The following is a 230,686-nucleotide window of genomic DNA, read 5'->3' on the forward strand; positions in this document are numbered from 1 at the left end:
CCGGCAAATCCTGAGGCTCCTGTCGGACCCGTTGGACCGATATCTCCTGTGGCTCCGGCAAATCCTGAGGCTCCTGTCGGACCCGTTGGACCGATGTCTCCCGTGGCTCCGGCAAATCCTGAGGCTCCTGTCGGACCCGTTGGACCGATGTCTCCCGTGGCTCCGGCAAATCCTGAGGGGCCCGTTGGACCGATATCCCCGGTAGCTCCGGCAAATCCTGAGGCTCCCGTTGGACCTGTTGGACCGATAGCTCCAGTGACTCCTGTAATCCCAGTAAGACCCAGGTTTTCAATGATTGATATAATGATGTCTACAAAGGGTCCACTCGCTCCGGTAGGCACTTCAAAACTCACGTTTGCTGAACCTGGTACTACATCAACATTTAATGTAGTCGATATAAAGTTTAGATCATCTCCAACAGCCATCTGAGCGATTCCATCAGCACCTGAGTTGCCTAGGACTCGGAATAAAGCAGTTCCAGTTGGAATTGTACCTGTTGGAACTGTGCCAGTGGCTCCAACAGGACCTTGAGGTCCCTGTGGTCCTATGCTAGTAGTCGCTTCTAAAACAGTCTCTAACTTCTCTTGCAAAATCCACTCTTTCTTCGCCACTTCACGGATTGTATCTCGAACACTGCTGTTTATTAAGAGCAAATCACTGATTGAAGCAACCTGAGGAGCACTGATTCCTGGCAAGGTTCCTAAAATATACTGCAGCTTTTCTCCTTCAGCATTAATAATATGACTGAGTCCTAACTCCTCGAGAGCAATGGAGGATAGTAAAAGATTGACTGCATCGTCTCGTGTAATGGAAATAGTAGGGGTAATATTAGGTATATTAGATTGAGACATATTCACACCTCCCCAAACTTCTATTTTCTAAGCCTAGGATATTCAAACCGCCCACCAGTGTGACGAATCATTTCACAACCTTTTAAAAATTAAAAAGTAATGGAAATATCACTCGGTGTCCTATAAGATCGTATTACCAACGTTCGTCTGTAAATACAAACTCTCCATTATAATCTCTGTCTCGTAAATCATTCTCATCTAACAAATTTCCTTCATTATCATAGATATACTTATACATACTGAGTACTTTCAGCACATCTTTACTTGTTTGTTCAAAGCGATTTTTAGCTTCCTCTTCATTAAGACCTAGTCGGCTGATGTTTTCTTTGAGAAATGGACCGTGAATCGATACATAGAAAGTTGGTTTTTCCGCTTCTAAAAATTCCTTCAGACATGGAATTAAGGCATATTCACCACCTTCGATATCCATTTTCACAAAGTTCACATCTCTAATATGATACTGGTGAATTAAGTCAGCTATCGTAATACATTGTACTTCACATGAGTCATCGGAAATGGTGGGCATGAGACTCGAAACAGCGTAACCAAATGCACCTCTTGAATACAACCGTGAAGTTTCTGTCTTTCCAGATATAGCTGAATTTATTAAAGTTACTTTAGGAGAGATAGGTGAATTTAATTTTACGTTTATATTCAATTCTCCAAAAGCAACTGGATCTGGCTCTACTGCATACACGTGCTTAGCCTTGTGAGCAGCGTACAGCACAGTAGGTCCGAGAAACGCGCCAAAATCTAAATAGGTATGGTCCAAATCTAAAAAGCGATCAAAAATATTGAATGTATATTCTTCCCAATTATTATAATGCATGCTATGCCATAACCAAGCATTCCGCTGATTGACTAGTACGTCAAAGTGAGCATCTCGCTTCGAGATGGATAATACACTCTGCTCCATAAAACTCACCCCTTAGATCATTTATACAATACACATTTTTATTCGCAAATATATCACTCATGCATGCCCATAGAAAAAAATGGTGCGATCATAATGATCACACCATTTCATAATGAATCTTCTATGCAATTCGATTTCGATATGCAAATCGAATATTATAATCATCTACTTGTCTTCCAAGGGTAAATAGATCGTAAAGCCAACCGATCCCGAGCAATCCACCTGTCAGTAGGTAAAGAATCCCGGTTGCTACTTTTCCCAAATAAAAGCGATGCAATCCGATAAAACCACCTAGGAAGATCAATAAAATATAGGCAATCGATTTATCTTTTTTCATTACGTAACCTCCACTCTACGATATTGTGTTATTTTCCAGTGGTGATCATAACTTGATTTAATTTTTTTAGATAAATAGCACGAACAATAATGAAGTAGATAATCTGGACTGCGAAGAAGCCCGAAATCCCTATTATGGATGGGGTTATCATATCCATTACAGATAAACCACCCATATGTTTATTTAAAATCTGTAAGCCAATCCCAGCTTCCACTCCAGCAACGACAATCGGTATGAAGAACAACATCGCAATTTGAATCGTACAGGTTCGTTTCATATCCCGTGTGCTTAATCCCACTTTGGAAAGCATATGATACATTCGCTGATCCTGATCTAGATCTGTATACAACTTAAAGTATAGGAAACTAGCTGAAGCAACGGAGAACACTGCTGCCATAAAGAGACCGATAAAGGAGAATATGCTACGCGCTTGTTGGAAGCCAATATACATCCCTGCTCGAGTGTCAATAAAGCTATCTTCCTGCTCTTGGCCCATTTTTTGCAACTTGTTACTCAGTTTCGCTTGAACTGAATCAGAAGTCGGAAAATCTTTGTTAGACCAAGCAGGAACATGATAATACACAGATGTACTTTCCTGTGGACGATCGTCTTCTTTTGCTTGCTCTGCTTTTTTTGCTTGATCTGCTAGAATTTGTTTATAGTTTTCATCACTTACCACCAATTTTGAAGCATAATCTATCGACTTTTCAATGTTACCTACGACTTGGAGATTATATTTCGATACTTTTTGTCCTACTTTTACTTTTGCAGGTTCCTTTGATAGTGCACTAGCTAGGAAGATAGCCTCATTAGACTTCAACTTTTGTGGAGCCGTTCGCCCAAGTACTTTAGCCATTTGAGTATACTCAGACTCTTTCATGACATGTACATACTGTTTACTACCAAGCTCAAGACCCACCGTTTTACTCATCACCTTATCAAACTTGAGTCCTGCACCTTGTAGCTCTTGATCAATCTTCTTCATTTCACCTTCCCAGTTTTTATACTCTTTAAAAAGATTAAATTCAATAGCAAATGGTGTCTCTTTAAATCGGGTTTTCGCATCTTGATCAAAGGAGTAAACAAGCCCTACTCCAGCAGAAGCCATCGCGGTCACAATCGTAACCATAAAAAACATCCGGGCATTATCTTTGATCTTATAAGACATCTCAGAGACCCATAACATTCTTGTACCCTTCCAAAAGAAGGAGCGACTTCTCTTCAATAGTCTCATCAAGTACACACTCAATTGAGTAAAAAAGAAATAAGTTCCCATGATCCCAAGACCAAGGGCCCAGAAAATATTTTCAAAGTCCTTGTACAATAGATAGTATGCAAATCCAATGGAGCCAATCGACAAAAGAACGAGTAGAATATGCGCTTTCGGTTCTGTTTTGGGTTTGCTTGTCCCCATCAACAACTCAAGCGCTCTTTTTTGACGGATAAAGAAAAGAGTCATGAAGGAAATCACGATATATAACGCTGCAAACGATGCGGCTGTAATTCCCATTGCTTTAAGTGGTAGATAAAAGGGAAGGTTTTTCTCTACAACACTGGATCCATAGATAAGAAATATCTTTGAAAAAAGAAGTCCGCCTAGAATCCCTGTCACGATAGCCCCAAAACCAATTAAGATATTTTCTAGAAAGATAAGCTTATTAATCTGGTTTCGCTGTGCTCCTAGAATGGTTAAAACACCAAACTCTTTATTCCTGATTTTCAAGAAAGCACTAATCGAATAAAGGACAAATAAAAATGAGAAGACAAATGTAACATACGATGCAGCTTTCATCCCCATCTGTGTGGCCTTACCGAGATCCGATTCTGCTAACTGCGGATGAAAGATAAATAAAGCATAGGTAAAAAAGATCATAACGGCAAACGCACTACTTAAAAAGTAAGCAGAGTATGCACGTAAGTTACGTTTAACATTGTTAAATGCAAACTGACGAAAATTCATGTCCCGTTCCTCCTGTAGTAACCAATTCATACATGCTACTGTTTTCTGTGATTTAGTTGATGAAATTAGTGTAACAGGAGAGGAAAATAGAGAGAATGACATTACCTTACATGAACCTTAAACATTTGTAAGGATTGGGTACGGTAGTTCCAGGAGCATAAAAAAAAGACGTCTCCATCTAATAAAGAGACATCTTCTCTGGATCTACAAAGGAATATTTCCATGCTTTTTATATGGTCGTGTGTCTTTCTTATCACGCAGTAACTCTAGTGCACTCATTAACTTTGTACGTGTCTCCCGTGGATCGATCACATCATCAACCATGCCGTACGCAGCGGCAACATAAGGATTCGCAAACTTCTCTTTGTATTCGGCGATCTTAGCTTGACGAACCGCTTCCGGGTTCTCGCTCTCATTAATCTCTCGACTAAAGATAATATTAGCCGCACCTTCTGGACCCATCACCGCTACTTCGGCAGACGGCCAAGCATAAACGATGTCTGCGCCAATCCCTTTGCTATTTAGGGCTACATAAGCACCGCCAAATGCCTTTCGTAAGATGACAGAGATACGTGGTACGGTAGCTTCGGAGTATGCGTATAAGATCTTGGCTCCGTGGCGGATAATCCCACGATGCTCTTGATTCACGCCTGGGAAAAATCCAGTCACATCAATCAGAGTGATTACTGGGATGTTAAAGCAGTCACAGAATCGAACAAAGCGACTCAGTTTATCCGAAGAATCGATATCAAGTCCACCTGCCATCACTTTTGGTTGGTTCGCTATAATTCCCACACTCTCCCCGCCGATTCTGGCGAAGCCAACGACGATGTTTCGAGCGAATTTCTCTTGTACTTCCATGAAGGAGTGATCATCTACCAACTGATCGATTACCTTACGGACATCATAAACCTTCGTACCTTCGACTGGCACAACCTCTGCCAATTCCTCTACCCATTCATCCTTCACTTGCTCGTACTCTTGCCTAGCTGGTTTCTCTTGATTATGAGATGGAAGATAGGATAATAATTTCCGAACTTGCTCTAATACTTCTGGCTCACTTGCGGCTGTGAAGTGCGCATTTCCACTAATACTACTATGAACCGAAGCCCCACCTAATTCTTCGGAGCTAATCTTCTCGCGAGTAACCGTTTCAATTACTTTGGGACCTGTGATAAACATTTGCGACGTCTTTTCGACCATAAACACGAAATCGGTAATAGCTGGCGAATATACCGCCCCACCTGCACAGGGACCCATAATGACCGAAATCTGCGGCACGACGCCCGAATAAATCGAATTGCGATAGAAAACATGTCCATAGCCATCCAAAGACATAACGCCCTCTTGGATGCGGGCACCTCCAGAATCATTCAGCCCAATAATCGGACATCCATTTTGGGCGGCTAAATCCATCATCCGGGAGATTTTTAAAGCATGCATCTCTCCTAATGCGCCACCAAACACAGTAAAATCTTGTGCAAATACGTAAACGGTTCTGCCGTGCACTTTTCCGTATCCTGTTATGACACCTTCTCCAGGTGCCTCCATCTGATCCATATCGAAGTGGCTGGAACGGTGCTCAATAAATGGATTTAGCTCTACAAACGTGTTTCCATCGAGCAAAAGATCGATTCTCTCTCGAGCTGTCAGCTTCCCACGTTTATGCTGGGCCCTAATCCGTCCTTCTCCTCCACCCATTTCAATCTTACGACGTCGCTCGTACATTTCGTTGATTTTCGTATGCATGTCCACAAGGATCACTCCGTTTCAGCAAGGGTCTGTTGGCAAAGTTCCATGAGTGTTCCATGGGTTGATTTAGGATGTAAAAAGGCAATTTGCATCTGATGGGCTCCGGCCTTTGGCTCCTCGTGTATTAGTCTGGTTCCCTGCTCTCGCAGGTTTTGCAGGCATGTGCGAATGTCGGCTACTTCCAACGCGAGATGATGAAGTCCTTCTCCACGTTTCTCGATGAATTTAGCAATCGCACTTGTAGGAGCAGTCGGCTCCAGCAATTCAATGCGACTCTCACCGATATCGAAAAAGGCTACTTTTACTTGCTCACTCTCGACCACCTCGATCGAAGTAAGAGGAAGACCCAGTTGCTGTTCATAAAAGGGGATGCTCTCTTCTAAGCTCCGAACCGCGATCCCAATATGACTAATCTTTTTGGGTTTCACAGCTGGGCACCTCCGGAGTTAGTTAATGAACCCTCCCAGCCTTTTTCTTCCTTCATCAATTGACGAATAAATTGTGCCGTTTGTTGAATCGTTGTCCCTGGAGTGAAGATTTCCCGAATTCCTTGTTGCTTTAAGATCGGAATATCTTCTTGTGGGATCACGCCTCCCCCAAAAACCAAAATATCATCTGCTTTTTGTTCTTTTAGTAATGTTACAACCACTGGAAATAGCTCCATGTGAGCTCCTGATAAACAGGATAATCCAATCAGATCCACATCTTCTTGAATCGCCATCGCCACGATTTGGGCAGGGGATTGTCGTAAACCCGTATAGATTACTTCCATTCCCTCATCACGTAGCCCCTGTGCAATAATAAGTGCTCCACGATCATGACCATCTAGGCCCGGTTTCCCGATTAATATCCGTATTGGACGCAACATAGTAGGCAATCCTCCTTCAAACGAATCAATATGGTTGATACTCTCCAAACACTTTTCGCATCGTATGGCAAATTTCGCCCACAGTCGCATAATTTCGCACCGCATCAATAATAAACGGCATTAGATTCTCTGTTCCAGAAGCGGCTTCTTGCAAGGCCGCAAGGCATTTCTCTACTGCCTGATTATCGCGTCGTAAGCGTAAGTCTTGTAAATCAGCGACTTGCTTCTTTCCAAGCTCTGGATCAACTCGTAGTAACTCAGGCTGGACTTCATTTTCAATCTGATATTGATTCATGCCCACTACGATTTCCGTTCCATTTTCGATATTCCGCTGGGTTTCCAGTGCCACCCGATGAATTTCACGTTGCATAAATCCTTGTTCCACAGCAGACACCGCACCGCCTAGCTGTTCGATTTTCTCTAGATAGCGATTCGTCTCTTCTTCCATCGCATCGGTAAGTGCCTCTACATAGTAGGACCCGCCCAATGGATCTACTGTATCTGCAACACCACTTTCCAACGCAAGAATTTGTTGCGTTCGAAGGGCAATGCGCGCCGACTCCTCCGTAGGCAATGCAAGTGCTTCATCACGCGAATTTGTATGTAAGCTTTGAGTTCCACCTAGCACAGCAGACAATGCCTGTACCGTGACACGAACGATATTGTTATCGGGCTGTTGTGCCGTTAACGTCGAACCACCTGTTTGCGTATGAAAACGTAATTGCCAAGAACGCTCATTTTTAGCACCAAATTTATCTTTCATAATCCCCGCCCAAATTCGGCGTGCTGCGCGGAATTTAGCGATTTCTTCAAAGAAATTATTATGGGCATTGAAGAAAAATGACAACCGCGGAGCAAATTTATCTATCTCTAGCCCAGCATCGATCGCTGCTTGTACATACGCCATCCCGTTGGCTAACGTAAACGCCACTTCTTGCACAGCGGTAGATCCTGCTTCACGAATGTGATATCCACTGATACTAATCGTATTCCATTTCGGCACATGCTCCGTACAGTATGCAAATACATCCGTAATGAGACGCATAGATTGCTTCGGAGGATAGATATAGGTACCACGTGCAATATATTCCTTTAAAATGTCATTTTGGATGGTTCCTGTTATCTGACTAGCAGGAACGCCTTGCTTCTCTCCCACGACAATATACATTGCAAGGAGTACAGAGGCAGAAGAATTAATCGTCATCGATGTACTGACTCGATCGAGGGGAATTCCGGCTAATAATCGCTCCATATCCTCTAAGCTATCAATCGCTACTCCGACCTTTCCCACTTCTCCAATCGACATTGGATCGTCGGAATCGTAACCAATTTGAGTTGGCAGGTCAAAGGCAACACTTAACCCAGTCTGTCCCTGCTCTAATAAATAACGAAAACGCTTATTCGTCTCCGTTGCAGAACCAAATCCAGCATACTGGCGCATCGTCCATAGACGGCTTCGGTACATATTGGGATGAATGCCTCTGGTATATGGATATTCCCCGGGAAAACTTACTTTTTCGTCTACATCATCTACATGTTGGTAGTAGAGTGGCTCCACCTCAATCTCAGAATGTGTTGCAAAAAAAGGCTTACGCTCAGGTGCCTTTGCACGTACCTTCTCTACTTTTTGTTGCCATGAATTATGACGATCTTGATGTGTCATCGTAACTCCCTCCTATACGCTTCCACTTTACAAGTTTTTCAAGATTTATTAAGAAGTTACTCCATTTATAATCCTACATGTATTGTTACCCTTCTTATAATATCATGCATTCTGATATTTCATAAGAGAAGTATCCTGATTTTAAATGCGACTAGATTTGATTCGTTTAGGCTATCCTTTTTACTATATCAGAAAGAGAAACATAACAGGAGTACCCATCAAAGTTTGTGAAGCCATAGACAATCATGAGTCCATTGGGTACAATAATACGTGTATTTTCAACTGGACCTACTATAGGTTTTCCTTCACATGGATAATGGTTTTGTGATAAACAGAAGGCAGGTGTTATGTATGTCCGTATTCTGGCAATATTTCATGGTACCTATTATGGTAATCATCAGTGTACTCGCAGTACGTGGATTCCTCTTTAACAAGAGAACCGGCAATAAAGGTGGAATTATCCTAGGTGGTGGATTTGCAGCCGCAACTTTATTTGTAACTGCATTGTCCGTATATGACTTGTTTGTTGGTTTATAAACTTATTACATAACCTCCACTCGAACATGAAGTGGAGGTTTTGCATTACATGATACATTACTGATACTCTCTTCGAATCCAACTGAGTACGTCCTCTTCATCCTCTACAACATAGGATGATAAACGCCTCTCATCTTTCGCTTTCCAATCAAATACTTCTTCCACCGCTTCAATGACATAATCCATTACGAGAGAGAGATCGATTTCTTTCCCCAGCAGTTTTTCAAGAGAAGTAACTCCATATTCTTGAATGCCGCATGGGATAATGGTCTGGAAAAACTGAAGATCACTGTTTACATTTAGTGCAAATCCATGACTGGTAATATATCCTTTACGTGTACGAGCACGATTAAATTTTACCCCAATAGCCGCCACTTTCTCTTCCCCAATCCAAACCCCGGTGTATGGCTCTTTTCGTGTTGGTTGTAAGCCAAAGCGACGTAGTGCAATGATCAGGACTTCTTCTAATTGGCGTAGATAGGCGTGTGCATCATTTCCCTGTGTGGCTAGGTCAAAAATAGGATAGCCCACTAACTGACCCGGTCCGTGATACGTAACATCCCCACCGCGATCAATCTCAACGAGGTCCATGCCCATCTCAGCATATTGCTCTTTAGAGAATAGTAGGTTCTCTATGTGACTCCCTCTCCCCAGTGTAAGGGTATGAGGATGTTCTAATAGCAAGAGTTGGCTCGGAAGCCCTTCGTGGTCGATTTCGTGTACGAGTTTTTTTTGTAGATCCCATGCTTCTTGGTATGGAATGAGACCTAATCGTTGTACTTCAAACATGTTGCTCACATCCTAGTAAGGTGGTTCGTTTTGTGTGATATGTACCGTATTGTACCATAAGTTCATAAGAGTAGACCTGTTGTGTCTGTGAAGGCTCAGATATGGGCTTGTTGATGAATCAGAGTCCCGGGGCAATGTATCCGACCACAGCTCAAATAGTGAGCCTGCGAGGATGTAAAAAGCAAGTCCGCTCCGTCTATCGATGCTTCGGGCAAGTGGCAAAACTCGCAAAGAGCGCTCAAACATTGCCACAAAACGCCCTTGCTTCGAAGGACTACGCTAAGCAGGCCCACTAACATCGCAGTGATCAGATACATTGTCCCTGTTCCTCTAACATTTTATCAAGAATCGTTTTACCTATAATCCTTTCTTGTAACCACAGTAATTAATAATACAGGGGAAATCCACTGTAGAAATCAAGATAGTTAATGCTATTCAGCCAAACAGACCTTCAAAAACTACAAAGCTTGTGTAAGAAGTAGGGAGTGTCTGTTCGATACCATGCGATGTTAGCGATCCTACCTAGCGTAGCTATCCGTAGCATGGGGCGCTTTTGGTGCAACTTGTTTGAGCGCTCTTTGCGAGTTTTGCACCTGCCCCAGCGGAGGATGGCGGAGCGGACTTGCTTTTCACATCTCTGCGGGATCGGTATCTGAGCAGGTATCGAATAGACACTCCCTGCTCTCATCCACCAACCAGCCCCATCACTTCTTACTTGAAAGTATTTTGCATGACATACATGAACAGGCACCCCTACTCAGAGCACCTGTTCATCGTCAGTAACTAACCCTTATATTAAAAAGTTGAGTCAACCGTATATTCCTCTAATAACTCTTTCACACGTGCCAAGAAACGACCTGCCACTAGACCATCTAATACCCGATGATCCAACGACATACAGATGTTCATCATATCGCGTACAGCAAACATATTATTCATAACCACAGGACGCTTCACAATCGCTTCAAAAGACAGAATCGCTGCTTGTGGTTGGTTAATAATCGGTTGGGACATAACAGAACCAAAAGAACCTGTATTATTAACCGTAAACGTTCCACCTTGCAGATCGCTTAAATCTAGTTTGCCAGCACGAGTCTTCTGGGCTAAGGTGTTCACTTTCTTAGCAAGTCCCAAGATGGAAAGCTCATCCACATCTGGGATCACAGGCACATAAAGCGCATCATCCGTTGCCACTGCGATAGAGATATTGATCCGTTTTTTCTGAATGATCTTATCTCCACCCCACATGGAGTTGATAACCGGGAATTCCTTCAAAGCATCACTAACTGCTTTGATGAAGAATGGCATAAAGGTTAACGATACGCCTTCACGAACTTTGAAATCATGTTTCATCTTGTTACGAAGTTCAACAAGACCGGTTACATCGACTTCCATCATCGTCCATGCATGTGGCGCCTCGTGTTTACTTTGTACCATACGGCTGGCAATGGTTTTACGCACGCTGGTAAGAGGGATCTCGATATCGCCTTCTTCTGTGACGACTCCCATAGCTGGTTTGCTAGCTGGGGGGGTCGTAGAAAGTGCTGTATCCACATCAACAGTAGGTACCTGTGCTACAACTGGCTCATCCACTGAAATCACCTGAGGAGTAGGAGCACTTCCTACCTTGCCAATCCCTTGCTCAATAGCCGTCAAAATATCTTTCCGAGTAATTCGACCACCTGCACCTGTACCGGTAAGAAGAGTAAGATCGATATCATTTTCCTGGGATAGACGTAAAACCGCTGGAGAAAAACGTCCACTGCCAGAGCCACGTTTAGCAGATACATCTACCTTTGCCGGAGCTGGAGCTGAAGCATTCGTTGCCTCAGGTTTTGCTTCTTCTGCAACAGGAGTAGTTGGAGCCGCTGTTACTTCCGCGCCTTCTTCTGCCATTTTACAGATAATCTCTCCAACTGCTACGGTTTCTCCTTCCCCTGCCACGATTTCGACCATCGTTCCCTCAAACGTAGCAGGAACCTCTGCATTTACTTTATCTGTCGATACTTCACAGATTGCTTCGTACTTAGCTACAGGGTCACCCGGTTTCTTTAGCCACTTGGCAATGGTGCCTTCTGTGACGCTCTCGCCAAGCTGAGGCATTTTAATTTCAGTTGCCATGCTGATCCTCCTTCAATTCGTCTGCTTGCAAGATGAAATTTAGAATTCTGCTAGTTCACGGATTGCTTTGGCAATTTTATCTGGATTTAAGATAAATTCCTTTTCCAATGTCGGGCTATATGGCATAGCAGGAACATCGGGACCCGCAAGACGACGTACAGGAGCATCCAATTCAAAGAATGCCTCTTCTGCGATGATCGCTGATACTTCGCCACCAAAGCCACCTGTAAGGTTATCCTCATGAACCACGAGTACTTTACCCGTCTTGGCAACTGCTTCTAAAACTGCTTCTTTATCTAATGGAACGAGAGTACGTAAATCGAGAACGTGTACACTAATTCCGTCTTTTTCTAGCTGTTCTGCGGCTTGTAGAGCAAAGTGAACCATCATTCCGTATGTAATAACAGTTACATCGGTACCTTCGCGCTTCACGTCAGCCTTGCCGATTGGAATCGTATAATCATCAGCAGGCACTTCCCCTTTAATCAGGCGATAGCAACGTTTATGCTCAAAGAATAGAACCGGATCGTCATCACGAATCGCTGATTTCAACAGACCTTTAACATCATAAGGAGTAGATGGGGTTACAATTTTCAAGCCCGGTACCCCTGTAAAGATCTTCTCAACACTTTGGGAGTGATAAAGCGCGCCGTGGATTCCTCCGCCATACGGAGCACGTACCACCATTGGGCAAGACCATTTATTATTAGAACGATAACGAATTTTCGCTGCTTCACTTATGATCTGGTTAATAGCTGGCATAATAAAGTCAGCAAATTGCATCTCGGCAATCGGACGCTTTCCATAAGCTGCCGCTCCGATCGCAACACCTGCAATCGCAGACTCTGTAAGTGGAGTATCAAGTACACGATCCTCTCCAAACTCACTATATAAACCGTCCGTAGCGCGGAATACTCCACCACGCACACCTACGTCTTCTCCTAGAACGAATACCTGAGAGTCTCGTTGCATCTCTTCACGCATCGCAAGCGTTACTGCTTCAATATAAGACATGATTGCCATGTTGATGGTTCCTCCTATTCCGCAAATACGTATTTATAGGTTTCTGATGGATCTGGGTAGGCTGCCTTTTCTGCATAATCTGTAGCAGCATCTACTTCTTTTTTGATCTCTGCTTCTATTTGTGCATCCGACTCTTCTGTTAAGAGGCCATGATCCAGTAAGTACTGGCGATATTGGAACAACGAATCTTTTTTCTTCGCCTCTTCCACTTCTTCACGAGAACGATAGGTACGATCATCGTCATCACTTGAGTGCGGAACCAGACGATAAGAAATGGTTTCAACCAAAGTTGGACCTTCTCCACGACGGCCACGCTCAACCGCCTCTTTTACAGCACGATATACTTCTAGTGGATCGTTTCCATCTACTGAAACGCCCGGCATACCGTAACCAGCACCACGTGCAGCGATACTTCCACCCGCTACTTGCTTTTCTAGAGGAACGGAAATGGCATACTGGTTGTTTTGTACCATAAAGATAACGGGCAGTTTATGAACCCCTGCAAAGTTCATCGCCTCATGCAAGTCCCCTTGGTTCGCAGAGCCTTCTCCGCATGTGGTTAAAACGACGAAATCTTTTTTATCCAATTTTCCTGCATAGGCGATTCCCGTAGCATGTACCATTTGTGTGGTTACTGGGGAAGAACCTGTGAGGATGCGATAACGATGATCACCAAAATGACCCGGCATTTGACGTCCACCACTATTTGGATCTTCTGCTTTGGCAAAGGAAGAAAGCAAATAGTCTTGAGCTGTTTGTCCCATTACCATCACAAGACCCATATCGCGATAGTACGGACATAGCCAATCCTTCTCGGTATCGAGTGCAAATCCAGCACCTATTTGTGCTGCTTCATGTCCTTGACAAGAAATAACAAATGGAATCTTACCTGCACGATTTAAGAGCCAAGTACGCTCATCCGTTCTACGTGCTAATGTCATATATCGGTACATACTAATTGCTTGCTCATCTGTTAACCCTAACTCTCTATGTTTCAAGGAAATCCCCCCTCAAATTAACCATGAATCGCCTTTCCATCTACAGCAAGTGCTACTTCTCCAAATACCTCTGACAACGTAGGATGTGGATGAATCGCTCGTGAAATCTCCCATGCCGTCGCATCAAGAACCTTCGCAAGTCCAGCCTCACCAATCAGATCAGTCGCATGTGCACCAATAATATGTACACCAAGCAAATCATCTGTTTTTGCATCCGATATCATCTTAATAAAGCCGTCCGTCTCACCAAATACAAGCGACTTCCCTACACCACGGAATGGGAATTTTCCAACCTTCACTTCATGCCCGCGATCTTTTGCTTCTTGCTCTGTAAGACCGATGCTCCCTACTTCTGGTCGGCTGTAGGTACAGCGCGGAACCATTGTGCTATCCATGACATGTACATCATTTCTGGCCATATGCTCTACCGCTAGAATTCCTTCATGAGAAGCCACATGAGCTAATTGATAGCCACCGTTTACATCCCCAATCGCGTAAATATGGGACTCTGCTGTTTGCATAAAGTCGTTTACTTGAATAACGCCTTTTTCCACTTTGATGGAAGTGTTTTGTAAACCAATATCTTCAATATTAGCCTGACGACCTACTGAAACAAATACCTTCTCAGCTTGGAACGTCTCCGTTTTTCCATCTTTTTCAGCCACAACGGTTACAGAACCATCTGCTACCTTTACTTCTTCGGAAAGAACCTTTGCATTTGTAATTACTTTTACTTTTCGTTTTTTAAAAATACGAGTCATTTCTTTACTAACATCCGCATCTTCAAACGGTAAAATACGATCCGCATATTCGATTACGGTTACTTCCACACCAAAGTCACTTAGCATCGAAGCCCACTCGATCCCAATCACGCCGCCTCCGATAATAATCATCGATTTAGGAAGCGTTTCCATTTGTAGGGCATGATCGGAATTTAGGATATGAGTACCATCGATCTCTAGTCCCGGAAGAGTACGCGGACGAGAACCTGTTGCGATCATAACATGTTGGGGGATCAGCATATCTGATTCTTTGCCATCTGCTCTTTCTACCGAGATCGTACCTGGCATAGGAGAAAAGATAGAAGGACCTAAAATGCGACCAAATCCCTGATAAACGTCTACTTTATTCTTTTTAAGAAGTCCTTCGACTCCTTTATGAAGCTGGGAAACGATTTCATTTTTTCGTTTTTGTACTAAATTCATGGAAAGTTGGACATCACCCGCTGTGATTCCATAACTCTCACTATTCTTCATTTCGTGATATACTTCGGCACTTCGCAGGAGAGACTTACTTGGGACACAACCTTTATGTAAGCATACTCCACCCACATTTTCTTTTTCGACTACAGCCACTTTCATTCCTAGTTGCGCAGCCCGGACAGCAGCGACATAACCGCCCGGACCCGCACCGAGGACTACGAGATCATAATTTTCTGCCATGCTCTTCTCGTCTCCTTTTTACTGTGGTGGATATTGTTTCGCTTCTTCTTCTTGACGTAACACACGAAGAGCACCTTCTGCAAGAGCTTGTAGCTCATCTTCACCCGGCACAACGCTAACCGGAGCAATCCACTCTACCTGCTCTTGAATCATCGAGGTAAAGAGTTGTCCATAGGCCAAGCCACCTGTCAAAATGATCTGATCTACTTCCCCTTTTAATACAGCGGCATACGCCCCAATCTCTTTCGCTACTTGATAGGCCATAGCTTCATATACGAGTTTGGCTCTTGTATCTCCTTCTTGAATCCGCTCTTCTACTTCCCGTGCATCCGTCGTTCCTAGATACCCCATTAATCCACCTTTGCCCACGATCATCTTCATAATCTCACTCGCAAAGTATTTCCCCGAATAACTAAGAGCTACTAAGTCACCCACAGGTAGCGTACCCGCACGCTCTGGTGAAAAAGGGCCTTCTCCTGCGAGTCCGTTATTTACATCGATGACGCGCCCTTTTTGATGGGCTCCTACTGTAATTCCGCCACCCATGTGCACAATCAAATAATTTACTTCTTCATAACGCTTATTTTGCTCTTTCGCTACACGACGTGCAACTGCTTTTTGATTTAACGCATGGAAAATACTACGACGTTCGATTTCGGGGACACCTGAGATTCGCGCCACTGGTTGGAGTTCATCTACAACCACAGGATCGACGATAAACGCAGGGATCTGTAATTGATCGGCAATGTCACTGGCAATCAATCCTGCTAGATTGGAAGCATGCATTCCATAGCGACCTGATCGCAAATCCGCTAGCATCGTGTCATTAATAGCATAAGTACCACCAGGGATAGGGCGTAATAAGCCCCCCCTAGCAACAATGGCATGAAATCGGGTTATATTCATACCCTCTCGATCCAATGTATCTAAAATCACTTGTTTACGAAAGGGGTATTGACTAACTAACTCCGGAAATTGAGCCAACTCTTTTGCATTATGGCGTAAGGTAATATCTAAGATCGGTTTCTCATTATCAAATACCCCTATTTTGGTCGAGGTAGATCCAGGGTTTATCGTAAGAACCCGTAAGACTTCATGCACTTCTAACACTCCTAACAATCCCGAACATATTATCGTTGATTGAGCGAATGACGCTCTGTTTGTAAAAAGGTACTACGAGATTGGCGCAACGAAGCGATCCGCTCTTCTGCCATACGATCAGCCGCTTGATAGCTTGGAATTCCATCACGTTTCGCAATCTCAAATACACGTAGAATGTTGTCATAGATGCCTTCTACTTTTTTCATCGCGCGCTCTGGATTATATCCTAATAGCTCATCCGCAACGTTAATTAATCCACCTGCGTTAATCACATAGTCTGGAGCATATACCATTCCACGTGCATCTAGCATGTCACCGTGGCGATCTTCACGTAATTGGTTATTGGCAGAGCCAGCAACTACTTTACACTTCAGACGTTCAATCGTGTTGTCATTAATGATTCCACCTAAAGCACATGGAGCAAAGATGTCACATTCCACATCGTAAATTTCCTCTGGAGAGACACGAATCGCACCAAAATCATTTACGGCCCGTTGCACGTTTTCTTCATTAATATCCGTAACGATTAATTTTACATTTTCTTTATGGAGATATTCACACATGCTGTAAGCTACATTTCCAACCCCTTGAACAGCTACGACAAGACCATCTAGAGAATCAGATCCGAAAGCTTCTTTCGCTGCTGCTTTCATCCCTTTATAAACACCAAAAGCCGTTACAGGAGATGGATTCCCTGAAGAACCGAATGCTGGAGAAATCCCCGTCACATACTTCGTTTCCAAGTGAATGAGATCCATATCTTCCACGTTCGTACCAACATCCTCAGCCGTAATATAACGTCCGTTTAATCCTTCGATATAACGACCTAGTGAACGGAATAATTCTTCACTCTTATCTTTTTTAGGGTCTCCAATTAAAACTGTTTTCCCACCGCCAAGGTTAAGGCCCGCTGCTGCTGCTTTATACGTCATACCTCTCGCTAAGCGAAGTGCATCTTCAAAAGCCTCTTCTTCCGAAGCATATGTCCACATGCGCAAACCACCAAGTGCAGGTCCGAGTGTTGTATCATGAATCGCAATAATCGCTTTTAATCCAGAATTTTTATCTTGGCAAACTACGACTTGCTCATAATCATATTTCTCCATGTAGTCAAACAGTTTCATTAGACTATCCCCTTTCAACTATTACCGTTTTTTGAAATGGTCGGCTTGTAATACAGCCATTGCAATCGAATAGAGCTTTGCTTCAGCGGAATCAGCTCGTGATGTTAACACAATCGGAGCCTTAGCACCGAGTACGAGCGCGCCAATCTTCGCCTTTGCAAAATAAACCATCGATTTGTAAAGAATATTTCCTGCTTCAATGTCAGGAACTAATAAAACATCTGCTTTACCTGCTACAGGGCTGTGAATGCCTTTATGCTCAGCAGACTCAACCGATACTGCGTTATCGAGTGCAAAAGGTCCATCTACAATCGCGCCTTTAATTTGCCTGCGGCGATTCATCTGAGACAAGGCCGCTGCATCTAAAGTCGGTTGCATAGAAGGATTTACGACTTCGACTGCGCCGAGCACCGCTACTTTCGGTTCCGGCAAACCTAATGAATGACAAAAATCAATTACATTTTCTAGAATTTGTACTTTATCCTTTAATTCAGGAGCCACATTTAACGCTGGGTCTGTCACATGGATCAGATGATCAAAGCCAGGAACTTCAAACGAAGCAACATGACTTAGTACCTTTCCAGCACGCAAGCCCTTTTCTTTATTTAATACGGCACGAAGAAAGTCAGCGGTTTGCACCATACCCTTCATCAGTACATCTGCACGCTTTTCACTAACAGCCGTCACTGCCAATAAACACGCTTGAGCAATCGAGGTAGCATGTACTACTTCCCCTGGCGCCAGATCCAGACCAATTCTTAAGCCGATCGAGCGAATCCTCTCTTCATCCCCAAACAATAAAAAGTCGGCAATTCGATGCTTCTTAGCATCTAGCACAGCTTCTAATACTTCTTGATCGGCTGCTGCCGCGACTGCTACGGTTACAGAAGGAAGAGATTCTGCATACTTCACTACTTGCTCAAACGTTTTTAACATTTCCATGATGTCCTACACCTCTTTGACCAACTAAGTGGCTAAATGTAATTTAATAAAACGAATCGGAAGCCGCTAGTCATCCTTTTAATATGCAAGAACAATGCCAACTCTATAAAACAAAGGAATGGCATAAATGACTGCTACACATCCTGCATTATTTTGCAAAAACGCACGTTTTTACATGCAAAAAATTGCAAGAAATATTTTACGTAATACCTGCGCGCTCCAATTTATAATATAAACTTCGTATGGAGATTCCTAACTGTTTCGCTGTTTGGGTCTTATTTTGTCCACAAGCCTGATAAATTTGTGTAACATAGCGATTTTCTGCATCCGTTAAATAATTTTTTAGGGGCCTGTTCAAATCATCAACAAGCTCTTCTTTAACAACATAATCGACTTGATTTCGTTGAAATTCAAATTTTGGCAGATGTTCCGGGGCTAACTTCTGCTCTTGTACCGTCATATGAATCATAGCTCGTCCTAAGAAATTTTCTAATTCCCTTACATTACCAGGAAACAAATATTGAGATAGGAGCTGAATGCCCTCAGGAGAAATCGCACGCACATTTCGTCCATACTCTTGATTAAACTTTCGAATGAGGTGGATCGCCAGAAGCTCTAAATCCCCATCACGTTGGCGGAGAGGAGGAATCATAATCGGGAATACGTTTAAGCGGAAAAAAAGATCTTCTCGAAATTTCTTCTCTTCCATCGCCCGCTCCAGAAAAACATTCGTGGCCGCTATTACCCTGACATCCACTGGGATTGACTTGGTTCCACCTACCCGAATCACTTCACGTTCTTGCAAGACACGTAGCAATTTCGCTTGGATACTTGGTTGAAGCTCTCCAATTTCATCTAGGAATATAGTGCCCCCACTCGCCTCTTCAAATAAACCTTTTTTCCCACCCCGTTTTGCTCCTGTAAAAGCTCCCTCCTCATAACCAAATAGCTCACTTTCTAATAATGACTCGGACAAAGCAGCACAGTTTACTCGAATAAACTGGTTATATTTCCGATTGCTCGCATTATGAATCGCATGCGCAAACAACTCTTTTCCCGTTCCCGATTCACCGCGTAGAAGCACAGTAGCACGAGTGTCCGCCGCTTGCTTAGCAAGTTGCATCGCGATTTGCATCTGCTCGCTCTCACCAATGATATCATCAAATGTATACTTTGCTTCTAACTTTCGAATGATGCTTCGTGCTCGCTCTAAGTCTTGCGTTAATTGTTTTAGTTCTGAGGTATCATGAACAATGGCCACGCTTCCCTTTAATTCACCCTGTAAGATAATCGGAGCTACGTTCACAATCACATCCCTACGATGAGGTCCTACTTCCATCTGTACACCTCGAACCACCTGTCTGGTTCGAAGCACCTTCATATGCATGCTCTCCGCACCTTCTGAGATGTCTACCTCCGCAGGCTTCCCGATGACTTCCTCTGGCTGAAGCCCTGTTAACCTTGTATAAGCTGGATTAATTAACAAACCAATCCCATTCACATCTACAACGGAAATCGCATCATCAGATGAGTCAATGATCGCTTGCAAATAGCTTTTCATATCCTCTAGATCCATAATTTTTTGGATAAAATGTTGTAATTCACTAACCTCACGAAAAACAGCCACTGCTCCCATAACTTTGCCTTCATGATTTTTCACTGGAACCCGGTTCGTGACAATCTCCGTCCCACTCGGTAATTGAAACGTTTGGTTTAGCTCTGATTCTCCCGTCCGTAGTACTTCTTCTAAGCGAGTATGTCCAACCACCTCACGAAGTGGCATCCCAATTAATTCTGTTCTATGTACCTTCAACATTTTTTCTGCTGAAGCATTTAAAATGGTAATTTCTCCTCGAGCATTTACCGCAATCATCCCATCATGGGTAGAATCGATAATCGCCTCTAGCTCTTTTTGTCGCTGAATCCAAGCTTGGAACCAACTTTCCTTCTCTTCAACCAATTGCACCATCAAGTTAGCCGTATCTCCTGATACAAGAAGGGTTTTCTTTGATTTTGATGAGTTAATCTGATCATACACCGTAGAATCGCCCGTTACCTCGATCACCACATCTGGCATGAGCTCTAAAAATGAATTCATATCGGTTCCAGTAGCGATTCCTCTACGCTTCGCTTCTCCAATAGCTGGTGCAGAAGGTAATAAATCAACAATCCCAATCACTTCGATAAACTCTACGTCCGATAAAGTGCGAAGAAGAGCTGCTCCGCCCTTTCCTCCACCCACAATCAGCACTTTCTGCATAGATTCGCCCCTTTCCCGTCCGAGACCCTCTTTCAGCCTATCTTATCACAGAGAGCTGCACATACAGACTAGTAATCACTTGGCATTTAAGGTAACATAACACTTGGAAAAACGAAAGGCGGTTTTTTTTATGAAACCCATCTACCAACGTATCGTCGCCATTGTCATCCTATGTCTGCCTGGTGTCGCAGGAATTTACGGCTGGACCGAAATTCGCGAGGTAATCTTTTATTCTGCTGCTGGTGAGGGCTTTGGATGGCTTCGCTTTCTCTGGGGTTTGCTTTTATTAGTAGGTAGTTTATACATTATCGGCGGCTTTATTTTTTACCGTGATAAAAAAAATAATCGGATTTCCCCCAAGTTTTTAACTCCTGAAGAACGCGCTGAACGAGAGCGCCAAAAACAAGACCCTAACTATAAAAAACCAGAATTCCTCGATAAAGTATAAGAATGTAAGTATGCTATCTAGAAATGATTCACATTTCCAGATAGCATACTTTTTTCTCTACCTTGTTGATAGATATGCGCTTCACATTTTTCACTCATATTGTTTCCTTCATATTCATAGTTTTAAAAAGAAGGAGGAGAAGAAATGAAAAAAAATAGTGCTGAAAATCTATACTTAGAGCTACTAAAAAAAGCAATCTTATTTGAAATATGGATTGAGCATGAAAAAAATTATCAACATCCAGACAACATCATATTTCACCCAACCATGGAAATGAGACAATCTGGCATCGATTGGCCTCCGATTGCTCACAGTATGATTGGCAGAAAAAGAATGGATCACTTACAACAATGCATGGAGTCAGTCAAGGCAGAGAACATAGAGGGAGATTTTATTGAAACAGGTGTTTGGCGAGGTGGCTCATGCATTTTTATGCGCGGTTTTTTAGAAGCACACGGCATCACAGATCGAAAAGTTTGGGTTGCTGATTCTTTTGAAGGTCTACCACCCCCTGATCCAAATTATCCAGCCGATACACATTCAACCTTCCATACTATGGACTACTTAAGAGTGTCTTTAGAAGAAGTTCAAGATAATTTTAGAAAATACAGCCTACTGGATGATAACGTAGTCTTTTTAAAGGGGTGGTTTAAAGATACCCTTCCTGCCGCACCTATCGAAAAAATTGCTATAGCTAGGCTGGATGGGGATATGTATTCTTCCACATGGGAAAGTTTATCCAGCTTGTATCATAAGGTTTCTGTAGGTGGCTATATCATTATTGATGATTTCAATATTGATCTATGTAGAGCCGCAGTACAAGATTTTCGAAATCGGTTAGGTATCCATGACGAAGTGAAACCGGTTGATCAATATGCTGTTTACTGGAGAAAAACAAAATAACCAGCTAAAACAAACAGAAACGCAGAAGGTTTTTTGTTCTTCTTGTTTTTGTTTGTTTTTCTTTTATTAGTACTCCACTTGCCATACATGCTCCCTTTCTTCCAAACATACACATAAGAACAGAGATGGAAAAGGAGCAACCTTATGAACAACCCTTATTATGTATACGTGTTTGATTGGATCAAAACGTGGATTATCAATGCTTGTCGAATCCATCAACATTGGCTAAAACATCAGAGAGATCTTACTGAGCACGATGATGTCTCAATCAAGCACTTAACAGCGATCGAAACCGCTTATCGCCAAATTGAACAAATGGCTAGTAGCCCTCATTCGTCCATTGGCGAACTGGATGCTTATTTCCATAAGGTCCTAAATGCCCAAAACAAATATGAGAGGTACCTTCAAACCCGTCAAACAAACGGCAACCATACTCAACCCCCTATGTATGCGAACAATAACTTTCTTACATCCAGAGTAAGCAACACTGTCCCCACAATCCAACGAGTTCCAATGGGTCAACATCAACTCCCCTCTCTCCCTTATCCCTACCATGCATTAGAACCTTACATTGATGAAGTAACTATGCGCATTCATCATAGTGAGCACCACAAAAAATACGTAGATGACTTAAATACAGCTGAAATCGAAATCGAAAAAGCCCGTCAGGCTCATAACTTTGATCAAATAAAGTACTGGGAGCGAGAAGCCGCCTATAACGGCGTAGAACACTATCTACATACGATTTTTTGGGATTGTATCAAACCAAACAGTGGTGGAGTACCTACAGGATCACTCATAAAGCAAATTCAGACTGATTTCGAGAAATTTTCTACTTTTAAAAGCCATTTCTCTACCGTAGCCGAAAAAATAACAGGGGGCTGGGTCATCCTTGTTTGGAACCCTCGTACTGTAAGGCTCGAAATCCTACAAATCGAAAAACAACAAAGCCTCTCCCAATGGGATGGTGTTCCCCTTCTTTGTCTGGATGTCTGGGAGCACGCTTACTACCTCAAATATCCAAATCGCAAAAAAGAATACATTAAGCATTGGTGGAACGTTGTCAATTGGGATGCGGTAAAGAGCCGCTTTTATCAAGCGCGTAACTCTACTTAAAAATCGTGATAAAAATAACAATATTTATCATTTTTATAACATAAATATAGGATAGACCATTAGCTAGATCTATTAGTTTGACATTGCAGGAGGCGTATACGCATGGCAAAAAAGGGTTCAAAGGCCAAAAATACCCCAGCAAGTGAACAGCAAGTCGCACGACCCAAAAAATCTCATTTTACAAATCGAGCCAATTACTACTTTCAGGAAGTAGTAGCACCCATCGAGAGATCCTATCGACAAGCGATGGGCATTGGAAACTATGCAGAAGGAGTTAGGATTTTTGAAACACTCCAAGCTGCTAGAAAAGAGTACCGTCTTCTGTTGTATCGGAATGAATGGGTAAAGGTCAAAGCCAAATAACCTAACCCCAAAACTTCCGATCCAGTGCCCGATACTGAATCGCCTCAGCCACATGGGCTATCTGGATTTTCTCTTCACCTGCAAGATCTGCAATCGTACGTGCTACCTTTAAAATTCGATCGTGCGCTCGTGCACTTAATCCAAGTCGATCAAATGATTGATGTAATAGTCCTTTTCCATCTTGATCTAGCTCACAATGTTTTCGAATTTGAGCAGGTACCATGCTACTGTTACAAAGCGTTTCCGATTCTGTAAATCGTTCTTGCTGAATTTGTCTCGCTTGATTCACTCTTGAGCGGATCTCCATTGATGACTCAGGTACAGCCTTAGAAGATATCGTCTCAAAGTTTACTCGAGGTACCTCCACATGCAGATCAATCCGATCAAGCAAAGGTCCCGAGATACGAGAGCGATATCTTTGTACTTGATGAGCGGTGCATGTACAACTTCGATCTTCCTCGTACCCGTAAAATCCGCATGGACAAGGATTCATAGATGAAATCAACATGAAATCAGATGGAAAAGACAACGTTATTTTTGATCTACTAAGAGTAACTTCTTTATCTTCTAGAGGTTGACGAAGAACCTCTAATGCCGATTTGGAGAATTCGGGCAGTTCGTCTAAAAATAAAACACCTCGATGGGACAAGCTGACCTCCCCCGGCTTTGGGATCAGTCCGCCTCCTACGATTCCAACAGAGGAAACAGTATGGTGAGGAGAGCGGAAAGGGCGTTCTTGGACAAGTTTCCCCCTTTCTGATAGCAAACCAGCGATACTATAGATCTTCGTTACTTCTAGAGACTCTTGACGATTCATACAGGGCAGAATGCTAGGAATTCGTCTTGCAAGCATCGTCTTCCCAGAACCAGGAGGTCCAATTAACATCAAGTTATGCCCGCCCGCAGCAGCGACTTCCATCGCTCGTTTTACATGCTGCTGTCCTTGGACATCTTTTAAATCCGGTTGAGTCGATTTCGTTTGTTCGATTGTTGTAGCGATTTCCACAGCACCTGGATGCCATTCTCCCTTTAAGTATTCAACTGACTCTCGTAGTGTCTGTAGAGGGATAATTTCAATTCCATTTACTAAACAGGCTTCCGGGTAATTAGCAGTAGGCACTAATACCTTGTTAAAACCTTGTTCCTTTGCACACATCACCATCGGCAAAATTCCTTGGAGGGGGCGTAAACATCCATCTAGAGACAGTTCACCTAAAAAAATCGTTTTCTCTACACTTGTCCCAACCATTTGATCACTTGCTAGCAGAATCCCCATCGCAATCGCTAGATCAAAGCTGGCTCCCTCCTTTTTAATATCCGCTGGAGCTAGATTCGTCGTAATACGCTGTAAGGGAAAGTTTACTCCACTATTTTTAACGGCCGCCCGAACCCGCTCTCTGGACTCCCTAACAGCTGAATCAGGAAGACCCACTATATCAAAAGCAGGTAATCCATTACTAATGTCTACCTCAACCTCCACGATAAAACCATGGATTCCTAATACCGACGCACTATAGATCTTTGCATACAAATAATTAGCCCCCAAACATTTGTTCCATAATATGGTAATCATTCGGCATCTTTTGACATTAATCCTGCTCATCTACTCTCATGAAACACAAAAAAGATGACTCTTATCTCAATAGTCATCTACATAATAGGAAAAGGGGAGTTATAAGCTACATCATCATATTTTAGAAAGATCTTCTACTGCTTTCATGAATTTGTTACGCATATCTTTTGAGATAAATGGAATCTCTTCGTTTGCGATTATCTTAGGAATATCATTACTCCAGATCTTGTTCCATTGTCTAAGATCATTTTGGTATTCCTTTATTGTTTCAGTAAATCCACTTTCAAAGGAAGTAACCACAAAGCTCGCCCATTCGGCTACACCCGTTAATGCTAATCCTGTTAGGGTTACCTGATTTTGACCTGGATGAATCCGAAAGTAACTTAATGGTTCAGCTATATATACTGCGTCCCCTCGGGAAAGTAAAATCATCCAGGTAGCTACATCATTAAATAAAAGATACTGAATCCCACCATACTTTGCCCAGCCTTCTGTAAGATCACTTTTTCTAACTAGCGCAGTCGTCGGTTCACCTATATAGTTAGTAGCATTTTGAAGAATCAGTCTTCCGAGCTCCTTGCCGCTAATAAGTGTATCTTGGCTAAATAAACCTGCTACTGTAGGAAATGCATTTCCAGCTTCATCCACTGTTTGTCTATAAGAAGTAACTAATTTAACATTGGGATAGCGGAAAAAGGAGTCCACCATTTTCTCGATTTTTTCCGGATGAAAAAAATCATCATCATTTAGAAAGTTAATAAACTCTCCAGTAGCCATCTCAAACAAATGTAGCATATTGGCAAGGCCGAATGAGCTTCTACTTGCCTCTTCGTTTCGAACATACTTAATATGATCATAGACCTCTAAATAAGGCCTGACCAGATCTTCTACTCCATTATCGGTACTATCATCACCGATAATGATTTCTATATTTGGGTACGTCTGAGCTATTACACTATTCAATGCTATTCTTAGATAATGAGGACGATTAAAAGCAGGTATTAAAACACTTACTTTAGGAAAACGATCACGCATCTTTATGTACAATATACAGATTATCTTCTTTAGAAAGTCCTAATTTATGTGTTTCTTCGATCGAATATTTCTCTGCAATATTGTACAATTCGACTCTAAAACCGACTGACTCGAGTCTCTGTATATAATCTTCTTTCGCATATACTCGCACATGATCTTGATGACCGTAAGCTCTAGTCCGATCTTCTGGAGTTACGACTCGCTCATCCTCAAAACTCATCTTGATATTAGTCGCCAGCGGTACTTGCATAATCCCCCAGCCGCCTACTTTCATCACCCTGTACAACTCTCTCATCGCCTTACCATCATCCAAAATATTCTCGAGTATATGACTGCATAAAACAACATCAAATGATTGATCCTCATAATAAAGATTCGTGACATCTATTCCCTTGGTCCACGGGTCTAGAGGTTTCAAATCACCACACACATACTGGAGATTCGAGCATGTATCAAGCCTATTTTTTACATTTTTTTCAGGGTCAATATGCAAAACACTTACATTCGCCCTTACTAAATCGGTTTCTCGTTCCATAAACCATACGTAAAGCCGTTCACGATCCATCGCCATACATATCGAACAAATTCCTGTTTTGGGGTTCCAATTTTCCAATTTAAACGACTGTGGTTCAAAAAAACCAGCAGGCCAAGGAACAAATTGTGAAATGTGATTCTTACAACATGGACAATAGTACGAAGATTTATGTGCCAAACTACTCACCCCTATGCGAAGGTTTTGCTAGTTCTTTGATTACTCGGTTTACATGCGCTATATCAATCTCTTCCCAAAACGGTAGACTGATAATGCGGTTTGATATACTTTCCGTCATGGTCATAGTAGATTGATGGCTAGTAGAAAATTGTTTTTGCCTGTGGCAAGGCGGAGAAAAATAGCATCGGGTCTCAATCCATTGTTTATCTAACCGATCTATGATTACATCTGCTTTTTCATCCTGTGGGCTGAGAATAGAGAAGAGTTGAGTAACCAACTGACCGGTGCAATTTTGAACTCTCCACCCTTTATCGAATAAATTCCATTTATTCATCTGCTCCAGATACCATTGTTTAATCTGATTTCGGGTTTCGATCTTCTGTTCAAATATATCCAATGTTGCCAGACCGATGGCAGCCATGTATTCGGACAGCTTACTATTGAGCCCTTTTAAAGTTGACTCCTTACTCCCCTTATAGCCGAAATTCCCCGCTTGCCGCACATTTGAGATGATCTCCTGATCACCGCTGTATACCAATCCTCCCTCTCCAATTCCAAAGCCTTTTGTAGCATGAAAGCTATATACGATACTCCCTAAAAAACCCTTACCAAAATGACCATACTTATCTCTTGCTCCAAAACTAGCTGCTGCATCCACAACGACTGGAATTCCCCTCTTCTGCAACTCGTTGTAGTATGTCAGGTCTATACATGTTCCAAAGGTTGCATATGGAACTACAACAGCCACTTGGTCCCCTAGCTTTTTCAAGGTGTCCTCTAATATATCTACATTCATAGACCATTCATCTTCCTGAATATCGATAAAATAAGGCTCTAATCCACACCAAATAGCAGATAAAGGAGTAGCTGAGAAGGTAAAGCTAGGCATTAGCGCATATCGACCATTCGGTCTCATACTTTGAGCGATGGCAAGCATTAAACCAATTGTTGCATTATTAACCGTGCTTACCGCACCCTCACCTTCGAAAAACTCTTGAAGGATCCGCTCTTCGAAAGTGTCGTTCAAGGGTCCATAGTTAGAATAAATTCGATTTTCATCAATTTGTGAAAGATATTTTAAATATGATTCACATTTCACTACATTTGGACGGAGAAATGGTATCGGTTTAATGAGCTAATCCTCCCCACTGTATAGATACAAATCATTGTGGTTATAAGCTATATATCTGTGGAATGTCTTCTACTAGTTTCATGCATTTATTACGCATTCCTTGCATGATAAATGCATGATTTTCACTTGCCATTAATTCATCAATACGAGATTTCCAGCGGTCACTCCACTTCCTGATATAACCTTGATACTCTTCCATTTCAATCAATTGGCTTTCAAAAGAACTCAACAAAATACTTGCCCATTCTGCCATATGTCCTAATTCTAAATCTGCTTGATTTACCTGATTTTGATCTCGATGAAGCCGAGAGTAACTTAACGGCTCTGCGATATATACCGCATCTCCTTGAGAGAGTAAAGCCATCCAAGTAGCTACATCACTCAAGACAACATGATGAACATCTCCATACCTTGCCCAGCCTTCCTTAAGATCACTTTTTCTAAATAGAACAGTCGTAGATTCCCCTATCGAATTAGTGAATTGACTAAGCATGTATTTCCCAAGCTCTTTTCCACTAATAAGCGAATCTTTATGAAATAATTTAGCTGTTCTGACTACTGGAGGTAATTCATTTCCAGCTTCGTCAACTATCTGTCTGTAGGAAGTAACTAATTTGACATTAGGAAAACGAAGAAAGCAATTTACCATTTTCTCGATTTTTTCTCGATGAAAAAAATCATAATCATGTAGAAAGTTCACAAACTCTCCAGTAGCCATACTAAACAAGGTTAATGTATTCGTAAGACCAAATAAGTTTCTACCTGTTTCTGCACTCCGAAAATACTTGATATGATCATAATCCTTTAAATAAGACTCCACCAAAAATTCCACTTCATTATCAGTACTTTGGTCACCGATTATAATTTCAATATTGGGATATGTTTGAGCCAATACACTCTCCAATGTGGTCTTCAACATATGAGGACGATTACAAGCAGATATTAAAACACTTACCTTTGGGAGATACAAATTTTTCTCTTGAGTCATAAACATTCTTTTTAATCCCTGACTCATAAACAACCCCCCTAATCCCATGTTTTTATAGTATTTATTCATTTGCCTCCAAGAATATTCTAAGAGTTAGAGCAAGTCACGTTTCTTGCCATCTAAAAAATTGAAATATCATTTTTATTTCCTCTTTACAGATTGTTGTGAAGGGTATCGAAAATGGGGAAAGGTAGTCGGCTTAATCAGCTTTTTGATCATAGCTATAGCTGCAGGATGGTTAATATGGAATGGGCTGACTGACATTCGATATTCATCAGACCACCTAGATACAAAACCAATATGGAATATATGGATTCCAGCACTTGTTGGGATCATACTTATTCGAATTATGTCATTTCATTCACCAGCACCAAACTACCATCTAGTCAGCTATCTTTCAAAGCAGAAGCTTACCATTCAATCTATCATTTTTCTGTCGGGAGCAACCTTGTTTCCTACTACTCTTCTAATAATCGATGGGAATAGCCCTCATTTTTCCCTTTGGTATATTGGACTAAAACTTACCTTTCTGCTAGTGATTCCTTGGATTATTCTATATATCTATCGATTTCAATCCCAAAATGATGCCATAACAAAGCAGTCTCATTCTCTGTCTCGATGGACTCGGGTGGCTCCCTTGTTTATTGGAGGAGTTTGGATTTATCTGTCTTACTTCTCTATCTTTTCAACCCCGCATACACCTAGTGCCATTACAGACCCATTGACATTATCCCTTCTAGTACTGTCCAGTTTTTTCGTTAATAGTTTGCTGGAGGAATTGTTCTATCGCGTTTGGTTACAGACACGTTTAGAAAGACTACTTGGGACTTGGTCAGCTATATTGGTAACATCTATTCTTTGGTCCATTTGGCATGTTGCAATCCAAGGAACAGGGGAATGGAGTACGGATTTTGCAACTGTCATTTCCAATCAAGGTATAACAGGCGTTTTCTTAGGTTATCTCTGGTCTCGTTACCGTAATATATGGATTTTAATTTTGATTCATGGAATCATAAATGCACCCCCTTATTTATTACTGGATATATGGAGAAATTGGTTTTAATCAAACTTGAAATATTGGAGGATTTGCCCATGAATAAATCAATAACAGAGGGAAAGATTAAACAATTATCTTATCGAGTAGATCCACAGAGTAAGTTACTTTACTCGCAGGAATTAGAAGGTGGAGTCTCAGCACAGGTAACCATGATAGAGGTAGAATATCCCAATGGCCAAAAGAGAAAAATGATTGTACGCCAACATGGGGAAATCGACATAAAACGGAATCCACAAATAGCAGTAGACGAGTTTAAACTTCTAAAAATTCTACATTCCTTTGGATTGCCTACACCAGAACCTTATTATCTAGAATCATCAGGCGAAATTTTCTCCACACCATGTATTGTGATGGGATATATAGAGGTGAAACACAGTTTACACCTGTTTGTTTAAGCGATTATATCCTTCAACTAACAGTAAGCTTAGCAAAAATTCACAGCTTAGATTACTCAAAAATAGATTTATCATTTCTGCCTAATCAAGAAAAAATATCTACAGTTAAAATTAGAAATCGCCCTCCTGTTCTTGATGACTTATTGAGTGAAGGACGTATCCGAGATGTAATCGAACCGATCTGGCCAGTAGCCCAAAAAAACTCATCCACCTTACTCCATGGAGATTTTTGGCCAGGCAATCTATTGTGGAAAGATGGACAACTTATCGGAATTATTGATTGGGAGGATGTAGCGTTTGGAGATCCGTTAGCTGATGTTGCAAATAGCCGACTCGAAATACTATGGCACTTTGGTATGAGTGCAATGAATGATTTTACGGCTCAGTATCAATCGATTATGCCTACTATTGACTTTGAAAATCTTCCTTTTTGGGATCTATGTGCTGCGTTACGACCTACTTCTAAGATGAATACATGGGGACTAGATGAAATCACTTTAAAAAGAATGAGGAAAAGTCATAGTCTATTTGTGAAACAAGCAGTAAGAAAGATTTTATCCAGTAACATATCACCATAAATATAGACAATAAAGTGAAACAACTATTATCATACAAAATGGTAAACCTAACAATTGTATGCTTGCTTTAATCGATCATGGACATAAGTCCTTCCTAAGTATCTTTAAATCTCATTTAATAAATAAAGAATAGATATGAAAAGCATCATATACAGGAGAGATCTTATTATGAAAGGAATTTTTTTTGCTATTATAGGCGGAGGTTGTCTTACATTACAAGGAGTGGCTAATTCCCATATTACTCAAGGGATTGGTACATGGAAAACCGCCACCATTACACAACTAACAGGATTCATAGTATCCTGTATAATCCTTATGCTCACTCGAGATTATCATTTGGGGTCATTAAAGCAAGTTAAGCCATTATTTTTGACTGGAGGTGCTCTGGGAGCCATCATTATTTTTAGTAATGTAACTGCTATTCATCACATCGGGGTTACTCTCACAGTTGCGTTACTACTTATTTCACAGTTAGGTTTTACGTTTATCACAGATCGCTTTGGATGGTTTGAAGGAAAAAAGCAAGAGGTGAGGCTTTCACAGTTAATTGGTATTGGAATGATGGTCTTAGGTGTAGCCATTCTTCAGATTGCATGATAGGAGTAAAACTATGAAGATACTCGATCGAGACTCACTAAATCAATATTTATCTTCTTTTCAATTGGAAACCATCTTTCACAAACAAATCATTCCTCGATTATTGCTATATGAATTTAATGAGGGAGAATATATTTGTTCCCAAGGAGATACTCCAGAGTACCTGTATGTTCTTGTAAAAGGAAGAGTGAAAGTTTTCATCACTTCTACTGAAGGAAAAACGCTCACTTTATCATTTAAAACACCAATTGAATTGATAGGGGATATTGAATTTGTGAGTGGAATGAATACTATGAATACCATTGAAGCGGTATCAACCGTTCGGGTAATCGATGTTCATTATCAGTGGCTAGAAATGTATGGAAAAGACGACCCTCTATTCCTCCAATTTATGTTAGATATTATAGCTAAAAAATTTCATGTGAAATCTCATTCTATGAGTTTTAATTTGATGTATCCCGTGGACGTAAGGTTAGCAAGTTATTTATTATCTATTTCGGACGATGACTTCAAAATGGGAGCAGTTACAAAACAACACCTGCTAGTTAACTCAAAAGATATAGCCGATTTGATTGGTACAAGTCATCGACATCTAAATCGTACTATACAGCAATTTTGTAAAAAGGGATTAGTGGAACGAAAAAATGAATTTGTCATTGTAAGAGACCCGGAAGGTTTACGAAATCTGGCAAGTCATAACATATATGAAAGAGATTGAGTTATAAGAGGTAGTGAAAAATGATTATAGGGCTATTATTAGGATGTCTCGCAGGAATACTAGTGAGTTTGCAAAACACCTTAAATAGTAAATTGAATGCACATGCCGGTACATGGATGACTACTACATGGGTATTAGGACTGGGGTTCCTAGCTTCATTTGTAATTGGCTTTATAGTAGAAGGAACTAATTTTCTCAACTTACGAAATATGGAAATATGGTATTGGTTTAGCGGAGTGCTTGGAGTATTTGTGGTATCGTGTCTTATGCAAGGAATCCATTTACTCGGCGCTACCTATGCCATTTCGATCGTCCTTACTTCACAGATTGGTTTTGCGCTCTTATTTGATTCACTTGGACTCTTTGGATTAGAAAAAATCCCATTTCATAATACCAAATTGCTTGGGGTATTAGTCATAATTAGCGGCATATTCGTTTTCAAGCTAGACGGTAGGCAGAGAATAGAAGATTGATTAACAAAACAAAGAATGACGTATGAGCCGTGCCTCACATGTCATTCTTTGTTATTCCTTTTTCAAAATGCCCCTTCAAAATGCTCTGTCTCGATAGCTTGTCCGGTTTGGCGATTTAAGAGAACAGAAACGACATCGAACCGCAAAGAATACGGTCGTTTCACGTGGTCGAGAACGTATTGAAGCGCAATTTTTCGAACTTGTTGTTGTTTCTTTCCATCCACAGACTGAAAACCATAGCCAAATCGAGTACTTGTTGTCGTTCGCACTTCAACAAATACTAAATCTCGCTGATTCGTTACAATTAAATCGAGTTCACCTAATTGGGAGCGCCAATTACGTGTTAAAATCTGATAACCCTTTTCTTCTAACAACTGTGCTGCAACTTCTTCCCCTAGGGTTCCTATTTGTTTACGCACATCTTTCATACATAAGCGCCTCCGAAGAAAACCGTTATAGGGCTAGATTACCAGAAGTTGTATAATTCTGTCAATTATTTGATGAAATTGGGTCTCCTCATCTCGAACGTAGTACTGCTTGAACAGGTGCAAAGGATGATCGATGTTCGGGAGTAACTCCGAGTGCTTCCATAGCTTGTATGTGTTCAGGAGTTCCATATCCCATATGTTTTTCAAAGCCATAGCCTGGATATTTATCTGCCAGTTGGATCATATATTCATCCCGAGTCGTCTTCGCAATAATCGAGGCGGCTGCGATAGAATGGCTTTGGGCGTCACCTTTAATAATGCCATGTTGGGGAATGGTGACTCGGGGAATCTTAACGGCATCACCTAAGATAAAGTCAGGGATGGGTTCTAGTTGGCTGAGAGCAACTCGCATGGCCTGGTAAGTAGCTTGCAATATATTATATTGATCTATGTAAGGTACATCGATAATCCCGACACCAGTGGCAATTGCTTCTTTTTCAATCTTTTGGCGCAGTCGATTCCGTTCTTCCTTCTTTACTTGCTTAGAATCATTTAACCCTGTTGCATCAAAGTCGGGCGGTAAGATGACAGCTGCTGCTACAACAGGCCCAGCTAAAGGACCACGACCTGCTTCATCTACCCCAGCAATCCAACTCTTTCCCTGAGTCCATAATTGACGCTCAAACCGCCACATTCCTTCAACCCGCACCTGTTCGGCCTGTGCTCTTTCCTGCCGTTTCAAGTAGGATTGAAGGAGTTTTTGGACGCCCATTCTAGAATCTGTATGTAGTTCAGCTAATTCGCTTTCCGTTAGGATCTCTGAAGATGAGAGCTTGTCCTTCCAAGCTGCGATGGTTCTACTCATCTCGCTGTACATCCTGTTCTTCTATAAAAAATTCATCGCCCGGATACTCAAAGGAGATTCTCCCAATCATGCCACCTTGTAAATCATTGAGGAAAATCTCGGCGGCTTTTTCGGTGTTTACAATTCCACCACGTTGAATACAGCCTCGTTTTTTTCCAATCTCTTGGAGTAATTCATAAGACTCTTGTTCGAGAGCAGAATCTTGGAGCTTATAACGCGTCATAAGGTCTGTAGCATAACGCTCTTTGAGATAAGAAATCCCATGTACTGCCACTTCTTCAATCGGTAAGATCTCTTCTTTAATAGCACCACTTAGAGCAAGACGAAGTCCAACCCCATGATCTTCAAACTTCGGCCATAAAATCCCAGGCGTATCTAACAGCTCTAGATTTTGCCCAATTTTAATCCATTGCTGAGCTTTGGTAACACCAGGGCGATCACCTGTTACAGTCGCCGCTCGCTTAGCCAATCGATTAATCAAGGATGATTTCCCAACATTGGGAATCCCTAAAACCATCGCACGGACACGGCGTGTTAGAATCCCTTTGCGCTGGCGTGTTTCAAATAAAGGCTGAAGGAGCTTATCCGTAACGGATTGAATTAAGTTTACTCCTTTGCCCGTCTTTGCATCGACTTCTAGTACGCCAACACCTTGTTCACGAAAATACTCTACCCACATCTTATTCGCTTTTGGATCAGCCAAATCACATTTGGTTAAGAGAATCACTCGTGGCTTTTGTGACACAATCTCACCCATCATCGGGTTACGGCTAGAGATGGGTAAACGTGCATCTAGTAATTCAAATACAACATCTACCAACTTTAGCTTTTCTGTCACTTGCCGACGAGCTTTGGCCATGTGACCTGGAAACCATTGAATACTCATATTTCCACATCCTATTTCAAACTATAAACCCGAAAAGTGGGATATCGGCCAATATACAAAGGACGCTTTCCCTACAATTTCACTCGTAGCAACGGGACCGAAAACTCGACTATCCGTGCTATTGGAACGATTATCTCCTAAGACAAATACTTGCCCATCTGGTACCTTAACAGGAGCAAAGTCAGCGGTTTTAGTAGACGATGACAAGTACGATTCTTTCACTTCTTTTCCGTTTACCAACAGCTGATTGTTTTTTACTTCCACGGTCTCCCCTGGAAGAGCCACAATCCGTTTAATTAAGTCAATCTTGTCCTTACTGCGAAAAACAACGACTTCGCCATGCTTCGGCTTGCTCATTTTATATGAAAGCTTATTTACCATGACTTTATCATTAGAAGCTAAAGTATCTTGCATAGAGGGACCTGAAACATGGAAAGGCTCCAGTACAAATCCTCGAATTAGGAAAGCAAGAGCGAGTGCAGCGACAAGTGCGATCGCCCAATCTCGGTATGAATTCTTTCCCTTCCCTTCACCACGATCACGCCTCGAACGCGAAGGAAGAGAAGACTGTTTCTGAGATTGCTGTTTCAAACGCTCCGAACGTGGAATAAACTTTTGACGGTCCATAGATCCCTCCTATATAGCATTGGTAAGTAAATATACAGTAAAAGGGCTGGATTAGAAACCCAAGCCCTTTTCTATGTGTAATCTTATTATTTCTCAGTACGGATTTCTTTAATACGTGCTTTTTTACCACGTAGGCTACGTAGGTAGAACAATTTCGCACGACGTACTTTACCACGACGCAATACTTCGATCTTATCGATACGTGGTGAATGAATTGGGAAAGTACGCTCTACTCCCACTCCGTAAGAAATTTTACGAACGGTGAAAGTTTCAGAGATACCGCCACCACGACGTTGGATTACAACGCCTTCGAAAAGCTGGATACGCTCGCGTTGTCCCTCTTTTACTTTCACGTGCACTTTCAAAGTATCACCGGCACGGAATAAAGGAATATCTTGACGAATTTGAGATTCGGATACGCTTTTTAAAATTGGATGCATAATCGTTTGTGCCTCCCTTCCTTAAGGTATTTTTTATCCGTTTCTGAGCAAATCATGAACGGAGATATTTTAACATAAGCCACTACCGAAACACAATTATTCGGATCGCTTCTTTTGCTCTAACATTCGCAAGAACTTCCGATCTTCTTCTGTCAACGGAGCTGACTTCAGAAGGTCGGGTCTTCGTGTCCATGTTCGTTCAAGCGACTGTTCTCTGCGCCATTTCTCCATATTCGCATGATGACCAGATAACAAAATCTCAGGTACTTCCATACCACGAAATTCAGATGGTCTCGTGTAATGTGGATACTCTAAAAGCCCATTTGAAAACGAATCCATCGCTGCAGAATCATGATTGCCGAGTACACCAGGGATTAATCGACTCACACTATCAATGATGACCATTGCTGGGAGTTCTCCACCAGTGAGTACAAAATCCCCTACGGAGATCTCGTCCGTCACCAAGTTTTGACGAATCCGCTCATCAAATCCTTCATAATGCCCACAAAGGAACATCAGATGCGAATGTCCTGCTAACTCCTCTGCCTTCTTTTGTGTAAAAGGAGCACCTTGTGGAGACATCAACAGAATCGGTGGACGTTCAGAAGCATCCTGAAGTAGATGATCCACTGCATCAAATAGAGGTTGTGGTTTTAACACCATGCCCCCACCGCCGCCATATGGAGTATCGTCGACAGTCTGATGCTTATCGGTGGCAAACTGACGAAAATTGGTTACATTCGTCTCAATGAGCCCTTTTTCATGAGCTTTACGGATGATACTAGTAGATAAGAATCCATGAAACATCTCAGGAAAAAGAGTTAGTACATCAAAGCGAATCTGTGCCAATTATTCCAGTCCTTCCATCCACTCAATCGTAATCTGTTTTGAAGCTACATCGATCTCATTGACAATATCATCAATATAAGGCAAAAGGATCTCTTTCCCATCCGCTGTTGCCACGACCCAAACATCGTTGGCTGGAAGGGTTAAAATTTCTTTTACCTTACCCACCTTGCGTCCCTCTGTTGTGACTACTTCGCAGTGAATAATATCCTTAAAGTAGTATTCGCCAGCTTCCATATCAAGTGAGACAGTATCTGTCACAGGAACTACGAAAGTTCCACCCTTGAAAGGTTCTGCTTGATTGATGTTATCCCATTCCCGGAACTTCACCAAGTAAGCATTTTTATGCAGGCGACTCTTCTCCACAGTCAGGGGGAATGGCGCTGAAAGTGTTGCGTGTTGTAGCAATAACACCTGTCCAGGTGCAAAGCGATCTTCAGGGAAGTCAGTTTCTGCGAACAGTCGAACTTCACCGCGAATACCATGTGTGCCAAGAAAACGGCCTACTTTTAAAAACTCTACTTCTTTCAAATCGGTTCACCTATTCCGCTATCGGATCGGATCATTATTTTGATTCAAGGATACCTTCTTTACGGAACAAGTTACGTACGGTATCAGATGGTTGAGCACCAGTAGCCAACCATTTTTTCGCTTTTTCAGCATCAATTTTCACTTGAGCTGGTTGAGCAATCGGGTTGTAGTAACCGATTTCCTCGATAAAGCGACCATCACGTGGAGCGCGAGAGTCAGCAACGACTACACGGTAGAAAGGAGCTTTTTTCGCACCTATACGTTTTAGACGAATTTTCACTGCCATTGATTCTTCACCTCCTAATTAGGGTTTCACAAATTCACCATTATATCACACTATCCAAGGAAAGGAAACTTAAATCCTTTTCGCTTTTTCTTCGATTTTGTCATCTGGGCCATTTGCTTCATCATCTTTTTCATATCTTCAAACTGCTTGAGAAGACGATTCACGTCTTGTACCGAAGTTCCACTACCAAGTGCAATCCGCTTTCGTCTGTTAGCATTGATAATCTCAGGTTGCTCACGCTCAGACGGAGTCATTGAACGAATAACCGCTTCGATTCGTCCAATTTTTTTCTCATCGACGTTGAGGTCTTTGACCCCTTTCAACTTGTTTGCCCCTGGGAGCATCGCAAGCATATCTTCAAGCGGGCCCATATTTTTCATCTGCTGAATTTGATCTAAGAAATCATCGAGTGTAAAGCTTTGTGTCCGCATTTTCTTTTGAAGTTCGCGTGCTTTCTCTTCATCGACAGCTGATTGCGCCTTTTCGATCAAGCTGAGAACATCACCCATCCCGAGAATTCGAGATGCCATGCGATCTGGATGGAAAGGCTCGATTGCGTCCATCTTCTCACCCAAACCAACAAACTTGATCGGGCAATCTGTAACCGATTTAACGGAAAGCGCCGCTCCCCCACGGGTGTCACCATCAAGCTTAGTGAGTACAACCCCTGTCAATCCTAGTTCTTTGTTAAAGTGATCCGCGACATTTACCGCATCTTGACCTGTCATCGAATCGACTACTAACAAAATCTCGTGAGGCTGTGTTTGTTCCTTGATCTGACGAAGTTCGTCCATCATATCTTCATCAATATGCAAGCGACCTGCTGTATCGATAAATACGTAATCAAAGCCTTCTGCTTTCGCCTTCGCTACACCTTCTGTTGCAATCTTCACCGGGCTTTCCTTATCTCCGAGTGTGAAGACAGGAGCACCGATTTGTTCTCCAAGGACTTGTAGCTGTTTAATCGCTGCTGGACGGTATACGTCTGCTGCGACTAAGAGCGAGCGCCGGTTTTGCTTTTGTAGGAATTTCGCAAGCTTTCCAGTATGAGTGGTTTTACCTGCCCCCTGCAAACCAGACATCATAATAATCGTAGGTGATTTAGGTGCGGTATTTAACTTAACTTGCTCTCCGCCCATCAAAGTGGTCAATTCTTCATGAACGACTTTGATGACTTGTTGACCTGGTGTTAAGCTTTTTAGTACTTCTTGTCCAATCGCACGTTCTTTTACGCGATCGATAAACGTTTTTACTACTTTAAAATTTACATCTGCTTCTAGTAAAGCGAGACGTACTTCACGCATTGCTTCTTTTACATCGACCTCGGTAACTTTTCCTTTACCTCTTAGCTTCGACATAACTGATTGCAGTCGCTCAGACAATCCTTCAAATGCCATCCGTACACCTCCCTAGCTTTTATTTTCAATCAATCTCTAATAGTTTTGTTATGATCGGTTCGGCCACAGCTCGAACATTTGCATCAGCATCTAACTGAGAGCGTAGTTCTGCAATGAGCTCTTGGCGTGTTCTATGTTTCGTTACTAAGGATAGTTTGTTTTCTAGATCAGTAAGGGTCGCCTGTGCCCGTTTAATTGCTTCAAACACGGCTTGACGCGAGGTCCCTTGGTGTTCGGCAATCTCTGAGAGCGACCAATCTTCTAAGTAATATAGCTCGAGTAGAGATTGTTGTTTCTCTGTGAGAAGTGAGCCGTAGAAGTCGTATAGCAGATTCATCTTAGTGGTTTGCTCCAGCATAGGGAGTCACCTCATTTATGCCTGTCAAGGCAATCACATTTACAGGTATTACTATACGGGATTCAAATATGGGTGTCAAGTGTTTTGGGTTAACAGTTGTTGGGTGGGAAATTGAGAGCTGTAAGGGGTGGGGAAAGGGCTTGGCTTAAACCATAAAGACTGTCCCGGGGCAATGTATCCCAGTTTCGTTTATTGGTTAATCAACAGTCTTTTTTTGATTGGGGACAAGACAAAAACAAAACCATTTACTGTTGTCACACACTAATGAGTAACTAGATTTCAAATGGTTTGATCTGAAAGTAAATAGTCCAAAGAACTCCGCTTAAACAGGGATCCTTTGGACTTGACTTATTACTCTAACTCGCCAGCTTCCTCAATCGTATCTTTAAACAATGCGTGCAAAAACTGATCTCGGTCGAACTCTTGTAAGTCGTCGGCTTTTTCTCCGAGTCCGACGAACTTGACGGGAATCTTTAATTCGTTGCTAATGGCGATGACGATTCCGCCTTTTGCGGTGCCATCGAGTTTGGAAAGTACAAGGCCTGTGACGTTTACAGCTTCACCGAATGTCTTAGCTTGTACCATGGCGTTTTGTCCGGTTGTGGCGTCTAGAACGAGAATGACTTCATGCGGGCCATTCGGAATTTCGCGTTGGACTACACGATATACCTTTTTTAGCTCTTCCATGAGGTTTACTTTGTTTTGCAAACGACCGGCCGTGTCACAGAGAAGGATGTCTGCTTTTCGGGATTTGGCGGCCTGAATCGCATCGAAAATCACGGCAGCTGGATCTGAGCCTTCTTGATGTTTAATCACATCAACGCCAGCTCGCTCACCCCAGATTTCTAACTGTTCGATTGCTCCAGCACGGAAGGTGTCACCAGCGGCTAGAACAACTTTTTTGCCTTCTTGTTTGAAGCGATGAGCCAGTTTTCCGATGGTCGTCGTCTTCCCCACCCCGTTTACTCCCACAAATAGGAGAACGGTCATGCCGTCTTCTTGAATTTGTAATTTACTACCTGCATCTGCCTCTTCTAAGATATCGGCAATCATCTCGGACATCAGTGGTTGTAATTCCGTAGGCTCGGTAATTTTGCGGGCTTTCACCTCACTACGTAATCGCTCTACGAGATCCATCGTCGTAGTGACCCCTACATCTGCACTGATTAAAATCTCTTCTAGTTCTTCATATAGATCTTCATCAATCTTTTTTCGATTGCGAAATAGATCCCCCATCGCACCGACTAAATTAGTACTTGTCTTGCTCAAACCTGATAAAAACTTTTGCGTAACGGATTCCGTACTTTTAGATACACTCTCTTTTAAACGTTTAAAAAAACTCACACTTGCGCCCCCTAACTCATCGTTGCAGCTACTTCTTTACTACTATCATCATAATCTTCCATCCGCACAGATACTAGACTGGATACTCCTGATTCTTGCATGGTAATTCCATACAATACATCTGCGCCTTCCATCGTATGTTTGCGGTGGGTGATGAGGATAAATTGGGTGTTAACAGCGGCTTCCTTCATATATTGGACGAATCGTGTTAAGTTTGCCTCGTCCAGTGCCGCATCCACCTCATCTAAAAAGCAAAATGGGACAGGTTTTACTCTTAATACGGCAAATAGTAAAGCCAATGCCACTAACGAGCGCTCTCCTCCAGATAGCAAGGAAAGTTGTTGCAATTTTTTCCCCGGTGGTTGCGCCACAATCTCAATCCCTGTTTCGAGCAGGTTGTCCTCATCTGTCAATTGCAAATCGGCGCGACCTCCACCAAACATCTTCACAAATACATCTAAAAATTCTTCTCGAATAAGCTGGAACACGTCTAAGAAGCGTTTTCCCATCTCTGATTCGATTTGGGCGATGAGATCGTAAAGGGAACGTTTGGCATCTAATAGATCTGCTTCTTGTGTTTTCAAGAACTCTAAGCGTTCACTAAGCCGCTTATATTCTTCAATGGCACCTAGACTTACTTCCCCTAATCCGGCAATTTGCTGCTTGAGGGAACGTACTTTTCGCTCTGCCTGATTTGGTTCCTCTGGGACGCCATACATCTCTTTTGCGCGTTCGAAGCTGATTTCGTACTCCTCTGCCAGCTTCTGCAACAAATGATTCAACTCTACATCTAACCGGTTTACTCGAATTTCTAGATCACGGAGTTGCTCTTCTTGTTTGCGGATGGTGGATTGAGCTTGATGAACCTCATGTTCTAACTCATTCCGTTCCCGCATTTGCTCATCACGAGTCCCCCGCACCTGACTCAACTTCTCTTGGATCGCTGTTTTCTGCTCGCGTAGTTGATCAATTCGTGCGGATAGCTGATCCAGTTCCTGTTGATTTAACTCGCCACGTTCCCCAAGAGCCGTTCGTTCTTCCATAATCTGTTGTTGTTGCTTCTGGTTGCGTGATAAGTCACTTTGGATACGAGTCATATTTTCTTTGCTATTACGGATTTCTTGCTTGAGCTGAGCAACCGTTACACGCCATTCTGTCACTTGTTCATTTGCTTCCGCTTTGGCACTTACTTCTTGTTTGCGAAGCTCTTCTAACTCTTTTCGCTTCTCAATAAGTATTTTTTTCTGCTCTTCTAGCGTGTCTAGTGCTTGTTCAATCTCTTCTGTACGCTTCTCAAGCTCCATCGTTTTTTCATCCACAATGTGCTGTTGTTGCTCACTTTGCTCAATCGTTTTTTCTACATTTCGTAACTGGATTTGACTTTCGCGAAGATTACTCTCCATCTGCTGTTCTTGCAAACGGAGTTGCTCACCTTCTGCACGAAGCTCTTCCCACATCTTCTCTAACTGAGTTCGTTGTTCGGTCGTCGTCTTTAAATCTGCTTGCACCGAATCCCATTCCTGCTTATGCTCGTGAAGCTCTCCCTCCAGCTCCTCCAGTTGACGAGTCCGTCCGAGGAGATTGCTTTTATTATTTTGACGACTGCCGCCTGTCATACCTCCACCCTGATTAACGATATCTCCATCCAATGTAACCACTCGATAGCGATACTGAAGAGTCCGTGCTAGCTGGTTAGCTACCTCAAGATTTTGTGCAACCACTACCAGCCCAAGCAGATTCTCCACCAGTCCTTGATATTCAGGCTCACAGGAAACCAAGTCTTTAGCAATTCCAATAAAACCATCCAACTTTTTGATTCGTTCCACATCACGGCTTGGTAAAACCCGAGGTTGGATCACATCAAGCGGAAGAAAGGTAGCTCGTCCCAAACGGCGATCTTTTAAAAATTGGATCGCATGTCTTCCTGTTCGCTCGTCTGCTACCACCACATTTTGCACAGCTCCACCTAATGCCGTTTCCATCGCAATCTCATATTTCTCGGAAACGTGAACCAATTGAGCAACTGCACCTCTTACACCCGATAAGGTTTCATGTCCTCGATCGGAGGCGAGCAAAATCTCTTTTACGCCTTGAAAAAAGCCTGCATGCTCCGCTTCCATATCTTTCAACACATCATACTGTGAACGAGTCCGGTGATACTTCTGCTCCAATACTCGGTTTTGATGGTTAAGACTCTTCTCGTCCTCTTGAAGAGTATTCCGTTTCTCCACCATTTTACCTACTTCTTCACGCTTTTGTTCTAAAGTAGACTTTACTTCTTGTAACTGCTTATGTGAGCCCTCTTCCGCCTCTTCCATATCCTCGCGTTGCTCATAGACCTCAGACAGATGATCCATCAAAGAAGACAAACGCTCCGCCAATTCAGTCCGTTGTTGTTCCACAAACTGCCGTTCGCTTTTTAATGTAATCATTTCATTGTTACATTCCTGAATCTGGAGCACTACTTCTTGAAGAGGGGTGGAAGCCTCCTGTACAGTTAACTTCATCTGCTCCAGAATCGCTTGCAATTCTGTCTCAGCGGCTTGGGCTTCGATTTCCTTCGCAGAGAGTCTTTCTTGAAGCTCCGAAACCTCTAACTGAAGACGTGCTTCTTCTTCCTGCAATGCAGTTTGACGCTCTTGTAACTGCTGCTGTGTTACCTCTCTGTTACGGCCCCGCTCTAACCACACTTCCCGCTGACCTTCTGCCTTCTCAAGGTCCTCACTTGCTGTAAGGAGTTCTCCTTGTACTTGCTCTAAGCGGGCTTCACATTCATCCACCTGCATTTTTACCTCTTGCAGATAGACTTCTCGTTTATTTAGTTCAGCAGATAAAATGGCTTGCTCTTCTTTTCGCCGTTTTACCTCTTGAGCAGATGACTGCCACTTATCATGAATATCCTCAATCTTATGTACGTACAAGCCAATTTCAACTTGTTCTAATTCCGCTTTTAACTCTTTATAGGTGATTGCTTTTTCCGACTGCTCAGCGAGCGGCCCTACTTGACCATCTAATTCATGAATCAAATCATGGATACGCGCTAAATTTTGCTCTGTCGTCTCTAGTTTCTTCTCTGATTCCTTTTTCCGAGACTTGTACTTTACAATTCCTGCCGCCTCTTCAAAGATGGCCCTTCGATCCTCAGACTTGCTACTCATAATCTCTTCGATTTTTCCTTGGCCGATCATAGAGTATGCTTCTTTTCCGATTCCCGTATCCATAAATAATTCATTAATATCTTTCAGGCGACACGTTTGTTTATTTAACAAATATTCACTTTCGCCAGAGCGATATACCCGTCTAGCGACTGTTACCTCTGTATAATCAAGGGGCAATTTTCGCTCTGTATTATCAAATGTAATCGCTACTTCACAAAAGCCCACTGGCTTGCGAGTATCACTTCCAGCAAAGATAACGTCCTCCATCTTGCTACCACGCAATGATTTTGCACTCTGCTCACCGAGCACCCAACGAATCCCATCAGTAACATTACTCTTTCCGCTACCATTGGGACCTACCACAGCCGTAATACCAGGGACAAACTCAAGCTCCGTTCGGTTAGCAAATGATTTAAATCCAGACATCTCTAATCTCTTTAAATACACGGTCATCCTCCCCTCTCTCGCGGGCGTAATCCATTTATTTTATCATAGCCAAACTATGTATGAAAATTCCGCCTATCACTTTGTTTTCTTCTTTCTACACGACCGTTCCGTTTCCTTTTTGGCACTTTTGAAAACTGAAACAAAATGTTCACAAACTCAGGGATGTCCATATATTTACTACCCTCGCACAATCCTTTATGATGAATTACATTATGGAAATTGAACATAAAATATAGAAACACATGTGGAAACGAAATAGGAGGTGAAGCAGATGCTTTGGGACATATTAAACATTATTGGTATTCCAGCATTCGCCATCAGTGGAGCGATCGTAGCGCTCGAGGAGAAATATGACTTATTTGGCTTATATGTACTCGGATTCGTCACTGCCTTTGGTGGAGGAGTCATTCGAAATGTGCTGATTGGGATCCCCGTAACAAATCTATGGAGTCAAGGGAATTTAATGCTGGCGGCGCTGATCGCGATGTCCATCGTTGCTCTATTCCCATACATGTGGGGAAATCGTTGGCGCAAATGGATTCTGTTCTTTGACGCAGTTGGTTTATCTTCTTTTGCCATTCAAGGAGCACTCTTTGCTCACAAGATGGGTCACCCTCTATACGTAGTAATCGTTGCTACTGTGTTAACTGGCATCGGGGGCGGAGTGATCCGTGACCTCCTCGCAGGCAGAAAACCAGCTATTTTACGAGAAGAAATCTACGCTATTTGGTGTATCATGATTGGAGTGTGCGTGGGATCAGGATGGATTGTATCAGAACTCGGCCTTTATACATTACTTGTTATTATCGTGATTCTTCGAATGATGTCTGTCCATTATCATTGGAATCTATCCATTTATCGCAAACACCCATCCGTATAATCAAACATACAAATCAACCCCCCAACTCTGGATAGTTGGGGGGTTTTCATACCTATTTGTAGGATACTTTTTGAACCAAGCGAGCGGTGTCTTTCTCGTCGACTTCTCTTAATTTCGCATCTAAGATCTCTAAAAACTCTGCCGCATCCTCTTCACGCGTAATATCTAGGCGATCGGCATCAATAATGAGTACATCACTTTCCTTATAGTGATTAAACACCCAGTCATCATAACGTGAATGAAGGCGACGGAAGTAGTTAACATGACTTGGATCTTGTTCGTAGTCACGTCCTCGTTTCTCAATGCGCTCCATAATGGTTTCAAAAGAAGCACGTAGATAGATAAATAAATCAGGGCGCTTCTTAGGTCCTGTTGGACAGGTGCAGTGATCCAACTCTTGAATTTCCTCTAACATATTATGTAAAAGGTCCAGATAACAATCAAACTCTGCTTCTTTCATCATGCCATCTTCAAAATTAATTTTTGCAAACAACGCATCTTCATAAATCGAGCGATCCAACACATTATTTTTATGGCGCATTGCTTTTTTGATTGAACGGAACCGAGTATTTAAAAAATAAATTTGTAACGGGAAGGCAAAACGCTCCCGGTCGTTGTAAAATAAATCAAGTAGTCGATTATCATCAACAGACTCATAAAATGCTTCACTATTTAAATGCTGTGCAATCAATGTTGTATAGGAAGTCTTTCCGACTCCAATCATACCGCCAAGACAAATCACATAACCCATCTCCCTCAAAAGCCTCCTGGACTAGCTTCTTGAAACATTCCCATTATAGTATGGACAAGCAAAGGACGGAACCAGAGTTGGCATATTCAGTCCGAACCATATATGTAAGATAATAGTGTAACATTAAACAGAATGGAGTGGTATTCTTGATTTTTACTAAAAAACAAATTTTAGGATCTGCACAAGACTTTGCTTATCAAGTTCATCACAAAGATACAAGCGGTCATGATTTCCTACATATTGAACGAGTAGTAAATAATGCGAAAACGATTGCTGAACACACTGGCGCGGACCCATTTATCTGCCAAATGGCTGCTTATTTGCACGATATAGCGGATGAAAAAATTAGCTCGGACCCTGAGAAAAGTACACAACAAATTATTCAGTTTCTCATCGAGCACGGTGTCCCCACAGAAGATCGAGAACATATTATGGAAATTATTACAACCATGTCATTCCGAGGAGGGGCAAATAAACAGCCGCCTCGTACGTTAGAAGGAAAGGTTGTCCAAGATGCTGATCGCCTTGATGCATTGGGCGCGATTGGCATCGCCAGAGTCATGGCGTATTCAGGTCACACGGCTCGCCCCATTCATGATCCTTCTATTCTGGTACGCGATCAGATGACGGTAGCAGAGTATCGTAGTAATCGCGGGACAGCTGTTACTCATTTCTATGAGAAGCTTTTAAAGCTAAAGGATTTGATGAATACGGACTATGGAAGACATTTAGCTGAAGGCAGACATAAGGTGATGGAAGAATACTTGGAACAATTTTATGCTGAATGGGATGGGAAGCGCTAAGGCTTTGATTAAGGAAATACTGGATTTTATCTAGCACCATGTCCCGGGGCATATATCTAACCACAGCTCATCAAATAGTGAGCCTGCAAGGATGCGGGGTATGTCCGCTTCGGGCAAGTCGCAAAACTCGCAAAGAACGCGGAAGACTTGCCACAAAACGCCCTTGCTTCGAAGGACTACGCTAGGTAGGCTCACTAACATCGCTATGGTCAGATACATTGCCCCTATTCCATTTAATCTACTAGCAATCAGCACGCCTGTTCAATACCTGCAATCAGATACATGCCCCGGTACATCTAATTCACCAACAACTCTGGTGTCCCAAGTAGTCGTTCACTATTATTTCCCTTTTCTCTGTCTAGCACCCACAATCAAGGTCATCGTAACTAATAGCAACGCCGTTCCCACGATTAGCCATTCAGAAGTCCCTATTTCTTTTGATGATTGATCTGCTTCTGTCTCTTTTGAATCGGGAATGCTGTTCGTAGGTGTGTCAGTCGATGGCTTGTTTTCCGTGCCATCCATCATCCACATACGTTTATTGAGTGCATCTAAATCTGCCTGAGCCTCCGATAATAGCTTGGTACGACTACAAATAGTCGTAGTAAGATGACCATTTTCCTTGGTGGCGTAGACTAGATACTCTTTCCCCATTTCAAATTCAAACCCACAAGCTGCCCCGGAGAGAGCTGTATACACGGTTAATTCAGGATCAAGCTCACCTTTCCATCGTTTGGATACATGTAAGGTGGCGATGTGCTGGTTCGCATCGTCTTCCAGTTTGACAACCTGCCCCACAAAGACCGCACTACTTTTATCCGCTTCTTTAATCGGATCTCCTAGTGGAACACAAGAACATGCCTGTACATCTAACCCCCACCACCCACTCATGGTCAATAAAAAGCCCATGATAACTCCTAGCATGATACAAGCTCGTTTCATACTTAGAAAGCCCCCTTATGAGAATGGTTGGTTAATTCAGACAATTATAACCCTATCATAGCATGTTATGAACCTTTCCTCTATCTAAAACTCTTTCTCCATATGAATTAATTCCTGCATTCCTTTACAAGTCTTTACATATTCTGAGGAAATGGTTTGGAATCCTTGTTGTTTCCAAAACTTCATCGCAGGTGTATTAATGGCCAGCACATGGATGCCGACTCGTTTCCATTCCATATAGTTAATAAATAGATACAAAACTTTTTGACCATAGCCATGCCCATGATACCGTGCATGAATGGTTAAAAGAGAGATATGGGGGACACCGTATTTAGGATGTGTCGGAATCGTATCAATCATTCCGATTCGAAACCCATCTGACTTTCTTGTTATCCCTATCATCACCGATCCATACTCTCGCCACGTTCGTAGGAAACGATGTGTATTAAATTGCGCGTCATCATTAAAAAATGACCAGTAATAATGATTGCTCCGTTGCACTTCAATAAAATGGACCCACGTTTGTTCATTTAGTCGGTCAAATATGAAATTAGGCGATTCAAACAGTCTCTCCATCCTGTCTCCCCCAAAAGTTCGGTTTCAAGTGCATTACCCCGAACATATAGGAAAACAAATAATAATACAATAATTTATTTGTTGTTCGCATAGAAAACCACCTAGATTGTATGCTAGGTGGCTCCTTCTGTTCGTCTCGCTTGCCAAAGTTTTAAAGCCTTAGTAGCAGCTTGTTGCTCGGCCTCTTTTTTAGAGCGACCAGAGCCTCTGCCTAGACATTGGTTCTCCAAATATACTTCAGAGACAAAGTATCGATCATGAGCAGGACCTTGTGTATCAATAATTCGATAGTCCAAGGGACCCACTCGTTCTTGTTGTACTAATTCTTGAAGCTGACTTTTCGCGTCTGTCATCCGTGCTAACCACTCATCATTGATTTTCGGAAACACCACACGCTGTAAAAAAATCCGCGCTGGTTCCAATCCTTGATCGAGGTACACGGCTCCTATGAATGCTTCAAACACATCAGCCAACAGAGAAGGTCTAGTCCTTCCTCCTGTCAATTCCTCTCCTTTACCAAGTCGTACAAAGCTACCAAAATTTAATTCCTTGGCAAACGAAGCCAGCGAAGGTTCACAAACAATTCGAGCACGACGACGAGTTAGCTCTCCTTCACTCATCTTCTGATCATAATGAAAAAGAAACTCGGATACGGCTAGCTCCAAGACCGCATCTCCTAGATATTCGAGTCGTTCGTTATCTGGAATGTGCCCTGAATTTTTCCGCTCGTGTGCATACGAGGTATGGGTGAATGCTTGTTGGAACAATTCTCTGTTACGAAAGCGAATCCCAGTCGCTTGTTCCAAGCTTGTAAAGTTCATGTTAATATCACCACCCTAAGAATTACACATCCTCATATACTTTAAACGCGATGGTTGCATTGTGTCCACCAAAGCCAAAAGAATTAGAGATCGCAGTACGAACCGATGCTTTTCGCATTTCATTTGGTACATAATCCAAATCGCATTCTGGATCAGGATGTTCTAAATTGGTTGTTGGTGGGAGGATTTGGTGATATAAAGCCAAAACAGAAGTAATCGCTTCGATTCCACCTGCCGCACCCAGCAAATGACCAATCATCGATTTAATCGAGCTTACGGATAATTGATAAGCATGGTCACCAAAAGCACGTTTAATTGCAATGGTTTCATATAAATCGTTTAGCGGTGTAGAAGTACCATGAGCATTGATATAATCAACTTCCGTCAGCTCTAAACCAGCATTGCTGACAGCTGCTAGCATACTTCTCGCCGCTCCATTTCCGTCTGGAGCAGGGCTAGTAAGATGGAATGCATCTGCACTCATCCCATAGCCGATCATCTCTGCATAAATCCTAGCACCTCTTGCCTTCGCACGCTCTAGGGATTCAAGAATGATTACTCCAGATCCTTCTCCCATGACAAATCCATCTCGTTCCTTATCAAAGGGCCTGCTTGCACGTTGTGGATCATCATTGTTACGAGAAAGGGCACCCATCGAAGAGAATCCTGCGAATGCCATTGGCGTAATCGTTGATTCAGTTCCTCCGCAAACCATTACATCAGCATCTCCATGTTGAATTAAACGGAATGCCTCCCCAATACTGTTTGTTCCGCTTGCACAAGCGGTTACAGAAGAGCTATTGGGCCCTTTCGCACCTGTATGGATCGATACTAAACCAGAAGCCATATTTCCGATCATCATCGGAATGAAAAAAGGGCTTACTCGCTTAGGACCTTTTTCCATTAAAACAGTGTGTTGACTTTCAAGCGTTGGTAGTCCACCGATACCAGATCCGATGTAAACCCCAATGCGTTCTGCATTTTGATCATCGATTTGAATGCCTGCATCTTGTAGGGCCATCTTAGCTGCCGCAATGGCATACTGTACAAACAAATCGGTTCGTCTTACTTCTTTTTTATCTATATATAGAAGCGGATCAAAATCCTTGACCTCCGCAGCAATTCTCGTGGAATAATCAGTTGCATCAAAACGAGTTATATATCCTAGTCCAGATTTACCAGCAATCAAATTGTTCCAGAAGGTAACGACTTCATTTCCGATGGGCGTGAGCGCTCCTAATCCTGTGACAACAACCCGACGTTTCATCTGGTGCACCGCCTTTCTGAATGCTGTACGAATGAATGATTCATTTAGGAGAGAGCCCCGCAGTCAAACGGGACTCTCTAGTTAGGTATAAATGCATATTCAATACTTAAGTATTAGCTTTTTGTGCGTCTACAAAGCTGACGATATCTTGTACAATCGCAATTTTCTCAGCAGCTTCTTCATTGATCGAAAGACCAAACTCATCTTCCAAGTCCATGATCAAATCCACTACATCAAGAGAATCTGCATCAAGGTCTTCACGAATGGAAGCTTCGAGCGTAACCTCTTCAATTGCTACATCCAATTTCTCAGAAATAATTTTTTGTACACGTTCTAGTGTTGTTGCCATCCTTATCACCTCCTTACGTATTATACGAAAACAACATTTGACAAGCAATGAAGCATTTTCCTATGAGGTAACCATCCCGCCATCTACATGGATCGTTTGACCTGTAATGTAGCCTGCGGCAGGACTTGCTAAGAATTTCACTAGCTGTGCTACATCGTCAGCCGCCCCAAATCGTCCGAGTGGAATCGCTCCAAGCATCGATTTTTTCGTCTGTTCATCTAGTTTAGCTGTCATATCCGTCTCGATAAAGCCGGGTGCGATCGCATTTACGGTAATGTTCCGGCTAGCGATTTCTTTAGCTGTTGACTTCGTTAATCCAATTACGCCTGCTTTTGCCGCTACGTAGTTAGCTTGTCCCGGATTCCCCATTACACCTACTACGGAACTCATATTAATAATTCGACCAGAGCGTTGTTTCATCATTGGACGAATCACTGCTTTGGTACAGAAAAAGACACCTTTTAAGTTAGTATCAACTACTTGATCCCAATCTTCTTCTTTCAAGCGCATAATTAAATTGTCTCGCGTAATTCCCGCATTATTCACTAGGACATCAATTCTACCAAATCGTTCCAAAACCTGCTTGCATGCCGCATCAACCTGCTCTTGACTCGACACATCTACTTGAAGAGCCAGTCCTTGTCGTCCTGTAGCTTGAATAGCAGAAAGCGTTTCTTCAGCCGCTACTTGATTCCCAGCATAAAAGATCACTACATCGGCACCTGCTTCTGCCAATGTACAAGCAATCGAACGACCAATTCCTCTAGAACCACCTGTAACGATAGCTACTTGATTTGTTAACATACTTTTCCCTCCTTTTCTATCGAAGTTGTTCAAGAGCCTTTTCAAGAGTAGCTGGATCTTGAATCGAAATCGTCGTAATCCGGCGATTTACTTTCTTTACAAGTGCTGATAATACATTTCCTGCACCAATCTCAATAAATGTATCCACACCTTGATCTAATAAAGTACGAACGGTATCCTCCCATAAAACCGGAGAAGCTACCTGATGAATTAACGCTTCACGAATCTCAGCTGGTTTTGTCACAGGCAAAGCACTTACATTGGCGATAACAGGAATTTGTGCTTCTTGAAACCCAACCCCTTGCAGAGTGTCAGCAAGTCGCTTCGATGCTGGAGACATCAGGGAAGAATGAAACGGTCCACTTACAGTCAACGGAACAACCTTTCTCGCCCCGGCTTCCAGTGCTTTCTCACCTGCCACTCTAACCGCATCAGCATGTCCCGAAATCACAATCTGTCCTGGACAATTGTAATTGGCTGGCTCTACAATATTTCCCTCACAACTTACTAAACGACATATTTCATCCAACACATCTCGTTCACAGGCAAGTACAGCGGACATGGCTCCTACACCAGCAGGAACAGCTTCTTCCATATACGTCCCACGTTTGTGAACGGTTGCAACCGCATCACGAAGGGAAAGGACACCTGCTACCACCAAGGCCGAGTACTCACCTAAGCTATGCCCTGCTACGAAATCAGGACGAATTCCAGATTGGCGGAACACTTCATACAATGCCAAGCTGGTAGTTAGCAAAGCCGGTTGTGTATGTTCGGTTAAGCGTAACGTATCCTCTGGTCCCTCAAAGCAAAGCCTCGATAAGGAATATCCTAAAACTTCATCCGCTTCACGATACACCTGTTTCGCTTCCGCAAATGACTCTGCAATCTCTTTTCCCATACCCACTTTTTGTGATCCTTGCCCCGGGAAAAGGCACGCTATTTTCCCCATGTTGTGCCTCCTATTCTGGTTCGTCTTGTGACCAACGTAAAACAGTAGCTCCCCACGTTAATCCACCACCAAAACCACAAAGAACAATCGTATCGCCTTCATGAATCCGGCCTTGCTCCCATGCTTCATTTAATGCGACTGGTATAGAGGCTGAAGACATATTCCCACAACGGTCTAAATTCACAATGACCTTTTCCTCGTCCAGTCCCAGACGCTCTACCGCAGCATCAATAATACGCATATTAGCTTGATGTGGAACCAATAAATTAATATCTTCCTTCGTTAGTCCTGCCTTTTTGAGTGCCTCATCCGCTGCACTAATCAAAACACGAACTGCAAACTTGAAGACCTCACGACCATTCATATAAAGATAATGACCGCCTTCTTTTATGGTCTGTTCGCTAGCAGGAAGTCTAGACCCACCTGCTTTTAAATTTAAATGAGTAGCTCCTGTGCCGTCGCCTCCTAGTTCAAACGACTGAAAGCCGTAACCCTCTTTAACAGGACCTAGAATCGCTGCACCCGCACCATCTCCGAACAACACACACGTATTGCGATCAGACCAGTCTACAATTCGAGAAAGAACTTCTACACCCACGACCAACACATACCGATAAACGCCCGTTGCGATAAATTGAGCACCTGTGGTGATCCCGTAGATAAATCCTGTACATGCCGCAGACAAATCAAACGTCGCCGCATTTTTCGCACCCAATTGTTCTTGTACGAGACAAGCTGTTGCTGGGAATGATGTATCAGGTGTAACCGTAGCCACAATGATAAGATCAAGCTGATCTGCTGTGATATTTGCACGTTCAAGCGCTTGTCTGGCAGCCCCCACAGCTAGATCGGAAGCAGCTTGCTCTGGAGCCGCTATATGACGTTCACGGATTCCTGTACGAGAAACAATCCATTCATCACTCGTATCTACCATTTTTTCTAGATCGGCATTCGTAAGTACTTTTTCTGGTAAATAGGCACCTGTTCCTAAGATTCCTGCTGATCGCACCTCTCCTCATCTCCCTCTGTTTTCACTAACCCCTGTTGAATCTGTTCGATCACATTTTGCTCTACAATCTTCTTCGCCTGCATCGCCGCTTGATAAAAAGCACGAGCATCTGAAGAACCATGTGCTTTAATAATGGGACCTGCCAGTCCTAAAAGAGGAGCTCCACCATGTTCTTTATAATCCATGCTCTCTTTAAATCTTTTTAGTCCAGGGGCGAGGATTCCCGCCGCCACCTTCGTTCGAATGCTTCGGGTAAATTCCTCTTTTAACTTACTGAAAATGGCTTTGGCCACACCTTCCGTATTTTTTAAAAGAATGTTCCCTGAGAATCCATCAGTCACCAATACATCACATGTACCATCTAACACATCTCTCGCCTCTACGTTTCCAATAAAGTGGATAGCAGACTCGTTTGCGAGTAGATCAAATGTGTCTTTCGTGAGAGACGTTCCCTTGCCATCTTCGGTACCGATATTAAGCAAACCAATACGTGGTCGCTCAAGCCCCATTACCTGCTTAGCGTAAATACTTCCCATCACTGCATACTGGCGCAAATGTTCTGGTTTCGCCTCTGGATTCGCTCCTACATCCAGCACGAGCGTTCCGCCACCTTTCATACTCGGAAAGATCGGCGCAAGAGCGGGACGATCCATCCCTTTCATACGACCTGTGACAAATAATCCAGCCGTCACCAAAGCACCTGTATTCCCTGCACATACAAACGCATCAACGGCTTTTTCTTTTACCAAACGACAGCCAACAACTAGGGATGAGTCTTTTTTCCGTCGAATCGCTTTCACTGGTTCGTCTTCTGCTGTGATGGTTTCCGTTACCTTGATCATTTCAATGTTAGACAGTACAGATGACACCAGAGCTTTCTCTGTACCAATCAATACAAACGTTATCTCAGGGTAATCTTTTGCTGCCTGTAGGACACCTTCGATCACCGCATTCGGTGCGTAGTCTCCCCCATGGACATCAAATGCAATTCTCATGGATCATTTACCTCCTAGTTGCCTCTATCGTCACCGACACGATACACTTCAAAATCACCTTGAAAGACGATTTCTTCTTGCACCTTCGTCTGCACACCAACATGCAAACGACTATCATGAGCTTCTGCGACATTGGCAAAAGCAATACATTTTTCTCCTAATCGAACCGGGCGAACAAAGCGAATCGATGCATTCCCCGTAAGAGCCACCTTCCAATCCGCTAGAGCAATCGCTAAAGAGTTCGCTTGAGCAAATAAAATGTGCCCACGAGCAATTTGGTTTCGCTTAAAAACATGCTCTGCGCTAATTTCGAGTAAGGAGATCCCACTTTTATGTAATTGTAGATCAATCACATCACCAATCACTTCATTTGGCGATAATGACTGGACATGATCAAACTTTTTCTCTGCCATGTGCTTTATTCTCTCTCGCAACTCCGGTATTCCTAGTTCTAAACGATCCAATCGAATCGTCTGGATACTGACATGAAACTTTTTCGCCACTTCTTCATCTGTTAGAAATGGGTCTTGTTCAAATGCTTGAGATAAATAAGATTGACGTTCTTTCTTTGTTAAGCGCAAAGCGGAGATCACCACCTTGGATTATGACCTCATTTTAATACCTAGTCCTAAATGCTAGTATAGAAAAAAAGATCCAGTTTGACAACACCTATCTTTGATAATCGTAAATAACTCTTTATTAGTTTGCACAACACTACTCATATACATGTTTACAAAAATCACATCCGGGAAATCAGTCAACATAACGTAATGAAGAATAAAAATCAGGAGGTTTTGATTCGTGGACTCACAGTCATCTGGATTAAAAATATTGGTTCATGCTAGTACTTGGTTTGCACCTGTACTGCTTCCGCTTGTCGTTTATTTTCTTTCATCGGATTCAGATGTGAAACGCATTTCTCTTCAGGCGCTCATATTTCATTTTCTAATAGGCATCCTCATCGGAGTCTCTATTTTCTTCTCCTTTATCCTCATCGGAATCCCGTTTTTAATTATATTTGGCTTGATGGCCATTATATCGCCGATCAAAGGTATGATCTATGCAACGCAAAATCGCCATTTCCAATATCCATTCCTAGGTTTCATCAAATAATAGAAATCTATTTATATACCGAAATCAAACACAAAAAAACGAGCTACCTCTTGATCTCTCAAGTTGGTAGCTCGTTTTTGTTTCTAGTACTAGAAACTAGCTAGTCATATCGATTACTCGTTTACTACGCCTTCAACTTTTTCACCTTTATAATAACCACACGATTTACATACACGGTGGGACATCTTAGGTGCACTGCATTGTGGGCAGCTTACAACGCCAGGAGCGCTCAATTTGAAATGAGTGCGACGCATGCGTTTACGAGTTTTAGAAGTACGACGAAATGGTACTGCCATGTCATTCACCCCCTGTGCCGTTCTTAAAACACAACTTCGTTGATTATACTACAGTTCCCTTCGGTTGAGAAGGTTTTCATTCCTTAAATAAGTCCTGAAGTGCTGCTAGACGTGGATCAATCCGTTCAGTCACACAACTACACTCTCGGACATTTTTATTCGCTCCACACACTGGACATAACCCCTTGCAATCCTCCCTACAGAGTGGCGCAAAGGGAATCGTGAGTATGAGCGCCTCGCGTATATAAGGATCAAGATCTATCGTCTGTGCCTCGACGAGATGAACAATCTCTTCTTCTGAATCGATCGCTCGGCTCTCTTCATCCGTAAATCTCTCAGACCATTCTGCCTGTAAGGGCATGGTATACCCAGTCAGACAACGCGAACATGTCAATACCGCTTGAGTGGATTCCTTCACTTCCCCATGGTACAAACGAGAACCCACGTTCTGAAAAATCGCTTCTACTTGTACGGGTTCGATCTGTTCCAGACCTAGAACTTCATCTACCAACTCATCTAACTGGATGCTTTCTTTCACAATCAGTTGTTGATTTGGTTGTTGATTGATCTTTTGTAGAGAGATCTGCATTCATTCCACTCCTCGCGTGAAAACAGGCTTATTATATGACATCCATATAATTGTGTCAATGTTAACCGGCCTTCTGTGATGATTTTTCTTGGCTTTGCAAATATTGAAGTGCCTCTTGAACGGTAGCTACTGGCACGATTTTCATCTTCGTTTTGATTTCTTTGGCTGCTTGGATGGCTATTTTTTCATTTTCATCCGTAGGCAGCTGATCCTTCGGAGCAAAGAAGATCTCAGCCCCTTTCTTATCCGCAGCCCTCACCTTATACTGAATCCCACCGATTTGGCCTACTTTCCCTTCACTATTCATCGTACCTGTACCGGCAATTTTCATGCTATGTGTCAGATCACCTTCTGTAAGCTGATCATATACCTCAAGCGTAAACATCAATCCAGCAGATGGTCCTCCGATCTCACCTGCTTCTATCTTAACAGAAGGGGTAGTCCGAACCCGCTCCCTTGTCAGTGGATAGATACCGAGTCCCGCTCGTTTCTGCCCCTCTTGTGGCTCAGCTACGTCCGCTAATGCGATTTCTTTTTCGATCGGATCTTTTGTATTCGTTCGTTGGAATGTAACCTTCACTCGATCCCCGATTTTCTTCTTCTCGAGATACGTAAACAGATCTTCTTTACGCAAAATCGACTGTTTATCGATTGCCGTAATGAGATCCCCTACCTGCAATCCATTCTCTTTGCGAACAGAAAATACTTCCACCCCTAGATAGTCTACTTGTAGCGGCTTTTTTGCCTCTCGAAACGCCGCAACTAAGGCAGCATTTTGCGATTCCAACATATTCTCTTTTTGTTGACGTTGATACTCCTCATCGTCCCGAACATTGACAAACATCTCTTTCTCTGGGATTAACTCTAGTTCATGTGAATACTGAGCCCAAATCCAATCCAATACCGTTGCTTTGCCCACTCCAACGGTCGTTAGATAAAAGGTTCCCTCTCCGTGCTTAGCAGGCTTCTCATCCACCTTTACAAATGGTGCAACATCCTCTGCCGAGCCTGGCTCCATCACGTAATAGGGAAGCGCGGCAATCGGAGTCCCTAAAATCCCAACTAGGATCAGAAATGCTAAAATCCCAAAAAAGATACGACCTTTATAATTTCGTTTAAACATCTTTGTCTCCTCGCCATTCTGCAATCATTTTTTTTACCATTGGAAGCTGTTCTCGCGCAGCTTCCTCCCCATAACGAATGCATTCTTCTACTTTTGTAAACGCAGTCGAACTTATATCTTGCACTTTTGGCCGAATCGTAACATCAGCCTGATATGTATACCTTCGCAATAACTCTCTCTCCATAATATCAAGAGTTTGTGCGATCACGTCTATAATATTTCTTATTTTCACCTCTTCAACCTTCGCAAACACATCTACCGCAATCACCAGATCGGCTCCCATCTCTTGGACTACACTAACAGGTACCCGATCTACAACCCCTCCATCCACTAATAGGCGATTTTCTATGTTTACAGGATCAAAAACACCCGGGATCGAAATACTGGCTCGAATCGCATCAGCGGCAGGGCCTTCACGAAACACAACCTTTTCTCCTGAAGACAAATCCGTAGCGACAACAGCTAGTGGGATCGGAAACTCTTCAATCCGCTTTCGATGAGTTAGCAAGCGAATCACTTCATGCGCTTTCTGTCCACTGACAAAGCCCATTCCAGGAATCTTATAATCCAACCAAATCTTACGTTTAAAGTGGACTGCTAACCCTTCCATAAGTGATAATCGGCATCCATTTGCATAACAAGCCCCTACAAAACTGCCCATACTACTTCCTGCGATCAGATCGATCGGAATCTGTGCTTCCTCTAACACTTTCAGCACACCAATATGTGCAAATCCCCTTGCTCCTCCAGCACCTAACGCCAAGCCTATAACGGGACGACGGGCCATATTGGATCGCTCCTTCCACTCCATGATAAAAGGAAAATTTGCATTCTTACTTGGACAAACCGGTCTAAACAAGGGTCTACATCCATACATATTTACTGTGACCGAAGTGTCGATGAGGAGAGAATGACCAAATGATTCGAACCCTTCTCCCCCGGAAGCAACTACAATCTATCCTTCTTGCTTCTGGTGTTTGTGTCTTTGCAATTGTCCTGATGAAATACCCTGATGAGTCGTTTCAGGCGTCTCTCCGCGGACTTAAAATATGGTGGGAAGTCGTATTCCCTGCTTTATTACCTTTTTTTATCACAGCCGAAATTTTAATGGGATTCGGTGTCGTTCATCTGCTCGGTGTTCTACTCGAACCCCTTATGCGCCCTTTGTTTCGAGTACCAGGAGCAGGAGCTTTTGTCATGGCAGTGGGTCTCATCTCTGGCAACCCAATGGGGGCCAAACTAACCACGCGCTTACGCGAAGATAAACTAATCAGCAAAGCAGAAGCGGAACGACTTGTTTCCTTTACCACCACAGCAGGTCCCCTTTTTATCTTTGGCGCCGTCTCTGTTGGATTCTTTGAAAACAGCTCACTTGGTATCCTACTAGCCATCGCTCACTATGGATCTGCTATCATCGTAGGAATCTGTATGCGTTTCTATCAAAAAAATGCCCCCATGACCCCACGACTCGATAGACGACGCGCTAACATCGTTATTCGCGCTCTTAGAGCCATGCATCACGCTAGACTAAACGATGGAAGACCCATCGGACAGCTACTAGGAGAAGCAGTCACCAGCGCCGTCCAAACCCTCCTGATGATCGGTGGATTTATTATCGTCTTTTCGGTATTGGTACACCTTCTTACCTTTATTGGGATTACGACTTTCTTAACTCATCTTCTAGGCTTTCTGTTTTCTCTGTTTCAGCTTCCAGACTCTCTTCATCATCCGTTTATTGCTGGAATCTTCGAGATGACGATCGGATCTCAGGTCATAAGCGAAACTTCCATTCCCATTCCACTATTAATCAAACTATCGGTTGTCAGCTTTTTTATCGGATGGAACGGATTATCCATTCATGCACAAGTTGCCAGCTTGCTAAGTCGTACTGATATTAGTTATAAACCATATTTCTTTGCAAAAATACTTCATGGTACCTTAGCTTGTGCCGCAACATGGCTTCTATACATTCCCATGCAACCATGGTTACAAGATCAACCGACCGTCGCACCTGCTTTTTCTTGGACCCGTCATCTCCCTATACAGGACGGTCCTTGGACTTTTTGGCACTATTTCTCCTTGTTTTTCATCATTTTTTGGGTATACAAACTATACAAGAAAACCCGCCGGTTATAAAACTAGCGGGTTTTTTTCGTATAACCAAATTTTTCTCGTAACATCTGCGCCACAAAGTCAGGAACCAATTCTTTGGTTTCCGCACCATAGCGAGCAATTTCTTTTACCATAGAAGAACTAATAAATGAATGCTTATTATTTGACATAAAAAATAATGTTTCCACTTCATCGCTGATAATTCGATTGACCGATGCAATCTGTAATTCATACTCAAAATCAGAGATCGCCCGCAAGCCCCGTAAAATCACGTTTGCTTGCCGTTTCTTCACATAATCCACTAATAAACCATCAAAATGATCGACCTCGATCTCACAATCTTGAATCCCACTTACCGCTTTTCGAACCATCCCGGTGCGCTCATCAGTCGAAAACAAGGGGTTCTTTGCTGAGTTCACAAGCGTAGCTACAATAATCTTATCAAACACTTTTGCGCCCCGTTGGATAATATCAAGATGTCCATATGTAATGGGGTCAAAGCTTCCTGGATATACGGCAACTTTCATAGCTCGTCCTCCATCAAGTCTGGCTGTATTCGTACAATGTGATCGCTGTATCTCCATAGGATAACTGACGATAAGCAGAGAGCCCTGCTAACTCTATTGGCATCTCCAACTTAGAAGGATGCTCCACCACGAGCGTTCCCTCATCTGTAAGCAGTTCCTTCTCCCCAATACATGTCAGGATCGCCTCATAAAAACCCTCATGATAGGGTGGATCCAAGAAAATAACAGTGTATTTTGCTTGATCTGCAAGCGTTTTCACATATGTCCGTGCATCACGCTTGATTAGCGTAGCGCGATCAGCCATTTTCGTCAACCTAACATTTTCCTTTACGGTATCCACACTAGCACGAGCATCATCCACAAATGTTACATGATCCAAGCCGCGACTTAACGCCTCTAAACCGAGAGCGCCTGTTCCCGCAAACAAATCAAGTCCTTTTCCTCCTTCAAAAAAAGGACCTATTACCGAAAACAATGACTCTTTGACTCGGTCTGCAGTCGGACGAACATGTTTCCCAGGAACCATCTTTAATCTCGTACCACGAGCGTCACCCGCGATAATCCTCATCACACTCACCTAATTTCTTGATCTAAAACAACATTTTTATCCTACCAAGATAATAGCGAGTCCAGCAACTCTCTTCTTGCTCGTTACTAATTAATAATTCCCCTGTGAATCGTCTCCACTTCTACCTGTGGCTCTATTTGTACCGTTTTATAAAGATCACCCCAGTCTTTCTCTACTTTCTTCCAGTACGAAAAGTGGTGTGCTATTAACTGTCTCCCTATCCCGAAACCATCAAATCCACTCTTTTGCATCTTTGAAATCACTTGCTTAGACATCCGTGTAAGATCCTCACTAAGTGCTTTTTCTAATTTTTTCATAGTAGCATAGTCGCTTCCTATTTCCGTTTGTAATTCCGTTATCGCTATTTTAATTTTTATTTGTAGATCAACCTTTACTTTTCCATCCTCCGTTACATCTACATCAAACTTACGGTGTTCATCTCTTATATCGAACATCAAACTTACTTTCTTATCTTCCATGGGTACTTCTCTGAATAGGGATCCCTTTTCCTCTAACTTGTCCTTTAAAACTAAAAATAAAGTAGCTTCCTCGACTGATAGATGTGTATTTGTATACGAATTGTTATGAAACATGGCAATTCCAGAAATGGATATCGCCCCATCCTTCCTCGTAATATAGGGCAAACCAAAATCTTGTCCTGGATCTAACATATTGGAGCAGACTGACTGAACAGTAGTCCTAGGAATTAAGGTAGTCTTCTCACCACCCAAAAGGAGTTCCTCAAAAAATCGACCAATTAACGTTCCTTTTAGCTCTTTTAAATTTACTAACTCTCCTGCCTCTCCTTCTACAACGGCCATCCTAGCATCAAGTGCTGCTTTGGGATCACGGTAGATGGAATCGAGTAAAGGATAGATATCTTCCTGTGCTTCCTTACTACTAAATAACAAAACCCTTGTTTTATATGTACGGAAGTTACCCGAAGTTTGCCGGTCTAATGCATTGCGTAGACTCCTCGTAGAGTCCCCTTCTGCCGTATAAGTTTGACAAATAGGCTTATCGCCTTGACCCGCAGGAATATCATGAATGCCAATCGTCATTTTTAATCGACCTTCAGGAGTTTGGTCAAATGCTGTGATGTAAACCAGATCTGCCGTCTTTAATAAATCTTGATCCCAACAACCCGGTAAGATAAACAGAGAAAGAATGCAAAAACATACTGACAAGGCCTTTTTTACAGTTAAAGAATTCACTAAGTCAACGCTTCCTTCCCCTAAATAATGAGATAATGAACAGAAGAATAGGTATCCCAAAAACAAAGCCGTAACTTATTATTTTAATAAAATCATCCAACATCTCACCTCGATGAGGAGTAAGCGTAAAAGTAGTACCAATACAGCAGACAGCCGCAATCCAATATACAAATTTCCTATGATCCTTTGCTTTACATAATTGCGCTACTCCTATGGATGAAAGATAAATAAAGCTACAAACAGAAGTAGTGACACTAACCATCCAAATAGATAGAAAAATCAAATCAATCCGTTCAACTACATGAAGGGAATACGACTTCAACACATATAGCATGGGCTCAGGAACCAAAGGCAACTCGTTTGGGGCAAATGATATGAGGCATACATAGGTAGTAAACGTATACACAATCGTCACAAGAAGATTCCCTAAAGAAGCCGCCTTCAGTTTGCCTTTATCCGATCCTTCCACCGCAAAATAAGTTAACAGCATAGCTTCATAACCCAAAAAATAAAAGAAAGACAAGTTAGCACCTTTAAAAATAGCTAACCATCCCTCTTCAAGGAAAGGCATGGGATATGTAAAATGAACATTTTTAAATCCAAAGATAGTAAAAATAACAAGCGGAAAAATGAGAAAGCTTACAAATACATACATACGAGAAATAACCCTGAGCGATTCTTTTGCCAGATACACCGCAGCCGTTGCGACAATTAGGATGTTAACCCAGACAGGTGTTTCAGGGAATACCCATTTCGTCATGATTCTTACATACTCTGACAATTCAAGAACCGTGACGAGCGCATAGAAGCAACTATAACCAATCACTAAACCTTTTGCAGTCATTTTCCCTACTAGCTTTTCCATTGCTTGCAAAAAGTTTGAAGCTTGATTTTTCTTGAGAAAAGCCCAAAAAATGACAATCATAACTTGAGAAATAAGCCCCCCAATGAGGACCGAAATCCAAGCTCCGCCTTTCGCATCTTTATGGATTTGGTGCGCTAAGGACAAGATGCCTACACCCAACTGGGTCTGTAAAATAAAAAATAGAAATTGGTTTGGCGTAATTTTATCTTTTACAGAGTAATTCATTTCCTCCCCTCCCCAAGGATTGCTTTTTCTGAATTTCGTTGATCCGGTGTAGAGTCTTTTGTACTTTTATTCAAATGCCAGAGAGGGAATCGAATAAAGGTATCTTTAAAGCCTTTTAGTTTAAAGGGCATCATCGGAGAAAAATATGGATTCCCGAATGTTTCTAGCTTCCCTAAATGGGTAAAGATCAAAAATAGTCCTGCTGTCATCCCGATGAATCCAAACATCGCGGCCGCTATCATAAGAGGAAATCGTAGAAGCCTTACAGTTGAGCTCAGTTCATGCGATGGAACAACAAAAGCAGATATCGCTGTTAACGCTACTACAATAATCATCGGCAAGGATACTAACCCCGTTTGCACAACAGAGTCTCCAATCACAAGTCCCCCTACAATCCCAATCGTCTGACTCACCCTAGTGGGTAACCGAATACCTGCCTCCCGAATCAACTCAAGTGTTAACTCCATAAAGAACGCCTCAATCAGAGACGGATAAGGAACTCTTTCGATGGAGCTTTTAACTGAGTAAATAAGCTCGATTGGAAGCACTTCAGGATGAAACGTAACGACTGAAATATATAATCCCGGTAAAATAAAAGCGATCAAAAAGCTCGCAAAGCGAATGGTGCGAATCAATGAACCAAACATCCACCTAGAATGATAGTCATCTGGTGATTGATAAAATGAAAACAATGTAACAGGAGCAATAATGGAAGTCGGATTCCCTTCTGTCAAAATAGCAAATCGACCTTCCATTAAGTACGCAATGGTCCGGTCAGGCCTTTCTGTATACAATAATTGTGGGAACGGAGAGTATGTATCATCCTCAATGTACTCCCCAATAAAGCCAGGTGAGAGAATAAAATCAGTAGGAATTAAGTTAAGTCGTCGTGCTACTTCCTCAACCAGCTCCTCCTTTGCCAAGTTCTTCATATATACTAATGCGACTTTGGTATCGCTTTTTTTTCCTAGAGAAAAGTATCGAACCACTAAATTAGGATTCTCGATCCGATTACGAATCATATGTAAGTTTGTGACTAAGTTTTCGATAAATCCATCATGTGATCCTCGTACAATCCCCTCATTATCAGGCTCTCTAACATCTCTCTTGACCACTAAGCCAGTCTCGCAGACATACATTTCCGGAATCCCTTCCAAAAACAATAGGCATTTTCCTGATATAATCCAAGAAATCGCTTTATCTAGACTCTCTCCTACCTCTAAACCAGAGGATGTAATTACATGTTCAACCGCTCCAACCTTCGCTCGTTCCAGCGGTTTGATGATCGATTCTATGATCAAATGTTTATCTGTTAACGTTTCTAAAAAAATCAACTTTCCCTGACGATCATCGAAATAAATATCACGCTCTAAAATATCATCTGAATGGAACAGCTGTTCTTTTATGTAATCGATATTCTCTTTTACTGAAGGAGACACATCTTTTGCTTCTGGACTGAAAGATAAGCTATTTTGGGAATGAGGCATTCTTGCTTTTCTTCTTCTGATCCTTTCCAAGTTACGTCCTCCTAACTAGTAAATTCAGGTTTTTTTCGGTATTACTTTAACCGGAAAGATGGGACAATATACCATCTGTCTACGGCCTATTTGATAATCTGAATAATTAGGAGTAAGCAATTCCGGGCAATGTATCTGCCCACAGCTCAAATAGCGAGCCGCTAAGATGTGAAAAAGCAAGTCCGCTCCATCTATCGATGCTTCGGGCAAGTGGCATATCAGCGCCTATTTTATGTGATTGGTTATTTGCAGACCTGAGTAAACAAAGAAACGGAAATCCCTTGATGATAATGAGGTTCTGTTCTTACTTTTTCGTGATCGTTATATTGAAAAAAATATTGTGTATAAAACGAACACTACTGGTAACAATAGCTAGGGACAGCATTCATTTGTGGACGCTGTCTAACCGCGGAGAAGACTTACATTTCCCCATAAGTTCTTCCTCCGGTTTCTCCTCTCCCATAAAGTATCTTTCGTTATGGAAGATACGATTGGCTCGCGAACTGTCAACGCGAGCTCTTTTTTTGCGCTAAAAAACCCGTAGGATGTATGCCCTACGGGTTCGGTTTCGATATTGTTGGTATTTTGTATACGGTCTGAAGAGCTCTAAAAACATAGTGTTTCCAGAGGCTATTCCAGACGTGTTATAGTCTTCTTTATGCGTTCGGTGATTTATTTTGAGTTATCTACACTGCTCTTCTCAACATCATTGCTTCAAACTGTGAAATAACTCCTTCTCTTACAAATAAGTCGATAACCCGATGCGAGAACTCCCGATATCTTGGTGATCTCCTCAGCATCTCGATTTCGTTAGTAGAGAGAAACTGATAAGGGAGCCTCTGTGCATAATTCATTAAACCCATTGTTCCCTGTGTCTTCCTCACATACTTGGCCTCCGCCACCAACTTCTGCAAACGGCTCGCACTAATGGCTCTTCTCCCCGTCGTAGCATTGACGAGATCCGCCACATCCCTATACAACGGATCTTGATAACTTCTGCTCATCGATGATCCCCCTTTATGACAATCTCTAGTCGTATCTATCCTATTCAAAACCAGCTCTAGCGTAACAACACTCGCCCCAGTTCTAGATGAGATTTCGTGGAAACAGGCACATTCAGGGGATTGTATTGGAAAAGATTCAATGAAGCAATCCCAGGGTAATGATGAAATCATGCTTCAAGTAAAAATAGAAAATACCTACCTTACCATCGTAAAAGGAGACATCACCAAAGAACAAGTGGATGTAATCGTAAATGCTGCTAACACGAGTTTGTTAGGTGGGAGCGGGGTAGATGGGATCATCCATCGTATGGCGGGAGCTGATCTAAAAGAGGATTGTCATAAAATACGGGCACGGCAAGGCGGGGGGAGGCAGTCATTACAAGAGCTGGTAACCTGTCAGCGAATTATGTCATTCATGCCGTAGGTCCTGTGTGGAATGGGGGACAAAAAAGAGAAGAAGAACTGCTGGTCCGTACATATCGAAATAGCCTACATCTAGCAATCGAACACCAAGCCAAAACAATTTCATTTCCGGCAATTAGTACAGGGATCTACCGTTTCCCAAAAAATCGAGCCTCGGAAATTGCATTAACAACTACATTGCATTTTATGAAAGAACATAAGCGTCCATTGGAAGAGATTCGATTTGTTCTATTTGATGATGAATCGTATCAAATTTATCATCAAAACATGCAAATGATAACTTGTAATATATAAAATTTTATTAAACTATATAAATACTACTATGCCAGATCATCTGGTCGTAGTGGTATTTTTCATTTCCTCTACCGGATCGAATTTGGAATGATCTACATAAATAGATAAAACATTTATGCTTAAAAAGTAGTATATACTACTAAAAACCGCTACTTTATAAGGAGATCTCATATATTGATAAAGATGCAACGCTACATAGGACACCTCCCTTTTCTTATCTTTTTTTTCGGGATATGGGGAATCAATCAGTTTACATTTCTATACGGAGACGACTTTCGCTATGCAACTTATTTGGGATTAGAGCCAAATATTTATGAGCATCCTATAACTTTATATCAGATTATCCAAACTCAACTTCACGATTATTTACATATGAACGGGAGATTAATCGTAAATATTTTAACCATCCTCACTTTACAAGGCGGAATCGAGCTTTGGAGATGGATGAATCCAATCCTCGTAACGGTTCTTGCTTATACCATGTTTTATCTGGTATTTGCTCGATTTCCACAAAGAAAAGACCTCGTACTAGCTACCCTTATTACATCACTATTTTTCTTCATACAAATCGTTATTTTCAAGCAAACTCTCGCCTATGCAACGGGAGCATTTAACTATGTCTACCCAATGATCTTTTTATTCGCCACTTTGATCTACTTTCGAAAGCAAGACTTAGGAGAACCCATTACAGCAAAGTGGAAATATGCGCTGGTGTTGCTTAGCTCCTTTCTAGCCGGTTGGTCACAAGAACAGATCTCTTCCATCGGATTACTGCTACTCGTTATATGGTTTATCAAGCAAAAGTGGCTTAAAAAGAAGATTCAAATCTGGGATTGGTTGCTCTTCATCTCCTACTTCATTGGGACCCTCTTTTTATTTTTAGCTCCAGGTCCATGGCTACGAGCTCAGATGCCAGGATTAGAATCGTACAATCAACTTTCTTTTTTAGCCAAGATAAAAAAAACGCTACCTGAAGTATTACATTTTTTTCTCTATCAACAATCGATTTTCATGATCTTCGTTATCGTTTTATCCGCCATCTTATGTTACCAGATTTCAAAAAAAGTCCATTTCGTTTTATTCATCTGTGTCCCGCTTATTGCATTTATTTTTTCAACCCCATTATGTAACACGGGGCAAATCGCTTCATTTGTTACTGGAAATCACCTTTTGACCACTGGAATGGGGCTAATAACTGCTCTCTCAATCATTGGATTAAATGCTTATATTAGTTGGAAAGAAGACAACAACTTCTATCTAGTGCTCGCTCTTGGATTTATCTTGATTAATTTGATTATGATCTTCACTCCCTCTACCTTTGGAGGACGCGTTGCCTTTCCTGCCATTCCATTCGCAATCTGTTTAATTACCTTATTGTGGTCTAACATTCAATTTCGAGTTTTCTACGTCCCTATTGTCTGGATATTGGTGATCTGTGCGTTATTCAATATCACGATTTTCTTTCGAGAATATCAGCTTAATGCAAAAATTCATCTAGAAAGAGAACACATCATGACACAGTACAAGGGACAAAAAAACACGGTCATAACACTTCCGCTCCTACGAAACAAACAGTACGCTGGTTATGAGATTCATGATTACTCCTGGGCCCTACGAGCATACCGAGATTATTATCGAATAGATAATTCAGTGAAAATTATCTTTCCAGCGAAATAGTGTACGATTTGTTAAAGGTAGTAGGAACTGATCAAATAAGCTTTAGAAATGATATACTTCTTATCATAACGTAATAGCAAATCTCATATTTATCTATTACACAAAGGAGGCATTTCTAGTGCCAAACCAGATAAAAAGTGAATCTAATGAATTATTTGATCAAATCATAAGCCAAATGGAAGATAATAGACAAAGCTTAAGTATGGAGATGCTAACACAAATTAGTGGCTTGCTTTATAAGGAACAAAAAGAATCAAGTCATTTAGAAAATCCTAACACCTTAAACATTCGTATCCATGGCGGAAAGCCGCTTTCAGGTGAAATTGAAGTGAAGACCAGTAAAAACGCAGCTGTTGGGCTACTCTGTGCTTCATTGCTAAACAAGGGTACTACGACTCTGCGAAACTTAGCACGTATAGAAGAGGTTAATCGGATTATTGAAGTTCTCACGAGTTTGGGTGTTCAGATACAGTGGTTGAATGACCAAAATGACTTGGAAATCAAGCCTCCCGAGCGATTACTCATCGAAAATTTAAATATGGAAGCAGCTCGAAAAACAAGGTCTATTATTATGTTTCTAGGACCACTGCTGCATGTTTTCACTGACTTCGAGCTTCCTTATGCGGGCGGATGCAATTTAGGGAAGCGTACCGTTAAGCCACATCTTGACGGATTAAAACATTTTGGACTAGAGGTAGATGCCTCACAAAACGGTCTGTACAAAGCACACGTGAATCCTTGCCAACCGAAAAAGCCGATTGTTATGATCGAGCGAGGAGACACCGTAACCGAAAATATCCTCATGGCGGCTGCACTTTGTACAGGTACCACGATCATCCGTAACGCGAGTCCTAACTATATGGTCCAAGACTTATGCCTATTTTTACAACAATTTGGTGTTAAGATCGAAGGAATCGGAACCACGACCCTCAAAGTGACAGGTATAGAAAGCATAAATCAAAACGTAGAATACTATCCTAGCGAAGACCCAATTGAGGCGATGAGTTTACTAGCTGCAGGCATCGTTACGAAGTCGCAAATTACCATACGCCGAGTGCCGATTGAATTTTTAGAGATCGAACTACTTCTACTTGAAGAAATGGGACTCCAATATGAGATGAGCGAAGAATACGTTGCTCATAATGGCTACACACGATTGGTAGATCTGGAGATCAAACCATCTGAACTAACTGCACCGAAGGACAAAATCCATCCCCTCCCTTTCCCAGGGATCAATATCGATAACTTGCCGTTCTTTGCTTGTATTGCCGCGACCGCTCACGGCCGCACATTGGTACACGATTGGGTATATGAAAACCGTGCTATTTACTTGACCGAGCTAACCAAGCTAAATGCGAAAGTCGAATTGCTTGACCCTCATCGAGTTTATATTGAAGGACCAACGAGATGGAAAAGCGCCGAGGTGATCTGTCCACCCGCACTCCGCCCCTCTGTTGTTATTCTGCTAGGGATGCTTGCAGCAAAGGGTACTTCAACCCTGCGAAACACCTACTCTATCGCCCGTGGTTACGAAGACTTGGTAAGTCGTCTAAATTTACTTGGCGCTGAGATTGAAATATTTGGTGAAAATTAAATGTGAAAAAGGAGGATTCAGGGCTAACTGCCTTGTATCCTCCTTTTCTATCTCTAGTTATGCAAATGTCTTGGGACCCTGACTTTGTGGATCATTGCATACTGAATTGCAACGCTTATTCAAACTACATACCGCACATTTTCCTTGCTTTGACTTTCTTACAAAACGCATGATTGTCCATCCAGCATATCCGAAAATGAGAATGCCAATCAGTAGATTTGCAATCATTTTATCCCTCTATTCTACAGATAATTTCTAATGGAATCCTAAGAGACGCCCTCCCTGATAGATCACTAGAGAGATTACATATGCGATAACCAGAGCATACACAATGGAAAACCAAGTCCATTTTTTTGACATTGTCTCTTTTTTAATCACTGCGACTGTAGCTAGACATGGGACATAAAGAAGAGTAAAAGCCATAAAGCTATATGCCTGCAAAGATGTAAAGTATTGTCCTAATACTCCTTGCAAAGCTGTATCATCGGGGGTCATATAAATAATATTCATCGTAGAAACCACTACTTCTTTAGCTAGGAAGCCCGTGAGCAGTGAAGCTCCTGCTTGCCAATTCCCAAAACCAATCGGATCAAAAAGCAGTGCAATCGCATTTCCAATGATCGCAAGAAAGCTCTGGTTCATCTCTACATCAAAGCCACTTGGACCCGCATAACTAAGGAGCCAAATTACGACAGAACCGCCAAAAATAAAGGTTCCTGCCTTTCGAACAAACCCTTTCCCCTTTTCCCACGTACTTCTTAGCAAAATGCGCCATTGTGGAACCCGATAAGGAGGTAATTCAATCACAAAAGCAGATTGATCCTCATGTTTTAAGAAGGTAGACGAAAATAATTTCGCTAATAATAAGGCAGTAACAATGCTGAGCACATATAGAGATAGCACAATTAATGATTGATGGCTATTAAAGAACGCAGCAGCGAAAAGCGCATACACAGTCAATCTCGCTGAACATGACATTAAGGGAGATAGAAGGATCGTCAACAATCGTTCCTTTGGATGCTCAATGGTTCGAGCCGCCATAATTCCCGGCACATTACATCCAAATCCAATAATCATAGGAATAAATGCTTTACCATTTAGACCCACAGAGCTCATTAATCGATCCATCAGTAATGCAATCCGTGCCATATAGCCTGAATCCTCAAGCCATGATATAAAGAAAAACAAAATAAAAATCTGGGGTACGAAAACTAACACTCCCCCCACACCTGATATAATTCCCTCCAGTACAACGGATTTAATAAACGATGACGCACCACAAAATGTTAATAGCCAAGTTAATCCATCTGAAGCCGGACCTGATAAAAAGCCATCTAATTGATCCGATATCGGACTGCCCAGCCAGTCGAAAGTGAACTGAAAAACAAGATACATTACCGCCAAAAACAAAGGAATTCCAAGAAAACGATTCAGTAAAACTCGGTCGATCTTCTCAGTCCAATTGGTCGCAGATTTTGATTCTACATAAACCGCTTCACCTATAATTGATTTAATTCGCTCATTTCGCACTTTATAGATATAGGAAGGAAGTGTATGCGATTCTCCTGTATCTTTAATCTTCTTTTCTGTTCGATTATACATCTCATTTAAATCTTTCTCTGGAATCCAAGCTGATAATTTGTCTTTTACCACATGATTTCCTTCGAGAAATTGAATCGCTAACCATCTATGATGATAAGGAAGATCAGCGTCTAATCTATCATCTATCTCAGAGATCGCTTCCTCGATGATTTCCCCATAATCAATCTGAAACGTCGACGAAGATGCAGATTGACCCAGTTGCTCTAAAATTTCATCACAACCGCTTCCTGTTCTAGCAATAATCGGAACCACAGGGACACCTAGCAATCGTGCTAATTTCTTTTGATCGATCCGAATTCCCCGACTTTTGGCTATGTCCACCATGTTTAAACCAATTAAAAGTGGCTTTCCATACTCCAACAATTGGATCGTTAAATTAAGATTTCGTTCCAAAAGTGAACCATCCACAATATTGATAATGGTAGATGGGGATTCATTCATCAGGTAATTGATAGAGATTCCTTCATCCTTAGACAATGGATTTAACGAATAAATCCCCGGCAGATCGATTAACTCTGCATCCCCACTCTTCAATTTACCTATTTTCTTTTCTACCGTGACCCCAGTCCAGTTCCCAACATACTCATAGGACTTCGTTAGCATGTTAAAAAGGGAAGTCTTACCTGTATTCGGATTTCCCGCTAATGCAATCGATTTCATACTACTTCAACCTCAATCCTCTTCGCCTCAGCATAGCGAAGGCCAAACTCTTGATGATTTACCTCAAGGGCAAATGCACCTCTTAACGGAAGTCTATGAATCAAGCGAATGATACTTCCTTCTAGAATCCCTAAATCGAGCAATCTACGTCTAACTAATGGGCTTATATTGGATAAATCAATGATACGAGCTTGTAGCCCTTTCTCTAACTCGGATAATGTCATCTTGCATACTCCAATCCAATAATGATATTCATTATCAATCATTATCTAATAGATTAGGTAAAAAGAAAAGCATTTTCTAGTCATTTTTTCTCTACTTTATCTATCAAACCACTCATGAAATTTGTATAATCTACTTTATTTATAAAGATATATCAGTTCTATTAAAATAATTATTATATAATTTACATAAGAGATGATTCTATGCAGGATGATATAGTCAGGAAAAGTAGATTTTTTAAGCAGAGTATTATGTAATAATCCAGAGGAAATCGTCATTCACATTGTTGAGGCTCTTTTACTCATAATGAAAGCCAGCTGATAATGCAGATGCCATATATCCCCGTTCCTTCACAAAACACCAACTAAAAAAGCTGAGAGTCTACTATCAGACTCCCAGCCTCACCATTCCTTAAAACAACGTAAGCTGATTACTCTGTGGTAACCCTTCCATACATCCCATCGTCCTAAGCAAATCAATCGTGGTAGAACTCGCCTTCGTCCGCTGTTGGAAGTCGTCGATCGAGAGGAAGTCCCCGTTTTTACGGGCCTCCATGATTTTGTAAGCGACACTCTCCCCTAAACCTTCGAGTGATTTAAACGGCGGAATCAGGGTTTGCTCACCTTCCATGACAAATTGAGTAGCGTGCGAACGATAGATGTCAATTGGTTTAAATGTAAAGCCTCTTGCGAAGAACTCTTGTACCAACTCGAGTGTAGTATATAAATTTTTCTCCTTGGCTGACGCGGAGAAGCCTTTGTCTTTAATTTCTTTCATCGTTTGTTCGACGTGAGTAGGTCCTTTTAAGATTACTTCACAGTCAAATCCATCGATCATGCGGTAGAAGAAGGCAGCATAGTAGTGAATCGGTTGATACACTTTATACCACGCAATCCGCACAGCCATGGTTACATAGGCAACAGCATGGGCACGAGGGAACATGTATTTGATTTTTTTACATGAATCAATATACCATTCGGGCACTTTGTTGCTACGCATCTCCTCTTCAAATTCAGGAGAAAGCCCCTTCCCTTTCCGCACCTTCTCCATGATATCGAAAGAGAGTTTCGGCGGGAGACCTTGGTACATCAAGTAACTCATGATCTCGTCACGGGTACAAATGGTTTCGGAAAGCTTATGTCCCTTTTTAACCAATTCTTGTGCATTCCCAAGCCATACGTCTGTACCATGTGACAATCCTGAAATTCTCACTAACTCAGAAAAGGTAGTAGGCCTCGTCTCTTCGAGCATCTGTCTAACGAAGCCCGTACCAAACTCAGGGATTCCAGTTGTTCCGACTTTGATTCCATTTACACTCTCTGGCTTGATTCCGAGTGCACTCAAGGAGTTGAAGATACTCAGCACCTTGGAATCATCAAGTGGTAAATGAAGTGGATCGATCCCAGATGTATCTTGTAGCATTCGTAAGGTAGTAGGGTCTTGGTGGGCTAGCAAGTCCAGTTTTAAGAGTCGCCCTTCAATCGCCTTATAGTTAAAGTGAGTCGTCTCCGTCTTCGCGTTCATATCGTCAGCAGGATATTGAACGGGAGTAAACTTTAAGACATCGCTTCCTTGTGGCACAACCATAAGCCCACCTGGATGCTGACCCGTCGTCCGCTTGACATCAACGCATCCCTCTGCTAGACGCTGAATTTCGGCGAAACGAAGATTTTTGCTCTGTTGTTCCGCATATTTCTTCACATAGCCAATCGCTGTTTTTTCTTTCACGGTCGCGATGGTTCCTGCTCGGAAGATCGATTGCTTACCGAGCCATTCCTCTGTGTACTCATGAATCCGACCTTGATACTCACCCGAGAAATTCAAATCGATATCCGGCGTTTTATCTCCTTCAAAGCCAAGGAACGTCTCAAACGGAATATCTTGTCCATCCTTATCCAGCTTCGTTCCGCACTTTGGACAATCTTTCTCCGGTAGGTCAAAACCAGAATCTACACTACCATCTAAGATAAACTCACTATATTGGCAAGATGAGCATACATAGTGTGGTTGGAGCGGATTTACTTCGGTAATATTACTCATCGTCGCGACAAAGGAAGATCCAACGGAACCACGTGAACCTACTAAGTATCCATCCTCATTGGACTTCATAACGAGACGGCGAGAGATGATATAGATAACCGCAAATCCGTTTCCAATGATACTTTTCAGCTCTTTTTCCAGCCTTGCTTCTACGATCTCCGGTAAGTCGTTTCCGTACTTCGCCTTTGCATTTTCGTAACAGGAGTCCCTCAACTCTTCTTCGGCTCCCTCTAGCTTCGGCGCATGAAGATCGTCTGGGAATGGCTTTAATTCTTCCATCATATCCGCCACGAGATGCGTATTTGTAATCACCACTTCTCTCGCTTTCTTCTCACCTAGATACGAGAATTCTTGTAACATCTCGTTTGTTGTACGTAGATGAGCCGGCGAAAGATCGTCTGTAAATCGCCCTCCACTCAGGTTCCTATACAGAATCGTCCGGTGGATCGCCTCTTCAGGATTTAGATAGTGGGCATTAGACGTCGCTACTACAGGCTTCCCTAGCTTTTCTCCCATTTGAACAATAAGCCGATTCGCTGCTCTCAGTTGCTCAGGACTAGCAACGAAGCCTTTTTCGACCAAGTGCATATTTACATCAATCGGTTGAATCTCTAGATAATCATAGAAACCTGCCAGTTTCTCCACATCTTCAGGGCTTTTATTGAGCGCCGCATCATATAATTCACCTTTCTCACAACCAGAACCGATCACTAAGCCTTCCCGGAACTCTTCTAATTTACTACGCGGAATCCGGGGAACTCGGTAAAAGTATTCAGTGTGAGCGATCGAAACCAATTTATATAAATGATAGAGTCCTGTTTCATTCTTGGCAAAAAGGATCACATGATACGGTCTAGAACGTTTCACATCAATGAAATCTACGTTTTGATTCAAGTCTTCTAATGTAAACAGTTTTCGCTTCTCTGCTTCCTGCGCCATTTTCCAAAACACATACCCGGTCGCTTCCGCATCATAAATGGCACGGTGATGCTGCTCAAGATGGACATCCAAATGCTTGGATAAGTTATTTAGACGGTGATTTTTTAGGGATGGATACAAAAAGCGTCCCAACTCCAAGGTATCGATAACCGGATTCACTACTTGTGGGCCATTAATTCGATTGACAGCTTGTTGTAAAAAGCCCATATCAAATCGGGCATTATGGGCAACGAGGACACAATCGCCAATAAATTCTAGAAATCTAGCTACCACCTCGTCCACTTCAGGTGCATCGACTAGCATACTATCTGTAATATGAGTCAGTTCAATGATTTTCGGTGCTAATGGACGATGTGGATTCGCAAACTCAGAGAATTTATCGATCACTTTTCCATTATGGATTTTGACTGCCGCCAACTCGATAATCACATCATGCACAGCAGAAAGTCCTGTCGTCTCCACGTCAAATACTACATACGTCTCATCCACTAGATTCGTAGGACGTGGATTCATCGTCACAGGTACTGCATCATCCACGATATTGGCTTCCATTCCAAATAACAGCTTGATACCCGTATCTTTAGCCGCTTCGTAAGCCTTCGGGAAGGCCTGAACACCACCATGATCAGTAATCGCTACTGCTTTATGTCCCCACTTTGCTACCTTTTTAACAAAATCACTTGGAGCAAGTAATCCGTCCATAGGAGACATGGATGTATGTAAATGAAGCTCAATTCGTTTCTCCTCTGCATCGTCTTTGCGTACAGGTATTGAAACTTCTTGGAGATCGTTTACCATGAAGCAAAGTTCCCGAGAAAATGTATCAAATTGTACGTCACCACGGATTTTGACCCAGTCGCCGTTTTGAATCTGTTGGAAGACCTGCGCTTGCTCCTTATCTCGGGCAAAGCACTTACAAGAAATCGAATCCGTGTAATCCGTGATGTTGAAAATCAAGAGCTTGCGACCGCTTTTTAATTCACGAATCTCCGCTTTAAAGATCTTTCCTTGTACCGTTACACGTCGATCCTCTTCCTGAATCGTTTGAATCTGGACAGACTCATTCCCAATATGCACCCCAAGCTTTTTCGCAACTTGGATAGAAGGCTCTGCGACATCCGTCATCGTCGCGGCTCTCTCTCGTTCCGCTTCCATCGCTTGCTCGATGAGCATCTGCTCTTCCTCAGTCCGTTTTTGCAAAAGCTCTGTGCGGTAGTCAGCTTGATTTTGCTCGCTAACCAACCGAACTTTCATCTGGCTCCCGGTGTATTCTCGATAGTAACGGGCCACATGATCAGCAATTTGCAACTTCTCTGCCATCGCTTGAACAGCTGGATTCGGAAGTTGGATGCAAATCTCATTCCCCTGGAGCACCCACTCCGCCTTCCCCAACCAAGCCGCTGCAGAACGAGTATGATTTTCATTAATTTGCTTTTGAATAAAGGTTTTCGCTTGCTGAAGTGCAACTTGATGGTCGATTGATTGATATCGATAATGAACTTGAACCGTCCATTCTTTATAGTGATTCATCAATGCCACAGCAAACTGATGGGTAAGCTCAATCGGAATCAGCTTAGGAAACTCCATAAACAAATCCCATGTATTTTGTCGTTCGCTTACTTCTACTCGTAATATTTGTCCATTTTTATAGTAGTTGGTATACCATTCTCTTGGTAAGTTTACTTCCTTAAAAAGGTTGATCATCGGATCATACATGATTTTGACCTACTCCCTATATCTGTAATCAACCGTTATACAATGTCTTTCATTCTATCAAATAATAATAGATTCATCTAGAAATACGGGTGAAAAATAAAAAACTCCTGCTAGGGAGGAGTTCAGTTGATAGGCTGTTAGGTTGTAGACAATTGCTAAATGATTAGAATGAAGAGAAAAGAATGAGTGAGTGATTGATGACAGTATATGGAGATGACCCGGGGCAATGTGTCTGTTCTCAGCTCAAATAGTGAGCCTGCGAGGATGTAAGGATTTTCGGTTACCTTCTAGAGGAATAACGTTCATAAATCATTGTAGAAAGATTTACTTACAGCCACTCCTTACCAGAGGCTGTTGATGAACCAAGAATTTGTGATATGGGGAGGTAGGGTCTATTCGATTGCGACGATGTTAGCGATCCTACTGTACTACACACAGGATACCGCTATTTCCCACTCCATATCTAACCCCATCATACTACAAAAGGCGACTATACCAAAACTGGTACAATCGCCTTTTCCTATTACTGAGCTAGGATCGGTAGCCCTCGCCCTGCAAAATTAGGGTCAAAAACAGACTTGTATCCATCTCAAAGAATGAAATAGATGCATACGATGTAACGAGCATCGATCAAAGCTAGAGGAGAGTAATGATACAATGAATGGCGATCATGTCAAAAGCGAAGCTCGCTTCTGATACAATCGCCATTCTTATAGTAGTCTAATATATACGATCTATTAAGATCATTTCGTTACCAACATATTGATTTGGTCAACGTCGACTTTTCCTTTCAGCGAATTTTGTAATTCGTGTAAGTCGAGAGTGGGAGGTACATCGTATTTCTTAGCTACTACCCACATTAAGTACTTTACATGATCAAGATTGTGTTTTGGCATAGTTGTTGTGGCTCCTATCAATTGTGTATGGGGTGCGAACACACTACTAGGCTTAATTTTGATCATGTTTTCATTCTTTCTACCTCTATTCCCGAAAAATATTTTCTTAATCCATTATTTTTTTATGATTTATACATATTATTATACCAGAACATATGTTTCTATTCAAGAGAACAGTTAAATAAACTATAAAAATAATCCCCGATTCGCTATGAGTATCTAACGATTCGGGGAACAGCTTACTTTCAGTCAATGATAGAGTATATCCCAAGTATTAATAACCATAAAAAGCCCGTAATCCCCCCTAGCCATGCGGCTATCTTTTTAGCCTTTTTGTTCCGGGCCTCATCGATCTTAGTGTTCTTTACCTTTTTGATTATATCTACCCACATCATTACACAGATTGGTAAGAAACACGCCAAAATAAAAAGCAAAACAAAAGCAAGAAGCATACGAATCCCTCATTATTATTGAATTATTATTTTGTATTTTTAAACTATTATACTAATTAAAGCAAGCTTTGTAACCATCAACTTAAAACAAAAAATCACCTCCAGACCATCCGCTGGAGGCGATATTGTCGAAATGAATTACAATGTCTACAAAATCGAGGGTCGATTCAGATCCCAAAAATCAATTTCCTTTTGTTCTAGCAGTTCCTCGAGAGCTGATGCTCCATTCTTCTCTGCATAAGCCATTTCTTCGTCAGAAATTGGAATCATTTGCAACCACGTAATACTGCATTCTTCAAAACGAATAGTCTTTAATTCTCCTTCCCATAAAAAGGCGGAGCAAAGAAAGCATGTTGCATTTGAGAATCTGACATATACATTCTTACTACATCAGGATATATAGCTCCCGGAAAAATAGTATATCCAGAGTTAATGATATTAAATGCACAAGTAGATACCATATTCGGGAAAGATTCAAAATCCGAAATACAAGATCCTGCGATTTCCACTCGTAGAGGAACTCCATCAACAAAACGGTCAATTGAATGCTCCCAAAGTCCAACTGTTGAATAGGAGGTGTAACCTTTGGTAGGACTGTCTGAGGCAATTACTACACCTATTGAATTCTCCCTGCTATCATCCCAGTACCTTATAACAGAAGGTTTCCTCTCGCCGCAAAATGCTTCTCTTATCATCTGGGCCACTTGTTTACTCTCTGTTGACACACTCATTTTCTTCACCTACATCAATAGTCGATCTCTGTAATACTGGTCTCCCAATTACTCCAATGAGTATTTGGATCTTTAATATGAATCAAAGTAGCATCATTCTTCTCGAGTGCCTGAGCTACTTGTTGAAAGAATAGATGCTCACTCGGTTGAATATCATCATGATTCCATTCATCAGTTCTGAAAAATAATGGCATTGGTTTCAAAGATAAACTGGAAAATATCAGATCATCATCTAACCAAAGTTTATCCTTGTATAGTGAACTAATAAGCCTAACAAAAGTAGTAGGGGAAAACTCTTTCGGGTCTAAACCAGCATGTAGGTAATCATCAGACGTTGGTGTAAAGCAGTACGTGTCCTCCCAGATCTTAAAACAAATTCTTTCGAAAGGAGATAGAAGAAAACTCCCATTATCATCTATGAAAGATTGTCCTTGATCAAAGCTAGAGATTACTTCCTCAAAAATCCGACTCAATCCATTGTGATTAAGATTATTGCTATAAGCATACAACCCACTCGCAAAATCTTGTCCCGGAATGAAATAGCCTACCATTTCAAAAGTCATAAGCCAGTTGTCATTATCCTTAAAGATAGAGAGACGAGTCTGAGCTAAATCAACGTTAGCATTGTCTAAAATAGGAAAATCAAACTCATCAGCTTTCTTGTCTAATAATTGCATTAAAGGATTCATATCACATACGACTCCCTTTCAATACATTATTTTATATTAGCCAAAGGACTGGCTGGCCCTTTGGCTAATACTAATTATTTTTTCCTACGCTTCATCCCACTTATTGTACCACCTTGCGACCATGAACAATAACTACAATGTGGATAAAGGTCATAGGCTTCTTGATCCTTGAGTTGGATAGGCGGTTGATGATCTGGAACAAAACGCTTGAATGCACCGGGATCTTTCCTACCACATGTATGACATCCGTATTCATACCCTATCCTATCAATTTCATCTTTCTGTTCTTTCGTCCACCTTCTACTCTTAGTTCCAGGAACAGATTCTTTTGCATAAGGACCCGGTACTAAGGTATTAGGTTTCTCACTAAAAGCCTGCAAGTCAAGCTTCAATTTGTTATGAACAAAGATGTGTGAATCAGATACGAAGTAGGTGTGATAACCCTCGACAGTCATATTGTAAACCGTCGCGTGTTTCTTCTCCACTAAGATTTTCGCTATCGGCAATTGTTTTCCTTCCGACGTAAGAAGTAAATCGCCAATACTTAAATCTTCTACCTTCAGCCAACCTTTGCCTTCTACCCAGAATGGATGTTCGGCTGTGGTCTCGATCTTTTCATCGCCAACATGAACTGTATAAATTTCATCAACATCTCTGCTCAAGATGCTAACTACTTTCTGGTAGGCAAGGTCCCCTGTTTTATCATCTTTGGACAAGACTTTATCGCCGACTTGAATGTCCTCGATGGGTCTATCTCCACGAGCAGTACGAACTAGAGTGCCAGCAGTAAAGCAGTTGATCCGCTTCCCAATCTGCTCTCCAGCCTCTTCAATCACTTTTCCACCTAGCCTTGCTTCTTTAGAGCTAATTGGTGATAAAAGACCGATTGCTCCGTAGAGTCTCGGGACATCATCGCCTGTGATGAAATCGTGTCCAGCAATGAGGACTACAGCATCATTGACACTACTTAAAATCGGGACTTCGGCTACTACCCACGAAGCGGTTTCTCGTACAGCAGACACCCAAGACGAAGGCTTACTACTGGTTGCCGATTTGGGCTTGGGCTTGGTGATCGACTTAATAGCACTCTTGGCTTTCTTCACAACTCGTTTGGTGTAGCTCACGACCTTCTTGATGGCGCTCTTCACCTTGTTGTAAACCTTCTTGATGGCTCGTTTAATTGGAGCGACAATCTTTTTGACGAATTTTTTCCCTGCATTATAAGTACTCTTCACTACCTCTTTGACCGCAGTATATGCCTTCTGAGCGTAAGTAGAGACAGTAGATACCACGGCAGAGGTCGCAGATGAAACACCCGCTTTGAAGTCATTCCAATCATTCCACCATGCGTGACCATCTGGATCGCTATTGGAAATCGGGTTTCCTCCCGTGTAACCGTATAGGTTGTAGTTTCCAGTATCCATCATGAGAGCGAGATGAGCACCTGCATCGTTATAAGAATCGCTGGTTAGAAATCTACCCTCTCCCGGGCGATAATCACGGAATCCGAGATCATAAGACTGTGTATTTGAATCCCAGCGCTTGCCTTCGTAACGGAATGGGTTGTACATGTCTTTGTCTGGCTTGGTAGAATCGTGTTTATCTACACCCGTAAACATGTCCTTATCGTCTTCACCGTAAGGGGAATATCCGTACGTGGAGCGGATATTACCCTGCTCGTCGGTAAGCATCTCAACACCGTTGTTCCCTGATTCGAAGTAAGAAAGCTCCTTCGTATCTTCTTTTAGCATAGTGAGGCGTTGACCCCATGCAGAGTAAGAATAGGACTGGGTAACCTTGCCCGCCACTTCTTCTGAGAGTACTTGATCGGTGTTACCTAAGTAGTTGAAGGTGGTCGCCTTTTCATTGGCCGTTCCTGCCTTTTCAACTTTTGATGTAGTACGATCAAGTGGGTCATAGGAGAAACGAGACTTAACAGTCGTAACGTTATCCTTGTCCAGCTTCGTATGCTCGATGGTGCGATCAAATTGATCGTAAGCAAAGGTTTCTTTGTCCCTGCCGTCCATAGTAATTTTATCAATTCGACCTAACGAATCGTAGATATACTTGGATGTGAGACCTGCTTCCGTTTCCTCGATGAGACGGTTTTTATCATATTTAAAGGTAGAAAGTACGCCGTCTCTCGTTTTTTGCACCAGATTGCTATTTGCATCAAGGGTGTATTCCTCGGTAGAGGATTGAGTTCCTGATTTATCATAGCGGACTAGACGATCTCGCGGGTCGTATGTGTACGCGTATGTGTTGTTGATTGTCTTGTTGTTTGCGTCCAGACCATTGTATACATCCTTGACGGGATTACCATGAAGATCGTACTCATAACTATGCTTCTGCAATGAAGTTCCGTTTGTTTTCTTGGATTCCCATTGCGCGACAGATCCGTCTGGATTGTACTGATAATCGGTTACAATTCCGTTTGGCTTTGTTTCTTGTTTGGTTTTTCCACTTACCGTATATTGATAACCGTACACTTGAGGTTTGTTATCTTGAGCGGATTTCTTTTGTGAAAACTGGGTGACTTGATCCAATCCGTTGTAACTGTATTCCGAGATACTATTCGAATACTCCTGTTTGAGCAGGTTCCCGTGGATATCGTAATCGTACTGGATACTTCGTTTCACGATCCCGTCCACGACTTCTTGTACTTCCTTCACCTGATTAAGAGGGGTATAGGAGGTACGGTATTCATCGACCTTTTTGTTACTGCTAGAGTCTTTCATCGAAACGATGTTATCGTTTGGATCGTACACATACTCGAATTGTTTTCGTTCGTTGTCAGAGGCACTTCCTTTAGATTGCAAGCCTTCATCCGTATTCTTCTTGAGTTTGCCATCCGGGAAGTAATCCCATGTCATCTTCCGTTCGACCTTGCCGTCGGAGCTGGTAACGACGCGCTCTACTTGACTCCCGATTTGATTGTACTCATAGGTGGTTTTTACGCCCCATGCATCCGTAACGGCTTGCAACAAGCCATTGTCGTAATAACTAAAGGTGGAAACGTTACGCTCCGTTTGTCCTTCGGAAGGCGGTGTACTTACTTCAATGACGTTGCCCACAGAATCATACTTGTACATGATTTTTTGCTCTTCCTTGAATCGTGGGTTAGAGCTATTTGGATCGCGTGGGAAGATGACTTCTTTCACGCGGCCGAGATCATCATAGACCTTCTTCTGAACAAAATCGTCTGTGTATGGCGTAGCGGTTCCACGCGGTGGATCGACTTGGATTACATTGCCCATCCGGTCGTACGAATAACGGGTCGTTCTGGTTATGCCCGCCTTTTGTGGGGATTGTTCCTCTGCTACAAGTCCGCGGATATTGTACACTACTTTATGAACATTGCCTTCTTTATCCTTGGTTTGAATCGTTTTGCCATCTGCATCGTAAACGGTCTCGATGGATTTTCCATCTGCGTCGGTAACCTTAATGGGGCGGTTGTTTAAATCGTACGTAGTGGTGACGACGTAATCGTTAGGATTGTCCGCAGTCTGGTTTCCTTTTGGCTGCGTGACTTTCGTCTGGTTCCCAATCTTGTCGTACTCGTACGTAATCTTATGCCCTTGACTGTTGGTAACGGCGACGAGTTGGTTTAGTTCATTGTACGTATGCGTTGTGGTGTAATCATTCGGATCATCGGTGAGATTGCCTTTCGGTTCTACTTCTTTAATGAGATTTCCTAATTCATCATAGAAATAGGTGGTTTTCCGCTCTGGATCACTCGGATGATCTTTCGGCTCGATTTCCGCTACTAAGCGGTCGTATTCATCATATTGGTAGACGAATTTCGCTCCAGTAGCGGAAAGTTTCTCGATTACATTGTCATTTGCATCATAGACCGGGGCAGGAGTAGTGATAAACTCACCCTTCGCCTGATCTTTCGACATCTTGGATTCAAGAGGACGGCCAAAAACATCGAAGGTGAAGGTGGCGATACTCCCTTTGGGATCGGTCACTTTGATAACATTCCCAAAGTCGTCATGTTGGGTAACAGTGGTATTCCCTAGAGCATCCGTTTCCTTCTTGGCTTCCCCGTTGGCATCATAGCCGAAGTCTGCCGCGCTTGGGTCACCGTAAGTGGTGACTTTGCCATTTGAATCGGTGACACTCTTCACAAGTCCGCTGTTTCCATAGTAAGCAGTCGTGGTTTTGTTTCCTTCGGTATCCTCCACCGATGCTACATTTCCCACCTCATCATAGGTGGTCTTGGTAAAGCGGCCTTCCGGTGTAGTCGTTTTAATCAACTCCGCTACGTGTTTGTTGAGCGAATACTGATAGTCGTAGCGAGTCGACTTCCGTTTAGATTCATCTGAGATCGCATTGTTCACCGGATCGGTCGTGGTTAAGACATTACCTAACTCGTCGTATGTCCATGTGGTAATACCACCATTCGGATCTTTTTTCCACGTCATGTTATGGTTTTGATCGTACTTAAACTCGGTTACGTTCCCTTTGGCATCCGTAACCTTAACCGGATCTCCTTTGTCATCCATGAGATACTTGGTTGAGTTTCCTTTGAGATCGGTTTCGATTCGCTCTTTATCGTTATACGTATAGAGCATGACCTCATCTTTTTTGTTGCTCATCTTACTAACCCGATGTTTGTTTTCTCCGTCTGTATAGTAATCGATCTTCGTAACATTTCCACGAGGGTCTTTGATCTGATTAATAACGTTGGTAGAGAGTAGGTCATAGGTAAACTCATATGTTTTTGCGATGTTGGTTCCCGTGCCATCTACAAACTTTATTAAGCGGTTAGATGCGTCATAAGTGAATTCAATTACTCGCTGTGGTGTCTCGGTTGCTGTTGGTTGTAGAGCCTTGATCTTCGATACTTTGTGATTATCGTTGTATTCAATCGTTAGAGTTTGACGATTCTGCGAGTCAGTTACATAACGTAGCAACTTGATTGGTTTGTTACTCACGCTCTTTTCTTCGTATGTGTACCGAAGATTGTTTCCATTCTGATCCGTTGCTTCGACTAAATATCCTTTGTCATCAAAGTAGTATTGAGTACGATCTGGTTCTGTGACAACCCACTTTCGACTACTTGATCCTCCGCTGAGATATTGGAGATATAGCTCGTCCCCCGGCTGAGATTTGAATTCTTTCGTTTTCTCATCCCATGTAAAAGTGTGGTTCGTTCCGTCACTATCCATTAGATCCATGGAACCCCGAGTGATTTTATCCTGTTTATCCGTATAGACCTGATCTCCTAAAGATGAGCCAAGCCTGACAAAACTAGAGGTATCCAGTGACCAACCGACTCCAATAGGCGAATCACTTGTATCAAGGCTGTTGTAAGTTAGGTTGACAGAAGTAGAGAAGTCCCCACGAGATGGATTTTCAAAGGAAGCATACGAGAAACTCGCATTCCCCCGATAGAGATTAATCCCCGTCCCGCTGGTTTTCCCATCCGTAGAAGCGTGGTTTTGATCCACTCCTAAATCCTTGCCACCATTCGGATCTTCGACCATGACGAACTGATTCAGAGTGGGAATGGGGTCTTGGCTTTTGGATAGCCACTTTCCATCGAGTTTCAAGTCCCATTGTAGGATAAGTCCTTCACGGAGCTTGTTCGGTTGGCTGATGGCCGGAGCTTTTACATTTCCACGGACGGTAATCGTTTGCCCGGGCGGGATGTTAACAGTTGCGACAGACTCGTTACCATCCGCATCAATGGGCTTGAACTGCGCTCCAACACAATTATCTTCGGTTGTCCGATCCGTTCCGTTAGGGAGCGCCCAATGGCAACCGAGTGAATCTGTGCTACCGCTCCATGCGGTATCGGTTGGATTGGAGAGTGTAACCTCCACTTGATAGGTTTCGCCTGACTTCATCGTAGTAGACGTTTTCGGCGCGTAGTACGAGTTAGCGGCTTTCTTATCAATATAAACGACTTTCATCTTCGGTCTTAGCTGTGGTGCTAGGGTTGCATCACTACTGACTGCAAGGATTTTTTCTTTGGCTGTGGTACTGCTCTCATCACTATGACGGATCATGAGGCCCCGGTTCGTCGTTCGGTCTCTTACCCATCGATCTGCCGCTGTGGTGACATCCCAGTTGAGCCACTTCGGATCGTTAGTAACATTGGTCACGTAATCGAGTACGGAGTGGTGAAAGGCTTCACTGTGACTTTTCCATGTGGTCTGGGGAACGGATTCGAAATCTTTCCAGAGATAATGTGCATTATAGGTGGCATTCTTGCTTCCTGTACTGTCACGTTGCCAGCTCCATAGACTAAAATCGGCTTTCACTACTTTCGCTGTACTTGGAATCGAAGAAAGATCAAATTTAAATAGACTTCGTGTATTGCCATAGGTAGAACTGTTATTCCCAATCGAATCCCACGGTTGCCCGTCTAAGGTGTCGTGTGGCACACCCGGTTTTTCCGAAGATATGGTCGTATCCATGGCATTTTGCAAAACTTGAATGGTCATACCCGACTTAGGTAACCGAACCAGCTGAGTCGTAGAAGGAACAATAGTACCGTCTACTGTTTTCACCGCAATTTGATAGAAATAGGCTCGTCCAAACGGATCGCTGCTATAGGCAGGGGTTGGAGTGGCTGTCGTATCGGTGAAGGTGAGCGTATTCTGGTTTGGTATGGGGGCTACAAGAGTTGTCTCATCAGGAATAAAGCTTTGCTCCGTACTTCGGTGGATTTGATACTCCACGAAATCGGAACGTATATACTTCGTCCACTTTAGTTCCGCACCGTTGGCATAAATCTTGGTTGGTTCCGCTAAGAGAACAGACGGCTTTCCGTAAACCACTTTTAGTTTAGGTCGAATCGAGTTTTCATCAAAATTTTGACTCGCCGTGTATCTTACTCCGCCTACTTTTTTCGATTCATCCTTGGCTTTGATGAGGACTCCATAGTTTTCTTGACTCCCGTCCACCCACGATTGAACGAGATCTCGCGCGGTATAATCATGCCAGCGGTTGTTCACATTAGCACCTTTATTCACTTCCGCTGTCTTGGTAAAACGAAGCGCGTCGGCGATGACGGCTCCGCCCACTTTCTTGCTGGAGTCATAGTTAGATAACGTAATACTGTGGCTATCTCCCGTAGCGAATTTGAATTGCCCTAATGCTTGATAACCTGTGCTGGATGTTCTTTGATTGATATAGACCTTGGAGGTTCCCCCATTGTGAGTAATGCTATATGGGGCAGAAGTAGCGCGATCGGATGCCTGAACATTAGATGCCGATACGTTGTACGTTCCACTTTCATTTAGGTAGGGTTTCCACGTAAAGGTGCTGGTCGCGCTCTTATCATTGGATTGTGCAGCGTGATAACTACCATTGACTCCCCCAGCTACGTTAGAAGACAGGTTCCATGTACCATTCTTGGTGATGCCTGTGCTGTCAGTATTATCAATCGTATAAGTACTCGCTTCCACAGCAGAGCGGTAGGTTCCACCCTGACTCGTCCACGGTACACCTTTCTTTGCATCCTTCCATGTGGCCTCGGCTGGATTCCAATCTTGAAGGATTCGGTGGAGGCTAAACGTTACATCTTGGTCGGTATCTTTACAACCGGTACAGAAATTTTGGTCGTAATATAACTGGACCTGTGCGAAGTCTACTTTGCTTCCCGAAGGAATGACAGAAGTATCAAACTTCACAAGAGAGCGTGAAATTTGCGACGAATCTGCTCCTACGGATAATCTCCAGTTATCATTATAATTCGTGGTGGGTGAAGAACTGTTAATCATGGTATCTTTACTACTTTGCGCCCCATTTCCGGGAGTCGGCTGAATCTCAATCGTCGGATCAATAATGAGAGGTGCTACCCTTTTTTCATCATGTAGCCATTCTTTATTAGCAGTTACGCGTAAAACGTTCTTACCATCTACTTGTACAATTTCCTGTTTCACATCATGGCTCCAAGCATAGCCATATGGAGAGTTTTCTTCTTTTTTACTATCATACATAAACGGTTTGGGGATCTTAAAAACTCCCACGTCGCCTTTATCTACGAATAAAACGGAACCGTCTGATTGTAACTTGGGTTCGAGATCTCCTGTTTCGAGGATGAAGTCAAATACGTTACTCTCTGGCTTCTCATTCAACACAATTCTTTCTTTTACTTTGCTATTTTCCGTCTGGTACTCAATCTTGCTTTTATTCAAGATATCCGGAAACGAGATAACGTTTCCCTTCACCGTAGGGGAAACTTGCGATTTATCTGGAGCTTTTAATCCCATCGATATAGCATGCTTCCCGCTGGTGATCTTGACTAATTCATTTGCTTTATCGCTAAAGTACGTTTTAAATTGATTCTTTTCGTTGCTATACACGTACCCCTTTTGGCTTGTCTTCGAGATACCGTTTTGGATATCTTGTAGTTTCCCATTCGAATCTCGATAGTGGACAGGATCTGAGCTTATTTCGGCTTCGATTCGACCGTCTGAAAGCTCATAGAACTTGGCATTGATCTTCCGTTGCTCCACTAGCTCCTTCATCCGTTTCGGGTCTGCAACCTTTTTCCCTTTGGGAGTCGTTTCTTTTGCTGGAAGGCTTTGTTGATTATCCGAAAGTTCCTTGCTTCCGTTACTCTTCTCGGATGCGAGAGTCCATTGATCTGTTAAGTTGTTCCATGCATCTTTTACATTCATATAAACAGATAGAAAACCCCACTCGGCGGCTTTATATGTAGTACTGGCAAAATCAGCCGCATGTGTAGAAGTTGGAAAGGCTGTTCCGAAGAATATGAAAAATGATAAAACCAATAACAACATTCTACGGAGAAACATTCGTTTCTTCTTTCTCACCTTGATAACCCTCCATTTTTCGATAAATATAGATTTTTTATAATACAATAGAAATATATTTCATTTGTTCATAATTCGTCAATAAAAAAGGTGAAGGGAAACGAGTTCCCTTATGAATTGGAATCGTCGATGGTGGGTAAAGACTCAAGGAAGCAAAGGGGGCATCGGAGGGAGGATACATTCGGATAAATTCTTCTTCCACATGAACAGCGGTCATCTGGTTTCTTTCGTTTAAAGACGGCATTGGGTAACTTAAATTCAATTCCGCAATCCTGAACAACTTTGATATCGTGCATATCTCGGTTTGGCTGAACCGTTACATACACAGTACACAAGGGTATGAGTCCCCTTGAAAACTGGTTCATTTTCTTTTACCTACCTTAATGATAAAATGGGGTAAATACATAGGAGGAGCCTATATTCATCTACCTCCCACGTATTTGATTAATGTCTGGTGTATTGCGGTTTTACTCAGGCCATGTGCAGTGGCCTTTTTTGTTGTCTCCAAAGATGTCGTAACTCTTGCCCGAAATGATCTGTGTACGCTCGTCCATCTGGACACATATTACATCTAACAAGGGAATTTTGATCGTATTTCCATCAAGTGTAACCATTTCGAGGATTTGAACTCTATTTTGTAGACTATATTGACCTCACATTTCGTACAGGATGTGACTTTTCCGTCCTTAATTTGGTAACCGTTCTCTTGTTGTTGTAATTCTACATGAGGACGCTGTTCTAGATCATAAAGAAATGATTGAACCTGTTGACTCAAACCCTCCACTTTCAACTTCAGCATATGTTCACCTCCATTCCATCGGCATGTTAACAGCATAATCCTTGCATTATTATCTTGCAAATCAGAATATATATACCGGTATTAACAGCATGTTTAGGTTAATTTATTTCTGATTTATCGCTTTTAATATCACTTTTGGATATATATATCAATTAATGGTATGAAAATCAGAAAATCCCCATCTTTATTTATTAGTTAAGTTGATATATTCTAAAAAATATTTTATATTATGATTAGGAGGGATTACGATGACGGTTCTAGATGATAGGAAACTAGTGGGGGACTTACTTCGTAAACGAATAAGGGAGTTAGGGATCAGGCAGAAGGACTTAATAGATGACAAACTGACAACAGCTACCATTAGCAACATCATCACAGGGAAAAAAAACGTAAGTAAGAATACAATCTCTTACCTATGCAAAAAGCTAAATTGGGAATGGGAGAAAATCCCCCAATATGTTGAAGATCAAGAACAAAAGGAAGTAGATCAATCTAAGCGGATTCGACTACAGCTTAAATCTATTGAAGCAGATATTGGCTCAAAATACTCTTTAGAACAACTCAAGAAAATCCCCTCCACTGATGAGCCTTATATTCTTGCAACTATGTCATATCTCCAAGGAAATTTTTATTTCAAAAAGGAGAACTGGGAAAAAGCTAAGGAACATTATTTTCAATCTATTCGAATCTATGATTCCCACCCAGATATATCTAACTCGAATCTAAAAGCGGCATGTTTTAATGGATTGTCTAGGGTTTATTTCAAGTTAAATCAATTTGAGGAAGCATTAAGGTATACACGTAAGGGGCAATGTTATTTTGTGGAATGTGAGGAACGGAAGTATATTCAATTCTACTTACAAATTAGCGAGGCAATCTATTTAGATAATATGGGTTTGCCTTTAGAAGCATTGAAAGTACTTGAAATAATGTGGGCGTATCAAAACGATATTGCAACCTCGTCACTCTTGAATATGTACAGTTTACAGTCAATCTTATATAACAAACTCAAAATGTACGAAGATTCGATTAAAACGATCGATGTAGCAATTGAGATCGCAAGGCAAAGCAAAAGCTATGATCATATGTACGAAATGTGGACAACTTTGGGGGTATCTTACAAAAATCTGGGGGATCTCGACTTCGCAACAATTTGCTTTAATACTGCTTCCAGCCTACAAGATAAGGTGCGTTCTAAACTCCTTTTATTACAATCCTACCATTACACCGAAAAAGGAAAATTATTGCTAGACGAAGGAGATGTAATAAAAGCAAGCCTGATTCTGATAGATGCTGTCAAACTAAGTAAGAAGGCTCACGATGGACCACGGCAGTCGGAAGCACAAACCGCCTTAGGAGAATGTTATTTACAATTAGATCGCTTCTCAGAAGCCGTCGAGCAATTCGAAGAAGCCCGTAAAGTCGCTCAAAAACTTTCTTTTCTTGAACAAGAGTGCAATATTATTTTAAAACTAGCACAATGTTATGAGAATAGGGATATTATAAAGTATAATCAATATTACTCCCTATTCTATCAACTTAGTATAAAACTACTGAACGGAGGTGATCGGAACATGTTACAGAAAAAAGCTCAACCAGATCCTCCGGGAGACTGAATCACTATTTCGAATACTATGTTTTAAAAAAAGCCCTTGAATTATCTAACCTTAATAGGTAGACATTCAAGGGGTAATTTTTTTTATCCAAACAATGCGCGCCATGTCTTTGGGCCTACGATCCCGTCTTGTACGAGTCCGGCTTTCTTCTGAAATGAACATACTTCTTGTCTTGTCATAGGCCCGTAAATTCCGTCTACCTTTATATAATGCTCATGCTGATGACAAGTAGCACATAGAAGCGAAGCTCAATGTTACTTCGGGATCATGCATATTCTCTTCCGTAAGATAGACTTTATGGTGGACGATCTTCCCAGGTTCACTGCATCGCTCGCAAAGCCCCTGCTTGAAAATAAAAAAAGCATCGCGACATTTACGCCATGCCGTCGTTTTATAGAATTGTTTATTCATTGCCCATACCTCTCTCTATTAGACAAGATATTCTATCGTACTTAAAAAACAAAAAGCCCCCTTATCAGGAGCTTTTCCCAAAACTTTAAGTATACCATTGTATTCACATCATATCGATTCTTGTTATATGACAGAAAACAACATATGATTAGAACAATTGCATACTGGGAGGTGGAGCAATAATCAAATTTAGTCTGAAATTGAAATTGAAAAAGCTAAGTTTAAATCTTCGTATCTCTGTTTAACTGATTAAAGGCGGGGCGCATCCCGTCTTTTTTTATTTCCAGTTCCTCTAAGGATTCAAGTTAACTAGGAAGGTTAACAAATATATAATTATTAATTGTGTCTACACATACTACTATTATAGTACTATAGGTTGAAATACGCCATATAAGTATACAGTTCCGAGCTCTAATGTGTCTAAAATATGAACAACTTAACCAACATACGATATGTTTAATTGCACTTGTATATCCCATCTATTTTTCCTTACTACCATTGTATCGCCTTGTGGGATTAGTTTCCTGTCCAAAACTGCCAAGACTGCCACTATCTCAAATCAAGATAGATTCCTAGTCTCAATGGCATTTATAATCTATACCAAAAGCTCTCAGATTTTACACCATACTCAGCATCAATGGTATATTTGTGAACCTGTATGTTTTCTCTTATATCAATAGCATGCTGGAAGCACCCTGAGATACCTGTTATAGCCACTAGAGAACAAGCTTCCAAATTATTTTCTTGGCCCCTTAGTTCATCAAATACATCGTTGTAACAGTTCATCTTGATACTTAATCTCCTTCTTAATTTATTTATTTTCTCAACTCTCTTTCGGTCATCAAAAACTCTAATACTAGGAAGGTGAGTGTCTAAAGTAATCTTGAAATCCTCCATCATTTTAATTACGGTCTTCGCGCGCCAATCATCCCTTTTACTATCCCACTTAACATTTGTCCATACAAACCGCCTTAATTCATAATACTCCTCTAAAATAGCAGTCTCATCTAGAAAAGCATCAATAACACTACTTTGCTCGAAATACCTAGTTTTAAAAGTATTCCATTCCTGTCGTTTTAAAGTAAAGTAAGCTACCAAACTCCCTATTACAGTACAAAAATACGTGATAAATATTCTTAACAATTCCTCTAATGAATCTAATATAAGAGTTGCCGCAGAGAGGACCATCAGTGTTACACATGTAATAACAATTCCGACAAGTAAATAGGGTCTATTAATATCCCTAATACGAAATTTTACTCCGTCATATACATTTACTATTCTGTCATATACACTCACTCTTTTTTGCATATTCATTTCTCCTTCTAAGGAATTAGATAGAAGTGCATCTACAGAACTAAATGAAAGTTAATTTCTTTTATCTTACTTTTTGCTCTCTCCTAATTAATATCTGGGTGTTTCTCCATAAATTCATCATAGAAGCACACCAGCAGTTAAAATCCCAGTAAACCAAGTTCCAATAGCACCCCACCATTCAGGGTTTGTATACCAACTCATTATGTTCCTCCCTTTGCAAAGCTCTTAGGTTTACATTACCCATCATTTATTTGAATAAACAATCTTTTTAAGCATTTAACTCTGAAAGAAGAGGTTATAAACAAAAAAGAGCAACAACAATGAGCTGTTCCTCTCACTTAATCCAAACTATACGATAACTTATATCGAATACTCTTAACCCTCTCATAGTAATCGTATTCCAGTCTACATTTATGATCTAGTACGTTTTCAGAGATATCAAAAATAAAATGAAAACATTGCGTAATCGGTGATAGATGTTGTGATGTAAGACTTTCAAGGTCAATTTCTTGTTTTTTTAATTCTTTAAATAAGTCTCCGTTACTCTCTATCCAGAAATATAATCTTCTTCTTAATTTGTTTATCCTTTCAATTGTATCCCTATCATTGAACTCTCTAACTTTAGGAAGACAATCGTCTAAAATCACGACAAAATGTTCAACAGCTTCAATCGAATTCTTTGTATTCAACCGCCTCCTGCTGTTTATCTTGAGCGTTGTTATGTCGGGAATATAGTCTAATAATGGGCTAAATCTCTTAAGTCGCTCGGCTTCATCACGAAAAATATCCGTAGTAGCTAGTTGTTGGAAATACCTATCTTTATATTTGTTCCAATGATGGTGTATAAAGGTAAAAATAGCCAATGAAAGGGTAACTACAAACGTCCCATATGTTATCTGTCCCAAATATACTGTTATAGGAAAGAGGATCAAAACCGTTACTAAAATAACTAAACCTATCCGTGTATCTGGCTCTCTATCCATTACGTAGGATTTTATTTTTTCATAGATCCGTGTCAGCCTACCTCTTTTTTGCCCATCCTGCATAGCTCTATTCCTCCCTCCAAAATAAGTAATTCTATAAGAAACACTGTTCACCTGCACATTACGTGTTATTCTTTATCTATGAATACAGCTCTTCTAAAAAATAAAAAAGCTCCCTTATCCGGAGCTTTTCTAGAACCTCTAATTATATCATTTTTCCAAAAATATAAAGAGTATTGAATTATCTCATAAAAAAACATACGATAAAATCAATTGCATCAGGGGGTGACTACATGGACAAGAAAAATTTTTGGTTCTATTTGGAACTAGGAGTTAGAAAACTAAGCTTCACATTGCGAATTTCATTCTGAACTAAAGGCGGGGGGCCACCCGTCTTTTTTTATTTCCATAGTTCCTCTAAGGTACAATGTTAACGAAGTACATAAAAATAATCATATCATTTTTTATGTACTGTCTAAGCAAATTATAAATTGACCCTACTCATAATGCAATAAATAATATAGTACGATATGCTTAATTATTTCAGTACCAGCCCTTGAGCACCAAGGAGTTATAAGTACAACATGTTATATAAATTGACCCTAATTATATTACACGATATCATTATTTTCTTGTCAGTCCATGTGCGCTAAGTACAATCTATTTTATATTTAGGTAGAACGCTAACTTCTCAACAGCTTCCCTCTTAATCCGATAATAACTGCGCTCCGTCATTCCAATTCGCTCACATACTAGCATGACAGGTTGTCTCTCTTCATAGAAGTAGGTCTCACGCAATACTGCATTCTCCAGAAAGGAAAGTTTTTTCATCGCTTCGTTAATCTGATATAGTTTCGAACGATAATAATGGTCAGCCCTCTTGATTCCATATTTCTCGGTCGAGGAAACATACTCACTATATCCCCGAATTCCATCCCCCGTAGTGAGAAGTCGTCGAAGGCAATTCGTTTTGATTTGCTTCTTCAACCGCCCGGAGTAACCACGGATAAGACCGTAACATGGCTTCGACTTCTCTTCGATAATCCAGCTTCTTTGGTACGTCCATTACGATCACCTCTGGTTGTAGTATCGTTCTAAGAATGTATCTAACGTCATGACGACAAGAAACGGTTTTCGGTTAGCTTTCAGCTCCAAGAGATCCACGCCGTCTGACTGATCCAGCCACCCATACAGTTGTTTAAATCCGTCGGCTCTAGCTTTTTATCTCCCATTTATCACCATGCTTGTCTTCTACATCCCCGGATAGCTCATACCCCCAATTTTTCAGCGCTCCAGACATGATAACTCTCTGGCCTTGTATCAACTCCGCGAAGTTCTTCTCGGTGCGATACCCTTTACTTTTGGATTTTCTACCGCTCATAAATGACCCACTCCATTCCTTGATAGGTCAATATCTCTCTAGTAAGCTCGCCATATAGTTGGTTGGCTTGCTCCCTCTGTTCAGGTGAAAGGTCTGTGCGCTCGAGGTATTCAGCTCCTTTCACAAGCCTAGCAAGTGCCTGTTGGTACTGTAGTTCGGTCATTGATTGACTCCTCCCACACTCTTTCTATTCTCGGTGCTTTCCATGATCTTCTTTGTACATTCGTCCGATACCACGCTATATACTGGTGGGCGTCTTCTGCGGCATCGTATATGTCTCTAGTAACTCTCCTAATCCTTTCTTTGACAGGAATACTATTCCCATCCTGATAGGTAGCCGTCCAGACGATCCAACCCTCACCTTCTCGAAAAATGAATATATGGTGATTACGGGATAATTGGATTTGGAAAGCATCAATGTAATGGGCAAGCATGTACCACTTATTACTGATGAATTATTCCAACAAGCCCAGATGATCCGAACAGAAAAACGCATTACACCTGTTAACAACCGTTTTCCAATGGCAAACCCCTTTACTGGATGAATTGCGGTCATGGATCGCTAATCAAAAACAGAGTTTAAATCATCAACATCGAAAACAGGAAAAGAAAGATACTTCCGTCACCCTACACTTAATTGAGCAAGTCAAAAAAGGAATTCAGGCCCTAGACGATCAGCTATCAAGGCAATACGATTTGTTAGAACGCGGAGTCTATGATGAAGAACTTTTCCTGAACAGATCTAAAACGATTAAAGAAAAGCAACAGGAGTTATCCACACAGCGAGTCGAGCTAGAAGCGAAGAGGGCTAGGGAAGAAGAGCAAGACAAAATCGAGCAAACCCTCATTCCTTATATTGAGAGTGTACTCGACTTGTATGAATCCGCTGACTCAGCAGAAAAGAAAAACGAGTTATTGAAGGGTATTTTAGAGAAAGTTGAGTATGAGAGAATAGGCGATAACCCTGTTACACTCCGCATCTATCCCCGTTTGATTCCTTCATGACCATTGAGGTATCCTGTATGTGATCCTACCTAGCGTAGCTATCCGCAGCATGGGGCGTTTTTGGTGCAATCTGTTTGAGCGTTCTTTGCGAGTTTTGCACCTGCCCCAGCGGAGGATGGCGGAGCGAACTTCTCCACTTCTCCGCTAGATCGGTATTTGAATCGTAATCGAATAGACCCTACTGCCCTCGATCATCCAATAACTGGATAACCAACAAGCACCAACCCACCATCCATCTACTAGAACCATAACTATACTACCCTACATAACAGAACTACCATGACTAAAAGCCAACATCCTCAATCTAAAGACATCTCACGAATGCGAACTTACCGTCACCTGCAAACCCTCAATATTGCTATTTTGCTTCACTAAATCCATCACCTTCACCACTTGAGTCGGTGTAAGCTTCGCTGTTTTTACGATCACATCTACATGATCCTCATTCGTCACAACAACTGCATCTGTAAACTTTAACTCTTTACAGATTAGATCTTCTAGCACACTCTCTTGCTTCTCTGTCTTGTTTAATTGCTCCACCTTTTTACTAGCAGACTCTAGTTGATTTTTAGTAGCTTTGGGGTCCATCATCATTTTGTAGTTTTCCTCTAGCAATTGCTGGCGGAGATACTCACGGTTTAACTGGTATCCGACAAAGTATTCAGATTCTTTTTGTTTCGTGGCATCCTTGGAATCTGCTTTGGCTGTAGCCGAGGCTGGTTTGGTTGCCGCTTTAATATCTACCGCAACCTCATTTTTATTTAAAAGTTCTTCCGCCTTTTTCGCCATTTGACCTACAGGCTCTACCGGACCCGAAACAATATAATAAGCAGATAAAACTACCATAAGCGATAACATCGTCACCAACCAAATCGTCTGTTTGTTCATGTTCATACCAAATTCCTCCTTTTATCCTTTGGACAATACTTCAATTCGATGAATCGGTAGGTCTAACACTCGTTGAATGGCTTGCAATACAGTCGCTTTTACTTGAAGATCTTCTACTCCCCTTGCTACGACTAAAACACCCCGAACTCTTGGTTTCAGTCTTTTTACGACGAGCGGCTTTTCCCCACTCCCATCACGGTACATCGCTGTTTTGCTATTTGTGTTATTTTGTTGCGTGGATCTGGTTCCGCCTTTAGGGTCTGTTTCGGTTGTGGTTTGTACGTTTTGTTGGGTCTCGTTTTGAATCACTTCTTCTTCTGTTGAATCAAGATTTACGACAACATCCACATCACTGACTCCTACCACTTTGCTGAGAATAGAAGCCAGTTCTTGTTCATACTCGGCCTCATACTTCTGCATGATCGTAGCTTCAGATGCCTTTGCCCCAGCAGGTTGAGCAGAATCTTTAGATGAGAGCAGACCTTTTTCATTTTTCGAAGGCATCGCATCTTCCTCTGGTTGAAAAAATGAGGAGACGAGCATAGCTCCGATTCCAAAGAAAACCAGTAGGAGAAAGAGAAAAAATCGTTTCCGCTTCTGGTTGTTTCCTCCACCCATTTTATCACCCATCTTTTCAAATAACTTATCAAACATTCATTTCCCCTCCTCCTACTCTAATTGGACCTCCACTTGCTCAGCGGTAAGATTCCACGTTTGCTGGATAAAGTTTTGAATTTTTTGCCCCGTCTCGTTAGAAGTAGGTTCCTTATGAGTAGGCTCATTTGATGGAAGAATGGATACTTCTTGAACCGGATTGATCTGTTGCTTCGCAGAGGAACCTGTCGTTTTCTCTTTCACAACGAGATGAATCTTCTCAATATGAGGATTTTCTGTTGTGAATTGAGCCACTACATCAGCCGACACCACCTCCATGGCAAATCGATCCGGTATGTTTTTCTTCATCCACATTTCCATAGACTGCTCCGTTTTCTGCTGGATCATTTGATCTTGTTTTTTCTTTAACTGACTTGTTTGCTCGTTTATATCAGCAAGCGACTTCATCTCAGTTGCCGCAACTACCGCCTTGCTCCCATCAAAGAAAGCGAGTTCGGTCAGGTCCAAATTTTCACTTAGTAATTTGAATATGGGAGATAAGATCGCCATCAAGATGAGGAGGCCCATTACCAATTTGACGTATTTCTCCATCGCATTACTAGGCAACAACATGTCTAAAAACGTAGCTATTAGAACCAACAAGATAATTTGTTTGAGCCAATCACCCATCCACTCGATGCTTCTCACCTCACCTCATCATCAGTGATATATTCCCGGACGTAATGACAATCGTGATCGCCAGGAAAAACATAAGCCCTACAGCAGCAAGTGCAGCAAAGACAAAAATCAAGGTTTTACCGATTGCAGACAAGCTTTCAATCACCGGGCTATTTCCCAATGGCTGCATAATCGCCGCCGAAAAGTTATAGATAAAAGCCAGTGTAAGAATTTTCAGCGCAGGGAATGCACAGATCATGAGCAAAATCACAACTCCAGCTAAGCCAATCGTGTTTTTCATCAATAAAGATGCTCCCGCAACCGTATCTGCCGCCTCTGAAATCGTTCGTCCTACAACAGGTACAAAGTTACCCGTTATATACTTGGCTGTACGAATCGTTACTCCATCTGCTACAGATGTGGTAGCTCCTTGGATCGAGATGACACCTAGGAAAATCGTCAATAACCCTCCTAGTACTGTAATCGCAACTTTTCGGAGTAAGCCTGCCAAGTGATTTACTTTGTACTTACTTGAAATCGTGCTAACAACCGCTAAAATCGTCGAGAAAAAGAGGAGCGGAAACACAAATGTATAAATAATCGTGCCAATCACATGGATCATAAAGATGATTAAGGGATGAAACAGAGTAACCGATGTCAAATTCCCCATCGATCCGAGCAGTGTTAAGAGCAACGGGACGAGCGCAAACATAAAATGAATCATTTTCTCAATAGCACTCTTAGCGGCTTCGATCGCGACCGAGAAGCTATCTACAGCTAGGACGATGATTACTAAGAAAACAATGGCATACGCAACTTTGCTCACTTGATTATTTTCAAAAGCATTTTGCATCGTTTGGAGCAACATACTAAAAACGGTCAAAACCACGATTGCACCAAGTAATTTGCCGTTGTACATCACTTCATGGAAGAAAAACTTAGCAAATGCCGTAAAAAATGCTTTAAAGCTAATCTCATTCTCTTGAAATAAGAGATCAAAAAACCCTGGTACCTTCCCTTCAAAATACCTTCCATATTCAGTTTGAAGTTGGTTCCAAAATGATTCCACCTCTTGCGTCTGGAGTTGATCCAATTGGGAGCGAACCACTTCTTTGGTTAAATTAGCAGGAGAAGGAGCAGGTTCCTCTCCATTCGCTAATGCAGAACTTGGATTCAAACTGACGATAAGAAGAAAGAGAGTGAGAATCATCCATCCAACTCTCTGCATAAGCGATCCTCCTTTATGCGGGTAAAATCGAAACAATTGTCTCAATAATGACGGTAATAATCGGAATCGCCATCACCATAATTAACACCTTTCCAGCTAGCTCAATCTTAGAAGCAATAGAACCTTGTCCAGCATCTCTCGTAACTTGAGCCCCAAACTCAGCAATATACGCAATCCCAATAATCTTCAAAATCGTTTCCAGGAATAGGTTGTTCACATGAGCTTGAGTGGCTAAATTCTCTAAAATGCGGATTACATCAGCAATCTTCCCAGCTAGAGAGAGAAAGATCGTAATTCCCACAAACGTAGCTAACAAGAAAGCAAAGATTGGTTTTTGTTCTTTGACGACTAAGATGAGGATCGTAGTGATTAAACCTAACCCCACCACTTGCAATATTTCCAAGTGGATCGCCTCCGTTCTACATTCGGAACAAGAACACGTTCTTAATCGTGGTAAATAAGTCTTGTATCAGCATCGCAACCATAAATAAGACCACACCGAAACCGAAAAGCGTTACCCAATGAGCAAAGTCTTCCTTTCCCATCTGCTTTAAAATGGTGTGAATCATAGCGACAATGATTCCAATCCCAGCAATCTGGAACACAGCATCAATGTTGTATGGCATTATGCACCTCCTAATACATCAAGATGATCAGTAGTGCCCCGGCAAGGATTCCTAGCGTTTTGAACATTTTTTCGTACTGTGTCTGCTCTTCCTGTGCCCTGTGCTCCTCGATCTCCAAATTGCTCTTCGTTACTGCTAGATTTTGTAATTGATCCTGCCGATCGGAGATCCCAAGCGTCTTACAAAAATCTAAGATCACTTGCTTCTCTGGTTGCTTCATACAAGTAGCTCCCCAGTTACTCTCGATCGCCTGAGCAAAACACTCATACGTAGAAGCACCGTCTAATTGGAGTAAATTTTGATGAGCCTGATGAAAAATTGCTTGTACAAACCCATCCATTCTTGCTGCAATCGATTGACAGGCATCAACCAGAGTTCGGGTCCCGTAACCAATTTCCGTTTCTAGTAATTGAAGAGCGGATCGAACCCGCCGAATCTGTTTGGGTCTCTCAGCAAACGTCCGAGCATGCTGAAATCCAGCCCACGTTGTTCCGATCAAGATGATGCATGCACCGAGTAATTTAAGCATAAGAAGCCCACTCAGGATTTTTAGATGGATAGGTCATTCGTTTACCCGATCCATTATAAATAGCCTCAATGGTTCCAGGACCTCGTCTGCGCGATAGTAGGATGACCCGATCAAAAATTCCTTGCTTCAAAAGGTCTCCCAACTCTGCCCGGCGTGATACTTCTTCCCATGTATGACCGTGTGCAGTCGAGATGACCTTTACTCCAGCGTGAATCGCTTCATGCATGGCATACAGATCTTCCAGCCTCCCAATCTCATCTACAATCATGACATCTGGAGACATCGAACGAATCATCATCATCATCCCTTCAGCTTTGGGACAACCGTCTAAAATATCCGTTCTCGGACCTACATCATGTTGGGGAACACCTCCTACACAACCAGCGATTTCAGAACGCTCATCTACAATTCCGACTTTCTTAGATGGATATTTCTTCTCATCACCTAAACTAATCAGGCGTGCCAAATCGCGAAGCAAAGTCGTTTTTCCGCATTGAGGAGGCGATACGATCAGAACATTATGCAAATTTTGGTTGGATCCAAACAAAATAGGTAGCAATTCTTCACCTACCCCTTTTACTTCTCGTGCAATGCGAATATTAAATCCTGTTACATCTCGCAAATGCTTCACTCTGCCCTGTTCCATCACCACTTTTCCTGCTAGTCCCACTCGGTGTCCACCTTCAATGGTGATATATCCCCTTCTAAGTTCCTCCTCTATCGCATACAAACTGTGATTACTGAGGAGATTTAGTAACTTGGCGCATTCTTCCCGACTGGGTAAAACAGAATCTTTCGGTGTTGTATTCAGCTGGCGATTGTAACTAACAAACCACGATTGTTCAGATGTAATCACTTCTAAAGGGCGATTTTGTCTAATGCGTATTTCTTCTAAACTTCCTAGAATCGTACGCGGAAGTGATTGAATGATTTCGCGGATAGACAGTGGAAGAATCTGATAAATCGGTTTCAGCATCCAAAAACACCTCCTGTCCAATATTCTCTTTATTCCTCAATGTATGGCTTGTATCGGTTGTTTATGACAAGCTCTCTTGTGGACAAAAAAAGAACCAGCTCGTGAAAGCTAGTTCAAATGAAAAATCCAATGCTCAATATCCTCTTTTTTTACTTGAAAACAGCGAATCAACAGCAAGGAATCTACTTCCATTCAAGGCAAGGTAAATCGCAATTGCCAATAGGGCAAGGTCAAATTCATATCCAGCCGATTGTCCATTCCCCATAAAGCCTGCTGATAATTTCACAGAGAAAATTGCACCTATCATAACGAAACCATTTAAAATCGCAATTACTCTCGTGCCCAATCCAATAATGAGAAGGATTCCACCCACTAGCTCAATCGTTGCCACAATATATGCTAAAAATCCTGGTAATCCAATACTCGCGAACCAACCAGAAACTCCATCAATCCCACCTGAAAACTTAGACCAACCGTGTATGAAAAACGTAAGCCCTAATATAACACGGAGAACAAAAGCTCCTAACTCACCTTGTCTATTTTCAGTCATCTACTATGCACTCCTTTGTTTTTTATAACCAAGTAAACACATAAACAATATAGTGGTTACGATTTGTAAGCCATTATATTTAAAGTAAGTAACTTATGTCAAATGCCGATATTTTCCATGTACTGGATATAAAAAAAGTAGGGCTTAATGCCCCACTTTTTCTCTCAATTCTTGCTCAAACGCAAATTTTTCGATCAAGCTATCCATAAACTTCTGGTCATCCTCCATTGTTCTATACGTCTCTGCTAACCGTTCCAACACGATCAATCGGATCTGGGCACTCCCTTTTTTGGCAATTTCTTTCGCTTGTAAGTACTGATTTAATCCATTTTCCAGCTGGTTCAATTCTACCTGTAAATCTCCGAGATACACGTATGCTTTTGCTAAACTGGTAAAGTCATTCCACCTCTTACTGAGGAAGACAACTTGTTCAATTTTTTCCCTTGCTGCTTCATACTGGTGCTCTTTTAGATAGAACATGCCGTATTCCAGATAAGTCTGTACCACAAGAGAACGCTCTTTGATCCGGTCTTCTAATGCGAGAGCTGTTCGATAAGCGACATCAGCAAACTCGATTAATCCCTGTTCATGATACACATTTGCCAACATTAACCAACATTCGCAAACCAATGAATGCTCTCCATTTTCCCCGCACCAACGGATCGCTTCTTCTAATAATTGAATCGCTTCTTTATTAAGCCCTAGCGCCCGAGATAATCTCACCTTACCCATATATAACTGGATAATTAGATAGGAGGAACGAATCAATGGAACGTCACTCCAAAAGGAAGAGTAGAAATAATATGCTTCGTTCATTCTTTCTAGCTGAATTAAGCATAGAACACGAAGCCCTGCCAATGTTAGCTCGGCATCCTTATTTTTCTTGCGCTTCTCCCCTTCTTCAACCCACTCCATTCCACGATCCGCTACTTCAAGGGATTGCTCATAACTCCCCAATAGATACAAAGAGTGACAAATCTCACGATAACACTCTAGCTCAAGTGGATGATGGACATGAGCCACCTTCGTAATGCGCAAAACCGTCTGATACTCCGTGATTGCTTTTTCATAGTCTTCTTGAGAGAAATAATATTTCCCTTTCGAAAAATGATAAAAATGAGCAAGAGCATGTGTCTCGGATAGACGGTTCTTTTTAAGCCACTCCCAAGCCCGCTTGCTATTTCCAGATGAAATCCATGTTTCAACCGCCTTTAACTCTAATAAATACAAGTCATCTTTCTGCTTTTGCTTGGTCTCCAAAGCATTCAGTTGATGGAAATCGATTCCCAACTTCTCTAACAGATACCTGACCTTTTCCTCTTTTACATGTGAGTATCCACGCTCAATGTTACTAATCGTGGAAACGGAAATCTGATCATCTGCTAAATCCTCTAAGCGAAGACCTCGCTCTTTTCGATAAGAGCGAATCGTTTCTCCTAGTTCCATAGTAGATAATTGCATTCCACTCTTCCTTCCTTTCTGTAATTGCAAAATTAAATATGTATTTTTTTGAAAAAACACCTTGTTTCATACCTTCTGAATACTTATTCCAAATTTATAAAAATAGTTTGAATATGTGGTATATTTATTATGTAAACTCTTGCCAAAAGTTGTCAGCTTGAGTATAATCAAAAGCGTGACCCACCATATTCACATCATTCAGATTAGAGGTGTTTTTTCTTGTTAAAGCTACTTGTGCAGGGCTCTCAAGACGAGCTTTCTCGATTTTTCCTCCAATTTCGGACTCATAAAGAGTTTATCGTACATCCAGATTCCATTCAGTTGCAAGAAGAAGATTTGGAAAACGCGAAATTATATGTTTCTTTTGATTTCTGTCCAGAGTCCCGAGAAAATCTTACCATACAAATGATGACAGAAAAAGGGACAATTGTAAAATTAGATCTACTAGATGGAATTGTCACCCGCTTCGATGATGGTAAGACTTACATAAGGGGTAAGCTCTATGATATTTTCGGATAAAAAAACTCATTGAGATAACCCAATGAGAAAAAGTAGTACAAACCTAACACTGATTTTATCATAAAATTCTGCCATAATAAAGAGATGAGTAGAATTTTCCTCTCCTTACGTAACATATAAGGGAGTGCGAAAGGCTTTGGTAGCCCTCACACTCCCTTATATCCATTATAAATTATATTCCTGTTTCAGCGTTTGGAGCATGATATTGTTTTCCATGCCTTTTTGTCTGCCTTCTCTTTTAAACATATAATCATAGTAATAAAGAACCTTGGGTATTTTTTCTTGCTTTCGAATTTGATCACGAACCTGAACTGCCCATTCCGTATCTTCTCCAAAGCTAATATCTAAATATTGATACTGGCTTGCCAATTTCTTAGAGAAGCACATAATGTGATTCGGATTACGATAATAATATTGCTCATCTTCTAATTTGTCTCCACTATACGCTACATCATACTTGCAAATTTTCTTTACGATTCCACCTAGGCTTACCTCTACATCAAACGTAATACAGTCGGCATCTGGAGTCTGACGAATAGCGGACAGTAGCGAATCGACATAATCAGGAGTAACTCGATCATCATCATCCACAAATACAACAAAATCACCTTTTGCTTGCTGAATTAAAACATTCCTCTTGGTTCCAATTGACCTCTTCTTATTATCAATGAAAACAAGTATCTCCACTGGGAATCTCTCGGACTGTCTTTGTAATTCACTTACTACTCGAGATAAACAACTAGCCCTTTCAGGAATCGATGGAATCAAAATAGACAGTATGATATCCACGTGATCCCCTCCTCCTTAGCTCTTAATCATTTCACCACTTTTACTATAAAACACTGGATGATAACAACTAGCAAGAACTGGGATATTTTTACTCGAAAATGGTTGTTCATAGTGATTTACTTCAGAGTGAAATAAGCAACAGAATTTACTCTGTTGATGGCTTAGTAACCACATCTCAGGTGCTAGATAATCTGAGCCTATCCCCGCATCCAGCTTCTTTATGTACTCACTATTCGCCCACCAAAAATTTCCTGAAAAATGAGGTTTAGGTGATGGTAAATAATTAACACCGCAAGCATCTACACTTCCAAGCTGCTTTAAACAGATTTCATGATGATCGATTAATACTGTTTCCATCAAATGAACCCAATCTCGTACATATGATTCAACAAACGTTCCAAATCGAGCCACGCCCTTTGTATGCATATATAAAATCTGTACATTATGCGGGGCTTCACTACAATACTGATGCAACCACTTTAAAGTGGGGCGCTCAAAATCGTATGTTTGAGGAAGAATCCTTATTTTCATTTTATTATCTGTTTTAGCTAGTAAACCGATCTCTTGTATGATGCCCTGAATGTGTTTTTCGTCATTTGCACGTTCAGTGACAAACGATACATACATAGAGTCCAATTTGTCATACAAACCAGATGACTGTAGACGTTTTATCTGCCTTTTTACAATTTCGAGCCAATTATTAATTTCAAACACATGCATAAAACAGACCGTCTTATCCATTTGTCTCACTAAAGCTGGCTGGATCTCGACTCGATCTTGTACAAATAGACCCACTCTTTCCACCCAGCCTCGATCTTCTTTCCCTTCAATTCTCACACTTTGAGACTGGATTAAAACTCTTTTTGCATAGCACATCAGATGCTTTGGCTTACTATTGAAACCAAACCCTACACTAGAACTCCAGTTATGAGCTACATGAAAAGCAATACAATCCGCATTTGGATTCTGTAAAATCGAATCTAACAAGGTATCGACGTAAACGTCTGATACCGAATAATGATCATCAATAAAAGTAATGAATGCTCCTTGAGCCAGATTCATTAACGTCATCATCTGTTCATCCATCGAACGTACATGATTATCCATTAACATGAGCACTTCTACTGGACGATCGCAAGCTTGCTTTTCCAACTGTCTCGTCATTTCCATAGCGCCTGTAAGTCGTTCTGGTGTAGAGTACACTAGAATTGATAGCTTAATATCCAACTCGATCTCCCCCGAGGTCATCATTTTTAAACAAAATTCTCTGTTTATCTCTTTTTATAGTTATATGAATACATTTGAAGGTTAATTCTTAATCTTCCCTAATTCAATCCCAAATTTGTCGCACAACAAAAAGGAGCTCAAGGTGATCCCTAAGCCCCCTTTATGATATCTAACTGGATTAATCGATACTCTCTTCGTCTACTCCACTATTATCTGGTTCAAGATCAGAAGCATCTTCTACGATTAAAACCGTATGACACTCTGGACAGAGTAATTCAATCTCTGCATCTGCCACGTCTTCATAATCTACGTACACGTCTTCTCCGCATTCTGGACAGACGATACATAGCTCATCTTCGTCATCCTCATCGTCATCATCTTCATCGTCATACACTAGTAACTCCATATCATTTAGATCTTCATCGATTGATTCAACATATTCCTCTAGTTCCAAGAATCGATGTTCTAGCTGTTCATTTGCCTCTAATAACTCATCCACAATATCTAGAAGCCTTTGAATCGCTTTCCCCTCTGGATGACTGCTTTCTTGATTAGCACCTTCCATCAGACCTTGCACATATGCAACCTCTCTGCGTAGACGATCGTACATCACAACTCCACCCCTCATACAAGTATCGGTAACTCTATTTTCACCTTTCGATTCAAAAGAAATACATTTTAGTTGAAATGGGCTATTTTTTCTTCTATTGGATAGACTAAGAAATCAAATGAATTTGCAAACGAGGTTTGTTACATATGGATCAAAAAACGAAAAAATCATCTCATCAAACATCAAATAAGTGGATTCTTGCCATCTTATCCTCCATCCCCATCATCATGGTTTTGGGTAACTCTATGTTAATTCCTGTACTACCCACAATTGAAAACGTATATGATGTCTCAAGTGTACAAACAAGCTTATTAATTACTTTATTCTCTATCCCAGCCGGCATCGTGATCCCCTTTGCAGGAATCTTAGCTGATCATGTGGGAAGAAAAAAAGTCATTTTCTATAGTTTGCTTATATATGGTGTAGGAGGACTATTAGCGGGATTATCGGCTGTTTGGTTTCCAGAATCCTTTGGATTTCTATTGGGGAGTAGAGTGATCCAAGGTATTGGAGCTGCAGGAACAGCACCGATTGCAATGGTATTAGCAAGTGATCTATTCGAAAAGAGTGACAGAGCATCTGCCCTTGGAATCATTGAATCTTCCAATGCTATGGGAAAAGTACTAAGCCCCATCTTAGGTTCCCTACTGGCGCTCTTCACTTGGTATACTATGTTTTTCGTTTTTCCTATTTTATGTATTCCCGTTGCCTATTTCCTTGTAAAAGTGATTCAAGAACCTACTCAATCCCAAGAAAAAACACCCCTCAAACAATACATCAAACATGTAAAATCAGTATTTAAACGAGAGGGGCGTTGGTTATTTCTTGCTTTTGCCATCGGATCTATGACACTGTTCACACTCTTTGGTGGGTTATTTCGGCTTTCGGACTCCATTGATACAAATACCAATTTGAGTGGAGTTTTAAAGGGGTTCGTTTTGGCTATTCCCCTTCTTGCACTTTGTATCACGGCGTATATAGTAGGGAAGACAATTAAAACCAAAATTGGTCTAATGAAGATACTCATCTTGATTGGTTTAGGATTATTAACAACAACGATCATTTTGATGATCTGGATGAAATCCATCGTTTGGATAATCGCAACCCTATCCATAAGTGCCATCGCTTGTGGACTCATTCTACCCTGCTTAAATACATTTATCACCTCTTCTACTGGTACATCAGAGAGAGGAATTATTACTTCTTTATATGGAAGCATTCGTTTCTTTGGTGTCGCACTCGGACCTACTGTCTACGGAGCCCTGCAAAACCGCCTTTTTCTCCTATTTATTGGAAGCGGAGCTGTCTTTGCGCTATTATTACTATTATCAGCTTGGCTCATCCATCGTCCCCAACGAATCAATGGAAATCAGGAGGGACACTCACGGATTTTGATTCGCTCCAAGCGCATTCATCCCATTGCTTAGAGAGGAGTTTTATAAATGGAGAGAAATATATGGGGGAACTGGTTACAAGTCCATACGAAGCATCGACAAATCGACAAGCCTAGGTCTACAGGGCTAACCATGGTGATGGATAAAGGACTCGGGATGCGTGCTTTTGATGATCTAATCGAAATCGCTCATCCCTATATCGATTTCTATAAACTAGGGTTTGGAACTGCTGCACTCACTCCTTTACGCCTGCTTCGAGAGAAAATTGAACGAACGGAAACCGAGCATATTCAAATTTTCCCGGGAGGAACCTTTTTTGAAATTGCTCACCATCACAAATGTACAGATCAGTATTTCCAAGCTTTACGGGATCAGGGGATTCGGTGGATTGAAATATCAGAAGGTACCATCTCCATCCCCCCTAGAGAAAAAAGAGAATTGATCCGCAAAGCCCATAAATTGGGATTTTCTGTTATTACAGAGATAGGAAAAAAGGAATCGGGCTCTTTTTTGACAATGGAAGAAATCCATTCCCAAGCTACATTGGATCTCGAAGAAGGTGTACAATTTGTTATTATTGAAGGTCGCGAATCGGGAATCGATGTGGGAATCTATGATGAAAATGGAAAATTTGATTCTTCCCTGATTCGTGATTTAGCAAATAGCCTGCCACTTAATCGAATCATGTTTGAAGCCCCTCTTAAAAAACAGCAAATTCAATATATTCAATTGGTTGGGAATGAAGTAAATCTAGGGAACATCGCTCCTACAGAAGTCATGGCTCTCGAAGCCCTAAGACAACATTTGCGCTCAGATACATTTAATCCCAATATGGAGGTGTACCGATGAACATTCAAACAATACCTTATGTCCAAGCATTTAAACCAAGCGACTATGTAGGGCAAACGATTGTGGTCATAGACACATTTCGAGCTACCTCCACTATTGTCGCTGCCCTTTCATCCGGGGTAAAGTGTGTCATTCCCGTCAAAGAAATTGAAGATGCCAAGAAGTTATGGAAACCAGGGCGTATATTAGCCGGTGAGCGGTTTGGGGCACAGATTGAGGAGTTTTCTCTTGGTAATTCACCTGTCCATTTTATACAAACTTCTTCTTGTAAGGGAAAAGAACTGATTCTTACTACTACCAATGGGACTCGGGCGTTAAGCAGAGTCGCTCAAGCGAAGCAGGTCTGGATCGGTAGTTTGTTAAATGCGAGATCCATCGCCCAGAGATTACACTTAGAAAACATCTCTAACGTCCTATTTTACTGCGCAGGAACAAGAGGCACGATGTCATTTGAAGATTGTGTAACGGTTGGAGCGATCCTAGAGGAATGGCGGAAACTGGATCCACAAATCACTCAATCCCCTACCTCTTTTGACGATCTTTCTCTCCTATGTATGAGTAGCTTCCAATTCCTTCACTCTCAAGATCAACTTCATCTATTGCGTGAAAGTCGGGCTGGAAAGAGAAATCACTCTCTTGGCAACGAGGAAGACCTAGATCTAAGCCTAAAAATGAATCAATTTAACGTTGTCCCTACTTATACAAATGGAGTTATCACGGCTCCTCTCTCTTGATTTTCATTCTATCCTTCCTCATTCATGCATAGTTTAGTGGTAAAGTCATTTTGGACAAGGGGAGCGCGACATGAAAGCAGATCTTATTATTGTAATCCTAATCGTGATCGGTTTATTCGGTCGTTCCCCCATTATTGCTACTGCGGCCAGTTTTCTCCTTATTTTAAAACTACTTCATCTCGAACGTTTTTTTGATGGTATCGAGCGACGTGGACTAGAGCTTGGATTGCTATTCCTAACCATTGCTGTCTTAGTTCCATTTGTATCTGGAAAAATAACGTGGCAACAGATTGTGGATGTGTTCACTTCCCCTGCTGGGATTTTGGCTTGTATTGGCGGGGCACTTGCCACCTATATGAATGGGAAAGGACTAGATTTATTACGCGTAGATCCTCAATTAGTAGTAGGACTCGTTATTGGCTCTATCTTTGGCATTATTTTCTTGCGGGGCATTCCGGTTGGACCCCTTATGGCAGCCGGGATTACTGCATTTTTCATGGGTATACTCAAAATATGGTGGCATTAACCCCCTACTTCTAAAGACATATAAAGTCATACACATTTTTCTTGAGTCCCTAGGAGAACTCACGTATACTTAGGGCAGTCAAGGGGGTTTTTCTATTGTCCAAAATTGCTATTATTACTGACAGTTCGTGTGATCTACCGAAAGATCTAGTTGCAAAGCTAGGTATTTCTGTTGTACCACTTCGTGTTATTTATAAATCTGGAGAATTTCGAGATGGAATTGATATTGAAGCAACCGATATTTATGAACGACTTGAAATAGAAGTTCCAACCACCTCCATGCCTTCACCAGAAGATATTTATGCCACATTTGAGAAAGTTCGTTCCGAAGGGTTTACCCATTGTCTTGTAATCAGTGTATCCTCTGGATTAAGCGGAACTTATAATACATTTAAACTAATCGCAAGCGAGTTTGATGATCTGCATATACATGTTATTGATTCTAAGTACCTTTCCTGGGCACTAGGTTATCAAGTCATAGAAGCAGCCAAACTAGTCCGTGAAAAGCTCGACTTCGGTGAGATCGTTGAGAAAATTGAAGCGATGAAAAAGCAAATCTCTGCTTATTTTGTCGTGGATACATTAGAATATCTAAAAGCAGGCGGACGAATCGGACGAGTTTCCGCTCTTTTCGGCTCTATGCTAAATGTGAAACCCATTATCTCAGTAGACGATGATGGTAAGTATTTCCCCCTCACGGTTGCTCGTGGAAAAAAGCAAGCGATGAAGAAACTTTGCCAATTGGTGCAAGATCATGTAGATTCCGCTAAAGCGAGTATTGCCATTGTACAAGGACGTGCTGAGAAAGAAGCCGAAGCATTTGCAGATCGAATTCGCCAATTAGGTGATAATATCGTTGATATTTATGTAGGGAATGTAAGTCCTGCACTCGTCGTTCATGCAGGCCCTGGATTAGTAGGTCTTATTATTAAAAATGAAAAATAAGAATACCGGAATCATCATCATTCGTAACTATTTTGATTATCCCTAACTATTAGGTCTAAAGGAACCTAATCGGTTAGGGATTTTTTTATGACAAATCTAGTTATACATGCATACACATGTAGTATCAAAAGCATATACCGAGAAGATAGAACGTAGATATTATTATATCGAAACTAGTATTTCACTTTTGATGAGAAGGGGATATGTACTTGGAGAAATTAGTAAATGTACTGTCGACTGATCCCTATGTAGTGGTACATGAAGAGATTTTCTCGCAAGAAGAATGTCAACATATCATAAATGTAGGTCAAGGAGTATTAGCTCCAGCACAGACACAAGGTGGAATGTCAGACACTCGTATATCGGATACCGCATGGTTAAATCACTATACAGATCACTTGATACTCTCCTTCTGTGAGCGAATCGCCAATCTTGTGGGACGTCCATTAAGTCATGCAGAAGCACTTCAAGTAGCAAGGTATGGTGTGGGAGGGAAGTTTGAACCACACATTGATTGTTATGACACCAATTCAGAAGGAGGAAATTACTTCTTTTCGATTGCAGGTCAACGAATCTGTACAGCTATTTTATATCTGAATGATACACTTAAGGGAGGAGAAACCTACTTCCCTGATCTTAATTTAGATATAAAACCAAAAACAGGAAATTTGCTTATTTTTGATAATTGTTACACTGATACGATTAATGCCCACCCCCTCTCAATCCACGGCTCTCGCGTGCTAGAAGAAGGAGAAAAATGGATCACGACTCTGTGGTTTACCGAAAGGCCACACTACTAATGGATATCGATAGAAGTATCAATCAAATTATAAATAGCCTCAACTCGATGAATCGAGTTGAGGCTATTTATTGCTCTCTATGTTTATGCACGTGAAACATATTGACCGTTACGCGTATCGATTACAAGACGATCGCCTCTATTGATAAAGAGTGGAACCGTAACAACAAATCCAGTCGATAACGTAGCTGGCTTATTGCCACCTGTCGCTGTATCACCACGGATTCCTGGATCCGTTTCAACTACTTCCAATTCTACTGTATTCGGTAGTTGGATCCCAATCGTTTCATGCTCATACGTAACGATTTGAACTTCCATGTTTTCTTGCAGGAAATTTAATTCATTTTCCAAACGCTCTGCTGGCAACGAGATTTGATCATAGGTTTCATTATCCATGAACGTGTAATCACCGCCAGATTCATACAAATAGCTCATACGACGAGTTTCAATCAACGCCTTAGCTACTTTCTCGCCGCCACGAAACGTTTTCTCTGTAATATTTCCATTTCGAAGGTTACGCAACTTGGAGCGAACAAACGCAGCACCTTTTCCTGGTTTTACATGTTGGAATTCAAGAACCGAATAAATATCACCATCGATTTCAATTGTTAAACCTGTACGAAAATCGTTTACACTAATCATCCATCGTTCCTCCTGATGAAAACAAAGATCTAGAGAATAATAAGTTCTTTAGTACAATGAGTTAATACTTCATGACCTGATTCTGTAATGAGGATATCATCCTCGATACGGACTCCACCGAATTCAGAGAGATAAATTCCTGGTTCCACCGTTACAACGTTTCCTGGTTTTAAGATATGGGAGCTTGCTTGAGAAAGTCTAGGACTTTCATGAACTTCCAGTCCAATCCCGTGCCCAGTCCCATGTCCAAAGTGTGCACCATAACCGCGCTGTGTAATCAAATCACGAGCTACTGCATCAGCCTCCACGCCTGTCATCCCTGGACGGAGAGCATCTACAGCCTTTCGTTCTGCCTCTAATACAATATCATAAATTTCCTTTTGTTTCTCATTTGGTTTTCCAACCATTACCGTACGAGTGAGATCAGAAACATATCCTTGATAAGCAGCTCCAAAGTCTAGGGTAACGAGATCACCCTTTTCGATCACTTTGTCACTTGCTACACCGTGAGGTAATGCTCCTCGCCAGCCAGATGCCACAATGATGTCAAATGATGGACCCGTTGCTCCCATCTCCATCATGAGTACCTTCAGTCGAAGTTGGACTTCCGATTCCTTCAATCCCGGTTGAATATATTGAATGATCTGTTCAAAAGTACGGTCTGCAATCGCAGTAGCATGACGGATGATGGTTAACTCATCCTCACTTTTTACCATTCGTAATTCTTCTATGATTTGTGGAGCAGGTATGTATTCAATCGAAGAATCTCCTTGGGATAGAGCTTGGAATTGAGCAAACGTCATATGTGTTGCTTCAAAGCTTACCTTTTTGAGACCTATCTTTTTGATACTTTCACGAACCGTATGCCAAATATCAAGTGATGATTGAAGTTCCAGACAAAAATGTGGACACTCTGCTTTTACTTGGTCGATATAACGGAAGTCTGTGACGAATACAGCGTCCTTTTCTGTTACAATCGCGACACCACTAGAGCCAGTGAAGCCAGTGATATACCTGCGATTATAAGGATTCGTGATCAAATAGACTTCTATCCCCTGACTCATCATCTCTTTTCGCAAGTTCGCTAGCCGTTTTTCCATGAGTCTCACTCCTAGTATGTTCGGTTATGCTAGATCAATTCCCGAATTGCTTGTAACGCTAGATCATAGCTATACGATCCAAATCCACTAATTTGTCCGATACAGACAGGCGCAGTTACAGATTGCTTACGAAATTCTTCTCTAGCATGAATATTAGATAAATGCACTTCAATGACAGGAACTTCTACAGATGCAATCGCATCTCGAATCGCATAGCTCGTATGAGTATAAGCTCCTGGGTTACAGATTATGTAATCAAAATTTCCTTCTGCCTCATGAATCTCCGTAATCAGTTCGCCCTCATAATTAGATTGTTTCGCAACAACGGACAACGTCAAACGATCACCTAATTTTCGTAACCGTTGGTTGATTTCATCCAATGTTTCCGAGCCATAAATCTCCGGCTCTCGTTTGCCCAAACGGTTTAAATTAGGACCATGAAGGATCAGTACTCTCGTCATCTACGAACACCCCTATAAGGGTATATTTTCTCATGAATTTAGCGATTTGTCCAACCTCCATACCGAATACTTCCTTTATGTGATAAAATGGAGATACTTACAAAACTCACAATTTAAGACACATGATACAAAGGTGGTGCCAGATTTCGTGGCTGAACAACCCATAGCATATGGCGGTCAGGCAGTGGTAGAAGGCGTTATGTTTCAAGGGCAGCATAGCCTCGTCACAGCCGTTAGACGTAAAAACGGATCAATCGAAACATTTGAAGTACAAAAAAAGGAACAGCCCATTCTCTCGAAAGTGAAAAAAATCCCTTTTGTTAGAGGATTGATCGGGCTCATTGAAGCAAGTGCCTCTGGTGCAAAACACCTTCAATTTGCTACTGAACAGTATGATTTAGATGAAAATCCCGACCAAGTCCGTGAGACTAAAGAAACTTTCTCTTCCAAGCTATCAATGTGGTTAGGCGTAGCCGTGATTGGGATTCTATCCTTCGTAGTAGGAAAAGTAATCTTCACGCTCGTCCCTGCGATGCTAGCTAGCTTTTTATTTGATGGATTGGTTAAAAATCTAATTCTCCAGAACCTAATAGAAGGGGCAATCAAGACGGTCTTACTCTTCTCGTACCTATGGATCATCTCGCAAACACCCATCATCAAACGGGTCTTTCAATATCATGGAGCTGAGCATAAAGTGATTACCGCTTATGAACATGGGGAAGAATTGACAGTAGAAAATGTTCAAAAACATTCTCGGCTTCACTATCGATGTGGCAGTAGCTTTATGATTCTAACCATATTGGTGGGCGTAATCGTATATTCCTTTTTCCAATATGAAAATATGTGGGATCGAATGATCATACGTTTGGAACTACTTCCACTCGTGATTATGCTATCTTATGAAGTTTTACGCTTTACCAATGCGCTTCGTGATGTCCCTGTGCTCAAATATTTAGGTTACCCTGGATTATGGCTTCAACTACTTACGACAAAAGAGCCAAATGATGAGCAGGTAGAAGTAGCCATCACCTCATTTAAGCGCATGCTCGATTTAGATAGCGAAGTAAAAGCCAAACAAGCTCCCATGAATCATGCTTCTTCCATTGGAATGTAACTCGACCTTTAGGAAAGTGGTGGTAGCGTGAATATATCCAAAAGACTTTCTGTTGGAACGATCATCATATTAGGATTAATAGCCATTGGAATCATGTCAGCACTGCGTGAATCCTTTTGGAATGTAGTAGGATGGATCGGATTCATTGGGATCATCTTTTATCTATATAAGAAGCCTCCCATCTGGTTACAAAGAATAAGTGGGCATATCCCCGCGACATCAACCAAACGAAAGAAAAAATCACATCGATTTAAAGTGATAGATGGCTCTAAAAAACATCGCAAATTCTAAAGAAAACCCCTAGTCCTCACTTAGACTGGGGGTTTTTCGTATGGGCATGACTGAGACCTTCCACATGAATAGGCACATCACTTTTCGTTAAGACATAGGGGTACACGATCATCTGTGGATAAAATGTTCCCGGAGTTGGCTCTTGTTCGGTTACTTCTACCTTTACCTGATTATCTTGTTGCACAATATTAGTCACCTGCAATTGATATCCAGGATTAGGTCTCATTCCAAGCGAGATGAGTGTATATTCCTCATCCTCCATCTGAATTTTATGAAGTCCCGAATGTACTTTTTGATGCATCACCCATTCGCGAATCGATACAGGTAGTGTCTTTAGTTGCTCACTCGTGATCAGCTTAATTCCCAGACCTTTTTCATCATTCTGATTCATATTAACTTCCTTTCTGAAGTGGTGGCTCATCATTTTTCCCAAAGTTGATTTGGGTGGAGCGACTTTTCCCACGTGCTTGTAAATAGGAATCAAACGTCCATCCCTCAAAGAACGCTTCTCCTGCTCTCACCCCAGATTGATAAAGAGTGTCTTTCTTATCCTTACTTAAAGAAAAATCAGTTATTTTAACCCCGAGGGTGGGTACAGAGATCGTACGAATCTGATCCTTTGACCGAATATATCGGTTATCATACGCGTCCATCATCGTATAAAACAAGGATAAAAACATGTTTAACGGTCCGGGGACTTCTGCCACTGATCCCTTCTTTTCTTTTGTTGGATTGTTTAAATCAAAGCCAAAAGTAGGCCAACGGGGGCAATCTGAATCAAAAATCCAAATAGGAAAATTACTTAACACTCCTCCATCTACAATACAACTATACTTCCCAGAGGGCGCATGATACAACATCACGGGATCAAAAAAGAAAGGAATACTACAACTCATTCGAACTGCTTTTGCAACTGAAAACGTTGCTGGATCGTGGCCATAACTTGCTAGATCATCTGGCAGAATCATCAGCATTTTTTGTGTAATATCAGAGGCAATGATTTTCAAGCCAACGTCCTGCAAATCACCAAAGGTCCGAACCCCTTTCTCAGCTAAACGACATTCTAGCCAATGTTCAAGTGCATCACCCGAGTAAATCCCTTTTTTAATCCACATACGTAAAGCTGGACCGACATAAGGGATGCGATGATACATCGTCTTCGGTAAAAACGATGTAAAGTCTAGATCAAGCAGAAGCCTGTAAAGCTCCTCGGCTGTATAACCCGCCGCAGTAAGAGACGCGATCATCGATCCAGCAGAAGTCCCTGCTACATTCTTCCATTTATATCCCTTTTTCTCCGCCACTGTTAGTGCTCCGACCAGTCCAATTCCTTTTACACCGCCGCCCTCAAATACTGCATCTGCCCACACATGACCACCTCTTTAAAAAAAGAATGTATTTATTCATATGTATGAAAAAAACCCTAGGAACAGGACTTCCAGGGTTAATTTATTCATCTTGCTCCGTATTCTCTTCAGCAGCTTTGGTAGAGATGAGAAGTTTGACCACTTCTGGATTGCTTTCGAGATAGGAAACTAAATTCTCCACACAGGTGATGGAATCCCAGCTCAGATGATGTTCAATCCCTTCCACATCTTGATAAACAAATTCCTCACGTACTCCAATCAAGCGAAGAAATTTCTCTAATAACTGATGCCGGTCAACAAGGCGCTTTCCTACTTTTTTACCCTTCGCAGTTAGAACCAAACCACGATATTTTTCATAAACCAAATATTTATTTTGATCAAGTTTCTGAACCATCTTTGTAACTGACGAGGGGTGAACGGATAACGCCTCTGCTATGTCTGACACGCGTGCATATCCTTTTTGATCAATTAATTGATAAATGTTTTCTAAATAATCTTCCATACTTGGTGTTGCCAAATGAACCACCCCTTCAAATCAATACAACCAGAGTCATTTTATCAGATGTTACGTATTAGCTCAATGAAAGTGTTACAAAAACATCCCTCAAAAAAGCTCCTATTTCCGTTATAATGAAAATCAAAGGAGGATTCGCTTTTTATGAGAATCACCCCATCTGATATTCCAAGCAAGAAATTTAATAAGTCTTTCTGGGGCTATATCCCAGAAGAAGTGGATCAGTGGTTAAACGAAATCGTCATTTGTTACGAAGAAGATGTAAGCGAACTAAAAGAACTACGACAAGAAATTACACGATTACGAACTGAAAACAAACAATTACGCGAAATATGTAAAGAGATGGATCGTTTAGATGAAAGCCGAGTATCTAGCTGATGCTAGTAAGCCTCGGCTTTTTTCTGTTCATCATTCCAGATGAGAACGGGACCAAATTGAATAGCGTCACAAGCAACCAGACGAAGTTCAATGCCTTCTACATTCCCTTGAATGGCATCTTCATGTGCTTCTTTTCCATGAAGGTGCCCGTATACACATAAGGAAACCCCATACTCTTTCAGAAGATCGAAGAACTTTGATTCTTTCCCTGTCTGAGTTAAAGGTGGGTAGTGAAGCATTACGATAATAGGCAGATCTGAATGTTCTTTGCGTGCCGCCTCTAATGCCATTTTCAGTCTCCCTGCTTGTCTCTCGTAAATCTTGCGATCTTCTGATTCATGATAACCGTAATCTCCTGGAAGCATCCAGCCTCGGGTCGCAGCTACCACCTTATTCTCCACAACGGTAAAATCAGCATCTAGCCATGTCATCCGCTCAGGCAAAGCTTCACGAATCTTCTTCTTACTATGTACATAATACTCATGATTACCTGGAGAGAAAACCTTGTTTCCAGGTAACTGATCAATCCATCTAAAATCATATAGGGCTTCTTCTAAGCGTAGCGCCCAGCTAATATCTCCTGGAATGAGAACGGTATCTTCTTCTCTTACCCTCTCCATCCATAAATCTCGAATTCGATGATAATGTTGATCCCAACCAAACAACTCCATTGGCTTTCGAATATCTCTCTCAGGATCAATCTCATATAGGTCAACAGGTCTTTGGAACGATAGATGTAAATCCGCAATTGAAAAGATCGCCATGCAAGGTACCATCCTTTCTCACAACTACACAATACTCTAATTACGAAAAAAAAAGCAAGAAGAGATCCGTTGATCCTCTTGCCTATTCATCTGTTATTTATTTTTCCAATAATTTATATGGTTGAGTCGATTTGTCAATAAATAGATCACGTAATGATAGTGAAGTTTTCTCCGATAAGCCTAAGGTTGCCTTCACTTCTGTACCTTGGTTAATGTTGATGACCATATCACTATTCGTAACATTTAACGAGAAACCGATCGGTTTATTCTTCACTAACTTCGGTATAGAAGTAGAGTCCATTTCCGTAATTTTCGTACCTGAGTTACGTAATAACGATACTTTTCCATTCGACCACTCTACCACATACGTGATACCATCCACCGAATTTAATTTAATCTCAAATGGGATAGTTGAGTCTTGGCTAAGTCCTACTAAGAAATTGGTAAATGAACTTGAGATCGGAATCGCAATCTGCGTCTTAGGCATGACCGTTAAATCAGAACCTTTTGCAATCCCAATTCCTGTATTCAAGATCCACGGTTGGTCGGGTAGGAAATCGCTATCTACTTGCGAGGTATCGTCAATCTTTTGAAGACCAGGATTTTGTAAGGTTACCCCTTTACCCGCCGTAAACACAGGTTTTAACGTACCTTGTATCTGGCTGTTCCCCCGAAGCACAAAAGCTTCCTTGGTCTCTTTGTCCACGATTTTCACTCGTACAGGTGCAAGTGAGGTATGGTAGACATAAAATTCGTATGACTTACCTGCTTTAATAAAAGGAACCCCTTTTGCCCCAAACATGGTGGTACGTGCTCCTTGTGAAGATCCTGAGCTAATCTGACCATCTCGTTTAATCAGAAGCTCAAAACGTCCTCCATCTGATTTTTCCATTGTTGCCTTGAAATCATCAAATGTTTCATCAAAAGCCAGTTCCCCTTGCAGTACAGTAGATTCTTCCATCGAATCAAAGGCATATTCTGATTTAGAGGCAAAATCATGCTTTTTTCCATTCGGTTTGATCTGGAAAATCGCCCTTTGTTCACTCTTAACTGGATCTTTGGCATCTGATTGACTTAAATAATAGTTCCCAACTAATGCGCCCGTTGCGATTAAAATAAGTGCTACAGCAGTAGACATGATCACCTTACGCAATCCTCCTGGGTTACGCCCAGACTCAAGACTCCGATCTTTCAATAGCTTGTCTACTTGCCCAATAACTTCCTCTAGACTTACTTTTGTTTTCCAAGACTTCAAAGCAAGTTTTTGTAATTTACGAGGAATTAGGTTATTTTCCAAGAATAATTTATTATTCTTCGGGTTCTTTGAGGGTTGATAACCTGTGAGTAGGAAGAATAGGAGGTCTCGCCATTTTTGATCACGCTGTACTTTGACTTCATCATGTAAATAATAGAATAAGAGCAAAGGTTCCGATCCACTTAATAAAATATTTTTAGGATCTAAGGTGGTGCGAAGCGGGAAGTTTCTGCGTTGTAGTTCTCGAATGGTTTGTAGCAAGCTCTTCGCTACTTTTAAGGCTTTCAATGGCTTCATAGGACGCTCTTTCGTCACGAGCAGTGGAAGTGGTTCACCTGTAAAGGGGGCATGAACCAGAATGACTTCATGCTCGTCCACCATTACATCAATAATGGGAGCAAGGTGAGGATGTTGAAATTTTAACACAAGCTCTCGAAAATCCTCTGGTAAGGTTTGACCTTCTATTGGAATGCTTTGGAGAAATACACGTTTTCCCCCATGAGTACGTGCCTGCAAAATCTTTCCAGATGAAAATTGAATCTCATCTTCTACTTGAAACCTCTTCACAAATTGAGAGTGAAATGATTTAGCCAACGGTAGTACCACCCTCACACAACAAATTTTTAAAAGTGTTAATGATAGAATATAAATACAAATACAAATAAATTATTCAGGAATCATCTCCATCCTAAACTTAAGTATATTAAAAATCAAGATATTGTTTCGCTGTAGAAATATAATAATGTGAACAATTTTCCACAAATGAGTGCAAAGTGATGAAAATCAGGAAAATGTATGCTATCGCTTATAATTCCAATCGTCATTTGCGTATTTGTTTTGAACAAGTTGGTGTGCCATTTCTTCCTCATAGGGGCTTAATTTCCCTACTTCCACATCCAACTCCAGTCCTTCGATCATCCCTTGTGTGAAGGCGTGTTCGACCTCTTGTATATAAAATGGCTGTGAACTACACTGATGAATCGAAACAGCTTTTTGCTCTAGTTCCTGTTTTCTAGCGTTTCGAATCTCTTCCGTTGAAAACATCAGTACTTCAAATAATCGTTCTATATCGAGGTCTAACAAAATGGAGCCATGTTGCAGAACAACCCCCTTTTGACGAACTTGGGCACTCCCTGCCGCTTTTCGTCCATGAACGACTAATTCGTAATCAGATGGGGCATCAAAGCATGCAGCCGACTGAATTCCTTTTGAAGACTTTGCAGGCGGGGCAAGTTCTGCTTCTATCCCGAGATTCTGATATCCACGGAGCAAGCCTTGACTTAGATAACGATATGATTCTGATACGCTTCCTTGTACTGATGGGTGCGTTTCGGGAGCGATGATACTATAGGTTAGTTCAGAATCATGTAGGACCGCTCTCCCCCCTGTCATTCTGCGAACAAACCCCCAGCCTAACTCCTTTAATCTCTCTAGATTGACTTCTTTTTCAGCTCGTTGGAAATATCCGATACTGAGAGTTGCTGGATTCCAGCCATAAAACCGTAGAGTCGGTGGGGCTTGGTTTTCGCTGATGGCTGTTAAAATAGCTTCATCAAGTGCCATATTCCATGCAGGTGCGTGTGATTGGTAAGGGATGAGCCGCCACTTAGTATTATTCATTTATTTTTCGGTCCTCCTCATTTTCAATATTTGATAAGGTATGTTGATCCATTTATTGGGTGGTTTTCTATATTTCGAGGCAATGTATCTGACCAATGGTTCAATAAGAAGTATACAACTTAGAATAACATAAAAATCGTTACCAAATGAAAAAAGCACTCTTGTTTTTGAGTGCTTTTTTCTCTGTTATTGAATCGTAATCGGTAATGATTGCCCTTTTTGGCATTGGGTTGTTTTGAGTTCTATTTTCTGTTCTTGAAGGTTGGTGAAGACGATCGGGGTAATGATTGATTTAGCATGTTGTTTGACATAATCGAGGTCGAAAGTTACGAGTTCTTGCCCCGCTTTGACATGATCCCCTTGTGCAATCTTGGCAGTGAAGCCTTCTCCTTTTAATTGCACGGTATCAATACCGATGTGGATAAGAATTTCCCGACCGCTTTGAGAGCGAATGCCAATCGCATGTTTGGATGGAAATAGGTTTACGATTTCTCCATCTACTGGAGCTACGACGACTCCTTCGGCTGGATCGATCGCAAATCCATCCCCCATCAGCTTATCTGCAAAGACTGGGTCTGGGACCTCTTTGATCGGTAGAACTCTCCCTGTCATCGGAGATAGGAAGGTTTCTGTTACAGATCCAGTACCGATGGAGCAGGTCTCATTCGCCTTAGCAGGGCTTTCCACCTTTTCTACCGGTCTAGGAGTCTTTCCGGCTATAATGTCTTTCATCTGTTCCTTAATTTGATCCGATTTGGGACCAAAAATCGCTTGCATATTGTTCCCAACTTCCAGAACCCCAGCGGCGCCCAGCGCTTTTAATTTCGCTTTGTCTACTTTTTTGGGGTCTTGAACCTGAATACGGAGTCGTGTAATACATGCATCCAGGTGAGTCAAATTTTCCTTGCCACCGAAAGCTTCTATCACTTCGTAAGCGAGCGAATCAGGGCGATTATCCGTATCAACCGGGTTTATCCCTTCTTCTGTCTCATCCTCTCGCCCAGGGGTCTTCAGATTCCATGTGCGAATCGCAAACCGGAATCCAAAATAGTAGACTACTGCAAAAGCAAGACCAACTGGGATAATCATCCATGAGTTTGTACTTATTTTCCAGTAGAGAAGATAATCGATCACTCCACCGGAAAAAGTAAGTCCTGCTTTTACGTTCAAAAGTGCCATGGTCATAAATGAAATCCCTGCAAACACACAGTGGATCGCAAATAGCACAGGAGCTACAAACAGGAACGAGAATTCGATTGGCTCCGTAATTCCTGTTAAAAAAGAGGTAAGAGCCCCCGAAAGCATGATTCCTCCAACCACTTTTTTTCTTTCTGGACGAGCTTCTTGATAAATAGCAAGAGCCGCCGCAGGTAAACCAAACATCATGAATGGAAATTTTCCTGTTAAAAATGTTCCTGCTGTGGGGTCGCCAGCGAAGAATCGGGCAACGTCCCCTTTTACGACTTCTCCTGTTGATTTCATATACTCCCCAAACTCAAACCAGAACGGAGCATACCAGATATGGTGAAGTCCAAATGGGATCAGAGCCCGCTCGATCACACCAAAGATAAAGGCGGATAAAGCAAGATTCGCATGTAGCACCATGTGTGAAAATGCATCGATTCCGGCTTGAATCGGTGGCCACACAAAGCCAAAAATAATACCGAGAACAAAAGCAGAAGCCGCTGTAACAATGGGAACAAAACGCTTACCCGCAAAAAAACCTAAAAACGGAGGAAGCTCAATATCATGGAACTTCCGATATAACAAGGCGGCTACGACCCCGATGAGAATCCCACCAAAAACCCCCATTGAGATGGTTTTAATTCCGAGTACGGGAGTTGTTTTCAGATGACGGAGAATAGCCATCTGCCCAAGCGTAGCATTCATGATTAAAAAACCGACTACGGCAGCTAAACCTGCTGAACCCTCCCCATTTGTTAGCCCGATTGCTACACCGATCGCAAAAATTAAGGCTAGATTCGCAAATATAATATCTCCTGATTGGGACATGAGTCCTATTTTTAATGCACTACCTATTCCTAATAGCAAACCCGCCGCTGGAAGAATTGCCACTGGAAGCATTAAGGATTTACCGATTTTCTGTAGGCTTCCAAATAGATTTTTAAACACCTTTTACCCTCCTGTTAACCAAAACAAATTAGATTCTTGTATCGTATTGTTTATTTTGTCCAGGAATAGAAAAAGCATGAATGAGTGACGAATTTGTCTTGTTGCTCATTCATGCTTCTATGTTGTTTTATTTTATAAAAAGCGGAAGCCTGATAGCCAGTGACCCCCATCTACGGTGATACAATCTCCGTTGATGAAAGCCGCTTCTTCGGATAATAAAAACTTTGTTACGCTGGCAATCTCTTCAGGTGTGCCAAAACGTTTTAGGGGTACTTGTCGTTGGACCATTTTATAAGCTTTTTCGTCTTGAATCAGCTTATCTGTTCCACCTGTACGTTCAATCGGACCGGGTGCGATGGCATTTAATCGGATGCCATACTTACTACCCCACTCGACCGCTAATGTTTGAGTCATCGCGAGTACTCCCGCTTTAGCAGAAGCCGAGTGTACTACACCAGCGGCTCCAGTCCAAGCATATGTAGCTACAATGTTTACAATGGAGCCTTTGATTCCTTTTTCAATCCAATAGTTCCCAACTGTATTGGTGCAATACCATGTACCGTTTAAGACAATGTCAATTACGGAACGCCAGCCATTATTCGAAAGCTTTTCAGCTGGTACGACGAAGTTACCTGCCGCATTATTTACAAGATGATCAATGCTACCAAAGGTTTCATGGACCGTTTCAACCATTTCTTTTACTTTCTCTTCTTCTCTTACATCCAAGACAAAGGTTAACACTTGTCCTGGAAATGTTTCATATTCCTTTTTCACTTCTTGCATACGCTCTTCATTACGGGCACAGATGACTACGTTCGCTCCCTCTTGGCAGAAACGCCCAACCATTGCTTTCCCCATACCGCTACTTCCACCTGTGACGATGACAGTTTTTCCTCTCATCTTGCCGCCTCATCTCTATGAATATTGATTGTTTAAATAAATCTCTCACTTAAGCCTAGATGAGAGTTCTTCTCACGTCAAGGCAATGTTTCTTACTCAAGTTTGAAAGGTACCTATTTTTTTACAATTGATATTTTCTTTGTCTTTTTATAACATTTATAAGTACATCAAATACATACACCATGGAAGGAAGATCATTATTCGTAGTAACTTTCGGGTTCAATGGAGCCTATACGTAGATGCTAAAACACAAGAAAAAGCCATGCTCATCTTTCAATTAGTTTCAGAAGCAATTGATTTACCTCTTCAAATTGAGAACTGCGAACCTTACTGGAGAAATCGTAGTCAATATGAAATTACATTCACAACAACGTGGGAAGATGTAACGCCTCCAGAAGCCGTTTTCCGTACATTAGCCGCCGCTGATACACTTGCTTGGGAATGGAATGTTCGATGCCCAGTTGAATGGGAGGATGGATTGTTTGAATTTGGAGGACAGTCTGTTAAAACGAAATTAGCTAACTTATTATGGATTGGATTTGAATTAGAAAAAGAAGTTTCTCAAAAACAAATGATACAAGAAGGTACTGTATACGAGACGAAAATCCCCTAGAGAGGGGATTTTCTTGTTTTTCATTTATGATTTGCTATAACGTAACACAGGTTTCCTTGCAGCGGTTACTTCGTCCAGTCGTCTGACAATCGTATGATGAGGTGCTTCCTGTACGATTTCAGGTGTTTCTTCTGCCTCACGAGCGATTTGGATCATCGCGTCAATAAATTTATCTAATGTTTCCTTACTCTCTGTCTCGGTTGGCTCGATCATCAAGCATTCATCTACGATAAGCGGGAAGTAAATCGTAGGTGGGTGATAGCCAAAGTCTAAGAGGCGTTTCGCCATGTCCAAGGTACGAACCCCTTGTTTCTTCTGGCGATTCCCCGATAGGACAAACTCATGCTTACAGTTCTGGGTAAACGGTACATCAAAATAAGGTGCTAAACGATGCATCATATAGTTCGCATTCAACACGGCATATTCCGATACTTGCTTTAAGCCGTCTGGACCCATGGTGCGAATATACGTATAAGCACGAACTAAGATACCGAAATTTCCATAATACCCTTTGATTCGTCCGATTGATTGAGGCATGTCATGATCGAAGAAGTAGCTACCATCCTCACGCTGGCGAACCATTGGTTTCGGTAGATATGGCATTAAATCTTTCTTTACACCTACTGGACCTGCACCAGGTCCCCCACCACCATGTGGAGTTGTAAAAGTTTTATGGAGATTTAAATGTACTACATCAAATCCCATATCCCCCGGACGAGCATAGCCTAAGATCGCATTGGCATTTGCTCCATCATAATAGAGGAGTCCTCCTGCTTCATGTACTAAGTCTGCAATCAATTTGATTTCTTCTTCAAATAGCCCAAGTGTATTGGGATTGGTCATCATCAGCGCCGCAGTATCGTTACCAAGAACTTCTTTTAATGCTTCTACATCGACTAGTCCCTTTTCATTGGAAGGGATTGTAATGGTTTCAAAGCCGGCCACAGTCGCGGAAGCTGGATTAGTACCATGAGCAGAGTCAGGCACGATCACCTTATTTCGCATAAGGTCACCACGGCCTTCATGGTATGCACGGATCATCATTAATCCGGTCCACTCACCTTGCGCTCCAGCCGCCGACTGTACAGTCACATCATCCATGCCGGTAATCTCTGACAGATCTTGTTGCAATTCAAACAACAATTGCAATGCTCCTTGTGCAGTCTCTTCTGCTTGATACGGGTGAATCTTCGAGAACCCTGGGTAGCGAGCTACATCTTCATTGATTTTTGGATTGTATTTCATTGTGCAAGAACCAAGTGGATAGAAGCCATTATCAATTCCGTGGTTACGGCGCGATAACTCGGTGTAATGGCGCATGAGATCTAGCTCTGCAACCTCTGGTAACTCTGCAGGGACCTCGCGCATGAATTGGGCAGGAAGTCCTTCTGTTTCAGGTACATCGCTTGCAGGTAAGCTGTAAGAAATACGACCCGGCTGGCTCATCTCAAAAATGAGTTGTTTCGCTGTCTCTTTGCTCATAGTAGTCCCTCCAATGCCACTGCCAACTGTTCAATTTCTTCTTGGGTGCGAAGCTCGGTTACGGCAACTAACATATGATTTTGATATTCTGAATAAGCCTTGCCTAAGTCATAACCACCAATAATTCCTTGTTTCAATAGCTTTCGATTTACCTCTTCAACAGAGCCATTTACTCGAATCACAAATTCATTAAAAAATGGCTGCTCATGAGCGATTTCAAAGCCACTCACTTGTGACAAACGTTGCTTGGCAAAATGGGCTTTTTTCACATTTAGTAATGCTATATCCTGCATCCCTTGTTTCCCTAATGCTGACATGTAAACGGAAGCGGCTAGAGCCATCAGTGCTTGGTTCGAACAAATGTTAGAAGTTGCCTTATCACGCCTGATATGTTGCTCACGAGCTTGTAGGGTTAGAACGAAACCACGTTTCCCGTCCTCGTCTACGGTTTGCCCTACGATACGTCCTGGTAGACGACGCATTAGGGCCTTTGTTGTCGCAAAGTAGCCACAGTGTGGACCTCCAAACTGGGGGAGAATCCCAAGTGGTTGTGCATCTCCTACTACAATATCCGCCTTAAAGGCGCCTGGAGGTTGTAAGATTCCGAGCGAAAGCGGGTTAGAGCTCACAACTAGCAACCCTTTGTGCTTATGTGCAATCTGCTCAATTTGGCCGAGGTCTTCCAGATTTCCTAAGAAGTTTGGATACTGAACAATAACCGCCGCAGTATCTTCATCTGCCATCTCTTCCAAGCGAGCCAGATTTGTCACTCCATCTTGCAAAGGAATCTCGACCACTTCATAGCCAAGCCCTTTGGCATTCGTCAATAGGATTTCCCGCGCTTCCGGATGAACTGCTCTCGAAACAAACACTTTTTTCTTCTTCGTATGAGAAAAAGCAAGCGCGGCCGCTTCTGCTAGAGCAGTTGGACCATCATACATCGAGGAGTTCGCCACATCCATACCGGTTAGCTCACAAATCATCGACTGAAATTCAAAAATAGCTTGTAATTCGCCCTGACTAATCTCTGGTTGATAAGGAGTATAGGCTGTATAAAACTCTGAACGGGAGATAACATGGCCCACTACGCTTGGTACATAATGCTCATACACGCCTGCCCCTAAAAAGGAAGTATATTGATCCAAGTTCGCATTTTTCCCCGATAAACGTTGCATATGTTTCACCAATAATGGTTCTGGCAATGCCTGCGGAATCGCTAACTCACCATGGAAACGGACATTTTCAGGAATCTCTGCAAATAATTCTTCCGTTGTCTGGACTCCAATCGTTTCAAGCATTTCTTTCCGATCTTGTTCTGTCATTGGTAAATAACGAAATGTCATCCTTTCTCCTCCTCCAAAACCGTAGATGCTATTTTGCTCGTTTGTAAAAAGGCGCTTTTACAATTTTGGCGCGCACACGTTTTCCACGAATTTCAATTTCTACTTCTTCTCCTAAAACAGCGCATTCACTTTTAATGAGTGCTAAGCCAATATTAATTTTTAAAGTAGGCGACTGCGTTCCTGTGGTAACTTCACCAATCAGCTCTTCTCCTTGATAGACAGGATAATGAGTACGTGGGATTCCACGATCGATCATTTCCAATCCAACCAGTTTCCGAGGCGCTCCTTGCTCTTTTTGTAGAGCGAGAGCATCACGACCGATATAATCCCCTTTATCCACTTTTACCGCAAAGCCCATTCCCGCTTCGATCGGAGAGATCGTAGCCGAAAGTTCTTGGCCATAAAGAGGGAGCTTTGCTTCAAAACGCAACGTATCTCTAGCGCCTAATCCACATGGAAGTAGCCCATCCTCTTTCCCAGTCTCAAGAAGTAGGTTCCATATAGCAGGAGCATGTTTGCTATCAAAATAGAGTTCAAATCCATCTTCACCTGTGTAACCAGAACGAGAGATAAGGGTAGGAACTCCGCCAATCTGGACATCATTTAGAAATGTAAATGGACGCAGACTACTCAAATCTTCCTCTGTAAGGCGTTGCAGAATCGTTTCCGCAAGCGGTCCTTGTATCGCAATTTGAGCAACCTGTTCCGAAATATGGGTAACGGTTACGTCACCTGTTGTATGCTGATTAATCCAATCCACATCTTTATCGATATTTCCTGCATTAATCACGAGGAGATACTTCTGTTCGCCTGTGCGATAAACCAATAAATCATCCACAGTCCCGCCATCTGGATAACACATTAACGTATACTGAGCCTGCCCGATGGAAATCTTAGATGCATCATTTGTCGTAAGCTTCTGAACTAAAGCTAAGCTATCTGGTCCTGATACTTCCACTTCTCCCATATGCGAAACATCAAATAATCCAGCACGAGTACGAACCGCCTCATGTTCTTCTTTGATGCTCGAAAATTGAACGGGCATTTCCCAACCGCCAAATGGGACCAATTTTGCTTGATCCTTGTACGCGTCAAATAGCGCAGTACGCTTTAATTGCTCCATGACCAGCACCTCCAAATAAAATAGACAGAGCCCTGTTCTTGTCGCACAGTCTCTGTCATGGAACCTGAGAGTTCACCTGAATGCATCATCCAAGTTGCCCCTTGGGTGGCTCGTGATTTTACGGAAGCATCACAAACACTCTCCAGAGTGGCGTCCAGCAAGCCTCCTTTTGCCTGAGAGATTCACTTCTCTTGGGAAGTTTGCTCCTTCGGCGCCGTCGATCAAATAGTTCGATCAACAGTCTCTCCTCTCACCTTCATTCGCCCGAACAATATGTGATCTGTCACGTATATTGTGCCACAACTTACTATACATTTCGATACATTTTTATGATAATTACCGCCACATATGATAAACGTATGAAATGGCATTTTTTATGCATACTAAAAATTGGATAATATGTACACGAAAGGCGGAACAATTCTATGTTTTCCCTACCGATCCATTACGATCGAAGTTGGCTTTCCCAGATGGAACAAAACATTGAACAAGATACCGGGTGGTCTAATTGGGAACGTTTTCAATTAGCCTTAGAAGCGGCCCAAGCGCAAGTTGTCCCTGCCTTTGACAGTATCCTTAGCCTGCAACAGATCTACGGCTTTGAGCCTCTTCGCCATCAAATCGATGTCACGCGGCAAGTGATCCATGAGATGAGAGGTCGCGCGATTCTAGCAGATGAAGTGGGACTAGGTAAAACCATCGAAGCAGGACTCATTTTAAAAGAATATATCATTCGTGGACTCGTAAAAAAGGCATTAATTCTCGTTCCTTCTTCCCTTGTCTTGCAATGGACAAGAGAGTTAAATCAGAAATTCCAGATCCCAGCAGTGGCACAAAAAAAAGCATGGATGTGGGATAAATACGACATCATCGTAGCTTCCATGGATACAGCGAAAAGGGATCCACACCGTGAATTTGTATTAAATAGCGAATACGACCTCTTGATTGTGGACGAAGCCCATAAATTAAAAAATCGACGTACAAAAAACTGGCAGTTTATTAACGAAGTGAAGAAAAAGTTTTGTCTGTTACTTACCGCCACTCCTGTACAAAATGAGATGGAAGAGCTATTTAATCTCGTAACCCTATTAAAACCAGGTCAATTGGGGCGAGAATCACAGTTTAATAGTGAGTTCGTAGCGAGTAAGCGAAAAGCGAAGAACGAAGAACAACTGCGGGATGAAATCAGTCGTGTCCTCATTCGAAATCGAAGAAGAGACGGGGATCTCAATCTAACGAAGCGAATCGTTCATACCATTCCCATCAACCTAACTCCAGAAGAACGCGATTTATATGAAGGAGTCACCCAATTTGTCCGCTCCCGTTTCCAAAACGGAGCAGGCGATCTCAAAAGCATGCTCTCTCTTCTCGTTTTACAAAAAGAAGTGTGTAGTAGTCGCGATGCCGTCTTCCATACCCTCTTTAAACTATTTAAACGTGGAGAGGCAGGGAATGAATCGATTTCTCCTGAAGTGGCGCATCTCGTAGAATTACTTCGCAAGGTAAAGACTTCTTCTAAAGTAGAGGAAGCAGTAAACATTATTCAACAAATCCCAGATAAATTCATCGTTTTTACCGAATATCGGGCTACACAAGAAATGCTTATTCGAGCCTTACAACAACAGGGTATCTCCGCAGTCCCGTATCGCGGAGGATTTAATCGGAATAAGAAAGATTGGATGATGGAACTTTTTCAAAAACGGGCACAGGTAATGGTAGCCACAGAAGCTGGTGGAGAAGGTATTAATCTACAATTTTGCAGCCACATTATTAACTTCGATATGCCGTGGAATCCGATGCGAGTCGAACAACGAATCGGACGTGTTCATCGACTCGGACAAAAGAAGGATGTAAATATCTATAACTTCTCTACTTCAGGAACGATTGAGGAACAGATTATCTGGCTTCTACATGAGAAAATCCAGCTATTCGAAAGTGTCATCGGCGAACTGGAGACCATCCTTGAAAAACTGGAGTCCGAGGAATCTTTGGAACAAAGCCTGATGAAAATTGCCCTTACTTCTGAAGATCCACATCAAATTCGAAATCGCCTTCACTCTCTTTCGGATCAATTTCATCAGAAAAAAGATGAAGTGGTTCGTACCAAACAGGAACAGGATGAACGATTCTATGGATCAACAACAAGTTAGATCTTTTACCGAACGATATCTTCAATATCAACAATGTCAGGTGATTGAATCTGCTCCATCGCATATCTATACTCATCTATCGATCGAAGCAGATAAAGACTTGCTCAATCGCCCGATGTACTGGATGTATGTAGAACGCATGGGATTGCAACCCAATCCTAGCCATCAGTGCTTTATCTTTGATGCTGAGAACCCACCCGCTGATCTAAAAGGGGAGTATGTATTTTTTGGTTGCCCTCGATTTACACAGCTCCTCGATTCGGCACAAAAGCATGGGAAATTTGTGAGAGTGTACCAAGACACAGGTGTTTTTGGCATGGTAAGTCGCCAAACCAAGCCATATTCTCCATGGTTGGTGATTAATTTTTTTGTCTCCTTCGTCTGTGATCGTAAACGGGATGAGATCTGGTCACTAGGAATCGATCTGCAAACGGGGGCGATTCAGGAACAGTTTGATGATCAGATCAAGAATAACAAATGGCTTAGCCGAATACCGGCGAAACGTTATACGGAAGAAGCAAATATGTCGATTTCGGAGGCTGTTGGGGAGTTGGAGTATTATTTGCAAGATCGGTTGCAAAATGGGGAGTTAGCATGGGCGGAGGAAGCAGAGGAACGGTTACAGCAAGAGCTGGCGCAACTGGACCTGTATTTTCCGGATGATATGAGCTTAAGTGAGGAGCAACTTAAGTCAAAGCAGGATAGACGGAGGGAGCTTGTTTGGCAGTATCATCCAAGGGTGGAGACGAGGTTGATTAATGCAGGTCTTTTTTATCGGGATAAGGTGTTTCGTTATCAATGAGAAATACACTTCGTATAATGAGAAATACACCTCATATTGGGTATCAATATGAGGTGTTTGACGTGGGAATCCAGATGGGTGTAGGAAGATAAGTTGGGGTTAGGTGATTGAGTGAGCTTCTTAATCTCTTTCATTACACTTCGACATTTCAATTATTAATTAATTAGAAATACACTATCCCAATCGGGATCATGGTCATGAATCAAATGAATGAATACAAGTGCAATCCCGGCTACGCCGCCTAAGAGCCCGGCGTTAGTATGATACTGCTTGTCTTCATTCATTGGAATGATATCGTAATAGCGAAGAGGAGCCTCTTTGTCGTACATGCTGATCATCTGATCGATGAGACGATCGCGATGTTCTTTAATTTCGTCTACTCCGGTGTCTAAGTACATGCGATGCGTTAGTTGTAGTAATCCTAGTAATCCATGACAAAATGTGGGTGAATCGATTCCCCATATTTCGCTTGGTCGTTTAAATGTGGCTAGGTAGGATTCGATTGCCATTTGTTTGTAGTTTTCATTCTCTAAAGCCTTTCCTACTAAGTAGATGGAACGCGCAACGCCGGGGGAACCGTAGCACCATGCTTCACGATGCTGTACTTTGTCTACTGTCCCTGCTTGGTGACCCTCCAAACTAATTCTGTAGGTCCAAAAAGGGCCATAATCATCAATCAGCTTCCATTGTAATAACCAATCCGTAATACGACGGATCGCTTCCTTCTGTCCGGGCACTTCTACTCCATGGAAAGATGCGATTGATAGTAAGGCTAGGGGTCCGGGAATTCCGTGGGCCAAGCCACAGTTAAAGTTGCCGTTTGGATACTCTTCCTTTTCTTTTTCTAAAAATTGATTCTTCTGTGGCACATGCCATCCGGGGACGATCTGCCCATTAACCTCTTTATCCTGACTTAAAAGCACTAAGTAATGTAAGATTTCTTCTAGCGATTTCCGTAGCTCTGGATGTTCTTTTTGTAGTAATAAATATCGCCCAATTCCAGACCAACCTTGAATCACATCAAATTCCTGCATACGGACGTTGTCTTGTAGATTTTGAATCGATTGTTCCAACATATCCGGATAGCAATCTAGATAATATTGATGTAATTGATCCAGTAGATGTTGATACCTCTCTCCACCTTTAGACAGAGATCGAGCCGCCATGGCCATACTTAGAACTCCGCCCCAAAGGGATAGGGAGGAAAAGCCTGTCTTTTGAATCGATTCTTGCAATGCTCGAAGATGAAGATATCCATGCTCATCCCAGCCAGCTTCGGGAAAGCATCGATCCATCTCACCCAAAAGTAGACATATACTCGGATATCCATCCGCTAAACTCCCATCTTCCCACGAAAAATGCTTTCCACTCCCTAAATCGATCTCATTCCCCTCAGCGTGTACGGTTTGGATCACGTTTTCGGGATCTTTTAGGAGATCAGCAAGCTCCATTAGAATCTCGTTCAATCTCTTAGTTTGCTCTATGTTTATTGTCTTCGTCATGACTCATCTCCGCTTCCCATCATGCATCGTTTTCATCTTCATTCATTACAAAAGAAGAAGCTTGTAAATGATATAAACCAGCATAAATCCCGTCTTCCTTTATTAGCTTCCGATGACTCCCCTGCTCCACTATCTTTCCTTCATCCATCACAATGATCTTGTCTGCAAAGCTCACGGATGAATAACGATGCGTAATAAATATGCCTAGTTTTCCTTTTACGAGATTGTAAAATTTATCAAATACATCCTTCTCTGCTTCTGGATCTAAATAAGAGCTAGGCTCGTCCAATATATAGAGGTCTGCTTTCCTCATAAAAGCTCTAGCAATCGCAATCCGTTGCCATTGCCCTCCAGAAAGTTGATGACCTTCCTCAAACCACAACCCGAGTCGCGTTTCCAGCTGCTGTGGTAACCCTTCTACCATCTCTCGAATTCCCGCTTGATTGGCCGCCTGCAGTAATTCATCATCTTGATCGATTGAATCAATATCGCCAAACCCGATATTATGGCGCGTATCCATCTCATAATGAACAAAATCCTGAAACACAACCCCGATCCTCTTCCGTAGTTCTTCTATATCTAGCTTTCGGATCGAGATACCATTAATCAATATCTCTCCTTGAAAATCATCATAGAGTTGCGTCATTAATTTTAATAAAGTCGTCTTACCCGAACCGTTTTTCCCGACAATCGCAATGGTCTCACCACGACTCAGTGTAAAGCTAATATCTTGCAAAGCAGGTACGTCCCTACCTGGATATTGAAATGTTACATGACGAAATTCCACTGTTTCAATGGTAGAAGCATCGAACTCTAGAGACGATGAGGGGAGTAAAGTAGAACGCTTCCCCTCCAGATCGAGGTAAGCAAATAAGTTTTTCATATACAAATTATGGTTGCATAAAGACAAAATCCCTTGAACGATTCCTTGTGAAGTACCATGAGTCAAGTTAGTCGCTTGAATCATTCCCACTACATTCCCGACTAGTAATTGTCCAACATACGCCGTCCATAAAATGAGTAAAATAACAGCTCCAAGCATCACCTGATAAAAAATTTCAAAGAACAAGGAAATAAGTGATCGTTTCCGAATAAGCTTTTTATCCTCTTCATAAAAACCCTGAAACAACTTTTCATATCTAGCTTTCAAATAGCTGCCTAACTGAAATAACTTTATCTCTTTAAACGTGCTATCCTTCGTTAATAAAAAGCCCAAATACCAAGCCTCTCTCTGCCTAGGTGCTCGCTTATAGCTTAAGATGAACTCCTCCTTGCCTAAGCGCAAGAAAGAAAAAAACGAAGACACAGGAATCAATATCAATAGAGCTGCCACCCACGCATTCCAAGAAACGATCAGTGCTACGGTTGAAAAGAGAGTAATCAAGCTCGTCCCCAGTGTAAAGATGCTACTAAATATTTGATAGGGTCGATAACTTGTCTCTTGTCTAGCTCGTTGTAGTTGATCCTGTATATCTGAGTCTTCAAACGCAGCTAAAGATAGCTGAATGGACTTTTCCATAATCAAGATATTAATGCGATTGGTTAATAACTTCTCAAATAGCGGATTCAAGTAATTTTCAATCAGCACTAAACACTGAGAGAACAAGCCTAAAACGACATAGACCCCAAACGCCCAACCAATCGCTTCAAACGTCCCCTGTTGATGTGATTTTGCAACACTATTAATTAATTCGGTTGTGGCTAACAATGCAACAACAGGGGTCAAACCTTGCAATATATTAATAGCGGCGATGATGAGAAGATATCCTTTATGGGTTTCCCACAGAAGCCGAAAAATTCTAGGCCAGTATGTAATGGAGCGAAGTATATTGGAGAGAGAAATATCTTCTAGCTCTGCATCCTCTTTTTTCACCTTATTCCCCCCTGAAGTGCCGCAAGTTTCGTAACGTATGTCTAGCTAGCGTCATCACTTTATCTTCTTTTTCTCCATCCAATCCAACCAAGCGATTTAAGTGCAAATGAATCACACTCGCAATAATATAATGGAATTTATTATATAAACGTCCTTGCTTCTCGGTCTGCTTCAGACTTGCCGCGTATCGCTTCACATACTCTTTACGCAAATTCAGCAATGGTAGAATCCGCTGACCCTCTTCATCCTGTTGCAAGCCAGCCCAATCATTCATGCTATTCGCTAAACGGAGATACTCTTTCCGATCTTTACGGAAATCTTGTAAATACAGCTTGGGGTTTACGCGACGATCTAACCATAACAGTTGCTCCTCAAATGAAAGATCGAAACTCTCCAGCAAATGGATTACACTAATAGCCCCTAATATCTCCTCACTCATCTGAATCTGACCCCAACGTTTCCAACCAATCCATTCAGAGACGACGATGCTATCCGCTGCAAAAACTTGTTCCACTTCATTCATCAGCTCAAGCCCACCATATCGTTCAACCTCTGGATCATATGTGTCAATAACCAAACGTGTTAAAAGGCCTTCTCCTTTAAGAGACTCCGCCCATTCATATATTTCAGGAATGCCTCTAGTAACAAGCTCTCTCGGGTCTCCATGAAAGCGGAGACGAATATGGGTTTCAGGATCACCGTACCTCATAAAGTAAGAGTAGTCCGACCAGCCTGATTCCTGCACTTGTTGCACAAAATTCTTCAGATAACCGCCAATAAACTCCTCTTGCCGACTACCCAGTCCATATAATTTCAAAAAGAGCCAGTTGCTACCGGGTAAGCTCGTCCGTTCATGAAGATCGATCAAAGGCTTATCCTTCAGTTGATCAATCCGACTAGCTACCTGTTGCCTCCTAGTCCCTTGCTCTTTTTTCGTCGCTTTTTCTTTTTTTATTAAAGGGAACACACACTCCATCACAAAGTGACCGTCCTCCCCTTCCACCCATACATCTGATGGATCATATCCCATCTCTGTCATAACAAGCTGTCCATCCGAGCGTAATTTACCAAAATCCCGGCGTAACTCTTCTGCATGAAGAGGATGGGTTAAATCTAACAAGATTCGGTTATCCTCGACCGTTAAGTAGATAAAACGAGGTACCTTCCACCTTTCACGCCATGCCTGTAGTGCATCAAACCAAGCTTCTGATTCTAGCTTCGAATCGAGCATCGTATCATTTAATAGCCATCTAGCAGGGCTTATGATCGTTCGACCAATTCGCAAACGAGGCAAGAAAGCAGCTCGCTCTAGCGAACCCCATTTAAAAGACATCCACCTTCTCGTACCCTCTACCGATATTTCTTTTAAAAATCGATATACATTGGGAGAACCTGCATGATTCAGCATATGCCCTGTACATGGAATCACTTGTTTTTCTAAAGACTTCGATTTTACATAAAAACCATCCTGCGTACAGCCAACAACCAAGTCAGACAGATCAATCGTCTCAGAAGACTCTTTCGAAGAATTCGTCCCCAATGCAATCTCATAAGGGCGCATATTCTTTGACAACGAAACATTACCAGATCTCCCCGAAGTAGATAAATAGACTAACTCAGCGAAAGCACCATCAGGCTCTTTCTCTTGCTCCAGACGGTGTATATCCTTCCACTGCTCCTCTAATTCCGAATCAAATAGATCGAGAAAACGACCAAATGATTTCCCCGCTCCATCAGACCCTGAATTGGGCGAGATTACTAATTGAAAATCGCCTTGATCCATCGCTTCTGTCGAGGAAGTAGACACCGTAAAATATAGCTCCATCGAAGGCGACGCGTTCTCTTCTCTTTGATTTTCTGGCTCCAATTGTTTTATTTTTTCTTCAGTCAATTCAATTTCAATGTCCCCTGCTACCCAAGATTCGAGCATCCATTGATGCAACAGAGACTCTCTCTTCGTCGAAAACGAAAATGGCTGTGGCATATACGGTCGATGGCTAGGTGGATACTGATAAGTAGCGGGCGCACCTAAACCTTGATCCTCGTCAAGGAGTTCAAGCAACGGAACCTCTTGATAGTAGCCGTACTTCTCCAGAAAATCGCTACGATAAGATTCGAGATGTACATTAGCAGACTGATCCGGAGATAAACGCCATAAACATTCAGCAGTCCGTGCCACTTCTTCTCGAATCGACGTAGAAAGAGCTACCTCTTTTTTACGCACAGCTAAATCTACTTGTAAGGGCGTTTTCACTTCTGCTATTTCTTTCATCTGAGCGGTCAGTTGTAAATACTTCTCTTCTCCCTCTCCAATCGAAAGCTGGTCGTATTCACATAGTTCGTTCGCTAACTCCTGAAGCTGCCTTTTTTGCACTTCCATCCCCTGAACAGCAGATAACTTATCCAATATATAAGCGAATGGTGACTCCACCATAAAAGGAGGGCGTAATTCACTTATTAAAAATTCCTGCTGAAAAAGTTGCCAGACAAATTGTGTGATTTGCTCCTCGCTCGCTTCTGGATAGTCCTTCATCAGTTGATCCGTTACCAGTTGAAACTGGATTGGTTGTTTTGCCAGTTGAAAAACACGCTCTACGACTTCTGTATATCGAACCGAGGCCATCTCCATTTTTCTGTCTTCTTGTCCATACAGCGTCTGATAAGGCAACTTCGCTCTAGATCTGTTTATATAGGTAGCATCATTTACTTGTACCTGAAGTTGTTTTACGATCTCTAGATTTACTTCAAACGATTGTACTACCTTTAACAACCACTCCATATCAGGTCGGGATCGTTTCCGGTAGGTAGATAAAGCCCCCACTTCCATTCGGGACTCCTCTCCAAAAGAACCTGTTGTCACACCCGAGCACAAACCATACGGAGTAGATCTAGTTGTCATGCGCAAAAAATAGCGTAAAAATCCTTTTATCGCTTGATCTTGCTTACGGGGCTGAGTATTATTCGTCAAATTAGGAAGAGATTGGAGGAGAGAGGGGCTGGCAACAGCTAACACTTCTCTGATCCTCTTATCTTGAGATAATGCAACTAATTTGGACAAAGCCTCTTCCCTCATACCCGCCCACTCTGTTGATGAACTTTCTAATGAACGTAAATATAATTCAAAAGGGAGCGAAGGAATTCGTAACATATAAAAATCAAGTGGTTCATATAAATAAGATGATTCTTTCGATTTATTTTCTACTTTATCTATCATTTGTAAAGACATACGAACCTCCAACGGATATACCTTTTATATAAAATAATAATTAATTAATCTATAATTATTATAAATAGCCAAATTGAAATTGATATGGACTTGGATTTTTTACCAACGTTATTTAAACAAAAACATTTCATGACATTCTTCAGCCGACCTGCTTGTTTATGGCTTACAATATAACAATGGAATCGGATAAACCGATTCCATTGTCAATCGTTTATTCATCTATTAGCAAACTTTAGCAGTCTTGCCAGCTCCTCCACAGAAGAACATGGTGCAACCAAAACCTTGTGTTGGCGGTGTTGGTGGTGGGCAATCTGAAGAACAATCGTTTGTTCTAGCACAACGTCCTGATGCTCCACAGTCTGATCCACAAGTTCTTTGTTGCGTCACCAATGGACCTTTATTACCTGTATCAATTGAACTTAATTGTAAATCCAAGTCAAATTTATTGTTAGACATCCATTTCACCTCCCTTTACATTACTTTTCCATATTAAAGCGAATCCAGATAAATTCACACTTCGCAAAGTTGCATTTTTTATATTTCAATTATTATTTTTGCGAAATTTATATTTTAATTACAAAGAAAATGCGACCGAGCACATAGCATGCTTGGTCGCATTTTTCATTTTTCTAAACTCCCTTTCTCCCGCTCCACTCTATCTAAGAAGTCCTTCAAATCCTCCCGAATCAAGTCTTCCCAATAACCCAGACTTACTTCTACTCCATACTCACGCAAATGATTCATTCCGTTTCCATTTACCTGCTCATACGGATCACCAATCCCTATCACCACACGAGCCACTCCTGCATCCGTCAGGGCAACACAGCACGGGCCTGTCCTTCCATAGTGAGCACAAGGTTCCAATGTACAGTACACCGTTGCTCCCTTCGCCTTCTCCCCTGCATCCGCCAACGCATTTATCTCCGCATGTGGTCCACCCAGATGAGAAGTATGTCCTCGCCCCACGATCCTGCCATCCTTCACCACGATCGCCCCGACAGGCGGATTCGTCCCCGTCTTTCCCTGAGCTTTTCGACCTTCCTCTATAGCAATTAGCATGTATTCTAGATCAGTCATACATTTTCAATCCCTTCCTAACAATCATGTAAATAATTATATCCACTCTTTCCCTACTCGATTTCTCGAATAACAAATTTGATTTACCTCTATACAATATACGGACTTTCACAACCATATAAAAGCCTAGTGACAGGTAGTTAATCTAGTCCGTAGTGTCTCATGTAATTCAATAGCATGTTTTATGCCTTTCATGCTTCAGGCCGAATTTTTGTACCCTACCTTTATATGTGCCTTTTCTTTTCACAACAGCGATTCCAGCTTGTTATTTTTCCTTAATCATCGTTCGATCCAACTCACTAAAGGCAGACATAACGGTTAGGATAAACTTTCCTGAGGGAGTCCTTGTATCAATCCCTAAATTGAGTATCATTAGATGGATGCCTCGCTTTTCCAACTCTTCGATAATCTCCAGCAGCTGTTTAGTATTTCTTCCTAGGCGGTCCATTCGAGTAACAACGAGCGTATCTTCTTTTACTAGTTGATCGAGTAGTTGATTTAATGCTTCTTTTTGGCTTTGAACCCCTGAAATAATACAGAAAATCAACACAAAGATAACCAATCAATAAAGTGTACCCTATTGATAAGGATTTATTAAAGGTTTTAGCTACTTTGTAATCTATTTTTAAATTATAGAATTTTCATATTATATTATTGACAGCTTACTCCCCTTAAAATATACTAAGTAGTATAAAATATACTGTTTGGTATATTTATTATAATCAAAAATCATCGATGCCCGAAATATGGAAGTGGGAGGGTTCAATTTATGGTTAAGAAAGTCATGGCAACTTATTTAGCTGTAACTTGTTTACTAACGACTAGCAGTGTCTTTGCATCAGACTCAGAGGATGCTATCCAGCAAAAGATAGCAGAAGCGAATCAAGAAATGCAAGAGGCTTTAAAAAGTGTGCCAAAAGAGAAGCTAGAAGCGGCAAAAAAGGAGTTGGAAAGTTCGCAGAAAACGTACGAAGAATTCCTTCGTAAAGAAGTGAGAGTAGATCCAGTCAAAGTAGCAGAAGCGTTGCGATTAAAATTCAATGATCCAAATATCACGGCGGAAGATGCAAAGAATCTAGGTGCGTTAGGATTCCCTCCCAATCACCATACACGGGGAGATATTTTCATTACGTGGGACAGCAAGACTGTGTACAGACATGGACATGCAGGGATTGGTTCAAAAAGCGAAAGACTCACTGTAGAAGCTTTGCCAGATGGTGGGGTGCAGTATCAATCTCGTAGTAAATGGCCTAGTGACATGAAGAAATGGGCCGCCTATCTCGTTTCAGGCGCGAAGAGCGATGAGTACCAAACAGCCGCCAATTGGGCGGAACATAGCGTTGGGAAGGATTATAGTATTGCCTATTTAAATAAGTGGAGAACAGACGCATATTACTGTTCATCACTTGTCTGGAGATCTTGGTACAATCAGGGTCATGATTTAGATTATGATGGCGGAGGTGCGGTTACTCCGCCTGATATTGATAAGAGTGAAAAAGCAATCGCCTATTATACAAAAGGTTTTTAATGAATCAGTCGGTGGAAGTTCCACCGATATCCTTTTTTAAAAGGGAGTGAATGGAGTTATGGGAAGCAATCCTCGAGTCTGGAAGTTAGGATTATTGTCTATGATGGCGATTTCATTGGCAATGGGATGTCAATCCAATGAATTAAAAGGGGAGTCTGGAGTTATCTTTGCCAACTGTGTTTCAGAAGAGAGTAAATTCGTTAGTTTTGATGAATCGGGTAAGAAAGTGTCAGAAATTCCTTTTGAAGTAAGATGTGCGGATAAAGTGCAATATGATGTATCCGGAGGATACACCTTGCCTGCCGGAAGAGATAAAAAAATTACCCGCATCTCCAAAGAAGGAAAAATAGCAATCGAGAAGGTTCAAGCCACTGTTTCATTTATCAAGGAAACCCCTGAATTGACCGTCATCGGTTACAATAACGATACCCAAAAAAATACGTTAGAGTTTCGAGAAGCAGGAAAGCAACCGACATTCCTTGAATGGAAGGGAATTTTAACCGATGTTCAGGTGGATGAAAAGTATATATATATCCAATCCGACAATATAAATCCAGAAGGTCCTTTTGAGCCTATAGTTCTCGTGGTTGAAAGGAAAAGCAAAAAGGCGATCAAAGAGATTAAATTAGAAGAAAAATATGAGGCAGCTTTATCAACTGAATTGCTGAATGGTAAACTGATCATTCCCTCATATAAAGATCAATCGGTCGCTTCATTAGATGTAAATACATGGAAAGTAGAGAACCATTCCATTCCCTTTACTGCACCAAATATCGTAGCCAAACATAAGGATCGCTTGTTTGTGGTGAATGCTCAGGGAGAGTTGGCAGAACTGGATCAACAAATGAAGGTGGTCAAACATAAGAAGATTAGCTCGTACAATATCGTAAGCATGCGTGTTTTTCCAGACGGTCTGTATCTTCTCAGACAGGATCACAATCAAAAGAATACAAAATCAAGTGGTTCGGTTGAAATATACGATCTGAATAGCTGGGAACTGAAGAAGAAAATCACATTGCCAGATGAAGAAATGGTCGCATTAGATGTGATTCGATTGAAGAAATAAGCATGTTGGCGGTTTGATGGAAAGACAGTCGTTGGAACTTTGGTGTCCTTAGGATTACTATTTACTTCTTTTCCGTTGGACCGGTTTCTGCTAGACCTTGAATGCCTATGCAAATAAAAACAGGAGAGATTTTTCCATGACTACCCTTCTAAAAAAAATAATGTCAGCATTACTATCTTCTTCTTGGGCTATCCTGATAGTGCCGATAGTAGAAGTTTTAAGTAGAAATAATGGCAAATTTCCCTTCGATACGCTAGGTACGATGTTTTCTCTTGGTTTTTTGGTTCTTGTCATAGTCACTCCTGTAACTTTCATTTTCGGAATTCTTGCTTCGTGGATTATCGACATAACGACACGCAAATGGGCAAACCGTCCTTTCTTCCGATTAATGGGTTACCTTCTCTTCGCAACCTTGTCCGGTATCGCCACTAATGATGATCAATTCTTATTCTTATGCTATGTTTCAGGTTTCACAGTCTCTATCCTTTTTTTTATAAGCAATGAATTTCTATCGCAAAAAAAGAATTGGCCACCAAGCACTCAAGTATGGCTCATACTTCTCATTCCTTATCTGTTCTTATTCTCACTATTCTTATGCCATTATTTCAGAATTTTATATTAGAGAGGACAGAGGGAAGATGTCGAAACAACAAAAACGAACTTCTACCACGATAAAGAGAATCAAAAATGCAGGTCTTCGCTTATTCGCTCAACTTGGGTATCATGCCACCAGCATAGATGAGATCGTGGAGGAGGCTGGATATACAAAGGGTGCGTTTTATGGCCATTTCAAAGGTAAGGAAGAATTGTTCTTAGCAATCATGGATGAGCGGATGGCCATGCATCAAACAGAAATTATGAAGTCCTTTCAAGTTCATGAAGAAGATGGGTTGAACGCAATCGCACGCCAATTGGAATACGTCATACAACAGGCACAAGATGATTCATGGGCATCCATTTACTTCGAGTTTTTAGCGAACACTCGTAGAAACCCCGAAGTGCAGAAGAAACTTGCTCTGATGTACAGCAATTGGCGAGAGTTTGTAACGGGCTTTTTTCAGAGTCTGCAAGAGAAAGGGCTTGTTCAAATTAATATAGATATACAACTACTGGCCACCACCACGATTGCTCTCTTTGATGGTTTTAATATTCAATCGTATGTCGATCCAAACGTAGATCCCAGTAAACAAATTCAGATTATCTCTCATCTTTTAGGAGTTGAGCAGACATCTGCAAACTAGCGATTACCGATGATCAGAACGAGTACGGATGAATCTGTATAAATGTTAAAATGACTTGAGAATCGATCAGGAACTCAGGTCATTTTAATGATATAAGCTACTTTCAATTTAATAGTGATCCTGTAATTCTGTTGGGTTTAAACATTCCATACGGATTGACATGATTATAGAACAGAGGTGTTAATCCTCTATTTTGCCATCACACTTCTCCTTTATGATATCTGTCTCTATCACTCCACTCAAATTATAACTTAATAAACAGAATAAGAAAGTAATAACCATTTCCGCACACAAAAAAGAACTAGGGCTCTCACCCCAGCTCTTCTCATCACTTCATTTATAACCTATGGTAGCCAATATTTCTCTGTTGCTGTTCCTTGATAACGATTCTGCGAATCATGGAAGTCAAAACGTAGCTCTTGTAGGTTTGGGAATTTAAGATACTTCACATATCTATGTACAATCCAGCCAGAAAAAGCTTTTGAATTCTTGAGGTATTTCTCTCCGAGATGCTTAGGCAAAAGAAGAGGACCTGGAGCATCCATAGCTCCCTCAGGTGCTAGGCGGAGATATACTTCTCCATCTTTCACAAATAGGTCTTTGGTGTTTAGCCAATCAGATCCTACATATTTGTAATCTTCTGGTTTACTTATTTGTTCTTGAGCAACTGTGGAATTTGCTACTGAATCCTTAGCATAGCTTGTCCCTGCGAAAGTGAAACTAAGAGCCGCCACACCTGCTACAACCAACCCTGCTAATCGGATCGATTTCTTCATATTGTTTCCCTCCAATTTGTTTATTAACAACATTTCAATTGTATAATTTTTATAAAAGTTCGTCTAGTAATAAAAAATTTTATTTTTACACAAAATTTACACATAAGAATCGAGTAAATCGTACACCTATCGAAAAAAGAAAAAAAGAACTAGAGCCCCCACCCTAAGTTCTTTTCGATTCCTACATATAATTGATCCAAAAATTGCTTCGTTCTGGCATGAGTCGGATGCCCAAACACTTCATCTGGTGTCCCTGTCTCGATGATTTTCCCATCATCCATAAAAATCACTCGATCCGCGACATCCCGGGCAAAGTTCATCTCATGGGTCACGATCATCATGGTTTGGGTCTTATCTTTCGTTAGCTCACGGATAATAGCGAGCACGCCTCCTACTAACTCTGGATCGAGGGCGGAAGTAGGTTCATCTAGTAATAGTACAGATGGATTCATCGCTAGTGCTCTCGCAATCGCTACTCTTTGTTGCTGTCCACCAGATAGTTGAATCGGAAAGGCATCTTTCTTTTGGGAAAGGCCTACTTTTTCAAGCAGTCCTTTCACTTGAATAGAAGCGGCTTCTTTACTCATCCCCTGCACTGTAACAAGCCCTTCCATCACATTTTGCAACGCAGTAAGATGCGGGAACAAGTTAAAGCTTTGGAAAACCATTGACGTTTGGGAGCGAAGGGATCGTATTTCTTTGTCTTTTGGTTTTTTGCCATTAAATTTTAATGTATGAGTACCGATTTTTATTGAACCAGCAGTTGGCGTTTCTAAACCATTTAAACAACGAAGGAAAGTTGATTTACCAGACCCACTTGGTCCAATAATTGCGATTACCTCCCCTTTCTCCACCGCTAAATCAATCTCATGTAACACATCTAATTTACCGAAGCTTTTGCGTAGCTTCTTCACTTCAATCAATGAATTCATCCCCATCTAGTTATTTGTAAAACGATTGTAATGCTTCTCTAATCTTTCTTGCAGGGCATTCAGAATCGTACAGATCACCCAGTAATAAAGGGCTACGATTAGATAAACCGTCATGTAATCGTATGACCTTCCTCCAACAATTTTCGCGTAGTAAAGCATCTCTGGTACTGTAATGACCGTCAAGAGCGAAGTATCTTTTACAAGGCTTAGAAAACTATTCATTAAAGATGGAAGCGCCACCCGAGCTGCCTGTGGAAGAATGACTCGGCGCATCGTCTGCCGATAACTCATATTTAAAGAGGTCGCTGCCTCCCATTGTCCACGAGGGATAGAGAGAATCGCACCACGAATCGTCTCTGAAGCATACCCACCAACAGAAGCGGTTAATCCAATAATCGCGACCGTAATCGGCTCCAAGGTAATTCCAATCACAGGGAGACCAAAGTACAAGATAAATAATTGCACTAATAACGGTGTACCACGAATAATCGAGATGTAGACTCTAGCTGGATAACGAAGCAACCGATACGGCGACATACGAGCGATCGCCACAACTAATGCCAATAGTAGTCCCAATATCATCGTGACCACACTAATCCACATCGTGTTCCAAAGACCATTTTTTAAGATATATGGAGCAGATTCTTTGGCAAGTTGCCAGTCAAATAATTGCTCCCATTGGATGCTAGATAAAAGGTTCATTATAAAGACTCCTATAGATCAAGTAAGAAACATACATTATTCATAGTAAGTTTATCGGATTTTGTTTAAAAAGAAAAGGATTAAATAGGACTGAGATTGAAAGATACCCATCATACATAATAAAAGAGCTAGGGCCGGAACACGCACCCTAGCTCGAAATGGTGACAATGTTAAAATTCCATGCGATTATGACCATTTCACTATCAATATAAATTTATTATTTCCCTATATATACAGATTTAACAAGCGTTCGTTCAAATGACTTTCCTGATTTCTTTTTGCCAGTTACTTGAACCGTAATATTATATAGACCCGGCTTTACATCAGTAGGTAGCGGTACTGTATATTCATTTGATGAACGAACATCTCTCTTCATCCGTGACTGGTAACCTTTTTCCTGTAGTTGCTGCTTTACTTCTTTCCCCTCTGAATCGATTACCTTCACATCTACATTCATCGATCCCGAATCATAATTCTCCGATTGGTTCATTTTTAGCTTCAATGAAGACTCTTTTGTACTTTCCGGGCTAGGAAGATCTAGCGAAAGATCTTGTGAACCCTTATAGCTGGTAACAAGGAAGTAGGCATCTTTACTCGGACTTTGGATTCGAACTTTCCAATTACCAGTCTCTTCACCCTTTAACTGAAAGCTTTGATCTGTCACATCACCAAAAAGTTCATCACCTTTCGCTAACACATAGTTACTGCTGCTTTTATCGTATACTTTCCCTGAAGGAGATTGTAACGTTACTTTCACATCAGGTGATTTTGTCATGATCTGCACAGTTGCTTCTTTTGCATCAATCGAAATTGATTTCTCGATCGGTTGATTTGCTGATAATGACCCACCTGCAAGAGACTGGTCAGCCGCTTGAGTCGATGGAGTCGGCTTCGGCATTGCTTGACTGAATGCCATTTTCGGTGATTTCGTAGGAGCGGCACTACGTAAAACAGGTTCCATTAATTGAAACGAGACAGAGCCCTTGCGGATACTATCATGGTCAGCAGGGATCGTAAATAAATGGGTGCCATACGGTAAATATGTACTCGATATATTAACAAGCCCATCATTTTCGCCATAACTGGATAAAGTAAGCCCCGCTAGCCAAAGCGCTGATGCAGAAGGGCCCCAACTCGTTCCAGCTGTAGTATAGTAATCATTTTTCATCACATTTGGATGATGATCCGTTTGTTTGCGAAACTTCTCCATCTCTCCTGTTTGTAGCGAGTAAGCTCCAGCATCTTGCTCTCCAACTAATTTGGTTAACCAACTCGCATACCAACTATAAGCCATATCTGCTAAGTGGGATCCATAGTTTGGAGAACCTAATGTTACGATTTTACCCACATATGGATACGCATTATAGTGAACCAATGCGGCTTGGGCATCAATTCCGCCTTTACTGTGTGCAACGATATTTACTTTTTGACCATAATGCTGAGAAATCTCTTTTAAAGACTTCGCTAGCAACTGACCGTTATCATAGGGGCTCGCTGTACCTTTGCCTGCAGAGTCGTGCAAGTGAACAAATACTGTACGATATCCAGCATTATATGCCATCTCATACATGTCATTGATCCCATGATACTCTGTCTTGCTCCACCAGTCTTGAGCATGCCTGCTTCTACCTTGGACGAATACAACAGGCGGCTTGTTCAAATCTACATTCGGAGGTATAGCTCCTAGCTGCCATGTTCCGGGCGTCTCTGTTAATTGAAAACCGGCAATTTCTTTAGGGGTAGGTAACGTAACACGATCTTCAGCTCGCACCTGATTAATCGGAAAAAGAGTACCCATAAAAAGAAGAAATGAAACGAGTATTCTAGATAATTTCGACATAATAGAATATCCTTTCTGGATTAATTTATATAATATTTTTATGTATTATCATAACGCGAATAAACTAGATTGGCTAGTAGACATTTCATTACAAAATAAAAAATGCCGGCAGTCCTCTACTCCAATAAAATGAGCGAGTCCCGCCGGCACATATCGTGGATCTAAGCTTTTATTCCCTCAAATAATAATACGCGTGCAGGTGCCGCTTCCGTCTCCATTACTTTTAGTGGTGCGGCGACCATGAAGTATTCACCTTCAGGTACTTCTGCTAAACGAAGCCCCTCTATAATGAGGACTCCTGCGTGAAACAGCGTTTTATGGGTGGGGTGTCCGGGTTGGGCTCTCTCAACTCCTAGCGCGTCAATCCCTACGCCACGAATCTTTTTCTCGGCTAGATACTTCGCACCACATTCTGCAAGATAGATAAATTCAAAGTTAAACTCTTCCTCCATCGAGTTACGAGTTTTGAGCAGGATGAAGTCTCCCTCACCAATCTCGTGCTTCTCTAGATCCGGCTTGCGCACTCCATCTGTCACATGAGTCATATCAAGGACTTTAGACGATCCAATCAACGTTTCTAGTGATAGGGTCTCCATCGTTCCACCTTCAGGTAGCATGTGGAGTGGAGAGTCGATATGGGTTCCGGTATGAACATCCATCTCGATCTTAGACTCACGGGCAGTCGCTTTATCAAAGTCTTGAACCACACGAATAGAAGGCTTCTTCTCTGGTTTGTTTTTATAGACTTGCATGTTTTCACTGATCGCCATGGTTACATCATATACTTTCATGTTGGGCTCTCCTCCTATTTCAATCGTTGTTTGGTTTTGGTTTCATATGCTGGGATTGTTTCTGTATCTCTGTTTGCTCCAACTGACCACCAATGATGTCCCTCTACTTCGAGCAACTCATCTGCCAATTTGGGTCCCCAAGATCCACTCTCATATGTTTCTAGCGAGATTAAGCGCTCTCGAAATGCTTGTTCAAGCGGATCAATAAATTTCCAAGCCAAGGAGACTTCATTCCAGTGAGCAAAGTAAGTAGAGTCTCCCATAATCGCGTCGTGAATTAAGGATTCATACGCCTCTGGAGATGCATCGATACAATTGTTACAATACTCCATTTCAATCCGAGCTAATCCTTGAATCCCACCTGATTTCTTCGCATTTAAAACAAAACTAATCCCTTCTTGCGGATTAATCTTGATAATAAGCAGGTTAGGCTCTAATGTATTCTCACGATTGAAATAGAGATTCGGAGGCATATTTTTAAACTGGACGATGATCTCTGTTGATTTCTCCGACATTCTCTTTCCAGTACGCACATAAAAAGGAACTCCTGCCCATCTAAGATTATCTACATATAGCTTGGCTCCAACATACGTCTCGGTCTGTGAATCAGGGTCTACTCCTTTTTCATCAAGGTACTTCGGAACTGATTTCTCTCCTATCATCCCCGCTCCATATTGCCCACGCACTATGTACTGCGCCGCCTCTTCTGGTTTGATATGTCGAAGCGAACGGAGAACTTTTACCTTCTCATCATGGATCGCTTCCGTTTTTAAACGGCTTGGAGGTTCCATCGCCACAATCATGAGCATTTGAAGAATATGATTTTGCACCATATCCCGAAGAGCCCCTGCCTCTTCGTAATAGCTGGCACGCTCTTCCACACCCACGATTTCCGCGGCGGTAATTTGGATGTTTTCAATATGTTGATGATTCCATAGAGGCTCAAATAACGTATTCGCAAACCGAATCACCTCTATATTTTGGACCATCTCTTTTCCAAGATAGTGATCAATTCGATACGTTTCATTTTCGGCAAATGACTGTTTCACTTGTTCATTTAATTTTTTAGCGGATTCATAATCATGCCCGATTGGTTTTTCGATAATGAGTCGTTTCCAGCCTGGCGTCGTCGTTAATCCTGACTCTTTTAAATTGATCGCCACAGTTCCAAAGAAATCGGGTGCAATTGCCATATAAAATAAGCGATTTCCCGGTAATTTCAACTTGGACTCTTCGTCCTCTACTATCTGTTTGATCGATTGATACCCTTCTGGATTTCGCACATCAGAGGTGGTGTAGAAGAAACGCTCTGCAAACTTCTCCCACTCGGACTCTGAGTTCATTTCCTTCTGTGAGAAAGTTTCAATGGAATGACGAAGATCTTTGCGAAACTGCTCAGTCGATATTTCAGAACGTCCTGTACCTACAACCGTAAATTGCTCGTTTAATAAACCATTTTGAGTAAGACTATAGAGTGCAGGGAACAGCTTTCTCTTCGCTAAGTCACCCGTAGCACCAAAAATGACAAGGGTAAAAGGTTCGGTTTTTCTTTCGATCCCCATTTTGAATCCTCCTCACAACTACTTCATCATTGAATTTATTATGTGTTAGATCATTTGGAATATGTAGCAACTAAATAGTAATTGTATCAGGAAAAAGGATAAAATGATAAAAATATGTTTATCTAGTCGAAAAACATTCTATAGTCTATAATATGTTTATTACGAAAAACGAAATTTTCCATTGGAGGAATTATTCTGTCTAGGAAACAAATCATTTATCTCATGCTACTCGCCAATATGATTCTTTGGGGAAGTTCATTTGTAACCTCCAAAATAGCCATTAACTCTGTACAAGCACCTGTTTCGGCTTCGATTCGCTTTGGGTTATCCGCCATTCTATGTGGACTTTTCCTCATTATCCAAACCAAACATTCTCGCAGAGTAAGTAAAAAAAATCTTGGAAAATTGTTCATTATGGGGACATCTGGAATAGCCATTTACAATTGGCTTTTTTTCGTCGGACTATCCCACACACAAGCCTCCGACGGGGCGGTTATCATTCCGGCAATGAGCCCGGTACTTACCACTTGTCTCGCTTATCTTCTCTTAAAACAACGGCAATCGATCTCAAAAATACTCGGACTCGCCCTAGCCCTAAGTGGAGCGGCTATTTTCTTCTTTTCAACGGCAGCAGGCTCTCTCGATCAGGCTCGTCTATTGGGCGATCTGATGTTTGTCGGCTCCTCAGCTTGTTGGGCTGTCTATACGATGATTGGGCGGACTGTATTTCAGGAAGTTCACCCATTAGTCGCCACTTCCTATGCACTTATCTTCGGTGGAATCTTGCTAGTATTCGTTGCACTTCCTCAGTATTCCCAAGTGTCGTGGGAACAAGTGGATACAAGTTTTTGGATCGTCCAACTTTATACCGCCATCTTCCCTACTGTACTCGCAAACTTCTTCTTTTCATACGGAGTAAAAAGCATTGGCCCTACTTCTACAGCCATGTTTATGTTTTTCGTCCCGATATCAGGTCTCATGCTATCCATCATTTGGTTACACGAATCCTTAAACCAACTGCAATTAGTGGGATCGGTCGTGATTATTTTAGGGATTTGGTTAATGAATAAAAAAATGACCACAGAAAAGGATCCAAAGCAACCGAGGGTGAGAGTGAATTGAAGAACATTACGTTAGCAGATGGTCGTATTATTACGGTGAACTGTTTAAGTTGTTCGATTGTTACAGGAGAAGTAAAGCCAAATGGCGGTACCATCTACGAAACTAAATTTTTCCATGCTCATCAGGATGTCGCATATCCCATTAGGGGCCTTGTGATTTTGGCTTCCAAAAGACATGTTACCTGCTTAGATGAGCTTACGGAAGAAGAACGAAATGACTATATTCACACACTTTATCAGATCCGAAAAGCACAACGGGAAGTCTTAGGCATCAAACACGTATACTATTTCTATAATGAAGACACGACCCATCACTTTCATATATGGATGGTTCCACGTTATGATTGGATGCGTGAATTTGGAAGGTCTATCGAATCTGTTCGCCCTATACTGCTTCACGCACGACAAAATAGAAACCGTACAAATGAAGTTGAACAAACCATAACGGCAATACATGAACTTAAAACGTTTCTGAGTAAACTGCGCTAAAACATAGATAGCATTCAGAAAACCAGCCTACATCAAGGGCTGGTTTTAGTCGTAAAAACGAACCCTTTCCAATTCTAAAAATGTAGAAGGGGGTTTTTTACGTTTTTTCTGTTAGTATTGCAAATAACTCCTTAAAGTTACTACTATACACTTCAAATTGTTCCGGTGTTAGACCCGTTTTCTCTAAAATCTGGGAAGGGATGGATTCAGCCTTTTCTTTTAATCCAATCCCTTTCTTTGTCAATGAAATGAGTACACTTCTTTCATCTTCTTGAGATCGTTTCCGGATGACTAATTCAGCTTCTTCTAGTCTTTTTAGCAAAGGTGTTAATGTACCTGAATCTAAACAAAGTTCATGACCTAACTGTTTAACAGATAAAGGTTCCTTTTCCCAAAGAGCAATCATAACAAGATATTGAGGATACGTAATCTTTAGTTCTTTGAGAATCGGTGTGTAGAGTTTCGTAAATTCTCGAGAACAAGCGTAGATTGAAAAACACATCTGATTAGATAGTAGCAACGGATTTTCTATATTCATAGTTTGTAGCCTCCCTATTCGTTCTTTCTATATTGTAACTCATATTTTCATTATAACAACTTCAACTCAGTTGTTCAAAATACAATTATACATAATTCTGTTGACACGAAATTACGACTCATGCTATATTGATTTCAGGAAATTTAATTTTACAAAATACAAATGACGAGGATGAGATAAAATGCAAAACTTATATACAGCTGTCGCAAAAGCAACTGGAGGAAGAGAAGGAAAGGTTCAAACAAACGATCTACAATTGGATTTAAAAATCGAAATGCCTAAAGCATTAGGTGGGGCAGGAAAAGAAGGAACCAATCCCGAACAACTATTTGCAGCAGGATATGCAGCATGCTTCGATGGAGCACTAAATCTAGTTGCTCGTACAAAGCGTGTTAAAGTGGGAACTACAGAGGTTACCTCTCATGTCACCATCGGAAAAGATGATTCTGGATTTGGTCTAAGCGTTGTTTTGGAAGTTCACGTTCCTGGGGTTTCATTAGATGAAGCAAAAATGTTAGTTGAAGCAGCTCATCAAGTTTGCCCATATTCCAAGGCAACTAGAGGAAATATCGAAGTAGAATTAAAAGTAGTTTAATCAAAGAAAGGCTGTAGACATGGATTAAAGAAACATTGTCTACAGCCTTTTCATCTCATTTTTCTTTTTACATAATGGTTAGAAGTTCATCCACCGATTTACGCTCAGTCACTGTTGGAACATCATCAAAGTATCCCATTTGCAAAACGCCAACAATTTTTTCGTCTTGCTGTACACCTATGTGCTCTTTCATCCGACTCGTGAGTTGCTCGCCAAATGTTCTCCAGGCTACACCTACTTGCTTTTCCCAAGCGACCAGTTGTATGTTTTGAACTAAGGCGGAAGTAGCACATAGATCATCTTCCCAATGTTTACGATTTTCTTTCTCCTCCATCACTACAATTAGAAAGGCGGGAACGGTTTGAAGGTACGAGATAAAAGCGGATAATGCCGTTTCAGATAAATGTGTGTAAGCTTTTTTTGCCATATGAATAATCTGCTGGCGTTGCTCACCATGGAATAAGATCAGTCTCCAAGGATCCGTTTTAGCATGATGAGGCGCCCATCGGGCCACATCAATAATGTCTCGAATTGTATCGATCTCTAATGATTGATTCGAAAATTGGCGAATCGTTCGTCTTTCTTGTATAATTTGCATAATGGAAGTAGTAATCACGGTTCTAGTCCTCCTATCGAGTAGCAACTCGAGTCCAATGTAAGTTGTATATGTCTTCATACATCTCTTGATACGCATCTACAATTTCACAAAATGCCTTATGTGTTGCGGAAACTTGACCTGACATATGGATAAAGCTATGTACCATTCTTGGATAATGGAGATGTTTGGTCATAACACCGTATCGTTGCAATAATTCTCCATATTCACGCCCTTCATCATGAAGCGGATCAAATCCAGCTGTTACCACGATCGCTGGTGGTAGATTGGAAGCATCAGGAACAAGAAGCGGAGAAGCATAATAATTTTCGCTTTGCTCTGCCGATTGTAAGTAATGATCCCAAAACCACATCATACGCTCACGGCTTAGATTCATCGTCCCATTTTGTAAATAGGACGGACGGTCAAAAGAGCAATGCGTAACAGGTGTGATTAATAATTGCCCTTTAATTACGGATGAACGGCTATCTCGCAACCAAATCGTTGCCGCCGCTGCCAGGTTGGCTCCAGCACTTTCTCCCCCGATCATAATCTGATCTGGATGGATCCCAAGTCGATGCGCATTAGCATGTACCCAGTATACTGAATCAATGGTATCAAAGAGTGGGATGGGAAACTTGTGCTCCGGTGCTAAACGATAATCGACAGACACGACAACCGATTGAGTGCGATTTGCAATAAAGGAACAAATAGGATCACAACTATCTAGGTCGCCTAGTACCCAGCCTCCGCCATGTAGATAGATAAGAGCAGGCAATGGTTGATCTTCTGGTAGCTGAGCAGGACGATACACTCTTATAGGTAAAGCTGGTTGATCCAAACGTATAACTTGATCATCCGCTTGCTTCACATCCACCTGTTCCCATCCTCCAAAAAAAGGTCTTCCCTCCTGAAAATAGTACCTAGATTGCGTAGGAGATAGATCTGAGAGAGCTGGATGCTTCAAGTGATCCATATGTGTGTAGATCTGTTGTAGAAGGCGCAAAACATCTGGTTCTATCATTTTTTTCTAGCCTCGATCCATTTTATTTTGCTCATTCTTTGGGCGATCACAAATTAATAACTCCGCAGTTTTATGAGGTAAGTAGATACGTCCAAACGATTGAAATCCTACTTCTGAAAGAGCAGGTATGATAATCCGATTCCTCACATCTGGTTCGACAATAAAACGACCCACATGAGGATAATAGGCAAAGCAATACTCTATTAGCTGATATGCCATCGGAACAATGTATTTCTTAGCAAGGTAAGCCCGAGGACCAATCACGATATGGACTCCGAGATCTGTCTCTTGATAAGGGTAGTATTGATGAATCAGGTCGTTTTTTACTTGATACGTCATCATATAACTAACCGGTTCTCCATTAAATTCAAGCCAAAGGTGATCTCGATCTGATGCTCCAAACGAGCGATCTAAGTATGTAGAAAACTCTTCTCTCGAAACATTTAACTTCCAGAACGGAGCAATGTGCTTCTGTTGCATCCATTGATAAAAAACCTCTTCATCTTGCGAACGATCGGCTTTTCTGATTGTAATAGTTCGGTCTATGTGGGCATGATAGCGCATCCCTGCATCATGTCGAAATTCTTTTACCTTAGATTCATAAGATGCCATTCTCGAACTCTTCCCTTTCTTGAAAACAGGTTACCTCTAATCTAATTGATAGTGATTATCACTGTCAATTTATTTTTTTAATAAAAACATATTTACAAACAATTTTATCTGGGCTATAGTGAGATCTATCTTTTAATGATAATGATTCTCATATTCAATTTTCTTCATTTCTAGGAGGCATCTCTATGAGTTCTAATACATTTAACAATCAACATTATTTAGATCGGCAATCCATTCGTGAATCGAATGCTCGCTCCTATCCGAGACGAATTCCCATTGCGATCCGAAAAGCAGTAGGGATTCAGATCACAGATGTAGAAGGAAAGGTTTATTATGATTGTCTATCCGGAGCAGGTACCCTTGCGCTCGGACACAATCATCCGGTTGTTCAAGACGCAATCTTAGAGACTGTTCAATCCGAATATCCCTTACATACACTAGACCTTACGACACCGATTAAGGATGAATTTGTCGAAGAGCTATATTCCGTACTCCCCTCCTCTTTTGCTCAGAAAGCAAAAATCCAATTTTGTGGACCAGCGGGGACCGATGCGATTGAAGCGGCACTGAAGATTGTCAAAACGGCTACTGGAAAACGCTCCATTCTCTCGTTTCAAGGTGGGTACCATGGGATGACTCATGGAGCACTTAGCTTGATGGGAAATTTGGGGGCTAAAGAGGATATACCGGGTCTGATGCCTGATGTCCACTTCTTACCTTATCCTTATCAGTATCGTTGCCCTTTTGGTGTCGGAGGAGATAAAGGCGTAGAAATTCATCAACATTTCTTAGAGCGTTTTTTAGATGATCCTGAACGTGGTGTAACCCAACCAGCAGGGCTCATTTTGGAAATGGTACAAGGTGAAGGTGACGCAATCCCTGCCCCAGATGAATGGGCTAGACATGTACGTAAGGTGACAGAAAAACATCATATCCCCATGATTGTAGATGAGATTCAAACTGGTTTTGGCAGAACTGGCAAGATGTTTGCCTTTGAACATGCTGGAATCGAACCAGATGTACTCGTCTTATCAAAAGCCATCGGCGGTTCCTTGCCATTAGCTGTGGTAGTATATCGAGAGGAATTAGATAAGTGGGGTCCTGGGGCTCATGCAGGTACATTCCGTGGCAATCAAATGGCAATGGCCGCTGGACTTGCCACGATTCGCTATATTCGAGAAAACAACCTTGCGGACCACGCAGAAAAAATGGGAGAACTTCTACGAGGAAAATTACGTCTCATCCAAGATATAACCAACTCGATCGGAGAAGTTCGTGGGAAGGGCCTCATGGTAGGAGCGGAAATCGTTGATTTCAACCAGTCTCCAGATCATTTGGGGAGTCATCCAGCTCATCCAGCACTAGCACGCCTCATCCAACAGGAGTGTTTTAGCCGGGGGTTAATCCTAGAATTAGGTGGTCGTCACGGCAGCGTTGTGCGATTCTTACCTCCTCTGATCATTACTTCTGAGCAGATTGAAGAGATTACCAACATTTTCGGAGAAGCAGTTCTCGCAGCAGAAAAAATACTTTCTCCACGTCAGGAGGCAACGATTTCATGAAAGAACAAAGTTGGGATCATTGGTTCCTAAATGATTCAGTCGGTTCTATCATCAATCAAAATCTAGCATCCGAAACAACCCGGGTGGCAATTGAAGAGCAGTTTGCCAAACTTTCACACCCATATAGTGGAGCTACCCTTTCCGAAATAAAGGAAATGGTAGAGCAGATCGATATATATCCGAAAGAGGGACTTCCTTTAACGAAAGCCCTCTTCGAGCTATCACAAAGTGTTTTAAAACACTCGATTGCCGTACATCATCCACACTCGATTGCCCACCTCCATTGTGCACCGTTGATCCCTGCATTAGCGGCCGAACAATTTATCTCTGCCACTAACCAATCGATGGATTCTTGGGATCAGAGCTCTGTGGGCTCGTTTATTGAAAGCCGGATGATTGAGTGGTTATGTCAACAATATGGCTACAATCCAACAAGTGATGGTGTATTTACAAGCGGAGGAACCCAGTCGAACTTCATGGGCATCCATCTAGCACGCGATCATTATGCTGGGTCACGATGGAATTGGAATATCCAACAAAAAGGGTTACCTCCAGAAGCATCGAAGCTACGAATTCTGTGTTCGGAGATGGCCCACTTTACCGTTCGACAGTCAGCTGCATTGCTCGGTCTCGGCTCTCAGTCTGTCATCTCCATTCCAGTCGATCAGCATCAACGAATGTCAACTCTTCATCTACAAGAGACCATCGAAAGTTTATTGGACGAGGGCTTAGAGCCTTTTGCTATCGTAGCAACGGCGGGAACAACTGACTTCGGTAGCATTGATCCCCTCACTCAAATCGCTGAGATTGCCAAACGACACTCGATATGGCTTCATGTCGATGCCGCATATGGTGGGGCTTTAATCTTAAGCGAACGAGAATCTATCAAACTAGCTGGCATCTCTCAAGCCGATTCCATCACAGTTGATTTTCATAAGTTGTTTTACCAACCTATTAGTTGCGGAGCTTTTCTTTTACGTAATCAAGAGCATTTTGGGTACATTCGCCTTCATGCGGACTATTTAAATCCTGAAGATGATGAAGAACAAGGTGTGCCTAATCTTGTAAATAAATCGATACAGACAACGCGCCGCTTTGATGCTTGCAAGTTATTAGTGAGCTTACAGGTATTAGGAGAAAATCAGTTTCCGAAGATGATTGAAACCACGATTGATCTAGCAAGAGAGGTAGCGCATGATCTAACACAGCATTCTTCTTTTGAAATCATAAATCCAAATCCTGAAATCAATGCGATTGTTTTTCGATATAATGGTGTGAATCAAAACTATACTGATCATCAGTTAGATGAACTCAATTACCAAATTAGACAAGCACTCTTGCAATCTGGTTCAGCTGTTATTGCAAAAACGAGGTACCAGGGGCATGTCTATCTCAAATTTACATTATTAAATCCACGAACCAAACGATCTGACATCCAAGCACTATTAACCGAAATTACGAAGATCGGGAAGGAATTAGAAGGAGGACTTATCGTACATGCAATCTCCAAATAGACAAATTGCTCAACAACACAGCATGCAAAACCTGCTAAACTGCTTTTTACGTGAGACTCAAATTGGATCAATTATCGGTCATCATTCTTTGCCTCCTTCCATTACGACCAGTTCGGACACGATTTTTGAAATTCCATTAAAATCAGTTGGCTTTACTATTTTCGCACCTGCCTCCTATGTTTCGCGTACAGGGCGACATCTCTTTGCGTTCCCACTTTATGTTGAAAGAGATTCGAAGATAGAAGAGCTAGACTTTGTATGGTTAGCTACTCTACTAGCCAAAGAAGCGGCGGCATTAGAGGGAGTTGATTCCATTCCAAGTGATTTACTCGTGCGAATCTTGCAAAGCGAGCAACTGATGGCACAGTTTATCGAAAACCGTTCCATGGATCAGGAGTCGCTTACGCAAACCTATTTTAGCTTTATTGAAGCAGAACAATCACTTGTAGTGGGACATCTCCTCCATCCCACACCCAAAAGTAGACAAGGGCTACATGAATCAGAGCAAGTTCGTTATGCGCCTGAGACAAAAGGGGCATTTGCACTCCACTATTTCCATGTCCATCACTCGCTTGTACTGGAAAAGTCGAATCTAACGGAAAGCGCAACCGAGTGTATCAAACAAGAATTACGAAATGATCCAACGATTGCTGAAGAGTGGAAAAATGCTTATTGCCAAGAAAATGATGATTTTTCGATTATCCCCATTCATCCATTGCAAGCAGAGCGTTTACTCCAACAGGAATGGGTTCAGTCCGCTATCGTAAACGGAAAGATTCACAATCTCGGAACCATCGGCAGAGCATATCAAGCAACCTCTTCGTTACGCACCCTATATCATCCAGAGGCTCGCTTTATGATCAAGGGGTCCGTTCCGATTCAAATTACCAACTCCTTACGAGTAAACAAATATAAGGAGTTGGAACGGGGTGTAGAAGTTTCCAAAATCGTAGAGAGCCCTATTGGTAGCGAATTACATGACCGCTATCCTGACTTCCAAATCATCACTGATCCTGCTTTCATCACGGTGAAACATCCAACCGAAGAAGAATCTGGATTTGAAATCACACTACGTTCCAATCCATTTATCTCCGGTTGCGATCAACAAGTCACCTTAATCGCTGGTTTAGGACAAGACGTATTTCCAGGTCAAGGCTCCAGAATCAAACAGATTATCGAAAATCTTGCCAAGATTGAGCAACGATCCGTAGAAGAAGTAAGCCTAAAATGGTTCCAACGCTATCTCGGAATTTCCCTCGAACCTATGCTCGATCTCTATTTACATCATGGAATCGCACTAGAAGCCCATCAGCAAAATAGCTTAGTACAACTTTCCATGGCCGGGTATCCGGTGAAATTTTTCTATCGCGATAACCAAGGATACTATTACGCAGAATCGATGTTTGAAGCATTACAAAAGTTGATTCCAGACGTAAGCACCTTAAGCCAAACCATGTGTTCCGATGCAGTCGCAGATGAGCGTTTTCGATACTATCTCATCTACAATCACATATTTGGATTGATCCAAGCATTTGGAAATGCTGGCTTAATTGATGAAGAGATTCTACTCTCTGATCTGCGTGAAAGGCTTCAAGCATGGCGTGTTCATGATCGCCCTTCTTCTCAGTTTTTAACGAGTCTGTTGGAGCATGAAAAGCTACCCTGTAAAGCCAATTACCTAACCCGTTTCTATGAGATGGACGAGCTTGTTGGTTCACTCGACACTCAATCCATTTATACCATGATTCCAAACCCACTTTGGAAAGGAGCCCCTTCTATTGATCAAACACCAGTTGCCCCGTCAAATCATTTGGGATAAATCGATTGAGAAAGAAATTTCGTTTCGTCCGGTTCAGTTGGAAACTGATTTCGAGATGCTCTATCAGTGGAATCAAGAACCACATGTGATCCCTTACTGGAATTTAAATATTTCACGTGAAGCGTATCACACACACTTAACAAAATTCCTCCAAGACCCCCACCACAGTCTGCATATCGGGTTGATCGATGGGGTTCCGATGAGCTATTGGGAGACCTACTGGGTAAAAGGAGACATCCTCGAAAATAGCTATGAATATCATCCGGCTGATCAAGGGGTCCATCTTCTTATTGGTGATACTCAATACCTTGGAAAGGGGTACGCACTCCCATTACTACGAGCCATTACCAGCCTCCTGTTTGAGAACGCCGAGACGGAGAAAGTGGTTGCGGAACCAAACTTTTTAAATAAGAAAATGATTCATGTTTTTGAAAAATGTGGATTCCAATTTCAGAAGAAAATCCCCCTGCCTGGTAAGGAAGCGGCCCTTCTCTTCTGCGATCGAAACGAATTTAGACAAAGGTGGCAAGATATCCATGCAATCTAATACCCTCTATGATGTGATTGGAGTCGGACTCGGACCCTTTAACTTAGGGTTAGCAGCATTATTAGATCCTGTAGACGATGTAAATGCTTTATTTCTCGAACAAAAGCCAGAATTTGCTTGGCATCCTGGTTTATTAATCGAAAATACGACCCTACAAGTCCCTTTTTTAGCTGATCTCGTAACGATGGCGGACCCTACAAGTCCCTTTTCTTATCTGAATTATCTACGTCACCAAAAGCGTCTATATCACTTTTATTTCTTAGAACACTTCCACGTGCCACGTAAGGAATATAGTCACTACTGTCAATGGGTTTCTAAGCAATTAAACAACTGTCAATTTGGACAACAAGTAATCGGATTTGAATTTCATCCACAAGAGGATCCAGTGCAAAACTACTACGAGGTTTGTGTGCGAGATACAACCAGTAAAGAAATTGACCTACTACGTTGCAAACATCTCGTTCTCGGTATCGGAACCGCTCCCATCATCGATGAGCGTTTCCAACAGCTCTCGGATCAAGATGTCTTTCATTCTTCTCTGTTTCTCGAAAGACAAAAACGATGTCACGAAGCGAAGAAGATCACCGTAATTGGATCGGGACAAAGCGCAGCAGAAGTATTTTTGACCCTTTTCCAAGATCAACCAAATCATTCCTATGAACTAAGCTGGTACACACGATCAAATGGATTTTTCCCTATGGAGTATTCAAAGTTAGGGCTTGAGCATTTCTCACCTGATTACACTCGTTATTTTTACTCGCTAACTCAAGAGCAAAAGGATACGCGAAGAAGAAAGCAAGATTTGCTCTATAAAGGAATTAGTGCCTCTACGATTGCTGACATCTATGATCTATACTACGAGCGCACTATAGGCGGACAATCAGCTCCTGTTACCTTACAAGCAATGACCGCGTTAGAGTCGATCGAGCCACGATTTGATGGAACTTACGAGTTAGCGCTCACCCATACCGAACAGGAAGTTAGCTCTACTCACCAAAGCGATGTGGTAATCCTTTCCACTGGATATGCCTCTCAAGTGGATCTCATGCTTCATCCTTTCGGAGAATACATCCAGCGCGATAAACAGCAACGTCCAATCATCCAAGAAGATTATCAAATCGCGACGCATGGATGTCCGAACAATCGAATCTATATCCAAAATGGAGAACTTCATAGTCACGGCATCGGCGCTCCCGATCTAGGACTAGGAGCATATCGGAACTCGATTATTATTAATTCACTGCTTGGCTCCGAAGTATATCCTGTACAAGAGAAAAATGTATTCCAACAATTTGGCGCAACTCGTGTTCCTAGCCATATATAGAGGTGAGAAAAAGTGACAATCAATCCATCTATCCAAAACATAAAAAAAATCCTAACTCCCGCCATCTGGGAAGAAGTTTCCGTACAATTACTAAGTAAGATGCTTTCCGAAATGATGTATGAAAACATTATCCAACCAAACGAAATTTCGTATGACATAAAAAAAGAATCATATCGATATGAACTAGAAGTAGCCAACCAAGTTATTTACACCTATGACGCGAAGAAACATTTATTTGATAGCTTTCAAGTCATCCCTTCCTCTATCAAACGTGTGCAGGGAGATATCACCACACAAGCAACTAACCCATTGCAATTTCTATATGAGCTACAACCGACGATCCCGATGTCCGGGGAAACAGCGGCTCATCTGATTCGTGAATATCAACAAACCTTGATCGCAGATTCCCATATTCTTCATAAAAAGAGAATTAATCAAGACCTCGATCTAACTGAAATGGACTACTCTGATCTAGAAGGTATGATGGAAGGACATCCTTGGATTACTTACAACAAAGGAAGAATTGGCTTTAGCTATGAGGATTACCTCTCATACGCACCCGAACAACAACAAACGACTCACTTTCTATGGATTGCCGTTCGCAAAGATCATACCGACCTTCGTTCCGTCGAACAGGTTAATTTAGATGTACTTATTACAGAGGAAATAGGTCCTGAACTTGCTAGTAAATGGAAAAACCAACTAGCTCAAGATGGACATTCTACCGATGATTATATTTTTATGCCCGTACATGAATGGCAATGGGATCAATACCTGATTCAGATGTTTGCTGAGCAAATTGCGACTCAAGTCATCATCCCCATGGGTCGTGGTACAGACAAGTACCTACCTCAACAGTCCGTTCGTACCTTTGTCAATGTAACCAGAAAAGACCGCTATCACGTAAAACTGCCCATGAGTATCCTAAACACACTGGTTTACCGTGGACTCCCAAGTGAGCGTACAGTCTTAGCGCCTGAAATCACCACCTATATCCAAAACATCTATCGCCATGACTCTTTTTTACGTGATGAACATCGAGTGATTCTACCGGGTGAAAATGCGAGTATCAATCTCAGCCACCCCTACTTTGAAAAAATCGCTGGCTCCCCTTATCAATACCTAGAGTTACTAGGTTGTATCTGGCGAGAAAGCATCTATAACTTGATTGATGAAGGCGAACAGCCGATTACCTTAGCGTCCCTTCTCTATATAGACGGGAGCGGAAAGCCCTTCATTCAATCCCTAATTGAGAAATCAGGTCTCTCCGTAGAGGAGTGGATGAAAGAACTATTTGCAGTCCTTCTCCCTCCACTCTTACATTACTTATACCAATACGGAGTCGTCTTCTCTCCGCATGGGCAAAATACGATCCTAGTGCTAAAAAATCACCGTCCACATCGACTCGCGATCAAAGACTTCGTGGATGATGTCAACGTCAGCAAATACCCATTGCCAGAACTTGCAACCCTTTCAGACGAACTTCGTCAAGTACTACGAAGCGAAGAACCAGAAGGACTATGTCAATTTATCTTTACAGGGCTATTCGTTTGCCACTTCCGTTACCTCGGACAACTACTAGAAGCACATACTGGTTGGAGTGAGCAATGCTTCTGGAGAGAAGTACGCAATGTAATTGAAGCCTATAAAAAACGTTTCCCACAACTAGAAGAGCGCTTCGAAGTCTTCGATCTACTCCGACCAGAGTTTACCAAACTATGCCTAAACCGTAACCGCATGCTCGACTACGGATACGGCGATGATGCAGAGCGACCTCATGCATCGGAGTTTGGGAAGGTACGCAATCCGCTAGCGTTAGTGTCGATTAATCAATAGTGTTGAAAGTTACCCCAAAAAGCGTCTGGAAATAAGCAATTAAAGCTCTAAAATAAAAAAAACGTGTGCAGATAATCGCACACGTTTTTTTACTATTTACACCCACTTACCCCTTCGATACATCCTCACCAAAATACTTCTTCGAAATCTTCTCCAACGTACCATCTTTTTTCATCTCATCAATTGCCTTATTAACTGCTTCTAACAACTTAGGGTTCCCTTTGGGAATTGGAAAGGCGCTTTCTGCACGCTCCATCGGTTCACCAACCGTTTTAAGTGGTAACTTATTGGTCTTCATCATCTCCGCAATCGCTAAGCGATCATTCATACTAAAGTCAATTCGTTTCGCCGCCACATCGCGCATAGCAGTCATCATATCTTCGTATGCTTTAATCTCTGCGCCAGCATCAGTTGCCATCTTTCCATAGTTACTGGTTGGCGTCTGACCTGCTTTTTTCCCTTTTACATCGGCAATAGCCTTAATCGAATTGTTATCTTGTGCAACGACTATTTGTGCAAATGAAACCGTATACGCTTGGCTAAAATCAAATTTTTCTTTTCGCTCTGGCTTAATCCCTACTTGATTCGCAGCAAGATTGATCTTTTTCGTTTGAAGACTTGTCAACATACCATCCCAAGGGATCTCTTGAAACTTCGCTTGAACGCCTAAACGTTTCGCAACCTCTTTCGCTACTTCTACATCGTAACCCGTTAATTCATTTGTTTTCTCATCATGGTAGCTAAAAGGTTTATAGGTACCTTCTGTTCCAATCGTAATAAATCCTTGTTTTTTAATTGTATCGTAAAGGTCAGTACCTGTTGTTTTTTCACCTTGGCCACCACAGCCGGTAACCACCATTGAAAAACTCATTACGATTCCTAAAAGCCACTTCTTCATTCTCGTATTCCTCCTACAAACTAATTCCTAGTATATTAATATGAATTTAAGGTTTTACCAAGACCAATCTTACGCTCCTTTCGAATAGCTGTCAACTCTAGTGATCAAAAAAGCTTCGGCTATGACCAAAGAGGCGTGCATGCATCTTAGTAGCAAACGAATCCGTCATCCCTGCGATATAATCACAAACGACTCTAGCACGATCGGAATCGGAAAAAACTTGTTGATACAAGATGCGATCATTTTCAGAAAGCAGTAGATGATTATTCATCATCGCTTCAAAAAGTTGATGGATCATGCGCTGACCTTTAAAGGCGACCATCTGCACTTTCTGCGAATGAATAACCCGATCCATCACAACTTGGCTAAAACGTTGCAGGATGGCTTGCAAATCTTCTGGCATCAAAACGGTGTGAGAAATCCTCATTGAAGAAACTTTATTCGCAGAAAAAAGCTGATGCACTTCTAAACTTTGAATGAATGTGGAAATAATAGCACCAAAGACTCGATTTAGTTGGTACTTTAAACTGTCTCGATCTGATTCCAACTGTTTTAAATCATAAATCGCTTGCTGAAGAACAGGTTCTTTATTGTACTTGAGGAATACTTGTACTAGATCAACTAATTCTTCTACCCGTAAAAAGCCGAGATTAATAGCATCTTCGAGGTCATGAGTCGCATAGGCAATATCATCGGCAAGCTCAATAATGGAACATTCCAATGGTTTATGTACCGTTTTTAGATATCCATTCGGTAGTTCCTTTGTACGAGTTAGAAAAGCACGTTCCTCCGTCGTAAAGGGAGCTAACATCCACTCAAAAGCTTCCTGATCACTCTGATAAGCACTTGCTTTGGGAGGATGCTCAGTTAGAGCTGGATCTGTCGCATCTGCCATCGCTTTGTTAAGCAGGATTGGATACTTTAAAATAGACATCAGTAGACCCCGAGTCGGGTTCAAACCTAGCTTTTTATCTCCTTCTAATCGGGTTAAGATACGAAAGGTTTGAGCATTCCCTTCAAAGCCTCCATATGGTTTCATGCATTCATGCAAAGCATATTCTCCATGATGTCCAAAAGGAGGATGTCCCAAATCATGGGCAAGGGCGGCCGCTTCTACGAGTGAAGCATCTAAACTTTGCTTTTCTTGAAAGACAGCATTATTCTCATTTAGATGAATCACAATTCCCCGGGCAATTTGTGCAACCTCCATCGAATGCGTTAATCGGGTCCGATGAATATCGCCTACATCTAAACCAATTACTTGCGTTTTCGCTTGTAATCGCCGAAACGCGGCACTGTGAACGATTCTGCCATAATCTTTTTCAAATGGATCACGGGCATCTGGTATACTACTCATACTAGAAGGACCCCGGCGCTCATAATCACTGGTTCTATAACATGTGTTATACTCATTACGTTCCAATATCATTGTATACACCCCTATTTTTCTTAATAATTTACATGTTGTATTCTTTATATTCTCAAGTCAAATATTTTTATTGATCGTACTCGTTCAAAGAAAAGAGGATACTCACTTGATGTACAAAATTATGGTTGTAGAAGACGATCCGAAAATTGCTCAACTCTTACAAGACCACCTGACTCGTTATGAATTTCAAGTAGAGATTGCAACTCAATTTAACCAAATCACAGAAGAATTTATGAGAATTCAGCCTCATCTGGTACTGATGGACTTGAATCTACCAAGCTTTGACGGATTTTATTGGTGCAGACAAATTCGTCAGACCTCCAAGTGTCCGATTCTCTTCATCAGTGCTCGTGAAGGTAGTATGGAGCAAGTAATGGCTTTAGAAAATGGAGCCGATGATTATATTACAAAGCCATTTCATTATGAGATCGTATTAGCCAAAATCCGCAGCGCTTTGCGTAGAGCATATGGAACTTATGCGAATCAAGGGGAACGAACAGTAGAAGTAGAGGGTTTAGTTCTATACCCTGAACGAATGTTACTCACACTAAAAGATCAAAGTGTTGAATTAAGTCAAAAAGAAGCTATCTTAATAGAAGCACTCATGGAAAAGAAGATGCGCGTAGTAAGTCGTGATCAACTATTAGATCGACTATGGAATGACCAACATTTTATTGATGATAATACACTAAACGTTTATGTAACTCGTGTTCGCAAGAAATTTCGAGATTTAGGTGTCCAAGAAGCGGTTGAAACCGTCAGAGGTTCCGGTTACATGTTAAAAGTAACGTGGAGTGGGGAAGCATGAGGTTATTTTATCGGGAACATCTCCCTCTATTGGCCTTCTATACGATCCAGATGGCTTTATTTCCCCTACTATACTGGCTAGATGGTTATAAACACTTGCCTATCATATTCTACTCTATAGGATTAAGCCTATTTTTCTTAACGGTTTATTTGTTACAACGCTTCATCAGTCACAAAACATTTTATCGCCGTATGTCACAAACGATGGATGCTCTAGATGATGCGATGCAAAAATCAGGAGATTCACCACTTCCGGAAGCATTGGATCACTTAATGGAGAGACAATTCCAATGCTATCAAGATGAGATCATTCACTATAAGAAAAAATTACAAGATCACATTACGTTTATTAATCAATGGGTTCATCAGATGAAAACGCCCATCTCCGTGATCCATCTAACGGTTCAGGATGACGATAACGAGCAGAGTAAGAGCATTCAGGAAGAGCTCGACCGCCTCCGAAAAGGCTTGGACATGGTCCTATACGCTTCTCGTTTAGATGAATTTGAGCATGATTTCCATGTAAAATCTATCTCTTTAGCATCCCTTATCAAAAAAGTGATCGCCGAGAATCGTCGCCTATTTTTCCGGAATAAAGTGTATCCTGATATTCACGTTCCAGATGATCTCACTGTTTATAGTGATGAAAAATGGCTGGCATTTATTCTAAATCAATTATTAACCAATGCAGTTCGATACTCCGCTGGAAAAGGGCAAAAAATTGCATTTCAAGTAAAGCAAACTGGTGACCATGTGATGTTGGAAGTATCCGATCAGGGTATCGGAATCCCCCAACAAGATTTACGACGTGTGTTTGATCCTTATTTCACTGGAGAACATGGTAGAGAGTATCAAGAATCCACAGGAATGGGCTTGTACCTAGTACGTGAAATCTGTAAAAAACTAAATCATAAAGTTGTTATTGAGTCAGAAGTCGGAGTAGGGACAACGGTTCGCCTTACCTTTGATCGTGTCTAAATCAGAGTGAACCCCTTTCAAGCTGGAGGGGTTTTTTTCTATTCTGCATCATCTTACAGAAAAGTAAGAGAATATTAATCTAATCACATAGTACCTCCTCTCCTTTCACTCTATATTTAAAACATACGAAATAAAATTAACTAGTCAGTCATCCTGAGAGGAGTTCGAGCAATAAAGAGATGCGGAGCGTAGCAACCAAACAAGTTGCGCTTCTCTTCTACATCCCTTTCTTCTTTGCCGGTATTCAGTCATTAGTCGGACTAGCAAGTATAAAAATATTTTCTATAAACATGCTATCAGTAGGGCTATGGTCAATCGGTACTTTTATCGCCGTCCAAACCTTTTATTTCTTCATAGTTCGGTCGCGCTACCTATCACAACTAAAGCGCGTAATGGTGTAAGATACGATTCGATATATAATATAAAAACATGTATCATCAAAGGGATCTGTTTTCCAGGCAGATCCCTCTGTTTCATGAAGGAATCTTACCGATGGGAGGACCGCTATGAGATTTCGACAGTTTGCATTCAACAATATACGCAGAAATACTTTTACTTACATTGCTTACTTTTTAAGTAGCTCATTTGCTGTCATGACCTTTTTTACGTATCTTGTATTTGTATTCCACCCAGATATTTTAAAAACGCCAATCGGATTGCCAGCCTCTTACGGGATGAAGGTTGCTGCCTGTATCACGTTTATCTTTTCATTCTTGTTTGTCCTTTACTCGATTAGTGCATTTCTGAAAGCTCGCCTAAAAGAATTTGGAATCCTAACCATACTAGGTGCACATCGAAAGCAATTAAATTACCTCATTTTCTTAGAAAATATGTTTATCGGTACGGCTTCTGTGATCACCGGGATGTTTTGCGGACTTCTCTTTTCTAAGCTGTTTCTACTATTTGGAGAAAATGTACTCGATCTAAAGCTACCTATGTATGTTCCAATGAACGCAGTATGGATCACGATAGCCGCTTTTATGGGACTTTTCTTGATCCTCTCTTTCATGACAACGATTTTTATTCGCCAACGCAAGGCACTGGAAATGGTGCAAGGATCTAGAAGACCCAAAAAGGAGCCAAAAGCATCCATTTGGCTTGCTTTATTATCGGTTGTGTCCCTTATATTAGCCCCTATCTTAGTATCGCAAGATGGATTTATATATATTTCACTTGCTCTTCTATTTGATATGATTGGGGTTTATTTCTTTTTTACACAACTCTTTGTTGTCATCATTCGTTTATTAAAAAAGAATCGGCGATACTCTTGGCAAGGACTCAATTTACTGTGGATTACCGAATTAGCGTATAAGATGAAAGATAGCGCTCGTATGTTCTTCATGATCACAATCGTAGCGACAATGGCATGTACGACAGCCGGTTCTGTCTTAGCCATCCAGAGATATATCGAGTATACCTATACAGAAAACCCTTTTGCTTATACCGTTCACCATTACAATTCAGACATAGACACCAAGACGAATAAAAAAATCATTCCTGTTGCGGAAAAATTAGAGCAAACCTTAAAAAGGGAAGGAATCACTTATCAGAAGTTTCGTCTTAATACGGTGGACATCCGCTTTAAACACTTAGGATATCTTGATCTTATCCGCCAATCCGAATATCAGGAAATAGCAAAAACTCTTTCCTGTCCAAATGTTTCCCTGCAAGATCGTGAAGCCCTTTTCATCCCGTCTAATCTGGACCCACTAATGGAATCAACTGATACGCTCACTCAGTTATCGTTTGTAAATCAAAAACTATCTAGTAAGATAGAAAAACTTAAAATAAAACATCAATACACAGAATCCCTACTTCAAAGAGAAAATCTGGTAGTAGTAAATGATCAAACGTATGACCAGATCTTGAAAGCTCTATCCTCTGATCCATATACAATCAGTCAAAGGGATCAATATCTCATTCCCAAGTGGAATGATCAGATACTCCCTGACGTGAATTCAATAGAAGTACAAATGGGAGCTGAATTATCAAGTTGGGAAAAAACTTTCTTTGATCATGATAAAGTAGCACTGGATGGATATATCATGAGTCGCGCTGAAGATTACTATTCGATGAAACAGGTGACCAGCCTTACTATCTTTATCGGCGTATTTATTGTTGCGATCTTTTCCATCTTTATCGCTAGCTTCTTATATTTTAAGTTGTTTATTGATTTACAACATGACCAGCGTTACTATCACGAACTATCTAAAATGGGGCTAAGCCAGAAAGAAATGAGAAAAGCCGCGACGAAGCAAATTGCCTTTCTTTTCTACATCCCTCTTTTCTTTTCTGGGATCCAGACACTCGTCGCATTATCAGCCCTCAACCCATTATTCCCTGTCGCTACTAGCACCATATCGACAGGTTTAAGGGCAATTGGCATCTTTACTGCGATCCAAACTGTCTATTTTTTAATCGTCCGTTCCCGTTATTTAGCACAGTTAAAGCGAGTAATGGTGTAAGAATCGAGTATGGATGGATAAACTATCTTACAAAGAAGTAAGGAAACGTTAAGCTAAATCCATGGTAGGCATGTTCCTTTTCCTTTACATTTGATATATAAGATTTATACATCGAATCAATCGATCTACGAGAGGAGCTCAAAAAATGGGCATGTTAGAAATCCAAAAACTAAGCAAAATCTATAACGGTAAGGTGTCAACGCGGGCACTTAATAATATTGATCTTACAATCGAGCAAGGAGAATTCGTAGGAATCATGGGTGCTTCCGGAAGTGGTAAAACGACCCTCCTAAACATGGTATCTACCATCGATACACCTAGCTCAGGAAAAATCTTGATTAATAATCAAAACCCTCACCAAATGAAGAAAAACCAACTGGCGCAATTTCGTCGCCGCCAACTAGGCTTTGTATTCCAAGACTTCAACTTACTCGACACCTTAACCATCGCCGAGAACATCGTGCTACCATTAACGTTAGAGAAAAAAAGCCTAAAGGAAATGGATGAGAAGTTAAAAGCAGTCGCAGAGAAACTAGGAATTGTGGAGATTTTGAACAAGCGTACCTATGAAGTTTCCGGTGGACAACGTCAAAGAGCGGCAATCGCACGAGCTACCATCCACTCACCAGTCCTCTTACTAGCGGACGAGCCTACTGGTGCTCTAGACTCAAAATCATCTCGAAACGTAATGGAAATGATGGAGAAAATCAATCAAACAGACGGCACTACAATGATGTTGGTTACGCATGACCCTCTAGCGGCAAGCTATTGTCACCGTGTTGTCTTCATTAAAGATGGTGAGCTATATAACGAAATCCATCGTGGACAAAATAGACAAGAATTCTTCCAAGAGATTATCGATATGTTGTCGTTCTTGGGCGGAAATGCACATGAGCTTTCAGCTGTTCGCGTTTAACCTTATTCACCGAAAATACAACCATGACATCCATGAATCTAAAACTTTCTTACCAAAAGGATCTGCGTAGAACGCGCAGATCCTTTTGGTAGAGAAAAAATCTACTATAGGCAAATCCAACTGGAGGAACTGCTTATGAGCTTTCGTCAGTTCGCATTTCATAATATTCGCCGGAATACTTCGGCATACATCGCCTATTTCTCAAGTAGCTCATTCGCTGTAATGACTCTTTTCACTTATCTTCTGTTTATCCATCATCCAGATATTGCTAAAGCTCCATTAGGGAAGATGGCGTCAGTCGGAATGGAAATTGCTTCCTATATCACTTTTATCTTTTCATTCTTATTTGTCTTATATTCGATTAGTGCTTTTCTCAGAGTGCGCTTGAAAGAATTCGGCATTTTAACAATTCTAGGCGCTCAGCGAAAGCAACTAAACTGGTTAATCTTCCTAGAAAATATGATCATCGGTACCATTTCTGTAGCAACCGGAATTCTAGGTGGGCTCATCTTCGCTAAGTTGTTCTTATTATTCGGCGAAAATGTATTAGAACTAAAAAATCTACCTATGTACGTACCCGTAAAAGCGATTTGGATTACGGTTGCCGCGTTCATGGCTCTCTTTTTTATCATGTCTTCTATGACCAGCTTCTTTGTCCGTCAAAGCAAAGCCCTCGAAATGTTGCAAGGGTCCAGCAAGCCAAAGAAGGAGCCAAAAGCATCCATCTGGTTAGCACTACTATCTGTCATCACTCTATCCAGTTCCGTCTACGTAATACAAAGAGAACTGAATGAAATATCCATACTCTATGCTCTTTTGCTCGATCTCATTGGATTGTACTTCTTCTTCACTCAATTATCTGTCGTCATCATTCGCTTACTCAAAAAGAATCGACGTATCTATTGGCATGGTATCAACTTACTATGGATTTCAGAACTTGCCTATAAGGTAAAGGATAATGCTCGCATGTTCTTTATGATCACCATGGTGACGACAGTGGCGTGTACCTCTGCGGGCATCGTCCTAGCACTTAAGCAACAAGCAGAGACTATGTATAAAGAAAACCCTTTTGCTTTTACCGTTTACAGCGAAGATCAAAAACAGCCTGTTTTCACGGAAAAGATCGAGCAGACATTAAAAAGCGAAGGAATCGAGTATAAGAAATTCCCTATCAGAGCCATGTTATTCAGTTTGAAAGGATTGAAAGATCAAAATCTAAACATGGTTCGACAATCTGAATACAAAGAAATGGCGAGATCACTTTCTCTTCCGATCATCTCATTACAAGACTACGAAACATTATTGATCCAACCAACTGTATCAAAAAAGCAATTACCAGCCGATTTAACTCAGCTCACCTTTGCTAACGAGAAACTACCTCAACTTATGATCAAAAAGCAGTTCAAAAAAACGCTGATCGAATCGGTTCCTTTAGCAGTAGTAAATGATCACACTTATGATCAAATGACTAAAACATATAAGAACAAAATCGGTCAAGACTATTATTATTTTATTCCAAGTTGGAATCATGATAAGGTATCTACCTCAAATTCAACAGAACTGAAAATAAGTACGGAATTAGAAAATTGGGATCGTTCTATTAATCACCAAATCGGTGGCTTCATATTGTCTCGTGGATTTCAGTATCAAACGACACAACAAGGAACTAATGTTGTTATCTTTATAGGATTGTTTATTGTCGCGATCTTCTCTGTGTTTATAGCAAGCTTCCTATACTTCAAATTATTTTCGGACCTACAACAAGATAAACGCTACTACCATGGGTTATCTAAGATAGGTTTAAGCTTGAAAGAAATGAAGCGAACCGCAACCAATCAAATTGCTCTTCTCTTCTACATCCCGATTTTCTTTGCTGGAATCCAGACAATGGTCGGTATTTCAATTTTAGGAGATGTATACGATACAGGGACACTCACCGTAGGACTTACCGCGATCGGCATCTTTGTGGCCATCCAAACGGTTTACTTCTTCATTGTTCGAGCTCGTTATCTGGCACAGTTAAAAAATGTAATGGTATAATCGCAATATACAACATAGAAGCATCAAACAGAGGGATCTGTATGAGAACAGATCCCTCTGTTTGATGTCAATTATCATGCGGACTAGGCATTTTACTATTGTAAGCAACGTCCAATGGAGGAATTATCCATGAGCTTCAGGCAGTTTGCGCTAAACAACATACGTAGAAATTCCTTCACTTATATCGCCTACTTTTTGAGTAGCTCATTTGCAGTCATGATCTTTTTTACCTATCTTATGTTTATTCACCATCCTGACATTTTGAAAGCTCCTATTGGGCTATCTGCCTTTTACGGGATGACCCTAGCTGCCTTTATCACTTTTTTCTTTTCATTTTTGTTTGTCCTCTATTCAACTAGCGCTTTTCTCAAAGCTCGCCTAAAAGAATTTGGCATCCTAACCATACTAGGAGCACAACGAAAACAACTAAACTACTTGATTTTTCTAGAAAATATGATTATCGGCACAGCTTCCGTGATGACAGGCATGTTTTGCGGGCTTCTCTTCTCCAAGCTATTTTTATTATTTGGCGAAAATGTTCTCGATTTAAAGCTAGATATGTATTTACCAACGGAAGCAACCTGGATCACGGTAGTCTCTTTTATGGCACTCTTTCTCATCCTTTCTCTCATGACAACGATTTTCATTCGTCAGCGCAAAGCAGTTGAATTGGTACAAGGGTCTAGCAAGCCTAAGAAAGAACCCAAAGCATCCATTTGGCTCGCTTTATTATCAGCAATCTCCCTTTCATACGCTGTGTATCTAGTAGCACAAGATGATTCTGATAATGTTCCATTAGCTCTTCTATTTGATATCATTGGGCTTTATTTCTTCTTTACACAACTATCTGTCGTCGTCATCCGTTTATTAAAAAAGAATCGTCTCTACTCTTGGCGTGGACTAAACTTACTATGGATCACAGAGCTAGCTTACAAGATGAAAGATAACGCTCGCATGTTCTTCATGATTACAATGGTAACCACAATGGCGTGTACGACAGGAGGTTCTGTATTAGCAATCCAGAAATATGTGGAAAACGCATACACCGAAAGCCCGTTTGCTTATACAGTTAGCCAAAGAGAAAACTTTGACTCTAAGAAGCAGAAACAAATCCTTTCTGTTACACAAAAAATAGAGCAAACCTTGACACAAAAAGGGATACCCTATCAAAAATTTTATACTGACACAATCGATCTTGACTTTAAAAATATAGGTTATATTAAATTCATCCGCCAATCTGAATATCAAGAAATGGCAAAATCTCTTTCTCTTCCACTCGCTTCCTTACAAGATCGTGAGGCATTGTTACTTAAATCTCCCTTAGTGATACCGGGAGATTTATCGGACACGGTTACCCACTTATCATTTGAAAATAAACAACTAACCAAATCACTGGAAAATATCAAAATTAAAGATCGATATACAAAAACACTATTCCCATCGGAATATACAGCAGTGGTAAACAACCAAACGTATGATCAAATCGTAAACGTTTTATCCTCTGATCCTGACATCATAGACCATAAATATCACTATCTAATCCCAAGTTGGGACAACCGTACCATCCCTGACACAAATTCAATCGAAATGAAAACAGGATTAGAGTTACAAAAGTGGAAGGATTCCCTCTCCACAAATGATACCGCAACACTAGATGGTTTTATGACGAGTCGTTCGCAAGATTACTATACGCGTAAACAGTTAACCAGTGTCGCCATCTTTATCGGCTTATTCATCGTCGCTATATTTTCTATCTTTATCGCTAGCTTCTTATACTTCAAGCTATTTATCGATTTGCAACATGACCAGCGATATTATCATGAATTATCCAAAATGGGGTTAAGCTTAAACGAAATGAAAAAAGCTGCAACGAAGCAAATCGCCATTCTGTTTTATATCCCTTTGTTCTTTGCTGGAATCCAAACACTAGTAGGACTTTCTACCGTAAATCCCCTATTTTCCTCGACGACCAATACCGTCATATCCGGAATATGGGCAATAGGTATCTTTACCGTAATCCAAACTATTTATTTCTTAATCGTCCGTGCTCGCTACTTAGCACAACTAAAACGTGTGATGGTATAGCGAAACACTATATATGAAAAGGGATCTGTTCTCGTGGACAGATCCCTTTCTTTCGTTTCGATTAATTTACGATTAGTTTCCAAGCCCTTCGAACATACCAGATCATAAATACAGCACCTAGCACGCATGTGAGTACGAATAGTACCTGATCATATATTTTTAAGTAACCTAGTACTAATCTCCACTCTAATCCTAAGGCAAATCCAAGGATAAGAAGGGCTGAGTTCCAAATAAGAGAGCCAAGTGTAGTAAATAACAAAAATCGTCCAAATTTCATTCTCGATACACCTGCAAAAATCGAAATGAAACTACGGAGAAACGGAAGCATTCGGCAAAAAAATATCACCCAGATCCCATAGCTACGAAACCAGTTAAGCCCTCGAGAAACATCTTCCTTTTTTAACATCAGTGCACGCCCATAGCGGTCCACTATTCGCTCTAGCAAACTGATTTTTAGCATATTCCCTATATAATACAGGACACTAGCGCCAACAACTGAGCCTAGCGTGGAGGCTATGATAACATCCGTAAACGTTAAACTTGTCTCCGTAACCATAAAACCACTTAACGTTAAAACCGTCACATATGGGATTGGTGGAGAAATATTTTCTAATGCTACTAATAAGAAAATACCTATATCACCAAGACCCTCTATAAAATCCATAATCCAAACTTCCAACCTTACAACCTCCAAAACCAGTACAACGAAATATGTTAGTCATCTAGCAAATATTTATATATTTATTTAAACATATTCTTATAATACAGCAAAGAAAAACTCCGAAAAAAAAGCCAGCCTCCCAGCTAGCCATTAATATTGAGAAAATGAGGTTCGAAAAAGAATATACCTTTAGCGACTCAGAAGGGACTTATGGATAGACCCTCTTCAAAAACACTACAGATTGATGAATCAACGCTTTTAACACATCCACATCAATGTCAGCCATTTTATTAATATACACACAGGCCTTTCCCGTTGTATGTTTGCCAAACTTTTTTAATAACTCTTCCCTTGACTCATCCCCTGGTGCAAAGTATAAACTAATCTTCGCTTTCCTAGGCGAAAAACCAACTAACGGCGCATCTCCTTCATGTCCAGAAGCATATCGATAGTGATAAGAACCAAATCCGATGATACTAGGTCCCCACATTTTGGCTGTGTAACCTGTAGTCTCGGTAAATATATCTAGTAATTGATAGGCATCTGCTTTCTTTTTCTCGTTCGTGAGTAACTCAATAAACTCAATCACACTGTGATCTGTCTCTTTTGTTTTTAATTCATACGCCATAAAAATCACCTACTTCTTTCTTACCTAAAATGATTCCCTTTTTTGAGATGTTGATATGCTTTTTGTTGTTTCTTGATCCGATTCTTTTCCGCTAATTGTAGATCCTTATCTACTTTTCGTTCCACATAATCAAGCTCTTTTTGAAGCTTTCGGTAGCTTTGTAAGCGTTCCGTTGATAAAATTCCTTCTTCGATTGCCTGTTGGACAGCACACCTTGTTTCTCTCTGATGTGTGCAGTCTGAGAAATGACAGGATTGGACTAGTTCGTTAATATCTGCGAAGGCATCGTCGACTCCACTCACAACATTTCCTAGCTGGATCTCTCTCATACCAGGTGTGTCAATAATCGCTCCTCCTTGTGGCAGAGGAATCAATTCTCGATTAGTAGTAGTATGCCTACCTTTGCCATCTTTTTCTCTACTTTCTTGAGTAGATTGACGATCGATACCTAGTAGGGCATTTACCAACGTCGATTTCCCTACTCCCGAGGATCCTAGTAAAGCGACTGTATTCCCTACTTTTACATATGGAAATAGCTCATCCATTCCTTGCTGATTCATCGCACTAATCACATGAATTGGTACCCCACAAGCGATACTCTCCACTTGTAGAACTCTTTCCGAAGAATCATTACATAGATCACCTTTACTTAAGACGATGACTGGATTTGAACCGCTCTCCCAAGCCAACACCAAATATCGTTCGATCCTCCGAAGATTGAAATCCTGATTTAGTGCACTTACCAAAAAAACAAAATCCACATTACTCGCAATGGTTTGTTCTTCATATCCAGTTCCAGCTTCTTTTCGAGAGAACTGACTAAAGCGTGGAAAAATAAAGTGAATCATCCCCTTATCTTGATCATGTTTTTGGATCGCAACCCAATCTCCGATACAAGGATAGTCACTCCGGCTCTTAGCATGAAAGCGAAATTTTCCAGAAACTGATCCTAAAATCTCCCCTTTTTGGGTCATAATTCGATATGAATTGGGATACTCAGTAATAATTCTCCCAAGCTCATACCCCTCCTCTTTGCTCTCGCATTCCCATATTTCCTGTTGTTTTTTCCAACCTAAACTTACTAAATTCATCCGAATCCTCCATTTCTTCAATCCAATTCATAAGACAAAAAATTAAGATATCGATTCATCCGAAAATAGATGATCAGATACTCATTCCTAAAGAAGCCACCATCCCCCTTTTAAATGGGGAATGGGTCTTCATTTTGATTAGCTATATAGGTGGGTGTTGATTTCTAGTTAGCTACTAAAGAAGTCGCCCCTTGTTGAAGGAGGTACATTTTATGATAAAGCCCTTCTTCAGCTAACAGCTCCTGATGCGTTCCACGTTCTACAATTTCCCCGCGATGAAGTACGAGAATCAAATCTGCATCTTGAATCGTCGAAAGTCGATGGGCAATCGCAATCGTGGTACGCCCTTTACGCATTTTATTTAGCGCTACTTGAATCGCTTCTTCTGTCTCAGTATCCACACTCGCAGTGGCTTCATCTAAGACAAGGATCTTCGGATCGATTGCCATTGTCCGCGCAAAGGAGAGCAATTGCCGTTGTCCGCTGGAGAAGGTAGCACCTCGTTCGCCAATCGGTTCATCATATCCTTTTGGTAACTTTTCAATAAACGTATTTGCTTGCACGAATTCCGCAGCTTCACGTACTTGCTCATCCGTAATCGCCTGATTATGGAGGCGAATGTTACTCTTCACATCCCCGTAAAACATAAAAGAATCTTGTAGCACTAAGCCCATTTTGCTTCGTAGCTCTTCATCGGAAAAGGTTTCGAGCGGCTCTCCATCAAGTAATATGGTACCTTGTACGAGTGGATAAAAGCGCATCAAGAGCTGAATGGTTGAGCTTTTTCCACTTCCAGTGTGACCCACTAACGCTACCGTTTGACCTGGCTTTGCCTTAAAAGAGATATTTTTTAACACATCCGTCTCTCCATCATAAGAGAACGTTACATTGCGGAATTCAATCTCCCCTGCTGTAATCTCCGGATTTCCTTCCCCTTGCTTAGCAGGAGCCGTTTCTGTATCATCCATTAATTCAAAAACACGCTCAGCTGATACGATGGATTGTTGCATCGGTGCTAGACGCATCATCATTTGGTTAAACGGCTCAAAGACACGCTCAAACAAGTTAATAAATGCGAACATCTCTCCGATCGTAACAGCTCCATCGAAAGATAAAATCCCAAAGTAGTACAGCACTACCACTAAAGCAAGCGCATAAACAACTCTTGACGCAGGACGTAACAATAATCCAAACAGTTGAACATTACGCAAATTCGCTTTAAAGTGCTCATCATTTAACTTTCCAAACTCTTCGCGTAGTCGCTTCTCCTGAGTAAAAGCTTGGATGATGTTCATCCCACCTAGAGATTCACTCAATTTGGCATTCATCGCACTTAGTTTTTCGCGTGATTTACGGAACGAGACCGAAGAGTACTTCTGATACATTTTCATTAGCCACCAAAAAATTGGCAGGATAAAGGTTGTCACAAGTGCTAAACGCCAGTTTAAGGCAAATAAGGCAGCAAAAACACCAATCACATAAATTGCATTTTGCATGAAAGAAGCAAGTACCTCTACATACAAATCTTTAACTGCTTCCGTATCATTGGTGATTCTTGATACAAGTGAGCCTGTTGGTTTTTTGTCATAAAACGATAGACCTAGGTGTTGCACACGGGCAAATACATCCGTCCTGATCTGCCTGACAATCCATTGTGCCAATGTATGAAAGCGGACTAATTGGTAGTAATGGAGAATCGAGGACAGGATATGCAATCCTAAGAATAGACCTCCATAAATTACAATCCAAGTTGGATCGAAGTTACGCGGACTTACCATCTCATCAATGTACTTTGCGGCAAGCGGCACGGCAAAAACGTCTGCCGCAGTCGCTACTAACAAGAATACAAATGCTACCCAAAAATACGTGCGATACGGTGAAAGGTAACGGATTAATCTACGCGCAGTCGTGGACATATTATCTTCCTCCTTCCATAATTAAGGATTCAAGTTGCTGACTCTCATACATCTCTTTATACCAACCGCCTAACCTCATCAATTCTTCATGGGTTCCTCGTTCGGCGATTCGCCCATCTTCCATGACGATGATTAAATCGGCTTCTTCGACCGCACTTAGTCGATGTGCGGCAATCATTGTCGTCTTATCTGATCGATTCACTCGTAGTTCATGTAAAATGGAATGTTCTGTCTTAGCATCTACTGCCGACAACGAATCATCTAGAATCAATACCTCTGGATTTAGCAGAAGCGCACGGGCAATCGAAACACGCTGTTTTTGCCCACCAGACAATGTTACCCCTCGTTCTCCCACTACCGTTTCGTATCCTTGTGGAAGCTGCATGATATCCTCATGAATGCAAGCCACTTTGGCGGCAGCCTCAATCTGCTCCCCAGTTGCCTCTGGATTTCCAAAAGCAATATTCTCCGCAATATTAGCAGAGAAGAGAATATGGTCTTGTGGCACATAGCCGATTGCTCTTCTTAAGTAACTCATTTGGTATTGATTTATAGATCTATTGTTAATGAAGACCTGTGCCAGTGATCCTTCAAATTCACGAAGTAGCAAACGGAACAACGTCGTCTTTCCGCTCCCTGTTTTTCCGACGATACCCAGTGTCTGCCCCTTTCTTAAAGAAAATTGAACATCCTCCAATGTGTTTCTCTCTGTCTCTGGATATTGAAACTGCTTCACTTTATATTCAATATCACCTGTTGGGACTTCCGCTACTGCATCAGGTAAGTCCTGAATCTGAGGTTTAGTCGTTAGCAATGCATTTACTCGATCGTAAGAAGCACGCCCTTTTTCTACAATGTTAAACAACCAGCCAAACGCTAACATAGGCCAAATCAGGCGACCTAGTAAAATCGAAAACTGAGTAAGTTGACCAACCGTAATCGTGTCATCCAGTACTTTTAATGTCCCTACTGCAATCGTGATCAAGGTAGAAATCCCCATCAGTATGATAATAGTAGGGTCGTATAGTCCATCAACTCGCGCAACCGCGACATTTTTCTGAACCACATCATCTAACAAGCCACCAAACTCTTTCTTCTCAGCATCTTCCTGACCAAATGCTTTAATAACACGAACTCCCGCCATCGATTCCTGTACTTTATCATTCATCGTTGAGAACGCTTTTTGGGCCAGATGAAATCGCGTATGTAGTAGCTTTCCATACCGGTTCGTGCAGTACGCAAGAATCGGGAGCGGTAAAACAGCTAGTAACGTAAGTTGCCAATCGATGGTAATCGCCATCGTCGCAACGACCAAGCCACCTAACACAACCGTGTCCGTTAAGGTCATAATGCCTTCTCCAGCTGTCATGGTAACCGCTTGAATATCATTCGTCGAATGAGCCATCATGTCCCCAATTCGTTGCTTATGATAAAACTGAGGAGACATCTTCGTAAACGACTTATACAAACGATCCCGCAATAATTTACCTAATCGATAAGCCGCTCCAAAGATGGAGATACGCCATAAATAACCGCAAATGTAAGCTACAATCCCGAGTCCTATTAACATAAGCGCATACTGAAATAAATGATCATAAGTAAGTTGCTTGGTATTTACTAAATCAATCACCTGACCAACCATCCACGCTGGAACAAGATCTAATATCGCAAGGATCAGTAAGGCAAAAAATCCAGTGAGATAGCTTCGTTTTTCTTGTTTAAAAAACCACCATAAGTCTTTAAAAACACTCAAAACCCCACACCCTTTCAACAATAAGATACAAAAAAGACCTTAGGAATTCCTAAGGTCGTCGAAATAAAAAAACGAACCATGGAAATGCCTATAACAAGGCAACCCATGGTTCGTTTCTATGCCAAATCCAACTATTTATCAATAGCTAGAAAGATGAAATAGACCCGCCGTAGAGAGGTTGCCGAATGATATAAGATTGAGTTGAGCCAGCGACAAATGCGCCGACCTGTACAGCTACAGCAGCGCCACTTTGAATTCCAGTGGTTGCTAATTCAGCTTTTCTCATCTTCATCTTCAGCACCTCCCTTTCCGATTACTATTTCGACATACTAAGTTTACAGTAATTTATAACGATTGTAAATAGGAGATCGAATAAAATTCAAATGGCCTACTTATACCTTAATCGCCATCACAAGTGCCCCATAGTATGGCAATCGTCCATGCCGTAGAAGTAGAAATCTTTCCGATTATCCGTAAACCCATTGCTAAGAGGGCTGTATACAAAATTTGGAATACATATTAATCCATATCTTTAACTTTACTTCTTTTCATCGTTATAAATGCATAAAGTCCTATACCACACGCCGAAAGCATAAGCGATACCATGCCCTTCATACTTACTGCCATGCCTGTTTGCTTCAGGAGCACATCAGGTAAAAGTATAATCGCTGGTAGTATAATGGCATCCCATGTTCTACTCCAAATGGCTATTCCAATAAATGCGAGGGCGGATAAAACGATGGCCACGATATTTCCTGACTCTCTGAGATGAATCATAATAGTAGTGCTATAAGATTGATTTAGAAATTGTAGTAATACATATAAAGCTGTAGGAATGATAAAAGCAACTCCTGAAAACAAGACTCGCTCTTTCCATCTCGAGACTTTGTGACTTGAAACATACTTAAGTAACATAGAAATCGAAAATAAGAAAAATAGAAGAATACATGGATAGCCAATACATTCAATAAGCGAGTATTTTACCTTTCCTTCAATCGCATCACCCATTACCGCATAAGCCAGCACACCAATGAAGATCATCGGCAGATATTTTAGCCATCCTTTCAGGTCAAAAGGCATTTCATTAGCCAATTGCTCCATATACTCTTTCGGTGTCATCCCAATAATATCGTCTACTCTCTTCCCGTTTTTTTCTGCCTCGTGTAAATGATCGTTTAACTCTTCGACTATTTCTTTAATCTCTTCTTCCTTTTTTCCACTCGAATATAAATAGACGGTTACATCATCTAAAAAACTCTGACTTTCTTTTGATACCACCATCATCTACCTTCCTCCTTTAGTAAACGATTGACACTACTTGCGACCTCGTCCCATCTCGCTTGAAACTCTTCTAATCTCTCTCGACCTTTTTCTGTTAAAGAATAATATTTTCTCTTCGGCCCTCCTGAAGGAAGTGCTTTTTCGCTTGTTATCACGAGACCTTCTTTTCTCATTCTGATTAACAACGGGTAGATACTCCCCTCACTAACCATCGTAAATCCGTATGCATACAGCTTCTCTATCATCTCGTATCCGTACGTTTCTCCTTTCGAAATAACCGCTAATAAGCATCCTTCTAAAATCCCTTTTAGTATCTGACTGGTAGACAATGAATCCCCTCCTTTTCACAGTCCTCCTATTACCTTGTATAGCAAGCTAGTAGGACAAGATGCACCACTACATTGCAATACAATATAGCAATATCCTAACACATAAAATGATGTTAACTCAAGATCATTCCAAATAAAAAAGGAGTATCCAATTGTCACTTTACATTGGATACTCCTCCCCTATTTTACTTCAACGCTTCGCTTGGGCCAAAGAATTCGTAGTGAATCTGCTCCAGTGGAATGCGGGCAGAAGTAAGTTGTTCAATCATCGTTTTCATAAAGCCTTTCGGACCACAGAGATAGTAATCGGCATTAGGATCCAGTCCTTGTGGTAGTTTTGTTAGATCAAGCTTTCCAACATGTTCTACCGAAGTCTTTGGATCCATTTTTTTATCGTAGTTAATATACCTCTCCACCTGTGGATATTGAGCCACAATCTGTTGCAACTCATTACGAAAGGCGTGAACGTTTTCGTTTTGGGAGGAATGAACATAAATGATTTTTCGGTTAGGTTGTGTACGAGTAACCTCTTTTAAAATGGATTGCATAGGAGTCAGACCAACACCACCGCTGATAAGGTATAACGTATTCTCATGAGTCTGATCCACATAAAAATCACCAGCTGGAGCGCTCATTTCAATTTGATCTCCAATTTGGATTTTATCTTGAAGGTGATTAGAGATAACACCATTTGGGACTTTATCACCTCCGCGCTCCCTCTTCACCGTAATCCGATAGTAATCCTTACCAGGGAGATCGGACAAGCTGTACTGGCGAATTTGCAAGTATTCACTTCCTTGTGGACGAATCCGCACACTAATATATTGTCCCGATTTAAACATAGCTCGAAAATCATTCACACCTATTGGACGGAGATAGAAAGAGACCGTATCTAAGCATTCTACCTCTTTCCGAATTACTCTAGCAGGGATAAACTCCTCTGCCCATAACGCTCGTGCTTCCTTATACATCTCGCTCTCTATCTGTATAAACAGATCTGCTAGAATTTGATATGCTTTTCCCCAAACATGAATGATTTCTGGACTTGCATCGTCACCCAATACCTCTTGGATAGCTAGTAATAGGTATTTCCCCACAACCGGATATTGAGAAGGTTTTACTCCTAAGCTACGATGTTTATGTGCAATATGACGCACAGCTGGTAGGAGATTTTCTAATTGATCAATATTGACTGCAACAGCATATACCGCATTTGCTAAGGCTTGGGGCTGTGTACCTGACTGTTGATGTGTTACATTAAAAATATTCTTCAACTCGGGATGTTTTTTAAACAGTTCAGTATAGAAGTAAGAAGTAATCGCGAAACCTTGTTCTTTTAACACAGGAGCTGTAGCACGAATCATTTCCATTTCAGTATGTGTTAACATATGATTCACCTCTTCATCTCAATTTGACTTATCTATATTATAAGAATGAAGAGTCGGAAGGCTGTGTGATTTACGTCACATGAATTGTGGGAAAGGATTGAACAAAATGAGTGTACAGGTACTGTATCGAGGTGAAATCTTATTTCGACAGGAAGACCGAGGAGATTATCTATATTATCTTGAATCAGGCTTGCTTAAAGTAACTAGAATGAAAGAAGACGGAAGTACTACTTTATTGAATATCCTCGTACCTGGAGAGACATTTCCCCATCATAGTCTCGTCTCCCCGAAGGATTATCATGGTACCGTTATCGCACTAGCGACATCAGAGATAATGAAAATCCCTGCAGATGAATGGTACAAATCGATCCAACAAGATCCTATCCGGTACCGTTCGATCGCACAAACCTTGCAAAGTAAAATCCGCATGATGCAACAACGCATCGATATTCTAACAGCTCCTCCTCAAGAACGACCGGATTTGTTTCATCAATGGCTACAATTATACTTTCAGGATTACCGCATAGAAGATCTATTTACCCAAGAAGAAATCGCCCAATTTATTGGGTTAAGTCGAGAGACAGTCAACCGGATCTTACGAAGGAAAGGTTCTAACTAGGAAGTCCACCATGACTATCCCGAATCCCCCGATACTTCTTCATAACTACAACCACTTCCGAACTGCCATTGCCATCCAGCGTTTTTAGAGTAAGCTACTTGCGCACAAATGGATCTTGAATCAAATTTGGTTGCAACCAAGCTAGCTTACTTTCGCTAACCTCCCTTTAAACATTGATGAAAACAGAACCTCGTCCCTATACAGACACAACTTATAAATCTCCTCAATCTACCAAAATTCTATCATTCGATCCTGATTTAAAAATTCTATAAAATCCCATTTAGTCCAATTTCAGATATAATCGCTCACGATTTAATTATGTATGTTTTTTATAAAATAGAGAATAAATTTATTAACATATATATAAACAATCACAATCGAATTTATATGCTCTATAATATAATTTTATAAATAAAGAAAAATATTTATTAAGAATTGACTATAAATTCATACGTATGTATACTACCAAATAGGTTCAAAAACAAATGAGTGTGTCAATTTAAACTAGTTCACTTTAAATTTAATTAATTTTTAGGAGTGATAGTCAAAAAAATGGAAGCTATATTCAAAAGCGAAAATAGCTCGAGCATAGCCTTAAAGCCCTGTTTTAGACACATTTTACCCATATTGTAAAAATTACAAAAATATATCTAATATCGTACATCAGAAAAATGAGAAAAGAGCGATGTATCAATGTATACTCAACCCACATTACGTAAAACTATACTACTTCCGCAAGCGATTGCACTTTATATCGGATCCGTAATGGGTTCTGGCATTCTATTATTACCTGGACTAGCAGCCGAGATAGCAGGTCCTTCTTCTTTACTAGCATGGGGAGTTATGATCATGCTCTCATTTCCACTCGCTTTGGTTATGGGATGGCTAGCAGCACTACACCCCAATTCTGGAGGGGTTGCCCATTATGTAACGAAAGCTTTTGGGGAGAAGCTAGGAACTCTAACAGGCTGGTTTTTCTTGATGTCCGTTATCATCGGAGCACCTGTCACTGCGTTAACGGGAGCTGGTTATCTTAGTTCTGCCCTCGGCTTAGGGGGGAAAGGGCAAATTGAAATTGCGATTGTCATGATCATTCTAGCATTGGTCGTAAATTATTTTGGAATGAGTGTAAGTGGGCAAATTCAAGTCATTATCACTGGTGGAATTATACTTATACTCGGTTTTACGATCTTCAGCTCTTTTGTACATATTGAACCTACAAACCTTGCACCGGCTGTACCAATCAGTTTGTGGGATGTAGGCAAATCAGCAGCCCTCATATTTTGGTGCTTCACTGGCTGGGAAGCCGTAACGAATTTGAGTGAGGAATTTGTAGATCCTAAACGTGATACATTGAAAGCGGTTACAATAGCAGCGATAATCATCGGAGTCCTATACTTTCTCACTGCTTTCTCTACAGTTGGCACAGGTTCATATCTAAACGGAGCACAGGATGCTTTAGTGACGGTTATCAAACAATCATTTGGAAATTATGGTTCTGCTATTACAGGTGGATTAGGCTTTTTTATCTGTATGGCTTCCATCACGGCTTACTTCGGGTCCTCCATACGGTCGGCCTATGCTCTCGCGCGAGATGAAAAAGCTCCTTCATTCATGAAGAGTTTTAGTACGCGTTATTGCACTCCAGTAGGGGGAATTTATTTTCTGGCCGGAGGATGTGCAATCACTATGGCTCTTTATGCTACAGGTCTCATCCCATTATCTACTCTGATTCAATTGCCAAATGCTACCTATATTTTAACCTATATACTAGGTTGTGGGGCGGCCATTCGAATCTTTCGTGATTATAAGACTGCACGACTGTTTAGCTGGATTTCCCTTTTACTCTCTCTTGCCATTCTTCCATTTGTTGGATGGTCGCTGTTCTACCCAGTGACCATTACCCTATTTGTCAGCATTTTTATCTGGAAAAAAGATCTTTTCTCTAAAGGATTGGCTCACTCTAATTAACACTCACTCTACGAAAAAAGACTCGTACTGTGTACGGATCTTTTTTCTTTATCTTCCATCTAGGACTGCCCCCAAATCGCTTGATACTTCTTCACTAGTACCAACCATTCCCGAACAGCGGCGGTCATCCAGCGTTTTTTCGAGTATGCTACCTGTGTGTAAACTTGACCTTGAATCACATCGGGTTGTAGCCAAGCTAGTTTCCCTTCACGAACCTCTGTTTGAACACTTATAAAAGGAAGGTACGCAATTCCCAGCCCTGCATAAACACAACTTTTAATCGCCTCAATTGACCAAAACTCCATGTCCGATTCCGGCTTAATCCCCTGTTTTTGCATCGCATGTTCTAAGTAATTTCGATAGCTACATCCCGCTTCTGTGAGAAGAAGGGTCTCTTTTTGTAAGTCATGTAGCTCAAATATTTGGGTCTTAGTTAGGGAATGGTCAGGTGAAGTGACCAATCCAATTGGTTCAGGAACGATCGTCTCAATCTTTATATCCTCTTGCCCTCCAGAGTACGGCTCCAATAAAAATGCGATATCCAACTCTCCTCTAGCAACCTTCTGCCTCATTTGCCAGCATACCCCTGGCTTTAAAATAATCTTAACCTGAGGAAACTTCTGCTTATACTCGTGAATCAGAGCGGGTAAACGATACGCTGCCAGCGATTCGGGTGACCCAATCGTAAGAACTCCCGAAGGAATGGAATCCGGTCGAATCGCTATTTTGGCCTCATCATGTAGTTGTATCATCTGATTCGCATAAGGAAGGAGCCTCTGCCCCATTTCCGTTAAGATAATTTTCTTTCCGATCCGATCAAAAAGCGGACTCCCTAGCTCCTCTTCTAAAGCCTGAATCTGAGCGGTAATACTACTTTGCGCATATCCCAAGACATCAGCCGCTTTGGTAAAACCATTACACGATACAACGGTTCGAAACGCGATCAAATTTCGCAACTCCATGTGGTAGTTCACCTCATCAATCGATTTTTATGATGATTATAAACGAAACTATCTATTTTACTGATGATATATCTTTACAGTACCATACAGATATCAAAGTGAAAAAGGAGTGCGGTTAGTGGACACTCAACTTGCATTGCACAAAACAATCCGGCTTCCGCAAGCCATCGCTCTTTATATCGGATCCGTTATGGGTTCTGGCATTTTACTCGTACCGGGATTATCAGCAGAGATAGCTGGCCCTTCTGCATTACTCGCATGGGGGATCATGATGATACTCGTGTTTCCAATGGCTCTTGTTATGGGGTGGTTATCAGCACTATATCCTCACTCTGGAGGAGTAGCTCATTATGTCACCAAAGCGTTTGGAGAGAAACTGGGAACGTTGGTAGGCTGGTTTTTCTTGATGTCCGTGATCATCGGAGCTCCTGTCAACGCATTAACAGGAGCTGGTTTTCTCGGTGCCGCTATCGGCGTAGGAGATACCGGACAGATTGTCATTGCCATCATCATGATCATTTTAGCCTTAACTATGAATTATTTTGGGATGAAGGTAAGTGGGCAAATCCAAGTCATCCTTACCTGCGGAATCGTACTTGTACTATGCCTTGTCATCTTTAGTTCGTTTTCACATATGGAGCCAGCAAACTTCCAACCTTTTGTACCACATGGTTGGTGGAATGTAGGAGAATCAGCGGCCATTTTATTTTGGTGCTTCATCGGCTGGGAAGCTGTAACGCATCTAAGTGAGGAATTTGTAGATCCTAAGCGTGATACAGTAAAAGCGGTTACCATAGCCGCTGTAATCGTTGGAGTCCTTTACTTTCTCACTGCTTTTGCGACAGTTGGCACCGCTTCATACCTAGACGGAGCACAGACGGCTTTGGTTGGGATTATTAAGAAATCGTTTGGAATTAGTGGTTCTGTCGTGACAGGTGGACTAGGCTTTTTTATCTGCATGGCTACCATGATTGCTTACTTTGGAGCCGCTTCTCGTCTGGCTTACGCCCTCTCACGAGCAGGGAAAGCTCCTGCATTTATGGGTCTATTCAATAAACGATATGGTACTCCAGTAGGCGGACTTTATTTCTTGACCGGGGCATTTGTGATTATCATGTCTCTATACGCTACAGGTTTCATTCCATTATCGACTCTGATTCAATTGCCAAATGCTACCTTTATTATGACCTATTTGTTCGGTTGTGCAGCGGCCATTCGAATCTTTCGCGATTTTAAGACTGCACGACTGTTTAGCTGGATTTCTTTTTTACTTACCCTTTCTATCATTCCATTTGTTGGATGGGCGCTATTCTATCCAGTGGCAATTACCCTATTTGTAAGCATTTTTATCTGGAAAAAGGATCTTTTCGCTCAATCGATTGACACACTCTAATTGACAATTAGCAGAAGGATCGATACAATTTTAGGTAACTTGCTCCATCGGTAGTGCCTTGCAAGACTTGGCAAGTTGCTACCGATGGAGTGAGTCCACACCAAGAAAAAGGACTCGTACTTTGTGCGGGTCTTTTTTCTTTCCTTTCCATGTGGTACGATTTCGAAGAACATATATTTGAAGAAAAGGTGAACAAGAACCTCATGAAACCAGAACAGATTCGCAACATCGCGATTATCGCGCACGTAGACCATGGGAAAACAACATTGGTTGATGCGATGTTGAAGCAAAGTCGTATATTCCGCGCCAATCAACAAGTAGATGAGCGCGTGATGGATTCCAACGCACTCGAGCGCGAACGTGGAATCACTATTCTAGCGAAAAATACTGCCATTGATTATAAAGGAATCAAGATTAACATCATTGATACTCCTGGACACGCAGACTTTGGTGGAGAAGTAGAGCGTGTGATGAACATGGTAGACGGTGTGCTACTACTCGTAGACTCAGTAGAAGGACCGATGCCGCAAACCAAATTTGTTCTTCGTCAAGCACTCGAGCGCGGACATAAAGTAGTAGTGGTTATCAATAAAATCGACCGTGAAAATGCACGTCCTGATTACGTGATCGATACTACTTTTGACCTGTTTGTTGACTTGGGAGCAAGTGATGAGCAATGTGAATTCCCTGTTATCTATGCAAGTGGTCTTGCTGGGACTTCGGGACTCGAACCTGATCAGTTAGGCGAAACCATGGAGCCACTCCTTGACACGATTCTGGAAACCCTACCTTCCCCAAATGTGGATGTAGAAGGACCTACTCAGATGCAAGCAACACTGCTTGGTTTTGATGAGTACAAAGGACAAATCGTCATTGGTCGTCTTCATCGTGGTAAGTTAAAGCGGAATCAGAGTATCACCGTTATGGCGGCAGATGGCACCACTCGCAATGCACGCGCAGCTCAAGTCTTTACTCATCAAGGTCTCGCACGTGTAGAAGTAGAGGAAGCTTCGGCTGGAGATATCATCGCTGTAACTGGTTTAGGTGAGGTGCGGATTGGAGATACATTAGCCGATCCAAACCACACAGAAGCATTGCCTTCTATTACAGTAGAAGAACCAACTCTACGGATGACGATTGGGGTTAATACTAGTCCGTTTGCAGGTCAAGATGGTACCTTTGTCACATCACGTAAACTTCGTGAACGACTCTATCGCGAAGCAGAACGCGACGTGGCTCTTCGTGTGGAGGACACCGAATCCGCAGATAACTTCATGGTTTCAGGTCGTGGTGAGCTTCACTTAGGCATTTTGATTGAAAACATGCGCCGTGAAGGATACGAATTCCAAGTAAGTAAGCCTGAGGTAATCATCAAGGAAATCAACGGAAAGAAACATGAACCTGTTGAAGCAGTTGAAATTGAAGTGGGCAGTGACCATCAAGGTGCTGTAGTAGAACTACTTGGTATTCGTAAAGGTCAGATGAAGGACATGGAGATCTTAGACAATGGAAATATCCACTTCTCTTATCTCGTCCCATCACGAGGCTTGCTCGGATTCCGTCAACAATTGCTTACCGCAACACGTGGAGAAGCATTGATGAACTCCCTACTCGCTGGTTATGAACCATATGCAGGCGACATCGACACACATGGCTTTGGCTCCCTTATCGCATGGGAATCTGGAACAGCTACCACCTATGCCCTTCATTCGGCACAAGAGCGTGGACAAATGTTTGTCACTCCAGGTACCGATGTCTACGAAGGAATGGTAATCGGACAACACATTCGTGATAACGATCTCGAAGTAAACGTATGTAAAAAGAAACACCTTACCAGTATCCGTAGTGCGACCAAGGAAGAAGCCCTACGTCTCGATACTCCACGTCAGATGTCGATCGATGATGCCATCGAGTATTTGAAAGATGACGAGTTATTGGAAGTAACTCCGAAAACATTCCGTATTCGGAAACGTTACCTTTCTAAGACAGATCGCTCACGTTACAACAAAAACAAAGGCTATCATGCTTCACGATCTGAATAGAGAAAAGATGGTACTATAAAAATTAAAGATTAACTAAGCGGCTTTCATCCTGAATTCCACAGGACTGAGGGCCGTTTCGTTTTTGTTGCCATAACTCAAAATTGGCACTATCTACACTAACCTATAACAATCACAAATTTTAGTACCATGAGTATAAATAAATGGTAGTATCATTCGGATGGTTCTAAAGTGATAAGGAGAGGAGATCATTGCCTAATTTTTTCCACAAACACAACAATCGTTATCAATTAAAAAAACGTAAGCTTTGCCACTTTACACCGCGTAATCCTTGTCATTGCCCCTCCTGTAGAAAATTTTTTGTTATTCATACTAGAGAATCAATGGGGCTTCAGGGACCTACCGGACCTCAGGGGCTAGCAGGACCCCAAGGACCTGATGGATTTCAAGGACCTACTAACCAAGCTACTGGAGCTACTGGAGTTATAGGACCTCAACGAACTGGTGTTATAGGACCTACTGCATTATTTATATCGAGTGGATTGGAAGCTTTAGCCGGTACAAATCAAAATATCGTAAATGATGGACTCATTACATTTGTTACCATTCAAAATGAGGGAACCGGAATTACTTTCAATGGTACAAATACGTTTACTCTTAATGCACCTGGTCTCTATCATGTAGAATGGAATGTAAACTTAGCTGCAAATAGTGCAGCAAGTGCCTTTGGTTTATTACAAAATGGAGTACCTGGAGTTTCAACTATGGGACACGCATCAACCTCTGGAGGGAATATGGGGGGAGGTGCTATCATTCGAGTTCTCTCAGGAGCTCCCATTCCGATTGCATTACAAAATAGATCTGGAGCAACTAGAACAATCGTGATAAATACTGGTGCTAGTGCAAGTATACGTATTGCTAGATTTGCAGATGGACCAGCAGCATAAGCATTTATAAAATTTTAAAATCAGGTATATCAGATAGGAGAGGAGATAATTATCTAAATTTTTTAATAAAAAACGTAAATTATGCAATAAAAAAAAATATAAAGTCCGTCCTTGTCACCCCTGCAAAAAAAAGGTTATTGTTCATTGTCATGGACCTACCGGGCCTCCAGGATCTCAAGGGCTTCAAGGACCTCAAGGACCTCAAGGACCTCAAGGAACAACTGGACCTACCGGGCCTACTGGACCTACCGGACCTACTGGATCTACCGGACCTACTGGATTTTTCACTAGTGCAGTTGAAGCACTAACTGGTGCAACTCAAGCTGTTCCGGTAAATGGGCTCGTTACATTTCAAACAATTGAAAACGAGGGAAGCGGAATTACTTTCAATGGTCTAAATACCTTTACCCTTAACGCACTTGGTCTTTATCATGTAGTATGGAATGTAAACTTAGCATTAAATAGTGGTGCAAGTGCTTTTGCTTTTCTTCAAAACGGAGTATCTGGAGTCTCAGCAATGGGAAATGCAGCAACCGTAGGAGGGAATATGGGAGGTGGCGCTATCATTCGTGTGTTCGGACCGCCCATTCCAATTGCATTACAAAATAGGTCTGCGGCAATTAGAACGATCGTGCCTACAAATGGTTCTTCTGCTGCAAGTATACGTATTGTTAGATATTCAGATGGTTAAATCCGTGGAAATGTAAAAATGACTTATCATTATCTGATAAGATACTTAGATTTGCATGAAAAAGCCCCCTAAAAGTAGACAGTTTTATGATTTCAACTGTCTACTTTTAGGGGGCATATCATTCTGTACATCAACCTTTTTTATGACTCCCTCTATTCCTTCTCCTCTAGCCACGCTTCATAGGACTTACGTGGCATCGCATATGTTTCTCCAATATTTCCGTAGTATAAACCAGCTAATCGCCCTACAGGTTGTAGTTGGTCCGTGTTAATTTTCCCATCCGTCAGCAAGTCATCTTGTACATGGAACTGGACGATTTCACCAACGATAAAGTCTGAATTCGGAGCGTCAGCTGTCCCACCCATTGGAATGATTTGATGCAGTTTACATTCTAATTGAACTTTACTCTCTCGAATGCGTGGCACTTTCACCACTTCACTCGGTTCTAGCGTAAATCCAGCCGCCTCTACCTCACTCACATCGCTTGGGAATTCGGTAGCGGTCTCATTTACCATAGTCACGTTGGTTTCATCGACCACATGAACGACAAATTCACCATTTAACCGGATATTGCTAGCGGTATCTTTTTGAATATTTCCCGGCTTGCGATTAACGGTAAAGCCGATCATAGGAGGATTGGTACTTACGGCTGTATAGAAGCTAAAAGGAGCCGCATTTACGATCCCCTCTTGATTGATAGAGGTAACAAATGCGATCGGTCGAGGTAATACACTACCAATCATCAATTTATAATTGTCTTTCTGGGTTAATTGTTTAGGATCGAGTCGCAATCCTCATTCCTCCTTACGATTTTCGATTCCATGACAACATATACTCTGTATCTTCGGTCTCTAACGCAGATTCGGCTATTTTTAGAGGACGGAAGGTATCGATCATGACTGCCAACTCTTCCGTTCTAGTCTTACCAATTGAGCCTTCTACTTTACCGGGATGAGGTCCGTGTGGAATCCCACTTGGATGTAGAGTAATAGACCCTTCTTGGATCCCATTGCGGCTCATAAAATTCCCCCGCACATAGTACAAAACCTCATCACTCTCTACATTGCTATGGTAATAAGGAGCTGGGACGGCTTCTGGATGGTAATCATACATACGTGGTACAAAGGAACAGATTACAAAGTTTGGTCCTGCAAATGTCTGATGAACAGGTGGTGGTTGATGGATCGAACCTGTAATCGGTTCGAAATCATGAATGCTAAATGCCCACGGATGAAGGTAACCGTCCCATCCTACAACATCCAATGGATGAAAATCGTACGTATAGCCGTGTAACTGATTTCTCGCTTTTACCCGGACTTCATAGCTACCTTTGCTTTCATAAGCCACTAATTGAGTCGGAATCCGGATATCTCGCTCACAAAACGGACTGTGTTCGGCTAGCTGTCCATATTCATTGCGATAGCGCCTCGGAATCGTAATCTCGCCTGTGGTTTCTACTACCAACATGCGAATCGGATATGTATCTGCTACTACTCGATACGTCGTACCAATTGGAATCACCAAATAGTCACCTTGCTGAAACGGTAGCTCTCCGAAGATCGTTTCTAACTTTCCACTTCCCTCGTGGATAAAAAGGACCTCATCCCCATCTGCATTCCGATAGAAATAATCCATCGGTTCAGATGCATACACGGTTGAAATAGCACAATCCTCGTTTGCTAACGAGTACACCCTTCCATCGATGCAATCTCCCTTTGCCTCATGTCGAAAGGTAAAGAAATGTCGATGTCGATTCGCTCCCTCTTCTTCGAGGGTAACAATCCAATCACGAATCTTACGGTACTGGCTCACTTGAGTAGGTGGATTCACATGATATAAGATGGATTGGATTCCAGAAAAGCCTTTCGTTCCCATCACTTGCTCATGATAAAGGCTTCCATCTGGTTGGCGAAATTGAATATGTCTCTTATGTGGTAATTTCCCTAATTGATGATAAAACGGCATAACACCACTTCCTTCCACAATGGTCTGATAGAAAGATTAGTCAATTTTATCTTATCAGATTAGTAAAGTATTTTACACCAATGATAGTGACTGATAAAAAGAGGATGCCACTAAAATAAGTAGCATCCTCTCTGTATTACTCAATTAATTTATAAAAAATTCCAATTTGCAAAATCGACAAACCATCCAAATAGGCTAAATAGCTCCATCGCAAAAAAGACAATCGAAATAATGGAAATGATAAATAGAATCAGGACCCAAATTTTAAGGTTTTTTCCCTTTTTAAATAACATCATAACACCCAAGACAATCAAAACTACTAGTGAAATCAAAAAACCTAAACCAGAGAAGAGAATTCCTCCTAGTGTATCCCAGGGCACAAATTATCACCTCCTGTTGTCATGCATTTCATACCACTTTTAGCGGAATGATAAACGTTTATTTGTTTTACTCGATACCTACATAAATAGAACCTATATTGTCGGAAAGGTTTATGCTATTTTTGCTATCCTTTTTGGTAAGGGAGGTCATACGAATGGATTTACTGAAAAACATGAATGCATCTCTCCAGTATATAGAAGAGAATCTTACTCAAGAGATCGATTTTAAAGAAATAGCGAGGATCGCTCTGTGCTCCGAGTATCATTTTAAAAGAATGTTCTCTTTTCTTGCTGGTGTTTCCTTATCCGAATACATTCGCAGGAGACGGCTTACGCTTGCGGCCTTCGAGCTTCAGAATCGAACCTCACGTATTATCGACATTGCTATTAAATACGGGTATAGCTCACCTGATTCATTTAGCAGAGCCTTTCACAGCTTACACGGAATCCCTCCATCTGAGGCTAGAAATCAGGCACCAAGTTTAAAGGCTTATCCACGAATGACCTTTCAATTAACGATTCAAGGAGGAGCAGAAATGAATTATCGAATAGAAGAGAAAGAGTCATTTCGTATCATTGGGATTCAGAAGAGAGTTCCGATTGTTTTCCAAGGGGAGAATCCTGAGATTACCGCTATGTGGAAATCGCTAAATATGGAGATGATTCATCAGTTAATGGAGTTATCTGATATTGAGCCTAAAGGAATGATTCAGTCATCAACGAACTTTTCAGACGGTCGTATGGAGGAACAAGGGGAACTCGATCATTATATAGGGGTAGCAACCACAGGAGAAGGCTTAGAGGGCTTTGACAAACTAGAGGTTCTTGCTTCAACTTGGGCTGTGTTTGAGACGGTTGGACCCTTTCCACAGACACTGCAGGAAACGTGGGGACGTATTTATTCGGAGTGGTTTCCATCTTCTCATTATCAACAAGCAGAGGGTCCTGAAATGTTATCAATTAAAAATAAGGACTTAACTTCGCCAAGTGTATTGTGTGAAATTTGGATTCCGGTTTCAAGAAAAGTTCATATTGATTAATGAATTAGCTATTGGAGCAATCCCGAGGCAAGTGTATCGAGCCACTGCCCCTATTCTGTTCCTGTTTATTGGTTACTTAAGGCTTCTGGTATATTCGTTAAAACAAAGAGTAACCAACTTTACGTGTAATCGAAGTTGGTTACTCTTTATTTTTATTTATATATGGACTCTTTTTGTTTTAGTTTGAAGTTCGTTCATTCATTAAAACTTAGTTGCTGCTTCTTTCGCTTCAGCGAGGCCTTTTTGTAAGATCGCATCCGCTTGGTCAGGAAGAGCACTATGACCTTCCATGGCGATATGTTGGTAATCTTCGATACCCATGAAGGCGGTAATAGCGCGAAGGTAACGATCTCCGAACTCTAATTCTTTGGCAGGACCTTCGCTGTACATGCCGCCACGGGCTTGGATATGAAGCGCTTTTTTACCTTTTAATAAACCTTCCGGACCTGTTGCTGTATAGCGGAATGTTTTACCTGCAATCGATACGGTATCGATGTATGCTTTCAGACGTGCTGGAAGACTAAGGTTCCATAGTGGAGTAACAAATACATACTTGTCCGCGTCTACAAATTGATCCACTAACTCGCTCATCCGTTTTGCTTTTGCTGCTTCATCAGCAGTTAATTCGATTCCTTGAGCACCTTTACCCCAGCTAGATAGCACATCTTCATCAATGTAAGGAATTTCTTCTTTATAGATATCAAGAATCGTGACTTCATCTTGAGGATTATTTGCTTTATATTCAGTAAGAAATGCTTCCCCAGCCTGTGAGCTGAAAGATGCGGATGTTGGTTTTGGATTAGCCGTAATATATAATACTTTTGCCACTTGTGTAGCCCCCTAATGTTAAATAACTTACTTTATGTTAGTATATTACTATATTCAACATACATATGTCAAGTATGTGTTTTGTTAGTATTCCTACCGCAAAATAAACTTATTCACAATGATTGTGTCCCCAAGCCATCTAGTATTCCTAGAGACTAATATTTAGCCCCACGAAAAAACCGAGGTCTATACTAATAGTAGTATAACCCCGGCTTCTTTTTCATTTAATAAAATTAACCAATCTTAGTCATATTTAACAAGAGAATAAACCTCTACATCTCCTAGCTTCTCACGACCATTTAGATACATTAACTCAATCCAAAATGCTGCTCCAACAGGCTCTCCGCCTAATTGGCGAACAAGATCAAGAGTTGCGCTAATCGTTCCACCTGTTGCTAGCAAGTCATCTGCAATCAAAACTTTTTGTCCTGGTTGAATGGCGTCTTTATGCATCGTTAAAATATCTTTTCCATATTCCAAGTCATATTTTGCCTCAATGATCTCACCAGGGAGCTTGCCTTTTTTTCGAACAGGCACAAACCCAGCACCGAGAGCAAGTGCAAGTGGTGCTCCAACGACGAATCCACGAGCTTCAGGGCCTAGTACGAGATCGATTTCCATCCCTTTATAATGCTTTGCTAGCTCTTCAATAGCCGCTCGGTATGCTTCGCCATCTTTTAATAAAGTAGTAATATCCTTAAAGCGAATCCCTTCTGAAGGGAAATCTGGGATCACACGAATTTTGTCTTTGAAGTCCATTATGGGTATCCTCCTGATTATAATCCAGAAAACATCTGACATATCTCTTTATAAGAGCTATATACTAATGTCTGAAGAACTTCCTCTTTCTCCAGTTGTTGTCGATAAGTCAACGAATCGGTTAAAGGTCGTTTGGAAGGGCTTTCTACTATCTGGATCACTCCACTATTATTTTGTAAGAACTGTAATTCCTCGAACACTTGAATCATAAAGGAAAGTGTTCGTTTTGACAATCCTGTTCTTTTTGTCAGAGATGGATATGATTTCAATAAAGAAAACGGCTTTTTTCCGTACAATAAATTGTATAACTGTTTGAATTGTTCGCGTGAAGGAACAGCTAACAAATTTTGGTCAAAGTCACGATCTCCAAAAATAAAATAGACACGTTCGATATGCTGAATCTGATTGAGATGATTCCGCCAAATTTCCATAGACGGCGGGGGATCGATCCAAGCGATCTGGGTATATTGAGCGAGTGATTCCTCCGCTCCTCTAGCGCAATCTTCCCATGAGAGAAAGGAGTATGCGTTGTCGCCCGCTGAAAACTGATGCCCAATCAATAGGACGGGCTTGTCACGCAATTTATTCAGGTGCTCACCTTTATGATTACTACGCCAATCAAAAATCTGTCTCTCATGTACAGCAAGATCCTTACAAATTAACTGCGGGGTACGCCGACCATTCCATTCATTAATTTGTAATTCACCAACCACATGGATTTTGCTGGTTGGAACCAACTCTTCTGCTAATTCTGCTTTGCGAAATGCAAGTGCATCCATGAAGATACGGTCCATCTGAAGAGTCAATTTAAGATGATTTTTATCCGCACCAATGGTTTGAATCTTCGCGATGGAAGAATCTTTTAACAGAAAGCTGGGCGTTGCATTACCCATGCCATATGGCTCTAACAAAGCTAACTGTTCCAACATCGATAGCTCCACTTGATCAATCGTTAATTCATCATCAATATGTGTCAGAGGAATATAATCTTCCACTTGCAGAGTCTCCTGTGCAACACCGGACAATTTAACATGGAAAGCAGGAATATCTGCAATCTTGAGCGACATACCCGCTGCCATATAGTGTCCCCCAAATTGTGGGAGGTACTCCTTACAGGCAGTCAGAGACTCATATAGATCGAATCCAGCGATACTTCTGGCTGATCCTTTGGCTATCCCTGTTTCTTCATCACACCCTAATACGATCACAGGTCGATAGTATTTCTCCACAAGTCTAGAGGCGACAATCCCAATCACACCTACATTCCAGCCGGGCCTAGCGACGACGATCACATGCTGGTAACGGTCTAGGTCTTGCTCCACCATCGCGATCGCTTGTTCTGTAATTTCTTCTACGATCTGCTGGCGTTCTTGGTTCATCTCTTGTAGCTTTTCTGCTAGATCCTGTGCTTCACTTAGATCGTCTGTTGTTAACAGCTCAACAGCCTGTCCTGCGGAATCTAAGCGGCCACTCGCATTGATTCGAGGTCCTAGAAAAAAGCCTACATGGCCCGCAGTAGCTTGTTTATCAACACCCGCTACATCCATTAATGCAGAAAGCCCTTTATTGGTACGTTCGTTTAAACGTTCTAATCCATATGTAGCCAGTACTCGGTTCTCATCTACCAATGGAACCAGATCCGCGATGGTACCAATAGCAACTAGATCCATCCACTCGGTGGGAATTCTATCTAACAAGGCAGTAGCCAGTTTAAAAGCAACACCGACTCCAGCCAGCGATTTAAACGGATATGTACAATTTGGTTTCTTTGGGTTGATCACCGCGACTGCTTCTGGTAATTCAGGAGGCGGTTCATGATGATCTGTAATAATCAGGTCTAAGCCGATTTCACGGGCAAATGCTGCCTCTTTCGTAGCACTGATCCCCGTGTCAACGGTAACCACTAAATCATAACCACGTTCTTTGGCTTCCTTGAGAGCTTCTTGGTTGAGACCATAGCCCTCTCGAAAACGATTCGGGATATAGTAATCAACTTGCTGTGTCAGAGTACGAAACACATTTAATAATAAGCTTGTACTACTCACACCGTCCGCATCATAATCGCCATAAATAAGGATCTTTTCTTGTTGGGTCAGCGCAAAGCGGATTCGTTCAACCGCTTCCTTCATGCCATCTAATTGGTAGGGATCATGTAAATAATCCATAGAAGGACGTAAAAACTTCTGAGCTGTTTCGATATCGGTTTGCCCACGACGAATCAACAACCTAGCAATCGTCGGATGAACGGACAAGCCTTCCGCCAACCTCTGGATTTCTTGTGGATCAGCTTCCACAGGAATCCATCTCGTCTTTGAACGAATCATAAAAAACCGTTCACCTCTCTTCGCGGTATGATTATAGCACAAAGAAAGAGAAAACGGTGGTTCATTCCTTATTTTTCTGCAAAATTTTGCCATCGAATGGGTTTATATGTACAAATACATCTTCTACATGATCAAAACGGTCTACCAATGTTCGTTTTACCTGTTTCCCAATCCGATGCCCTTCTTCAACCGTAATATGAGGATCTACCGAAATTTTTACGTCTACAATCACATAATGACCATGTTGACGAGCACGTAAGTTATCAATATCTAGAACACCCCTTACTTCTCGAACCGCATCAATTAATTCCTGCGCCTCTTTCGGAAGTAGTACAGGGTCTAGTAAATTATAAATCGCTTCGCGAGCTAATCGGTAGGCCATCCAGAAGACAAATAAGGAGACTCCCATACCCGCAATCGGGTCAAGATAGACTAACTCGGGAACACCGATATACCGACTTAGCACCGCTCCTAGTATCCCCACTAAAGCCGCAATGGTGGCAAACACATCAGCTCGATGTTCGAGAGCATGCGCTACTGTGGCTTGACTATTTTGACGTTTTCCCACTCGATAGGTATAACGATATAACATCTCTTTTACTAAGATCGATAGAAAGGCGACAATCGCAGCTGAAATGCCCGGGGGCTCTAATTTATCAAATAATGCTTGGAAGGAGCCTCGAGCAATCTCTACTCCCACCATAGCCAACAACACAGCTACGATAAAAGAAGCAACTATCTCTGCTTTACCGTGCCCATACGGATGTTCAGGGTCTGGAGGACGTTTCGCTACGCGGATTCCAAAATAAACAGCAAGAGAGCCAACCAAATCTGCCGCTGAATGAGCCGCTTCAGCGATCAGAGCACGACTATTAGCTAGAAAGCCGACTGTGCCCTTTACTACGGTCAATAAGATATTAAAAAATATCCCAATCCATGCCGCTCGATTGATCTCTTGAAATCGTTGATCACCCATAGTTGCTCCTCCAGAAATAAGACCGCAGATTCATTCTCCGCGGTCTTTTCCTTCATTGTATGGAAACAATGATGTTCTTATTCAGTTGTAGGCGATAATTTTGGCTCGTCTTTTCCAGCCTTCACCGAACGCCATTTCCAAATCACCCAAATTTGAGAAGCGATAAAGATCGAAGAATACGCTCCTGCAAATAAACCTACCACGAGAGCAAGGGAGAAGTTACGAATTCCCTCTCCACCCAGTAAGAACAATGATAAAGCGCCAAATAATACAGTAAGAACCGTATTAATGGATCGAACCAAAGTTTGTTGGATACTTAGATTTACCATACCAGATAGTTGTTCCCACGTCTTCGGTTGTAGCTTCTCTTCATTTTCACGAATCCGGTCAAAGACCACAATCGTATCGTTCATGGAATAACCAATGATGGTTAGGATAGCAGCGATAAAGAATAGGTCGACTTCAATCTGGAACAGAGAGAAGAACGTGATAATGAGGAAAGCATCGTACAACAACGTAACTACCGTTGCCATCGCAAACCGATACTCAAAACGGAATGCAACATAGATTCCAATAAATGCACAAGCAATCAGTATACCAATAATAGCGTTACGTGCTAGTTCACGTCCGATAATCGGGTCTACTTTCTGCTCTTGTACAGTTACATTCACACCAAATTCTTTTGATAAATCTCCTTTGAGTTTATCAATTTTCGGTTTATCTAAAATATTGTCCGTACGGAAAACGACAACTTGCTTTTGATCCCCAGCAGCACGTGCATTAGGATGCTTAAAGCCATTTTGTTCTAAGACGCTTTTTGCTTTTTCCACATCAACGTTTTGCTTTACCGTAAAATCTAGGCGTGTACCACTCACAAAATCAACGCCTAGATTTAATCCTTGGACAAAGAGGGAGCCAATCCCGATTAAAACAATGATGAGAGAGGCTAGTAGGAACGGTTTGCGGAATCGAACAAAATCAAATTTATAGTTCACCAATCTCATCCTCCTTCACACGGAACAGCACAGGATTCTTGACTAGATTTGAGTTGATTAAGAGTGACATCAACCAACGAGACAATCCTACTGCGGTCACGAAGCTACACAAGATCCCGACGATCAATGCTACTGAGAAACCTTTTACCCCAGCAGTACCAAAAGCAAATAAGACAGCACCCGCTAAGATCGTCGTAAAGTTCGCATCAAAAATCGTTAAGAATGAACGCTTGGAGCCTGCTTTCAACGCACTCTTCAATGTACGTCCCACACGTAATTCCTCACGAACACGCTCTGACATAATAATGTTGGCATCTACCGCCATCCCAATCCCTAGGATAAAGGCGGCAATCCCAGGTAAGGTAAGAGTTACTTTTAAGAAAGCGAAGATAACCAAGTTTAGGTACGTGTATGCGATGAGTGTGGTAACCGCTACAAGACCTGGTAGACGATAGAAACCAATGACAAAGATAAAGATCATGAGAACGGAAAGTCCGCCCGCTATTAAGGTATCCCTCATCGATTGATGACCCAAGCTCGCATCAACAGCAAAACTTTGAACTTCTTGAAGCTTAATAGGAAGAGCTCCTGCATTGAGAAGACTAGCTAATTCCTTTGCCTCTTCTGGAGTCTTTTGTCCACTGATGGTTGCTTTTCCACCACTGATTACAGTTTGAATGACAGGATTACTCAGTTCTTTTTCGTCCAAATAGATCGGTAATGGTTGACCTATGTATTTCTTCGTAATCTCTTCAAATTTCTTGTCATCTTTAAATTCAATGGCAACAACAGGTTTATTGTATTCATCAAAGCTTAATTTCGCACTACCTGGTTTTAGGTCAGCGCCCTTAATAACAGCTGTTTTTCCTGTTGGTTCACGAAACGTTAATTCAGCCTGTTTTCCTAAGAGTTCCCGGGCCTTCGCAGGATCCTTCACCCCTGCTAATTGCACCCGAATTCGATTATTTCCTTCAATCGAAATCTCAGGTTCAGAAACCCCCAGTACGTTAATCCGTCGTTCAAGCGCATTTGCTACATCAAGGAGAATGGCTCTATCTACTTTTTGATCTTTGGGTGCTTCATATAAAACCTCAAAGCCTCCCTGCAAGTCCAATCCCTTTGTAATCTTGTTCCACACTGGCAGAGCGGTCGTACCAGCAAGAGCGAGGATCGCCACGACGATGATGATAAAAATCGCTACTTTTCCTTTTTTGACCTTCATGGACTGTCCTCCTTATTCCATTACCATACCAAGTCCTATTATCCCAACTGAAGCCCTGCGAGTCAATTACCACAAATAAAGCCACCAGCAGGGCTGATGACCTTCAAGACTTTACTCACTCTTATAGATATTATGTAGCATTAACCAGTTCATAAAGCGGCTCGCTTTTAAAGACATAATATCGTTCACTAAGCGGTTCAGTCTCGGGGTGCCCTGACGATGTTCATCTGAAACACAAGCCCATATTTGTTCGGGTGTCACATTCTCATATCCATATAAATGAAACTCAGATGCTTTACTTCTACAAAGATCTTCAAGACATTCATCTAATTCATCTGATGTTAAATGCTCAATTTCATCTTCTTCGAAATCATACTCTTGTTCAGGTAAAGCTAGCATCGACATCGTATCCCTCCAATCTTACTCATTCGACATCTTTTGAATGTATCAATTCTGCATGAAGAACCTTCTTTCCTCCTATCTACGAAAAACAGTCATGAGCCTATCGGACAAGGCATAACTTGTACTAAAACGTAGTGGACGGAAGAAGGGAGTTAACATGCACAAACAGAGCTTCCTCGCTGGCACCCTCATCCTGGTGGGTGCTGGATTTGTAACGAAAATTCTTGGCTTTATCTATCGAATTGCTTTATCTCGTCTGATCGGGGACGAAGGAATGGGGCTTTTTCAACTTGCTTTTCCGATTTTAATCTTCGCGGTTGTCATCACTTCTGCTGGAATCCCCGTTGCGATCTCAAAGCTAGTATCCGAAGCTGAGGCAAAAAATGAAGAGCACAAGATCCCACACATCATCATTGTAGCAGGGATTGTAGTAGGAATCACCAGTACAATCGTTACCAGCTTAGTATTTGTCTTTGCCCCGATCCTAGCAAAAACCCTATTAACGGATCCTAGGACACTCTATGCTCTTATGGGGATTACTCCCATCATCCCCGTAATCGCCATATCCAGCATCTTCCGCGGCTATTTCCAAGGCCGACAAAATATGAGCCCTTACGCACTTTCACAAATCATCGAGCAAGTAGTGAGAATCTTTACAGTTCTTATATTGGCTAAATATTTGCTACCTTATGGGGTTGAATATGCCGCTTCTGGAGCAATGATTGGAATGGTAATCGGTGAATTTACAGGGATGTTATACATCTATTATCGATACCGCAAAGATCCAAAGCGTCCTATTTTACGCCAAATATGGAAGAGACGTAAAAACCAGAAGGACGAGAAAAATATTGTGAGTCGATTCAACACGATAGCCGATTTCTTTCGGATCGCCGTTCCCGTTACGTTGAGCAGGACCATTGGCTCCCTTACCTATGCAGTAGAACCGATCATCGTATCACAAAGTTTAGCCATTGCTGGGATCGCCGCAGCCACCTCTACCGCCCTATACGGACAACTAGAGGGAATGGCGCTACCGTTAGTCTTCTTTCCCGCTTTTATCACCTATGCCTTAACGGTCTCCCTCGTTCCAGCTGTGAGCGAGGCAGCAGCACAAAAAAATACCACTTTAATCGAGCGGCGACTCCAACAAGCGATCCGGCTTTCTTTGATTATCGGTGCTCCATGTACCATGTTGGTCTATGTGTTAGCAGAGCCACTCGCTACCTTACTCTATCATCAACCAAGTGTTGGTCAAATGATTCAGATCATGGCACCCATTTCGTTATTCCACTACTTACAAGGTCCCTTTGCTGCTGTGCTTCAAGGGTTGGACAAAGCAAATATCGCCATGCGGAATTCCATTATCGGTGCTGTCATTAAAATGGTCTTTATCTGGCTCCTCGCTACTAGGCCGTCACTTGGCATTATGGGTGTGGCCATCGCTATCAATATTGGCATATTCGTTGTAACCTGCCTGCATTTTCTTAGCATCATCAAATTCGTTCCCTACATGATTAATGCTAGGGAACTGTTAAAACTTAGTATCAGCATTGGTGGAATGGGACTCGTCTGCTATTACTTAGGAACCCAGGCGCATAGTCCCTTATTACAACGCGTTTTATTAACCATCTTGTGTGGATTCGGAATCTATCTCATTTGCCTCGTTCTCTTTTCCTTAATTCGAAAAGATGACGTGTCTCGTCTCCCCTATATAGGGGCTTGGGTGTCTCGATTTCTCCCACGATAAATAAAACATGCCTTTGCTTAAAATGATTCCTTTCATCTTAGGCAAAGGCATTATGTATCTCTTAAATCGATATAGATATTTCCATATTGATCGACACTTGCATAAAACACATTTTTAAAATCTTTTACTCCCTTTTTTCGTAATTCTTGCTTGAGCCATATATGATTATATCCTGATTCCTGTAGTTCTTGTTCCTGCACCCTTCCCTCGATGATAACAGGGATTGGCATGCGAAATGGGCGTAACTTGGAGCCATCAGGTTGCACATCTCCCTTGGTTAGTCGGGCCTTTTCCGTCTTAGGAAACACACTTAATTTCCCTGAAGTCTCTAATATGGCAATCTCAACATCCGATACATCAGGGATATCTTTTTCACGTAATTGCATCAATAAGTCATCTAGATTATATCTTGATTTAGACATCATAGAATCAATAATTTTCCCATCTCTGACTATGACAGCTGGCTCTCCTTCAATCAGATTGCGTGCTTTGCGACTCTTGAGCAACAAGTATGACATCCCAATTTGTAATAAAACCAGAGCGAGTATCGGTACAATGGCATCCACGAGTGGCCGCTCGATGTCATCTAGTACGATCGCACTCAAGTCAGCAATCATAAATGATACGATTAAATCAAAGATTGATAATTTCCCAATCTCTCTTTTACCCATTAGTCTCATCATAAGGAAAAGAAAGATATAGATGAAGCTGGTTCGTAGTACTGACATCCAAAGCACGCCATTTCCTCCTTTCCAGGCTTATTCTAGTATTGGTCTATTGACAGTCCTGTTGTTATTTTGACCGTAAGTTGATTTTTTATGATCTCGAAATCTCTATTATAAAATCATATATTAATGGACTTGCTCATAAGTTGTACCAAAGATGAGGAGAAAGGAGAGGTATCCTTTATGAAAACAACCATCTTTCATTCCAACCGAACTGGCCTAAATTCTCCATGGATTATAGGTCAAAGTGTCATTTGGTCATCTGTACTTATTCTTTCTCTCGGTACAGCCGTCATACTACGCTACACGGACCTCCAAACAAGTAGCTTATCCTGGATTACCTTCCTGATCAACGCTAGTTCGATTTTTACAGGCGGTTTGATCTCTGGAAAACGAACGGAGCGAAATGGCTGGATTATGGGGGGAATTCAAGGCATTCTTTATACGCTCATACTGATGATAATTGGATTTCTCGCCTTTGATACCGCATTACGGGTAGAGCCGTTGGTCTTTGGAATATGCTCGTTTGGACTCGGTGCATTAGGCGGGATGATAGGGATTAACCTAGCCAAAAAATAAAAAAGCTATTTCTCTCCTTTGATCGGAGAAAATAGCTTTTTTATTTTTTATTTCTCTTCTTTTGTCTCTTCAGTCGTGGAAGCTACTACTTCTTCTTTTTCTTCTGTTTTAGCAGGAGCATCAACAATTTTCTTCTCATTGATCGCAGCACGTTCAAAAACAAGACGAGTGTTATCGTTTACTTTAATGGTAATGGTTTGATCATTTAATTCAACGATCGTACCATGAAGCCCACCAATCGTTACCACTTTGTCTCCCTTTTTCAAAGAAGAGATCATTTCGTTACGTTGTTTACGATTCTTATTTTGGGGACGAATGAGCAAGAAGTAGAAAATCGCGATTAACAAGACAGGGAAAATAAATGCTTGGTATTGTTGCATGGATATTCCTCCTAAATGGTGTTCAATCTAAAATTTTTGGACCGGATTTAAGGTACCATAGTACTTCATCATAAATTCATCACGAAAATCGAGCAGACGATCCTCCATGATGGCTTGACGAACTTGATGCATCAAGTTAAGTAGGAAATACAGATTATGGTACGTTGTCAATCGAAGCCCAAACGTCTCATCTGCCTTAATAAGATGACGCAGATAGGCACGAGAATAGTTACGACAAGTGTAACAATCACAATTGGGATCTAATGGACCAAAGTCACGCGTAAATTTGGCATTCCGCACAACAAGGCGACCTTCGCTGGTCATCGTAGTCCCGTTTCTCGCGATTCGAGTTGGTAAGACACAGTCAAACATGTCAATTCCCAGAATAGCCCCTTCAATCAGAGCTTCAGGTGAACCGACTCCCATTAGATAGCGAGGTTTGTCCTTAGGCAGAAGCGGTGTTGTATACCCAAGGATCTCAAACATCATCTCATGTGGTTCTCCTACGCTTAACCCGCCGACCGCATAGCCTGGCAAATCCAAGTCTACTAATTGGCGGGCACTCTCTTCACGAAGCTCACGGTATTCGCCTCCTTGCACAATCCCGAATAACGCTTGATCCTCTGGACGACCGTGGGCTTCTTTACATCTCTTTAGCCACCGATAGGTACGTTCAGTGGAGTTTTTCACGTATTCATACTCAGCTGGATAGGGTGGACACTCATCAAATGCCATAATAATATCCGCACCCAGAGCATTTTGAATCTCCATCGCTTTCTCAGGAGATAAGAACAGCTTCTCACCACTTAAATGGGAGCGAAACTGAACCCCTTCCTCGGTAATCTTACGCAAATCACCTAGGCTAAAAACTTGAAATCCACCGCTATCGGTCAGAATCGGACGATCCCAGTTCATGAACTTATGTAATCCACCCGCTTCTTTTACAATCTCATGACCTGGTCGAATAAATAAATGGTATGTATTACTCAAGATAATCTGTGCATCCATCTCTTTTAACTCTTCTGGACTCATTGTTTTTACCGTCGCCAGTGTACCTACTGGCATGAAAATCGGGGTTTCAATGACACCATGTGGAGTATGAAGCCTTCCGAGTCGTGCACCAGACTGCTTACATTGCTTCAATAGTTCATAACGTACAGCCAATATTCTAGTTCCTTCCTAACTTATTATCCATTATAACGAAAAAACCTTTGCCACTGCCAATATTATAGAAGACAAGTCATCATATAATCAACATCGCATCTCCAAAACTAAAGAACCTATATTGCTCCTGCACTGCTACTTCATAAGCATGAAGCAAGATATCCCGACTGCTAAAAGCGCTTCCCAGCATCAATAGAGTAGATTGTGGTAAGTGAAAATTCGTCAATAACCCATCTACTACCTGAAACTCATATCCCGGATAGATAAAGATATCCGTCCATCCACTACAAGCTTGCACCTCTGACGCAAACCTTCCCGCAATCGTCTCCAAGGTACGAATCGAAGTCGTTCCAACGGCAACCACTCGTTTTCCTGCTTTTTTTGCTTCTCTTATAGTGGATGCTGTCTCTTCGGTCATCTCATAATACTCTGCATGCATCTGATGCTCTTCGATTTTATCCACCGTGACAGGTCGAAATGTACCTAATCCCACATGAAGGGTGACAAAAGCAACTTGTACCCCTTTTTCGCGAATCGCAGACAAAATCTCATCTGTAAAATGAAGCCCTGCTGTTGGAGCGGCCGCAGAGCCTATCGAACGAGAAAAGACTGTCTGATAACGTTCCGGATCATCTAACTGTTCATGGATATAAGGGGGCAGGGGCATCTCGCCTAATTGTGTAAACAGGGATTCTATATCGTCTACTTGGTACTCTAAACGAAACACACGCCCCCCTGCAACTTCGGTCGACTCCTCCGCAACAGCTCGCAGTTCTCCATTACCAAATTGGATAACTGACCCTTCCTTCACCCTCTTAGCTGGCTTCACGAGGGCTTCCCAGCGGTCTCCGCCCATCGGTTGGAGCAATAAAAGCTCAATCTTCGCTCCTGTATCTACTTTCGTCCCAATGAGACGTGCAGGTCGAACTCGGCTATCGTTTAGGACCAGTACATCTCCTGCTTCAAGGTAATTCACAACCTCAGGAAATTGCGTATGCGTTAGCTCCCCTGACTTGCGGTTTACGATCATTAACCGAGAAGCGGTTCGATCGGTTAAGGGAGTTTGTGCGATTAGTTCTTTGGGTAACTCAAATGAAAAATCTGCTACGTTCATGTATGCTCACTCCAAAATGTCATTACAAAAATACAAAATCAAGGGAATGCCTATTTTACGCCTCAGGCCATTGCATCCCAAAGTGTTCACAGCAACGTAACGTCACCATCCGCCCACGTGGGGTTCGTTGGAGGAAGCCGATTTGCATTAGATAAGGCTCGTACACATCTTCGATGGTATTTGGCTCTTCGCCTATGGTAGCTGCGATGGTATCAAGCCCGACCGGACCTCCGCGAAATTTTTCGATAATCGAGAGTAGTAATCGATGGTCGACGTGATCTAGTCCCAGTCTATCCACTTGAATTCGGTCTAATGCATCTCGGGCGGCATCTCCTGTGATAATCCCATCCCCTTGCACTTGAACGAAGTCACGTACCCGCTTTAGAAGTCGATTCGCAACACGAGGGGTACCACGGGAACGAGTCGCAATCTCGAGGGCTCCTTCTTCCCGAATCCCTACTTGTAATAAATCGGCCGCTCTCATCACAATAAAAGCTAACTCTTCTTGGGTATAGTACTCTAAACGGCTTACTACGCCAAATCGATCCCGAAGAGGGGCAGAAAGAGAACCCGCTCTTGTAGTCGCTCCTACCAAGGTAAAGGGGGGTAGGTCCAACCGAACTGAGTGGGCACTAGGTCCCTTACCAATCATAATATCAAGAGCAAAATCCTCCATGGCTGGATAGAGGACTTCTTCTACAGAACGATTTAATCTATGTATTTCATCAATAAATAAAAAATCATGCGGTTGTAAGTTAGTCAAAATCGCCGCCAGATCCCCCGGACGCTCAATCGCAGGACCTGAAGTCGTGCGAATCTGAGCTCCCATCTCGTTGGCAATAATATGGGAGAGTGTGGTCTTCCCTAGACCTGGTGGACCGTACAACAATACATGATCAAGCGTTTCATTTCGCATCTTTGCTGCTTCTATGTAGATTTTTAGATTCTCTTTGGCCCTGGACTGTCCAATATACTCTCGCAGAGATCGAGGGCGCAGACTAAACTCAACCATCTCATCTTCTTCCATCATCATCTTGCTCGAGATGATCCGTTCTTCCATCCTTCACCCTCCTATCTTTTCACGGATACTTGTAGAGCCAAACGAATCCATTCTCCCGTGGAAAGCTCTTTTTCGGTAGATTCTTTTGCTTTCATCACCGATGATCTAGCTTCCTCTTCATGATAGCCAAGACCCATTAATGCATCCACTACATCTCGCATATGGGGATCCTCGTCCGTTGCACGACGAATCGGTTGCTCCACCATTTGGTCTGGCAACGATAAAGTCAATTGGAATCGACGATCCCAGCCCAGCTTCTGCAATTTATCTTTTAAATCTAACACAATCCGTTGTGCTGTCTTCTTCCCAATCCCCGGTAATGCCGTTAGAAATTTTAAATCCTCTAACTGAATTGCCGACACAATCTGTCTAGGCGTCCCTCCTGCTAAGATCGAAATCCCAGCTTTAGGACCAATTCCAGAAACCTCTAGTAATAAGCGAAATAAATCTCGTTCATCTGTCGTTTGAAAGCCATATAATAACTGGGCATCTTCTCGTACCACTTGATGGGTATAGAGAAAGATCGACTCCTGCTCTTCATAGGAAAATGGATTGGTCACTGTAACTTGATATCCCACTCCACCTACTTCAACGGCTATATAGTCTGCTCCTCGGTACGCCATCGATCCCCGCAAAAAATCAATCATTACGAAATTCCTCCTCGTCCTACTTGAGATATTGACTTGGAAGAATGGGCCTCACAAATTGCGATTGCCAGTGCATCTGCCACATCATCAGGCCTCGGAACCTGAGACAAGCGGAGTAGCATCTTTACCATTTCTTGAACCTGACGTTTCTCTGCCTTCCCATATCCCACAGCTCCCACCTTCACCTGAGAAGGGGTATACTCTGTAATAGGAATTCCTGCCTCTTCCACCGCTAAGATGATAACACCTCTTGCCTGCACTACAAGCAAAGCATTATTCACATTTTTATTAAAAAACAACTTCTCAATCGCTACTACTTCCGGTTGAAAGCGATCCAATAAGATCTTCATCGCATCATACACTTGCTTCATTCGGGTTGGAATGGAGTAATGCGGCTCTGTTTGAATCGCACCATAATCAACAGCTTCCAATCTACCACCTTTTTGGTCAATTACTCCATATCCCACAAGTGCATAGCCTGGGTCGATCCCCATAATCCGCAAAACATTCTCCTCCTAAACCAAGCGAACACACATTCTAGGAATTTTCATTATATCATAACTTCAAGCTAATCTTCATACTCTTCGTAGCGAATATCATCGTTTTGCACTTTATCCTGCTTCTGCTCTACATTTCGATTAAAACGTTGTAAATCCTCTTCTTTCATCGATTGAGCAAACATGTTTAATTCATTACTCAAATCTTTTGTTTGCTTAATGGAGAGAAACGTACCATCCGTTAATTTCACAGCAATTCCCTTTTTCACAGGCACCAATTCTACATGGCCCACATGCTTCTGATTCGTTCGTGACGCTTTTGAGTATTCACGTGTCAACCGTTCACGAAATGGCATAGATCTTTTTTCAATTGATTTTAGGGTTTCAAATAAATCCTGATAATCAAGTTCTTTGCGCTCGTTAAAGCGGATAATACCTAGCTCCGACATCTGTGAAAATAACTCCATAACCGTATCCCGCGAAAACCCTGTTGCCTCTTCAACCTCCACAGCATCATGTAACTGAATACTTGCTTGTAACAAGATCAGTTGTTCATGATTCATGCCCATTATACGGTGATAACGTAACAACATCTCACTCATACCATGCATAGATGTTAGCTCAGCCATTCCTATATTTGTCATGAGAAAACTTCCTTTCACTTAATAAATGATCGTCACCAAGGTCATTTATTCTATACACCCATTTTAATGTAACCGTACGTTCTTAAAAATGGGATTATATGAAAACATATGCAACGTTTCATTTTAAAAGGCATAAAAATAACCAAAAAAGAGGATTGATCTATTTTTTATCATTCAAAAATAGATCAATCCTCTTTTTTGATAAAATCAACATTCCAAACAGCACTCATTTTTTCTTTACTTTCTCATAAGGTGACATCTTCAGTACCTCTTGTAATGGGACAATCTGATACTTTTCACTGTGGAGATACTCAATAATCTGTGGCAATGCTTTAATCGAGCCATCTAGATACGGCTCTCCTCCACCCGAATGCAACAAAATAATAGAACCTGGTTTCACTTTCTTCTTTACCCAGTCAAGGATGCGATCTGCACTCCTACCATCCCAATCTTTTGGATCGACATCCCATTGGATCAATGTATAGTGATGTCGTGAAGCTACACGGCAAATTTTATCGTTGATCCTCCCAAAAGGTGGGCGAACGAAGAGTGGTTTAAAGCCTAGCTCCTCTTGTATGTATTTCTCATTTTTCAAAAGGTCTTTCTCAATTTCGTATTCGGAAACAAGCTGAAAATCACTATGATGCCATGTATGATTTCCTACTGTATGCCCATCTTTCACTATCCTCTTTAACTGTTCCGGATGATGCACCGCACTTTTCCCCATGACAAAAAAAGTAGCTTTCACCTTATATCGTTGTAAAATATCTAACACTTTAGGCGTATATATGCCATCTGGACCATCGTCAAACGTAAGCACTACCTTCCTCTCATCCTTAGGAAGGTCTATCGAATAGTAAACCGGTTGTTTATTGACGCAACCGCGTGTTGAAATATTTGTATCTGTAGACTTTTGGGGATGAAGGCTTTCCTCTGCACGAGTGGTATACATAGTGAAATCAAGTAACAAACTCCACAAAAGACTCATTACAAGGACTCCAAACAAACATCTCCATTTCTTCATCGTACCACTCCTATCCTCATGTAGTATGAGACAGTAAGAGCGATTTCTTACATGAATTCAATAAAAAAGTCATGATATTTTTCTTTTGTTTTCAGTCGCCTCTGAGACATAGCCTGTATCAGATTCATTTATCATCGCATATACTGCTATGCTAGCAAAACATTATCATTCATTTTGAAGAGGAGTTGGAGGAATTGAGCATTGGTGATACAGAGTTGAGCAAAGAAGCTATCAGAAATCTATACTTGGAACTACTAAAAAAAACGATCTTGTTTGAAATTTGGCTAGAGCAAGAAGCAAGGTACCATCATCCCGAAAATCTTGTCTTTGCTCCTACTCAAGCAAATAGAACCTTAGGAATCGAATGGCCTCCCATTGCTCATAGTATGATTGGCAGAATGCGTATGGATAATCTACATCAATGTATGGCCTCAGTGGTAAAAGAAAACATTGAGGGTGACTTCATTGAAACAGGCGTATGGAGAGGTGGATCGTGTATCTTTATGAGTGGCTTCTTAAAAGCCCATGGTATCAAGTCAAGAAAAGTATGGGTTGCTGATTCATTTGAAGGACTCCCACCACCTGATCCCAACTACCCTGTGGATAAAAATACCAATGCTCATTTACTAAATTATCTAAAGGTCTCCTTAGAGGAGGTGCAAGATAACTTTCGGAAATATGATTTATTAAATGACCAAGTTACTTTTTTAAAGGGATGGTTTAAAGATACATTACCTACTGCACCCATTGAAAAAATTGCGATAGCAAGATTGGATGGAGATTTATACGCATCTACTTGGGATGCTTTAACAAGTCTTTACGATAAAATTTCCATAGGCGGATATTTGATCATTGATGACTACAGCTTACATTATTGTAAACAGGCAGTTCACGATTTTCGAAATCAATTTCATATTGAAGAGGCTATTCAAAATATCGATGGAAGTGGTTGCTTCTGGAAAAAATTAAAAGAGAGACAAGTGAAATAAAAAAAATCCTCATCAGGATATCCTGATGAGGATTTTTTTAAAAGATTTTGGGTTTATATCAATCTATATGCTACTGATATGCCTGTATTCCAATCATTTTATCAACTGTCACAAATTCATAGCCTTTACTCTTTAGATCGTGAATCATTTCTGGCAAAGCTTTTACCGTTTCCTTGAGACCTTCATTTCCAGAGCTATGTTGAAGAATGATTCCACCAGGCTTGAACTCTTTATTATAAGCTTCCATAATTTGATCTTTTGATTTATGATCCCAATCTCTCGTATCCACGCTCCACAAAATCAATTTCATGTTTAGCTGTTGCACTTCATTATCAACAATTCCACCTTTATGTGCACCATAAGGAGGACGGAATAAAGTAGGTGTTTTCCCAATTACGTTTTTAATAACGTCATTCGTCTTACTAATTTGTTGACTAACCGTTGCTTGATCTTTTTTTGATAAATCTGGATGGTTCCATGAGTGATTTCCAACAGAATGACCTTCTTGATCTATTCTCTTTACTACATCTGGGTGTGCTTCTACGTTGTTTCCACAGACAAAGAAGGTAGCAGGCACCTTTTCTTTTTTTAATATGTCTAAAACTTGATTCGTAAAATGCGTATCTGGACCATCATCAAATGTAAAGGCAACTTGCTTATGGGAAGATAATCCCTGGCTGATTACAAATTTAGAACGAAGTGTACTCATTTCAGCAAGTAACGCGTCATTTGTCGATAATTTCACTGTTGGTAGTGTTCTATCAGACATGGTTAATAATTTTTCTTGAGTTAGGTCTTTCACTGGTATGAGATTAGATCCCGCTGCTCCTACATAATTCGTACAACCAGTTAAAAGCGCTCCTGCTATTAGGGTGACCCCTATAGAACGGAATATCTTCACCCTCTCACTCCCTTTCAATATCTTCATTCGCTTCTTTCGATCAGCAAATTTAATTTAAATGATAACGTCAATCCTAACATATATCTCTTTTCTTCACAGCATTGATTTCGACAATTTTTTGATAAATATATGCAATGATCATTGACAGAAGCATAGGGAGGTGACAGAATAGAGCTGATTGAATTTTGCCTTAGGGAAAGATTTATGACTGCACTAAATAGATTTGAAGTATAGCATTTTTTATAGGTTAAGCAAACAAATATAATCAAATGAAATGAGGAGCAACTACCATGATTCACAAATTTTTACGTTCTCTACTTATTAGTGCCCTATGCTTGACTTTATTAGTAGGATGTAATCAATCACTTTCACAGTCTGAAAGCAAAAAAATACAAGTAACTACGACGACCGGTATGATCGCCGATATCGTAAAAAATGTGGGAGGAACCCATATCGAAGTATCTGCGCTGATGGGTACTGGAGTAGATCCTCATCTCTATAAAGCTTCACAAGGTGATATTCGGAAGCTGGATCAATCTGATCTTATCTTCTATAACGGACTTCATCTAGAGGGAAAAATGACAGATGTTTTAAGCAAAATTGGTAAAAACAAACCTGTAACAGCTATATCTGATAAGATCGATCGCTCTAAACTTCTTGAAATCAGTAACAATTTACATGATCCACACATCTGGTTTGACGTACAACTATGGATGTCTGCTACCGAAGTGGTTCGTGATACCTTAATCAAACAAGACCCTAAACATAAAGTAGATTATGAGAAACAAGCGACTGACTACTTGGCTAAGCTAAAACAGTTAGATGAAGACGTGAAGAAACAAGTGAACAGCATTCCGAAGGAACAACGCGTACTTGTAACCGCACACGATGCATTTCATTACTTTGGAAAAGCATATGGAATCGAAGTGGTTGGCTTACAGGGGATTAGTACCGCAGCTGAATATGGATTGAAAGATGTTCAAAATATGGTTGATCTCATTTCCACGAGAAAAATCAAAGCGGTATTCGTTGAATCAAGTGTTCCGAAAAAATCGATTGAAGCAGTAGTTGAAGGCTCTAAACAAAAAGGACATGAAGTAAAAATTGGTGGAGAACTCTATTCAGATGCGATGGGACAAGCAGGGACTCCAGAAGGTACTTATATCGGAATGGTGCAAGCCAATGTAACAAAAATAGTGAATTCTTTAAAATAGCATCCAGGAGGAAATACTATGACAAATAAAACTCCGCCGCTTTCGATTGAAAATGTATCAGTCGCCTATCATCGAAAGCCCGTTTTACGCAATATTACCTACCAATCTCCAGAAGGAGAATGTATTGGGATTATCGGACCCAACGGAGCAGGTAAATCAACCTTGATTAAGGCGACTCTTGGACTTCTTCCACTAGCTGGAGGGGAAGTTTCGATCTATGGGAAACCATATTCCCAGCAACGAAAATTAGTAGGTTACGTCCCACAAAGAGAATCGGTGGATTGGGACTTTCCTACCAATGCGCTCGATGTCGTATTGATGGGGTTATATGGGCAACTTGGCTGGTTCCGCAGACCAAAGTCCGAGCATAAAGATCGTGCACTAGAAGCACTACGAAAAGTAGGAATGGAATCATTTGCGAAGCGTCAGATCAGTCAACTATCCGGTGGACAACAACAACGCGTTTTCCTCGCTCGTGCGCTTGCTCAAGAAGCTCAAATCTATTTTATGGACGAACCATTTGTAGGAGTAGACGCGGCAACGGAAAAGGCAATTGTTCAAGTCTTACATGAATTAAAAGAGCAGAACAAAACAGTCTTCGTTGTACATCATGACCTCCAGACCGTCTCGGAGTACTTCGACTCTGTAATGTTGCTCAACCTTCGCCTAATCGCATCCGGTCCTACTCGCGAAGTATTTACAACTGAAAACTTGCAAAAAACATATGGAGGACGCCTCGCCATCCTACCACATACAAACGAGATGCTATCTATCAGATAAGGAGGGCTCACAGGTGTTAGAACTATTTCGTGATGCCAATGCTTTATGGGTTCTTGCTGGAACGACCTTACTTGGGATTAGTAGCGGCGTGTTAGGGAGTTTCGCCTTCTTACGAAAGCGTGGACTGATGGGCGACGTGTTAGCTCATTCTGCACTTCCAGGAATCTGTTTGGCATTTTTGTTTACTGGATCAAAAAATCCGCTTTGGCTCTTGATTGGAGCCACATTCACTGGCCTCTTAGCTTCTCTCTTTCTTAGTTGGATTACCCGATTTTCTAAGATTAAAGAAGATACTGCTTTAGGATTAGTATTATCCACCTTTTTTGGAGTTGGCATCGTCTTGCTAACCCAAATTCAACACAGTGACTTTGGCAACCAAGCTGGATTAGATAAGTTTCTATTTGGTCAATCTGCCTCTTTAGTTGGAACCGATGTGGCTATAATGGGCTCCATTTCTTTCGTTTTAATCCTTCTAGCCTCTATATTCTTTAAAGAGTTAAAGCTCTTATGCTTTGATGCAAACTATGGAAAAAGTCTAGGCTTCCCTATGGTAGGACTTGATTTTTTCCTCATGCTACTCCTCGTAGTCGCCGTTGTAATTGGTCTACAAGCAGCAGGAGTGGTATTGATGGCATCCCTTTTAATCACGCCAGCTTCGACAGCTCGTTATTGGACGGAACGATTGGATCACATGATTATCATCTCTGCCTGCATAGGAGCTCTGTCGGGATTAGTCGGGACCATTCTTAGTTCAGTTGCCACGAAGTTATCAACCGGACCCCTGATTGTCTTAGCAGTCACCCTTTTATTTTTTATCTCGATGTTATGCGCACCGAAAAGAGGCCTGATCGCTAAGTCGTTACGCCTCATTCAGACTAGGGCAAAAGTACGCCAGGAGCAAATCTATGTAGCATGGAATCAGTTAGGAAGTAAAACAATCACTCTGTCTGCACTGTCCCAGCAGTCCCATCTATCTACCACGCAGGTTCATCGCTGGATCAAGCAGAAAAAGCGAACCGGACAGGTTGTAGAAAATTCTCAAGGCACCTTTACTCTATCGGATGCTAGCTGGAAAGAGGCGAGCGACACAGCCTTACTAGGGCTTTACATGGAGATGTGGCATATGTATGAGGATATTGAAACAGACTGCTCAATTCAGGATATCGAACAGTTATCCGATCTACCCGAATCCCTCAGAGTACAGCTACAATCTTATTTACAAAAGCACATCTCTGAAGAAGACCGAGCAAAAGCGTATCATTCAACGAGAAGGGCAGGGATGTAGTTATGAGTAGTGTATGGATTATCTTGACTGGAGCCCTCATCGCTTCTTCCTGTGCGTTCTTAGGATGTTTCTTAATCCTTCGACGGATGGCTATGTTAGGGGATGCCATTAGTCACTCTATCCTTCCCGGAATCGTCATCGCGTTTCTCGTCTCAGGAAGTCGCGACCCTCTGCCCATGTTTATCGGAGCCGCGGTTTTTGGACTTCTTTGTACCATTATCATTCAACTTTTGCGGAATCAGGGTGTGCAGGCAGATGCTGCGATGTCGGTTAGCTTTACAGCACTCTTCGCCATCGGGATCATCTTAATCTCCCTTTTTACGCAACAAGTAGACTTAGATTTGGATTGTGTACTCTATGGTGAGATCGCTTATGTTCCTTATGATACATGGACTTGGAATGGAATCGATATGGGACCTCGAGCGATGTGGGGAGCAGGAGCCGCCTTTTTGCTTAGCCTAATCATGGTGAGATTGTTTTATAAACAGTTTAAACTGACATCCTTTGATCCAGCCTTAGCGATGGCTGTCGGCGTACCCGTAGCGTTTTTCCATTACCTGCTCATGGGACTCGTATCTGTCACAACGGTTGCTTCATTTGAAAGCGTAGGCGCGATCCTAGTGGTGGCGATGCTCATCGTCCCAGCCGCAACAGCCTATCTATTAACAGAACGACTTGGTGTCATGCTCGGACTAAGTGTACTCATCGGTATGATATGTTCGGTATGTGGTTACTTCCTGTCAGTCCTATTAGATGCATCGATTGCTGGATGTATGACGATGGTTGCAGGTGGATTATTCGCACTTGCTTTCCTGTTCTCTCCTCATCAAGGAGTTGTAACCCGTTGGTGGATTCGCAAGAAATTACGTACTCAATTTTAAAAGGTAAAAAACAAAACCCCCCACTACTAACAAGTAATGGGGGGTTTTGTTTTTTATTTATTCCGCGCAAGTTGTTGCTGGCCCAATGCGACGAGTCGCTTGGTCATCTCACCACCTACAGAACCATTGGCTCTGGCGGTGGTGTCAGCCCCTAATTCCACTCCAAATTCCTGTGCGATTGACTGTTTCATCTGCCCTAAGGCAGCAGCCGATCCAGGCACTACGAGTTTGTTGCTTCTTGACATCGCAATCAGCTCCCCTCATAGAACATTGGAATGAGAATCCCTTGCATGTTTTAGAGTAACCGAATCAAGCAATTTTCATTCATTTGACGAAAGCTCTTTAGTCACCTTATCTTGGATCAATTGAATTTGTTCCGCTAAGTACTCCGTTAGGTGAATTCCTTCATTTTCTATGTCTTCTTCATGAACCACAAAGCGAATTTTTCGCTCATTTACGTCTAACATCTCCATAATCGAGCGATAATCCGGTTTTTGGGTTTCGATTCGTAATACAAAATGACCATTTCCAAGGTGTACAAGTGATGCCTCACTCAGCCAATTTTTCATATCATGCTGCGCAAAAAGAAACTCCTGATAAAACGTCCGATCCATCGGATAATCCATACTATTTGGCTCTACAGATGTCACTGAAAAGCCCAAACGACTCATGGATCTCAGCACTTCTTCCACAAAAGGATGGGGAGCTATCTGAATTTCATCATGATCACTCGGATCGATGGAATTTTCGATATCGATCCCTGTTTGCAAGTATACCTGAAAACGATATGGGGAGGCTTTTGGTTTCGCGAACAAAAAGTGGCCTTCATAGGGAAAAGAAATCGGTGTTACGTCTGGCAGAGTAAAAGAAAACGGAATTTCTTTCGTTTCTCTGGGTAATACCGTAATTTTGTCTGCTATTTCATGTGTGTGCCATAAGAAGTCCCGAAATCCACTTACTCCTGCTCCTCGAGCTCTCAGTCGAACTTTCAGCTGAAATAGGATACGATTTATTTCCTGTTTTACGGAGCCACCTTGGATCAAGACTCGACCATGGATGATTTCTCCTTGGCTGTATTCTCCTTTTTCCAAAGTAGTATCAACCTTTATTCCGCCTACGCGTATACTGGCCAGCAATTTCTTTAACAACCCACTAACCTCCTTTTCATCCATTGAAAACACCAGATACTACGTGAAGTTGTATATATACAGAATTCATCCTGACATGTATTCATTCAATTAATTTCATTATACAACCAATTTTACGAGCCTTTTTATCAAAAAAAGAACAAAAAAGGAACAAAGTACTGACGAAACCGTGTCAGCACTCTGTTCCACGTAATCAAGGATGGGATATTTTTGTTAGTGAATTTGAATTTGATATCTAGAGTTACATTTTGTTATCCAATCCTTGCTATTCTGATAGATGCAGCAGGAGTATTCGAAGCTGGTACTACTACACTATATAATCCTGCCGCCCCGCCATTTGCATTTACTAATTCAACAACAGCATTATTCCCTACTTGAATAATGGCTCCACCAACTAGCACAGACCCAGGGGCTGTTATGCCTATGGCTGCTCCTCCTCTAGTTGTATTGATCTCCCCGTTGTTTACTCTTAATCCCATGACGGCTTCAGATACGCCAGTAGGAGTTGCTAGTACAGTAGCATTAAATTCAACCGAATAAGATCCTGCATTCTGTAGAACGATCGTGCCACTAGCCCCGTTATATGTTGCATTAAGAGCTACAGGTGCGCTATTAAAAAGAACAGGAGTTTTCGAAGCTACCGTTTGGTTTGTAGTTCTTGCCACAAATATAAAACCTGGGTCAAATCCTCCAGAAGGTCCAGTAGCTCCCGTGGCTCCTGTCACTCCGTCGATTCCGGTAGCTCCCGTGGCTCCTGTCACTCCGTCGGTTCCGGTAGCTCCCGTGGCTCCTGTCACTCCGTCGGTTCCGGTAGCTCCCGTGGCTCCTGTCACTCCGTCGGTTCCGGTAGCTCCCGTGGCTCCTGTCACTCCATCAGTTCCTGTGGCTCCGGTCGCTCCTGTGGCTCCGTCTGCTCCATCGACTCCAGTGGCTCCCGTTACCCCGGTGGCTCCGTCTGCTCCATCGACTCCCGTTGCTCCAGTTGCACCAGTGGCTCCGTCTGCTCCATCGACTCCCGTTGCTCCGGTTGCACCTGTGGCTCCGTCTGCTCCATCGACTCCCGTTGCTCCGGTCGCTCCTGTGGCTCCGTCTGCTCCATCGACTCCCGTGGCTCCTGTGGCTCCTGTGGCTCCGTCTGCTCCATCTGCTCCGGTCGCTCCTGTGGCTCCGGTAGTCCCAGTAAGACCGAGTTCAGCAACAATTGCTTGAACGATGTCTGCAATGGCTCCAGTCGTTCCAGTGGGCACTTCTAAACTCACATTGGCAGAACCAGGGGTTACCGTAATGTCTAACGTATTGGATATAAAGTTAATTGTATCTCCGAAACCGAGTGGAACAGTTCCGTCAGCTCCTGTATTCCCTTGAACCACGAATAAGGTCCCACCTGTAGCAAAAGACCCTGTCGGTCCTTGAGGTCCTTGTGGTCCAAGAGGTCCTGTGCCCCCTGTAGCTCCAACCGCTCCCACTGATCCTTGCGGTCCCTGAGGTCCCGTGCCCCCTGGAGGTCCAGGAGGTCCTCCCGATGACCCTGTGGTTCCAGGCGGTCCTTGAGGTCCCGTTGGTCCCCTTGTAACATCTGTACCTAACACATTTTCTAACTTCTCGTTTAAAATCCATTCTTTCTTTCCGATCACATTGATCGTATCACGAACACTTGCATTGATCGTAAGTAAGTCCGTAATCGTAGGTTGAAAGCTAGTTGACACTCCAGGGAGAGTTCCTAGAACATATTGGAGTTTTTCTCCCTCGGCATTAATAATGTGACTTAAGCCTAACTCTTCTAATGCAATCGATGACAGCAATAAATTAACTGCATCTTCTCTCGTAATGGAAATATTAGGTGAAATATTAGGTATATTAGCTTGAGACATATTTTCACTCCTTACCCATAATAAACGCTCTCATAATCAATATTCACATTACTTAAAATTAGGAACCCATTCTTACATAATAATTTTCTAAGACGATAGGCTTTTACCTATAACAAATAAATCCAGCTGTTGAAATGAACCATTTTCAACAGCTGGATTTATTTAGTCAAATTATGTTTCAGCAGAATAGAACTACATTCCCCAGTCGCGAAGATAACGGAAATCAATCCCTACTGTGCGATTGGATACTTTTAAAATAACGGGCATCACTCGTTTAAATTGGTTTCGGATAATACGCTTATTCACCGCATTAATGAGGGTATCGGAAAAGCCTTGCTTATGAAGTGCTTTTCGATCCCATTTTAAATCTAGCATGTGATATAAAACACGATCCATGTCAAAGTAAGAGAAACCGATCTCTCCTTCATCCGTCTGGTTTTCCCATAAATCAGCGCTCGGCGGTTTCGATAAGATCGAGCTTGGAACCCCCACATAGCGAGACAGTTGCCGAACTTGAGTCTTATATAAATCTCCAATCGGATTGATGGCAGAAGCCGAATCGCCATACTGAGTACCATATCCGAGTAATAGTTCCGTACGATTGCTTGTACCCACTACAAGTGCTTCATAATGAGCCGATAAATCATACAAGATCGTCATTCTTTCCCGTGCCATTTTATTCCCTCTACGGAGAGGGCTAGCATCAGGAAAGCTTTCAAAGTAAGCATCAATCTGAGGAGTGATATTAACCGTGAGTGACTGTACTCCTGTATCTTGAATCGCCTCTCCAGCATCATCTAGGCTATTTTGGCTACTCTGTTTATAAGGCATCCGAACCGTGATCACATTTTCGGCTCCAAAGGCTCTCACTGCCAAATAAAGAGAAAGCGCAGAGTCAATTCCACCTGATAATCCTAAGATCACACGGCGAAAGCCTACTTTGTTCACTTCTTCACGTAGAGCCGTAGTCAATATTTGTGTAGTTAGTTCTTCATTGAGGGATAGATACGGAGCTGCTGTTAATTGATCCGTTAACCATTGCGTAGACATGTCCTATTCTCCTCTACGATGTTGTTGGATTCGAGTCAGTTCTCGAACCACGAGATCTGTATTTTCATCACGTAAAATAGGGGTCGTAAAGCGTGCCCGCCGAACCATATCGAGCTCTAAATCAAACGTTACGAGAGATTCTTCAAAAAGAGGTCCATGAACTAATGTATCTCCAAACGGATCCACCGCTGTTGAATTACCAAAAAAGGAGACCCCGTCCTCGGTTCCCACACGCTGCGTACAAGCGATAAACATTCCGTAAAATTGGGCTTGGCTGGTTAAGATTAAATCCCATGAATCCTGTGTTCCCAGCCCTTTAGCATGTACACCACGTGCTGGAGAATTAGCGAGAACGATCAAAAGCTCTGCACGATCCTGAGCGAGTAGATAGGGAGCCGATGGATGCCACATGTCTTCGCAAACTAGCATCCCCACACGACCAAATCTCGTGTCAAATGCTCGAATACTCTCTCCTCGACCAAAATAACGCGCCTCATCAAACATTCCATATGTAGGTAGATATACTTTGCGATGCACGGCTTGAACGCTACCATAACTCGCATAAATAGCCGAATTATACAAGATGTGATCAGAAGAACGCTCTACGATTCCAAAAGCGATATCCATCCCCTTAGATTCAGAGACAATCTCTTGTACTTCTTCACTATCCACGGCACAAGCCACATCGTAAGTTAAGTCGAGCAGATTATATCCCATTAAGCTTAACTCTGGAAATATAAGCAGCTCGACTCCTTCTTCTTTTGCCTGTTTAATCATCTGTTTGTGAATTTCAAGGTTTTTAGCCACATTACCCAAATGTGGTCGAATTTGAGCTAATCCAACTTTCATTCTAAGATGCCTCCCTAAGGCGAACTATGGGTGATTTGGCTTTTATCATACCATTACCAATGACGCAATTGCGAGAGGAACTCCCTCCAATGCTCTATATCATCAATAATTCTTTCCAAGTAGGGACCTGTATAATCGAGACGATAACCTGGCTTCTTTTCTAACACTCCTATCGACTCGCGAAAAAATTCATTGGGAAATCCATACATCACTTTGATAAAATATTTCTCCCAATCTGATAAAGGTTGATGTTGTTCATAACATTCCATCATTTCAATCCACAGCGACTTATCCCAACGGTTTTCGGTTAAGACTCGGGTACTAATCTGCCAAAGATCTCCCCACTGGGCATCGTAACTAGCTGTATCGAAATCGATCAACCACGCCCGATCCTCTTCGATCATCCAATTATGGCTGGCTAAATCACGATGGCATAAATGATGTTGGAGATACGATTGTTCATTCATCTCGTAGAAGGTAGGAGTATATAACTGATTCCACGTATTTACACCCATCCGGTACATCTCGAAGCCTGCAATTCGAATCCATTTATCCGCTTTACCAGTGGATCGGTCGTATTGATGTAGATACTTTTCAAACTTCTTTAGACGTTGTCCAAGTCTCTCCCATAAAAGGAACGCCGTCCGACGAGTAGACGGCGTAGTACATCCACGTCCCGCTTGATGAAACCGAGCTAGCTGCCCTAATACAAGCTTACTTTCTCTGCGAGATCGATATCTACTTGTTTCTCCGCGAATGTATGATGTTAATGTCAACCCATCTCCAGCATGTAAAAACGTAGGCATATCGTGAAATCCACGATGCCTGAGCTCTCGATCAACTTGACTCCACCACTCTTGATGATAAGCAGAACGACATTGCTTTGCTACCCATGTTTGTTCATTTGTATAAATGAGCCATATTTTTTGTCCTTGCTCCATATCGATTACTCGTGTCTGAAGAGCTCGTTCCAATTTTCGCAAGCTTGGCTGGGACATATTGATCCCTTCCTTTATCTTAGTTAAAACTCTGCAGAAGAGCTCTCAAAGGTCTCCCCACCATAATCAGGTGCTTGATTCATCATCATTTCGGGTTGCCAGAACGCTGGTTGATGATTTCCGTATGGAGTCCAAAACGGATAGGGTGGTGACGACATCGCTGTTTGCGGTGGATAAGCAGGTGGTCCACAATCAGAGCAAGGAGGATAATTTGGATACGGTGTAGATACATGCGAAAGATGCGGATAAGAATAAAATCCAGGCTCAGTTGGATAAAATGGTGCAAACTGAGTAGGGTAAGAAGGTGGATAGGAATAGACAGATGAAGAAGCATCCCATTCATCCATTGGCATTTCACTTGATTCATCATAGTCGTCGTCATCATAATCATCATAACGAGCAGGTTCATTTTGATATTGGTGGTAGAATTGAGCATCCTCAACCCGAATCGGCTTAGCAATGGTTAATTGTAGATCTTGTGGATATGATTCGTGATCTGTTCTTTCTTTTAGATAATCTCTCTTTATTGGGGAAACGGGTACTCGCCCAGACGGGATTCGCACCTTACTCCCTACTTCTAATTGTTCTGGCTCCATAATATTGGGATTTGCTTCTAGTACTCGCTCTAACGGAACATTATACTTTTGTACCAAGTCCCATAACTGTTCCCCAGGACGTACGATATGAATTTTCAAACCCGGTACCTCCTCAAATGCAAATGGATTATTCTATCCTATGCGCCTATGGGCTATTAGTTGCCTTCACAGCATAGACAAACGATCATTCAAGAAAATATATTCATTTTTCAAGGATAATATGTAAAACTAAAGTTAGTAACGAATCTATATTTAGGAGGATCCGTATGCACTCAAATCATCGCATGAGGTGGATTAGTATCTTTGTGGTAGCCATCGCCTCATTTTCCATCCTATTAATCGGTTCCATCATGTCTCTTATTGAACTTTTCAGACCTCAGGCATCTAACCTCCAAACGCCTGCTTCCCAAAAAACAGCCTCACCAACCAGTCCCACTATCGGACGAATCGTCAGCCTAGGAGATTCTCTCACCCGAGGCATCGGAGATGATAGCGGAAAAGGGTATATCCAACTTTTCCGAGAACAACTACAAAAATCAAGCAAATCAGAAGTAAGCCTTATCAATTTAAGCGTTAGTGGTGCCACTTCAACTGATCTTCGTAAACAGATCTCACAACCCGAAACGTCTAACTTGCTAAAAAGTGCTGAGATCATCCCCCTAACCATTGGCGGAAACGATCTATTTCGAGGAAGTGGTCGTCTTGAAAACACGGATCCAGCAACAGTAGAAAAAGCACGCCTTACATATCAAGAAAACGTAGACTTCATCCTAAAGGAAATTCGCAAACAGAATTCCAAAGCCACAATCTTCATGTTTGGTTTGTACAATCCGTTTGGCGACTTATCCGAAGCCAAACAAACCAATGAATTCGTGGCAAAGTGGAACGAAACGGCACAACAAGTGATCGCGAAATATGATCGCGTTGTTTTTATTCCTACATATGACCTATTTCAATTAGATCCAAAACGGTATCTTTTTACAGACCACTTTCATCCAAATCAAAATGGATATCAGCGCATGGCAAATCGCCTCACTCAGCTGGTGATCGACCAAGAAGGGATGGAGACCAAATGAACCAAACGGCCCCCGTACTCGAGGTAAAGAAGCTAAGCAAACAAATCGGGAAACGAAAAATCGTAGAGGACATTACGTTTGAGGTACAAAAAGGAGAAATTTTTGGATTTCTAGGACCAAATGGCGCGGGGAAAACCACCACCATCCGCATGCTAGTCGGACTCATCCGTCCAACAGAGGGAATGATTCAAATCGGGGGATATCCCTTACAAGACCAGTTTATCGAAGCCATATCCCAAGTAGGCTGTATTGTAGAAAATCCAGAACTTTATCCCTACCTTACAGGTCGTGAAAACCTAGAGCATTTTGCCCGCATGATGACAGGTGTTACAGACGAATGGATCCATGAGATTATTCGCCTCGTAGAGCTGGAAGAACGAATCGATGAACTGGTAAAAACCTATTCGCTTGGAATGCGACAACGTCTTGGAATCGCACAAGCATTACTTGGCTCTCCTAAGATACTCATCCTTGATGAACCCACTAACGGGCTTGATCCTGCGGGCATTCGCGAACTGCGAGCTTTTATTCGCAAACTTGTCCACGAACAAGGAATTAGTGTCTTTATCTCCAGCCATATCCTACATGAGATCCAGCTAATGTGTGATCGCGTTGCCATTATTAACAAAGGAAAAATTGTCTACACCGGACCCGTACGTGAGCTTGTTCACGAAGAAGAAACCCGCATCGAGTGGAGATTAGACCCTCTGCAATCGGGTGTACAAGTCCTAAAAGAATTATCTTTTGTCCGTCCTGTCGAGCAAACAGAAGAACATCTTTATGTATATATGCCACTCGATCGCATTGCCGAAGTGAATGAGCAACTTACAGCTAAGCAGATAAAAGTAACTGGAATTCGTCCTGTACAAGCTACACTGGAAGATTTATTTTTACAACTGACAGGAGGCGAAACCAAATCATGATCGGACTTGTCTATAATGAAATGTTAAAAATGGTTCGGAAAAAGCGACTTTGGGTCATCCTAGGGATCTTAGTCATCCTGATCCCGATTTTTACATATGCTCAGGCACAGACACTCGAAAGAGCAGCGAAACAAATTGGCACAAGTGATTGGAAGGTTGTACTAAAACAGCAGATTATCGATCAACAAAACCGCTTAACATCCAGCCGATTACCTGAAGAATGGAAAGCGTTTATCAAACTAAATATCCAACAACAAGAATATTATTTAAAAAACAATATTGATCCAACCGCACCCGGTGCTCCTACGTTTATGCGAAAATTTGTAGAGGAATCCGTTTCTCTCTTTCTTCCACTTTTGGTTGTCATCATTGCAGCCGATTTGGTTTCCTCTGAACTCTCGAGCGGCACAATCAAATTACTCCTTACTAGGCCCGTTCGGCGTTGGAAAGTACTCCTTAGCAAATACATCTCCCTACTCTTTGCCACATCTTTTATCGTACTTAGTACAGCCATATTGAGTTATCTACTCTCCGGCGTGGTCTTTGGATATGGGGGTTGGGATCTCCCTGTATTATCTGGATTCCAAGAGAAAAATGGAGCTTTGTTGACCGAGTTTGTCCATCTCATGCCTCAGTGGAAATATCTCCTTATGGCATACGGTCTCTCTTGGCTCGCCTGTATTACCGTTGCAACCGTTTCCTTTATGGTATCCGTCTTAGTACGAAGCACTGCATCTGGCATGGGCATCATGCTTGCGGCTATCATCTCAGGGAATTTGCTTATGCAACTCTCTCCAACATGGGGTGCGATCAAATACTTCGCCTTCACCCAATTGCGTTTAACCGACTATCTCTCTGGCCGCCCTATTCTCATAGAGGGCATGACACTGCCGCTCTCCATAGGAGTCCTAGGAGCTTGGTCCGTTGTGGCACTGATTACCGCGTTTGTTTCGTTTTCGAGACGTGATGTATTGGCGTGATGAGCTAATATGTATGAGTTTTACAAAAAACAGCCCTACGCAGTCTAGACTCTAGACTATGTAGGGCTGTTTTAGAGCCTACTATTTACTTTCTTCTTTAAATTTAGCACCAGCATTTTCTACGAATTTCTTCCAAGATTCATTAAATTGATCTGCACTTTTCCCTTGTTGCTCAATGGCATTTTGGAATTTTGAATCAGCACTAGCTAACTCCTTTGCATTTGCATCATTTGAATCCTTTAGAAACTTAATAAATACTCCGACAAACTGCTCTTGCACCGCACTAAGTTCGATTTCTGCTTTTATCTCTTTCTCAAAATCAACAAACCCTAAATTCGACCTCTAATCCCTAGGAGTATAATAGATTCCCTCTCTACATGTAGATGTTTTTTCTTTCTTTTAGTAAAATTAAATTGAACGAAAATTTTTATAAACAGAATGGAGAAACGTATATGAAATATGTATTCCTTATGATGCCTGCATTTGGACATATGAACCCTACGATAACCGTAACAGAGGAATTGATCAGGCGCGGAGAAGAGGTAGTTTATTATACAACCGGCGATTTTGCAGATATAGTCAAAAAAGTAGGGGCAGAAGTTCGGGTGATTGATCCGATTTTCAATCCGATCAACTTCTTCGAAAAAATGGATCCACGTGGAGATCAGTCTTTTACGAAACCTCCTGTTCACTTACTGACCCAGTATATGAACGAAGCCCGCCTGAAAGCCCACGAATTAATTGATCAAGTGAAAAGCGAAAAAGCCGATGTAGCCATATATGACCCGATGTGTGTTTGGGGAAAAGAAATCATTCAAACTCTCGGCATTCCTGCTGCTACCTTTTATAGCAGTTTCGCATTCCACAAAGAAGCACCCACCCTACAAAGATGGGTTGATCAATATTTCCTGCCAGAAGAGAAGCAAATATTGCATTTGTTTACCGTTGCCGAAAAACTAAACATCGTATCGAATCCAAAAGAATTTCAATATGATGCAGAATTTTTTGATCATCGTTATGCATTTGTTGGACCTCTCATCTCCGATCGACAAGTTACAACCGACCTTCTCTTAGACAACCTCAGCAAACAACCTGTACTCTACATCTCACTCGGAACGATCTTAAGCAATGCTGATTTTTACAAAAACTGCTTTGAAGCCTTCGGGGATACACACTGGCAGGTGATCTTAAACGTCGGACCCAGAACCAGTATGAAAGAACTCGGCTCCATTCCTGAAAACTTCATCATCCGACCTTTTGTGCCACAGTTAGAAGTGCTTAAACACACTGATGTCTTCATATCCCACGGAGGAATGAATTCCATCATGGAGGCACTATGGTTTGGTGTTCCTACGGTAGCGATTCCGCAATCAACTGATCAGCCACTTGTTGCGGAACGTCTTACCCAATTGGGCTTAGGAGAGTCCATCCAACCTGATCAGGTTACGGTTGAACAATTAAGAGAGGCTGTAAACAAAGTGAGTCAATCGGAGGTGGTTCGAGCAAACCTTCAAGCGATTCGTCAATCTATGCATGAAGCAAATCCAGTTCAACAGACGGCAGATTTGTTACAGTCACTTGCTCAACAACAAACAGTGATGTAGCTTGAGGTGGCGAGCCACTATGTAATATTTTGAAGTAGTATTTTTGGGACAGGTCTGTGAGTAGTCTGGCTATCCGTACAAATTAGCGATTTCTTAATTAATCCTCTAGATAATCTGTCACAGGGTATGTATCTTCCACAGCTCAAATAGTGAACCAGCAAGGAAGTGAAAAGCAAGTCCGCTTCGTCCTTCGTAGCAAAGGCAAGTGGCAAAACTCGCAAAGAACG

221 protein-coding genes, 4 pseudogenes and 1 riboswitch are annotated in these 230,686 nt (G+C 41.7%); of the genes and pseudogenes, 72 read left to right on the forward strand and 153 right to left on the reverse strand.

The window, feature by feature from the left end; genetic code table 11:
* From J2Z48_RS07295 to J2Z48_RS07330, 8 genes are all read right to left on the reverse strand, one after another.
* The coding region (locus tag J2Z48_RS07295) for an alpha-helical endospore appendage domain-containing protein (RefSeq protein ID WP_503128543.1) at nucleotides 1–851 on the reverse strand (851 nt) is incomplete at its 3' end.
* A gap of 133 nt (nucleotides 852–984) precedes the next feature.
* Nucleotides 985–1,767: an FkbM family methyltransferase gene (locus J2Z48_RS07300; protein WP_307252281.1), complete on the reverse strand. Its 783-nt coding sequence runs from the start codon at nucleotides 1,765–1,767 to the stop codon at nucleotides 985–987.
* Between the two features lie 121 nt (nucleotides 1,768–1,888).
* Nucleotides 1,889–2,104, reverse strand: coding sequence for an NINE protein (locus tag J2Z48_RS07305; protein ID WP_307252282.1), 216 nt, complete (start codon nucleotides 2,102–2,104; stop codon nucleotides 1,889–1,891).
* A gap of 28 nt (nucleotides 2,105–2,132) precedes the next feature.
* Nucleotides 2,133–4,064, reverse strand: a complete 1,932-nt coding sequence (locus J2Z48_RS07310) for an ABC transporter permease (RefSeq protein WP_307252284.1) — start codon at nucleotides 4,062–4,064, stop codon at nucleotides 2,133–2,135.
* Between the two features lie 204 nt (nucleotides 4,065–4,268).
* Nucleotides 4,269–5,813, reverse strand: coding sequence for an acyl-CoA carboxylase subunit beta (locus tag J2Z48_RS07315; RefSeq protein WP_307252676.1), 1,545 nt, complete (start codon nucleotides 5,811–5,813; stop codon nucleotides 4,269–4,271).
* 11 nt (nucleotides 5,814–5,824) lie between these two features.
* Nucleotides 5,825–6,244 carry a methylmalonyl-CoA epimerase gene (mce, locus tag J2Z48_RS07320; RefSeq protein WP_307252285.1) on the reverse strand — a complete coding sequence of 140 codons (420 nt, stop codon included), beginning with the start codon at nucleotides 6,242–6,244 and terminating at the stop codon, nucleotides 5,825–5,827.
* On the reverse strand, nucleotides 6,241–6,684 hold the full coding sequence (locus tag J2Z48_RS07325) for a cobalamin B12-binding domain-containing protein (RefSeq protein WP_307252287.1): 444 nt from the start codon (nucleotides 6,682–6,684) through the stop codon (nucleotides 6,241–6,243). The genes mce and J2Z48_RS07325 overlap by 4 nt, the downstream gene beginning before the upstream one ends.
* Before the next feature lie 25 nt (nucleotides 6,685–6,709).
* Complete coding sequence (locus J2Z48_RS07330) at nucleotides 6,710–8,347, reverse strand: acyl-CoA mutase large subunit family protein (protein ID WP_307252290.1); 1,638 nt, start codon at nucleotides 8,345–8,347, stop codon at nucleotides 6,710–6,712.
* Nucleotides 8,348–8,698: 351 nt separating this feature from the next.
* On the opposite strand from J2Z48_RS07330, the gene J2Z48_RS07335 reads away from it, so the two are divergent.
* Nucleotides 8,699–8,884, forward strand: coding sequence for a hypothetical protein (locus tag J2Z48_RS07335; RefSeq protein ID WP_307252292.1), 186 nt, complete (start codon nucleotides 8,699–8,701; stop codon nucleotides 8,882–8,884).
* Nucleotides 8,885–8,941: 57 nt separating this feature from the next.
* On the opposite strand, the gene lipB is transcribed toward J2Z48_RS07335, so the two are convergent.
* Entirely contained in the window at nucleotides 8,942–9,673 is a 732-nt protein-coding gene (lipB, locus tag J2Z48_RS07340) for a lipoyl(octanoyl) transferase LipB (protein WP_307252293.1), read from the reverse strand.
* A 101-nt stretch (nucleotides 9,674–9,774) separates the two neighbouring features.
* Here lipB and J2Z48_RS07345 point away from each other — a divergent pair, with 101 nt between their 5' ends.
* A complete protein-coding gene (locus tag J2Z48_RS07345) occupies nucleotides 9,775–9,969 on the forward strand; it encodes a hypothetical protein (protein WP_307252295.1) in 195 nt (64 codons plus the stop codon).
* Between the two features lie 499 nt (nucleotides 9,970–10,468).
* Here J2Z48_RS07345 and J2Z48_RS07350 read toward each other — a convergent pair whose 3' ends face one another.
* The 8 genes from J2Z48_RS07350 to J2Z48_RS07385 form a co-directional block, all read right to left on the reverse strand.
* Nucleotides 10,469–11,794: a dihydrolipoamide acetyltransferase family protein gene (locus tag J2Z48_RS07350; protein ID WP_307252297.1), complete on the reverse strand. Its 1,326-nt coding sequence runs from the start codon at nucleotides 11,792–11,794 to the stop codon at nucleotides 10,469–10,471.
* A 39-nt stretch (nucleotides 11,795–11,833) separates the two neighbouring features.
* Nucleotides 11,834–12,817, reverse strand: a complete 984-nt coding sequence (locus J2Z48_RS07355; protein WP_307252300.1) for an alpha-ketoacid dehydrogenase subunit beta — start codon at nucleotides 12,815–12,817, stop codon at nucleotides 11,834–11,836.
* Between the two features lie 14 nt (nucleotides 12,818–12,831).
* Entirely contained in the window at nucleotides 12,832–13,770 is a 939-nt protein-coding gene (locus J2Z48_RS07360) for a thiamine pyrophosphate-dependent dehydrogenase E1 component subunit alpha (protein WP_307252677.1), read from the reverse strand.
* 62 nt (nucleotides 13,771–13,832) lie between these two features.
* Nucleotides 13,833–15,257: a dihydrolipoyl dehydrogenase gene (gene lpdA, locus J2Z48_RS07365; protein ID WP_307252303.1), complete on the reverse strand. Its 1,425-nt coding sequence runs from the start codon at nucleotides 15,255–15,257 to the stop codon at nucleotides 13,833–13,835.
* An 18-nt stretch (nucleotides 15,258–15,275) separates the two neighbouring features.
* Nucleotides 15,276–16,358: a butyrate kinase gene (gene buk / locus J2Z48_RS07370; protein ID WP_307252305.1), complete on the reverse strand. Its 1,083-nt coding sequence runs from the start codon at nucleotides 16,356–16,358 to the stop codon at nucleotides 15,276–15,278.
* Nucleotides 16,359–16,387: 29 nt separating this feature from the next.
* Complete coding sequence (locus J2Z48_RS07375; RefSeq protein ID WP_307252308.1) at nucleotides 16,388–17,482, reverse strand: Leu/Phe/Val dehydrogenase; 1,095 nt, start codon at nucleotides 17,480–17,482, stop codon at nucleotides 16,388–16,390.
* 21 nt (nucleotides 17,483–17,503) lie between these two features.
* Nucleotides 17,504–18,424 (reverse strand): phosphate butyryltransferase, encoded by a 921-nt coding sequence (gene ptb, locus J2Z48_RS07380; protein WP_370872905.1) that lies wholly within the window; start codon nucleotides 18,422–18,424, stop codon nucleotides 17,504–17,506.
* 199 nt (nucleotides 18,425–18,623) lie between these two features.
* Nucleotides 18,624–20,684, reverse strand: a complete 2,061-nt coding sequence (locus tag J2Z48_RS07385) for a sigma 54-interacting transcriptional regulator (protein ID WP_307252311.1) — start codon at nucleotides 20,682–20,684, stop codon at nucleotides 18,624–18,626.
* A gap of 130 nt (nucleotides 20,685–20,814) precedes the next feature.
* Here J2Z48_RS07385 and J2Z48_RS07390 point away from each other — a divergent pair, with 130 nt between their 5' ends.
* The 4 genes from J2Z48_RS07390 to J2Z48_RS07405 all read left to right on the forward strand — a co-directional run bounded on the left by J2Z48_RS07390 (nucleotide 20,815) and on the right by J2Z48_RS07405 (nucleotide 23,514).
* On the forward strand, nucleotides 20,815–21,132 hold the full coding sequence (locus J2Z48_RS07390; RefSeq protein WP_307252313.1) for a DUF2627 family protein: 318 nt from the start codon (nucleotides 20,815–20,817) through the stop codon (nucleotides 21,130–21,132).
* Between the two features lie 144 nt (nucleotides 21,133–21,276).
* Nucleotides 21,277–22,035 (forward strand): TylF/MycF family methyltransferase, encoded by a 759-nt coding sequence (locus J2Z48_RS07395; RefSeq protein ID WP_307252316.1) that lies wholly within the window; start codon nucleotides 21,277–21,279, stop codon nucleotides 22,033–22,035.
* Nucleotides 22,036–22,179: 144 nt separating this feature from the next.
* The gene (locus tag J2Z48_RS07400) at nucleotides 22,180–23,151 is read left to right on the forward strand and encodes a superoxide dismutase (protein WP_307252318.1); all 972 of its coding nucleotides are present in this window, start codon (nucleotides 22,180–22,182) and stop codon (nucleotides 23,149–23,151) included.
* Between the two features lie 102 nt (nucleotides 23,152–23,253).
* Nucleotides 23,254–23,514 carry a hypothetical protein gene (locus J2Z48_RS07405; RefSeq protein WP_131847313.1) on the forward strand — a complete coding sequence of 87 codons (261 nt, stop codon included), beginning with the start codon at nucleotides 23,254–23,256 and terminating at the stop codon, nucleotides 23,512–23,514.
* Nucleotide 23,515: 1 nt separating this feature from the next.
* On the opposite strand, the gene J2Z48_RS07410 is transcribed toward J2Z48_RS07405, so the two are convergent.
* From J2Z48_RS07410 to J2Z48_RS07430, 5 genes are all read right to left on the reverse strand, one after another.
* Nucleotides 23,516–25,045 (reverse strand): YifB family Mg chelatase-like AAA ATPase, encoded by a 1,530-nt coding sequence (locus tag J2Z48_RS07410; protein ID WP_307252323.1) that lies wholly within the window; start codon nucleotides 25,043–25,045, stop codon nucleotides 23,516–23,518.
* A 156-nt stretch (nucleotides 25,046–25,201) separates the two neighbouring features.
* Entirely contained in the window at nucleotides 25,202–26,134 is a 933-nt protein-coding gene (locus tag J2Z48_RS07415) for a glycosyltransferase family 2 protein (protein ID WP_307252325.1), read from the reverse strand.
* Nucleotides 26,115–26,834, reverse strand: a complete 720-nt coding sequence (locus J2Z48_RS07420; protein ID WP_307252328.1) for a class I SAM-dependent methyltransferase — start codon at nucleotides 26,832–26,834, stop codon at nucleotides 26,115–26,117. The genes J2Z48_RS07415 and J2Z48_RS07420 overlap by 20 nt, the downstream gene beginning before the upstream one ends.
* Nucleotide 26,835: 1 nt before the next feature.
* Nucleotides 26,836–27,966, reverse strand: a complete 1,131-nt coding sequence (locus tag J2Z48_RS07425; RefSeq protein ID WP_370872912.1) for a DegT/DnrJ/EryC1/StrS family aminotransferase — start codon at nucleotides 27,964–27,966, stop codon at nucleotides 26,836–26,838.
* Between the two features lie 40 nt (nucleotides 27,967–28,006).
* On the reverse strand, nucleotides 28,007–28,981 hold the full coding sequence (locus J2Z48_RS07430; RefSeq protein ID WP_307252332.1) for a glycosyltransferase family 2 protein: 975 nt from the start codon (nucleotides 28,979–28,981) through the stop codon (nucleotides 28,007–28,009).
* Nucleotides 28,982–29,066: 85 nt separating this feature from the next.
* Between J2Z48_RS07430 and J2Z48_RS07435 the strand changes: the two genes are divergently transcribed.
* The 6 genes from J2Z48_RS07435 (at nucleotide 29,067) to J2Z48_RS07460 (ending at nucleotide 32,772) form a co-directional block, all read left to right on the forward strand.
* Nucleotides 29,067–30,017, forward strand: coding sequence for a CPBP family intramembrane glutamic endopeptidase (locus tag J2Z48_RS07435; RefSeq protein ID WP_307252335.1), 951 nt, complete (start codon nucleotides 29,067–29,069; stop codon nucleotides 30,015–30,017).
* A gap of 29 nt (nucleotides 30,018–30,046) precedes the next feature.
* Complete coding sequence (locus tag J2Z48_RS07440) at nucleotides 30,047–30,406, forward strand: protein kinase family protein (protein ID WP_307252338.1); 360 nt, start codon at nucleotides 30,047–30,049, stop codon at nucleotides 30,404–30,406.
* Nucleotides 30,352–30,984, forward strand: a complete 633-nt coding sequence (locus J2Z48_RS07445; protein ID WP_307252340.1) for a phosphotransferase family protein — start codon at nucleotides 30,352–30,354, stop codon at nucleotides 30,982–30,984. Before J2Z48_RS07440 ends, J2Z48_RS07445 begins: the two co-directional genes overlap by 55 nt.
* Nucleotides 30,985–31,152: 168 nt before the next feature.
* Nucleotides 31,153–31,581 (forward strand): DMT family transporter, encoded by a 429-nt coding sequence (locus J2Z48_RS07450; protein WP_307252343.1) that lies wholly within the window; start codon nucleotides 31,153–31,155, stop codon nucleotides 31,579–31,581.
* 13 nt (nucleotides 31,582–31,594) lie between these two features.
* Complete coding sequence (locus J2Z48_RS07455) at nucleotides 31,595–32,299, forward strand: Crp/Fnr family transcriptional regulator (protein ID WP_307252345.1); 705 nt, start codon at nucleotides 31,595–31,597, stop codon at nucleotides 32,297–32,299.
* A 20-nt stretch (nucleotides 32,300–32,319) separates the two neighbouring features.
* The gene (locus J2Z48_RS07460) at nucleotides 32,320–32,772 is read left to right on the forward strand and encodes a DMT family transporter (RefSeq protein WP_307252347.1); all 453 of its coding nucleotides are present in this window, start codon (nucleotides 32,320–32,322) and stop codon (nucleotides 32,770–32,772) included.
* A 62-nt stretch (nucleotides 32,773–32,834) separates the two neighbouring features.
* On the opposite strand, the gene J2Z48_RS07465 is transcribed toward J2Z48_RS07460, so the two are convergent.
* The 12 genes from J2Z48_RS07465 to smc form a co-directional block, all read right to left on the reverse strand.
* Nucleotides 32,835–33,200, reverse strand: coding sequence for a YraN family protein (locus J2Z48_RS07465; RefSeq protein WP_307252349.1), 366 nt, complete (start codon nucleotides 33,198–33,200; stop codon nucleotides 32,835–32,837).
* 88 nt (nucleotides 33,201–33,288) lie between these two features.
* Nucleotides 33,289–34,065 carry a ribonuclease HII gene (gene rnhB, locus J2Z48_RS07470; protein WP_307252352.1) on the reverse strand — a complete coding sequence of 259 codons (777 nt, stop codon included), beginning with the start codon at nucleotides 34,063–34,065 and terminating at the stop codon, nucleotides 33,289–33,291.
* Nucleotides 34,058–34,951: a ribosome biogenesis GTPase YlqF gene (gene ylqF, locus J2Z48_RS07475; RefSeq protein WP_307252355.1), complete on the reverse strand. Its 894-nt coding sequence runs from the start codon at nucleotides 34,949–34,951 to the stop codon at nucleotides 34,058–34,060. The genes rnhB and ylqF overlap by 8 nt, the downstream gene beginning before the upstream one ends.
* A gap of 21 nt (nucleotides 34,952–34,972) precedes the next feature.
* Nucleotides 34,973–35,578, reverse strand: coding sequence for a signal peptidase I (gene lepB / locus J2Z48_RS07480; RefSeq protein WP_307252357.1), 606 nt, complete (start codon nucleotides 35,576–35,578; stop codon nucleotides 34,973–34,975).
* A gap of 86 nt (nucleotides 35,579–35,664) precedes the next feature.
* Nucleotides 35,665–36,018: a 50S ribosomal protein L19 gene (rplS, locus tag J2Z48_RS07485; RefSeq protein ID WP_131847287.1), complete on the reverse strand. Its 354-nt coding sequence runs from the start codon at nucleotides 36,016–36,018 to the stop codon at nucleotides 35,665–35,667.
* A gap of 96 nt (nucleotides 36,019–36,114) precedes the next feature.
* Nucleotides 36,115–36,858: a tRNA (guanosine(37)-N1)-methyltransferase TrmD gene (trmD, locus tag J2Z48_RS07490; RefSeq protein WP_307252679.1), complete on the reverse strand. Its 744-nt coding sequence runs from the start codon at nucleotides 36,856–36,858 to the stop codon at nucleotides 36,115–36,117.
* Nucleotides 36,859–36,867: 9 nt separating this feature from the next.
* The gene (gene rimM, locus J2Z48_RS07495) at nucleotides 36,868–37,395 is read right to left on the reverse strand and encodes a ribosome maturation factor RimM (protein ID WP_307252360.1); all 528 of its coding nucleotides are present in this window, start codon (nucleotides 37,393–37,395) and stop codon (nucleotides 36,868–36,870) included.
* A gap of 34 nt (nucleotides 37,396–37,429) precedes the next feature.
* Nucleotides 37,430–37,681, reverse strand: a complete 252-nt coding sequence (gene rpsP, locus J2Z48_RS07500) for a 30S ribosomal protein S16 (protein WP_072330238.1) — start codon at nucleotides 37,679–37,681, stop codon at nucleotides 37,430–37,432.
* Nucleotides 37,682–37,731: 50 nt separating this feature from the next.
* Nucleotides 37,732–39,078, reverse strand: coding sequence for a signal recognition particle protein (gene ffh, locus J2Z48_RS07505; protein WP_307252363.1), 1,347 nt, complete (start codon nucleotides 39,076–39,078; stop codon nucleotides 37,732–37,734).
* A gap of 25 nt (nucleotides 39,079–39,103) precedes the next feature.
* Entirely contained in the window at nucleotides 39,104–39,436 is a 333-nt protein-coding gene (ylxM, locus tag J2Z48_RS07510; RefSeq protein ID WP_307252365.1) for a YlxM family DNA-binding protein, read from the reverse strand.
* Nucleotides 39,437–39,787: 351 nt separating this feature from the next.
* Nucleotides 39,788–40,780 carry a signal recognition particle-docking protein FtsY gene (gene ftsY, locus J2Z48_RS07515; protein ID WP_307252367.1) on the reverse strand — a complete coding sequence of 331 codons (993 nt, stop codon included), beginning with the start codon at nucleotides 40,778–40,780 and terminating at the stop codon, nucleotides 39,788–39,790.
* Between the two features lie 11 nt (nucleotides 40,781–40,791).
* Complete coding sequence (gene smc / locus J2Z48_RS07520) at nucleotides 40,792–44,385, reverse strand: chromosome segregation protein SMC (protein WP_307252369.1); 3,594 nt, start codon at nucleotides 44,383–44,385, stop codon at nucleotides 40,792–40,794.
* A gap of 271 nt (nucleotides 44,386–44,656) precedes the next feature.
* On the opposite strand from smc, the gene J2Z48_RS07525 reads away from it, so the two are divergent.
* The gene (locus tag J2Z48_RS07525; protein ID WP_307252371.1) at nucleotides 44,657–45,265 is read left to right on the forward strand and encodes a trimeric intracellular cation channel family protein; all 609 of its coding nucleotides are present in this window, start codon (nucleotides 44,657–44,659) and stop codon (nucleotides 45,263–45,265) included.
* A 52-nt stretch (nucleotides 45,266–45,317) separates the two neighbouring features.
* On the opposite strand, the gene J2Z48_RS07530 is transcribed toward J2Z48_RS07525, so the two are convergent.
* Nucleotides 45,318–46,016, reverse strand: a complete 699-nt coding sequence (locus tag J2Z48_RS07530) for a deoxynucleoside kinase (protein WP_370872908.1) — start codon at nucleotides 46,014–46,016, stop codon at nucleotides 45,318–45,320.
* A 146-nt stretch (nucleotides 46,017–46,162) separates the two neighbouring features.
* Here J2Z48_RS07530 and J2Z48_RS07535 point away from each other — a divergent pair, with 146 nt between their 5' ends.
* Nucleotides 46,163–46,819: an HD domain-containing protein gene (locus tag J2Z48_RS07535; RefSeq protein WP_307252375.1), complete on the forward strand. Its 657-nt coding sequence runs from the start codon at nucleotides 46,163–46,165 to the stop codon at nucleotides 46,817–46,819.
* Nucleotides 46,820–47,158: 339 nt separating this feature from the next.
* On the opposite strand, the gene J2Z48_RS07540 is transcribed toward J2Z48_RS07535, so the two are convergent.
* The 10 genes from J2Z48_RS07540 to fapR all read right to left on the reverse strand — a co-directional run bounded on the left by J2Z48_RS07540 (nucleotide 47,159) and on the right by fapR (nucleotide 55,115).
* Nucleotides 47,159–47,761, reverse strand: a complete 603-nt coding sequence (locus J2Z48_RS07540; RefSeq protein ID WP_307252377.1) for a hypothetical protein — start codon at nucleotides 47,759–47,761, stop codon at nucleotides 47,159–47,161.
* 84 nt (nucleotides 47,762–47,845) lie between these two features.
* Entirely contained in the window at nucleotides 47,846–48,337 is a 492-nt protein-coding gene (locus J2Z48_RS07545; RefSeq protein ID WP_307252379.1) for a GNAT family N-acetyltransferase, read from the reverse strand.
* Between the two features lie 113 nt (nucleotides 48,338–48,450).
* Entirely contained in the window at nucleotides 48,451–49,158 is a 708-nt protein-coding gene (gene rnc / locus J2Z48_RS07550) for a ribonuclease III (RefSeq protein WP_131847269.1), read from the reverse strand.
* A gap of 22 nt (nucleotides 49,159–49,180) precedes the next feature.
* On the reverse strand, nucleotides 49,181–50,425 hold the full coding sequence (fabF, locus tag J2Z48_RS07555) for a beta-ketoacyl-ACP synthase II (protein WP_307252382.1): 1,245 nt from the start codon (nucleotides 50,423–50,425) through the stop codon (nucleotides 49,181–49,183).
* Nucleotides 50,426–50,531: 106 nt separating this feature from the next.
* Nucleotides 50,532–50,774 (reverse strand): acyl carrier protein, encoded by a 243-nt coding sequence (acpP, locus tag J2Z48_RS07560; RefSeq protein WP_307252384.1) that lies wholly within the window; start codon nucleotides 50,772–50,774, stop codon nucleotides 50,532–50,534.
* A gap of 60 nt (nucleotides 50,775–50,834) precedes the next feature.
* Nucleotides 50,835–51,578: a 3-oxoacyl-[acyl-carrier-protein] reductase gene (gene fabG / locus J2Z48_RS07565; protein ID WP_307252386.1), complete on the reverse strand. Its 744-nt coding sequence runs from the start codon at nucleotides 51,576–51,578 to the stop codon at nucleotides 50,835–50,837.
* Nucleotides 51,579–51,594: 16 nt separating this feature from the next.
* Nucleotides 51,595–52,530 (reverse strand): ACP S-malonyltransferase, encoded by a 936-nt coding sequence (gene fabD, locus J2Z48_RS07570; protein ID WP_307252388.1) that lies wholly within the window; start codon nucleotides 52,528–52,530, stop codon nucleotides 51,595–51,597.
* 10 nt (nucleotides 52,531–52,540) lie between these two features.
* The gene (locus tag J2Z48_RS07575) at nucleotides 52,541–53,539 is read right to left on the reverse strand and encodes a beta-ketoacyl-ACP synthase III (RefSeq protein ID WP_307252389.1); all 999 of its coding nucleotides are present in this window, start codon (nucleotides 53,537–53,539) and stop codon (nucleotides 52,541–52,543) included.
* Nucleotides 53,518–54,534 carry a phosphate acyltransferase PlsX gene (plsX, locus tag J2Z48_RS07580; RefSeq protein ID WP_307252391.1) on the reverse strand — a complete coding sequence of 339 codons (1,017 nt, stop codon included), beginning with the start codon at nucleotides 54,532–54,534 and terminating at the stop codon, nucleotides 53,518–53,520. The genes J2Z48_RS07575 and plsX overlap by 22 nt, the downstream gene beginning before the upstream one ends.
* 14 nt (nucleotides 54,535–54,548) lie before the next feature.
* Nucleotides 54,549–55,115, reverse strand: a complete 567-nt coding sequence (fapR, locus tag J2Z48_RS07585) for a transcription factor FapR (protein WP_307252393.1) — start codon at nucleotides 55,113–55,115, stop codon at nucleotides 54,549–54,551.
* Between the two features lie 220 nt (nucleotides 55,116–55,335).
* Between fapR and J2Z48_RS07590 the strand changes: the two genes are divergently transcribed.
* Nucleotides 55,336–55,647: a magnetosome magnetite crystal formation protein family gene (locus J2Z48_RS07590; RefSeq protein WP_307252395.1), complete on the forward strand. Its 312-nt coding sequence runs from the start codon at nucleotides 55,336–55,338 to the stop codon at nucleotides 55,645–55,647.
* A gap of 113 nt (nucleotides 55,648–55,760) precedes the next feature.
* Here J2Z48_RS07590 and rpmF read toward each other — a convergent pair whose 3' ends face one another.
* The 4 genes from rpmF to J2Z48_RS07610 all read right to left on the reverse strand — a co-directional run bounded on the left by rpmF (nucleotide 55,761) and on the right by J2Z48_RS07610 (nucleotide 58,442).
* Entirely contained in the window at nucleotides 55,761–55,943 is a 183-nt protein-coding gene (gene rpmF / locus J2Z48_RS07595) for a 50S ribosomal protein L32 (protein WP_072330272.1), read from the reverse strand.
* A gap of 76 nt (nucleotides 55,944–56,019) precedes the next feature.
* Nucleotides 56,020–56,532: a YceD family protein gene (locus J2Z48_RS07600; protein ID WP_307252397.1), complete on the reverse strand. Its 513-nt coding sequence runs from the start codon at nucleotides 56,530–56,532 to the stop codon at nucleotides 56,020–56,022.
* A 61-nt stretch (nucleotides 56,533–56,593) separates the two neighbouring features.
* A complete protein-coding gene (locus J2Z48_RS07605; RefSeq protein WP_307252398.1) occupies nucleotides 56,594–57,655 on the reverse strand; it encodes a SepM family pheromone-processing serine protease in 1,062 nt (353 codons plus the stop codon).
* Entirely contained in the window at nucleotides 57,648–58,442 is a 795-nt protein-coding gene (locus J2Z48_RS07610; protein ID WP_307252399.1) for a patatin-like phospholipase family protein, read from the reverse strand. Before J2Z48_RS07610 ends, J2Z48_RS07605 begins: the two co-directional genes overlap by 8 nt.
* Before the next feature lie 131 nt (nucleotides 58,443–58,573).
* Between J2Z48_RS07610 and spoVV the strand changes: the two genes are divergently transcribed.
* Nucleotides 58,574–59,791 carry a dipicolinic acid transporter SpoVV gene (gene spoVV / locus J2Z48_RS07615; protein WP_307252401.1) on the forward strand — a complete coding sequence of 406 codons (1,218 nt, stop codon included), beginning with the start codon at nucleotides 58,574–58,576 and terminating at the stop codon, nucleotides 59,789–59,791.
* 2 nt (nucleotides 59,792–59,793) lie between these two features.
* Here spoVV and coaD read toward each other — a convergent pair whose 3' ends face one another.
* The 6 genes from coaD to J2Z48_RS07645 form a co-directional block, all read right to left on the reverse strand.
* Nucleotides 59,794–60,294, reverse strand: coding sequence for a pantetheine-phosphate adenylyltransferase (gene coaD / locus J2Z48_RS07620; RefSeq protein ID WP_307252403.1), 501 nt, complete (start codon nucleotides 60,292–60,294; stop codon nucleotides 59,794–59,796).
* Between the two features lie 13 nt (nucleotides 60,295–60,307).
* The gene (gene rsmD / locus J2Z48_RS07625) at nucleotides 60,308–60,862 is read right to left on the reverse strand and encodes a 16S rRNA (guanine(966)-N(2))-methyltransferase RsmD (protein WP_307252405.1); all 555 of its coding nucleotides are present in this window, start codon (nucleotides 60,860–60,862) and stop codon (nucleotides 60,308–60,310) included.
* Between the two features lie 86 nt (nucleotides 60,863–60,948).
* Complete coding sequence (locus J2Z48_RS07630; RefSeq protein ID WP_307252407.1) at nucleotides 60,949–62,076, reverse strand: Ger(x)C family spore germination protein; 1,128 nt, start codon at nucleotides 62,074–62,076, stop codon at nucleotides 60,949–60,951.
* Nucleotides 62,077–62,080: 4 nt separating this feature from the next.
* Nucleotides 62,081–63,166 carry a GerAB/ArcD/ProY family transporter gene (locus J2Z48_RS07635; protein WP_307252409.1) on the reverse strand — a complete coding sequence of 362 codons (1,086 nt, stop codon included), beginning with the start codon at nucleotides 63,164–63,166 and terminating at the stop codon, nucleotides 62,081–62,083.
* Complete coding sequence (locus tag J2Z48_RS07640; RefSeq protein ID WP_442342008.1) at nucleotides 63,163–64,653, reverse strand: spore germination protein; 1,491 nt, start codon at nucleotides 64,651–64,653, stop codon at nucleotides 63,163–63,165. Before J2Z48_RS07640 ends, J2Z48_RS07635 begins: the two co-directional genes overlap by 4 nt.
* A gap of 716 nt (nucleotides 64,654–65,369) precedes the next feature.
* On the reverse strand, nucleotides 65,370–65,687 hold the full coding sequence (locus tag J2Z48_RS07645; RefSeq protein WP_307252413.1) for a hypothetical protein: 318 nt from the start codon (nucleotides 65,685–65,687) through the stop codon (nucleotides 65,370–65,372).
* Between the two features lie 169 nt (nucleotides 65,688–65,856).
* On the opposite strand from J2Z48_RS07645, the pseudogene J2Z48_RS07650 reads away from it, so the two are divergent.
* The 3 genes and pseudogenes from J2Z48_RS07650 to J2Z48_RS07660 all read left to right on the forward strand — a co-directional run bounded on the left by J2Z48_RS07650 (nucleotide 65,857) and on the right by J2Z48_RS07660 (nucleotide 69,675).
* Nucleotides 65,857–66,404 (forward strand): annotated as a pseudogene (locus J2Z48_RS07650) (macro domain-containing protein).
* A gap of 183 nt (nucleotides 66,405–66,587) precedes the next feature.
* A complete protein-coding gene (locus J2Z48_RS07655; protein ID WP_307252680.1) occupies nucleotides 66,588–68,081 on the forward strand; it encodes a DUF6056 family protein in 1,494 nt (497 codons plus the stop codon).
* A 118-nt stretch (nucleotides 68,082–68,199) separates the two neighbouring features.
* The gene (locus J2Z48_RS07660) at nucleotides 68,200–69,675 is read left to right on the forward strand and encodes a UDP-N-acetylglucosamine 1-carboxyvinyltransferase (RefSeq protein ID WP_307252415.1); all 1,476 of its coding nucleotides are present in this window, start codon (nucleotides 68,200–68,202) and stop codon (nucleotides 69,673–69,675) included.
* 57 nt (nucleotides 69,676–69,732) lie between these two features.
* Here J2Z48_RS07660 and J2Z48_RS07665 read toward each other — a convergent pair whose 3' ends face one another.
* From J2Z48_RS07665 to J2Z48_RS07680, 4 genes are all read right to left on the reverse strand, one after another.
* The gene (locus J2Z48_RS07665) at nucleotides 69,733–69,903 is read right to left on the reverse strand and encodes a FeoB-associated Cys-rich membrane protein (RefSeq protein ID WP_307252417.1); all 171 of its coding nucleotides are present in this window, start codon (nucleotides 69,901–69,903) and stop codon (nucleotides 69,733–69,735) included.
* Nucleotides 69,904–69,930: 27 nt separating this feature from the next.
* Nucleotides 69,931–71,937 (reverse strand): ferrous iron transport protein B, encoded by a 2,007-nt coding sequence (feoB, locus tag J2Z48_RS07670; protein ID WP_307252418.1) that lies wholly within the window; start codon nucleotides 71,935–71,937, stop codon nucleotides 69,931–69,933.
* Nucleotides 71,934–72,161 (reverse strand): FeoA family protein, encoded by a 228-nt coding sequence (locus J2Z48_RS07675; RefSeq protein ID WP_307252420.1) that lies wholly within the window; start codon nucleotides 72,159–72,161, stop codon nucleotides 71,934–71,936. Before J2Z48_RS07675 ends, feoB begins: the two co-directional genes overlap by 4 nt.
* A 409-nt stretch (nucleotides 72,162–72,570) precedes the next feature.
* Nucleotides 72,571–76,854 carry a PolC-type DNA polymerase III gene (locus J2Z48_RS07680; RefSeq protein WP_307252422.1) on the reverse strand — a complete coding sequence of 1,428 codons (4,284 nt, stop codon included), beginning with the start codon at nucleotides 76,852–76,854 and terminating at the stop codon, nucleotides 72,571–72,573.
* A gap of 357 nt (nucleotides 76,855–77,211) precedes the next feature.
* Here J2Z48_RS07680 and J2Z48_RS07685 point away from each other — a divergent pair, with 357 nt between their 5' ends.
* The gene (locus J2Z48_RS07685) at nucleotides 77,212–77,418 is read left to right on the forward strand and encodes a hypothetical protein (protein ID WP_307252424.1); all 207 of its coding nucleotides are present in this window, start codon (nucleotides 77,212–77,214) and stop codon (nucleotides 77,416–77,418) included.
* Nucleotides 77,419–77,597: 179 nt separating this feature from the next.
* On the opposite strand, the gene J2Z48_RS07690 is transcribed toward J2Z48_RS07685, so the two are convergent.
* The 4 genes and pseudogenes from J2Z48_RS07690 to J2Z48_RS07710 all read right to left on the reverse strand — a co-directional run bounded on the left by J2Z48_RS07690 (nucleotide 77,598) and on the right by J2Z48_RS07710 (nucleotide 88,417).
* A complete protein-coding gene (locus J2Z48_RS07690) occupies nucleotides 77,598–77,750 on the reverse strand; it encodes a hypothetical protein (protein ID WP_307252426.1) in 153 nt (50 codons plus the stop codon).
* Nucleotides 77,751–78,349: 599 nt separating this feature from the next.
* Nucleotides 78,350–78,933 (reverse strand): annotated as a pseudogene (locus tag J2Z48_RS07700) (suppressor of fused domain protein).
* A 14-nt stretch (nucleotides 78,934–78,947) separates the two neighbouring features.
* Nucleotides 78,948–79,622 carry a DUF7003 family protein gene (locus J2Z48_RS07705; protein WP_307252430.1) on the reverse strand — a complete coding sequence of 225 codons (675 nt, stop codon included), beginning with the start codon at nucleotides 79,620–79,622 and terminating at the stop codon, nucleotides 78,948–78,950.
* A 74-nt stretch (nucleotides 79,623–79,696) separates the two neighbouring features.
* On the reverse strand, nucleotides 79,697–88,417 hold the full coding sequence (locus J2Z48_RS07710; RefSeq protein ID WP_307252432.1) for a DNRLRE domain-containing protein: 8,721 nt from the start codon (nucleotides 88,415–88,417) through the stop codon (nucleotides 79,697–79,699).
* Nucleotides 88,418–89,464: 1,047 nt separating this feature from the next.
* On the opposite strand from J2Z48_RS07710, the gene J2Z48_RS07715 reads away from it, so the two are divergent.
* A complete protein-coding gene (locus J2Z48_RS07715; protein WP_307252434.1) occupies nucleotides 89,465–90,832 on the forward strand; it encodes a tetratricopeptide repeat protein in 1,368 nt (455 codons plus the stop codon).
* Between the two features lie 83 nt (nucleotides 90,833–90,915).
* On the opposite strand, the gene J2Z48_RS07720 is transcribed toward J2Z48_RS07715, so the two are convergent.
* The 7 genes and pseudogenes from J2Z48_RS07720 to J2Z48_RS07750 form a co-directional block, all read right to left on the reverse strand.
* Nucleotides 90,916–91,011, reverse strand: a complete 96-nt coding sequence (locus tag J2Z48_RS07720) for a peptidoglycan-binding domain-containing protein (protein ID WP_307252683.1) — start codon at nucleotides 91,009–91,011, stop codon at nucleotides 90,916–90,918.
* Nucleotides 90,997–91,243 (reverse strand): annotated as a pseudogene (locus J2Z48_RS07725) (HNH endonuclease family protein); the annotation flags it as partial. The pseudogene J2Z48_RS07725 and the gene J2Z48_RS07720, both read right to left, overlap by 15 nt.
* Nucleotides 91,244–91,831: 588 nt before the next feature.
* Nucleotides 91,832–92,554 carry a hypothetical protein gene (locus tag J2Z48_RS07730; RefSeq protein ID WP_307252436.1) on the reverse strand — a complete coding sequence of 241 codons (723 nt, stop codon included), beginning with the start codon at nucleotides 92,552–92,554 and terminating at the stop codon, nucleotides 91,832–91,834.
* 344 nt (nucleotides 92,555–92,898) lie between these two features.
* Nucleotides 92,899–93,606 (reverse strand): hypothetical protein, encoded by a 708-nt coding sequence (locus J2Z48_RS07735; protein ID WP_307252438.1) that lies wholly within the window; start codon nucleotides 93,604–93,606, stop codon nucleotides 92,899–92,901.
* A gap of 597 nt (nucleotides 93,607–94,203) precedes the next feature.
* Nucleotides 94,204–94,530, reverse strand: a complete 327-nt coding sequence (locus tag J2Z48_RS07740) for an ArpU family phage packaging/lysis transcriptional regulator (RefSeq protein WP_307252440.1) — start codon at nucleotides 94,528–94,530, stop codon at nucleotides 94,204–94,206.
* Between the two features lie 226 nt (nucleotides 94,531–94,756).
* Nucleotides 94,757–94,924 (reverse strand): hypothetical protein, encoded by a 168-nt coding sequence (locus tag J2Z48_RS07745; RefSeq protein WP_307252442.1) that lies wholly within the window; start codon nucleotides 94,922–94,924, stop codon nucleotides 94,757–94,759.
* Complete coding sequence (locus J2Z48_RS07750) at nucleotides 94,914–95,087, reverse strand: hypothetical protein (protein WP_307252444.1); 174 nt, start codon at nucleotides 95,085–95,087, stop codon at nucleotides 94,914–94,916. The genes J2Z48_RS07745 and J2Z48_RS07750 overlap by 11 nt, the downstream gene beginning before the upstream one ends.
* Before the next feature lie 383 nt (nucleotides 95,088–95,470).
* Here J2Z48_RS07750 and J2Z48_RS07755 point away from each other — a divergent pair, with 383 nt between their 5' ends.
* Nucleotides 95,471–95,929 carry a hypothetical protein gene (locus J2Z48_RS07755; protein ID WP_307252445.1) on the forward strand — a complete coding sequence of 153 codons (459 nt, stop codon included), beginning with the start codon at nucleotides 95,471–95,473 and terminating at the stop codon, nucleotides 95,927–95,929.
* Nucleotides 95,930–96,244: 315 nt separating this feature from the next.
* Here the strand turns inward: J2Z48_RS07755 and J2Z48_RS07760 are convergent, their stop codons facing one another.
* The 10 genes from J2Z48_RS07760 to J2Z48_RS07805 form a co-directional block, all read right to left on the reverse strand.
* Nucleotides 96,245–96,823 carry a SpoIIIAH-like family protein gene (locus J2Z48_RS07760; RefSeq protein ID WP_307252446.1) on the reverse strand — a complete coding sequence of 193 codons (579 nt, stop codon included), beginning with the start codon at nucleotides 96,821–96,823 and terminating at the stop codon, nucleotides 96,245–96,247.
* A 15-nt stretch (nucleotides 96,824–96,838) separates the two neighbouring features.
* Complete coding sequence (gene spoIIIAG, locus J2Z48_RS07765) at nucleotides 96,839–97,471, reverse strand: stage III sporulation protein AG (protein ID WP_307252447.1); 633 nt, start codon at nucleotides 97,469–97,471, stop codon at nucleotides 96,839–96,841.
* 15 nt (nucleotides 97,472–97,486) lie between these two features.
* Complete coding sequence (gene spoIIIAF, locus J2Z48_RS07770; protein ID WP_307252448.1) at nucleotides 97,487–98,119, reverse strand: stage III sporulation protein AF; 633 nt, start codon at nucleotides 98,117–98,119, stop codon at nucleotides 97,487–97,489.
* A gap of 1 nt (nucleotide 98,120) precedes the next feature.
* A complete protein-coding gene (spoIIIAE, locus tag J2Z48_RS07775) occupies nucleotides 98,121–99,317 on the reverse strand; it encodes a stage III sporulation protein AE (protein WP_307252449.1) in 1,197 nt (398 codons plus the stop codon).
* 13 nt (nucleotides 99,318–99,330) lie between these two features.
* Nucleotides 99,331–99,720, reverse strand: coding sequence for a stage III sporulation protein AD (gene spoIIIAD, locus J2Z48_RS07780; protein ID WP_307252450.1), 390 nt, complete (start codon nucleotides 99,718–99,720; stop codon nucleotides 99,331–99,333).
* 16 nt (nucleotides 99,721–99,736) lie between these two features.
* Entirely contained in the window at nucleotides 99,737–99,943 is a 207-nt protein-coding gene (spoIIIAC, locus tag J2Z48_RS07785; RefSeq protein WP_093290363.1) for a stage III sporulation protein AC, read from the reverse strand.
* Nucleotides 99,944–99,953: 10 nt separating this feature from the next.
* On the reverse strand, nucleotides 99,954–100,472 hold the full coding sequence (gene spoIIIAB / locus J2Z48_RS07790; RefSeq protein WP_307252453.1) for a stage III sporulation protein SpoIIIAB: 519 nt from the start codon (nucleotides 100,470–100,472) through the stop codon (nucleotides 99,954–99,956).
* On the reverse strand, nucleotides 100,465–101,445 hold the full coding sequence (spoIIIAA, locus tag J2Z48_RS07795; protein WP_370872913.1) for a stage III sporulation protein AA: 981 nt from the start codon (nucleotides 101,443–101,445) through the stop codon (nucleotides 100,465–100,467). The genes spoIIIAB and spoIIIAA overlap by 8 nt, the downstream gene beginning before the upstream one ends.
* 136 nt (nucleotides 101,446–101,581) lie before the next feature.
* The gene (locus J2Z48_RS07800) at nucleotides 101,582–101,998 is read right to left on the reverse strand and encodes a DoxX family protein (protein ID WP_307252455.1); all 417 of its coding nucleotides are present in this window, start codon (nucleotides 101,996–101,998) and stop codon (nucleotides 101,582–101,584) included.
* Between the two features lie 144 nt (nucleotides 101,999–102,142).
* On the reverse strand, nucleotides 102,143–103,459 hold the full coding sequence (locus J2Z48_RS07805; protein WP_307252456.1) for a helix-turn-helix domain-containing protein: 1,317 nt from the start codon (nucleotides 103,457–103,459) through the stop codon (nucleotides 102,143–102,145).
* Nucleotides 103,460–103,678: 219 nt separating this feature from the next.
* Between J2Z48_RS07805 and J2Z48_RS07810 the strand changes: the two genes are divergently transcribed.
* Entirely contained in the window at nucleotides 103,679–103,978 is a 300-nt protein-coding gene (locus J2Z48_RS07810; protein WP_307252457.1) for a hypothetical protein, read from the forward strand.
* Between the two features lie 165 nt (nucleotides 103,979–104,143).
* On the opposite strand, the gene J2Z48_RS07815 is transcribed toward J2Z48_RS07810, so the two are convergent.
* The 3 genes from J2Z48_RS07815 to J2Z48_RS07825 all read right to left on the reverse strand — a co-directional run bounded on the left by J2Z48_RS07815 (nucleotide 104,144) and on the right by J2Z48_RS07825 (nucleotide 106,604).
* Nucleotides 104,144–104,767: a glycosyltransferase gene (locus J2Z48_RS07815; protein ID WP_307252458.1), complete on the reverse strand. Its 624-nt coding sequence runs from the start codon at nucleotides 104,765–104,767 to the stop codon at nucleotides 104,144–104,146.
* A gap of 15 nt (nucleotides 104,768–104,782) precedes the next feature.
* On the reverse strand, nucleotides 104,783–105,994 hold the full coding sequence (locus tag J2Z48_RS07820) for a hypothetical protein (protein WP_307252459.1): 1,212 nt from the start codon (nucleotides 105,992–105,994) through the stop codon (nucleotides 104,783–104,785).
* Nucleotides 105,995–106,172: 178 nt separating this feature from the next.
* Nucleotides 106,173–106,604 (reverse strand): CD1247 N-terminal domain-containing protein, encoded by a 432-nt coding sequence (locus tag J2Z48_RS07825; RefSeq protein WP_307252460.1) that lies wholly within the window; start codon nucleotides 106,602–106,604, stop codon nucleotides 106,173–106,175.
* Between the two features lie 146 nt (nucleotides 106,605–106,750).
* Between J2Z48_RS07825 and J2Z48_RS07830 the strand changes: the two genes are divergently transcribed.
* The 6 genes from J2Z48_RS07830 to J2Z48_RS07855 all read left to right on the forward strand — a co-directional run bounded on the left by J2Z48_RS07830 (nucleotide 106,751) and on the right by J2Z48_RS07855 (nucleotide 111,851).
* On the forward strand, nucleotides 106,751–108,031 hold the full coding sequence (locus tag J2Z48_RS07830; RefSeq protein ID WP_307252462.1) for an MFS transporter: 1,281 nt from the start codon (nucleotides 106,751–106,753) through the stop codon (nucleotides 108,029–108,031).
* A 15-nt stretch (nucleotides 108,032–108,046) separates the two neighbouring features.
* Nucleotides 108,047–108,847: a phosphosulfolactate synthase gene (gene comA, locus J2Z48_RS07835; RefSeq protein ID WP_307252463.1), complete on the forward strand. Its 801-nt coding sequence runs from the start codon at nucleotides 108,047–108,049 to the stop codon at nucleotides 108,845–108,847.
* Entirely contained in the window at nucleotides 108,844–109,581 is a 738-nt protein-coding gene (locus J2Z48_RS07840; protein ID WP_307252464.1) for a 2-phosphosulfolactate phosphatase, read from the forward strand. Before comA ends, J2Z48_RS07840 begins: the two co-directional genes overlap by 4 nt.
* Nucleotides 109,582–109,651: 70 nt before the next feature.
* Nucleotides 109,652–110,107 (forward strand): DUF441 domain-containing protein, encoded by a 456-nt coding sequence (locus tag J2Z48_RS07845; RefSeq protein WP_307252465.1) that lies wholly within the window; start codon nucleotides 109,652–109,654, stop codon nucleotides 110,105–110,107.
* A 95-nt stretch (nucleotides 110,108–110,202) separates the two neighbouring features.
* Complete coding sequence (locus J2Z48_RS07850; protein ID WP_307252466.1) at nucleotides 110,203–111,051, forward strand: DegV family protein; 849 nt, start codon at nucleotides 110,203–110,205, stop codon at nucleotides 111,049–111,051.
* Nucleotides 111,052–111,260: 209 nt separating this feature from the next.
* Nucleotides 111,261–111,851, forward strand: coding sequence for a prolyl hydroxylase family protein (locus J2Z48_RS07855; RefSeq protein WP_307252467.1), 591 nt, complete (start codon nucleotides 111,261–111,263; stop codon nucleotides 111,849–111,851).
* 83 nt (nucleotides 111,852–111,934) lie between these two features.
* Here the strand turns inward: J2Z48_RS07855 and efp are convergent, their stop codons facing one another.
* From efp to aroQ, 3 genes are read right to left on the reverse strand one after another with little or no spacing between them, the layout of a single operon-like run.
* Nucleotides 111,935–112,492, reverse strand: a complete 558-nt coding sequence (efp, locus tag J2Z48_RS07860; protein WP_307252468.1) for an elongation factor P — start codon at nucleotides 112,490–112,492, stop codon at nucleotides 111,935–111,937.
* Between the two features lie 29 nt (nucleotides 112,493–112,521).
* Nucleotides 112,522–113,592, reverse strand: coding sequence for a M24 family metallopeptidase (locus J2Z48_RS07865; RefSeq protein ID WP_307252469.1), 1,071 nt, complete (start codon nucleotides 113,590–113,592; stop codon nucleotides 112,522–112,524).
* Between the two features lie 29 nt (nucleotides 113,593–113,621).
* Nucleotides 113,622–114,053: a type II 3-dehydroquinate dehydratase gene (gene aroQ / locus J2Z48_RS07870; protein WP_307252470.1), complete on the reverse strand. Its 432-nt coding sequence runs from the start codon at nucleotides 114,051–114,053 to the stop codon at nucleotides 113,622–113,624.
* A 199-nt stretch (nucleotides 114,054–114,252) separates the two neighbouring features.
* On the opposite strand from aroQ, the gene J2Z48_RS07875 reads away from it, so the two are divergent.
* Nucleotides 114,253–115,167, forward strand: a complete 915-nt coding sequence (locus J2Z48_RS07875) for a DUF1385 domain-containing protein (RefSeq protein ID WP_370872914.1) — start codon at nucleotides 114,253–114,255, stop codon at nucleotides 115,165–115,167.
* A 27-nt stretch (nucleotides 115,168–115,194) separates the two neighbouring features.
* Nucleotides 115,195–115,458 (forward strand): hypothetical protein, encoded by a 264-nt coding sequence (locus tag J2Z48_RS07880; RefSeq protein WP_307252472.1) that lies wholly within the window; start codon nucleotides 115,195–115,197, stop codon nucleotides 115,456–115,458.
* A 16-nt stretch (nucleotides 115,459–115,474) separates the two neighbouring features.
* Here the strand turns inward: J2Z48_RS07880 and J2Z48_RS07885 are convergent, their stop codons facing one another.
* The 3 genes from J2Z48_RS07885 to mntR all read right to left on the reverse strand — a co-directional run bounded on the left by J2Z48_RS07885 (nucleotide 115,475) and on the right by mntR (nucleotide 117,342).
* Nucleotides 115,475–115,849, reverse strand: a complete 375-nt coding sequence (locus J2Z48_RS07885) for a protease complex subunit PrcB family protein (protein ID WP_307252473.1) — start codon at nucleotides 115,847–115,849, stop codon at nucleotides 115,475–115,477.
* A 1-nt stretch (nucleotide 115,850) separates the two neighbouring features.
* Nucleotides 115,851–116,828, reverse strand: coding sequence for a patatin-like phospholipase family protein (locus tag J2Z48_RS07890; protein ID WP_307252474.1), 978 nt, complete (start codon nucleotides 116,826–116,828; stop codon nucleotides 115,851–115,853).
* 79 nt (nucleotides 116,829–116,907) lie between these two features.
* Nucleotides 116,908–117,342 (reverse strand): transcriptional regulator MntR, encoded by a 435-nt coding sequence (gene mntR, locus J2Z48_RS07895; RefSeq protein ID WP_307252475.1) that lies wholly within the window; start codon nucleotides 117,340–117,342, stop codon nucleotides 116,908–116,910.
* A 141-nt stretch (nucleotides 117,343–117,483) separates the two neighbouring features.
* Between mntR and J2Z48_RS07900 the strand changes: the two genes are divergently transcribed.
* Nucleotides 117,484–117,717, forward strand: coding sequence for a DivIVA domain-containing protein (locus J2Z48_RS07900; RefSeq protein ID WP_307252476.1), 234 nt, complete (start codon nucleotides 117,484–117,486; stop codon nucleotides 117,715–117,717).
* Nucleotides 117,718–117,719: 2 nt separating this feature from the next.
* Here J2Z48_RS07900 and J2Z48_RS07905 read toward each other — a convergent pair whose 3' ends face one another.
* The 5 genes from J2Z48_RS07905 to fadH form a co-directional block, all read right to left on the reverse strand.
* On the reverse strand, nucleotides 117,720–118,481 hold the full coding sequence (locus J2Z48_RS07905; protein ID WP_307252477.1) for a metallophosphoesterase: 762 nt from the start codon (nucleotides 118,479–118,481) through the stop codon (nucleotides 117,720–117,722).
* 97 nt (nucleotides 118,482–118,578) lie between these two features.
* Entirely contained in the window at nucleotides 118,579–120,330 is a 1,752-nt protein-coding gene (locus J2Z48_RS07910) for a serine/threonine-protein kinase (RefSeq protein ID WP_307252478.1), read from the reverse strand.
* Nucleotides 120,331–120,534: 204 nt separating this feature from the next.
* Entirely contained in the window at nucleotides 120,535–121,356 is an 822-nt protein-coding gene (gene lipM, locus J2Z48_RS07915) for an octanoyltransferase LipM (RefSeq protein ID WP_307252479.1), read from the reverse strand.
* Between the two features lie 186 nt (nucleotides 121,357–121,542).
* The gene (gene ptsG / locus J2Z48_RS07920; protein ID WP_307252480.1) at nucleotides 121,543–123,489 is read right to left on the reverse strand and encodes a glucose-specific PTS transporter subunit IIBC; all 1,947 of its coding nucleotides are present in this window, start codon (nucleotides 123,487–123,489) and stop codon (nucleotides 121,543–121,545) included.
* A gap of 132 nt (nucleotides 123,490–123,621) precedes the next feature.
* Complete coding sequence (gene fadH / locus J2Z48_RS07925; protein ID WP_307252481.1) at nucleotides 123,622–124,389, reverse strand: 2,4-dienoyl-CoA reductase; 768 nt, start codon at nucleotides 124,387–124,389, stop codon at nucleotides 123,622–123,624.
* A gap of 262 nt (nucleotides 124,390–124,651) precedes the next feature.
* Here fadH and J2Z48_RS07930 point away from each other — a divergent pair, with 262 nt between their 5' ends.
* Nucleotides 124,652–125,002 carry a hypothetical protein gene (locus J2Z48_RS07930; protein WP_307252482.1) on the forward strand — a complete coding sequence of 117 codons (351 nt, stop codon included), beginning with the start codon at nucleotides 124,652–124,654 and terminating at the stop codon, nucleotides 125,000–125,002.
* Nucleotides 125,003–125,026: 24 nt separating this feature from the next.
* On the opposite strand, the gene gcvPB is transcribed toward J2Z48_RS07930, so the two are convergent.
* The 3 genes from gcvPB to gcvT are packed head-to-tail and all read right to left on the reverse strand — an operon-like array spanning nucleotide 125,027 to nucleotide 128,950.
* Entirely contained in the window at nucleotides 125,027–126,484 is a 1,458-nt protein-coding gene (gcvPB, locus tag J2Z48_RS07935) for an aminomethyl-transferring glycine dehydrogenase subunit GcvPB (RefSeq protein WP_307252483.1), read from the reverse strand.
* On the reverse strand, nucleotides 126,481–127,827 hold the full coding sequence (gene gcvPA, locus J2Z48_RS07940) for an aminomethyl-transferring glycine dehydrogenase subunit GcvPA (protein WP_307252484.1): 1,347 nt from the start codon (nucleotides 127,825–127,827) through the stop codon (nucleotides 126,481–126,483). The genes gcvPB and gcvPA overlap by 4 nt, the downstream gene beginning before the upstream one ends.
* Before the next feature lie 28 nt (nucleotides 127,828–127,855).
* The gene (gene gcvT / locus J2Z48_RS07945; RefSeq protein ID WP_307252485.1) at nucleotides 127,856–128,950 is read right to left on the reverse strand and encodes a glycine cleavage system aminomethyltransferase GcvT; all 1,095 of its coding nucleotides are present in this window, start codon (nucleotides 128,948–128,950) and stop codon (nucleotides 127,856–127,858) included.
* Between the two features lie 151 nt (nucleotides 128,951–129,101).
* Nucleotides 129,102–129,210, reverse strand: a riboswitch (glycine riboswitch).
* A gap of 165 nt (nucleotides 129,211–129,375) precedes the next feature.
* Here gcvT and J2Z48_RS07950 point away from each other — a divergent pair.
* Nucleotides 129,376–131,100, forward strand: coding sequence for a DEAD/DEAH box helicase (locus J2Z48_RS07950; RefSeq protein ID WP_307252486.1), 1,725 nt, complete (start codon nucleotides 129,376–129,378; stop codon nucleotides 131,098–131,100).
* Nucleotides 131,081–131,902: a YqhG family protein gene (locus J2Z48_RS07955; protein WP_307252487.1), complete on the forward strand. Its 822-nt coding sequence runs from the start codon at nucleotides 131,081–131,083 to the stop codon at nucleotides 131,900–131,902. Before J2Z48_RS07950 ends, J2Z48_RS07955 begins: the two co-directional genes overlap by 20 nt.
* Before the next feature lie 155 nt (nucleotides 131,903–132,057).
* Here J2Z48_RS07955 and J2Z48_RS07960 read toward each other — a convergent pair whose 3' ends face one another.
* The 6 genes and pseudogenes from J2Z48_RS07960 to J2Z48_RS07985 all read right to left on the reverse strand — a co-directional run.
* Complete coding sequence (locus J2Z48_RS07960) at nucleotides 132,058–133,404, reverse strand: lanthionine synthetase C family protein (protein WP_307252488.1); 1,347 nt, start codon at nucleotides 133,402–133,404, stop codon at nucleotides 132,058–132,060.
* Nucleotides 133,405–133,423: 19 nt separating this feature from the next.
* Nucleotides 133,424–135,277 carry an ABC transporter ATP-binding protein gene (locus J2Z48_RS07965; protein ID WP_307252489.1) on the reverse strand — a complete coding sequence of 618 codons (1,854 nt, stop codon included), beginning with the start codon at nucleotides 135,275–135,277 and terminating at the stop codon, nucleotides 133,424–133,426.
* Between the two features lies 1 nt (nucleotide 135,278).
* Nucleotides 135,279–138,503, reverse strand: a complete 3,225-nt coding sequence (locus tag J2Z48_RS07970) for a lantibiotic dehydratase (RefSeq protein WP_307252490.1) — start codon at nucleotides 138,501–138,503, stop codon at nucleotides 135,279–135,281.
* Between the two features lie 222 nt (nucleotides 138,504–138,725).
* The gene (locus J2Z48_RS07975; protein ID WP_307252491.1) at nucleotides 138,726–138,959 is read right to left on the reverse strand and encodes a hypothetical protein; all 234 of its coding nucleotides are present in this window, start codon (nucleotides 138,957–138,959) and stop codon (nucleotides 138,726–138,728) included.
* A 165-nt stretch (nucleotides 138,960–139,124) separates the two neighbouring features.
* The gene (ribD, locus tag J2Z48_RS07980) at nucleotides 139,125–139,580 is read right to left on the reverse strand and encodes a bifunctional diaminohydroxyphosphoribosylaminopyrimidine deaminase/5-amino-6-(5-phosphoribosylamino)uracil reductase RibD (protein WP_307252492.1); all 456 of its coding nucleotides are present in this window, start codon (nucleotides 139,578–139,580) and stop codon (nucleotides 139,125–139,127) included.
* A 126-nt stretch (nucleotides 139,581–139,706) separates the two neighbouring features.
* Nucleotides 139,707–140,112, reverse strand: a pseudogene (locus J2Z48_RS07985) (recombinase family protein); the annotation flags it as partial.
* A 237-nt stretch (nucleotides 140,113–140,349) separates the two neighbouring features.
* Here J2Z48_RS07985 and J2Z48_RS07990 point away from each other — a divergent pair.
* From J2Z48_RS07990 to J2Z48_RS08000, 3 genes are all read left to right on the forward strand, one after another.
* Complete coding sequence (locus J2Z48_RS07990) at nucleotides 140,350–141,108, forward strand: YiiX/YebB-like N1pC/P60 family cysteine hydrolase (RefSeq protein WP_307252493.1); 759 nt, start codon at nucleotides 140,350–140,352, stop codon at nucleotides 141,106–141,108.
* A gap of 58 nt (nucleotides 141,109–141,166) precedes the next feature.
* Nucleotides 141,167–142,174, forward strand: coding sequence for a hypothetical protein (locus tag J2Z48_RS07995; protein WP_307252494.1), 1,008 nt, complete (start codon nucleotides 141,167–141,169; stop codon nucleotides 142,172–142,174).
* Nucleotides 142,175–142,812: 638 nt separating this feature from the next.
* Nucleotides 142,813–143,415, forward strand: a complete 603-nt coding sequence (locus tag J2Z48_RS08000; RefSeq protein WP_307252495.1) for a TetR/AcrR family transcriptional regulator — start codon at nucleotides 142,813–142,815, stop codon at nucleotides 143,413–143,415.
* A 344-nt stretch (nucleotides 143,416–143,759) separates the two neighbouring features.
* Here J2Z48_RS08000 and J2Z48_RS08005 read toward each other — a convergent pair whose 3' ends face one another.
* The 6 genes from J2Z48_RS08005 to zwf form a co-directional block, all read right to left on the reverse strand.
* Nucleotides 143,760–144,191, reverse strand: coding sequence for a hypothetical protein (locus tag J2Z48_RS08005; protein ID WP_307252496.1), 432 nt, complete (start codon nucleotides 144,189–144,191; stop codon nucleotides 143,760–143,762).
* Between the two features lie 149 nt (nucleotides 144,192–144,340).
* Complete coding sequence (locus tag J2Z48_RS08010; RefSeq protein WP_307252497.1) at nucleotides 144,341–145,114, reverse strand: amino acid ABC transporter ATP-binding protein; 774 nt, start codon at nucleotides 145,112–145,114, stop codon at nucleotides 144,341–144,343.
* 15 nt (nucleotides 145,115–145,129) lie between these two features.
* A complete protein-coding gene (locus J2Z48_RS08015) occupies nucleotides 145,130–145,825 on the reverse strand; it encodes an amino acid ABC transporter permease (RefSeq protein WP_307252498.1) in 696 nt (231 codons plus the stop codon).
* Between the two features lie 217 nt (nucleotides 145,826–146,042).
* Nucleotides 146,043–147,665, reverse strand: coding sequence for an esterase/lipase family protein (locus J2Z48_RS08020; protein WP_307252499.1), 1,623 nt, complete (start codon nucleotides 147,663–147,665; stop codon nucleotides 146,043–146,045).
* Nucleotides 147,666–147,826: 161 nt separating this feature from the next.
* Nucleotides 147,827–148,456 (reverse strand): cyclase family protein, encoded by a 630-nt coding sequence (locus tag J2Z48_RS08025; protein ID WP_307252500.1) that lies wholly within the window; start codon nucleotides 148,454–148,456, stop codon nucleotides 147,827–147,829.
* A 14-nt stretch (nucleotides 148,457–148,470) separates the two neighbouring features.
* On the reverse strand, nucleotides 148,471–150,018 hold the full coding sequence (gene zwf, locus J2Z48_RS08030; RefSeq protein WP_307252501.1) for a glucose-6-phosphate dehydrogenase: 1,548 nt from the start codon (nucleotides 150,016–150,018) through the stop codon (nucleotides 148,471–148,473).
* A 222-nt stretch (nucleotides 150,019–150,240) separates the two neighbouring features.
* Here zwf and J2Z48_RS08035 point away from each other — a divergent pair, with 222 nt between their 5' ends.
* Together J2Z48_RS08035 and J2Z48_RS08040 are read left to right on the forward strand one after the other, a co-directional pair.
* Nucleotides 150,241–151,140: a DMT family transporter gene (locus J2Z48_RS08035; RefSeq protein ID WP_307252502.1), complete on the forward strand. Its 900-nt coding sequence runs from the start codon at nucleotides 150,241–150,243 to the stop codon at nucleotides 151,138–151,140.
* A complete protein-coding gene (locus J2Z48_RS08040) occupies nucleotides 151,137–151,628 on the forward strand; it encodes an HIT family protein (RefSeq protein WP_307252503.1) in 492 nt (163 codons plus the stop codon). The genes J2Z48_RS08035 and J2Z48_RS08040 overlap by 4 nt, the downstream gene beginning before the upstream one ends.
* A 97-nt stretch (nucleotides 151,629–151,725) precedes the next feature.
* Here J2Z48_RS08040 and J2Z48_RS08045 read toward each other — a convergent pair whose 3' ends face one another.
* A complete protein-coding gene (locus J2Z48_RS08045) occupies nucleotides 151,726–152,166 on the reverse strand; it encodes a MarR family winged helix-turn-helix transcriptional regulator (RefSeq protein WP_307252504.1) in 441 nt (146 codons plus the stop codon).
* 181 nt (nucleotides 152,167–152,347) lie between these two features.
* On the opposite strand from J2Z48_RS08045, the gene J2Z48_RS08050 reads away from it, so the two are divergent.
* Nucleotides 152,348–152,761: an organic hydroperoxide resistance protein gene (locus J2Z48_RS08050; RefSeq protein ID WP_307252505.1), complete on the forward strand. Its 414-nt coding sequence runs from the start codon at nucleotides 152,348–152,350 to the stop codon at nucleotides 152,759–152,761.
* Nucleotides 152,762–152,828: 67 nt separating this feature from the next.
* On the opposite strand, the gene J2Z48_RS08055 is transcribed toward J2Z48_RS08050, so the two are convergent.
* Genes J2Z48_RS08055 through J2Z48_RS08065 form a run of 3 tightly spaced genes read right to left on the reverse strand, consistent with a single transcriptional unit; the run spans nucleotide 152,829 to nucleotide 154,992 of the window.
* A complete protein-coding gene (locus J2Z48_RS08055; RefSeq protein WP_307252506.1) occupies nucleotides 152,829–153,377 on the reverse strand; it encodes a nitroreductase family protein in 549 nt (182 codons plus the stop codon).
* 13 nt (nucleotides 153,378–153,390) lie between these two features.
* Complete coding sequence (locus J2Z48_RS08060) at nucleotides 153,391–154,380, reverse strand: alpha/beta hydrolase (protein ID WP_307252507.1); 990 nt, start codon at nucleotides 154,378–154,380, stop codon at nucleotides 153,391–153,393.
* Between the two features lie 6 nt (nucleotides 154,381–154,386).
* On the reverse strand, nucleotides 154,387–154,992 hold the full coding sequence (locus J2Z48_RS08065) for a GNAT family N-acetyltransferase (protein ID WP_307252508.1): 606 nt from the start codon (nucleotides 154,990–154,992) through the stop codon (nucleotides 154,387–154,389).
* 185 nt (nucleotides 154,993–155,177) lie between these two features.
* Between J2Z48_RS08065 and J2Z48_RS08070 the strand changes: the two genes are divergently transcribed.
* The 6 genes from J2Z48_RS08070 to J2Z48_RS08095 are packed head-to-tail and all read left to right on the forward strand — an operon-like array spanning nucleotide 155,178 to nucleotide 163,594.
* Nucleotides 155,178–156,554, forward strand: coding sequence for an aspartate aminotransferase family protein (locus J2Z48_RS08070; protein WP_307252509.1), 1,377 nt, complete (start codon nucleotides 155,178–155,180; stop codon nucleotides 156,552–156,554).
* The gene (locus J2Z48_RS08075; RefSeq protein WP_307252510.1) at nucleotides 156,551–158,068 is read left to right on the forward strand and encodes a pyridoxal phosphate-dependent decarboxylase family protein; all 1,518 of its coding nucleotides are present in this window, start codon (nucleotides 156,551–156,553) and stop codon (nucleotides 158,066–158,068) included. The genes J2Z48_RS08070 and J2Z48_RS08075 overlap by 4 nt, the downstream gene beginning before the upstream one ends.
* Nucleotides 158,052–159,887, forward strand: coding sequence for an IucA/IucC family protein (locus J2Z48_RS08080; protein WP_307252511.1), 1,836 nt, complete (start codon nucleotides 158,052–158,054; stop codon nucleotides 159,885–159,887). Before J2Z48_RS08075 ends, J2Z48_RS08080 begins: the two co-directional genes overlap by 17 nt.
* Entirely contained in the window at nucleotides 159,847–160,434 is a 588-nt protein-coding gene (locus J2Z48_RS08085) for a GNAT family N-acetyltransferase (RefSeq protein ID WP_307252512.1), read from the forward strand. The genes J2Z48_RS08080 and J2Z48_RS08085 overlap by 41 nt, the downstream gene beginning before the upstream one ends.
* Nucleotides 160,424–161,758, forward strand: coding sequence for a lysine N(6)-hydroxylase/L-ornithine N(5)-oxygenase family protein (locus J2Z48_RS08090; RefSeq protein ID WP_307252513.1), 1,335 nt, complete (start codon nucleotides 160,424–160,426; stop codon nucleotides 161,756–161,758). Before J2Z48_RS08085 ends, J2Z48_RS08090 begins: the two co-directional genes overlap by 11 nt.
* Before the next feature lie 12 nt (nucleotides 161,759–161,770).
* The gene (locus tag J2Z48_RS08095) at nucleotides 161,771–163,594 is read left to right on the forward strand and encodes an IucA/IucC family protein (protein ID WP_307252514.1); all 1,824 of its coding nucleotides are present in this window, start codon (nucleotides 161,771–161,773) and stop codon (nucleotides 163,592–163,594) included.
* A gap of 106 nt (nucleotides 163,595–163,700) precedes the next feature.
* Here J2Z48_RS08095 and J2Z48_RS08100 read toward each other — a convergent pair whose 3' ends face one another.
* Nucleotides 163,701–164,492 (reverse strand): transporter substrate-binding domain-containing protein, encoded by a 792-nt coding sequence (locus J2Z48_RS08100; RefSeq protein ID WP_307252516.1) that lies wholly within the window; start codon nucleotides 164,490–164,492, stop codon nucleotides 163,701–163,703.
* A 97-nt stretch (nucleotides 164,493–164,589) separates the two neighbouring features.
* Nucleotides 164,590–165,921: an anti-phage deoxyguanosine triphosphatase gene (locus J2Z48_RS08105; RefSeq protein ID WP_307252518.1), complete on the reverse strand. Its 1,332-nt coding sequence runs from the start codon at nucleotides 165,919–165,921 to the stop codon at nucleotides 164,590–164,592.
* A gap of 109 nt (nucleotides 165,922–166,030) precedes the next feature.
* Between J2Z48_RS08105 and J2Z48_RS08110 the strand changes: the two genes are divergently transcribed.
* The 6 genes from J2Z48_RS08110 (at nucleotide 166,031) to J2Z48_RS08135 (ending at nucleotide 175,212) form a co-directional block, all read left to right on the forward strand.
* Nucleotides 166,031–166,729, forward strand: a complete 699-nt coding sequence (locus J2Z48_RS08110; protein WP_307252685.1) for a response regulator transcription factor — start codon at nucleotides 166,031–166,033, stop codon at nucleotides 166,727–166,729.
* Nucleotides 166,726–167,706, forward strand: coding sequence for a sensor histidine kinase (locus J2Z48_RS08115; protein ID WP_307252519.1), 981 nt, complete (start codon nucleotides 166,726–166,728; stop codon nucleotides 167,704–167,706). The genes J2Z48_RS08110 and J2Z48_RS08115 overlap by 4 nt, the downstream gene beginning before the upstream one ends.
* A gap of 506 nt (nucleotides 167,707–168,212) precedes the next feature.
* A complete protein-coding gene (locus J2Z48_RS08120; protein ID WP_307252520.1) occupies nucleotides 168,213–170,171 on the forward strand; it encodes an ABC transporter permease in 1,959 nt (652 codons plus the stop codon).
* A 145-nt stretch (nucleotides 170,172–170,316) separates the two neighbouring features.
* Nucleotides 170,317–171,087, forward strand: a complete 771-nt coding sequence (locus J2Z48_RS08125) for an ABC transporter ATP-binding protein (protein WP_307252521.1) — start codon at nucleotides 170,317–170,319, stop codon at nucleotides 171,085–171,087.
* A 135-nt stretch (nucleotides 171,088–171,222) separates the two neighbouring features.
* The gene (locus J2Z48_RS08130; RefSeq protein WP_307252522.1) at nucleotides 171,223–173,127 is read left to right on the forward strand and encodes an ABC transporter permease; all 1,905 of its coding nucleotides are present in this window, start codon (nucleotides 171,223–171,225) and stop codon (nucleotides 173,125–173,127) included.
* Between the two features lie 129 nt (nucleotides 173,128–173,256).
* Nucleotides 173,257–175,212 (forward strand): FtsX-like permease family protein, encoded by a 1,956-nt coding sequence (locus J2Z48_RS08135; protein ID WP_307252523.1) that lies wholly within the window; start codon nucleotides 173,257–173,259, stop codon nucleotides 175,210–175,212.
* Nucleotides 175,213–175,273: 61 nt separating this feature from the next.
* Here the strand turns inward: J2Z48_RS08135 and J2Z48_RS08140 are convergent, their stop codons facing one another.
* From J2Z48_RS08140 to hmpA, 9 genes are all read right to left on the reverse strand, one after another.
* Nucleotides 175,274–175,891, reverse strand: a complete 618-nt coding sequence (locus J2Z48_RS08140; protein ID WP_307252525.1) for a DedA family protein — start codon at nucleotides 175,889–175,891, stop codon at nucleotides 175,274–175,276.
* Between the two features lie 190 nt (nucleotides 175,892–176,081).
* Complete coding sequence (locus J2Z48_RS08145; protein ID WP_307252527.1) at nucleotides 176,082–176,501, reverse strand: DUF1801 domain-containing protein; 420 nt, start codon at nucleotides 176,499–176,501, stop codon at nucleotides 176,082–176,084.
* Nucleotides 176,502–176,521: 20 nt separating this feature from the next.
* Nucleotides 176,522–177,592 carry a ribosome small subunit-dependent GTPase A gene (rsgA, locus tag J2Z48_RS08150; RefSeq protein WP_307252528.1) on the reverse strand — a complete coding sequence of 357 codons (1,071 nt, stop codon included), beginning with the start codon at nucleotides 177,590–177,592 and terminating at the stop codon, nucleotides 176,522–176,524.
* A 164-nt stretch (nucleotides 177,593–177,756) separates the two neighbouring features.
* The gene (locus J2Z48_RS08155; protein WP_307252530.1) at nucleotides 177,757–179,508 is read right to left on the reverse strand and encodes an ABC transporter ATP-binding protein; all 1,752 of its coding nucleotides are present in this window, start codon (nucleotides 179,506–179,508) and stop codon (nucleotides 177,757–177,759) included.
* A 1-nt stretch (nucleotide 179,509) separates the two neighbouring features.
* Entirely contained in the window at nucleotides 179,510–181,261 is a 1,752-nt protein-coding gene (locus tag J2Z48_RS08160; RefSeq protein WP_307252531.1) for an ABC transporter ATP-binding protein, read from the reverse strand.
* Between the two features lie 145 nt (nucleotides 181,262–181,406).
* Nucleotides 181,407–181,553 (reverse strand): hypothetical protein, encoded by a 147-nt coding sequence (locus J2Z48_RS08165; protein ID WP_307252532.1) that lies wholly within the window; start codon nucleotides 181,551–181,553, stop codon nucleotides 181,407–181,409.
* Between the two features lie 227 nt (nucleotides 181,554–181,780).
* Entirely contained in the window at nucleotides 181,781–182,545 is a 765-nt protein-coding gene (locus tag J2Z48_RS08170) for an HAAS domain-containing protein (protein WP_307252533.1), read from the reverse strand.
* Nucleotides 182,542–182,871: a PadR family transcriptional regulator gene (locus J2Z48_RS08175; protein ID WP_307252534.1), complete on the reverse strand. Its 330-nt coding sequence runs from the start codon at nucleotides 182,869–182,871 to the stop codon at nucleotides 182,542–182,544. The genes J2Z48_RS08170 and J2Z48_RS08175 overlap by 4 nt, the downstream gene beginning before the upstream one ends.
* Before the next feature lie 185 nt (nucleotides 182,872–183,056).
* Nucleotides 183,057–184,259: an NO-inducible flavohemoprotein gene (hmpA, locus tag J2Z48_RS08180; RefSeq protein WP_307252536.1), complete on the reverse strand. Its 1,203-nt coding sequence runs from the start codon at nucleotides 184,257–184,259 to the stop codon at nucleotides 183,057–183,059.
* Between the two features lie 106 nt (nucleotides 184,260–184,365).
* On the opposite strand from hmpA, the gene J2Z48_RS08185 reads away from it, so the two are divergent.
* Together J2Z48_RS08185 and J2Z48_RS08190 are read left to right on the forward strand one after the other, a co-directional pair.
* On the forward strand, nucleotides 184,366–184,878 hold the full coding sequence (locus J2Z48_RS08185; protein WP_307252538.1) for a Crp/Fnr family transcriptional regulator: 513 nt from the start codon (nucleotides 184,366–184,368) through the stop codon (nucleotides 184,876–184,878).
* Between the two features lie 693 nt (nucleotides 184,879–185,571).
* On the forward strand, nucleotides 185,572–186,849 hold the full coding sequence (locus J2Z48_RS08190) for an APC family permease (RefSeq protein WP_307252540.1): 1,278 nt from the start codon (nucleotides 185,572–185,574) through the stop codon (nucleotides 186,847–186,849).
* Between the two features lie 59 nt (nucleotides 186,850–186,908).
* On the opposite strand, the gene J2Z48_RS08195 is transcribed toward J2Z48_RS08190, so the two are convergent.
* Nucleotides 186,909–187,811 carry a LysR family transcriptional regulator gene (locus J2Z48_RS08195; RefSeq protein ID WP_307252543.1) on the reverse strand — a complete coding sequence of 301 codons (903 nt, stop codon included), beginning with the start codon at nucleotides 187,809–187,811 and terminating at the stop codon, nucleotides 186,909–186,911.
* Between the two features lie 118 nt (nucleotides 187,812–187,929).
* Here J2Z48_RS08195 and J2Z48_RS08200 point away from each other — a divergent pair, with 118 nt between their 5' ends.
* The 5 genes from J2Z48_RS08200 to J2Z48_RS08220 all read left to right on the forward strand — a co-directional run bounded on the left by J2Z48_RS08200 (nucleotide 187,930) and on the right by J2Z48_RS08220 (nucleotide 192,842).
* Nucleotides 187,930–189,204: an amino acid permease gene (locus tag J2Z48_RS08200; RefSeq protein WP_307252545.1), complete on the forward strand. Its 1,275-nt coding sequence runs from the start codon at nucleotides 187,930–187,932 to the stop codon at nucleotides 189,202–189,204.
* A gap of 203 nt (nucleotides 189,205–189,407) precedes the next feature.
* Nucleotides 189,408–191,246 carry a translational GTPase TypA gene (typA, locus tag J2Z48_RS08205; protein ID WP_307252548.1) on the forward strand — a complete coding sequence of 613 codons (1,839 nt, stop codon included), beginning with the start codon at nucleotides 189,408–189,410 and terminating at the stop codon, nucleotides 191,244–191,246.
* 341 nt (nucleotides 191,247–191,587) lie between these two features.
* Nucleotides 191,588–192,151: a BclA C-terminal domain-containing protein gene (locus J2Z48_RS08210; protein ID WP_307252551.1), complete on the forward strand. Its 564-nt coding sequence runs from the start codon at nucleotides 191,588–191,590 to the stop codon at nucleotides 192,149–192,151.
* Between the two features lie 137 nt (nucleotides 192,152–192,288).
* Nucleotides 192,289–192,459, forward strand: coding sequence for a hypothetical protein (locus J2Z48_RS08215; protein ID WP_307252692.1), 171 nt, complete (start codon nucleotides 192,289–192,291; stop codon nucleotides 192,457–192,459).
* Nucleotides 192,460–192,668: 209 nt separating this feature from the next.
* On the forward strand, nucleotides 192,669–192,842 hold the full coding sequence (locus J2Z48_RS08220) for a hypothetical protein (RefSeq protein ID WP_307252553.1): 174 nt from the start codon (nucleotides 192,669–192,671) through the stop codon (nucleotides 192,840–192,842).
* Between the two features lie 152 nt (nucleotides 192,843–192,994).
* Here J2Z48_RS08220 and J2Z48_RS08225 read toward each other — a convergent pair whose 3' ends face one another.
* The 3 genes from J2Z48_RS08225 to J2Z48_RS08235 all read right to left on the reverse strand — a co-directional run bounded on the left by J2Z48_RS08225 (nucleotide 192,995) and on the right by J2Z48_RS08235 (nucleotide 195,187).
* Nucleotides 192,995–193,633, reverse strand: a complete 639-nt coding sequence (locus tag J2Z48_RS08225) for a flavin reductase family protein (protein ID WP_307252555.1) — start codon at nucleotides 193,631–193,633, stop codon at nucleotides 192,995–192,997.
* Between the two features lie 13 nt (nucleotides 193,634–193,646).
* Nucleotides 193,647–194,807, reverse strand: coding sequence for a homogentisate 1,2-dioxygenase (locus J2Z48_RS08230; RefSeq protein ID WP_307252556.1), 1,161 nt, complete (start codon nucleotides 194,805–194,807; stop codon nucleotides 193,647–193,649).
* Nucleotides 194,808–194,956: 149 nt separating this feature from the next.
* Nucleotides 194,957–195,187 carry a hypothetical protein gene (locus tag J2Z48_RS08235; protein WP_307252559.1) on the reverse strand — a complete coding sequence of 77 codons (231 nt, stop codon included), beginning with the start codon at nucleotides 195,185–195,187 and terminating at the stop codon, nucleotides 194,957–194,959.
* Between the two features lie 155 nt (nucleotides 195,188–195,342).
* Here J2Z48_RS08235 and J2Z48_RS08240 point away from each other — a divergent pair, with 155 nt between their 5' ends.
* Nucleotides 195,343–196,227, forward strand: coding sequence for an AraC family transcriptional regulator (locus J2Z48_RS08240; RefSeq protein ID WP_307252562.1), 885 nt, complete (start codon nucleotides 195,343–195,345; stop codon nucleotides 196,225–196,227).
* Between the two features lie 201 nt (nucleotides 196,228–196,428).
* Here J2Z48_RS08240 and J2Z48_RS08245 read toward each other — a convergent pair whose 3' ends face one another.
* From J2Z48_RS08245 to J2Z48_RS08275, 7 genes are all read right to left on the reverse strand, one after another.
* Nucleotides 196,429–197,055, reverse strand: a complete 627-nt coding sequence (locus J2Z48_RS08245; RefSeq protein WP_307252564.1) for an FMN-dependent NADH-azoreductase — start codon at nucleotides 197,053–197,055, stop codon at nucleotides 196,429–196,431.
* 243 nt (nucleotides 197,056–197,298) lie between these two features.
* Nucleotides 197,299–197,814, reverse strand: a complete 516-nt coding sequence (locus J2Z48_RS08250) for an adenine phosphoribosyltransferase (RefSeq protein ID WP_307252567.1) — start codon at nucleotides 197,812–197,814, stop codon at nucleotides 197,299–197,301.
* Nucleotides 197,815–197,831: 17 nt separating this feature from the next.
* Nucleotides 197,832–200,138, reverse strand: a complete 2,307-nt coding sequence (gene recJ / locus J2Z48_RS08255; RefSeq protein ID WP_307252569.1) for a single-stranded-DNA-specific exonuclease RecJ — start codon at nucleotides 200,136–200,138, stop codon at nucleotides 197,832–197,834.
* A 61-nt stretch (nucleotides 200,139–200,199) separates the two neighbouring features.
* A complete protein-coding gene (locus J2Z48_RS08260) occupies nucleotides 200,200–201,114 on the reverse strand; it encodes a cation diffusion facilitator family transporter (protein WP_131849314.1) in 915 nt (304 codons plus the stop codon).
* A 77-nt stretch (nucleotides 201,115–201,191) separates the two neighbouring features.
* A complete protein-coding gene (gene secF / locus J2Z48_RS08265) occupies nucleotides 201,192–202,109 on the reverse strand; it encodes a protein translocase subunit SecF (protein WP_307252574.1) in 918 nt (305 codons plus the stop codon).
* The gene (gene secD, locus J2Z48_RS08270) at nucleotides 202,099–203,331 is read right to left on the reverse strand and encodes a protein translocase subunit SecD (RefSeq protein ID WP_307252576.1); all 1,233 of its coding nucleotides are present in this window, start codon (nucleotides 203,329–203,331) and stop codon (nucleotides 202,099–202,101) included. Before secD ends, secF begins: the two co-directional genes overlap by 11 nt.
* Nucleotides 203,332–203,442: 111 nt before the next feature.
* Nucleotides 203,443–203,736 carry a post-transcriptional regulator gene (locus J2Z48_RS08275; protein WP_307252578.1) on the reverse strand — a complete coding sequence of 98 codons (294 nt, stop codon included), beginning with the start codon at nucleotides 203,734–203,736 and terminating at the stop codon, nucleotides 203,443–203,445.
* A 154-nt stretch (nucleotides 203,737–203,890) separates the two neighbouring features.
* Here J2Z48_RS08275 and spoVB point away from each other — a divergent pair, with 154 nt between their 5' ends.
* Nucleotides 203,891–205,480 carry a stage V sporulation protein B gene (gene spoVB / locus J2Z48_RS08280; RefSeq protein WP_307252581.1) on the forward strand — a complete coding sequence of 530 codons (1,590 nt, stop codon included), beginning with the start codon at nucleotides 203,891–203,893 and terminating at the stop codon, nucleotides 205,478–205,480.
* Between the two features lie 50 nt (nucleotides 205,481–205,530).
* On the opposite strand, the gene J2Z48_RS08285 is transcribed toward spoVB, so the two are convergent.
* Nucleotides 205,531–206,208, reverse strand: a complete 678-nt coding sequence (locus tag J2Z48_RS08285) for a DUF421 domain-containing protein (RefSeq protein WP_307252687.1) — start codon at nucleotides 206,206–206,208, stop codon at nucleotides 205,531–205,533.
* Nucleotides 206,209–206,388: 180 nt separating this feature from the next.
* Here J2Z48_RS08285 and J2Z48_RS08290 point away from each other — a divergent pair, with 180 nt between their 5' ends.
* The gene (locus J2Z48_RS08290) at nucleotides 206,389–206,784 is read left to right on the forward strand and encodes a TIGR04086 family membrane protein (RefSeq protein WP_307252583.1); all 396 of its coding nucleotides are present in this window, start codon (nucleotides 206,389–206,391) and stop codon (nucleotides 206,782–206,784) included.
* 47 nt (nucleotides 206,785–206,831) lie between these two features.
* Here the strand turns inward: J2Z48_RS08290 and yajC are convergent, their stop codons facing one another.
* The 8 genes from yajC to J2Z48_RS08330 form a co-directional block, all read right to left on the reverse strand.
* A complete protein-coding gene (gene yajC, locus J2Z48_RS08295; protein WP_307252585.1) occupies nucleotides 206,832–207,164 on the reverse strand; it encodes a preprotein translocase subunit YajC in 333 nt (110 codons plus the stop codon).
* A gap of 27 nt (nucleotides 207,165–207,191) precedes the next feature.
* A complete protein-coding gene (gene tgt / locus J2Z48_RS08300; RefSeq protein WP_307252688.1) occupies nucleotides 207,192–208,331 on the reverse strand; it encodes a tRNA guanosine(34) transglycosylase Tgt in 1,140 nt (379 codons plus the stop codon).
* A 76-nt stretch (nucleotides 208,332–208,407) separates the two neighbouring features.
* The gene (gene queA, locus J2Z48_RS08305; RefSeq protein ID WP_307252587.1) at nucleotides 208,408–209,442 is read right to left on the reverse strand and encodes a tRNA preQ1(34) S-adenosylmethionine ribosyltransferase-isomerase QueA; all 1,035 of its coding nucleotides are present in this window, start codon (nucleotides 209,440–209,442) and stop codon (nucleotides 208,408–208,410) included.
* Between the two features lie 55 nt (nucleotides 209,443–209,497).
* Complete coding sequence (gene ruvB, locus J2Z48_RS08310; protein ID WP_307252590.1) at nucleotides 209,498–210,502, reverse strand: Holliday junction branch migration DNA helicase RuvB; 1,005 nt, start codon at nucleotides 210,500–210,502, stop codon at nucleotides 209,498–209,500.
* Nucleotides 210,503–210,513: 11 nt separating this feature from the next.
* On the reverse strand, nucleotides 210,514–211,149 hold the full coding sequence (gene ruvA / locus J2Z48_RS08315; protein WP_307252592.1) for a Holliday junction branch migration protein RuvA: 636 nt from the start codon (nucleotides 211,147–211,149) through the stop codon (nucleotides 210,514–210,516).
* On the reverse strand, nucleotides 211,149–211,652 hold the full coding sequence (ruvC, locus tag J2Z48_RS08320) for a crossover junction endodeoxyribonuclease RuvC (RefSeq protein ID WP_307252594.1): 504 nt from the start codon (nucleotides 211,650–211,652) through the stop codon (nucleotides 211,149–211,151). The genes ruvA and ruvC overlap by 1 nt, the downstream gene beginning before the upstream one ends.
* A gap of 65 nt (nucleotides 211,653–211,717) precedes the next feature.
* Nucleotides 211,718–212,290: a hypothetical protein gene (locus tag J2Z48_RS08325; RefSeq protein WP_307252595.1), complete on the reverse strand. Its 573-nt coding sequence runs from the start codon at nucleotides 212,288–212,290 to the stop codon at nucleotides 211,718–211,720.
* 226 nt (nucleotides 212,291–212,516) lie between these two features.
* Nucleotides 212,517–213,314, reverse strand: a complete 798-nt coding sequence (locus tag J2Z48_RS08330; protein WP_307252598.1) for a polysaccharide deacetylase family protein — start codon at nucleotides 213,312–213,314, stop codon at nucleotides 212,517–212,519.
* A 215-nt stretch (nucleotides 213,315–213,529) separates the two neighbouring features.
* Here J2Z48_RS08330 and J2Z48_RS08335 point away from each other — a divergent pair, with 215 nt between their 5' ends.
* The gene (locus J2Z48_RS08335; RefSeq protein WP_307252690.1) at nucleotides 213,530–214,303 is read left to right on the forward strand and encodes a TylF/MycF family methyltransferase; all 774 of its coding nucleotides are present in this window, start codon (nucleotides 213,530–213,532) and stop codon (nucleotides 214,301–214,303) included.
* Between the two features lie 70 nt (nucleotides 214,304–214,373).
* On the opposite strand, the gene J2Z48_RS08340 is transcribed toward J2Z48_RS08335, so the two are convergent.
* Nucleotides 214,374–215,204, reverse strand: coding sequence for a polysaccharide deacetylase family protein (locus J2Z48_RS08340; RefSeq protein WP_307252600.1), 831 nt, complete (start codon nucleotides 215,202–215,204; stop codon nucleotides 214,374–214,376).
* Between the two features lie 290 nt (nucleotides 215,205–215,494).
* On the opposite strand from J2Z48_RS08340, the gene J2Z48_RS08345 reads away from it, so the two are divergent.
* The 4 genes from J2Z48_RS08345 to J2Z48_RS08360 are packed head-to-tail and all read left to right on the forward strand — an operon-like array spanning nucleotide 215,495 to nucleotide 219,364.
* Entirely contained in the window at nucleotides 215,495–216,418 is a 924-nt protein-coding gene (locus J2Z48_RS08345; protein ID WP_307252602.1) for a metal ABC transporter solute-binding protein, Zn/Mn family, read from the forward strand.
* Nucleotides 216,419–216,436: 18 nt separating this feature from the next.
* On the forward strand, nucleotides 216,437–217,198 hold the full coding sequence (locus J2Z48_RS08350) for a metal ABC transporter ATP-binding protein (protein WP_307252604.1): 762 nt from the start codon (nucleotides 216,437–216,439) through the stop codon (nucleotides 217,196–217,198).
* Between the two features lie 13 nt (nucleotides 217,199–217,211).
* Nucleotides 217,212–218,483: a metal ABC transporter permease gene (locus J2Z48_RS08355; RefSeq protein WP_307252607.1), complete on the forward strand. Its 1,272-nt coding sequence runs from the start codon at nucleotides 217,212–217,214 to the stop codon at nucleotides 218,481–218,483.
* Nucleotides 218,484–218,485: 2 nt separating this feature from the next.
* Entirely contained in the window at nucleotides 218,486–219,364 is an 879-nt protein-coding gene (locus J2Z48_RS08360) for a metal ABC transporter permease (protein ID WP_307252609.1), read from the forward strand.
* A gap of 53 nt (nucleotides 219,365–219,417) precedes the next feature.
* Here the strand turns inward: J2Z48_RS08360 and J2Z48_RS08365 are convergent, their stop codons facing one another.
* From J2Z48_RS08365 to J2Z48_RS08395, 7 genes are all read right to left on the reverse strand, one after another.
* Nucleotides 219,418–219,609 carry an alpha/beta-type small acid-soluble spore protein gene (locus tag J2Z48_RS08365; RefSeq protein ID WP_307252611.1) on the reverse strand — a complete coding sequence of 64 codons (192 nt, stop codon included), beginning with the start codon at nucleotides 219,607–219,609 and terminating at the stop codon, nucleotides 219,418–219,420.
* A 75-nt stretch (nucleotides 219,610–219,684) separates the two neighbouring features.
* The gene (locus J2Z48_RS08370; RefSeq protein ID WP_307252614.1) at nucleotides 219,685–220,512 is read right to left on the reverse strand and encodes a sporulation protein; all 828 of its coding nucleotides are present in this window, start codon (nucleotides 220,510–220,512) and stop codon (nucleotides 219,685–219,687) included.
* A gap of 251 nt (nucleotides 220,513–220,763) precedes the next feature.
* Nucleotides 220,764–222,383 carry an alpha-helical endospore appendage domain-containing protein gene (locus tag J2Z48_RS08375; RefSeq protein ID WP_307252616.1) on the reverse strand — a complete coding sequence of 540 codons (1,620 nt, stop codon included), beginning with the start codon at nucleotides 222,381–222,383 and terminating at the stop codon, nucleotides 220,764–220,766.
* Nucleotides 222,384–222,575: 192 nt separating this feature from the next.
* Nucleotides 222,576–223,433, reverse strand: a complete 858-nt coding sequence (locus J2Z48_RS08380) for an NAD+ synthase (RefSeq protein WP_307252619.1) — start codon at nucleotides 223,431–223,433, stop codon at nucleotides 222,576–222,578.
* 3 nt (nucleotides 223,434–223,436) lie between these two features.
* Nucleotides 223,437–224,282, reverse strand: coding sequence for a nitrilase-related carbon-nitrogen hydrolase (locus J2Z48_RS08385; protein ID WP_307252622.1), 846 nt, complete (start codon nucleotides 224,280–224,282; stop codon nucleotides 223,437–223,439).
* Between the two features lie 53 nt (nucleotides 224,283–224,335).
* Nucleotides 224,336–225,280 carry a phosphotransferase gene (locus J2Z48_RS08390; protein ID WP_307252624.1) on the reverse strand — a complete coding sequence of 315 codons (945 nt, stop codon included), beginning with the start codon at nucleotides 225,278–225,280 and terminating at the stop codon, nucleotides 224,336–224,338.
* A gap of 23 nt (nucleotides 225,281–225,303) precedes the next feature.
* Nucleotides 225,304–225,975, reverse strand: coding sequence for a LysM peptidoglycan-binding domain-containing protein (locus J2Z48_RS08395; RefSeq protein ID WP_307252626.1), 672 nt, complete (start codon nucleotides 225,973–225,975; stop codon nucleotides 225,304–225,306).
* Between the two features lie 167 nt (nucleotides 225,976–226,142).
* Between J2Z48_RS08395 and J2Z48_RS08400 the strand changes: the two genes are divergently transcribed.
* Genes J2Z48_RS08400 through J2Z48_RS08410 form a run of 3 tightly spaced genes read left to right on the forward strand, consistent with a single transcriptional unit; the run spans nucleotide 226,143 to nucleotide 228,855 of the window.
* Nucleotides 226,143–226,952, forward strand: coding sequence for an SGNH/GDSL hydrolase family protein (locus J2Z48_RS08400; protein ID WP_307252627.1), 810 nt, complete (start codon nucleotides 226,143–226,145; stop codon nucleotides 226,950–226,952).
* On the forward strand, nucleotides 226,949–227,875 hold the full coding sequence (locus J2Z48_RS08405; RefSeq protein ID WP_307252630.1) for an ABC transporter ATP-binding protein: 927 nt from the start codon (nucleotides 226,949–226,951) through the stop codon (nucleotides 227,873–227,875). Before J2Z48_RS08400 ends, J2Z48_RS08405 begins: the two co-directional genes overlap by 4 nt.
* Nucleotides 227,872–228,855, forward strand: coding sequence for an ABC transporter permease (locus tag J2Z48_RS08410; protein ID WP_307252632.1), 984 nt, complete (start codon nucleotides 227,872–227,874; stop codon nucleotides 228,853–228,855). Before J2Z48_RS08405 ends, J2Z48_RS08410 begins: the two co-directional genes overlap by 4 nt.
* An 81-nt stretch (nucleotides 228,856–228,936) precedes the next feature.
* Here J2Z48_RS08410 and J2Z48_RS08415 read toward each other — a convergent pair whose 3' ends face one another.
* The gene (locus tag J2Z48_RS08415; protein ID WP_307252634.1) at nucleotides 228,937–229,134 is read right to left on the reverse strand and encodes a hypothetical protein; all 198 of its coding nucleotides are present in this window, start codon (nucleotides 229,132–229,134) and stop codon (nucleotides 228,937–228,939) included.
* Between the two features lie 173 nt (nucleotides 229,135–229,307).
* Here J2Z48_RS08415 and J2Z48_RS08420 point away from each other — a divergent pair, with 173 nt between their 5' ends.
* Nucleotides 229,308–230,459, forward strand: coding sequence for a nucleotide disphospho-sugar-binding domain-containing protein (locus J2Z48_RS08420; protein ID WP_307252636.1), 1,152 nt, complete (start codon nucleotides 229,308–229,310; stop codon nucleotides 230,457–230,459).
* The last annotated feature ends 227 nt before the right edge of the window (nucleotides 230,460–230,686 follow it).

Source organism: Croceifilum oryzae (assembly GCF_030814315.1).
GTDB classification, from domain to species: Bacteria; Bacillota; Bacilli; order Thermoactinomycetales; family Thermoactinomycetaceae; genus Baia; species Baia oryzae.

Coding starts and splice junctions, on each gene's coding strand:
- J2Z48_RS07300 (WP_307252281.1), bottom strand. CDS start 1,767: ATGGAGCAGAGTGTATTATCCATCTCGAAGCGAGATGCTCACTTTGAC.
- J2Z48_RS07305 (WP_307252282.1), bottom strand. CDS start 2,104: ATGAAAAAAGATAAATCGATTGCCTATATTTTATTGATCTTCCTAGGT.
- J2Z48_RS07310 (WP_307252284.1), bottom strand. CDS start 4,064: ATGAATTTTCGTCAGTTTGCATTTAACAATGTTAAACGTAACTTACGT.
- J2Z48_RS07315 (WP_307252676.1), bottom strand. CDS start 5,813: ATGCATACGAAAATCAACGAAATGTACGAGCGACGTCGTAAGATTGAA.
- J2Z48_RS07325 (WP_307252287.1), bottom strand. CDS start 6,684: ATGTTGCGTCCAATACGGATATTAATCGGGAAACCGGGCCTAGATGGT.
- J2Z48_RS07330 (WP_307252290.1), bottom strand. CDS start 8,347: ATGACACATCAAGATCGTCATAATTCATGGCAACAAAAAGTAGAGAAG.
- J2Z48_RS07335 (WP_307252292.1), top strand. CDS start 8,699: ATGTCCGTATTCTGGCAATATTTCATGGTACCTATTATGGTAATCATC.
- lipB (WP_307252293.1), bottom strand. CDS start 9,673: ATGTTTGAAGTACAACGATTAGGTCTCATTCCATACCAAGAAGCATGG.
- J2Z48_RS07345 (WP_307252295.1), top strand. CDS start 9,775: ATGGGCTTGTTGATGAATCAGAGTCCCGGGGCAATGTATCCGACCACA.
- J2Z48_RS07350 (WP_307252297.1), bottom strand. CDS start 11,794: ATGGCAACTGAAATTAAAATGCCTCAGCTTGGCGAGAGCGTCACAGAA.
- J2Z48_RS07355 (WP_307252300.1), bottom strand. CDS start 12,817: ATGGCAATCATGTCTTATATTGAAGCAGTAACGCTTGCGATGCGTGAA.
- J2Z48_RS07360 (WP_307252677.1), bottom strand. CDS start 13,770: ATGTACCGATATATGACATTAGCACGTAGAACGGATGAGCGTACTTGG.
- lpdA (WP_307252303.1), bottom strand. CDS start 15,257: ATGGCAGAAAATTATGATCTCGTAGTCCTCGGTGCGGGTCCGGGCGGT.
- J2Z48_RS07375 (WP_307252308.1), bottom strand. CDS start 17,482: ATGAAACTGTTTGACTACATGGAGAAATATGATTATGAGCAAGTCGTA.
- ptb (WP_370872905.1), bottom strand. CDS start 18,424: ATGGAAATGTTAAAAACGTTTGAGCAAGTAGTGAAGTATGCAGAATCT.
- J2Z48_RS07385 (WP_307252311.1), bottom strand. CDS start 20,684: ATGCAGAAAGTGCTGATTGTGGGTGGAGGAAAGGGCGGAGCAGCTCTT.
- J2Z48_RS07390 (WP_307252313.1), top strand. CDS start 20,815: ATGAAACCCATCTACCAACGTATCGTCGCCATTGTCATCCTATGTCTG.
- J2Z48_RS07395 (WP_307252316.1), top strand. CDS start 21,277: ATGAAAAAAAATAGTGCTGAAAATCTATACTTAGAGCTACTAAAAAAA.
- J2Z48_RS07400 (WP_307252318.1), top strand. CDS start 22,180: ATGAACAACCCTTATTATGTATACGTGTTTGATTGGATCAAAACGTGG.
- J2Z48_RS07405 (WP_131847313.1), top strand. CDS start 23,254: ATGGCAAAAAAGGGTTCAAAGGCCAAAAATACCCCAGCAAGTGAACAG.
- J2Z48_RS07430 (WP_307252332.1), bottom strand. CDS start 28,981: ATGAGTCAGGGATTAAAAAGAATGTTTATGACTCAAGAGAAAAATTTG.
- J2Z48_RS07440 (WP_307252338.1), top strand. CDS start 30,047: ATGAATAAATCAATAACAGAGGGAAAGATTAAACAATTATCTTATCGA.
- J2Z48_RS07445 (WP_307252340.1), top strand. CDS start 30,352: ATGTATTGTGATGGGATATATAGAGGTGAAACACAGTTTACACCTGTT.
- J2Z48_RS07450 (WP_307252343.1), top strand. CDS start 31,153: ATGAAAGGAATTTTTTTTGCTATTATAGGCGGAGGTTGTCTTACATTA.
- J2Z48_RS07455 (WP_307252345.1), top strand. CDS start 31,595: ATGAAGATACTCGATCGAGACTCACTAAATCAATATTTATCTTCTTTT.
- J2Z48_RS07460 (WP_307252347.1), top strand. CDS start 32,320: ATGATTATAGGGCTATTATTAGGATGTCTCGCAGGAATACTAGTGAGT.
- J2Z48_RS07465 (WP_307252349.1), bottom strand. CDS start 33,200: ATGAAAGATGTGCGTAAACAAATAGGAACCCTAGGGGAAGAAGTTGCA.
- rnhB (WP_307252352.1), bottom strand. CDS start 34,065: ATGAGTAGAACCATCGCAGCTTGGAAGGACAAGCTCTCATCTTCAGAG.
- ylqF (WP_307252355.1), bottom strand. CDS start 34,951: ATGAGTATTCAATGGTTTCCAGGTCACATGGCCAAAGCTCGTCGGCAA.
- lepB (WP_307252357.1), bottom strand. CDS start 35,578: ATGGACCGTCAAAAGTTTATTCCACGTTCGGAGCGTTTGAAACAGCAA.
- rplS (WP_131847287.1), bottom strand. CDS start 36,018: ATGCATCCAATTTTAAAAAGCGTATCCGAATCTCAAATTCGTCAAGAT.
- rpsP (WP_072330238.1), bottom strand. CDS start 37,681: ATGGCAGTGAAAATTCGTCTAAAACGTATAGGTGCGAAAAAAGCTCCT.
- ffh (WP_307252363.1), bottom strand. CDS start 39,078: ATGGCATTTGAAGGATTGTCTGAGCGACTGCAATCAGTTATGTCGAAG.
- ylxM (WP_307252365.1), bottom strand. CDS start 39,436: ATGCTGGAGCAAACCACTAAGATGAATCTGCTATACGACTTCTACGGC.
- J2Z48_RS07525 (WP_307252371.1), top strand. CDS start 44,657: ATGCTTTGGGACATATTAAACATTATTGGTATTCCAGCATTCGCCATC.
- J2Z48_RS07530 (WP_370872908.1), bottom strand. CDS start 46,016: ATGGGTTATGTGATTTGTCTTGGCGGTATGATTGGAGTCGGAAAGACT.
- J2Z48_RS07540 (WP_307252377.1), bottom strand. CDS start 47,761: ATGAAACGAGCTTGTATCATGCTAGGAGTTATCATGGGCTTTTTATTG.
- J2Z48_RS07545 (WP_307252379.1), bottom strand. CDS start 48,337: ATGGAGAGACTGTTTGAATCGCCTAATTTCATATTTGACCGACTAAAT.
- rnc (WP_131847269.1), bottom strand. CDS start 49,158: ATGAACTTTACAAGCTTGGAACAAGCGACTGGGATTCGCTTTCGTAAC.
- fabF (WP_307252382.1), bottom strand. CDS start 50,425: ATGAAACGTCGGGTTGTTGTCACAGGATTAGGAGCGCTCACGCCCATC.
- acpP (WP_307252384.1), bottom strand. CDS start 50,774: ATGGCAACAACACTAGAACGTGTACAAAAAATTATTTCTGAGAAATTG.
- fabG (WP_307252386.1), bottom strand. CDS start 51,578: ATGTTAACAAATCAAGTAGCTATCGTTACAGGTGGTTCTAGAGGAATT.
- fabD (WP_307252388.1), bottom strand. CDS start 52,530: ATGGGGAAAATAGCGTGCCTTTTCCCGGGGCAAGGATCACAAAAAGTG.
- plsX (WP_307252391.1), bottom strand. CDS start 54,534: ATGAGAATTGCATTTGATGTCCATGGGGGAGACTACGCACCGAATGCG.
- rpmF (WP_072330272.1), bottom strand. CDS start 55,943: ATGGCAGTACCATTTCGTCGTACTTCTAAAACTCGTAAACGCATGCGT.
- J2Z48_RS07600 (WP_307252397.1), bottom strand. CDS start 56,532: ATGCAGATCTCTCTACAAAAGATCAATCAACAACCAAATCAACAACTG.
- J2Z48_RS07605 (WP_307252398.1), bottom strand. CDS start 57,655: ATGTTTAAACGAAATTATAAAGGTCGTATCTTTTTTGGGATTTTAGCA.
- J2Z48_RS07610 (WP_307252399.1), bottom strand. CDS start 58,442: ATGGCCCGTCGTCCCGTTATAGGCTTGGCGTTAGGTGCTGGAGGAGCA.
- spoVV (WP_307252401.1), top strand. CDS start 58,574: ATGATTCGAACCCTTCTCCCCCGGAAGCAACTACAATCTATCCTTCTT.
- coaD (WP_307252403.1), bottom strand. CDS start 60,294: ATGAAAGTTGCCGTATATCCAGGAAGCTTTGACCCCATTACATATGGA.
- rsmD (WP_307252405.1), bottom strand. CDS start 60,862: ATGAGGATTATCGCGGGTGACGCTCGTGGTACGAGATTAAAGATGGTT.
- J2Z48_RS07635 (WP_307252409.1), bottom strand. CDS start 63,166: ATGAATTACTCTGTAAAAGATAAAATTACGCCAAACCAATTTCTATTT.
- J2Z48_RS07640 (WP_442342008.1), bottom strand. CDS start 64,653: ATGCCTCATTCCCAAAATAGCTTATCTTTCAGTCCAGAAGCAAAAGAT.
- J2Z48_RS07645 (WP_307252413.1), bottom strand. CDS start 65,687: ATGAGCAGAAGTTATCAAGATCCGTTGTATAGGGATGTGGCGGATCTC.
- J2Z48_RS07655 (WP_307252680.1), top strand. CDS start 66,588: ATGCAACGCTACATAGGACACCTCCCTTTTCTTATCTTTTTTTTCGGG.
- J2Z48_RS07665 (WP_307252417.1), bottom strand. CDS start 69,903: ATGATTGCAAATCTACTGATTGGCATTCTCATTTTCGGATATGCTGGA.
- feoB (WP_307252418.1), bottom strand. CDS start 71,937: ATGAAATCGATTGCATTAGCGGGAAATCCGAATACAGGTAAGACTTCC.
- J2Z48_RS07675 (WP_307252420.1), bottom strand. CDS start 72,161: ATGACATTATCCGAGTTAGAGAAAGGGCTACAAGCTCGTATCATTGAT.
- J2Z48_RS07680 (WP_307252422.1), bottom strand. CDS start 76,854: ATGTATGATCCGATGATCAACCTTTTTAAGGAAGTAAACTTACCAAGA.
- J2Z48_RS07685 (WP_307252424.1), top strand. CDS start 77,212: ATGAACCAAGAATTTGTGATATGGGGAGGTAGGGTCTATTCGATTGCG.
- J2Z48_RS07690 (WP_307252426.1), bottom strand. CDS start 77,750: ATGCCAAAACACAATCTTGATCATGTAAAGTACTTAATGTGGGTAGTA.
- J2Z48_RS07705 (WP_307252430.1), bottom strand. CDS start 79,622: ATGAATCCTTTAATGCAATTATTAGACAAGAAAGCTGATGAGTTTGAT.
- J2Z48_RS07715 (WP_307252434.1), top strand. CDS start 89,465: ATGACGGTTCTAGATGATAGGAAACTAGTGGGGGACTTACTTCGTAAA.
- J2Z48_RS07720 (WP_307252683.1), bottom strand. CDS start 91,011: ATGACAAGACAAGAAGTATGTTCATTTCAGAAGAAAGCCGGACTCGTA.
- J2Z48_RS07730 (WP_307252436.1), bottom strand. CDS start 92,554: ATGCAAAAAAGAGTGAGTGTATATGACAGAATAGTAAATGTATATGAC.
- J2Z48_RS07735 (WP_307252438.1), bottom strand. CDS start 93,606: ATGCAGGATGGGCAAAAAAGAGGTAGGCTGACACGGATCTATGAAAAA.
- J2Z48_RS07745 (WP_307252442.1), bottom strand. CDS start 94,924: ATGAGCGGTAGAAAATCCAAAAGTAAAGGGTATCGCACCGAGAAGAAC.
- J2Z48_RS07750 (WP_307252444.1), bottom strand. CDS start 95,087: ATGACCGAACTACAGTACCAACAGGCACTTGCTAGGCTTGTGAAAGGA.
- J2Z48_RS07760 (WP_307252446.1), bottom strand. CDS start 96,823: ATGAACATGAACAAACAGACGATTTGGTTGGTGACGATGTTATCGCTT.
- spoIIIAG (WP_307252447.1), bottom strand. CDS start 97,471: ATGTTTGATAAGTTATTTGAAAAGATGGGTGATAAAATGGGTGGAGGA.
- spoIIIAE (WP_307252449.1), bottom strand. CDS start 99,317: ATGCAGAGAGTTGGATGGATGATTCTCACTCTCTTTCTTCTTATCGTC.
- spoIIIAC (WP_093290363.1), bottom strand. CDS start 99,943: ATGCCATACAACATTGATGCTGTGTTCCAGATTGCTGGGATTGGAATC.
- spoIIIAB (WP_307252453.1), bottom strand. CDS start 100,472: ATGCTTAAATTACTCGGTGCATGCATCATCTTGATCGGAACAACGTGG.
- J2Z48_RS07800 (WP_307252455.1), bottom strand. CDS start 101,998: ATGACTGAAAATAGACAAGGTGAGTTAGGAGCTTTTGTTCTCCGTGTT.
- J2Z48_RS07805 (WP_307252456.1), bottom strand. CDS start 103,459: ATGCAATTATCTACTATGGAACTAGGAGAAACGATTCGCTCTTATCGA.
- J2Z48_RS07825 (WP_307252460.1), bottom strand. CDS start 106,604: ATGTACGATCGTCTACGCAGAGAGGTTGCATATGTGCAAGGTCTGATG.
- J2Z48_RS07830 (WP_307252462.1), top strand. CDS start 106,751: ATGGATCAAAAAACGAAAAAATCATCTCATCAAACATCAAATAAGTGG.
- comA (WP_307252463.1), top strand. CDS start 108,047: ATGGAGAGAAATATATGGGGGAACTGGTTACAAGTCCATACGAAGCAT.
- J2Z48_RS07840 (WP_307252464.1), top strand. CDS start 108,844: ATGAACATTCAAACAATACCTTATGTCCAAGCATTTAAACCAAGCGAC.
- J2Z48_RS07845 (WP_307252465.1), top strand. CDS start 109,652: ATGAAAGCAGATCTTATTATTGTAATCCTAATCGTGATCGGTTTATTC.
- efp (WP_307252468.1), bottom strand. CDS start 112,492: ATGATTAGTGTAAACGATTTTCGTACAGGTTTAACAATTGAAATCGAT.
- J2Z48_RS07865 (WP_307252469.1), bottom strand. CDS start 113,592: ATGGAAAAACGGCTAGCGAACTTGCGAAAAGAGATGATGAGTCAGGGG.
- aroQ (WP_307252470.1), bottom strand. CDS start 114,053: ATGACGAGAGTACTGATCCTTCATGGTCCTAATTTAAACCGTTTGGGC.
- J2Z48_RS07875 (WP_370872914.1), top strand. CDS start 114,253: ATGTTTCAAGGGCAGCATAGCCTCGTCACAGCCGTTAGACGTAAAAAC.
- J2Z48_RS07885 (WP_307252473.1), bottom strand. CDS start 115,849: ATGAATCAGAATGATGAAAAAGGTCTGGGAATTAAGCTGATCACGAGT.
- J2Z48_RS07900 (WP_307252476.1), top strand. CDS start 117,484: ATGAGAATCACCCCATCTGATATTCCAAGCAAGAAATTTAATAAGTCT.
- J2Z48_RS07905 (WP_307252477.1), bottom strand. CDS start 118,481: ATGGCGATCTTTTCAATTGCGGATTTACATCTATCGTTCCAAAGACCT.
- lipM (WP_307252479.1), bottom strand. CDS start 121,356: ATGAATAATACTAAGTGGCGGCTCATCCCTTACCAATCACACGCACCT.
- fadH (WP_307252481.1), bottom strand. CDS start 124,389: ATGAGAGGAAAAACTGTCATCGTCACAGGTGGAAGTAGCGGTATGGGG.
- J2Z48_RS07930 (WP_307252482.1), top strand. CDS start 124,652: ATGCTCATCTTTCAATTAGTTTCAGAAGCAATTGATTTACCTCTTCAA.
- gcvPB (WP_307252483.1), bottom strand. CDS start 126,484: ATGAGCAAAGAGACAGCGAAACAACTCATTTTTGAGATGAGCCAGCCG.
- gcvPA (WP_307252484.1), bottom strand. CDS start 127,827: ATGACATTTCGTTATTTACCAATGACAGAACAAGATCGGAAAGAAATG.
- gcvT (WP_307252485.1), bottom strand. CDS start 128,950: ATGGAGCAATTAAAGCGTACTGCGCTATTTGACGCGTACAAGGATCAA.
- J2Z48_RS07950 (WP_307252486.1), top strand. CDS start 129,376: ATGTTTTCCCTACCGATCCATTACGATCGAAGTTGGCTTTCCCAGATG.
- J2Z48_RS07955 (WP_307252487.1), top strand. CDS start 131,081: ATGGATCAACAACAAGTTAGATCTTTTACCGAACGATATCTTCAATAT.
- J2Z48_RS07960 (WP_307252488.1), bottom strand. CDS start 133,404: ATGACGAAGACAATAAACATAGAGCAAACTAAGAGATTGAACGAGATT.
- J2Z48_RS07970 (WP_307252490.1), bottom strand. CDS start 138,503: ATGTCTTTACAAATGATAGATAAAGTAGAAAATAAATCGAAAGAATCA.
- J2Z48_RS07975 (WP_307252491.1), bottom strand. CDS start 138,959: ATGTCTAACAATAAATTTGACTTGGATTTACAATTAAGTTCAATTGAT.
- ribD (WP_307252492.1), bottom strand. CDS start 139,580: ATGACTGATCTAGAATACATGCTAATTGCTATAGAGGAAGGTCGAAAA.
- J2Z48_RS07990 (WP_307252493.1), top strand. CDS start 140,350: ATGGTTAAGAAAGTCATGGCAACTTATTTAGCTGTAACTTGTTTACTA.
- J2Z48_RS07995 (WP_307252494.1), top strand. CDS start 141,167: ATGGGAAGCAATCCTCGAGTCTGGAAGTTAGGATTATTGTCTATGATG.
- J2Z48_RS08000 (WP_307252495.1), top strand. CDS start 142,813: ATGTCGAAACAACAAAAACGAACTTCTACCACGATAAAGAGAATCAAA.
- J2Z48_RS08005 (WP_307252496.1), bottom strand. CDS start 144,191: ATGAAGAAATCGATCCGATTAGCAGGGTTGGTTGTAGCAGGTGTGGCG.
- J2Z48_RS08015 (WP_307252498.1), bottom strand. CDS start 145,825: ATGAACCTTTTATCTAGCATCCAATGGGAGCAATTATTTGACTGGCAA.
- J2Z48_RS08020 (WP_307252499.1), bottom strand. CDS start 147,665: ATGTCGAAATTATCTAGAATACTCGTTTCATTTCTTCTTTTTATGGGT.
- J2Z48_RS08025 (WP_307252500.1), bottom strand. CDS start 148,456: ATGAAAGTATATGATGTAACCATGGCGATCAGTGAAAACATGCAAGTC.
- zwf (WP_307252501.1), bottom strand. CDS start 150,018: ATGGGGATCGAAAGAAAAACCGAACCTTTTACCCTTGTCATTTTTGGT.
- J2Z48_RS08035 (WP_307252502.1), top strand. CDS start 150,241: ATGCTACTCGCCAATATGATTCTTTGGGGAAGTTCATTTGTAACCTCC.
- J2Z48_RS08045 (WP_307252504.1), bottom strand. CDS start 152,166: ATGAATATAGAAAATCCGTTGCTACTATCTAATCAGATGTGTTTTTCA.
- J2Z48_RS08050 (WP_307252505.1), top strand. CDS start 152,348: ATGCAAAACTTATATACAGCTGTCGCAAAAGCAACTGGAGGAAGAGAA.
- J2Z48_RS08060 (WP_307252507.1), bottom strand. CDS start 154,380: ATGATAGAACCAGATGTTTTGCGCCTTCTACAACAGATCTACACACAT.
- J2Z48_RS08065 (WP_307252508.1), bottom strand. CDS start 154,992: ATGGCATCTTATGAATCTAAGGTAAAAGAATTTCGACATGATGCAGGG.
- J2Z48_RS08070 (WP_307252509.1), top strand. CDS start 155,178: ATGAGTTCTAATACATTTAACAATCAACATTATTTAGATCGGCAATCC.
- J2Z48_RS08075 (WP_307252510.1), top strand. CDS start 156,551: ATGAAAGAACAAAGTTGGGATCATTGGTTCCTAAATGATTCAGTCGGT.
- J2Z48_RS08080 (WP_307252511.1), top strand. CDS start 158,052: ATGCAATCTCCAAATAGACAAATTGCTCAACAACACAGCATGCAAAAC.
- J2Z48_RS08090 (WP_307252513.1), top strand. CDS start 160,424: ATGCAATCTAATACCCTCTATGATGTGATTGGAGTCGGACTCGGACCC.
- J2Z48_RS08100 (WP_307252516.1), bottom strand. CDS start 164,492: ATGAAGAAGTGGCTTTTAGGAATCGTAATGAGTTTTTCAATGGTGGTT.
- J2Z48_RS08105 (WP_307252518.1), bottom strand. CDS start 165,921: ATGATATTGGAACGTAATGAGTATAACACATGTTATAGAACCAGTGAT.
- J2Z48_RS08110 (WP_307252685.1), top strand. CDS start 166,031: ATGTACAAAATTATGGTTGTAGAAGACGATCCGAAAATTGCTCAACTC.
- J2Z48_RS08115 (WP_307252519.1), top strand. CDS start 166,726: ATGAGGTTATTTTATCGGGAACATCTCCCTCTATTGGCCTTCTATACG.
- J2Z48_RS08120 (WP_307252520.1), top strand. CDS start 168,213: ATGAGATTTCGACAGTTTGCATTCAACAATATACGCAGAAATACTTTT.
- J2Z48_RS08125 (WP_307252521.1), top strand. CDS start 170,317: ATGGGCATGTTAGAAATCCAAAAACTAAGCAAAATCTATAACGGTAAG.
- J2Z48_RS08130 (WP_307252522.1), top strand. CDS start 171,223: ATGAGCTTTCGTCAGTTCGCATTTCATAATATTCGCCGGAATACTTCG.
- J2Z48_RS08135 (WP_307252523.1), top strand. CDS start 173,257: ATGAGCTTCAGGCAGTTTGCGCTAAACAACATACGTAGAAATTCCTTC.
- J2Z48_RS08145 (WP_307252527.1), bottom strand. CDS start 176,501: ATGGCGTATGAATTAAAAACAAAAGAGACAGATCACAGTGTGATTGAG.
- rsgA (WP_307252528.1), bottom strand. CDS start 177,592: ATGAATTTAGTAAGTTTAGGTTGGAAAAAACAACAGGAAATATGGGAA.
- J2Z48_RS08155 (WP_307252530.1), bottom strand. CDS start 179,508: ATGTCCACGACTGCGCGTAGATTAATCCGTTACCTTTCACCGTATCGC.
- J2Z48_RS08165 (WP_307252532.1), bottom strand. CDS start 181,553: ATGAAGATGAGAAAAGCTGAATTAGCAACCACTGGAATTCAAAGTGGC.
- J2Z48_RS08170 (WP_307252533.1), bottom strand. CDS start 182,545: ATGATGGTGGTATCAAAAGAAAGTCAGAGTTTTTTAGATGATGTAACC.
- hmpA (WP_307252536.1), bottom strand. CDS start 184,259: ATGTTAACACATACTGAAATGGAAATGATTCGTGCTACAGCTCCTGTG.
- J2Z48_RS08185 (WP_307252538.1), top strand. CDS start 184,366: ATGAGTGTACAGGTACTGTATCGAGGTGAAATCTTATTTCGACAGGAA.
- J2Z48_RS08190 (WP_307252540.1), top strand. CDS start 185,572: ATGTATACTCAACCCACATTACGTAAAACTATACTACTTCCGCAAGCG.
- J2Z48_RS08195 (WP_307252543.1), bottom strand. CDS start 187,811: ATGGAGTTGCGAAATTTGATCGCGTTTCGAACCGTTGTATCGTGTAAT.
- typA (WP_307252548.1), top strand. CDS start 189,408: ATGAAACCAGAACAGATTCGCAACATCGCGATTATCGCGCACGTAGAC.
- J2Z48_RS08210 (WP_307252551.1), top strand. CDS start 191,588: ATGGGGCTTCAGGGACCTACCGGACCTCAGGGGCTAGCAGGACCCCAA.
- J2Z48_RS08220 (WP_307252553.1), top strand. CDS start 192,669: ATGGGAAATGCAGCAACCGTAGGAGGGAATATGGGAGGTGGCGCTATC.
- J2Z48_RS08230 (WP_307252556.1), bottom strand. CDS start 194,807: ATGCCGTTTTATCATCAATTAGGGAAATTACCACATAAGAGACATATT.
- J2Z48_RS08240 (WP_307252562.1), top strand. CDS start 195,343: ATGGATTTACTGAAAAACATGAATGCATCTCTCCAGTATATAGAAGAG.
- J2Z48_RS08250 (WP_307252567.1), bottom strand. CDS start 197,814: ATGGACTTCAAAGACAAAATTCGTGTGATCCCAGATTTCCCTTCAGAA.
- recJ (WP_307252569.1), bottom strand. CDS start 200,138: ATGATTCGTTCAAAGACGAGATGGATTCCTGTGGAAGCTGATCCACAA.
- J2Z48_RS08260 (WP_131849314.1), bottom strand. CDS start 201,114: ATGGGTGATCAACGATTTCAAGAGATCAATCGAGCGGCATGGATTGGG.
- secD (WP_307252576.1), bottom strand. CDS start 203,331: ATGAAGGTCAAAAAAGGAAAAGTAGCGATTTTTATCATCATCGTCGTG.
- J2Z48_RS08275 (WP_307252578.1), bottom strand. CDS start 203,736: ATGTCGATGCTAGCTTTACCTGAACAAGAGTATGATTTCGAAGAAGAT.
- spoVB (WP_307252581.1), top strand. CDS start 203,891: ATGCACAAACAGAGCTTCCTCGCTGGCACCCTCATCCTGGTGGGTGCT.
- J2Z48_RS08285 (WP_307252687.1), bottom strand. CDS start 206,208: ATGTCAGTACTACGAACCAGCTTCATCTATATCTTTCTTTTCCTTATG.
- J2Z48_RS08290 (WP_307252583.1), top strand. CDS start 206,389: ATGAAAACAACCATCTTTCATTCCAACCGAACTGGCCTAAATTCTCCA.
- yajC (WP_307252585.1), bottom strand. CDS start 207,164: ATGCAACAATACCAAGCATTTATTTTCCCTGTCTTGTTAATCGCGATT.
- queA (WP_307252587.1), bottom strand. CDS start 209,442: ATGAACGTAGCAGATTTTTCATTTGAGTTACCCAAAGAACTAATCGCA.
- ruvB (WP_307252590.1), bottom strand. CDS start 210,502: ATGGAAGAACGGATCATCTCGAGCAAGATGATGATGGAAGAAGATGAG.
- ruvA (WP_307252592.1), bottom strand. CDS start 211,149: ATGATTGATTTTTTGCGGGGATCGATGGCGTACCGAGGAGCAGACTAT.
- J2Z48_RS08325 (WP_307252595.1), bottom strand. CDS start 212,290: ATGACAAATATAGGAATGGCTGAGCTAACATCTATGCATGGTATGAGT.
- J2Z48_RS08330 (WP_307252598.1), bottom strand. CDS start 213,314: ATGAAGAAATGGAGATGTTTGTTTGGAGTCCTTGTAATGAGTCTTTTG.
- J2Z48_RS08345 (WP_307252602.1), top strand. CDS start 215,495: ATGATTCACAAATTTTTACGTTCTCTACTTATTAGTGCCCTATGCTTG.
- J2Z48_RS08350 (WP_307252604.1), top strand. CDS start 216,437: ATGACAAATAAAACTCCGCCGCTTTCGATTGAAAATGTATCAGTCGCC.
- J2Z48_RS08360 (WP_307252609.1), top strand. CDS start 218,486: ATGAGTAGTGTATGGATTATCTTGACTGGAGCCCTCATCGCTTCTTCC.
- J2Z48_RS08365 (WP_307252611.1), bottom strand. CDS start 219,609: ATGTCAAGAAGCAACAAACTCGTAGTGCCTGGATCGGCTGCTGCCTTA.
- J2Z48_RS08375 (WP_307252616.1), bottom strand. CDS start 222,383: ATGTCTCAAGCTAATATACCTAATATTTCACCTAATATTTCCATTACG.
- J2Z48_RS08380 (WP_307252619.1), bottom strand. CDS start 223,433: ATGTCTACGCAATGGTTAACGGATCAATTAACAGCAGCTCCGTATCTA.
- J2Z48_RS08385 (WP_307252622.1), bottom strand. CDS start 224,282: ATGAAAGTTGGATTAGCTCAAATTCGACCACATTTGGGTAATGTGGCT.
- J2Z48_RS08390 (WP_307252624.1), bottom strand. CDS start 225,280: ATGTCCCAGCCAAGCTTGCGAAAATTGGAACGAGCTCTTCAGACACGA.
- J2Z48_RS08400 (WP_307252627.1), top strand. CDS start 226,143: ATGCACTCAAATCATCGCATGAGGTGGATTAGTATCTTTGTGGTAGCC.
- J2Z48_RS08405 (WP_307252630.1), top strand. CDS start 226,949: ATGAACCAAACGGCCCCCGTACTCGAGGTAAAGAAGCTAAGCAAACAA.
- J2Z48_RS08410 (WP_307252632.1), top strand. CDS start 227,872: ATGATCGGACTTGTCTATAATGAAATGTTAAAAATGGTTCGGAAAAAG.
- J2Z48_RS08420 (WP_307252636.1), top strand. CDS start 229,308: ATGAAATATGTATTCCTTATGATGCCTGCATTTGGACATATGAACCCT.